The 230,686-nt window shown below is 64.2% G+C and carries 215 protein-coding genes, 3 tRNA genes, 1 pseudogene and 1 riboswitch (1 of these 220 running past the window's edge); of the genes and pseudogenes, 152 read left to right on the top strand and 67 right to left on the bottom strand.

Features of this window, described 5'->3' with window-relative positions:
* Positions 1-1,810: YncE family protein (locus AB0I57_RS05705; protein WP_358331033.1), on the bottom strand; the 1,810-nt coding region annotated here is incomplete at its 3' end.
* A 602-nt stretch (positions 1,811-2,412) separates the two neighbouring features.
* On the opposite strand from AB0I57_RS05705, the gene AB0I57_RS05710 reads away from it, so the two are divergent.
* The 7 genes from AB0I57_RS05710 to AB0I57_RS05740 all read left to right on the top strand — a co-directional run bounded on the left by AB0I57_RS05710 (position 2,413) and on the right by AB0I57_RS05740 (position 7,719).
* Positions 2,413-2,778 carry a CrcB family protein gene (locus tag AB0I57_RS05710; RefSeq protein WP_358331036.1) on the top strand — a complete coding sequence of 122 codons (366 nt, stop codon included), beginning with the start codon at positions 2,413-2,415 and terminating at the stop codon, positions 2,776-2,778.
* The gene (crcB, locus tag AB0I57_RS05715) at positions 2,775-3,119 is read left to right on the top strand and encodes a fluoride efflux transporter CrcB (protein WP_358331039.1); all 345 of its coding nucleotides are present in this window, start codon (positions 2,775-2,777) and stop codon (positions 3,117-3,119) included. The genes AB0I57_RS05710 and crcB overlap by 4 nt, the downstream gene beginning before the upstream one ends.
* 147 nt (positions 3,120-3,266) lie before the next feature.
* Complete coding sequence (gene pgm, locus AB0I57_RS05720) at positions 3,267-4,898, top strand: phosphoglucomutase (alpha-D-glucose-1,6-bisphosphate-dependent) (RefSeq protein WP_358331042.1); 1,632 nt, start codon at positions 3,267-3,269, stop codon at positions 4,896-4,898.
* A gap of 80 nt (positions 4,899-4,978) precedes the next feature.
* Positions 4,979-6,184, top strand: a complete 1,206-nt coding sequence (locus AB0I57_RS05725) for an MFS transporter (RefSeq protein ID WP_358331045.1) — start codon at positions 4,979-4,981, stop codon at positions 6,182-6,184.
* A gap of 40 nt (positions 6,185-6,224) precedes the next feature.
* Positions 6,225-6,713 (top strand): MauE/DoxX family redox-associated membrane protein, encoded by a 489-nt coding sequence (locus AB0I57_RS05730; RefSeq protein WP_358331048.1) that lies wholly within the window; start codon positions 6,225-6,227, stop codon positions 6,711-6,713.
* Positions 6,714-6,754: 41 nt separating this feature from the next.
* A complete protein-coding gene (locus tag AB0I57_RS05735) occupies positions 6,755-7,486 on the top strand; it encodes a DsbA family protein (RefSeq protein ID WP_358331050.1) in 732 nt (243 codons plus the stop codon).
* A gap of 160 nt (positions 7,487-7,646) precedes the next feature.
* Positions 7,647-7,719 (top strand) — tRNA-Ala (locus AB0I57_RS05740).
* 292 nt (positions 7,720-8,011) lie between these two features.
* Here AB0I57_RS05740 and AB0I57_RS05745 read toward each other — a convergent pair.
* The 3 genes from AB0I57_RS05745 to AB0I57_RS05755 form a co-directional block, all read right to left on the bottom strand.
* Positions 8,012-9,097 (bottom strand): YncE family protein, encoded by a 1,086-nt coding sequence (locus AB0I57_RS05745; protein WP_358331052.1) that lies wholly within the window; start codon positions 9,095-9,097, stop codon positions 8,012-8,014.
* A 509-nt stretch (positions 9,098-9,606) separates the two neighbouring features.
* Complete coding sequence (locus AB0I57_RS05750; protein ID WP_358331055.1) at positions 9,607-10,947, bottom strand: YncE family protein; 1,341 nt, start codon at positions 10,945-10,947, stop codon at positions 9,607-9,609.
* A 363-nt stretch (positions 10,948-11,310) separates the two neighbouring features.
* Positions 11,311-12,441 carry a YncE family protein gene (locus AB0I57_RS05755; RefSeq protein ID WP_358331059.1) on the bottom strand — a complete coding sequence of 377 codons (1,131 nt, stop codon included), beginning with the start codon at positions 12,439-12,441 and terminating at the stop codon, positions 11,311-11,313.
* Between the two features lie 410 nt (positions 12,442-12,851).
* Between AB0I57_RS05755 and AB0I57_RS05760 the strand changes: the two genes are divergently transcribed.
* A complete protein-coding gene (locus tag AB0I57_RS05760) occupies positions 12,852-15,467 on the top strand; it encodes a cation-transporting P-type ATPase (protein ID WP_358331062.1) in 2,616 nt (871 codons plus the stop codon).
* A gap of 50 nt (positions 15,468-15,517) precedes the next feature.
* Here the strand turns inward: AB0I57_RS05760 and AB0I57_RS05765 are convergent, their stop codons facing one another.
* Positions 15,518-16,693 (bottom strand): FAD/NAD(P)-binding oxidoreductase, encoded by a 1,176-nt coding sequence (locus tag AB0I57_RS05765; protein WP_358331065.1) that lies wholly within the window; start codon positions 16,691-16,693, stop codon positions 15,518-15,520.
* Between the two features lie 631 nt (positions 16,694-17,324).
* Here AB0I57_RS05765 and AB0I57_RS05770 point away from each other — a divergent pair.
* Entirely contained in the window at positions 17,325-19,097 is a 1,773-nt protein-coding gene (locus tag AB0I57_RS05770) for a GMC family oxidoreductase (RefSeq protein WP_358331068.1), read from the top strand.
* A 135-nt stretch (positions 19,098-19,232) separates the two neighbouring features.
* Here the strand turns inward: AB0I57_RS05770 and AB0I57_RS05775 are convergent, their stop codons facing one another.
* The 3 genes from AB0I57_RS05775 to AB0I57_RS05785 are packed head-to-tail and all read right to left on the bottom strand — an operon-like array spanning position 19,233 to position 21,018.
* Entirely contained in the window at positions 19,233-19,763 is a 531-nt protein-coding gene (locus AB0I57_RS05775) for an alpha/beta fold hydrolase (protein WP_358331071.1), read from the bottom strand.
* 2 nt (positions 19,764-19,765) lie between these two features.
* On the bottom strand, positions 19,766-20,638 hold the full coding sequence (locus AB0I57_RS05780; RefSeq protein WP_358331074.1) for a TIM barrel protein: 873 nt from the start codon (positions 20,636-20,638) through the stop codon (positions 19,766-19,768).
* Positions 20,635-21,018 carry a hypothetical protein gene (locus AB0I57_RS05785; protein WP_358331077.1) on the bottom strand — a complete coding sequence of 128 codons (384 nt, stop codon included), beginning with the start codon at positions 21,016-21,018 and terminating at the stop codon, positions 20,635-20,637. Before AB0I57_RS05785 ends, AB0I57_RS05780 begins: the two co-directional genes overlap by 4 nt.
* Before the next feature lie 452 nt (positions 21,019-21,470).
* On the opposite strand from AB0I57_RS05785, the gene AB0I57_RS05790 reads away from it, so the two are divergent.
* The 3 genes from AB0I57_RS05790 (at position 21,471) to AB0I57_RS05800 (ending at position 24,374) form a co-directional block, all read left to right on the top strand.
* The gene (locus tag AB0I57_RS05790) at positions 21,471-22,808 is read left to right on the top strand and encodes a YncE family protein (protein ID WP_358331080.1); all 1,338 of its coding nucleotides are present in this window, start codon (positions 21,471-21,473) and stop codon (positions 22,806-22,808) included.
* A 496-nt stretch (positions 22,809-23,304) separates the two neighbouring features.
* Positions 23,305-24,066: an alpha/beta fold hydrolase gene (locus AB0I57_RS05795; protein WP_358331083.1), complete on the top strand. Its 762-nt coding sequence runs from the start codon at positions 23,305-23,307 to the stop codon at positions 24,064-24,066.
* Between the two features lie 101 nt (positions 24,067-24,167).
* Positions 24,168-24,374, top strand: a complete 207-nt coding sequence (locus tag AB0I57_RS05800; protein ID WP_358331085.1) for a hypothetical protein — start codon at positions 24,168-24,170, stop codon at positions 24,372-24,374.
* A 355-nt stretch (positions 24,375-24,729) separates the two neighbouring features.
* Here AB0I57_RS05800 and AB0I57_RS05805 read toward each other — a convergent pair whose 3' ends face one another.
* Positions 24,730-25,215 carry a MarR family transcriptional regulator gene (locus tag AB0I57_RS05805; protein WP_358331088.1) on the bottom strand — a complete coding sequence of 162 codons (486 nt, stop codon included), beginning with the start codon at positions 25,213-25,215 and terminating at the stop codon, positions 24,730-24,732.
* 64 nt (positions 25,216-25,279) lie between these two features.
* Here AB0I57_RS05805 and AB0I57_RS05810 point away from each other — a divergent pair, with 64 nt between their 5' ends.
* The 3 genes from AB0I57_RS05810 (at position 25,280) to bluB (ending at position 27,909) form a co-directional block, all read left to right on the top strand.
* Positions 25,280-26,122: an alpha/beta hydrolase gene (locus AB0I57_RS05810; RefSeq protein ID WP_358331091.1), complete on the top strand. Its 843-nt coding sequence runs from the start codon at positions 25,280-25,282 to the stop codon at positions 26,120-26,122.
* A gap of 84 nt (positions 26,123-26,206) precedes the next feature.
* Positions 26,207-27,253, top strand: a complete 1,047-nt coding sequence (locus AB0I57_RS05815) for a GTP-binding protein (protein WP_358333195.1) — start codon at positions 26,207-26,209, stop codon at positions 27,251-27,253.
* Positions 27,250-27,909, top strand: a complete 660-nt coding sequence (bluB, locus tag AB0I57_RS05820; protein ID WP_358331094.1) for a 5,6-dimethylbenzimidazole synthase — start codon at positions 27,250-27,252, stop codon at positions 27,907-27,909. The genes AB0I57_RS05815 and bluB overlap by 4 nt, the downstream gene beginning before the upstream one ends.
* Here the strand turns inward: bluB and AB0I57_RS05825 are convergent.
* The 4 genes from AB0I57_RS05825 to glp all read right to left on the bottom strand — a co-directional run bounded on the left by AB0I57_RS05825 (position 27,906) and on the right by glp (position 32,139).
* On the bottom strand, positions 27,906-29,252 hold the full coding sequence (locus tag AB0I57_RS05825) for a DEAD/DEAH box helicase (RefSeq protein WP_358333198.1): 1,347 nt from the start codon (positions 29,250-29,252) through the stop codon (positions 27,906-27,908). The two genes, bluB and AB0I57_RS05825, sit on opposite strands and share 4 nt — an antisense overlap.
* 325 nt (positions 29,253-29,577) lie before the next feature.
* Positions 29,578-29,991 carry a molybdenum cofactor biosynthesis protein MoaE gene (locus AB0I57_RS05830; protein ID WP_358331097.1) on the bottom strand — a complete coding sequence of 138 codons (414 nt, stop codon included), beginning with the start codon at positions 29,989-29,991 and terminating at the stop codon, positions 29,578-29,580.
* A complete protein-coding gene (gene moaCB, locus AB0I57_RS05835) occupies positions 29,984-30,958 on the bottom strand; it encodes a bifunctional molybdenum cofactor biosynthesis protein MoaC/MoaB (RefSeq protein ID WP_358331100.1) in 975 nt (324 codons plus the stop codon). The genes AB0I57_RS05830 and moaCB overlap by 8 nt, the downstream gene beginning before the upstream one ends.
* Positions 30,955-32,139, bottom strand: coding sequence for a gephyrin-like molybdotransferase Glp (gene glp, locus AB0I57_RS05840; protein ID WP_358331103.1), 1,185 nt, complete (start codon positions 32,137-32,139; stop codon positions 30,955-30,957). The genes moaCB and glp overlap by 4 nt, the downstream gene beginning before the upstream one ends.
* Before the next feature lie 97 nt (positions 32,140-32,236).
* Here glp and moaA point away from each other — a divergent pair, with 97 nt between their 5' ends.
* Positions 32,237-33,292: a GTP 3',8-cyclase MoaA gene (moaA, locus tag AB0I57_RS05845; RefSeq protein ID WP_358331106.1), complete on the top strand. Its 1,056-nt coding sequence runs from the start codon at positions 32,237-32,239 to the stop codon at positions 33,290-33,292.
* A gap of 1 nt (position 33,293) precedes the next feature.
* Positions 33,294-33,548, top strand: coding sequence for a MoaD/ThiS family protein (locus tag AB0I57_RS05850; protein WP_358333201.1), 255 nt, complete (start codon positions 33,294-33,296; stop codon positions 33,546-33,548).
* Between the two features lie 9 nt (positions 33,549-33,557).
* On the opposite strand, the gene AB0I57_RS05855 is transcribed toward AB0I57_RS05850, so the two are convergent.
* Both AB0I57_RS05855 and nadE read right to left on the bottom strand, forming a co-directional pair.
* Positions 33,558-34,334, bottom strand: a complete 777-nt coding sequence (locus AB0I57_RS05855; RefSeq protein ID WP_358331109.1) for an NAD(P)H-binding protein — start codon at positions 34,332-34,334, stop codon at positions 33,558-33,560.
* A gap of 4 nt (positions 34,335-34,338) precedes the next feature.
* Positions 34,339-35,178, bottom strand: a complete 840-nt coding sequence (gene nadE / locus AB0I57_RS05860; protein ID WP_358331112.1) for an ammonia-dependent NAD(+) synthetase — start codon at positions 35,176-35,178, stop codon at positions 34,339-34,341.
* Positions 35,179-35,478: 300 nt separating this feature from the next.
* On the opposite strand from nadE, the gene AB0I57_RS05865 reads away from it, so the two are divergent.
* Entirely contained in the window at positions 35,479-36,030 is a 552-nt protein-coding gene (locus AB0I57_RS05865; protein WP_358331115.1) for a nucleosidase, read from the top strand.
* Between the two features lie 11 nt (positions 36,031-36,041).
* Here the strand turns inward: AB0I57_RS05865 and AB0I57_RS05870 are convergent, their stop codons facing one another.
* Together AB0I57_RS05870 and AB0I57_RS05875 are read right to left on the bottom strand one after the other, a co-directional pair.
* A complete protein-coding gene (locus tag AB0I57_RS05870) occupies positions 36,042-36,812 on the bottom strand; it encodes an META domain-containing protein (protein WP_358331118.1) in 771 nt (256 codons plus the stop codon).
* Positions 36,813-36,862: 50 nt separating this feature from the next.
* A complete protein-coding gene (locus AB0I57_RS05875) occupies positions 36,863-37,462 on the bottom strand; it encodes a TetR/AcrR family transcriptional regulator (protein WP_358331121.1) in 600 nt (199 codons plus the stop codon).
* A 104-nt stretch (positions 37,463-37,566) separates the two neighbouring features.
* On the opposite strand from AB0I57_RS05875, the gene AB0I57_RS05880 reads away from it, so the two are divergent.
* Positions 37,567-38,130: an NAD(P)H-dependent oxidoreductase gene (locus tag AB0I57_RS05880; protein WP_358331125.1), complete on the top strand. Its 564-nt coding sequence runs from the start codon at positions 37,567-37,569 to the stop codon at positions 38,128-38,130.
* A 101-nt stretch (positions 38,131-38,231) separates the two neighbouring features.
* Here AB0I57_RS05880 and rpmF (AB0I57_RS05885) read toward each other — a convergent pair whose 3' ends face one another.
* The 3 genes from rpmF (AB0I57_RS05885) to AB0I57_RS05895 are packed head-to-tail and all read right to left on the bottom strand — an operon-like array spanning position 38,232 to position 39,940.
* The gene (gene rpmF, locus AB0I57_RS05885) at positions 38,232-38,405 is read right to left on the bottom strand and encodes a 50S ribosomal protein L32 (RefSeq protein ID WP_358331128.1); all 174 of its coding nucleotides are present in this window, start codon (positions 38,403-38,405) and stop codon (positions 38,232-38,234) included.
* A gap of 3 nt (positions 38,406-38,408) precedes the next feature.
* Positions 38,409-38,678, bottom strand: coding sequence for a type B 50S ribosomal protein L31 (locus AB0I57_RS05890; protein ID WP_358331131.1), 270 nt, complete (start codon positions 38,676-38,678; stop codon positions 38,409-38,411).
* Positions 38,675-39,940, bottom strand: a complete 1,266-nt coding sequence (locus tag AB0I57_RS05895; RefSeq protein ID WP_358331134.1) for a GTP-binding protein — start codon at positions 39,938-39,940, stop codon at positions 38,675-38,677. The genes AB0I57_RS05890 and AB0I57_RS05895 overlap by 4 nt, the downstream gene beginning before the upstream one ends.
* Positions 39,941-40,025: 85 nt before the next feature.
* Between AB0I57_RS05895 and rpmB (AB0I57_RS05900) the strand changes: the two genes are divergently transcribed.
* Genes rpmB (AB0I57_RS05900) through rpsR form a run of 4 tightly spaced genes read left to right on the top strand, consistent with a single transcriptional unit; the run spans position 40,026 to position 41,014 of the window.
* A complete protein-coding gene (rpmB, locus tag AB0I57_RS05900) occupies positions 40,026-40,262 on the top strand; it encodes a 50S ribosomal protein L28 (RefSeq protein ID WP_070378098.1) in 237 nt (78 codons plus the stop codon).
* A gap of 5 nt (positions 40,263-40,267) precedes the next feature.
* Positions 40,268-40,432, top strand: coding sequence for a 50S ribosomal protein L33 (rpmG, locus tag AB0I57_RS05905; RefSeq protein WP_358331137.1), 165 nt, complete (start codon positions 40,268-40,270; stop codon positions 40,430-40,432).
* A 4-nt stretch (positions 40,433-40,436) separates the two neighbouring features.
* The gene (rpsN, locus tag AB0I57_RS05910) at positions 40,437-40,742 is read left to right on the top strand and encodes a 30S ribosomal protein S14 (protein WP_358331140.1); all 306 of its coding nucleotides are present in this window, start codon (positions 40,437-40,439) and stop codon (positions 40,740-40,742) included.
* Positions 40,743-40,759: 17 nt separating this feature from the next.
* Positions 40,760-41,014: a 30S ribosomal protein S18 gene (rpsR, locus tag AB0I57_RS05915; RefSeq protein WP_358331143.1), complete on the top strand. Its 255-nt coding sequence runs from the start codon at positions 40,760-40,762 to the stop codon at positions 41,012-41,014.
* 56 nt (positions 41,015-41,070) lie between these two features.
* Here the strand turns inward: rpsR and AB0I57_RS05920 are convergent, their stop codons facing one another.
* On the bottom strand, positions 41,071-41,904 hold the full coding sequence (locus AB0I57_RS05920) for a siderophore-interacting protein (protein ID WP_358331146.1): 834 nt from the start codon (positions 41,902-41,904) through the stop codon (positions 41,071-41,073).
* A 374-nt stretch (positions 41,905-42,278) separates the two neighbouring features.
* On the opposite strand from AB0I57_RS05920, the gene AB0I57_RS05925 reads away from it, so the two are divergent.
* The 4 genes from AB0I57_RS05925 to nrdF all read left to right on the top strand — a co-directional run bounded on the left by AB0I57_RS05925 (position 42,279) and on the right by nrdF (position 46,227).
* The gene (locus AB0I57_RS05925; RefSeq protein WP_358331149.1) at positions 42,279-42,512 is read left to right on the top strand and encodes a redoxin NrdH; all 234 of its coding nucleotides are present in this window, start codon (positions 42,279-42,281) and stop codon (positions 42,510-42,512) included.
* A gap of 88 nt (positions 42,513-42,600) precedes the next feature.
* Entirely contained in the window at positions 42,601-43,077 is a 477-nt protein-coding gene (gene nrdI, locus AB0I57_RS05930) for a class Ib ribonucleoside-diphosphate reductase assembly flavoprotein NrdI (protein WP_358331152.1), read from the top strand.
* Positions 43,078-43,133: 56 nt separating this feature from the next.
* Positions 43,134-45,215 carry a class 1b ribonucleoside-diphosphate reductase subunit alpha gene (gene nrdE / locus AB0I57_RS05935; protein ID WP_358333204.1) on the top strand — a complete coding sequence of 694 codons (2,082 nt, stop codon included), beginning with the start codon at positions 43,134-43,136 and terminating at the stop codon, positions 45,213-45,215.
* A 46-nt stretch (positions 45,216-45,261) separates the two neighbouring features.
* Positions 45,262-46,227 (top strand): class 1b ribonucleoside-diphosphate reductase subunit beta, encoded by a 966-nt coding sequence (gene nrdF / locus AB0I57_RS05940; RefSeq protein ID WP_358331155.1) that lies wholly within the window; start codon positions 45,262-45,264, stop codon positions 46,225-46,227.
* Between the two features lie 66 nt (positions 46,228-46,293).
* Here the strand turns inward: nrdF and AB0I57_RS05945 are convergent, their stop codons facing one another.
* The 6 genes from AB0I57_RS05945 to AB0I57_RS05970 form a co-directional block, all read right to left on the bottom strand.
* The gene (locus AB0I57_RS05945; RefSeq protein WP_358331158.1) at positions 46,294-46,704 is read right to left on the bottom strand and encodes a hypothetical protein; all 411 of its coding nucleotides are present in this window, start codon (positions 46,702-46,704) and stop codon (positions 46,294-46,296) included.
* A gap of 30 nt (positions 46,705-46,734) precedes the next feature.
* Entirely contained in the window at positions 46,735-46,926 is a 192-nt protein-coding gene (locus AB0I57_RS05950; RefSeq protein ID WP_358331161.1) for a hypothetical protein, read from the bottom strand.
* Positions 46,927-46,953: 27 nt separating this feature from the next.
* Positions 46,954-47,571 carry a hypothetical protein gene (locus tag AB0I57_RS05955; RefSeq protein ID WP_358331164.1) on the bottom strand — a complete coding sequence of 206 codons (618 nt, stop codon included), beginning with the start codon at positions 47,569-47,571 and terminating at the stop codon, positions 46,954-46,956.
* Positions 47,568-48,845 carry a putative T7SS-secreted protein gene (locus AB0I57_RS05960; RefSeq protein ID WP_358331167.1) on the bottom strand — a complete coding sequence of 426 codons (1,278 nt, stop codon included), beginning with the start codon at positions 48,843-48,845 and terminating at the stop codon, positions 47,568-47,570. The genes AB0I57_RS05955 and AB0I57_RS05960 overlap by 4 nt, the downstream gene beginning before the upstream one ends.
* A gap of 2 nt (positions 48,846-48,847) precedes the next feature.
* Positions 48,848-49,258 (bottom strand): hypothetical protein, encoded by a 411-nt coding sequence (locus tag AB0I57_RS05965; RefSeq protein ID WP_358331170.1) that lies wholly within the window; start codon positions 49,256-49,258, stop codon positions 48,848-48,850.
* Between the two features lie 126 nt (positions 49,259-49,384).
* Positions 49,385-50,446 carry an iron-siderophore ABC transporter substrate-binding protein gene (locus tag AB0I57_RS05970; RefSeq protein WP_358331173.1) on the bottom strand — a complete coding sequence of 354 codons (1,062 nt, stop codon included), beginning with the start codon at positions 50,444-50,446 and terminating at the stop codon, positions 49,385-49,387.
* Positions 50,447-50,776: 330 nt separating this feature from the next.
* Between AB0I57_RS05970 and ctaD the strand changes: the two genes are divergently transcribed.
* From ctaD to AB0I57_RS05985, 3 genes are all read left to right on the top strand, one after another.
* Positions 50,777-52,567, top strand: a complete 1,791-nt coding sequence (gene ctaD / locus AB0I57_RS05975) for a cytochrome c oxidase subunit I (protein WP_358331176.1) — start codon at positions 50,777-50,779, stop codon at positions 52,565-52,567.
* A gap of 105 nt (positions 52,568-52,672) precedes the next feature.
* Positions 52,673-53,893 (top strand): phosphoserine phosphatase SerB, encoded by a 1,221-nt coding sequence (gene serB, locus AB0I57_RS05980; protein WP_358331179.1) that lies wholly within the window; start codon positions 52,673-52,675, stop codon positions 53,891-53,893.
* Positions 53,890-54,669 (top strand): aminoacyl-tRNA hydrolase, encoded by a 780-nt coding sequence (locus tag AB0I57_RS05985; RefSeq protein ID WP_358331182.1) that lies wholly within the window; start codon positions 53,890-53,892, stop codon positions 54,667-54,669. Before serB ends, AB0I57_RS05985 begins: the two co-directional genes overlap by 4 nt.
* A 685-nt stretch (positions 54,670-55,354) precedes the next feature.
* Here the strand turns inward: AB0I57_RS05985 and glgX are convergent.
* Positions 55,355-57,502: a glycogen debranching protein GlgX gene (glgX, locus tag AB0I57_RS05990; RefSeq protein ID WP_358331185.1), complete on the bottom strand. Its 2,148-nt coding sequence runs from the start codon at positions 57,500-57,502 to the stop codon at positions 55,355-55,357.
* 50 nt (positions 57,503-57,552) lie between these two features.
* Here glgX and AB0I57_RS05995 point away from each other — a divergent pair, with 50 nt between their 5' ends.
* The 5 genes from AB0I57_RS05995 (at position 57,553) to AB0I57_RS06015 (ending at position 62,378) form a co-directional block, all read left to right on the top strand.
* On the top strand, positions 57,553-58,374 hold the full coding sequence (locus tag AB0I57_RS05995) for an ABC transporter ATP-binding protein (protein WP_358331188.1): 822 nt from the start codon (positions 57,553-57,555) through the stop codon (positions 58,372-58,374).
* Between the two features lie 71 nt (positions 58,375-58,445).
* A complete protein-coding gene (locus AB0I57_RS06000) occupies positions 58,446-59,288 on the top strand; it encodes an NUDIX hydrolase (protein WP_358331190.1) in 843 nt (280 codons plus the stop codon).
* A 68-nt stretch (positions 59,289-59,356) separates the two neighbouring features.
* Positions 59,357-60,136 carry an enoyl-CoA hydratase-related protein gene (locus AB0I57_RS06005; protein ID WP_358331193.1) on the top strand — a complete coding sequence of 260 codons (780 nt, stop codon included), beginning with the start codon at positions 59,357-59,359 and terminating at the stop codon, positions 60,134-60,136.
* Positions 60,137-60,193: 57 nt separating this feature from the next.
* On the top strand, positions 60,194-61,165 hold the full coding sequence (locus AB0I57_RS06010) for a methyltransferase domain-containing protein (RefSeq protein ID WP_358331196.1): 972 nt from the start codon (positions 60,194-60,196) through the stop codon (positions 61,163-61,165).
* Between the two features lies 1 nt (position 61,166).
* A complete protein-coding gene (locus tag AB0I57_RS06015; protein WP_358331198.1) occupies positions 61,167-62,378 on the top strand; it encodes a class I SAM-dependent methyltransferase in 1,212 nt (403 codons plus the stop codon).
* Here AB0I57_RS06015 and AB0I57_RS06020 read toward each other — a convergent pair.
* The gene (locus AB0I57_RS06020) at positions 62,338-63,645 is read right to left on the bottom strand and encodes a PQQ-binding-like beta-propeller repeat protein (protein ID WP_358331200.1); all 1,308 of its coding nucleotides are present in this window, start codon (positions 63,643-63,645) and stop codon (positions 62,338-62,340) included. The two genes, AB0I57_RS06015 and AB0I57_RS06020, sit on opposite strands and share 41 nt — an antisense overlap.
* Before the next feature lie 134 nt (positions 63,646-63,779).
* Between AB0I57_RS06020 and AB0I57_RS06025 the strand changes: the two genes are divergently transcribed.
* A complete protein-coding gene (locus tag AB0I57_RS06025; RefSeq protein ID WP_358331202.1) occupies positions 63,780-64,523 on the top strand; it encodes an acyltransferase in 744 nt (247 codons plus the stop codon).
* A gap of 5 nt (positions 64,524-64,528) precedes the next feature.
* On the opposite strand, the gene AB0I57_RS06030 is transcribed toward AB0I57_RS06025, so the two are convergent.
* From AB0I57_RS06030 to AB0I57_RS06040, 3 genes are read right to left on the bottom strand one after another with little or no spacing between them, the layout of a single operon-like run.
* Positions 64,529-65,773 carry a glycosyltransferase family 4 protein gene (locus tag AB0I57_RS06030; RefSeq protein ID WP_358331204.1) on the bottom strand — a complete coding sequence of 415 codons (1,245 nt, stop codon included), beginning with the start codon at positions 65,771-65,773 and terminating at the stop codon, positions 64,529-64,531.
* Positions 65,770-67,317, bottom strand: coding sequence for a glycoside hydrolase family 57 protein (locus AB0I57_RS06035; RefSeq protein ID WP_358333207.1), 1,548 nt, complete (start codon positions 67,315-67,317; stop codon positions 65,770-65,772). Before AB0I57_RS06035 ends, AB0I57_RS06030 begins: the two co-directional genes overlap by 4 nt.
* Before the next feature lie 47 nt (positions 67,318-67,364).
* Entirely contained in the window at positions 67,365-68,168 is an 804-nt protein-coding gene (locus tag AB0I57_RS06040; RefSeq protein ID WP_358331206.1) for a class I SAM-dependent methyltransferase, read from the bottom strand.
* A 239-nt stretch (positions 68,169-68,407) separates the two neighbouring features.
* On the opposite strand from AB0I57_RS06040, the gene AB0I57_RS06045 reads away from it, so the two are divergent.
* The 7 genes from AB0I57_RS06045 (at position 68,408) to AB0I57_RS06075 (ending at position 76,429) form a co-directional block, all read left to right on the top strand.
* Entirely contained in the window at positions 68,408-69,208 is an 801-nt protein-coding gene (locus AB0I57_RS06045; RefSeq protein WP_358331208.1) for an electron transfer flavoprotein subunit beta/FixA family protein, read from the top strand.
* 46 nt (positions 69,209-69,254) lie between these two features.
* Entirely contained in the window at positions 69,255-70,211 is a 957-nt protein-coding gene (locus tag AB0I57_RS06050; protein WP_358331211.1) for an electron transfer flavoprotein subunit alpha/FixB family protein, read from the top strand.
* 191 nt (positions 70,212-70,402) lie between these two features.
* On the top strand, positions 70,403-71,623 hold the full coding sequence (locus AB0I57_RS06055) for a cysteine desulfurase family protein (RefSeq protein WP_358331214.1): 1,221 nt from the start codon (positions 70,403-70,405) through the stop codon (positions 71,621-71,623).
* Entirely contained in the window at positions 71,623-72,717 is a 1,095-nt protein-coding gene (gene mnmA / locus AB0I57_RS06060; protein WP_358331217.1) for a tRNA 2-thiouridine(34) synthase MnmA, read from the top strand. The genes AB0I57_RS06055 and mnmA overlap by 1 nt, the downstream gene beginning before the upstream one ends.
* Positions 72,714-73,751: a methionine synthase gene (locus AB0I57_RS06065; RefSeq protein WP_358331220.1), complete on the top strand. Its 1,038-nt coding sequence runs from the start codon at positions 72,714-72,716 to the stop codon at positions 73,749-73,751. The genes mnmA and AB0I57_RS06065 overlap by 4 nt, the downstream gene beginning before the upstream one ends.
* Positions 73,752-73,792: 41 nt before the next feature.
* Entirely contained in the window at positions 73,793-75,883 is a 2,091-nt protein-coding gene (gene ligA, locus AB0I57_RS06070; protein WP_358331223.1) for an NAD-dependent DNA ligase LigA, read from the top strand.
* A gap of 57 nt (positions 75,884-75,940) precedes the next feature.
* Complete coding sequence (locus AB0I57_RS06075; RefSeq protein WP_358331225.1) at positions 75,941-76,429, top strand: GNAT family N-acetyltransferase; 489 nt, start codon at positions 75,941-75,943, stop codon at positions 76,427-76,429.
* 21 nt (positions 76,430-76,450) lie between these two features.
* Here the strand turns inward: AB0I57_RS06075 and AB0I57_RS06080 are convergent, their stop codons facing one another.
* On the bottom strand, positions 76,451-77,101 hold the full coding sequence (locus AB0I57_RS06080; protein WP_358331228.1) for an ACT domain-containing protein: 651 nt from the start codon (positions 77,099-77,101) through the stop codon (positions 76,451-76,453).
* 243 nt (positions 77,102-77,344) lie between these two features.
* Between AB0I57_RS06080 and gatC the strand changes: the two genes are divergently transcribed.
* Together gatC and gatA are read left to right on the top strand one after the other, a co-directional pair.
* Complete coding sequence (gatC, locus tag AB0I57_RS06085) at positions 77,345-77,644, top strand: Asp-tRNA(Asn)/Glu-tRNA(Gln) amidotransferase subunit GatC (protein WP_358331231.1); 300 nt, start codon at positions 77,345-77,347, stop codon at positions 77,642-77,644.
* On the top strand, positions 77,641-79,122 hold the full coding sequence (gene gatA / locus AB0I57_RS06090) for an Asp-tRNA(Asn)/Glu-tRNA(Gln) amidotransferase subunit GatA (protein WP_358331234.1): 1,482 nt from the start codon (positions 77,641-77,643) through the stop codon (positions 79,120-79,122). The genes gatC and gatA overlap by 4 nt, the downstream gene beginning before the upstream one ends.
* A gap of 18 nt (positions 79,123-79,140) precedes the next feature.
* Here gatA and AB0I57_RS06095 read toward each other — a convergent pair whose 3' ends face one another.
* Together AB0I57_RS06095 and AB0I57_RS06100 are read right to left on the bottom strand one after the other, a co-directional pair.
* Positions 79,141-80,592 carry an alpha/beta-hydrolase family protein gene (locus AB0I57_RS06095; protein ID WP_358331237.1) on the bottom strand — a complete coding sequence of 484 codons (1,452 nt, stop codon included), beginning with the start codon at positions 80,590-80,592 and terminating at the stop codon, positions 79,141-79,143.
* The gene (locus tag AB0I57_RS06100; RefSeq protein ID WP_358331240.1) at positions 80,589-81,221 is read right to left on the bottom strand and encodes a hypothetical protein; all 633 of its coding nucleotides are present in this window, start codon (positions 81,219-81,221) and stop codon (positions 80,589-80,591) included. Before AB0I57_RS06100 ends, AB0I57_RS06095 begins: the two co-directional genes overlap by 4 nt.
* A gap of 139 nt (positions 81,222-81,360) precedes the next feature.
* Here AB0I57_RS06100 and AB0I57_RS06105 point away from each other — a divergent pair, with 139 nt between their 5' ends.
* The 4 genes from AB0I57_RS06105 (at position 81,361) to gatB (ending at position 86,022) form a co-directional block, all read left to right on the top strand.
* A complete protein-coding gene (locus AB0I57_RS06105; RefSeq protein WP_358331243.1) occupies positions 81,361-82,566 on the top strand; it encodes a histidine kinase in 1,206 nt (401 codons plus the stop codon).
* A 96-nt stretch (positions 82,567-82,662) separates the two neighbouring features.
* Entirely contained in the window at positions 82,663-83,325 is a 663-nt protein-coding gene (locus AB0I57_RS06110; RefSeq protein ID WP_358331246.1) for a response regulator transcription factor, read from the top strand.
* 111 nt (positions 83,326-83,436) lie between these two features.
* Positions 83,437-84,468 carry an ATP-dependent 6-phosphofructokinase gene (locus AB0I57_RS06115; RefSeq protein ID WP_358331249.1) on the top strand — a complete coding sequence of 344 codons (1,032 nt, stop codon included), beginning with the start codon at positions 83,437-83,439 and terminating at the stop codon, positions 84,466-84,468.
* 42 nt (positions 84,469-84,510) lie between these two features.
* Positions 84,511-86,022, top strand: a complete 1,512-nt coding sequence (gene gatB / locus AB0I57_RS06120) for an Asp-tRNA(Asn)/Glu-tRNA(Gln) amidotransferase subunit GatB (protein WP_358331252.1) — start codon at positions 84,511-84,513, stop codon at positions 86,020-86,022.
* A 78-nt stretch (positions 86,023-86,100) separates the two neighbouring features.
* Here the strand turns inward: gatB and AB0I57_RS06125 are convergent, their stop codons facing one another.
* Positions 86,101-87,255, bottom strand: a complete 1,155-nt coding sequence (locus AB0I57_RS06125; RefSeq protein ID WP_358331255.1) for a PQQ-dependent sugar dehydrogenase — start codon at positions 87,253-87,255, stop codon at positions 86,101-86,103.
* A gap of 98 nt (positions 87,256-87,353) precedes the next feature.
* On the opposite strand from AB0I57_RS06125, the gene AB0I57_RS06130 reads away from it, so the two are divergent.
* Positions 87,354-88,217, top strand: a complete 864-nt coding sequence (locus AB0I57_RS06130) for a DoxX family protein (protein WP_358333210.1) — start codon at positions 87,354-87,356, stop codon at positions 88,215-88,217.
* Positions 88,218-88,325: 108 nt separating this feature from the next.
* On the opposite strand, the gene AB0I57_RS06135 is transcribed toward AB0I57_RS06130, so the two are convergent.
* The 3 genes from AB0I57_RS06135 to AB0I57_RS06145 all read right to left on the bottom strand — a co-directional run bounded on the left by AB0I57_RS06135 (position 88,326) and on the right by AB0I57_RS06145 (position 91,703).
* On the bottom strand, positions 88,326-89,186 hold the full coding sequence (locus tag AB0I57_RS06135) for a hypothetical protein (protein WP_358331258.1): 861 nt from the start codon (positions 89,184-89,186) through the stop codon (positions 88,326-88,328).
* A gap of 103 nt (positions 89,187-89,289) precedes the next feature.
* On the bottom strand, positions 89,290-91,131 hold the full coding sequence (gene ilvD, locus AB0I57_RS06140) for a dihydroxy-acid dehydratase (RefSeq protein ID WP_358331261.1): 1,842 nt from the start codon (positions 91,129-91,131) through the stop codon (positions 89,290-89,292).
* Positions 91,132-91,208: 77 nt separating this feature from the next.
* Positions 91,209-91,703, bottom strand: coding sequence for a PH domain-containing protein (locus tag AB0I57_RS06145; protein ID WP_358333213.1), 495 nt, complete (start codon positions 91,701-91,703; stop codon positions 91,209-91,211).
* Between the two features lie 266 nt (positions 91,704-91,969).
* Between AB0I57_RS06145 and AB0I57_RS06150 the strand changes: the two genes are divergently transcribed.
* The 9 genes from AB0I57_RS06150 (at position 91,970) to AB0I57_RS06190 (ending at position 101,164) form a co-directional block, all read left to right on the top strand.
* Positions 91,970-93,916 (top strand): acetolactate synthase large subunit, encoded by a 1,947-nt coding sequence (locus AB0I57_RS06150; RefSeq protein WP_358331264.1) that lies wholly within the window; start codon positions 91,970-91,972, stop codon positions 93,914-93,916.
* Positions 93,913-94,416 (top strand): acetolactate synthase small subunit, encoded by a 504-nt coding sequence (ilvN, locus tag AB0I57_RS06155; RefSeq protein WP_358331267.1) that lies wholly within the window; start codon positions 93,913-93,915, stop codon positions 94,414-94,416. Before AB0I57_RS06150 ends, ilvN begins: the two co-directional genes overlap by 4 nt.
* A gap of 37 nt (positions 94,417-94,453) precedes the next feature.
* Entirely contained in the window at positions 94,454-95,467 is a 1,014-nt protein-coding gene (gene ilvC, locus AB0I57_RS06160) for a ketol-acid reductoisomerase (RefSeq protein WP_358331270.1), read from the top strand.
* Positions 95,468-95,688: 221 nt separating this feature from the next.
* Entirely contained in the window at positions 95,689-97,284 is a 1,596-nt protein-coding gene (serA, locus tag AB0I57_RS06165; RefSeq protein ID WP_358331273.1) for a phosphoglycerate dehydrogenase, read from the top strand.
* A gap of 88 nt (positions 97,285-97,372) precedes the next feature.
* Positions 97,373-98,383 carry a 3-isopropylmalate dehydrogenase gene (locus tag AB0I57_RS06170; RefSeq protein WP_358331276.1) on the top strand — a complete coding sequence of 337 codons (1,011 nt, stop codon included), beginning with the start codon at positions 97,373-97,375 and terminating at the stop codon, positions 98,381-98,383.
* Between the two features lie 98 nt (positions 98,384-98,481).
* On the top strand, positions 98,482-99,255 hold the full coding sequence (locus tag AB0I57_RS06175) for a fumarylacetoacetate hydrolase family protein (RefSeq protein WP_358331279.1): 774 nt from the start codon (positions 98,482-98,484) through the stop codon (positions 99,253-99,255).
* A gap of 73 nt (positions 99,256-99,328) precedes the next feature.
* Positions 99,329-100,804: a glutamate--tRNA ligase gene (gene gltX / locus AB0I57_RS06180; RefSeq protein ID WP_358331282.1), complete on the top strand. Its 1,476-nt coding sequence runs from the start codon at positions 99,329-99,331 to the stop codon at positions 100,802-100,804.
* Between the two features lie 139 nt (positions 100,805-100,943).
* A tRNA-Gln gene (locus AB0I57_RS06185) sits at positions 100,944-101,015 on the top strand.
* Between the two features lie 76 nt (positions 101,016-101,091).
* A tRNA-Glu gene (locus AB0I57_RS06190) sits at positions 101,092-101,164 on the top strand.
* A 74-nt stretch (positions 101,165-101,238) separates the two neighbouring features.
* Here AB0I57_RS06190 and AB0I57_RS06195 read toward each other — a convergent pair.
* Positions 101,239-101,757: a PPOX class F420-dependent oxidoreductase gene (locus AB0I57_RS06195; RefSeq protein ID WP_358331285.1), complete on the bottom strand. Its 519-nt coding sequence runs from the start codon at positions 101,755-101,757 to the stop codon at positions 101,239-101,241.
* 34 nt (positions 101,758-101,791) lie between these two features.
* Positions 101,792-102,493 carry an IclR family transcriptional regulator gene (locus AB0I57_RS06200; protein WP_358331287.1) on the bottom strand — a complete coding sequence of 234 codons (702 nt, stop codon included), beginning with the start codon at positions 102,491-102,493 and terminating at the stop codon, positions 101,792-101,794.
* A gap of 143 nt (positions 102,494-102,636) precedes the next feature.
* Between AB0I57_RS06200 and leuC the strand changes: the two genes are divergently transcribed.
* The 3 genes from leuC (at position 102,637) to AB0I57_RS06215 (ending at position 105,472) form a co-directional block, all read left to right on the top strand.
* Positions 102,637-104,049, top strand: a complete 1,413-nt coding sequence (gene leuC / locus AB0I57_RS06205; RefSeq protein ID WP_358331290.1) for a 3-isopropylmalate dehydratase large subunit — start codon at positions 102,637-102,639, stop codon at positions 104,047-104,049.
* 27 nt (positions 104,050-104,076) lie between these two features.
* Positions 104,077-104,685 carry a 3-isopropylmalate dehydratase small subunit gene (leuD, locus tag AB0I57_RS06210; RefSeq protein WP_358331293.1) on the top strand — a complete coding sequence of 203 codons (609 nt, stop codon included), beginning with the start codon at positions 104,077-104,079 and terminating at the stop codon, positions 104,683-104,685.
* Between the two features lie 157 nt (positions 104,686-104,842).
* A complete protein-coding gene (locus AB0I57_RS06215) occupies positions 104,843-105,472 on the top strand; it encodes an HU family DNA-binding protein (RefSeq protein ID WP_358331296.1) in 630 nt (209 codons plus the stop codon).
* 97 nt (positions 105,473-105,569) lie between these two features.
* Here AB0I57_RS06215 and AB0I57_RS06220 read toward each other — a convergent pair whose 3' ends face one another.
* From AB0I57_RS06220 to cofC, 3 genes are all read right to left on the bottom strand, one after another.
* Positions 105,570-106,505 carry a bifunctional NUDIX hydrolase/histidine phosphatase family protein gene (locus AB0I57_RS06220; RefSeq protein WP_358331299.1) on the bottom strand — a complete coding sequence of 312 codons (936 nt, stop codon included), beginning with the start codon at positions 106,503-106,505 and terminating at the stop codon, positions 105,570-105,572.
* A 34-nt stretch (positions 106,506-106,539) separates the two neighbouring features.
* A complete protein-coding gene (locus AB0I57_RS06225) occupies positions 106,540-108,744 on the bottom strand; it encodes an RNA degradosome polyphosphate kinase (RefSeq protein WP_358331302.1) in 2,205 nt (734 codons plus the stop codon).
* A 68-nt stretch (positions 108,745-108,812) separates the two neighbouring features.
* Positions 108,813-109,535 (bottom strand): 2-phospho-L-lactate guanylyltransferase, encoded by a 723-nt coding sequence (cofC, locus tag AB0I57_RS06230; RefSeq protein WP_358331305.1) that lies wholly within the window; start codon positions 109,533-109,535, stop codon positions 108,813-108,815.
* Positions 109,536-109,676: 141 nt separating this feature from the next.
* Between cofC and AB0I57_RS06235 the strand changes: the two genes are divergently transcribed.
* The 3 genes from AB0I57_RS06235 (at position 109,677) to AB0I57_RS06245 (ending at position 113,016) form a co-directional block, all read left to right on the top strand.
* A complete protein-coding gene (locus AB0I57_RS06235) occupies positions 109,677-110,675 on the top strand; it encodes an NAD(P)H-dependent glycerol-3-phosphate dehydrogenase (protein WP_358331308.1) in 999 nt (332 codons plus the stop codon).
* A gap of 6 nt (positions 110,676-110,681) precedes the next feature.
* Positions 110,682-111,806 carry a cystathionine gamma-lyase gene (locus AB0I57_RS06240; RefSeq protein ID WP_358331311.1) on the top strand — a complete coding sequence of 375 codons (1,125 nt, stop codon included), beginning with the start codon at positions 110,682-110,684 and terminating at the stop codon, positions 111,804-111,806.
* A 103-nt stretch (positions 111,807-111,909) separates the two neighbouring features.
* Entirely contained in the window at positions 111,910-113,016 is a 1,107-nt protein-coding gene (locus AB0I57_RS06245; RefSeq protein WP_358331314.1) for a D-alanine--D-alanine ligase family protein, read from the top strand.
* Positions 113,017-113,035: 19 nt separating this feature from the next.
* Here AB0I57_RS06245 and AB0I57_RS06250 read toward each other — a convergent pair whose 3' ends face one another.
* Both AB0I57_RS06250 and AB0I57_RS06255 read right to left on the bottom strand, forming a co-directional pair.
* Positions 113,036-113,635 carry a DUF3515 domain-containing protein gene (locus AB0I57_RS06250; RefSeq protein ID WP_358331317.1) on the bottom strand — a complete coding sequence of 200 codons (600 nt, stop codon included), beginning with the start codon at positions 113,633-113,635 and terminating at the stop codon, positions 113,036-113,038.
* A gap of 2 nt (positions 113,636-113,637) precedes the next feature.
* A complete protein-coding gene (locus AB0I57_RS06255; protein WP_358333216.1) occupies positions 113,638-113,871 on the bottom strand; it encodes an Lrp/AsnC ligand binding domain-containing protein in 234 nt (77 codons plus the stop codon).
* 188 nt (positions 113,872-114,059) lie between these two features.
* Here AB0I57_RS06255 and AB0I57_RS06260 point away from each other — a divergent pair, with 188 nt between their 5' ends.
* Genes AB0I57_RS06260 through AB0I57_RS06270 form a run of 3 tightly spaced genes read left to right on the top strand, consistent with a single transcriptional unit; the run spans position 114,060 to position 116,242 of the window.
* The gene (locus AB0I57_RS06260) at positions 114,060-115,037 is read left to right on the top strand and encodes a thiamine-phosphate kinase (protein WP_358331320.1); all 978 of its coding nucleotides are present in this window, start codon (positions 114,060-114,062) and stop codon (positions 115,035-115,037) included.
* Positions 115,038-115,046: 9 nt separating this feature from the next.
* Entirely contained in the window at positions 115,047-115,568 is a 522-nt protein-coding gene (locus AB0I57_RS06265) for a gamma carbonic anhydrase family protein (RefSeq protein WP_358331323.1), read from the top strand.
* The gene (locus AB0I57_RS06270) at positions 115,568-116,242 is read left to right on the top strand and encodes a uracil-DNA glycosylase (protein WP_358331326.1); all 675 of its coding nucleotides are present in this window, start codon (positions 115,568-115,570) and stop codon (positions 116,240-116,242) included. Before AB0I57_RS06265 ends, AB0I57_RS06270 begins: the two co-directional genes overlap by 1 nt.
* Here the strand turns inward: AB0I57_RS06270 and AB0I57_RS06275 are convergent.
* Both AB0I57_RS06275 and rpmB (AB0I57_RS06280) read right to left on the bottom strand, forming a co-directional pair.
* Positions 116,239-117,045 (bottom strand): enoyl-CoA hydratase-related protein, encoded by an 807-nt coding sequence (locus tag AB0I57_RS06275; protein ID WP_358331328.1) that lies wholly within the window; start codon positions 117,043-117,045, stop codon positions 116,239-116,241. The genes AB0I57_RS06270 and AB0I57_RS06275 overlap by 4 nt on opposite strands.
* Positions 117,046-117,188: 143 nt before the next feature.
* Complete coding sequence (rpmB, locus tag AB0I57_RS06280) at positions 117,189-117,380, bottom strand: 50S ribosomal protein L28 (protein WP_358331330.1); 192 nt, start codon at positions 117,378-117,380, stop codon at positions 117,189-117,191.
* Positions 117,381-117,629: 249 nt separating this feature from the next.
* On the opposite strand from rpmB (AB0I57_RS06280), the gene AB0I57_RS06285 reads away from it, so the two are divergent.
* From AB0I57_RS06285 to mutM, 10 genes are all read left to right on the top strand, one after another.
* The gene (locus tag AB0I57_RS06285) at positions 117,630-119,315 is read left to right on the top strand and encodes a DAK2 domain-containing protein (protein ID WP_358333219.1); all 1,686 of its coding nucleotides are present in this window, start codon (positions 117,630-117,632) and stop codon (positions 119,313-119,315) included.
* An 8-nt stretch (positions 119,316-119,323) separates the two neighbouring features.
* A complete protein-coding gene (recG, locus tag AB0I57_RS06290; protein ID WP_358331333.1) occupies positions 119,324-121,585 on the top strand; it encodes an ATP-dependent DNA helicase RecG in 2,262 nt (753 codons plus the stop codon).
* Between the two features lie 142 nt (positions 121,586-121,727).
* Complete coding sequence (locus AB0I57_RS06295) at positions 121,728-125,132, top strand: pyruvate carboxylase (RefSeq protein ID WP_358331336.1); 3,405 nt, start codon at positions 121,728-121,730, stop codon at positions 125,130-125,132.
* Positions 125,129-125,695 carry a 16S rRNA (guanine(966)-N(2))-methyltransferase RsmD gene (gene rsmD / locus AB0I57_RS06300; protein ID WP_358331339.1) on the top strand — a complete coding sequence of 189 codons (567 nt, stop codon included), beginning with the start codon at positions 125,129-125,131 and terminating at the stop codon, positions 125,693-125,695. The genes AB0I57_RS06295 and rsmD overlap by 4 nt, the downstream gene beginning before the upstream one ends.
* Positions 125,692-126,186 (top strand): pantetheine-phosphate adenylyltransferase, encoded by a 495-nt coding sequence (gene coaD / locus AB0I57_RS06305; protein ID WP_358331342.1) that lies wholly within the window; start codon positions 125,692-125,694, stop codon positions 126,184-126,186. Before rsmD ends, coaD begins: the two co-directional genes overlap by 4 nt.
* 107 nt (positions 126,187-126,293) lie before the next feature.
* Positions 126,294-127,067 carry a DivIVA domain-containing protein gene (locus AB0I57_RS06310; protein WP_358333222.1) on the top strand — a complete coding sequence of 258 codons (774 nt, stop codon included), beginning with the start codon at positions 126,294-126,296 and terminating at the stop codon, positions 127,065-127,067.
* 128 nt (positions 127,068-127,195) lie between these two features.
* The gene (locus AB0I57_RS06315) at positions 127,196-127,807 is read left to right on the top strand and encodes a DUF177 domain-containing protein (RefSeq protein ID WP_358331345.1); all 612 of its coding nucleotides are present in this window, start codon (positions 127,196-127,198) and stop codon (positions 127,805-127,807) included.
* A 2-nt stretch (positions 127,808-127,809) separates the two neighbouring features.
* Positions 127,810-127,992, top strand: a complete 183-nt coding sequence (gene rpmF / locus AB0I57_RS06320) for a 50S ribosomal protein L32 (RefSeq protein ID WP_358331348.1) — start codon at positions 127,810-127,812, stop codon at positions 127,990-127,992.
* Positions 127,993-128,010: 18 nt separating this feature from the next.
* A complete protein-coding gene (rnc, locus tag AB0I57_RS06325) occupies positions 128,011-128,769 on the top strand; it encodes a ribonuclease III (RefSeq protein ID WP_358331351.1) in 759 nt (252 codons plus the stop codon).
* A gap of 11 nt (positions 128,770-128,780) precedes the next feature.
* Positions 128,781-129,650, top strand: coding sequence for a bifunctional DNA-formamidopyrimidine glycosylase/DNA-(apurinic or apyrimidinic site) lyase (gene mutM, locus AB0I57_RS06330; protein ID WP_358331354.1), 870 nt, complete (start codon positions 128,781-128,783; stop codon positions 129,648-129,650).
* Here mutM and AB0I57_RS06335 read toward each other — a convergent pair.
* Complete coding sequence (locus tag AB0I57_RS06335; RefSeq protein WP_358331357.1) at positions 129,643-130,308, bottom strand: pyridoxamine 5'-phosphate oxidase family protein; 666 nt, start codon at positions 130,306-130,308, stop codon at positions 129,643-129,645. The genes mutM and AB0I57_RS06335 overlap by 8 nt on opposite strands.
* A 151-nt stretch (positions 130,309-130,459) precedes the next feature.
* On the opposite strand from AB0I57_RS06335, the gene AB0I57_RS06340 reads away from it, so the two are divergent.
* The 6 genes from AB0I57_RS06340 to ftsY all read left to right on the top strand — a co-directional run bounded on the left by AB0I57_RS06340 (position 130,460) and on the right by ftsY (position 138,800).
* Positions 130,460-130,900 carry an OsmC family protein gene (locus AB0I57_RS06340; RefSeq protein WP_358331360.1) on the top strand — a complete coding sequence of 147 codons (441 nt, stop codon included), beginning with the start codon at positions 130,460-130,462 and terminating at the stop codon, positions 130,898-130,900.
* Positions 130,900-131,853: a hypothetical protein gene (locus AB0I57_RS06345; protein ID WP_358333225.1), complete on the top strand. Its 954-nt coding sequence runs from the start codon at positions 130,900-130,902 to the stop codon at positions 131,851-131,853. The genes AB0I57_RS06340 and AB0I57_RS06345 overlap by 1 nt, the downstream gene beginning before the upstream one ends.
* A gap of 14 nt (positions 131,854-131,867) precedes the next feature.
* Entirely contained in the window at positions 131,868-132,128 is a 261-nt protein-coding gene (locus AB0I57_RS06350) for an acylphosphatase (RefSeq protein ID WP_358333227.1), read from the top strand.
* Positions 132,129-132,150: 22 nt separating this feature from the next.
* Positions 132,151-135,774, top strand: coding sequence for a chromosome segregation protein SMC (smc, locus tag AB0I57_RS06355; protein WP_358331363.1), 3,624 nt, complete (start codon positions 132,151-132,153; stop codon positions 135,772-135,774).
* 77 nt (positions 135,775-135,851) lie between these two features.
* Positions 135,852-137,282, top strand: coding sequence for an alanine/glycine:cation symporter family protein (locus AB0I57_RS06360; RefSeq protein WP_358331366.1), 1,431 nt, complete (start codon positions 135,852-135,854; stop codon positions 137,280-137,282).
* A gap of 57 nt (positions 137,283-137,339) precedes the next feature.
* Positions 137,340-138,800 carry a signal recognition particle-docking protein FtsY gene (gene ftsY / locus AB0I57_RS06365; RefSeq protein ID WP_358331369.1) on the top strand — a complete coding sequence of 487 codons (1,461 nt, stop codon included), beginning with the start codon at positions 137,340-137,342 and terminating at the stop codon, positions 138,798-138,800.
* 271 nt (positions 138,801-139,071) lie between these two features.
* On the opposite strand, the gene AB0I57_RS06370 is transcribed toward ftsY, so the two are convergent.
* Positions 139,072-139,329: a hypothetical protein gene (locus tag AB0I57_RS06370; RefSeq protein WP_358331372.1), complete on the bottom strand. Its 258-nt coding sequence runs from the start codon at positions 139,327-139,329 to the stop codon at positions 139,072-139,074.
* A gap of 663 nt (positions 139,330-139,992) precedes the next feature.
* On the opposite strand from AB0I57_RS06370, the gene AB0I57_RS06375 reads away from it, so the two are divergent.
* The 9 genes from AB0I57_RS06375 (at position 139,993) to trmD (ending at position 149,124) form a co-directional block, all read left to right on the top strand.
* Positions 139,993-141,309 carry an ammonium transporter gene (locus AB0I57_RS06375; RefSeq protein ID WP_358331375.1) on the top strand — a complete coding sequence of 439 codons (1,317 nt, stop codon included), beginning with the start codon at positions 139,993-139,995 and terminating at the stop codon, positions 141,307-141,309.
* Positions 141,310-141,355: 46 nt separating this feature from the next.
* Positions 141,356-141,694 carry a P-II family nitrogen regulator gene (locus AB0I57_RS06380; protein ID WP_358331378.1) on the top strand — a complete coding sequence of 113 codons (339 nt, stop codon included), beginning with the start codon at positions 141,356-141,358 and terminating at the stop codon, positions 141,692-141,694.
* Entirely contained in the window at positions 141,684-144,236 is a 2,553-nt protein-coding gene (locus AB0I57_RS06385) for a [protein-PII] uridylyltransferase (protein WP_358331381.1), read from the top strand. The genes AB0I57_RS06380 and AB0I57_RS06385 overlap by 11 nt, the downstream gene beginning before the upstream one ends.
* 76 nt (positions 144,237-144,312) lie before the next feature.
* Complete coding sequence (gene ffh / locus AB0I57_RS06390) at positions 144,313-145,899, top strand: signal recognition particle protein (RefSeq protein ID WP_358331384.1); 1,587 nt, start codon at positions 144,313-144,315, stop codon at positions 145,897-145,899.
* Between the two features lie 3 nt (positions 145,900-145,902).
* Positions 145,903-146,985, top strand: coding sequence for an amidohydrolase family protein (locus AB0I57_RS06395; protein ID WP_358331387.1), 1,083 nt, complete (start codon positions 145,903-145,905; stop codon positions 146,983-146,985).
* A 180-nt stretch (positions 146,986-147,165) separates the two neighbouring features.
* Positions 147,166-147,618 (top strand): 30S ribosomal protein S16, encoded by a 453-nt coding sequence (gene rpsP, locus AB0I57_RS06400; protein WP_358331390.1) that lies wholly within the window; start codon positions 147,166-147,168, stop codon positions 147,616-147,618.
* Complete coding sequence (locus tag AB0I57_RS06405) at positions 147,615-147,857, top strand: RNA-binding protein (protein WP_358331393.1); 243 nt, start codon at positions 147,615-147,617, stop codon at positions 147,855-147,857. The genes rpsP and AB0I57_RS06405 overlap by 4 nt, the downstream gene beginning before the upstream one ends.
* A gap of 13 nt (positions 147,858-147,870) precedes the next feature.
* A complete protein-coding gene (rimM, locus tag AB0I57_RS06410) occupies positions 147,871-148,422 on the top strand; it encodes a ribosome maturation factor RimM (RefSeq protein ID WP_358331396.1) in 552 nt (183 codons plus the stop codon).
* 9 nt (positions 148,423-148,431) lie between these two features.
* Complete coding sequence (trmD, locus tag AB0I57_RS06415) at positions 148,432-149,124, top strand: tRNA (guanosine(37)-N1)-methyltransferase TrmD (protein ID WP_358331398.1); 693 nt, start codon at positions 148,432-148,434, stop codon at positions 149,122-149,124.
* 1 nt (position 149,125) lies between these two features.
* Here trmD and AB0I57_RS06420 read toward each other — a convergent pair whose 3' ends face one another.
* Entirely contained in the window at positions 149,126-150,106 is a 981-nt protein-coding gene (locus tag AB0I57_RS06420) for a serine hydrolase (protein ID WP_358331401.1), read from the bottom strand.
* 84 nt (positions 150,107-150,190) lie between these two features.
* Here AB0I57_RS06420 and AB0I57_RS06425 point away from each other — a divergent pair, with 84 nt between their 5' ends.
* From AB0I57_RS06425 to AB0I57_RS06475, 11 genes are all read left to right on the top strand, one after another.
* Positions 150,191-152,482, top strand: a complete 2,292-nt coding sequence (locus AB0I57_RS06425) for a Tex family protein (RefSeq protein WP_358331404.1) — start codon at positions 150,191-150,193, stop codon at positions 152,480-152,482.
* Positions 152,483-152,580: 98 nt separating this feature from the next.
* The gene (locus AB0I57_RS06430) at positions 152,581-153,486 is read left to right on the top strand and encodes a hypothetical protein (RefSeq protein ID WP_358331407.1); all 906 of its coding nucleotides are present in this window, start codon (positions 152,581-152,583) and stop codon (positions 153,484-153,486) included.
* Between the two features lie 123 nt (positions 153,487-153,609).
* Positions 153,610-154,392, top strand: a complete 783-nt coding sequence (gene lepB, locus AB0I57_RS06435; RefSeq protein ID WP_358331410.1) for a signal peptidase I — start codon at positions 153,610-153,612, stop codon at positions 154,390-154,392.
* A 207-nt stretch (positions 154,393-154,599) separates the two neighbouring features.
* Positions 154,600-154,941 carry a 50S ribosomal protein L19 gene (gene rplS, locus AB0I57_RS06440; RefSeq protein WP_358331413.1) on the top strand — a complete coding sequence of 114 codons (342 nt, stop codon included), beginning with the start codon at positions 154,600-154,602 and terminating at the stop codon, positions 154,939-154,941.
* An 81-nt stretch (positions 154,942-155,022) separates the two neighbouring features.
* On the top strand, positions 155,023-155,805 hold the full coding sequence (lepB, locus tag AB0I57_RS06445; protein WP_358331416.1) for a signal peptidase I: 783 nt from the start codon (positions 155,023-155,025) through the stop codon (positions 155,803-155,805).
* Entirely contained in the window at positions 155,802-156,482 is a 681-nt protein-coding gene (locus AB0I57_RS06450) for a ribonuclease HII (RefSeq protein ID WP_358331419.1), read from the top strand. Before lepB (AB0I57_RS06445) ends, AB0I57_RS06450 begins: the two co-directional genes overlap by 4 nt.
* Before the next feature lie 37 nt (positions 156,483-156,519).
* Entirely contained in the window at positions 156,520-156,837 is a 318-nt protein-coding gene (locus AB0I57_RS06455; protein WP_005240496.1) for a DUF2469 domain-containing protein, read from the top strand.
* Between the two features lie 216 nt (positions 156,838-157,053).
* Complete coding sequence (locus AB0I57_RS06460) at positions 157,054-157,410, top strand: YraN family protein (protein ID WP_358331422.1); 357 nt, start codon at positions 157,054-157,056, stop codon at positions 157,408-157,410.
* Entirely contained in the window at positions 157,410-158,918 is a 1,509-nt protein-coding gene (locus AB0I57_RS06465) for a YifB family Mg chelatase-like AAA ATPase (RefSeq protein ID WP_358331425.1), read from the top strand. The genes AB0I57_RS06460 and AB0I57_RS06465 overlap by 1 nt, the downstream gene beginning before the upstream one ends.
* Positions 158,915-160,075 (top strand): DNA-processing protein DprA, encoded by a 1,161-nt coding sequence (gene dprA, locus AB0I57_RS06470; protein WP_358331428.1) that lies wholly within the window; start codon positions 158,915-158,917, stop codon positions 160,073-160,075. The genes AB0I57_RS06465 and dprA overlap by 4 nt, the downstream gene beginning before the upstream one ends.
* A gap of 180 nt (positions 160,076-160,255) precedes the next feature.
* A complete protein-coding gene (locus tag AB0I57_RS06475; RefSeq protein WP_358331431.1) occupies positions 160,256-161,494 on the top strand; it encodes a dienelactone hydrolase family protein in 1,239 nt (412 codons plus the stop codon).
* Positions 161,495-161,607: 113 nt separating this feature from the next.
* Here AB0I57_RS06475 and AB0I57_RS06480 read toward each other — a convergent pair whose 3' ends face one another.
* Positions 161,608-162,042: a pyridoxamine 5'-phosphate oxidase family protein gene (locus tag AB0I57_RS06480; RefSeq protein ID WP_358331434.1), complete on the bottom strand. Its 435-nt coding sequence runs from the start codon at positions 162,040-162,042 to the stop codon at positions 161,608-161,610.
* A gap of 135 nt (positions 162,043-162,177) precedes the next feature.
* Between AB0I57_RS06480 and AB0I57_RS06485 the strand changes: the two genes are divergently transcribed.
* Positions 162,178-162,603, top strand: coding sequence for a hypothetical protein (locus tag AB0I57_RS06485; RefSeq protein ID WP_358331437.1), 426 nt, complete (start codon positions 162,178-162,180; stop codon positions 162,601-162,603).
* On the opposite strand, the gene AB0I57_RS06490 is transcribed toward AB0I57_RS06485, so the two are convergent.
* The gene (locus tag AB0I57_RS06490) at positions 162,604-162,882 is read right to left on the bottom strand and encodes an SHOCT domain-containing protein (RefSeq protein WP_358333230.1); all 279 of its coding nucleotides are present in this window, start codon (positions 162,880-162,882) and stop codon (positions 162,604-162,606) included. It lies immediately after the preceding gene.
* A gap of 236 nt (positions 162,883-163,118) precedes the next feature.
* Here AB0I57_RS06490 and AB0I57_RS06495 point away from each other — a divergent pair, with 236 nt between their 5' ends.
* Positions 163,119-164,108 carry a rod shape-determining protein gene (locus AB0I57_RS06495; RefSeq protein WP_358331440.1) on the top strand — a complete coding sequence of 330 codons (990 nt, stop codon included), beginning with the start codon at positions 163,119-163,121 and terminating at the stop codon, positions 164,106-164,108.
* A gap of 52 nt (positions 164,109-164,160) precedes the next feature.
* On the opposite strand, the gene AB0I57_RS06500 is transcribed toward AB0I57_RS06495, so the two are convergent.
* Both AB0I57_RS06500 and AB0I57_RS06505 read right to left on the bottom strand, forming a co-directional pair.
* Positions 164,161-167,007: an FtsW/RodA/SpoVE family cell cycle protein gene (locus AB0I57_RS06500; RefSeq protein WP_358331443.1), complete on the bottom strand. Its 2,847-nt coding sequence runs from the start codon at positions 167,005-167,007 to the stop codon at positions 164,161-164,163.
* Positions 167,007-168,218, bottom strand: a complete 1,212-nt coding sequence (locus tag AB0I57_RS06505; RefSeq protein WP_358331446.1) for a hypothetical protein — start codon at positions 168,216-168,218, stop codon at positions 167,007-167,009. The genes AB0I57_RS06500 and AB0I57_RS06505 overlap by 1 nt, the downstream gene beginning before the upstream one ends.
* A 381-nt stretch (positions 168,219-168,599) precedes the next feature.
* On the opposite strand from AB0I57_RS06505, the gene AB0I57_RS06510 reads away from it, so the two are divergent.
* The gene (locus AB0I57_RS06510; RefSeq protein WP_358331448.1) at positions 168,600-170,144 is read left to right on the top strand and encodes an FUSC family protein; all 1,545 of its coding nucleotides are present in this window, start codon (positions 168,600-168,602) and stop codon (positions 170,142-170,144) included.
* A 113-nt stretch (positions 170,145-170,257) separates the two neighbouring features.
* Positions 170,258-171,184: a tyrosine recombinase XerC gene (locus tag AB0I57_RS06515; RefSeq protein ID WP_358331451.1), complete on the top strand. Its 927-nt coding sequence runs from the start codon at positions 170,258-170,260 to the stop codon at positions 171,182-171,184.
* Between the two features lie 32 nt (positions 171,185-171,216).
* Here the strand turns inward: AB0I57_RS06515 and AB0I57_RS06520 are convergent, their stop codons facing one another.
* The gene (locus AB0I57_RS06520; RefSeq protein ID WP_358331454.1) at positions 171,217-171,753 is read right to left on the bottom strand and encodes a M23 family metallopeptidase; all 537 of its coding nucleotides are present in this window, start codon (positions 171,751-171,753) and stop codon (positions 171,217-171,219) included.
* Positions 171,754-172,082: 329 nt separating this feature from the next.
* Here AB0I57_RS06520 and rpsB point away from each other — a divergent pair, with 329 nt between their 5' ends.
* The 7 genes from rpsB (at position 172,083) to AB0I57_RS06555 (ending at position 178,559) form a co-directional block, all read left to right on the top strand.
* Positions 172,083-172,931 (top strand): 30S ribosomal protein S2, encoded by an 849-nt coding sequence (gene rpsB, locus AB0I57_RS06525; RefSeq protein ID WP_358331457.1) that lies wholly within the window; start codon positions 172,083-172,085, stop codon positions 172,929-172,931.
* A 112-nt stretch (positions 172,932-173,043) separates the two neighbouring features.
* The gene (gene tsf / locus AB0I57_RS06530; protein ID WP_358331460.1) at positions 173,044-173,871 is read left to right on the top strand and encodes a translation elongation factor Ts; all 828 of its coding nucleotides are present in this window, start codon (positions 173,044-173,046) and stop codon (positions 173,869-173,871) included.
* Between the two features lie 188 nt (positions 173,872-174,059).
* Positions 174,060-174,788: a UMP kinase gene (gene pyrH / locus AB0I57_RS06535; RefSeq protein ID WP_358331463.1), complete on the top strand. Its 729-nt coding sequence runs from the start codon at positions 174,060-174,062 to the stop codon at positions 174,786-174,788.
* A gap of 109 nt (positions 174,789-174,897) precedes the next feature.
* Entirely contained in the window at positions 174,898-175,455 is a 558-nt protein-coding gene (frr, locus tag AB0I57_RS06540; protein ID WP_358331466.1) for a ribosome recycling factor, read from the top strand.
* A 28-nt stretch (positions 175,456-175,483) separates the two neighbouring features.
* Entirely contained in the window at positions 175,484-176,410 is a 927-nt protein-coding gene (locus AB0I57_RS06545; RefSeq protein WP_358331469.1) for a phosphatidate cytidylyltransferase, read from the top strand.
* Positions 176,403-177,116 carry a methyltransferase domain-containing protein gene (locus AB0I57_RS06550; protein ID WP_358331472.1) on the top strand — a complete coding sequence of 238 codons (714 nt, stop codon included), beginning with the start codon at positions 176,403-176,405 and terminating at the stop codon, positions 177,114-177,116. Before AB0I57_RS06545 ends, AB0I57_RS06550 begins: the two co-directional genes overlap by 8 nt.
* A gap of 144 nt (positions 177,117-177,260) precedes the next feature.
* On the top strand, positions 177,261-178,559 hold the full coding sequence (locus AB0I57_RS06555) for a lipase family protein (RefSeq protein ID WP_358331475.1): 1,299 nt from the start codon (positions 177,261-177,263) through the stop codon (positions 178,557-178,559).
* A 138-nt stretch (positions 178,560-178,697) separates the two neighbouring features.
* On the opposite strand, the gene AB0I57_RS06560 is transcribed toward AB0I57_RS06555, so the two are convergent.
* Complete coding sequence (locus AB0I57_RS06560; protein ID WP_358331478.1) at positions 178,698-179,552, bottom strand: CoA ester lyase; 855 nt, start codon at positions 179,550-179,552, stop codon at positions 178,698-178,700.
* A gap of 293 nt (positions 179,553-179,845) precedes the next feature.
* On the opposite strand from AB0I57_RS06560, the gene rlmN reads away from it, so the two are divergent.
* Positions 179,846-180,955, top strand: a complete 1,110-nt coding sequence (rlmN, locus tag AB0I57_RS06565) for a 23S rRNA (adenine(2503)-C(2))-methyltransferase RlmN (protein ID WP_358331481.1) — start codon at positions 179,846-179,848, stop codon at positions 180,953-180,955.
* Between the two features lie 98 nt (positions 180,956-181,053).
* Here rlmN and AB0I57_RS06570 read toward each other — a convergent pair whose 3' ends face one another.
* The gene (locus AB0I57_RS06570; RefSeq protein WP_358331483.1) at positions 181,054-181,323 is read right to left on the bottom strand and encodes a DUF2631 domain-containing protein; all 270 of its coding nucleotides are present in this window, start codon (positions 181,321-181,323) and stop codon (positions 181,054-181,056) included.
* Between the two features lie 120 nt (positions 181,324-181,443).
* On the opposite strand from AB0I57_RS06570, the gene dxr reads away from it, so the two are divergent.
* The 8 genes and pseudogenes from dxr to AB0I57_RS06610 all read left to right on the top strand — a co-directional run bounded on the left by dxr (position 181,444) and on the right by AB0I57_RS06610 (position 192,189).
* Positions 181,444-182,601, top strand: coding sequence for a 1-deoxy-D-xylulose-5-phosphate reductoisomerase (gene dxr, locus AB0I57_RS06575; RefSeq protein WP_358331486.1), 1,158 nt, complete (start codon positions 181,444-181,446; stop codon positions 182,599-182,601).
* 6 nt (positions 182,602-182,607) lie between these two features.
* Positions 182,608-183,825, top strand: a complete 1,218-nt coding sequence (locus AB0I57_RS06580) for a M50 family metallopeptidase (protein WP_358331489.1) — start codon at positions 182,608-182,610, stop codon at positions 183,823-183,825.
* Positions 183,826-183,864: 39 nt separating this feature from the next.
* A complete protein-coding gene (gene ispG, locus AB0I57_RS06585; RefSeq protein ID WP_358331492.1) occupies positions 183,865-185,022 on the top strand; it encodes a flavodoxin-dependent (E)-4-hydroxy-3-methylbut-2-enyl-diphosphate synthase in 1,158 nt (385 codons plus the stop codon).
* 91 nt (positions 185,023-185,113) lie between these two features.
* The gene (locus tag AB0I57_RS06590) at positions 185,114-185,950 is read left to right on the top strand and encodes a DUF4081 domain-containing protein (RefSeq protein ID WP_358331495.1); all 837 of its coding nucleotides are present in this window, start codon (positions 185,114-185,116) and stop codon (positions 185,948-185,950) included.
* A gap of 69 nt (positions 185,951-186,019) precedes the next feature.
* Positions 186,020-187,834, top strand: a complete 1,815-nt coding sequence (locus tag AB0I57_RS06595; RefSeq protein ID WP_358331498.1) for a penicillin-binding transpeptidase domain-containing protein — start codon at positions 186,020-186,022, stop codon at positions 187,832-187,834.
* 251 nt (positions 187,835-188,085) lie between these two features.
* A pseudogene (locus tag AB0I57_RS06600) lies at positions 188,086-189,708 on the top strand (AMP-binding protein); the annotation flags it as partial.
* 88 nt (positions 189,709-189,796) lie between these two features.
* On the top strand, positions 189,797-190,654 hold the full coding sequence (gene map / locus AB0I57_RS06605) for a type I methionyl aminopeptidase (RefSeq protein ID WP_358331501.1): 858 nt from the start codon (positions 189,797-189,799) through the stop codon (positions 190,652-190,654).
* Positions 190,651-192,189 carry a cobyric acid synthase gene (locus tag AB0I57_RS06610; RefSeq protein WP_358331504.1) on the top strand — a complete coding sequence of 513 codons (1,539 nt, stop codon included), beginning with the start codon at positions 190,651-190,653 and terminating at the stop codon, positions 192,187-192,189. The genes map and AB0I57_RS06610 overlap by 4 nt, the downstream gene beginning before the upstream one ends.
* Positions 192,190-192,259: 70 nt before the next feature.
* Here the strand turns inward: AB0I57_RS06610 and AB0I57_RS06615 are convergent, their stop codons facing one another.
* Positions 192,260-192,544 (bottom strand): hypothetical protein, encoded by a 285-nt coding sequence (locus AB0I57_RS06615; RefSeq protein WP_358331507.1) that lies wholly within the window; start codon positions 192,542-192,544, stop codon positions 192,260-192,262.
* Between the two features lie 202 nt (positions 192,545-192,746).
* Here AB0I57_RS06615 and AB0I57_RS06620 point away from each other — a divergent pair, with 202 nt between their 5' ends.
* The gene (locus AB0I57_RS06620; protein WP_358331510.1) at positions 192,747-193,313 is read left to right on the top strand and encodes an alpha/beta hydrolase; all 567 of its coding nucleotides are present in this window, start codon (positions 192,747-192,749) and stop codon (positions 193,311-193,313) included.
* Positions 193,314-193,338: 25 nt separating this feature from the next.
* Here the strand turns inward: AB0I57_RS06620 and AB0I57_RS06625 are convergent, their stop codons facing one another.
* Genes AB0I57_RS06625 through AB0I57_RS06635 form a run of 3 tightly spaced genes read right to left on the bottom strand, consistent with a single transcriptional unit; the run spans position 193,339 to position 196,057 of the window.
* Complete coding sequence (locus tag AB0I57_RS06625; protein ID WP_358331513.1) at positions 193,339-193,668, bottom strand: YnfA family protein; 330 nt, start codon at positions 193,666-193,668, stop codon at positions 193,339-193,341.
* Complete coding sequence (gene mtr / locus AB0I57_RS06630) at positions 193,665-195,050, bottom strand: mycothione reductase (RefSeq protein ID WP_358331516.1); 1,386 nt, start codon at positions 195,048-195,050, stop codon at positions 193,665-193,667. Before mtr ends, AB0I57_RS06625 begins: the two co-directional genes overlap by 4 nt.
* Positions 195,047-196,057 carry an alpha/beta hydrolase gene (locus tag AB0I57_RS06635; RefSeq protein ID WP_358331519.1) on the bottom strand — a complete coding sequence of 337 codons (1,011 nt, stop codon included), beginning with the start codon at positions 196,055-196,057 and terminating at the stop codon, positions 195,047-195,049. The genes mtr and AB0I57_RS06635 overlap by 4 nt, the downstream gene beginning before the upstream one ends.
* Before the next feature lie 122 nt (positions 196,058-196,179).
* Here AB0I57_RS06635 and mqo point away from each other — a divergent pair, with 122 nt between their 5' ends.
* From mqo to AB0I57_RS06675, 8 genes are all read left to right on the top strand, one after another.
* Complete coding sequence (mqo, locus tag AB0I57_RS06640) at positions 196,180-197,724, top strand: malate dehydrogenase (quinone) (protein WP_358331522.1); 1,545 nt, start codon at positions 196,180-196,182, stop codon at positions 197,722-197,724.
* Positions 197,725-197,812: 88 nt separating this feature from the next.
* The gene (locus AB0I57_RS06645; RefSeq protein ID WP_358331525.1) at positions 197,813-198,361 is read left to right on the top strand and encodes a GNAT family N-acetyltransferase; all 549 of its coding nucleotides are present in this window, start codon (positions 197,813-197,815) and stop codon (positions 198,359-198,361) included.
* Between the two features lie 25 nt (positions 198,362-198,386).
* Positions 198,387-198,542: riboswitch (cobalamin riboswitch) on the top strand.
* Between the two features lie 58 nt (positions 198,543-198,600).
* Entirely contained in the window at positions 198,601-200,511 is a 1,911-nt protein-coding gene (locus AB0I57_RS06650) for a magnesium chelatase subunit D family protein (RefSeq protein ID WP_358333232.1), read from the top strand.
* 32 nt (positions 200,512-200,543) lie between these two features.
* Positions 200,544-201,158 (top strand): cob(I)yrinic acid a,c-diamide adenosyltransferase, encoded by a 615-nt coding sequence (cobO, locus tag AB0I57_RS06655; RefSeq protein WP_358331528.1) that lies wholly within the window; start codon positions 200,544-200,546, stop codon positions 201,156-201,158.
* Entirely contained in the window at positions 201,152-202,552 is a 1,401-nt protein-coding gene (locus AB0I57_RS06660) for a cobyrinate a,c-diamide synthase (RefSeq protein WP_358331531.1), read from the top strand. Before cobO ends, AB0I57_RS06660 begins: the two co-directional genes overlap by 7 nt.
* A complete protein-coding gene (locus AB0I57_RS06665; protein WP_358331534.1) occupies positions 202,545-202,925 on the top strand; it encodes a cobalamin biosynthesis protein in 381 nt (126 codons plus the stop codon). Before AB0I57_RS06660 ends, AB0I57_RS06665 begins: the two co-directional genes overlap by 8 nt.
* Positions 202,926-202,981: 56 nt before the next feature.
* Positions 202,982-204,205 carry a uroporphyrinogen-III C-methyltransferase gene (gene cobA, locus AB0I57_RS06670; protein ID WP_358331537.1) on the top strand — a complete coding sequence of 408 codons (1,224 nt, stop codon included), beginning with the start codon at positions 202,982-202,984 and terminating at the stop codon, positions 204,203-204,205.
* Between the two features lie 101 nt (positions 204,206-204,306).
* Positions 204,307-205,740 (top strand): MFS transporter, encoded by a 1,434-nt coding sequence (locus AB0I57_RS06675; RefSeq protein ID WP_358333233.1) that lies wholly within the window; start codon positions 204,307-204,309, stop codon positions 205,738-205,740.
* 23 nt (positions 205,741-205,763) lie between these two features.
* Here the strand turns inward: AB0I57_RS06675 and yaaA are convergent, their stop codons facing one another.
* Positions 205,764-206,507, bottom strand: a complete 744-nt coding sequence (yaaA, locus tag AB0I57_RS06680) for a peroxide stress protein YaaA (protein ID WP_358331540.1) — start codon at positions 206,505-206,507, stop codon at positions 205,764-205,766.
* A 105-nt stretch (positions 206,508-206,612) separates the two neighbouring features.
* On the opposite strand from yaaA, the gene AB0I57_RS06685 reads away from it, so the two are divergent.
* The 4 genes from AB0I57_RS06685 (at position 206,613) to AB0I57_RS06700 (ending at position 211,975) form a co-directional block, all read left to right on the top strand.
* Positions 206,613-208,358 carry a proline--tRNA ligase gene (locus AB0I57_RS06685; RefSeq protein ID WP_358331543.1) on the top strand — a complete coding sequence of 582 codons (1,746 nt, stop codon included), beginning with the start codon at positions 206,613-206,615 and terminating at the stop codon, positions 208,356-208,358.
* A gap of 67 nt (positions 208,359-208,425) precedes the next feature.
* A complete protein-coding gene (locus AB0I57_RS06690; RefSeq protein ID WP_358331546.1) occupies positions 208,426-210,156 on the top strand; it encodes an acyl-CoA dehydrogenase family protein in 1,731 nt (576 codons plus the stop codon).
* A 163-nt stretch (positions 210,157-210,319) separates the two neighbouring features.
* A complete protein-coding gene (locus tag AB0I57_RS06695) occupies positions 210,320-210,775 on the top strand; it encodes an Hsp20/alpha crystallin family protein (protein WP_358331549.1) in 456 nt (151 codons plus the stop codon).
* A gap of 237 nt (positions 210,776-211,012) precedes the next feature.
* Positions 211,013-211,975, top strand: a complete 963-nt coding sequence (locus AB0I57_RS06700) for an alpha/beta hydrolase (protein ID WP_358331552.1) — start codon at positions 211,013-211,015, stop codon at positions 211,973-211,975.
* Here the strand turns inward: AB0I57_RS06700 and AB0I57_RS06705 are convergent, their stop codons facing one another.
* The 3 genes from AB0I57_RS06705 to AB0I57_RS06715 all read right to left on the bottom strand — a co-directional run bounded on the left by AB0I57_RS06705 (position 211,976) and on the right by AB0I57_RS06715 (position 213,608).
* Positions 211,976-212,596, bottom strand: a complete 621-nt coding sequence (locus tag AB0I57_RS06705) for an FHA domain-containing protein (RefSeq protein WP_358331555.1) — start codon at positions 212,594-212,596, stop codon at positions 211,976-211,978.
* Positions 212,597-212,712: 116 nt separating this feature from the next.
* Positions 212,713-213,156, bottom strand: a complete 444-nt coding sequence (locus tag AB0I57_RS06710; RefSeq protein ID WP_358331558.1) for a ferritin-like domain-containing protein — start codon at positions 213,154-213,156, stop codon at positions 212,713-212,715.
* Positions 213,153-213,608, bottom strand: coding sequence for a hypothetical protein (locus AB0I57_RS06715; RefSeq protein WP_358331561.1), 456 nt, complete (start codon positions 213,606-213,608; stop codon positions 213,153-213,155). Before AB0I57_RS06715 ends, AB0I57_RS06710 begins: the two co-directional genes overlap by 4 nt.
* 297 nt (positions 213,609-213,905) lie before the next feature.
* On the opposite strand from AB0I57_RS06715, the gene rimP reads away from it, so the two are divergent.
* From rimP to truB, 11 genes are all read left to right on the top strand, one after another.
* A complete protein-coding gene (rimP, locus tag AB0I57_RS06720) occupies positions 213,906-214,475 on the top strand; it encodes a ribosome maturation factor RimP (RefSeq protein WP_358331564.1) in 570 nt (189 codons plus the stop codon).
* Positions 214,472-215,503 (top strand): transcription termination factor NusA, encoded by a 1,032-nt coding sequence (nusA, locus tag AB0I57_RS06725; protein WP_358331567.1) that lies wholly within the window; start codon positions 214,472-214,474, stop codon positions 215,501-215,503. The genes rimP and nusA overlap by 4 nt, the downstream gene beginning before the upstream one ends.
* A 44-nt stretch (positions 215,504-215,547) precedes the next feature.
* On the top strand, positions 215,548-215,901 hold the full coding sequence (locus AB0I57_RS06730; RefSeq protein ID WP_358331570.1) for a YlxR family protein: 354 nt from the start codon (positions 215,548-215,550) through the stop codon (positions 215,899-215,901).
* 106 nt (positions 215,902-216,007) lie between these two features.
* Positions 216,008-218,956, top strand: coding sequence for a translation initiation factor IF-2 (infB, locus tag AB0I57_RS06735; RefSeq protein ID WP_358331573.1), 2,949 nt, complete (start codon positions 216,008-216,010; stop codon positions 218,954-218,956).
* A gap of 86 nt (positions 218,957-219,042) precedes the next feature.
* Positions 219,043-219,333: a DUF503 domain-containing protein gene (locus AB0I57_RS06740; protein ID WP_358331576.1), complete on the top strand. Its 291-nt coding sequence runs from the start codon at positions 219,043-219,045 to the stop codon at positions 219,331-219,333.
* Between the two features lie 116 nt (positions 219,334-219,449).
* Positions 219,450-219,938 carry a 30S ribosome-binding factor RbfA gene (rbfA, locus tag AB0I57_RS06745; protein WP_358331579.1) on the top strand — a complete coding sequence of 163 codons (489 nt, stop codon included), beginning with the start codon at positions 219,450-219,452 and terminating at the stop codon, positions 219,936-219,938.
* An 11-nt stretch (positions 219,939-219,949) separates the two neighbouring features.
* A complete protein-coding gene (locus AB0I57_RS06750; protein ID WP_358331582.1) occupies positions 219,950-220,951 on the top strand; it encodes a bifunctional oligoribonuclease/PAP phosphatase NrnA in 1,002 nt (333 codons plus the stop codon).
* Between the two features lie 10 nt (positions 220,952-220,961).
* Positions 220,962-222,314: an MATE family efflux transporter gene (locus AB0I57_RS06755; protein WP_358331585.1), complete on the top strand. Its 1,353-nt coding sequence runs from the start codon at positions 220,962-220,964 to the stop codon at positions 222,312-222,314.
* Positions 222,315-222,351: 37 nt separating this feature from the next.
* Positions 222,352-223,281 (top strand): metallophosphoesterase, encoded by a 930-nt coding sequence (locus AB0I57_RS06760; protein ID WP_358331588.1) that lies wholly within the window; start codon positions 222,352-222,354, stop codon positions 223,279-223,281.
* The gene (locus AB0I57_RS06765; protein WP_358331591.1) at positions 223,278-223,961 is read left to right on the top strand and encodes a 4'-phosphopantetheinyl transferase superfamily protein; all 684 of its coding nucleotides are present in this window, start codon (positions 223,278-223,280) and stop codon (positions 223,959-223,961) included. The genes AB0I57_RS06760 and AB0I57_RS06765 overlap by 4 nt, the downstream gene beginning before the upstream one ends.
* 49 nt (positions 223,962-224,010) lie before the next feature.
* Positions 224,011-224,928: a tRNA pseudouridine(55) synthase TruB gene (truB, locus tag AB0I57_RS06770; RefSeq protein WP_358331594.1), complete on the top strand. Its 918-nt coding sequence runs from the start codon at positions 224,011-224,013 to the stop codon at positions 224,926-224,928.
* 4 nt (positions 224,929-224,932) lie between these two features.
* Here truB and AB0I57_RS06775 read toward each other — a convergent pair whose 3' ends face one another.
* On the bottom strand, positions 224,933-225,646 hold the full coding sequence (locus tag AB0I57_RS06775) for a metal-dependent transcriptional regulator (RefSeq protein WP_358331597.1): 714 nt from the start codon (positions 225,644-225,646) through the stop codon (positions 224,933-224,935).
* 177 nt (positions 225,647-225,823) lie between these two features.
* Between AB0I57_RS06775 and AB0I57_RS06780 the strand changes: the two genes are divergently transcribed.
* The 4 genes from AB0I57_RS06780 to AB0I57_RS06795 all read left to right on the top strand — a co-directional run.
* Positions 225,824-226,798: a bifunctional riboflavin kinase/FAD synthetase gene (locus AB0I57_RS06780; RefSeq protein WP_358331600.1), complete on the top strand. Its 975-nt coding sequence runs from the start codon at positions 225,824-225,826 to the stop codon at positions 226,796-226,798.
* Positions 226,799-226,909: 111 nt separating this feature from the next.
* Complete coding sequence (rpsO, locus tag AB0I57_RS06785; protein WP_358331603.1) at positions 226,910-227,179, top strand: 30S ribosomal protein S15; 270 nt, start codon at positions 226,910-226,912, stop codon at positions 227,177-227,179.
* 310 nt (positions 227,180-227,489) lie between these two features.
* The gene (locus AB0I57_RS06790) at positions 227,490-229,760 is read left to right on the top strand and encodes a polyribonucleotide nucleotidyltransferase (protein ID WP_358331606.1); all 2,271 of its coding nucleotides are present in this window, start codon (positions 227,490-227,492) and stop codon (positions 229,758-229,760) included.
* A 449-nt stretch (positions 229,761-230,209) separates the two neighbouring features.
* Positions 230,210-230,686, top strand: partial view of an LCP family protein gene (locus AB0I57_RS06795; protein ID WP_358333235.1) — the 5' portion only. It continues 966 nt past the right edge of the window; only the first 477 of its 1,443 coding nucleotides appear in the window; its start codon is at positions 230,210-230,212; its stop codon lies beyond the right edge, outside the window.

The following is a 230,686-nucleotide window of genomic DNA, read 5'->3' on the forward strand; positions in this document are numbered from 1 at the left end:
TGATGGCGGGGGCCTGCCCGACGTCGAGGGTGGCCTCGAGGACTGCGTTTTCACCGAATCCGTTGGATGCGGTCACCGTGAAGCTATACATCCCGGCAGACGTCGGGGTACCGGACAGGACACCCTGTCCACTCAGTGTCAGCCCATCCGGCAGGGCGCCTGCTGTGACGGTGACATCGGGCGCTGGATACCCGGTGAGGGTGAAGCTGTGATGGTAGGGCTGTCCGACGGTACCGGCCGGGGGTGCGCCGGTCAGGGCCGGCGATTCGGTGATTTCGAGAACGACGGGCAGGGTTGCGTCGTCACCGATGCCGTTGCGCGCGGTGATGGTGAACGCGAATTGTCCAGTGCCCGTGGGGGTGCCGGATAGAACACCATCAGCACCAAGAGTCAGCCCGTCCGGCAAGGTGCCTGCGGTGACGGTGACGTCGGGCGCTGGGTACCCGGTGATGGTGAAGGCGTATTCGTAGGGCTGTCCGACGGTACCGGCTGGGGGTGTGCCGGTCAGGGCCGAAACGTTATTGATATCGAGGGCCACGGGCAGGGTCGAGTCCTGGCCGATGCCGTTGGAGGCGGTAATGGCGAACTCGAATCTCTCACCGGCGGTCGGTGTTCCGGCAAGGACACCATCAGCACCAAGAGTCAGCCCGTCCGGCAAGGTGCCTGCAGTGACGGTGACCTCGGGGTCCGGCTCTCCGGTGACGGTGAAGGCGTATTCGTAGAGCTGTCCGACGGTACCGGCAGGGGGTGTGCCGGTCAGGGCCGGTGTGCGGTCGATTACCAATACCGTGCCCTTATCACCCCAGTTGGTGATGTACGCGCGGGTGCCGTCGGGGGTGAATGCCAGCGCGTACGCGGTGGCGTCGAGGTCGATGGTAGTGAAGGTGTTGGTGGCGGTGTCGATCACGAACACCGCGTCGTTATCGCCCCAGTTGGCGGCATAGGCGCGGGTGCCGTCGGGGGTGATCGCCACCCCATACAGCTGCTCGTCGACCTTGATGGTGTCGATGACGGTGTTGGTGGCGGTGTCGATCACATACACCCCCCCATATTCGACGCTGTTATCGGTGACGTAAGCGCGGGTGCCGTCGGGGGTGATCGCTACGTCACGCGGGTAGCTTCCAACCGAGATAGGTTCTCCGATAACGGTGTTGGTGGCGGTGTCGATCACCGACACCGCGTAGGCGCCGTTGGCTACGTAGGCGCGGGTGCCGTCGGGGGTGATCGCCATCCCTTTTGGGCCGAACAGGCCGGCGTCGACGTCGATGGTGGTGGTAACCGCGTTGGTGGCGGTGTCGATCACCGACACCGAGTCGTCGCCCTCGTTAGCGACGTAGGCGCGGGTGCCGTCGGGGGTGATCGCCACCCCATACGGGCTGTCGCCGACGTCGACGGTGTCGGTGACGGTGTTGGTGGCGGTGTCGATCACCGACACTTTGCCGTACTCGCCGTGGTTGGTGACGTAGGCGCGGGTGCCGTCGGGGGTGATCGCCACCTCGTAGGCGCGGTGGCGGCCGAGGTCGATGGTGTCGGTGACGGTGTTGGTGGTGGTGTCGATCACCGACACAGTGTTGTCAAAAAGGTTGGTGACGTAGGCGCGGGTGCCATCGGGGGTGATCGCCACCCCGGTCGGGTAGGCGCCGACGTCGACGGTGGTGGTGACGGTGTCGGCCTGTGTGGCCGGGGCGGCCGTGAGCATCAGCCCAGTCGCAAGGGCGGCGACGAGGCCCGCCGTGCGCCGTCGCCGGGTGCGGGGCCTAGCCCCCGGGCCACCGCTGCAGCCAAAGGGAACAATGATGTTGTGCGACATCGTGTCCAGACTCCTTCTACGCGCAGGGCGAGAAATGGAAACCGATTAGTCTTCTCTGCATCGCGAGGACTATACGGGACACATTGGGACAAGACGGACACACATCCGGATCGGTGCGACTGACTGTCGATGGCGTGAGAGTTCGGGCGCGGCGCGTGGGCTGAGGAGGAGGACCCTACTGGATGCTATTCGTGTTGACGTCGCCAACCAGCGACCGGAAACTTGCAGGCGGTGTGGCAGGAGTGCCCCGCGAACGCAGACTGAACGCTTGTGTTTGCCCAAAGTGGCTTTCAGCTAAACTGATGGACTGCGGGAGCGCTCGCGTCGAGATTGGGACCACTACGAGAACCGCTGTGCTGGTGCGTATTCGGCTCCTTGAAACACTGCCCGGCGCCAATGGATTTCGGGCGAATTGACAGAGCAGTGCGCAAATACCTTGCCGGCAATTGAATTCGATCCGAGGCCACGTCCTCTCTGGATCGACAGTGGACCAGCTGGTGATGCAACTCGGAACGTGTCCCGTCCGGATCCATTCATTTGCGCGTGCCACGATGTATACGAGAGGCGTGCGGACTAGGACGAGGATGCGAAGGGGAGTGTAGGTGATTCAGACGAAGCCCGTGGCGGTGGTCGCCGCGGGAGGTGCGCTCGGGGCTGCCGCGAGATTCGCACTGGCTGAACCGTGGCCGGGAATCTGGACTGTCCTCGTCGTCAATATCGTCGGTTCGCTACTGCTCGGCTATCTTGCCGAGATGGTCGGACCTGACCGGCTGTGGCGATTGTTTCTCGGAATCGGCGTGCTCGGTGGATTCACCACGTTCTCGACCTTCGCCCTCGACGCACTGGGGGAAGATCCGGGAATCGCCACTGTCTATGTGGCAGCTACCCTGATCCCCGCACTGCTTGCCGCGCGCGTGGGCATGTTCGCTGGACATCGGCACAGGCTGGCGCGAAGGGCGGCAGCGTGACTGTTCTACTCGTTGCACTCGGTGGAGGCCTCGGCGCCGTGACGCGGTATCTCGCAGGCCGATACGTCCACTCGTACCGCAGTTTTCCGATGGCTACCTTTCTTGTGAACGTCGTTGGGTGTCTGGTTTTGGGACTTTTGTCGGGGTTGTCGATGCCCGCCTACGCCTTCGCTCTGTTCGGTACAGGCTTCTGTGGCGGGCTGACCACCTACTCCACCTTCGCGGTGGAATCGGTTGGGCTGATGCGCATCCGGCGCGCGCTCGTCTCCCTCGTTTACGTGGTGGCGAGCGTCGCTCTCGGCTTGACCGCCGCCTGGCTGGGCTTCCGACTGACCTCTTGAGCATCACTTCTGCCTGGTGATGAACCCTGGACCCCCAGCCGGGGTGCCGGGCGGAGTCCGCGACTGTTGTTACCGGGCGGACTCTGCCGTGCGGGTGCAGGATGGGTGGTAGCCGAAGTCGGTTCCCGTCGATTTGCAGGAGGTCTCGTGGCACACGACAGGGCGGGGCAGGTGGCACTGCCCGAGGATCTGATAGATACCGCACATCTGGTGACCGCGTACTACAGTCGCGTACCCGACCCCGAGAATCCAGCCCAGCAGGTGGTGTTCGGGACCTCCGGTCATCGTGGTTCGAGCCTGGATTGCGCGTTCAACGAGGCACACATTCTGGCCACCACGCAGGCAATCATCGAGTACCGGGCGTCCCAAGGCATCGACGGGCCGCTCTTCCTCGCGCGCGACACCCACGCACTGTCGGAACCGGCGTGGACGTCCGCCCTCGAGGTACTGGCCGCCAACGACGTAACGGTGCTGGTCGATTCGCGCGACCGGTTCACCCCGACGCCCGCGGTCAGTCACGCGATCCTGCGCTACAACGGCAGCGGCCCCGAGTCGAAAGCGGACGGAATCGTGGTGACGCCGTCGCACAATCCGCCCCGCGACGGCGGGTTCAAGTACAACCCGCCACACGGGGGCCCGGCCGGCTCGGAAGAGACGACGATCATCGCCGACCGTGCGAACCAGCTGCTTCGGCGCGATCTCGCCGGCGTGCGCCGAATCTCCGTGGACCGGGCAATTCACCGGGCCGAGCGTTACGACTTCCTCCGCTTCTACGTCGACGACTTGCCCAGCGTCCTCGATCTCGAAGCAATTCGGAGCGCCAAGTTGCGGATCGGCGCCGACCCCATGGGCGGTGCGAGCGTCGACTACTGGGGCGCGATCGCCGACACACACCGTCTCGATCTCGAGGTCGTCAACCCTCTCGTCGACCCAACATGGCGGTTCATGACCCTCGACACCGACGGCAAGATCCGCATGGACTGCTCGTCACCGGACGCCATGGCTTCGCTGATCGGAGCACGCGATCGGTTCGACATTTCGACGGGTAATGACGCCGATGCCGACCGGCACGGAATCGTCACTCCCGACGCGGGACTGATGAACCCCAATCACTATCTCGCCGTTGCCATCGACTATCTGTTCTCGCGGCGCGAGGGATGGGGCCCGTCGGTCAAGGTGGGCAAGACGCTCGTCAGCTCTTCGATGATCGACCGTGTAGTCGACAGCCTCGGACGCGAGTTGCTCGAGGTGCCGGTGGGATTCAAATGGTTCGTCCCGGGCATGCTCGAAGGTTCCCTCGGTTTCGGTGGGGAAGAGAGCGCGGGTGCGTCGTTCCTGCGCCGCGATGGTGGTGTGTGGACCACCGACAAGGACGGGATCATCATGGCCTTGCTTGCCTCGGAGATGACCGCCGTGACCGGCAAGACACCATCGGTTCGCTACACGGAACTGGCCGAACGGTTCGGGAGCCCCGCCTATGCGCGTATCGATGCCCCTGCCACCAGGGAGCAGAAGGCAGTGCTCGGGAAGCTGTCACCCGAACAGGTGTCCGCCACGGAACTGGCGGGGGAACCGATCACGGCAACGTTGACGAGTGCGCCGGGGAACGGGGCCGCCCTCGGCGGGCTGAAGGTCGCTACTGCTACGTCGTGGTTCGCAGCGCGCCCCTCGGGCACCGAGGACGTCTACAAGATCTACGCCGAATCGTTTCAGGGTCCCGGCCATCTCGCACAGGTGCAGGCAGCAGCCAAGGAACTGGTCGCCGACGTCCTCTCGTAGTGGCACCCGACACCCGGACGTGGTCCCGCCGGAGTCGACAGGACGCCTGATACCTGCTGCATCTAGTATCAGGTTCAATTATGAACGAACGTGCAGCCAGGCTGCCTGCCGAGCAGGACCCCAGAATCCCTTCGGAAATTTGGGTGCTGGTTTCGGCCAGTTTCGTCATCGCCCTCGGGTTCGGGATCGTCGCACCGGCGCTTCCTCAGTTCGCCCTGAGCTTCGACGTCAGTGTCACGGCGGCCACGGTTGTGATCTCGTCGTTTGCGTTCATGCGCCTGGCGTTCGCTCCAGTCAGCGGCAGGCTGGTGCAGAAACTCGGGGAGCAACCTGTCTACATCACCGGTCTCCTCATCGTTGCCGCTTCGACAGCGGCGTGCGCTCTGGCGGAGGACTACTGGCAGTTGCTGACCTTCCGGGCTATCGGCGGCATTGGCTCGACGATGTTCACAGTGTCGGCGATGGGTCTCGTCATCCGAATGGCACCGCCCAACAAGCGCGGCCGGGTGGCGGGGATGTATGCGACGAGCTATCTGATGGGGTCGATAAGCGGGCCCCTCATCGGCGCACTGCTTGTCGAGTTCGGGCTCCGCGTGCCATTCGTCATTTACGCGATTGCCCTCGTAATTGCTGCCGCGGTGGTGTTCGTGAGCCTGCGTGGTTCGCACCTGGCCAAGCCTGAGGCCACCCATGGTGCCGCCATGACACTGAGAGAAGCGCTCCGGAAGCCGACCTACCGCGCGGCATTGGGATCGAACTTCGCGTTCGGTGGAGTGATTTTCGGGGTGCGTGTAGCGATGGTCCCGTTGTTCGTGGTGGAGGCGATGAATCGTGACGCCGGGCTGGCCGGTATCGCCCTGACCGTCTTCGCAGTAGGCAACGCGCTCGTCCTCATCGTCTCGGGACGGTTGTCCGACACCTATGGGCGGAAGCGATTCGTCGTGCTCGGACTAGTGGTCTGTGGTGTCAGCACGATGGCGATGGGCCTGAGCGAGAACCTTCTGGTGTTCCTGCTGCTGTCGGGAATCGCGGGTGTTGGTTCCGGAGTGATGAGCCCCGCCCAACAAGCCGCGGTCGCGGATGTCGTGGGTTCGAAGTCACGAGGCGGCCCTGTGCTCGCAACGTTCCAGATGGTGTCCGACGTCGGTGGCGTCGTCGGTCCGGTCGGAGCGGGCCTGCTGGCCCAGCACCTGTCTTACGCGGCCGCGTTCGGAGTGACCGGCTTGACCATGCTTCTAGCGGCCGTGGGATGGCTATTGGTACCGAACAAGTCGGTATCGAGGTAACTGCCGAGTAGTTCTGGGTCCGGTCTGTACCCTCATTCCGGTGTGGATCAGCATCGCCTCCCTCGTGGCCCGGCTGTCTCTAGCTGCCGTCTGGCTCGCATCGGGTGTCCTCAAGGCTGTCGACCCAACCGAGACCGCCGTCGCGGTCCGCGCCTACCAGCTACTGCCCGAGGACCTCGTCCGTCCGGTGGCAAACACGCTGCCGTTCTTCGAGATCGCACTCGGGTTGTTGCTGTTGATCGGGCTTGCGGTCCGCGCCACGGCTTCGGTTTCGGCCGTCGTTCTGCTAGTCCTCATCGGCGCGATCATCTCGGCCTGGGCGCGTGGATTATCCATCGACTGCGGATGCTTCGGCGGCGGTGGCGCGGCCGACGTGGACGGCTGGGATTATGCTAAGGAGATCCTGCGTGACGTCGGCTTCCTTGCACTGGCCGTGTGGTTGACCGTGTTCCCACGTTCCCCGTTCGCGTTGGGGCTCGGGTCTCGGGCCGGTCTCTCGGTGGGGCCTCAGCGGGTAATGGCAGAGTAGGTATACAGCAAATCGATCCGACATCGAAGGACTGCATCTACGTGAGCTCCAAGAACAAGTACAACCCGCAACCGGAGTCCAGCCGGTCCACCTACATCCTCGGTGGGCTCGCGGTGGCAATTATCGCCGTACTCGTCATCGGTGGCGTGTTGTGGCAGAGCAACCGCAGTGAGCCGCGCAACGCCGGCTATGGCAGTGTCCAGAACTCCGAGGTCCAGGTGACAAAGCAGGAAAACGGTGTCGTGCTGCTCGGACGTCCTGACGCGGCTGTCACCATCGATCTGTTCGAAGATCCGATGTGCCCTTACTGCGGCGAATTGGAGCACCAGAGCGGGCAGGAACTGGCGCAGGCCATCGACGAGGGAAAGGTGGCGGTCCGGTACCACATCCTGAACTTCCTGGACCAGCTCTCGGCCAGTGGCGACTACTCCACACGCGCAGTGGCCGCGTCGCAGTGCGTCGCGGACACGGGTGACGCAATCGCGTACTCGGCCTTCCACGCCGAGCTGTTCTCCCCGGCGAATCAGCCGCAGGAAAACGGAAGCACAGACCACACGAACGACGATCTCGCCCAGATGGCGCGCGAAGCCGGCGCGAACGATGCCGCGGTTCAGTGCATCAGCTCAGGGGCGAACGTCAACCAAGCCGCGATCGATGCCGAAGCGGGTCGTCAAGCTCTGGCCGCGAGCGGTGCGCAGGGGACACCCGCGGTGGTCAAGGACGGCACCGTGATCGACGCCCTCTCCAACCCGAACTGGGTTGCAGAGCTGTAGGAGGTTCTTCGGCCCGTGCGCGGATTGAGCGGTCGCCACGCTTATTGATCGCGCACGGGCTCGACCCCATTGACCAGGCGATTTGTTGGCCTGGTCGGCGATGGTGTAACTTTCTTCGAGCGCGCAGGAAGTGATTTCCAGGCGCGAGAGAAGTGAATACGGGGCTATGGCGCAGCTGGTAGCGCACCACACTGGCAGTGTGGGGGTCAGGGGTTCGAGTCCCCTTAGCTCCACCCAGATAACGGCAGGTCAGAGACTTGCCGTTATTTTTTGTGCGATCGAGCGCCAACCCTCGGGTGGGGGCGTTTCGTCATCTCAGCGTCTACGATCCCGAGAAGCCGAGCGATCCCGAGGACCCGGTCGGCGGTGTGCCCGACGGTGCGTCGGTGATGCCGAGGAGGACGGGCGGGATGGCGGCGTTACCAATGCCGTTGGCGGTGGCTAACCGTTGTTGGCGATGGGAAAAGACGGATGGCCGCCCACCCGGCGGGCGGACGGCCATGTCCGTGCGGTGGAGCGTGTCGGTCAGGACGGCCAGGCCAGTGAGCCCGAGCTGCCGAGCGACCCGAACGCGCCACCCAGATCCCGAACCGTCACCCCGCCGCCATAATCCTTCGTGAAGTAACCATGAGAGCCGTCCGGGCTGATCGCCACGTCATACCCCCAGTTCGGAAGCACGAAAGCGTTACTGACCTCGTAAGTCCCCGGATCGAACTCCTTCACCCCACGCTCGAAGGAACCCACGATGTAGGCCCGGCCGTCCTCCGGGCTGACCGCCAAGCTGATCCCGTCGATACCGGCATCAACAGTCTTGACCACCTCGTTGGATGCAGTGTCGATCACCGACACCGCGTAGTCCTCGAAGCTCGTGACCAACACCTTCGCCCCGTCCGGGGTAATCGCCACGTCCGTCGGAGTCCTACCAACGTCGATGGTGTCCGTGACCTCGTTCGTGGCGGCGTCGATCACCGAAACCGTGTCGTCCCACTGATTGTTGACGTACACGAACTTGCCGTTCGGGGTGATCGCCACGTTGGTCGGGAAGTCACCGACACCGATGGTGGCGACAACCTCGTTGGTGGGGGTGTCGATCACCGACACCGAATCGTCGTCCCTGTTGACGACGTAGGCCCGCCCACCGGCAGCGGTGTCGTAAACCGCAACCTTCATCGGCATATCGCCGACACTGATTGTGTCGGTGACCTTGTTGGTCGCGGCGTCGATCACCAACACCGTGTCCTCGCCCCGGTTGGTGACGTACACGCGGGAACTGTCGGGAGAGACAGCCACCCCATGCACACCCTTGCCGACGTCGATGGTGTCGGCGACGGTGTGCGAGGCGGCGTCGATCACCAACACCTTGCCGTCACCGGTGAGGGTGACGTAGGCGCGGGCACCGTCAGGGCTGACCGCCACCCCGAACGTGCTGCGGGAGTCGCCGCTGCCGACGTCGATGGTCTCGGTGTCGGCGTACGCGGATGGTGTGGTGGCGAGCATCAGCCCGGTCGCCAGGCCGGCGACTGCCCCTGCTGCGCGTCGTCGTCTGGTGCGGGGTTCCGCTTCCGGCCGACGGGCGCGAGGGGGTGAGTTGACAATGGTTGGGTGCTGCATAGTGCTGGAGCTCCTTCTGCGCGCAGGGCGAGAAATGGAAACCGGATGGTCGTCCCTGCATCGCGAGGAATATACGGGATGCATTTGGACGAAACGGGCACCACCTGGATCGGCGCAACCGGCTGTCAATGGGGTGAGATTTCAAAAGCACCGACAGGCTGCTAGTCCTGTTGACGCCGTCAACACGTGACTGGACACCTGCAGGTCGTGAATTCGCATCAAGATCTCCTGAATAGAGTCAAACTGCAGGTCAGGCGGTAAAAACGCCGACAAGGCAAGGGGTTCGAGTCCCCTTAGATCCACCCAGATAACGGCAGGTCAGAAGCTTGCCGTTATTTTTTTGCGCGATTTCGAGCGCCAAGTCCGCAGCATTCAATTGATCACCTGTTCTCCAAATGACGCCCTCGCCGACTCCCGGCCGATGTCCGCAGCCGCGAGGTCGAGATCCGGTCAGGACACGAGAACGCCCCCACACTCTGCGTGGTGGGGGCGTTTCGTCATCTCAGCGTCTACGATCCCGAGAACCCGAGCGATCCCAAGGACCCGGTCGACGGTGTGTCGGTGATGTCGAGGACGACGGGCACGGAGGCATCATCGCCGAAGCCGTTGCTGGCGGTGACGGTGAACGCGAATTGTCCTGCGATGGTGGGGGTTCCGGATAGCACGCCACTATCGTCGAGAGTCAGCCCGTCGGGCAAGGTGCCAGCGGTGACGGTGGTGGGGGTGGGTTGTCCGGCGACGGTGAAGGCGTACTCGTAGGGCTGGCCGACGGCGCCGGACGGCAACGTCACGGTCAGCGTCGGTGCCCGCTCGATCGCGATGACCGATACCGTTTTGTCGCCGTTGTTGGTGACGTAGGCGCGGGTGCCGTCGGGGGTGATCGCTACCCCGTAGGGGTACGGGCCGACGTCGATGGGGTCGCCGATAGCGGTGTTGGTGCTCGTGTCGATGAGTGACACCTGATTATGGCCACCGGTGCCGGTGGTGTAGGCGCGGCTGCCGTCAGGGGTGATCGCTACCCCGTATGGGTATGGGGCGACGGGGATGGGGTCGCCGATGACGGTACCGGTGCTGGTGTCGATGACCGATAGCGAATGATCGTCACGGTTGCCGACGTAGGCGCGGGCACCGTCGGAGGTGATCGCCACCGGGCCCGGACTCGCGCCGACGGGGATGGGGTCGCCGAGGACGGTACCGGTATTGGTGTCGATCACCGACACCGTGTCGTCGCCGCTGTTGGTGACGTAGGCGCGGGCTCCGTCGGGGGTAATCGCCATCCCGAATGGCCACTTGCCGACCTTGATGGGGTCGCCGATGACGGTGTTGGTGCTCGTGCCGATGACCGACACCGCGTCGTCCCCCTGGTTGACGACGTACGCGCGGGCGCCGTCGGGGGTGATCGCTACCGCGCTAGGATTCGCGCCGACTGTGACGGGGTCCCCGATGACGGTGTGGGCGCCGGTGTCGATCACCGACACCGAGCCGCTGCCGCCGTTGGTGACGTAGGCGCGGGTGCCGTCGCGGGTGATCGCCACCGCGCCCGGATTGGCTCCGACGGCGATGGGGTCGCCGATGACGGTGTCGGTGCCGGTATCGATCACCGACACCGTGTCGTCGCCCTGGTTGACGACGTAGGCGCGGGCACCGTCGGAGGTGATCGCTACCCCAGTTGGGTACGTGCCGACCTCGATGGCGGTGGTGACGGTGTCGGCCTGCGCGGCCGGGGCGGTCGTGAGCATCAATCCCGCCGCCAGAGTGGCGACGAGTCCTGCCTTGCGCCGACGTCGGTTGGGGGACCCCGAAAGTGGGCTCCCCCCGGGGCGGGGCGGGTCAATGATGTTGTGCGACATCGTGACTAGACTCCTTCGACCATTGAGGAGATGCGGATGGGTATCGACATCTCGACGGGCGCAACACGCAGGGCACCGACGGATTGGAACCGATCAATCTTCCCTGCATTGCGGGGACTATACGGGCAAAACGGACACCCGTCTGGGGCGGCGCGCCCGACGGTCTGCGCACTGCCGGGCGGTGCTGTAACCGATCGTCAAGTTGGGATGTCTGGGCGTGTTCGTGAGGCTGTAGCTCGAGACGGTGGCAGGCAGCCAGGGCCGACTGCGACAGATGGCCAACTGTTGTCGGCGGTGGGAAGAAACGGATGGCCGCCCACCTGGGTAGGTGGACGGCCATGTCCGTGCGGTGGCGCGTGTCGGTCAGGACGGCCAAGCTGCTGAGCCTGAACTGCCGAGCGATCCGGCCAACAGTGAGTCACCGATCGCGATGACCGACACCCACACTTGCTCCTCGTGGGTGACGTAGGCGCGGGTGCCGTCGGGGGTGATCGCCACCCCAGAGGTCCCTCGTACAGACACCGCCTCGAACCAGGGGCCGACCGCGACGGTGTCGGTGACGGTGTTGGTGCTGGTGTCGATCACCGACACGGTGTTGATCCCCCAGCCTTGGGTGACGTAGGCCTGGGTGCCGTCCGGGGTGATCGCCACGTCACCATCGAAGCCGACCCAGACGGTGTCGGTGACGGTGTTGGTCCTGGTGTCGATCACCGATACCCCGTTGACTGTGGTGATGTAGGCGTGGGTGCCGTCGGGGGTGATCGCCACCCCGTACGGGTCGCCGTCGACCTCGATGGTATTGGTGACGGAGTTGGTGGCGGTATCGATTACAGACACTCTGCCGCTGTCGTCGGCATTGGGGGGGATGCTGCCGTCGTCCTCGTTGGGGTGGATGACGTAGGCGCGGTTGCTGTCAGGGGTGATCGCCACCTCGCGCGGCTGGTCGTCGACCTTGATGGTGGTGGTGACGGTATTGGTGGGGATGTCGATCACCGACACGGTGTCGTCGGTGAGGTTGGTGACGTAAGCGCGGGTGCCGTTGCCGGTGATCGCCACTGCGTTCGCACCGTCGCCGACCTTGATGGTGGTGGTGACGGTATTGGTGGCGGTGCTGATTACCGACACTGTGTCGACGTTCGAGTTGGTGACGTAGGCGCGGGTGCCGTCGGGGGTGATCGCCACCCCGGTAGGCCTGTCGCCGACCTCGATGGTGTCGGTGACCCGCTGGGTGAAGGTGTTGATTACCGACACCGTGTCGCTGCCGCTGTTGGTGACGTAGGCGCGCTTGCCGTTAGGGGTGATCGCCACCTCGGACGGACCGCCGCCGACTCGGATGACTTTGGTGAGGGTGTCGGCGTGCGCGGTCGGGGCGGCTGCGAGCATCAACCCAGCCGTCAGGGCGGCGGCCAACCCCGCCGTGCGTCGGCGCCCGGTGCGGGGCCTGGGGCCCGGGTCGCCGCCGCGGTAGGACGGAACAGTGATGGTGTGCGACATCGTGACTAGACTCCTTCTACCCGCAGGGCGAGAAATGGAAACCGGACAGTCGTCCCTGCATCGCGAGGACTATACGGGACGTATCTGGCAAAACGGACACCCATCCGGATCGGCGCGACCGACTGCCCGTGGGGTGAGAGTTCAAAGGAGTCGCGCGGGCGAGGAGAAGGCGCCTGCTGGCTGCTATCCCTGTCGACACCGTCAACACGCGACTGGAAACCTGCAGTTCGCAAAACCGGGTCCACAACCCCTGAATCGAACTGAACGCAGGGCGTCGGATCTCTCGCTGTCGATGGTGATCTACCGCTGGTGGGCGACGTGGGGACCAAGTTCCCTACCCATTCCCGCTGGACAGCGGCAGGCTCGAATTGGGGCGATCGTTCTTCCGACGAGTCGGGTTGGAGCGCACGATGGCACGAGTGTCGACGGACGAACACGGAGAGGCCGCGAGTGCCGACTCGGCCGGGCTGACCTCGGATGCGGCAGCCGAACGGCTGCGGGTCGACGGCCCGAACCTGCTACCGACGACGCGTCCGGTGCCGGCATGGCGCAAGCTCGCGGCCGAACTGACTCACTTCTTCGCCCTCATGCTCTGGGTCGCCGCCGCTCTCGCGCTGGTAGCCGACATGCCGCAACTGACGGTCGCGATAGTCGTGGTGATCGTGGTGAACGGCCTGTTCGCGTTCATCCAGGAGGAACGCGCCGAAAAGGCGTCCGCCCGACTGCGCGACCTGCTCCCGGCGACGGTGACGGTTCGGCGTGGTGGTGAACTTCGGACGATTGACGCCGCCGGAGTGGTCGTCGGTGACGTCATGGTGATCGCCGGCGGTGATCGGGTTCCCGCCGACGGCACACTGATGGTCACCCATGACCTCGCGGTCGACGAATCCACCCTCACCGGGGAGAGCGAATCGGTACACAAGACGCCCGACGAGTCTGTGTGGGCCGGCACCTACGCGGTGGGCGGACAGGGGGAGGCAATCGCGGTCGCGACAGCCGCGGACACCAGGCTCGCCGGGATCGCCGCCCTCACCGCCGGCGTGCGCCGGCCCCGGAGCCCCCTGGCCGCCGAACTACATCGTGTCGTACGTGCGATCGCCGTGCTTGCGGCTGCCGTCGGTGGCGGATTCTTCGGGCTGTCTCTGCTCATCGGGTTACCCGCCCACGACGGGTTCGTGCTGGCCCTGGGCGTGACCGTGGCGCTGGTCCCGGAAGGGCTGCTCCCCACGGTGACCCTCTCCCTGGCGATGGGCGCTCAGCGAATGTCCCACCGGCAAGCCCTGGTGCGACACCTGGAGGCGGTCGAGAACCTCGGATCCACGACGGTGATCTGTACCGACAAGACCGGCACCCTCACACAGAACCGGATGACCGTCACCCAGGCCTGGACCCCGGCGGGCGCCGTGACCGCGGTAGGGGAGGGATACGAGCCCACTGGCCGTGTCGACGGGAAGGACTCTGCTGTCGGCGCGGCCCGGTATCTGGGCCTGGTGGCGATAGCGGCGTCCCAGGGCGGCATCGTATTCCAGAACGGTGCCTGGTCGGCCGTCGGCGATCCGATGGAAGCCGCCCTGGACGCCTTCGCCCGCCGTGCGGCAGGACACAGCGACCCGGACCGGGCCACCCCGGATCGACGCTTCGCGTTCGATCCCCAGCGGCGGCGCGAGTCGGCGATCGTGGGCAGGACCCTCATGCTCAAGGGCGCGCCGGATTCGGTGCTGCCGCTGTGTACGTCTCCGGGACCATCGGTTCTCGCCGCGGCCCGCCGCGCCGTCGACGACATGGCCGGTCGTGGTCTGCGGGTGCTCGCGGCCGCCACCAGGGAGCTCCCCGACGGAGCTGTTTCCGTGGACCAAGTGGAGCGGAACCTGACGCTCGTCGGCTTGTTCGGTATCGAGGACCCGCCCCGTCCGACCGTCGCTGCGGCACTCGAAGCGGCACGGCGCGCCCACATCAGGGTCGTCATGCTCACCGGCGATCACCCGGCGACGGCGGTCGCCGTTGCGCGCGAGATCGGCCTCGTGACAGACGAATCGAGGCCGTTGGTGGTCGAGGGCGACGACCTACCGGAACACGACGACGCGCTCGGTGAACTCCTCGACCGGGACGGCGTGCTCGTCAGCAGGGTCTCGCCCGAACAGAAGCTCGCGGTCGCACGGGCCCTGCAGGCCCGCGGGCACGTCGTTGCGATGACCGGTGACGGTGTCAACGACGGCCCGGCACTGCGAGAGGCGGATATCGGTGTGGCCATGGGACTCGGCGGCACCGACGTCGCGCGAGAAGCGGCCGACCTCGTGCTCCTGGACGACGACTTCTCCACGATTGTCGCCGCCGTCGAACAGGGCCGCGCCACATACGCCAACATTCGACGGTTCCTCACCTACCACCTCACATCCAACGTCGCAGAACTCACGCCCTTCGTGGTCTGGGCCCTGTCCGGCAGTTGGATTCCGCTCGCGATCGGCGTCCTGCAGGTGCTGTGCATCGACATTGTCACCGACCTGTTGCCAGCACTCGCCCTGGGTGGTGAACCGCCGGGCAAGGGTGTGATGGATCGTCGTCCCGAGCGTCGGCACCTGCTCGATCGCAACCTCCTGGCTCGCGTCTTCGGGGTACTCGGCCCGGTCGAGGCAGCGGCCGCGATGACCGCGTTTCTCGTCGTGCTCTGGCTCTCCGGATGGCGTCTCGGCGGCGATCCGCCCACCGGAGCGGCACTGGTAACCGCATCCGGCTCGGCGTTCACCGCCATCATCCTGGGCCAGATCGCGAACGCCTTCGCGTGCCGGAGTTCCACCCGGCCGGTGTGGCAGCTCGGCTGGCGGACCAACCCGCTGCTGTTGTGGGCGGTCACCGTGGAGGCTGCGATCCTCGTGGCACTGTTGACGATCGGCCCGCTGGCCGCGCTGCTCGGGCAGTCGCCGCCGTCGATCGCGGGCTGGGTGATCGCGGCCGCCGGGATGCCCGCACTACTCGGCGCCGACTACCTGTACAAAAGGGTGCGCGCGCGGCAACGGCCCGGTCCCTGACGGTGCCGCCGAAGCACCATGGTGTTGAAGCACACCCGCGTCGCGGCGGATCAAGAGGGAACGTTCCAGCGAGCCAGCCAGTCTCGCTCCTGCTGCTTCTTCTCGGCGTGGTAGTCAGCGGACGGCTCCCGCAGCGTGACCTGTGGTGCAGGCGAGGCCAGGAAATTGCCGTCGCCCTTCGCCGCCACGCCGCCGCCGAGTTCCACATAGCACGCGCCTTCACCGGTGAATCTGGTGTCGGCGGCGGCGTAGCCGAGGTAGCGGGCCACCTGGTGCGCAGCGACCTCACCCTCGGCTTCGGCGAACACCGCAGCCTTCGGCAGCGGTTTGCCGTTCGGCAACGGCAGCGCGGTGCTGTCCCCGACCGCGAACACCCCCGGCGTGGTCGTCGCCAGACTCGCGGGGTCGACGGGGATCCAGCCCATGGGACCGAGCCCGGTCGAGGCCACCGCAGCGCCCGGAGCATGTGGTGGCACGACAGCTAAGAGGTCGAAGGACTCGGTGCTGCCGTCCGCGAACTCGATCGTTCGCGTCTGCGGGTCGACGCTGGTGGCGGACTTGTTGCCGTGGAATCCGATGCCCCGCTCTTCCATCATGCTCACGAGTGCGTTGCCGACGGCGGGCCCGGCGACCGGCATCGGCAGTGGGTCCGGGGTGAAGGCGTCCACCCGTACCGCGCCGGTGGTGAATCGCCCGCCGAGCTGGTCACCGATGAGAAACGCGGCTTCGAATGGTGCGGCCGGGCACTTGAACGGCACCGCCGCCACCAGCACCATGATTCGGCCCGATTCCAGCTCGCCGATCCGGCGGTGTAGGTCTGCGGCTCCTTCCAGGGTGTAGAACTGGCCTGCGACCCCCGTATCGAGGGCCTGGGACAGGCCCGGCAGCCGCGAGACGTCCAGGCCGGCGCCCAGCGCGACAACGAGCGCGTCATAGCCGATCGGCCCCGCCGGTCCGCAATCGACGGCCCGGGCTTCGAGGTCGATGTGTGCGACTTCAGCAGTGATCATGTCCACGCCGGGCAGCGTGGCCGCCGTGGGGCGGACGGTGACCTTGTCAGGGGTACGCCAGCCGCGCAGCACCCATAGCAGTGACAGGCCGAGGCTGCTGGTGAAGGAGCGGTCGATCAGGACGATCCGATCTTGGGCGGGCAGGGTATTGCGCAGTTCGGCAGCGGCGGTCAGCCCTCCCACGCCGGCACCGAGAACGACGACAGTCTTGCTCATAAGCTTCTCGTTTCATCTGCTGATTGGGGTCACGCGTTGACGACCCCTTCGGCCCTGGCGACCCGTTCGGCCGACTCCGAACATCAGGAGCGCGCGAACGGTCCAGCATGGTCGCCATCATAGTGAGGTTGTAGAAACCAACGGTCACACGTCGAATAGCCGGATCGGCTTCGACGACGGCGGGTTGTGGAACATCCACTCCCAATTGTGGCTGGACTACACTGCCGCGCAGGACGGCGACGAGTGGCGTTCCGATTCCCGCGGTAGCTGTCGTAGATCATCTCCCCCGACGCAATCCCGTTGTAGCTGTGGGGCGATCGCGAAGCTCGGTCTGGTCGAGGCTATGCCTGTGCATCCAGCGAGAAGGAGCGCAATCGGAGCGGAAAAGCGAACATGGTCCGTTTTGTCCGCGTATCAATTCATGGGTTCCGTTATGGCGCAGGGAAAGTCAGAGTGTGACCGGCGGCGCAACTTCATCACCAGCGCCCAGATCGCGTACAGTCGATGATGTTTGGCGGCTTTGAGGAAGCGCAGCGCCTCGGCCCAGGTGAAGACGGACCAGGTACTCAACATCAACCTGGCACAGTCAAGAATTGGGGATGGTATGTCGACGGTCACGAGGCGCGAATTCTTGAAGGGCACAGGACGTGCGGGTCTCGCGCTCGGGTTGTTGGGTTTGAGTGCCGGGTGCGTTGATCGTGCGGATGGCGAATACGATGCGGTGGTGATAGGCGGTGGCACAGCTGGAGCGATCGTCGCGGCGAAACTCCAGTCAGTCGGCGGTGGGCGGCGCAGAATTTTGATAATCGAGGCCGGCGGTCCGACCTCGGCGCTCATTGGCGGGGCGGACTATCCCGCGTGGGTCCCGGAGGGCAGAACGGATCTCACCGTGTTCGATGTGCCGGGCGAATATTCGAATCTCGCCTTCTTACCTGCCGGCGAACCGTACACCCTGACGGACACTCCGTTTACGGTTCAATACACCGGACTCGGCGGTAATTCGCAAGTCAACGGCATGCTCTTTCAGACGAATCCGCCCGATCTCTTCGACGCCGAGTGGCCGCCAGGGTGGGGCTGGGCCGATCTCGAACTTCACTTCGATCGCGTAAGGAAGAGGTTCAACGTCACGGACACGCCATCCACGGACGGCGTCCCGTACAACACCGTCCCGGCGCAGATCGTGCACCCACTCTATGAGCAAAACGGTTGGATCGAGGGGGATACGAGCAACCCGTTCGCCGGGGGCGTATATAGCAGACCATACGTTGCGGCTGCGAACGGTCGGCGCTGCAGCCCGATCAGCGAAGATTTCGCAGATATCGACCCCGGGGGCGTAGCCGCCGAGGGGGTCGAGATACTGCAGTTCACCAAAGCGAACGATATTGAGTTCGACTCTTCGGGTAAGGCGCTCGCTGTCCATTACACAAATCGGGGTGCACTCGACCAGAATATTGCGGGGACTGACGGTACCGCGCATCTAAAGAGTGACGGATTCGTCGTCATGGCGGCTGGAGCGCTGATCACGCCGAAAATTCTGTACTCGAGTGGTATCGGGCCGGTGGGCCGAGAAGCCGAGATATTCCCAGAGGGGCCGTCGAGAACGTTCAGCATCGATAATCCGCTCGTAGGTGTCGGACTATACGACCATGTCATGTCGACGGTCGCGTACGACTATGACGGGGACATTCCTTATCTGGCCTACAACTACGCGAACTACGCTGCGAATAGTGACGACCTGCAAGCCTATCTCGAAGACGGGCGTGGTCCGTATGCGCAGTATCTCCCTGTATCGATTCTCAATTATCGGCACAGATCCGCCATGCCCGACATCGAAATATTCCTCGACCCGCAAGGGCCGTTGCCCAAGGACGGACCGTACTATGGTCCGAAGACATTCTCGGCGCATGTGATGCTGCTCTATCCGAAGACACGCGGGATCGTCGCGCTCGACGCCAGCGGTAATGTTTGCGAACCGGGCATTTATCTGCCCGATACCCCTGACGGCAACGAGGACGCGGACCTCATGGCCCAGGCTGTATACGACATGATTCAACTCTTCAAGAACGACCAGGCGCTGTCGATCGGATTCGGTCCGGGGAGCCCGAGCCACCCGAACCTCGATCCCGACAGCCTCGCGGACGTGAGAACGTACGTCACGGGTCCGTCACCCGTTGACGACGTCTACTACAGCGGGCTGATCACCAACCACTACGGTGGGACGGCCCGACTGTCGGAAGGGCCCGGCGGCGTCGACCCCCAGACTCTGATTCTTCGGGGGACGGAGAACGTCGCCGTCGCCGATGCATCGCTCATGCCGGTGCCTCCTGCGGCGCACCCCGTAGGGACGATCATGGCCGTCGCCGAGAGGGCGGGTGAAATACTGGCTTCGAGGTGGCACGGATAGCGGCACACTCACATTGTCTGCAAATGTAATGGCGTAGTTGGCCTGTCGGGATGCGGGTAGCGATGTCACCGGCGGTCGGCAACTTGCGCCCTCGTTGGAGCGGGCCGCCATCGACTCCTCCCGCCGGGCCGGTCATCACTCATGAGTAGAGACCCCACCGATGTGCTGCCGAACTCGATCCTGCAGTACGGCGGTGTGTTGGGAGGCGTCAAGTGTCTTGACCGGCAGCTGGCCGTAGTCGGCGCCAGGTATCCAAGACGCCTCGATGAACGCGGTCAGATGTGGCGGCGGGGCGGTGTCGGCCCATGACGGGCGTACCAGGGTCAGCGACGCGACGAGTCCGGGGCGGTAGTTGGCCAGTGCCAGAGCAACGCCCGCCCCCATGGATACACCGACGACCGGGAGGGGACGGCTAGGGATGCCGCCTTTGGTGCGCAGCGCGTCGAGACAGTCGGCGGTGTGGACCGCGAAGGTGCGGAAGTTCAGCGGTTCGCCTTCGAGTAAGTCGGTGTGTCCGTGGCCGGGCATTTCTGGGGCGATGCGCATGTAGTCGGCATCGGCGGGGAGAAGTCCGAAGGACTGGTCGGCATTGCCGCCGAGGCCGTGCAGTAACAGCACCGGTGTTCCGGTACCAGCGATGTATGTGGCCAGTGGTGGGCTACGCATCCTCATGGTGTGCCTGTGTCGTTGAGTTCGGCATCCCAGGCCACCAAGTCATGGTGCACTCTGGATGCGTCGTCGGCTGTGGTGTCCTGAACGATAAGCGGCACCGCGGGCATCCGTCGTAGCAGCCGCAGCACAAGGTGATAGTCCATCGCCCCGGTGCCCGGAGCGGAATACCCGGAAGCGACGACATCTTTGGCCTGAGCCCCGACGACGTGGGGGCCCAGCAGTTCGGCGGCCTCGCTGAGGATGTGTTCCTGGTCTTCGATTGTGTCAGGTGTCAGCAGGTTGGCGGCATCGAAGATGATGCCCACGGGTGCGTTCTTTCCGAGTTCGTCGAGTAGGCGGGCCGCAGCATGGGCGTCGCGCACGATGTTGCCGGGCTCGGGTTCGATCCCCAAGCGCACGCCGGCGTCGGCAGCGGCCGGCAGCAGTGCATCGAGCGCGCGGCGCAGGTCATCCCAGGCTGCTGAGGTGGTGTTGTCGGGGTGGGCCCGCCACATGTCTTGTGGGTCACGTGTGCCCGTGCACAGCGTCACGACGTCGACGCCGAGCAGTGGGGTCATTCCGATCAGGCGCACGGCTTGCGCGGTGTGCTCCCGGCACTTCTCGGCGTCGGGGTCGGCGACGTTGTAGGTAGCCGAGATGCTGGGGATACCCAGGCCCAGTTCCTCGGCGCGGGTGCGGACCTCGGTGACGTCGTCTTCGGTCACGTCGCTGCCGAGGGTCGAGTGACCGGTGGCGGCGAAGTTCCAGTGGGCAAGCGCATATCCGGCGGCCTTGACGTCGGCCAGGACCGCGCCGGAAGCCGGGCGGGGGAAGGTGCGGGCGAAGATCCCCAGGCGGGCGGTCAGTGGTCCAGAGGTGCCGATACTCATAGCGCCACCGCCGTACCAGCCGCGACCGACGAGTGGGTGGCCTCGATGGCCTTCACCGCGGCGAGCCCGTCAACGGCGTTGGACCCAGGTTCGAGGTTCTCTCTAATTGTGCCGGCGGAGCCCTCTAGCTGGCGGTCGTACGCGTCTCCGCTATCGGTTGCCGGTGAGGTGTATCGCCCTTGGTGGTAGGCGATGACATCTGAGGGCTTCTTGTGGACGGGGAACGGGATATCAACGCGTACAGCGCCACTGGAGCCGAACAGCTCAATGTCCTCCGAGAGCTCGCTTGGCACGTCGACAGTCTTGTCGATCGCGGGGCGGCGAGCGACCTGTGCTATCCGTCCCACGCCAATCGACGCGATTCTCAATGGCTGGGTCATCTCCGAGCTCCCGTCATCCGACGCCCATCGCGATCTCAGTCGAGAGTAGACGAATCAGATCGTAAGTACCCGAGCGCGGAGTACCGCCCGAGTGCTGTGATGTTGGCGGATGTTCCATGGGCTTGATTCGTATAGGGGCCTGTGCGGCATCCGGTCGCGTTGGCAGAGGGGTCCGCGCCCCGGAGGGCCCGTGGAACGAATCGTCAGCCGGGGCGTCGTGAGAACCACCGCTGGCGTCATGCAAGGGTCATGGCCTATCACTTCAACGACACGACTGCCTGCGGACGCCCACTGGCAGTCGTGTCGATCCGGACGTTCGTCCGAATATTCCGTATAGTCCGCATCTGCGTCGGGGACCATTCGGTTCCTGTCTTGCACCCTGCGGGTGCTGCGCCGGCAGCGATGTTGTGCCCCGTCCGTGTCTACAAACTGGCAGAAGGAGCCCGATCACGATGCCTCACAACACTATTGATCCGGCCCGACCTGAGAGTGGCCCCGGAGCCCGGGCCCGTACGCGACGACGACGCACGACGGGACCGGCCGCCATCCTCGCGGCGGGGCTGATGCTCACGGCCGGCCCGGCCGCGCAGGCGGACACCGTCGAGACCACGATCCCGGTCGGTGCCAGTCCGGTCGGGGTGGCGATTACCCCCGACGGCACCCGCGCCTTCGTCACCAGCCAGGGCGACGGCACGGTGTCGGTCATCGACACCGCCACCAACTCCGTCACCGGCACCATCGAGGTCGGCAGCGTCCCGTCCCGGATCGCGATCACCCCCGACGGCACCGACGCCTACGTCACCAACTGGTCGGACGGCACGGTGTCGGTGATCGACACCGCCACCAACTCCGTCACCGGCACCATCGAGGTCGGCGGCGACCCGTATGGGGTGGCGATTACCCCAGATGGCAGCGCTTACGTCGCCAACTTTCACGACAGCACGGTGTCGGTAATCAACACCACCACCAACTCCGTCACCGACACGATCGACTTCGGTGCCGACCTCCGCCCGTATGGGGTGGCGATCACCCCCGACGGGACCCGCGCCTACGTCGCCAACCAGTTCGGCGACTCAGTGTTCGTAATCGACACCACGACCAACGACATCGCCGGCATCATTGACGTCGGCGACGGTCCGGTCGAGGTGGCGATCACTCCCGACGGAAGTCACGCCTACGTCACCAACTCCAGCGACAACTCGGTGTCGGTAATCGACACCGCGACCAACACCGTCACCATCACCATCAACGCCGGTGACGACCCGGAAGGGGTAGCCCCGCAAGGGGTGGCGATCACCCCCGACGGGACCCGCGCCTACGTCACCAATTATCTGGCCAACACCGTGTCTGTGATCGACACGGTGGCCAACACCTTCACCACCATCGACGTTGGTAACGGTCCGCGCGCGGTGGCGTTCACCCCCGACGGCACCGGCGCCTACGTCACCAACCAGAGCGACAGCTCCGTGTCGGTCCTCGAGATCGACACGGCACCGACTCTGACCGGCACACCCCCGGCCGGGGCCGTCGGGCAACCCTACGAGTACGCCTTTACCCTCACCGGGCGGCCCGGCGCAACCACCACCGTTATCGCTGGCGACCTGCCCGACGGGTTGACCCTCAGCGCCGATGGTGTTCTGTCCGGCACCCCGACGATCGCTGGGCCATCAGCATTCGTCGTCTCCGCGGGTAACGGCATCGGCGGAGACGTTCACTTGTCCGTAGCCCTCGATATCACGGACACACCTTCGACGGGGTCCTTGGGATCGCTCGGGTTCTCGGGATCGTAGGAGGCACCGAACGCTTGTGTGGCCCCGTCGAGAAAGTCGGTCCTCACGGGGCCCGGTGACCACGTTTCTCGTCTCGACGGGGCTGCGCCATGGCTTGGTGGCTGCCCCGCAAGGGAGTACGCACCATCATCGTCCCCTGGAGGGCGTGCTCGGCGGGATCCAAAGGCCCCGAGGCTGATCGGCGAACCACACACACCGTTCGTCGAGGCCGGCCGTAATCGCTGACGCTGTTCACATGATGTTGCGTCCAGCTGGTGACTGGCAACAAATGCCCTTGTCGCATTGCCCCGATGCTGTCGTGCTCACATGCTAGGTTGCGTCGGACGGAAGCAGCCGTGTGATTGGGGGGATGAGTTGTCGACAAGATCTACCAGGCATGTGAACCGGCTTCAGCGAACGGCATCTGCGTTGGCTGGATCTGCCCCGTGACAGCCGTGCTGCTGCGCCGGACGACCGGCGCTGCACGTCGAGGAACGTTCCACCCTCACGGTCAGCGATGACCATTACCGTGCTTACCTGCCGGGGTGTCGGTGAGCCCTTCCCGTCCCCGATGCTGGCGAATGTGACGCAACTCCTGGACCCGAGGCGGTTCCGTGTCGTCGCCGTGCCGTGGGAGGCCAGCTACGGGCCGGTGCCTGACCCGCATGGTGTGTCGTTCGACGAGGCGCTGCGCACCGGCCGAGAGATGCTGCTGGAGAACATCGCCGATGACCCGAATCCGGTTGTTCTCGTGGGTTACTCGGCCGGTGCGGCATTGGCCGGCCACGTGGCTGCCGAGATCAGCTGGGGCAATCACCCCGGTCTGGACCTGCGCGGTGTGGGGCTGATTTCGGATCCGTTCCGCCACCCCATGAACGTCGTCAATGCCACCGCGAGCGGGTGGGGCATCGCCGGCCGCCGAATCATCCCGGTAGCGTTCCCCGTTTGGCAGCTTGCCGATCCTGCCGACGTGATCACCTGCTGCCCACCCGATTCGCCTTTGCGCACCATCGCCGACCAGTCGACCGCATTCTCCCTCGCCGACCCGCACGCCTGGGTTGAGGACCTGCTCGACCGGCTCCGGACGCGACGCTGGCAGGCGACCATCCGGGACTGGCGCAACATCCCACAGGTTTGGCGGGCGTACACGCGGGCCATTTCAGGGGTGAAGGGCTACCTCAACGGCGAACACACGTCCTATCACCTGCGCTGCTACCCAGGCAGTACCCGGACCTACTGCGAGTGGCTGGCGGATCGCATCAACCAAGTCGAGGAATGAACCGGGTTTCCACAAAGTTTCCTCACCCGCACGCGACGCGAACGGGAGGCTCAGCCCATTGATTCCCCTTCATTTCGTTATCCGGGTGGGACACTGGCGTCATGGCATTCACCGTGACGCATCGATCATTCGACGAGCTGGCCGACTTTGCGGTCACCGACTTCGGGGATGACGACACCTACAGCATCCACGAGTCCGGAGCGTTGGTCATTGTCCGTGCCGCACAGGAGCTGATCTACGCCCCTGGGAGTTGGTTCCTGGTGGAACGGGCCGATGGGCAGCAGGAGTCGCCCGGAAATTACATGTAGTTCGCATTATCGAACATATGTTCGAGCGGAGTAGATTCGTGTCGTGGCGGCAAGTACTGAAATCGCACCGCGTCGATGTCCAAACGGGCACGAACTGGCCCCCAACTCGTGCCTTGTCGGGTGGGAGGTGTGCGGGTGCACAACGTCGATCAACGGCGGGCATCGCACGCACTTCTGCAGGCAATGTGGCGAGACGACTCGGACCCCGCCGTGTGGCTGCCCTTCGGCCGGTGGCGGCCAGTGACGCACGCGCAAATGTGTTGTGGTGCTGTAGGGTTCCCCGAACTCTCTTTCGGTGCCGTTGATCCGCTTCGTGGCGGGCAGTGGTTCACTCCGACGAGCTCCGAGATCTCGATCAGGAATCTTCTGTCTGCTGACTGCGGGCCTGGCGTTCGACGGCGACCGCGTGGTTCACGTCTTCGAGAAACCGCGAGATAGTGGCTTGCTCGGTTGCATCGAAGCTGTCGAGAACAGAGCCGATCCGGGTGATGAGTGGCCCGAAGAACGTCTGACCGATTTCGACGGCCCGGGCGGTGACGGCAAGCAACGATCTGCGCCGGTCGTCTGGGTCTCGGTCCCGACGGATCAGATCAGCCTTCTCCATGCGATCGAGAAGTGCGGTGACAGATGCCGAGTTGATGCCGAGTTGGCTGCCGAGCAGGCCAGGCGTGGCAGCCCGGCCCGCGCGCTCCGCGTCCAGGATGCAGATGAGGGCGCGGAGATCGGTGGTGTGAAGCCCGTTCATGTGTGCGAACTCGGCGCCGAGGAGATTCAGCTCGACTGCCAGTGCGCGCAGTCGGTGCACGGTCTGTACGCCTTCGTCTAGGTCCACGGAATGCAATCTACTGCGCGGCTTCCTTTGATTGTCTAGTATCTCGATGATCGAGATAAACTCTGGAGGGCGAATGGCGGCCGTTGACGACTTCTTCCACGCGTATGACCTGTTGCTGGACTCTTGGCCCATGGAGGCGACTGCGGTCGACGTGCCGACGCCGTTCGGACCAACGCGCGTCAACGTCTGCGGTCCGGAGTCGGGGGCTCCGATCCTGTTGCTGCCCGGGGGCGGTGCGACGTCGACGGTATGGGTGAACAACGTCGAGGCGTTGGCTCACCGGCACCGGGTTTACGCGGTCGACGTAATGGGCGATGTGGGCCGCAGCGTGAACAAGGGCGCACGACTTCGTACCGACGACGACCTGTTCGTCTGGCTGGACGCGATACTCGACTACTTCGAGTCGGGTTCGGCGACCGTGGTGGGTCACTCGTACGGAGCGATGATCGCGCTGGCGTACGCGCTGCACGATGCTCACCGCGTCGACAAGCTGGTATTGCTGGACCCGACGTCCTGCTTTGCCGGAATGAGCCCGAGATACCTGCTTCGTGCGGTCCCGCTGCTGATCAGGCCGACGGAGAAGAGGCAACGGAGCCTTGTCGACTGGGAGCTTGCCGGCGCCGGTGTAGACGAACGATGGCTCGACGTCATCACGCTAGGGGCGGCAACGTTCGGCCGCACCAACCTCGTCGTGCCACGACGGCCGAGCGCCCTTGCTTTGGAAGGGTTGACCGTAGACACCACGGTGGTGCTGGCTGAAAACAGCCGGGCGCACGATATTGGGCGAGTGGCCCAGAACGTGCGCCGGAGGGTTCCATCGGCGACCGTCACGACGGTCCGCGGAACAACGCACCATGCGCTGCCGATGGTCGCGTCCGCCGCGGTCGACGCCGCAATTCTGAACGCCGCAGGCTGACCCGCAGCGGGCGGGGCGCCGACGTGCGCCGGGCGTTAGTATGGGCGGCCGGTAGCTCATCGAGGTTCCATGGAGGTTGCGGCGTTGGCGAAGAAGCGGATCCCCGTCGTCATCGTTGCCGGATTTCTCGGTTCGGGGAAGACCACACTGCTCAACCACGTGCTGCGCAACAACCGTGGTGTGCGAGTCGGCGTCGTCGTCAACGACTTCGGGGCCGTGAACATCGATTCGATGATGGTCGCCGGTCAGGTCGATTCGATGGTGTCGCTCAGCAACGGTTGCATGTGTTGTGCGGTGGACGTGAGCGATATGGACGAGATGCTGGACCGCCTGGCTGGTCCACTTTCGCAGATCGACGTGATCATCGTTGAGGCCAGCGGACTTGCAGAGCCACGCAACATGATTCGGCTGGTGCTCGGGAGCAAGAACCCACGTGTCGTGTTCGGCGGACTCGTCGTGATGGTCGACGGCGAGCAGTTCGAGCAGATGTCGGCGCAACATCCCGAGCTCGGCAAACACGTGGCACTCGCCGATCTGGTGGTTCTCAACAAGACGGATCGGATCGACGAGGGGCTTCGCGCCGCTGTGCTGGCGATGGTGCGCGACTACAATGATCGCGCGCCTGTGCTGGCCACCACGCACGGTCGGATCGAGCCCGCCCTGCTGTTCGACCGCGAGCCTGGTCGCGAACCCTCGGCGGGGGAGCAACTGACCCTCGACCAGCTGCTACTGGATCAGCCGGACATCCTCGACGGCCACGATTGCCACGATCATCTGCATTCATCCTATGAGGCAGTCGATTTCGAGTCGGCAGAACCGATTGATCCACGGCGACTGGTCGAGTTCCTCGAGCGGAGGCCAGTAGGGATTTACCGTATCAAGGGGTTCGTCCACTTCGCTGTGCCCGGACAGTCGCGGAAGTTCGAGGTGCAGACTGTCGGACCGCACATCCGGTTCGCGTCGACACGGTGGGAGCCCGGTGAGGATCGCTCCACCAGGTTGGTTCTCATTGGCGTCGACGTCGATGCCGAACATGTCCGAACCCAGCTCTCGCGCTGTGTCGTGTCGTCCGGAGAGGAGTCGGACCCCGGCGCCATGCTCGGTATTCACCGCTATACGGTGACGGCGTGACCGAGTTCGCGGAAAGTGCTGAATCGAACCTCGAGCCCCGACTGCCCGTCTACGATGCGATCCGTCGTCGCCGGGACGTGCGGGCGGAGTTCACCGGGAAGCCGATCGCCGAGAATGTCCTCGAGCGCATCCTGGGCGCAGGCCACAGCGCACCCAGCGTCGGCAACACGCAGCCCTGGGATTTCGTCGTGGTTCGAGACCCCGCGACTCTTCACAGCTTCGCCGACCACGTGGCGGATGCACGCCTGCGCTTCGCGCAGTCACTGCCCGAAGAGCGCAAGAAGACATTTGACGCGATAAAGATCGAGGGCATTCGCGAGAGTGGAATGGGCGTAGTCGTCACGTACGACCGTGGTCGTGGCGGACAACACATCCTCGGCAGGCACACGATCGACGATACGGGTCTGTTCTCGGTGGTACTCGCGATCCAAAACCTTTGGCTCGCAGCGGTTGCCGAGAACGTAGGCATCGGTTGGGTGTCGTTCTACGACGAGTCCTACCTCACCGAACTGCTGAAGATCCCGGAGCCGGTACGCCCCATCGCATGGCTGTGCGTGGGCGATGTCGCCGAGTTCCAGCAGGTGCCGGATCTCGAGAGATTCGGGTGGCGGGGACGCCGGCCATTGGCCGACGCCATCCACTTCGAGAAGTTCTAGCCCTGGTGCCTGCGTGAGCCTCGGGCGGACGCGGTGTGAGTTCCGCCGCCGACGGCGGTGCCCGCACGTGTTCGCCCCGCTCCTCCCGAGCGGGATCGACGGGCCCCGCCACCCTGACCGTGTGCCCGTCCGCCCTGGGCGCCGTTCCGACGTCGGCCCCGTCCGCCGCCGTTGGCAGCCGCAGCTGTCTTCGGGGCCGGGGCTACGTGTGGGGCGATGTCGCCGACCAACTCGAGCACGTGTGCCGAATCTGCTGTGCTGCGGATGGGCGTCACGTCGATCGCGGCCTTGCGCATGAGGACGGCAAGATCCCGGCGCTGCTCCGGCAGTACGACCGTGACGACGTCGCCGGCGCTGCCTGCGCGGGCCGTACGGCCGGAGCGGTGCAGGTAGGCCTTGTGCTCTGCGGGGGGATCGACGTGGACGACCAACTGCACGTCGTCGACGTGCACTCCGCGTGCCGCGACGTCGGTAGCCACCAGCACGCGTGCCTCGCCCGACGAGAACGATGCGAGGTTGCGGTCGCGGGCGGATTGCGACAGGTTGCCGTGTAAGTCCACCGACGGGATACCTGACTCTGTGAGCCGACGAGCGAGCTTGCGGGCCTGGTGCTTGGTGCGCATGAACAGGATCCGTCGCCCGGTGCCGGAGGCCAGGCGCTCGACGAGCTCGCGCTTGGCATCGACGCTGTCGACATCGAAAACGTGATGCGTCATCGTCGCGACAGGTGAGTTCGCCTCGTCGACCGAGTGCAGCACCTCGTTCTTCAGGAACCGCTTGACGAGCTTGTCCACTCCATTGTCCAGGGTGGCGGAGAACAGCAATCGCTGCCCTTGTGGGGGAGTGGCCGTGAGAATGCGGGTGACGACAGGCAGGAAGCCAAGGTCGGCCATGTGGTCGGCCTCGTCGAGAACCGTGATCTCGACGGCGTCGAGTGTCAAGAACTTCTGCTTCATCAGGTCTTCGAGCCTGCCGGGGCAGGCGACGACGATGTCGACGCCGGCGTTGAGTGCGCTCACCTGGCGGTTCTGGGAGACGCCGCCGAAGATGGTGGTGACTCTCAAGTCGTACGCGGCGGCCAAGGGTTCGAGGGTGGTGCTGATCTGCGTCGCGAGTTCTCGGGTGGGAGCCAGAACAAGGCCGATCGGGCGCCCCGGGCGGCGCTTTCCGCCCGACAGTTCACCTGCGAGGCGGGACACCATTGGAATGGAAAAGGCGAGCGTCTTGCCGCTGCCGGTCCTTCCCCGCCCCAGTACGTCGCGGCCCGCGAGGGTATCCGGAAGGGTGTCGACCTGAATGGGGAACGGAGAGGTGACCCCACGGGCAGCGAGGGCCTGAACCAGTGGTTCGCGGACTCCGAGGGCTGCGAACGTAGTCGTGGTGGGGGTGGCAGTAGTGGCGGGCGGAGTTGCATCAGACAAGTAGTCAGGCCTTTCTCAGCACAGGGTGTGCCCGAAAGGCCGACGCGGAAAGTGTCCGTCGGTTCGAGCACAGATTGGCGGCGTTGCCGGGCGGCACGAGTTTTCGCCGTAAGAAGAGCGGATGCGGGTACACATCCCACAGGACTCGGATTACCGAACTGAATGCGTTCTACGACGCTGGATGACCGTCTTGGTCACCTAGTGATGGAGACTGTACCCGGTGTAGGCGGATAGCCCGACCCTGTGCTCACAGGCCGACCCATTCCGAGGCGCCGTCAGCGAACGTCTGGCGCTTCCAGATCGGTACTTCGTGTTTGATGCGTTCCACCAGCTCAGCGCATGCGGCAAAGGCCTCTGCTCGGTGGGGAGCGGCGGCCGCAGCAACTACCGCCAGGTCACCGATTGTGAGAGATCCCACCCGGTGAATCGCGGCTACCGGTAGGCCGGTCGAGGCCGCCACTTCATCGCAGATGGTGCGAAGGAAGCGCTCGGCCTCCGGGTGGGCCTGGTATTCGAGCGCCGAAACGGATTGACCCCCATCGTGATCGCGAACAACACCGGTGAACACCACAACGGCACCGTGTTCGGGCCCCGCCACCGCGGCATCGACGGCACCGGGATCGAGAGGTTGGTCCGAGATCTGGGCGAGGAGATCACTCATCGTGTACGCCTCCACCCGCGACCTGGGCGAGAAGGTGGTCGACGATGGGATCGAGTACGGACAACCCGTCCCTGACACCACCGGGAGAACCAGGGAGATTCACGATGACTGTGCCGTTCGCCACACCGGCGAGTCCGCGGCTCAGAGATGCGTGCGGCGTCGCCTCGGTTCCGCGGTTCCGAATGGCGTCCGCGACTCCGGGCAGTTCGCGGTCGAGTACGGCTCTCGTCGCCTCCGGGGTGGCATCGGTCGGCGAGACACCGGTGCCACCGGTGCTGATGATCAGCGCAGGGTTCCCGGACAGTGCGTCGGCCAGGCCCGAGGCGATCTCGGCGTCGGCATAGACAAGCGGGCCGCGGGTGGTGAAGCCACGCTCCGCCAGCCATGCGGCGATGACAGGGCCCGTCGTGTCTTCTCGGGTCCCTCTTGCACTACCGGTCGAGGCGACCAGGACTGCCGCAGATCGCGCTGAGACCGAAGGAGTTTCGGAAGTCGGGCTCTCGCGCGTCCAATGCCCGCGTTTACCGCCTTCCTTGGTCAGAAGGCGGATGCCTTCGAGTGTCGCGGCGGGGTCGACGGCCTTGACCATGTCGTGCAGAGTCAACCCGGCTACAGCCACCGCAGTGAGGGCCTCCATCTCGACGCCGGTGGGGCCTTTCGTCTTCGCCGTGGCTTCGATGGTGATTGCGGTGTCGGTGAAGCCGAACTCCAACTTCACCGAGGACAGCGCCAATTGGTGACACAGGGGAATCAGTTCGGACGTCTTCTTCGCCCCGGAGATCCCGGCGATCCGGGCCGTCGCGAGAACGTCGGCTTTGGGGAGGTCATCGGCCCGAACCAACTTGACTACCTCTGGTTTCGTGACCAATTGTCCTGCAGCCACGGCTATTCGAGTCGTATCTGTCTTCGCACTCACATCGACCATGCGGGCGCGGCCATCATTGTCGAGGTGTGTCAGTTCGCTCATAGCGGAATCACCTTCACGAGTTGGCCTGCGTCGAGCGTGGTGACGTCAGGGGGAACGTCGACCAGGACGTCCGCCCATGCCATCGCGGCGACGAGATGAGAACCGGGGCCGGACACTAGTTCGACCCCGGAGTCGGTGCGGCGGGCACGCAGGAACTGCCGTTTACCGGGAATGGAAGTGATTGCCGTCGCGAGCGGCAGTTCCTCCGGCTCTATCAACGGGAGTCCCGCCGCGCGGCGGATCTCGGGACGAGCGAAGACTTCGAACGACACGAGTACGCTCACGGGGTTCCCGGGAAAGTTCAGTACCGGAACGCCGTCCACCACAGCGGTGCCTTGGGGGCCTCCGGGTTGCATTGCCACGTGGCCGAACTCGGCGCCCAGCGAAGTGAGCGCATCCCTTACGACTTCGAAGTCACCCATCGACACCCCACCTGATGTCAGGACTAGATCGGCAGCGGTGGTTGCTTCGGCGAGGAGCTTTTGGAACTCGGCAGGGTCGTCGCCGCTACGGGCAATCGACACCACTTCCGCGCCGTTTGCGCGCACGCTCGACGCCAGCGCGATGCCGTTGGAGTCGAATATCTCACCCGGCTTCAGCGTGCTACCGGCATCCACGAGTTCGGCGCCGGTGGTGATGATGGCGACACGGGGGCGCGTACGCACCGGAACGTGTTGTAGCCCAACCGCGGCGAGTACGGCGATGTGTCGGGCCGCGAGGATTTCACCGGAGGCGAGCAGGAGGGTGCCCGCCAGCACATCGCTGCCGCGTTCGCGAACGTACTCGCCTGCGTGCCGCGCCCGAGTGATTCGGACCTGTCCGTCAGTGGTCTCGGTGTCCTCGACAGGGACGACGGCATCGGCACCGTCAGGGATCGGGGCACCCGTCATGATCCGATAGGCGGTGCCCGGAACATGGGAAGCAGGATCGACGGGTCCTGCCGCGATCACCCCTCGTACCGGCAGAACCGCGGGTACAACGCGGATGGACGCCGCATCGACTGCGTATCCGTCCATCTGAGAGTTGCGAAACAGCGGCAGGTCGACAGGCGAATGCACGTCCGAGGCCAGGACTCGACCGAGGGCATCGCCGAGAGAGACGTCCTCGGCGTGTCGCGTATGGAGAGCGGCCAAGAGCGCGGCAACGTGTCGGCGATGATCCTCGACCGACCGCGCGGTCATGAAATTCCTCCGGACATGGTTATCAATCCTAGGCGGCGGTCGGACAGCGACAACCCAGTCGCGGCATACTGGACCGGTGGAGGGTATAGGCAGCTCGATGACGACGGTAGCGTTGGGTGTTCCGGCGATGCCGTCGTCGGCACCGATCGATGACAGACCGGACGTCGATCAACTGGTCGATCGATTCGGTCGTGTGGCGCGGGACTTGCGTGTCTCCATTACCGAGAAGTGCTCACTGCGCTGCACATACTGCATGCCCGAGGAGGGTCTACCTCCCATACCGGTACGGAACCTGCTGACGGCTGAAGAGATTGTGCGGCTGGTCGACATCGCGGTCCACCGCCTCGGTGTGCGGGAGGTGCGGTTCACCGGGGGAGAGCCGTTGATGCGCCCCGATCTCGAGCGGATTGTCGCCGGGTGCGCCGAACGCGCTCCTGAAGTACCCCTCGCGATGACGACCAATGCTATCGGTTTGGAACATCGCGCCCACAAGCTCGCGCGGGCGGGCCTGTCCCGGATCAATATCTCCCTCGACTCGATCGACCGAGAGCACTTCGCGCGACTGACACGGCGCGACCGGCTGCCCTCGGTGATCGCCGGGATTCGTGCCGCCGCCGACGCGGGCCTCGGTCCGCTGAAGATCAACGCGGTGCTGATGCCGGAAATGCTCGGTGGCGCAGCAGATCTACTCGAGTGGTGCCTGAATGAGGGTGTTGCGCTTCGCTTCATCGAGGAGATGCCGCTCGATGCCGATCACGAATGGGCGCGCGAGAACATGGTTACCGCCGACCGAGTGCTGGCCGTACTCGGCGAACGGTTCACGCTGTCGGAACACGGCAGAGAGGACCCCTCGGCGCCGGCGGAGGAGTGGCTGGTGGACGGCGGTCCCGGAACGGTCGGGGTAATTGCTTCGGTCACCCGATCGTTCTGCTCGGATTGCGACCGCACCCGGCTTACCGCCGAGGGAACGGTACGGTCGTGCCTGTTCAGTGATCATGAGATCGATTTGAGGGCGGCATTGCGCGGCGGCGCCGACGACGAGGAACTGGCGCAGCTATGGCGTGGCGCGATGTGGAACAAGTGGGCAGGCCATGGGATCAACGCGGACGGCTTCGCGCCACCGCAACGCAGTATGGGAGCAATCGGTGGTTGAGATGTCGGTGACGGCCGTGTCGGTCCGGTACTTCGCGGCCGCGGCTGACGCCGCTGGGCGAACCGGTGAGACTCTCGAACTCCCGGCGAGGGCCGATCTCGGCCAGGTGAAATCCGCACTACTTGCAAAGTACGGGCCCGACATGGAGCGGGTTCTGTCGGTTGCCGCGTTCCTCGTGGATTCCGAGTTGACGCGCGACCTGACTCGCCCGGCAGGTGCACAGGTGGATGTCCTGCCGCCCTTTGCGGGCGGTTAGGGCGAGCGATCAGCGAGCTGATTCGGCCAGCCACTGATCGAAGGTGATTGTTCCGAACTTGTTGTCGGGGACGAGGTTCGACCCATCCCGGAGGAACTTGCCGAGTGCGCCTGGTAGCGGGAACTTCGTCACGAGCCCGTGCGAGCCCGAGGCCTTCTTCCACTTCTTGATCAGGTCGTCGGCCGTGTGGACCTCCGGACCTCCGATCGTGATCGGGTCTTCCGGCGCTGATTCAGTGGACAGGGCGACGTCGACGAGGGCGTGGGCGACGTCGCGGGTGTCGATGGTCTGAAATCTGGTCTTCGTGAACGCCGGAATCAGCCCTGCCCGGCTCGCCGGCCCGGCGATCATGGGGATGAACTCGTGGAACTGCGTGGCCCGCACGATCCACGTGTCGATCGGCGAATTTTCGTATACCAACTCCTGCCGTCGCTTTGCCTGGTAGTACGCGAACCCTCCCAGATCGACGTTGACGATGGACAGCAGGACGGCGCGTCTGACACCTGCACCGTCAGCGGTGGCAAGCAGGTTCTTTGCACCCGATTCGAGCACAGAACGGGTGCCGCGGGTCTTGCCGTCGGTGGTGTCGACCAACACATCGACGCCGTCGAGGGCCTCGGCGAGCCCAACACCTGTGACGAGATCGCCCTGAAAGTGCTCGACGTCGGTTCCCGGCGCACCCCCGTGGCGGGTCAGAACTCGAACCGAATGCCCGCGGGCGAGAAACTCCTTGACTACCTGTCTTCCGGCTACGCCGGTGCCGCCCACGACCAGTGCCTGCACCACAGCGTCACCGCCACCAGGTGTCGAGGGGTGTCACTGGGACCGTGCGCTTGTGTCGGGTGTTCAGGAACATCGTTTCGATCTTGTTTGCGACGCCATCGGGCACCTCCCTGCCCTCGAGGTAGTCGTCGATCTGTGAATACGTCACGCCGAGCGCTTCTTCGTCGGGGAGCGCGGGCCTGTCGTCTTCGAGGTCTGCGGTCGGCACCTTCTTCCACGTGCTCTCGGGAGCGCCGAGTTCGCGGAGCAGCGCGGCGCCCTGCCGCTTCGACAGACCGGTGAGTGGAGTGACGTCGACGCCTCCGTCACCGAACTTTGTGAAGAACCCGGTGATCGCCTCGGCCGCGTGGTCCGTGCCGACGACGAGATAGCCGAGCTGGCCTGCGATCGAGTATTGGATCACCATCCGCTCACGGGCCTTGATGTTGCCGCGAACGAAGTCACGCAACTCTCCGCCGTCGCCGAGGACGTTGCGCAACGCTTCCGATGACTCCGTCGCCGTGGCGTCCGCACCGGGTTTGACGTTCACGACCACCGACCGGTCGGGTTTGATGAAGTTGAGCGAGATCTGCGCGTCCGATTCATCCGCTTGTGTGCCGTAAGGCAGTCGAACAGCGATGAACTCGGCGTCGTGGCCCTCCTCGCGGAGTTCGTTCACCGCGAGCTGGGCGAGGCGACCGGTGAGGGTGCTGTCCTGGCCACCGCTGATGCCGAGAACGAACCCCTTGGCAGGGGTCGACAGCAGGTAGTCCTTCAGGAATTGCACGCGTTGACGGATTTCGTCCGCCGCGTCGATGGTGGGCCGGGCACCGAGCTCCTCGAGGATCTGCGCGCGTAGATTCGCCATGAAAGAACTGTAGCTAGGGACTGTGTCGAGCGCGGAGTACGGTCGCGACAACGAGCCGATCCAACATGCGGACAGACTGGCTCGAGCTAATGGATTGCAGTTTCCGGCGACTCGGTAAGTCGCTCGCGGCCTTTTGGACCGCACAGCGTGCTGCCAGCCCGGCTCGGGCGCAACGTATCCGAATGGACCTTCCGCTTCGTTCGGTGGCCCGTCAGCGAGCTGCTCGAGGATCTGCACGTGCAGTTGCGATAGCGAAAATGTAGCTAGCGGCCATATCAAGCGCCGGGTACAGTCGCGGAAATGAGCCGATCCAAGATTCTGGTGGTTGTTGCCACCGAGCCGGAGGCAGCGTATGTACCAGCGGATTTCGAGGTCCTGATCACCGGAATGGGCAAGGTGGCGGCCGCCGTGGCAACGGCGACCAAGCTCGCTGAATATCCGCGCACAGAAAAACCTCTCGTCATCAGCATCGGTACCTGCGGCACGTTGCATGAGCACGGCTCCGGCCTGTTCACACCGTCGACCGTGCTGAACCACGACTTCAGCGCGGAGGTCCTCCGAGGATTCGGACACGAAGTCACCGACGTCCTCCACCTGCCCGACGGCGACGGTTCCGTACTCGCGACCGGGGACGTGTTCGTGTCGGACCCCGTTGTGCGCGATGCGCTTGCCGCCCGAGCCGACCTCGTCGACATGGAGGGTTTCTCCATCGCCTATGCCAGCGCCCACGTTGGTGCGCGATGCCGGTTGGTCAGGCACGTCACCGACAAAGCAGACGAGGAGGCATTGTCCTGGCCCGACCTCATCGATGGGAGCGCTCGGGAACTCGGCAAGTGGCTCGAGGCGCTCTAGTTGGCAGCACCCTAGTCCGCAGCTCGCAGCGTCAGCCCGGTCCCGTCTGCGCGGGTCAGGTGCAGCGTGTCCGCCTGGACGTTGTATTCCGTCTTTCCGCTCAACGCGGCGAGCACCGCACGCTCGATCTCGGCCACGTCGGGTTCGCATGCCATCTTGGTCGTGGCCCACTGCCCGAACGTGATCGAGCTTTTCTGCACGTCCGCGGTCCCGATCATCTGGTTGCACCCGGTGAACCCGGAGGCTGAACCGTCCTCGGCGATCAGTAATTGAGGTGCGACCTTCTCCAGCGCCGGAGTTGTCGTGATCGCGCCTGAACCGATCAGTGCGGTCACCGTCCAGGTCGTTCCGACGACGGGCCGGTCCGGCGCAACCTGCTTGTCGGTCAGCGTCACGGACGTGGTGGGCGTGGTCAGGGTCAATGTGTGCCCGTCGAGGGTCCAATTCGGTTGCGCGTCAAGAAGACTGACTACCCAGGCGTCGGCACCCGCGGTCTCGCCGAGGCACGCCATCTCGGTCATGACGAGGGGGCCCGCCACGACCTTCCCGTCGGCGAGATCGACGTAGCCGCTGCCCTGATTGCATCCCGCGTCTACCGAGATACGCCCGGCGTCGGTGAACCTGACCATGAGTGGCCCGCCGCCAGGAATGGGGTCGCCCGCGACAGAGGTGGAGACGAAGGTGCGACCCGTCGGGCCCACCTCCGAGGCCTGCTCGTCCGCGTTGCACGCGGAGAGCGAGGCGATGGTCAAGAGCCCGAGGACGGCGGCAGTAGTACGCATTCTGCGAGGCTAGACAACGCGGCTGGACGAGTTGTGTGGTTTCAGGTCGATCATCGGGCAACGCGTCGGATCAGATCTTCCCAGGCAGCTTGAAGTCGCTCGATCGAGACTCCGAGGTCGCGCATCTGGTGGAGTACGAGAGTGGCCTCGAGGGAGGCGAGGAGCGAACAGGCAAGAACTTCCAGGTCGGCGTCCACCCCAGCGGCGCGCAGTAGTGACATCACATGGGTGATCGAGACGGCCCGGGCCGGGACCGCGAATCGGACTTCGGGGGAGGTCTCCGCGGCCCGTTGCACTTCGCCCTGTACCTCCACCATTGCGATCCGCGCGTGTCCGAAGGCGATCAGCCGATCGACCGGGTCGGCCCCGGGGCCCAACGGAGGCGGTCCGAACATGAACCGCTGTTGCATCTCCTTCTCGGTGTGGTCGAGCAGTGACTGCATGAGACCCGACCGGCTGCCGAACCTCCGAAACACGGTGCCCTTGCCCACACCGGCCGCGGCGGCGACGGCGTCCATCGTGACGGCGTCGACGCCCCGTTCGGCCACTAGGCACGCGGCGGCATCTAGGAGAAGCCGCCGGTTTCGTGCGGCGTCGCCTCGTTCGGGAGGGCCGATTCCGATCTGGGGAAGGCGCGTTTTGCTGGTCATTTGTCCATCTTACTGTTGTCGGGAATATAAGTGGACCATGGTCCGTTTATGGCGTATGCATTGGTGGTGAGCCGCCAACGCCTCACCCAGAAGGAGATATACAGATGTCAAAGACCACCGTTCTCGCACTCGTCGGCAGTCTGCGTGCCGCCTCGGTCAACCGCCAGGTTGCCGAAACTGCCGTCTCCGTTGCCCCGGAGGGCGTCGAGGTGACCATCTTCGACGGACTCGGCGACGTTCCCTTCTACAGCGAGGACATTGACGGCGCGGCGCCGATTCCGGCCGTAGAGGCGTTGCGTGAGGCCGCAGGTCGAGCAGACGCTCTGTTGCTCGTCACTCCGGAGTACAACGGCACCATCCCGGCTGCACTGAAGAACGCCATCGACTGGATGTCCCGCCCCTACGGCTCCGGTGCGATCCACGGCAAGCCGGTCGCTGTGATCAGTGCCTCACCCAGCGCCAACGGCGCGCAGTGGGCGCATCAGGACACCCGCAAAGCTGCCCGAATCGCCGGAGGCAAAGTGCTCGAAGACGTAACTCTTGCCATCGGCCGGACAGGCGAGAAGTTCGCGGGCGGCCATCCGAAGGAGAACCGCGAGGTGGCGGAGCAGGTTGCTGAGGTCGTTGTCAGCCTCGTGGACGCCACAAGGCAGTTGGTCGACGCCTGACGGTTGGTTGACGGGGACGCCGTCGTCGCTGGAGGCCGGCCCGATCGAGGGCCGCGTCGACGGCGTCCCGAACCATATCGAGTCTTCACTCGCGTGCGCGGTTACAAGCGCGACGGATCGATCATGCCGCGTCGGATGCCGCGCACCAGTCGGCGCGGGACGCGATACACCTGTCCATCCACGGTGACGGTCACCAAGTCCGGTACAGACGCCTTCCACTGCGCGCGACGGCTGCGGGTGTTGGCGCGCGACATGCGCCGCTTGGGTACCGCCATCGCTCAGACCCCCCGAGTCCCGCGAGGCGTTCGACGCCCATAGCGGCGCTCGAACTTCTCGACGCGACCCTCGCTGTCGACCAAGCGGTCCGCGCCGGTCCAGAACGGGTGGGATGCGCTGGTGACGTCGACGACGACGAGCGGGTAGGTGTGCCCATCCTCCCATTCCACGGTTTGCTCGGTCCGGGCCGTTGACCTGGTGAGGAAGGCGGTGCCGGTGGCGGCGTCCCGGAAGACGACGGGTCGGTAGTCGGGGTGGATGCCGGGTTTCATGATGCGATCTCTCCGTTCTCGTCGACGGCGCCGAGCGGCATGTCGGCACACGGATCGGTATGGAACTCGCCGAATGGGTCTTCCCAGGTGGACCACGACTGCTCGTCGGCGAGTTCGCGCTCGGTGAGCAGTGCCCAGTCGAGCGCTGTGGTGATTTCCTCCGGTTCGACGTCGTGGACCAGCACGACGAGCGAGGTGTCCCGGTCGCCGAAGCGCTCGTCCCAGCCCACGGCGGCGAGCGCGCGCCGCTCGGTATCGACGTCGAGCAGTTCGTCGTCCGTCATGTCGGCGAGCCAACGGTCGGCGGCGGCCACCCGCAGTCCTGCCCCGGCGGATTCGAGCCACAGCGCGATGTCGGGCCGGGTGGCGAGCCAGAGCCTGCCGCGCGCGGTGACGACGCCGTCGAGCAGGACGTCGATCGCCTCGTGCAGACGTCCGGGGTGGAACGGTCGCCGCGCGGTGAACTCGACCAGTGCGACGCCTTGATCGGTGTCGAGGGGTGGGCGGCCTCGGAGCAGCGGCGAGTGGACCCCGTCGACGCGGCCGCGCCGGGCATCGGCGCCGACGCGTGACAGCAGCGCAGGACCGTCGGTCACTGCTGAGATCGGGGCGCCGGGTACGAGCCTGGTGAGCACCGCCGACACCTTGTGCGTGAGCCAGGGATCTGCGGCGCAGTCGTCGACGACGAGCGCATCGGCGAACGCCACCTGCCCGACGGCGACCTGAGCGACCGTCCGGTCGTCGTCGAGGTCCTCTTCGCTGGTCACCGCCTCCCACCACGGCTCGACATCGAGGCAGGTCACGACCGCTTCGATGCGGACGTCCCGGCCGGCGGGACCGTCGATCTGCCCGACCACTCCGACCACCGGCACATGTTCGACCGCCCAGCACACGGCTTCGGGTTCGAGCGTGGAGTCGAGTTCGAGAACTATGCGGTCGACGGAGCTGCGCGTGTGCAGCCTCCGCAGCAGCGGCAGCAGGTCGTGGCGAAGCGTGCAGGACACGCAGCCGTGGGCCAGTTCGAGCACCTCGGTGGTCACCTCCCGCGCATCCACCGGCCCTGTCGTGAGGGTCCGGTGCACGACGCCCTGACCGAGATCGCCGAGATCGTGCCGCACCACCACGGTGGACGCCTCCCGGTCGTCGAGGAACGACCGCGCCGTCGCGTGCACCGGCCCACTTCGTCCGCTCACCACGACCAGCGGTGTGCGGCCCTCCGGATTCACAGCCACAGTCGAGCACCTTTCGAAAATGATTGTCATTAACGACTGACGACACTACACTCGATCGCCGGCTAACGACAATCGTTGTCATTAATCGGCCCCACCCGGCCGGAAAGGAGCACCCGTGTCCGCTCACTGCCAGGTGACCGGCAGACGACCCGGCTTCGGACGATCGGTCTCGCACTCCCATCGCCGGACCGCCCGGCGCTGGAACCCGAACATCCAAACCAAGACCTACTTCCTGCCGGGAGAGGGTCGCCGAATCACCCTGCGTCTGACCCCGAAGGGCATCCGGACGATAGACCGCGACGGCATCGAGGCCGTTGTCGCACGCATGAGGGCCAAGGGAGAGAAGGTTTAAAAGTCATGGCACGCAATGAAATCCGTCCGCTGGTCAAACTCGTCTCGACGGCGGGAACCGGCTACCGGTATTACACGCGGAAGAACCGGCGCAACGACCCCGACCGTATGGTGCTGCGCCGGTACGACCCGGTGCTGCGTCGGCACGTCGACTTCCGAGAGGAGCGCTGAGCACGTGGCCAAGAAGTCGAAGATCGCCAAGAACGAGCAGCGCAAGCGAGTCGTCGCCCGGTACGCCCCGCTGCGGCAGGAGTTGAAGGAGACGATCCGGAGACCGGCCAGCACACCCGAGGAGCGTGCCGCAGCGCAGTCCCGATTGGCACGGCTGCCGCGGGACGCGAGTCCCGTGCGATTGCGCAATCGAGATGCCACGGATGGGCGTCCGCGCGGCTACATGCGCAAGTTCGGCCTCTCGCGTGTGCGGATGCGCGAGATGGCTCACCGCGGGGAGCTACCAGGCATATGCAGGTCGAGCTGGTAAAGGAAGAACGAAGAACGATGGCAGCCAAGAGGGCGCCGTCGAAGAAGACTCCAAGTGAGCTGGGACGCCGCCGCAAGAAGAATCCGCTGATCGCGGCCGAAATCGAGACCGTCGACTACAAGGACATCAGTCTCCTACGCACCTTCATCTCGGATCGCGGCAAGATCCGCAGCCGCCGTGTCACGGGCCTGACTCCTCAGCAACAGCGCCAGGTCGCCACCGCTGTGAAGAACGCGCGTGAGATGGCGCTGCTGCCGTTCACCATCAGATAGGCCGCGACACCACCAAGGTCTCGGCCGGGTCCCTGCTCGCCGCCGGCGGGTCGGCGCTAGAGGCCGGCCCGGTCGAGGGCCGCGTCGACGGCGTCTCGTACCACGTCGAAGTCTTCACTCGCTGCCAGGGCAGAGTCTGCGGCGGCTTCTATATGTTCTCGGACCGTCTCATAGTGCGCGACCCACTCCTCTTGGTTCTCGCGCCAGTACCCGACGACGTCGTAGCGATTCGCTTGCCAGCCCAGCTCGTGCCGAAGCCAGCGCCTTACCTCTCGAGAGACCTTCGCTTCCCCGGCGAACCAGACGTAACCCGGACCGCCCGGTCGCGACCAGGATCGAGCTGCCTCGGCGAGAAGGCTGCTCCCCGCACCGTTGCCGCTCCGGTGTAGCCAGGTCACGGTGAGCTTCGCATCGGTTACCAGTCTTTGCCGGTCCTGCGGTGTGGCGACCTCAGCGATCACGTGTACCGGGGTCGAACTCGGCATCTCTTCGAGGATTCGGCTGAGGGCGGGCAGCGCGGTCATATCGGCGAGAAGGAGTTGCCAGTTTGCGTCGGACGGAGGCGCGTACCAACCGGAGGCGGATGAGAATCCGAGCTTGTCGCCCGGCCGTGCCTGCACCGCCCAGCGCGCCGCAGTCCCGCCGGCGTGGACGGCGAAATCGATGTCCATCTCTTGGATTTCGGCGTCCCAGCGGCGCACGGTGTAGCTGCGCTTCTCGGTTCCGTGGGGTGGGAACGCGAGCAGGAGGTGTTCGTCCGGTATCCCGGTGGACTCGAACCGTCCGAGGTCTCCGCCTGCGAGGGTGATTCTCTGCATGTTCGGCGTCACCCTTCGGGTGCGCACCACGGGTGCCGACCAGTTGAAGTGTTCGGGGGAGTCGCCGGGCATTCGCTCAAATTACCCGGCCGCGCACGGCTGCGTGGACTGCACGTAAGCTCGCTGAGTTCGGTGGCCGAGCACGGCCCAGGGATGTGACCTGCATCACGGCAAAAATGTGATGTGCGACACGCCGACGTGAGCGTGGAAATCTCCGGTTTGCGGGATGCCGACCAGGGAATTTCATCAATGTGACTCACAACATCTCGGGTTAGGTGCTTCTGTCAGCCACTAGGTGTAGTGTCTTGAGCACTGGGGGACCACAACGGAATTTTGCTCGGTGAGCGCTCTCCAGCGGAGGTCGTCACCATCTCGAGTAAAGGAATCCCAGTGCGCGCCGAACACACACTTCGTCAGCTTGATTTGGCAGTGGAAAGAGGGACTTCATGAGCATCACCGTCTACACCAAGCCCGCTTGCGTTCAGTGCAATGCCACCTACCGTGCCCTCGACAAGGAGGGCATCGAGTACTCCGTTGTCGACATCACCGAAAACCCCGAGGCTCGCGACTACGTCCTGGCGTTGGGGTACATGCAGGCGCCCGTGGTCGTGGCTGGTGACGAGCATTGGTCGGGATTCCGCCCCGATCGCATCAAGACCCTTTCGTCCAGCGCTGCTTGAAGCGAGGCGATCGCATCGTCCGAGGCGAGGGCAACCGACGCCTCGGACGGAAGTAACCATTAGCACTAGTCCAGATGGTGAAGGACCGATGACATCGCTGGTGTACTTTTCCAGCGTCTCGGGGAACACGCACCGATTCGTCCAGCGGCTCGGGCTGCCTGCGACGCGCATACCCATCCATGACCGCGAAGGCACCTTCGAGGTCCATGAACCCTATGTGTTGATCGTTCCTACCTACGGGGGCGGGACAACATCGACAGGCCGTGACACGAGCTACGTCCCGAAACCTGTCATCCGATTTCTCAACAACAAGAACAACAGGTCGCTGATCCGAGGCGTGATCGCGGCGGGAAACACCAATTTTGGTGAATCCTATTGCTTTGCAGGAAACATCATCTCTCAGAAATGTCACGTTCCCTACCTCTACCGCTTCGAACTCATGGGCACAGCCGAAGACATCGAACGGGTCAGGGCAGGTCTGGGTGAATTCTGGGATCACTTAGACGACGAGGAGCAGCAGCAGTGGCGCCGACCATCACAGACACCATCGACGCGGGGAGCGTAGAGGACGTGCGCGGTGGAGATTTGACGAGCGGTCTCGATTACCACGCACTCAACGCGATGCTCAACCTGTACGGGCCGAACGGCGAGATCCAGTTCGACAAGGATGTCGCGGCGGCCCGGCAGTACTTCCTGCAGCACGTCAACCAGAACACCGTCTTCTTCCACAACCTGGACGAGAAGCTCGACTACCTCGTGGAGGAGAACTACTACGAGCCGGAGGTGCTCGACCAGTACTCGCGCGCGTTCGTGAAGTCGCTGATCGAACACGCCTACTCCAAGAAGTTCCGTTTCCCAACGTTTCTCGGCGCATTCAAGTACTACACCTCGTACACACTCAAGACGTTCGACGGCAAGCGTTACCTCGAGCGGTTCGAGGACCGTGTCTGCATGGTCGCGCTGACCCTTGCAGCAGGCGACGAGGACCTGGCCGTCAAACTGGTCGACGAGATCATCGCCGGACGGTTCCAGCCGGCCACCCCGACGTTCCTCAACTCCGGCAAGAAGCAGCGAGGCGAGCCCGTCTCCTGCTTCCTGCTGCGCATCGAGGACAACATGGAGTCCATAGGTCGCTCTATCAACTCGGCTCTGCAGCTGTCCAAGCGTGGTGGCGGAGTCGCCTTGCTGCTCACCAACGTTCGTGAACACGGTGCCCCGATCAAGAAGATCGAGAACCAGAGTTCGGGTGTCATCCCGATCATGAAGCTGCTCGAGGATTCCTTCTCGTATGCCAACCAGCTGGGCGCGCGCCAGGGCGCCGGCGCGGTGTACCTGCACGCCCACCACCCCGACATCTACCGGTTCCTCGACACCAAGCGCGAGAACGCCGACGAGAAGATCCGAATCAAGACTTTGTCGCTGGGCGTCGTGATCCCCGACATCACGTTCGAACTCGCGAAGAAGAACGAGGACATGTACCTCTTCTCGCCGTACGACGTGGAGCGCATCTACGGCGTCCCGTTCGCGGACATCAACGTCACCGAGAAGTACTACGAGATGGTCGACGACAAGCGGATTCGCAAGTCGAAGATCAAGGCGCGCGAGTTCTTTCAGACCATCGCAGAGTTGCAATTCGAGTCGGGCTACCCGTACATCATGTTCGAGGACACGGTGAACCGGGCCAACCCGATCGAAGGCAAGATCACCCACTCCAACCTGTGCTCTGAGATCCTGCAGGTGTCAACACCGTCACTGTTCAACGACGACCTCACATACAACAAGGTCGGTAAGGACATTTCCTGCAATCTGGGTTCGCTGAACATCGCGAAGACGATGGACTCGCCGGACTTCGCGCGGACCATCGAGGTGGCGATCCGCGCGCTCACCGCAGTATCGGATCAGACGCACATCTACTCGGTGCCGTCAATCGAGCAGGGCAACAACGACTCTCACGCTATCGGCCTCGGACAGATGAACCTGCACGGTTTTCTGGCTCGTGAGCGGATCTTCTACGGCTCCGACGAGGGTATCGACTTCACGAACATCTACTTCTACACCGTCGTGTTCCATGCGTTGCGGGCGTCGAACCAGATCGCGATCGAACGCGGAGTGCACTTCAAGGGCTTTCCTGAGTCCAAGTACGCGTCCGGTGAGTACTTCGACAAGTACATCGATCGGGTTTGGGAGCCGGAGACCGAGCGGGTGCGGCGACTGTTCGCAGAGTCCGGTGTACACATCCCGACACAGGACGACTGGCGCGAATTGAAGGCGTCGGTGCAGAAGCACGGAATCTACAATCAGAATCTGCAGGCCGTCCCGCCCACCGGGTCGATCTCGTACATCAACAATTCCACCAGTTCCATTCATCCGGTGGCGTCGAAGATCGAGATCCGCAAGGAGGGCAAGATCGGTCGGGTTTACTACCCGGCGCCGTACCTGACCAACGACAACCTGGAGTACTACCAGGATGCTTACGAGATCGGGTACGAGAAGATCATCGACACCTACGCTGCCGCGACGCAGCACGTGGACCAGGGGTTGTCGCTGACGCTGTTCTTCAAGGACACCGCCACGACACGCGACATCAACAAGGCCCAGATCTACGCGTGGCGCAAGGGGATCAAGACGCTGTACTACATCCGTCTGCGCCAGATGGCGCTAGAGGGGACCGAGGTCGAAGGTTGCGTTTCCTGCATGTTGTAGGCGGTTTCTCCGCCCGCACTCACAGCCGAACGAAGTGAGGATTGAAATGGTCAAGCTGGTTAGTCGCGTTTCCGCGATCAACTGGAACCGCGTCCAGGACGAGAAGGACGCCGAGGTGTGGGACCGTCTCGTCGGCAACTTCTGGCTGCCGGAGAAGGTGCCAGTGTCCAACGACATTCCGTCGTGGGGCACACTCACCGCACAGGAGAAGCAGCTCACGATGCGGGTGTTCACGGGGCTCACGCTCCTCGACACCATTCAGGGCACCGTGGGCGCCGTCAGCCTCATCCCGGACGCGATCACCCCGCACGAGGAAGCGGTGTACACCAACATCGCATTCATGGAGTCGGTGCACGCCAAGAGCTACAGTTCGATCTTTTCGACGCTGTGCTCCACCCGCGACATCGACGATGCCTTCCGCTGGTCCGAGGAGAATCGGAACCTGCAGCGCAAGGCGGAGATCGTCATGGACTACTACCAGGGCGACGAGCCGCTCAAGCGCAAGGTGGCGTCCACCCTGCTCGAGAGCTTCCTGTTCTATTCGGGCTTCTATCTGCCGATGTATTGGTCTTCGCGAGCGAAGCTCACCAACACCGCTGATTTGATCCGTCTCATCATTCGTGACGAGGCCGTCCATGGGTACTACATCGGCTACAAGTACCAGAAGGGCCTCGAGCAGCTCACCCAGGCTGAGCGCGACGAACTCAAGAACTACACGTTCGAGTTGCTCTTCGAGCTCTACGACAACGAAGTCGATTACACCCAGGATCTCTACGACGAGGTCGGGCTAACTGAGGACGTCAAGAAGTTCCTGCGGTACAACGCCAACAAGGCGTTGATGAACCTCGGCTACGAGGGCCTGTTCCCGAAGGACGAGACGGAGGTCAACCCGGCGATCCTGTCGGCACTCTCACCCAATGCGGACGAGAACCACGACTTCTTCTCCGGTTCGGGCAGCTCGTATGTCATCGGCAAGGCTGTCAACACCGAAGACGAAGACTGGGACTTCTAAACGCCCCTGTGGTCAGACCCAATGTCACACCATCGCAGTTCAACTGCGTCGGAGTGACATTGGGCATCAGTTCTTCGGTTGCGGGTGCTGTCGCCATTTCTGACTGAAGTTCGGTATCGGCAGCGGGGGCGGCGCCGGAAGTTTCTGGAAGGCGACTTGGACGCTGCCGAAGTTGTATCCCTTCTCACCGATGTAGTAGTAGCCGAAGCGATTGGCGATGCCATTCATCCTTGCGATGGTGATCGTGTAGCGCCTGTGATCGATCTTGACCAATTCCCTTCCGTCGAATTTGGCTGCGATGTCGGCTTCCTGGATGTCCGGTGAGGGTGCATTCTTGGCGCCGTGCCGTATCTTCCACCGGTGGAACGTCGGAATCAGCGCGACGCCTAGGATGCAAATCAGGAGTAACAGGGTGAGATAGATGTCCAAGTTCCAGCGGAAATGCTCGTCGGCCCGCTGGGATAGGTTGGTTAGCAAACGTTCACCTGCTCTTACTGCGTTCTGCGGTCATTGTGCGGGAAACAGCCTGCGGAAGCAGAAGGTCCCGCTCTTCCGGTTTCGTCCCAGCCAGCCCCATGCGAAGACGTATCCGCGTTCGTATGCGATGGCTGCAAGCTGTTGGGGCGGCATGGCATCCGAATAGATCTTGACGAGGTCGCGCCCGTCGAAGCGTGCTGCGATGCGTTCGTGATAGTGCATTTGGTACTTTCGGGTCGGCTACGTAGATCAGGTGGGTTCGTCGTCGGGGTCAATTCGGATGCGGTCAATCGCCTCCAGCGCAATCTCGAGGGATTCAGCCCAGTGGTCACGTGTGGAGGAGCTGACATCGACTAGGAGCAGTCGGTGGCCATCCCATAGCGGAATGATGGCTTGCACTTGTTCCGTCGATATCGTGGTCGGGTCGTCGTCCACGTCACTATCGGGGCTCCGAAACAGTGTTGATCGCGCGACGAGAACAGTAGGGCCGCAGCCGAGGTCGCGATACTGGACAACAGCCAGCGGATTGCTTTGGCTGATGACATCTGCGAGTGCCCGGGCGTATTCGACAAGGGATTCTGTGTCGCCCAGTTCCGGCCCCCCGGCCGGAAGGTGTCCGATCGACCAGGTGAGTGTCACGTAGTGCTCGGGACCGGAGCTGGGTGGAACGAACACACCGGCCAGTAACGCACCCGCTTCGCGGAGCAGTTTACCGGCGGCCGATAGTCCGGCAGCAACCGATTCACGATCGGGAAGATCGTCGCCGGCCGCCGCGATGACGGCGTCGGTGGCCGCTTTCCTGGCCTCGGAAGAGTCGCCGAGTGGAATTGGAACGAATCCTGTGGGAACGCTGAGTGTGATGGTCACGGTGTGTCCCGAAGTATCGTGTTCGCGATGGCGCCGCCAGCAGGACCGTAGATCAGGGTGTTCGTTACTTCGCTCGGAGTCTTGGGGACCATGTATGTGTAGACATCTTGAAAAATGTTGGTGGGGCTGTCTTCCACACCGATGAGTTGCATGCCCATGGGTGTGCCGACGGTGAACGCGGCGCTTTCGAAACCGAATCCTATGTTGAATGCCTTGATGTCGTCCGCGGCCGCAAATTTTCCGGCAGCGCTCAAGCTGTCACCTGCGGCATCCGCGGACTTCGCGGCTGCCTCTACCGCATCCCCGGTGGCGCCGATCAGCTTTCCGGCGCCACCGGTTGCAACGCCAAACGCATCGAGGGCGATCGTCGTCCAGGTAACGTCGGCGCCGGCGGCTTTCGCCAGAGCGTGACCGGCCAGTGCCGCGGCTCCCAACCCCAGGGATATCGAACCGAGCGCTGCACTCAGTGGTGGGAAGGCAAACGTGGCCGCAGCCGCCACACCGAGGACGGTGCTCAATGTGGAGAGCGTGTTCGAGATCTCGTTGATCAGATCGGCGTTGTCTTGGATGTACTTCCAGATGTCGGCCGCGAGATCTTCGATGCCGTCGACGATGGCGTCGAGGGCTTTGCCGAGACGTTCGAAGAAGCCCTCTTCGGGTGCGTCGCGGCTGGCGTCGTCAAGTGCACGCGCGGCGAGTTCGACGAGTTCGCGATGGCGCCGGGCCAGTGCTTCGGCCCGCTCGATGATTGCGTCGAGTTCGCTCTGCGCACGTCGGAGACGGTCCAATGCGGCGTCGAGGCGAGACTGGGCTGCGGCGAGTTGCTGCGAATCGGTGTAGGTTCGGTCGGCTTCGAGTAATCCGGGGTCGTTTTGGGCGTTTTCCAGGTTCCGCTTGGCGACACGTGCGAGATCTTCGAGTTCCCGCCCGTTCCTTTGGAAGGCGGAAAGGTCGTCACTCCAATCACCGAGCACCCGGCTCGCCTTGCGCATGGAGTCCCCGGCGGTGTCGAGATGATCGGGGAGTTCGCCGACTTGATTGCGGAATGCCTCGGCAGCCCCGCCGCGCCAAATGCCATAGGAGTGGCCGGTCTCGCGAAGTGCGTCCTTCGCGGTCTCGAGTTTGGTTGCCACCTCGCCGAGTTCGGACGACAAACGCCCGACCACGGCGGGGTTGCCGGGTGCCGGGTCGAATCCCAGATTTGGGTACCCGGGAGAGGCGACGGGGCTGTTGGCCGACGCGGACAGAGGGCTCGACGGGGGTGGTTGCGTCACCATCACAACCCCAGGTTCAGGCTGGAGTCCTGAATCGGGCTTGATGCCGGGGCTGTACCGGACCACAGGCTGGGGCCTGCGTCAGTACTCGGAGACGCCGGCTCGGGATCGGGAATGCAATTGTCGACCGTATTGAGCGCGTCCGTATTGAGTTGCTCCTGGAGCGCGTATAGGTCACGGGTCGCCTCGAGTCCGGTGACCATCGTTCCTGTCGACTTCGCGATCCGTTCGATTCCGTACTTCCACCGGTCACGGAAGTTCGCGGCAGCCCGATCGAGGTCGGCGCCGCCAAGGTCGCTGCTCTCGGCGTCGGCGAGCCTGTTGTTGGCCGCCGTCATGTCGGTTGCCGCGGTGTCCAGCGTGCTGATCAGCCCACCGAACGCCTCGATATCCAGATACATTTCCCCCGACACGGCTTCCCCCCGAGTTCGCAGTTGACCAAGGCACGCTACAACATCGGTCGTTCGGTTGGGACAGGCAGGAGACGTTGCCGCAGTGCAGCCGAGAGCAATGGTCCCCGGAGTTCGACCAGAAGTGCTCTAGCTGACGTACGCGTTGAGTGTGTCTCTCAAGTCGGTGAGAACTGCATGCGCCGCAACGAGTCCGTTGCCGGTCCAGATGGCGTCTGCGACGACGAAGACCCGGCCGTCCTCGGCCGCGCCCAGGTTTTGCCAGGCATCACTGGCCATCACGTCCTCGGCATGGGCTTTGCTCATGTCGTCGATGATGACGTAGACGAGGTCGCCCTCCACTTGCTCGAGGTCGTCGTCAGGAACGGCAGCCGTAACCGATTCGCCGAGATCCTGGTACGCCGGCCGGCGTACTCCGGCATCGGCGAGTACTTGCCCTGCGAAGCTCGAAGGGCCCTGGATATGGAGACTGTCGGAGTCGAATCGCACGACCGACGCTTGTGTCTGGGACGAGTCGATGTCGTATCCGAGTAGGGCAGCGTCTTGCTGGTACTGCTCGAGTTGTGCGCTGGCTGAGTCGGCGCGTCCGAGAGCATTGCCGGCCAGAAGGAACTGCGTCTTCCAGTTCACGGGATCCGAACCGACGTAGACAGTTGGTGCCACCGCGCTGAACTCGGCGTACGAGTCGTCGCCCGTAGGGCTCGATCCGAGAATCAGGTCCGGGTTCGCTTGCGCGACCAGATCGAGATTCGGGTCGTCCTCCGAGCCGATGCTTGCAATGTGTGAGATGCCGGTGCCGAGGTAGGTGGGCTGCGATGTTTCTCCGTCGTCGACCGCGGCCCCGACAACGCGCTCCCACAGCCCGAGCGAGCACACAGCGTCCAGGGCTGGTGTATCGAGCACGACGATGCGCTGAGGATCGGACGGTACGTCACTCTCACCCGCGGTGTGCACGACGTGGTGCGTACCGTCAGGGGCCAGGCCTGGGTCCACTGGCGTCGGTAGGGCGCAGGCAGCGGTGGTATCCCGGTCGATTCCCACCACCCCGGCGCCTTCGATCTTCGTGGTCGTCCGGATGATCGTGCTCGCGTCGTCGTCGGATGGCTGGGAGCAACTGGCGAGAACGACGGCGGTGACGGCGACGAGACCGGCGAACGCGCGTCGGGCTGTCGAAACTGTAGCGAGGGACAATTCAGCAGCTTCCTGTGTGTGCGGGCGCGTTAAGGTTAGCCGCAGCGGCTGTCCATACCTAAGGCATCCGGCGACAGACGGCAGCGGCGAACTGGAGGGCCCCGGTTTCTCGGTGATCGACTCTACTGCGCCGGGCCTCACCAACTCCGGGACTCCGACAGAGGATAACTGCTGGTCATAGAAGTTTTCGTGTGCGTTGACGCCCGGTAAGTACGACGCTGGGTAGGACCGAGTCGGCGTCCTCGCGGGGCACGGTCTACGATTCGATGAGCGCAAGCCAGAGACCGTTCGCCTCGCAGCCCGAGGCCGGACGCGCATTCAGGAGGATTAGTGACTGCCGTAGCGCCCCAGCCAGTCCCCGAGATAGCTGCAGCCAGGCCTTACCCGCCGCGGCAGGGACCCAAGGGCTCGTACATCTACAAAATGATTACGACCACCGATCCCAAGATGCTTGGGATCATGTACATAGCGACCTCGATCGCCTTCTTCCTCATCGGCGGGCTGATGGCCCTGCTGATGCGCGCCGAGCTCGCTGTGCCAGGCATGCAGTTCCTGTCGAACGAACAGTACAACCAGCTGTTCACCATGCACGGCACGATCATGCTGCTGCTCTACGCGACTCCGATCGTGTTCGGATTCGCCAACTACATCCTGCCGCTGCAGATCGGTGCCCCTGACGTCGCGTTCCCTCGGCTCAACGCGTTCAGCTACTGGTTGTACTTGTTCGGTGCGATCATCACAACCGCCGGATTCATCACCCCCGGTGGTGCGGCGGACTTCGGCTGGACCGCATACACACCCCTGACGAGCGCGCTGCACTCCCCGGGCGTCGGAGCCGACCTCTGGATCATGGGCCTCGCGGTCGCCGGCCTCGGCACCATCCTCGGTGGTGTCAACATGATCACCACGGTCATCTGCTTGCGTGCTCCCGGTATGACGATGTTCCGGATGCCGATCTTCACGTGGAACATCTTCATCACCAGCATCCTGATTCTGCTCGCGTTCCCGCTGCTGACCGCCGCTTTCTTCGGGTTGTTCGCGGACCGGCATCTCGGTGCCCACATTTTCGACCCGGCCACCGGCGGCGTCCTGCTGTGGCAGCACCTGTTCTGGTTCTTCGGCCACCCAGAGGTGTACATCATCGCCCTGCCGTTCTTCGGCATCGTCTCGGAGATCTTCCCGGTCTTCAGCCGTAAGCCCGTGTTCGGATACACCGGCCTTGTCTATGCGACCCTCGCCATCGCGGCGCTGTCGATCGCGGTGTGGGCCCACCACATGTACGCGACGGGTGCAATCTTGCTGCCGTACTTCTCGTTCATGACCTTCCTTATCGCCGTGCCCACGGGTGTGAAGATCTTCAACTGGATCGGCACGATGTGGAAAGGCCAGTTGACGTTCGAATCGCCGATGCTGTTCTCGATCGGATTCCTCGTCACCTTCCTCTTCGGTGGCCTGTCCGGTGTCATCCTCGCGAGCCCGCCACTCGACTTCCACCTCACTGACAGCTACTTCGTTGTCGCCCACTTCCACTACGTGGTCTTCGGTACCGTCGTATTCGCCACCTATGCGGGCATCTACTTCTGGTTCCCGAAGATGACAGGTCGGATGATGGACGAGCGCCTGGGTAAGTGGCACTTCTGGACCACATTCATCGGCTTCCACGGCACGTTCCTCGTTCAGCACTGGCTGGGCAACGAGGGTATGCCGCGCCGCTACGCCGACTACCTGCCCTCCGACGGCTTCACCGTCCTGAACTCGGTCTCGACCGTGTTTGCGTTCGTCCTCGGTGCCTCGACGCTGCCGTTCATCTGGAACGTCTTCAAGAGTTACCGGTACGGCCAAGTCGTGACCGTCGACGACCCGTGGGGCTTCGGCAACTCGCTCGAGTGGGCCACCAGTTGCCCGCCGCCACGCCACAACTTCACCGAGTTGCCGCGCATCCGCTCCGAGCGCCCGGCGTTCGAACTGCACTACCCGCACATGATCGAGCGGATGAAAGCAGAGGCGCACGTCGGCCCGGGCCATGGTGGCAAGCAGTCCGGCACCGTGCTCGAAAAGGATCGCAGCGAGTCGCTGACCACTGGCGACGAAGAGGGCCGCGGAACCGACTCCGGCCGCTGACCCCGAGTAGTTCGAAAAGGCCTCGCTCCAACATTGGGCGGGGCCTTTTACTTGGCACAATAGGTGGCGGACCAACCCTGTGAGCAAAATGATCGGAGTTCTCTGGTGGGTGTAGTCGACACCACTGTTCTGGTGACCGTGACCGGGCCCGACCGGCCCGGCGTCACCTCGGTTCTCTTCGCGGTGCTATCCCGCCACGACGTGAGCCTTCTGGACGTGGAGCAGGTGGTAATTCGAGGCCGCCTCACCCTCGGTGTCTTGGTGGTGTGCCCTGAGGACGGCGAGGCCCTACACGAAGAGCTCGAAGAGGCCATGGCCACTGTCGGGATGTCGGTGGACGTTGAGATCGGTGCGAATCCTGGCCGGCAGTCACTGCCGAGCCACGCGATAGTGGTCCTCGGCAGCCCAGTGTCCGCCAGAGCGATGCGATCGGTAGCGCGTGCGATGGCCACATTGGGAGTCAACATCGACTCGATCAGGGGTGTCGCGGACTACCCCGTGACCGGCCTGGAGCTCCTCGCCAGCGCCCCAGATACCGTAGAGGCCGATAAGAGCCTGCGCACGGTGCTGGCTGAGGTGGCCGCTCGCGAGAACGTCGATATCGCCGTCGAACGCGGGGGACTGGCCCGCCGGGCCAAGCGCCTCATAGTTTTCGATGTCGATTCCACTCTCGTGCAGGGTGAGGTCATCGAAATGCTCGCGGCTCGGGCAGGCGTCGAGGACGAGGTCCGCGCCGTCACCGAATCGGCGATGCGGGGTGAGATCGACTTCGCGGAATCATTACACCAGCGTGTCGCCACACTCGCGGGTCTGGACGCCTCCGTCGTCGACGAAGTCGCCGATGGCCTGGAGCTGATGCCGGGCGCGCGGACCACCATCCGTACACTGCGCAGGCTCGGCTTTCGGTGCGGTGTGGTGTCGGGTGGTTTCCGACAGGTCATCGAGGGGTTGGCCCACGAACTCGAACTCGACTTCGTCCAGGCCAATACGCTCGAGATCGTGGACGGCAAACTGACCGGAAAGGTGGTCGGAGACATCGTCGATCGACCTGCGAAGGCCACGGCGTTGCGCAACTTCGCCAGCCAGGTCGGCGTTCCGATGGAACAGACCGTTGCGGTCGGCGACGGTGCCAACGATATCGACATGCTCAACGCCGCCGGTCTGGGAATTGCGTTCAACGCGAAGCCTGCGCTGCGGGAAGTGGCAGATACGGCGCTGTCGCACCCCTACCTGGATGCCGTGCTGTTCATTCTCGGTGTCACCCGTAATGAGGTCGAGGCTGCGGACGCGGTGGATGGCCTGGTCAGGCGGGTCCCGCTGTCATGACGAAATTGCGTCATGACGCGCTCGCCGACGAGTCCGGTCCCGACGCCAAATGGGAGGAGCGTCGCGCTCTCCTTGCGGCAGGGTACGGCGGTCGGCCTGATCCGGACGATCCGGATCAGATCCTCGCCATGCCCATCGTGTTACATATTCCGAAGCCCGAGCCTCCGCCTCGCAGTGCGCTGCTGGAGGCTGCCGCGACCGCGGTGGCGTCACTGTGTTTCGATGCCCGCGTAGGAGTGGACGAGGAGGGTGTACCCGGACCGTGGCGAGAGGGCTTTCTCGCCTGGTTCACTTCCCGCATGCGCAAGGTGTCGCGCAGGGCGCGTGGAGCGCAATGGTTGGCCGTGCAGGAGGTGGACGGGATCACTGTGGACGTCGGCGGTGCGCAGGCCCGTGCCCTAGTGCCCTGTGCGGTTGGCGCGCTTGATCCGCGCGTGAAGAAGTTGCAGGTCGGGGGCACCGATTTCGATCACGACGAGCCCGGCGAGATCCCGGACGGGGTTCCGGTGCTGTGGACCAACTCTGCCCTGAACATGACTGTGGGAAAGGCTGCGGCACAGGTGGGTCATGCGTCGATGCTTCTCGCCGCCGCGATGAGCACCGAACGGGCGCGTAAGTGGGCTGCGGATGGATACCGATGTGCCGTACGTGACGCGGACCCGCGATCCTGGGATGCGTTGACGAGTCAGGCGGCGCTCGGTAGGGCGGTCGCCGTACGTGATGCGGGTTTCACGGAGATAGCTCCTGGATCGATGACCGTGATCGCCTGCCCCTGAGCATGGAACTGTCCTGCGAATCCGGTTCAGGCGCTTTCGTATAGCCGGCACAGGGCGGTCCAGTACCTGAGTTTTGGCTATATGTTGCGGCAGGCTCGAGCCCGACACTGACAGTCATGCTTACTCGACGCTTGACGGCTTTGCTCGTCGGATTGTGGCTGTACGGATTTTCGATGGCCCTGATGATCACGGCTGCGTTGGGTCTGTCCCCGTGGGACGTGTTTCATCAGGGGATCACCGGCCGCACGCCCCTGAGTTTCGGTGCGGTGACTGCTCTTACCGGCGTCGGGGTTCTTCTGCTGTGGATTCCCATCCGCCAGAAACCCGGGTTCGGCACGATCGCCAATGTGATGGTGATCGGCGTCTCGGTGGATATCTCTCTCTCGTTGATGAATCCGCCCGACTCCCAGGTCGCGAGGTTTGCGATCTTGCTCGGCGGCGTTGCCCTCAACGCTCTCGCGACAGCGCTGTACATCGGCGCCGGGATGGGCCCGGGGCCGAGAGACGGCCTCATGACCGGACTGGTGGCGCGAACCGGCCTGTCGGTGAGGGTAATTCGAACATCGATCGAGGTCACGGTTCTTTCGATCGGGTGGTTGCTCGGAGGGACAGTGGGGGTGGGCACCCTGATTTATGCGTTCGGGATCGGCCCACTGGTCCAGCTGATGATGCGGTTCGGCAGTATCTACCCGATGGCGCGGAAGACGAGCACTGTCGGTCCCGACAGTGTGATCGTCGAGTCCCCCGATATCGGACCGCCCGGTGCTGGTGCGCCGTCGGGTTCAGTCGAGTCGAACTCGGTGAGTAGCAACCCGTAGAACCATTCGGGGCACCCCAGGGCGATTTCGACGGGTCCACCCGCGTGAAGGACGAGTAGTCGGCTGTCGTCGGCGAGCGCGGAGCCGGCTTGGGTGTGGGAGCGTATGTCGGATCCGTCGATCCACGCCTGGAGGGTGCGGCGGGACTCGTCGTGCCACGCGTGATAGTCCATCTCCTTGCCGTCCCCTCCGAACCAGACGAGGTCGGGGTGTCCGGTGGGCGTGTGCCTTCCCTCGAAGAACTCGGGCTGGCGGAGCGCTGGGGATGCGCGACGCAGGCCAAGGGCGCGGGTCACGAAGGCTGTCAGAGTTTCGTCCCGCATGTTCCAGTCGAGTGGCCACGCATCTTCTCTCGGGGTGTGCTCGGGAACGCAGTAGGCGTTGTTGTTTCCGCCTTGCGTATGACCGAACTCGTCGCCTGCCGTGAGCATCGGCGTACCGGTCGACAGCGCGAGGGTAGCAAGGAGGGCTCGCACGTGCCTTGAACGCGCGACGGTGATCGTCGCGTCATCGGTCGGCCCCTCGACGCCGTGATTGACGGAATCGTTGTGAGCGGCACCGTCCCGGTTGCCATCCCGGTTGCCCTCGTTGTGCTTGTGAGCGTATGAGACGAGGTCTTCTACAGTGAACCCGTCGTGCGCAGTCACGAAGTTGACCGATGCCCAGGGCCGCCTATCCGCATACAGATCTTCCGACCCCGCCAGTCGAGAAGCGAGATCACGCACTCCGGTATCGCCGTTCCAAAATCGTCGAACAGTATTGCGGTACTGATCATTCCACTCTGACCACTGAGTTCCGAAGTCTCCAACGCGGTACCCGTCCGGGGTGGCGTCCCACGGCTCGGCGATCAACTTGCGTTGGGACAGAACCGGATCTGCGGTAATCGAGGAGAACACCGAAGCACGAGAATCGAATTGACCACCATGAGGTCGGCCGAGTGCGGAGGCGAGGTCGAACCGGAACCCATCGACGCCCATATCCTCAGCCCAGTAGCGCAGACTGTCCCCGATCATCCGGACGGTGATCGGGGAGTGCGCGTCAACCGTGTTCCCGCAACCTGTCAGGTCGATGTCTCTTCCCTCGGTATCGAGGAGGTAGTAGCCGGGGGCGTCGAGACCGCGCCAACTGACACTGATGCCGCCGACATCTTGTTCACAGGTGTGGTTGTAGACGACATCGAGGATTACCTCGATGCCCGCGGCGTGCAGAGCGTCGACCATGATGCGAAACTCGTCGATTTCTGCGCCCGGTTCCGCCGCATAGCCTGGGTGTGGAGCGAAGTACGAAGCGGTGGAATATCCCCAATGGTTGCGCATGCCGCGCGAGCGCAACGTGGCCTCCGTGAGATGTGCCTGGACCGGCAACAGTTCGACCGCGGTTATTCCGAGCCGGACGAGATGACCGATGACTGCGGGCTCGGCAAGACCGAGGTAGGTGCAGCGATATCGAGGGGGCACGTCGGGGTGGCGCGCGGTGAACGATCCCACGTGGAGTTCGTAGACAACGGTTTCCTCCCACGGCCTCTCGATCCGTGGACCGGACGTCGGTATGAAGTCGGCCGTCACGACCGACAGCGGTGTGTGCCCCAGGCTGTCACGCGGTGAGGGTCCACCGAACGGGTCGCCATCGTGAGAGACCAGGGCTTCGTGGTCGCCCAGTTTGCCGGTCAGGCGTCGCGCCCAGGGGTCGAGCAGCAACTTTGCCGGATTGAATCGCACACCGTTCGTGGGGTCCCAACGCCCGTGTGCCCGGTAGCCGTACATCTGGCCTACGCCTACGCCCTCGACGACGCCGTGCCAGATGCCGTAGGTGCGTTGCGTCAGATCGATGCGGGTCTCGTTCCCGTCATGCGAAATCAGGCACACCTGTACCAGTTCTGCGTCGGGGGCATGGACAGCGAACCGCGTCGTCTCTCCGTCCGCCCGTGCTCCCAGGGGAAACGGGGACCCGGGCAGTCGGAGTCCCGGCCGAGTTGACGGGCTCTGGCCGGGGTGCGAATCGATGTGAGACGACACCTAACTGATCCTGCCGTGAATGCTCGAAAGATGTGCGGGAAGATGGGTGCGTGCATGAACCTGATCCCGATCTTCTCATCGAGTTCGACGACGTCCATCTCCGGCGCGCGGGCAACACGCTCGTCGGCCCAGTGTCTTGGAAGGTGGAACTGGACGAGCGATGGGTCGTGCTCGGACCGAACGGGGCAGGCAAGACGTCGTTGTTACGGATCGCTGCCGCCGAACTACACCCCACAAGTGGCCGCGCCCACGTGTTGGGTGAACGACTCGGTCGGGTCGACGTCAACGAGTTGCGTCCGAGGATCGGGCTGTCTTCTTCGGCCTTGGCCAACCGGGTGCCGGGAGACGAGGTTGTGCGTGATCTCGTCGTCTCGGCGGGGTATGCCCTCCTCGGGCGCTGGCATGAGCACTACGACTCTCTCGATACCGATCGTGCGTTCGAGATGCTCAAAAGCCTTGGCGCCGACCATCTCGCCTCGCGCACCTACGGCACTCTTTCCGAAGGTGAGCGCAAGCGTGTGCTCATCGCACGCGCTCTGATGACGGACCCGGAACTGCTGTTGCTCGACGAACCCGCCGCCGGTCTCGACCTTGGCGGACGCGAGGAACTCGTCTCACGGCTCACGGACCTCGCCGCCGATCCGGACGCCCCGGCTACGGTTCTGATCACTCACCACGTCGAGGAGATTCCGCCGGGATTCACTCACGCGTTGCTGCTCAACGAGGGACGGGTGGTCTCGCAAGGCCTGCTGGATCAGGTCATCACGGCCGAAAATTTGAGCGAAACATTTGGTGCGCCCATGAGCCTCGACAAGGTAGACGGTCGATTCTTTGCTCGCAGGACGCTCGTTCCGGCGGCTATCCACGGCTGACCGATTGTGATCTTCGTTACAACGGGAGTCCAACGGAGACGGGCTTCACCGGTGGCGTAGGTTCCACAGTCATGGTCTCGAATCACGAGCGAACACCTCGGGTGCACCCCGAGGTGACGCCGAAGGACGCATCCACTGTCATCCTGATCCGTGATGTCGCGGCTGACGCCGGCAGTTCGGGTATCGAGGTGTTCCTCCTCCGCCGGGTCGCGGGGATGGCGTTCGCCGGTGGGATGACGGTCTTCCCTGGCGGCGGGGTCGATCCGTCGGATGCTCGAGCCGAAGTCCGCTGGGCAGGCCCGCCGGTCGAGTGGTGGGCGCAGCGCTTGTCCACCGATGCGGCCCTCGCGAGAGCTCTCGTGTGCGCCGCCGTGCGTGAGACGTTCGAGGAGTGTGGCGTCCTCCTTGCGGGACCCAGCCCGGACACGGTGGTCGAGGACACGTCGCACTACGCCCAGGCGCGCGTTCGACTAGAGAATCGCGAACTGTCGTTCAGTGATTTTCTCGAACGTGAGAACCTGGTCCTGCGGGCCGATCTATTGCGTCCCTGGGCCAACTGGATTACTCCGATCGGTGAGCGGCGCCGGTACGACACTCGCTTCTTCGTCGCCGCTGCCCCGAATGGTCAGGTGGCCGACGGCGCGACGTCGGAAGCCGAGGAGGTGGCGTGGCTGAGCCCCGCCGACGCGCTCGCGCAATGGCAGCGCGGTAGCAGTATCTTGTTGCCCCCGACCTGGAGCCAACTCGAGGCGCTCAGCGCCTTCGGCTCGGTTGCCGAGGTCCTAGCCGCGGAACCGGAGATCCCGGTGATTCTGCCGACGCTGATCACCGACAGGGAACCGATTCGGGTCGAGTTTCCGGGGCAAGACGGCTACTACGAGAATGGACCGCATCCGTGGTCTGTTCGCGACTGACGCAGGTCGACGCGGATGCGGGCCTGCCCGCGAAACCGTGTCGAAGGTAGGCAAGTAACCTCTCCGTCATGGCTGAGTTCGTCACCCTCGAAGTATCCGAAGGCATCGGCACGATCCGGCTCGCGCGGCCCCCGATGAACGCGCTCAACCGCCAGGTTCAGCAGGAGTTGCGAGCGGCGGTGCGGGAGGCCACCGTCAACTCCGACGTCAAAGCCGTAATTGTCTATGGCGGCGAGAAGGTCTTTGCCGCAGGAGCGGACGTCAAAGAGATGTCGGAGATGGATTTCGGCCAGATGACGGATGTGATCGGCGACTTGCAGTCCGACCTCGGCGCGGTATCCGAGATTCCGAAGCCCACCGTCGCGGCCATCACCGGCTACGCACTCGGTGGCGGCCTGGAGGTGGCACTGTCCGCTGATCGTCGCATCGCCGGCGACAACGCGAAACTCGGTGTGCCGGAGATCCTGCTCGGCATCATCCCCGGTGGCGGTGGAACTCAGCGCCTGGCCCGACTGATCGGGCCGTCGAAGGCCAAGGATCTGGTGTTCACGGGTCGTTTCGTCGGTGCCGAGGAGGCTTTGGCGATCGGATTGATCGACGAGATCGTGCCACCGGACGATGTCTACGAAGCTGCGCGCAGCTGGGCTTCGCAGTTCACCAATGGAGCCGGTCGTGCTCTGGCGGCGGCCAAGGCCGCCGTCGACCACGGCCTCGAGCTCGACCTGAACAGTGGCTTGGCGATCGAGCGGCAGCTGTTCGCCTCGTTGTTCGCCACCAGGGACCGCACAATCGGGATGGAATCGTTCATCGAGAACGGTCCAGGTAAGGCTCAGTTCACTGGCGAGTAGTGTGGAGCCCGAAAATCCCGAAGCTGTTCAGCATTACCACCGAGTAGGATCTGCCGCATGACTGCAAGCCCCCATGACGACCCCGCTCCCAACCCGCACGCCACTGCCGAACAGGTAGAGGCGGCGATGAAGGACAGCAAACTCGCCCAGGTGCTCTATCACGACTGGGAAGCCGAGACGTACGACGAGAAGTGGTCGATCTCGTACGACGAGAGGTGCATCGACTATGCGCGTGGGCGCTTCGACGCCGTCGCGGGGGATCAGCCGCTACCCTACGAGCGAGCACTCGAACTGGGATGCGGGACCGGGTTCTTTCTTCTCAACCTGATGCAGGGTGGAGTCGCGAAGACCGGCTCGGTCACCGATCTTTCGCCCGGCATGGTCAAGGTCGCGCTGCGGAACGCCGAGAGCCTGGGACTCCCTGTCGACGGGCGCGTGGCCGACGCCGAGACCATCCCGTACGAGGACGACACATTCGATCTCGTCGTGGGGCACGCTGTCCTGCACCATATCCCGGATGTGGAGCAGTCACTGCGCGAGGTTCTGCGTGTGCTGAAGCCAGGTGGGCGTTTCCTGTTCGCCGGTGAACCCACCACGATCGGGAACTTCTACGCACGCTGGCTCGGCCGCGCGACGTGGGAAACCACTACCCGGGTTACGAAGCTGCCCTTCCTCTCCGACTGGCGCCGCCCCCAGGCAGAACTCGACGAGTCTTCACGCGCGGCGGCACTCGAAGCAGTTGTCGATTTGCACACGTTCGATCCGAGCGACCTCGAGGAGATTGCGAAGTCGGCCGGTGCAGTGGAGGTTCGGGCTGCCACCGAGGAGTTCGCGGCAGCTCTGCTCGGGTGGCCGGTGCGTACCTTCGAGGCTGCGGTGCCCTCCGAGAAGCTTGGTTGGGGCTGGGGTCGATTCGCTTTCAATGGTTGGAAGTCACTCAGCTGGGTCGACGAGAAGATTCTGCGGCATGTGGTGCCGCGCCAGTTCTTCTACAACGTCATGATCACCGGTGTGAAGTCCGGCAACTGAATTGGGTTATGCGTTCACTCCAGGGGACGTGTTGTTCCTGCAGAGTCCTGACGGGACAGCGGCTCTCGAGGAGATGGACGGCTACACACTGAGTTCGTCTACGCGCCTGGCCGACATAGGCCAGGCGCGTAGACGTTTCGGGTCGTATGCATCGGTCTTGATGGAGACTGTGATGCTGCGCCGCAAGGCGGTGGCCAAACTGCCGGGCACCGGGAGCTGGCTGTTCACGAACGACGCCCTGCAACAGGCGACACCAGGCGCGGTCGCTGTACACCGGGCAAGGCGGCTGCGAGACCGCAACGTCCACGACGTGACCTGTTCCATCGGCGCCGAATTGGATGCGGCGGCCTCGACGGCTGCAACCGTGATCGGTAGTGACATCGACCCGGTTCGCCTTCTGATGGCCCGGCACAACGTTCCCGAGGCGACCGTTCTCCGGGCCGACGCTCTCGTTCCGTGCACCCGCGATACCGTGGTGCTCGCCGACCCGGCGCGCCGATCCGGCGGCAGGCGAACGCACCATCCGGCCGCGCTCGAGCCGCCATTGCCCGACCTGATCGACGCCTATTCCGGTCGTGACCTCGCGGTGAAGTGCGCACCGGGGCTCGATTTCGACCGGCTCGACTGGGACGGTGAAATAGAGGTGATCTCGCTGGACGGTGGTGTGCGTGAGGCGTGCCTGTGGTCGCCGGGGCTGTCCGCCGCAGATGTCACCCGGCGCGCGAGCGTGCTCACCTCGGACGGTTCGTCATGGACATTGACCGATGCCGAAGACGACGAGCTCCCTGAACGCTCGCCCGGCCAGTGGATCATCGATCCCGACGGGGCAGTAGTCCGCGCGGGCCTGGTGCGTCACTACGCCGCACGACACGGCCTGTGGCAACTGGACCCCCGGATCGCTTACCTCACGGGCGATTCGGTCCCCGAGGGTGCGCGAGGATTTCGTATCCTCGACCGGATCAAGTACTCGGAGAAGGCGTTACGCCAGGAACTGGCACGGCACGATTGCGGTGTCGTGGAGATCCTCGTACGCGGCGTAGACGTCGACCCCGCGATCCTGCGTCCGCGTTTGAAATTGCGCGGAAACCGTTCGCTGAGCGTTGTGATCACACGGATCGGACGCGCCGGGGTCGCTTTCATCTGCGAATCGCCGCCCGTGAAGCACTCGCGGGTCAGCGGAAGACGAACAGTTCGCCGATCAGAGTCGGAGTAAGTACTTCACCCTCGGGACCGATAGAGGTGCCGACGGTGAACCCTTTCGCCCCGGGCAGAGTGTCCTCGTCGACGACCTCGCCTGACCGTGTGTCGAACGTGATCATGGCCAGATCGTCCGTTCCCTCTTGCACTACCGCGTAGCCGGTCGAGTTTGCGGTCTGTGCCGGAACGCCCAACTGGAGCAGATCGCTGTGTTCCCAGAGGAGTTCGGCGTGGTCGCCCTGGTCCTGCAGGGCAAGGAGGTGGCCGCCTGCCCCGCCGGCGGGAATGATCAGGCCGTCCGCAGTCACCGAGGAACTGCCGGCAGAGGCGAACCCGATGTCATAGCTCCATTTCGGCTCGCCGTTCGCCGTATCGAGGGCCCACAGTTTGCCTTCGTTGTCGTTGGCGTAGACGACGGAGTTGTCGCCGGACAGGGTCGGACTGGACGCGCTCCCGCCGGGTAGTGCGTCCGTGGACCACTCCGGTGTGATCTCAGGATTGTCGCCACCGGAGTACTTCATCGCCACGAGTTCCGCCTCCGGCGCATCGGGCGGGAAGAACGTGAAGTAGAACTTGCCGGACTCGAGGTCGATCGCAGGCATATTCGCAACGGGGCAGTCGCGGGAACCGAAGAAGCAGCTGTCCAGACCCTGGTCGTCGGGGATGAGGGGGACGTTCACGCCTTCGGTGAACGAAGGCGGCGGGATCAGGTCGTACGGTGCAACAACCTTCTCACCGGTCTGCGTGTCGACGACGTTGATCTGGCCGAGTTGGGTGATGAACAAGAGGTTACCGTCACCGGTGAACTGCGCCGACAGCGGTGTTCCGACCACTGGTGTGCGCCAACGTAGCTGGCCGTATTCGTTGAACGAGTTGATGGCACCGTTCTCGCCGACGTATACGTTGGCGGCGCCGTCGACGATGGGAGTGGAGGCGATGACGCCCGGCCCGAGTTCACGGCACCAGCGCTTGCGGCCGCTTTCCATTTGGAAGGAGAAGAGATTGCAGCCCTTCTCGGTGCGGGCGGTGAGGAAGATCTGGCCGCTGGCTGCCACCGATGCGTAGTTCGCCACCGGTCCGCCGATCGGGCGCGTCCAGGCGAGGGAAATGTCTCGGGAGCCGGTGACCGGGCTGGTGTCGCTGTTGCGGGCGTCGGCGTGCATACCGGGCCATCCGCCGGCGGAGAAGATGTCTTCGACCTGCGTTCCGCTGCTGCAGGCGCTGAGGATGACAGCCGATGTGGTTGCCAGCGCCAATACTGACGAACGTAGGACCCGCCGCATTACATCTCCTCGTTTTCGACAGCGCTCGGCACAGAGACTATCTCCCCGCGGCCACCGCGATGGTGTCACCCCGGCGCCCGAACTCCGGGTACACCTGCGCGTGCGGCGGGAGGGTGAACGTAGGCTGGCGGGCTATGACAAGCATGTGGGGCTCACCCTTGCGCACGAGATGGCGGGGATCCCGTAGGGCCGACAGCGAGCAGGCCCGCTTTCTGACGCTTGCCTCGCTTCGGTGGGTGCTGGCGAACAAGGCGTACACCCCCTGGTATCTGACGCGGTATTACCGGCTCGCGAAGTTCAAGCTTGCCAACCCGCACGTGATCCTGCGCGGGATGGTGTTCTTGGGGAAGGGAGTGGAAATCCACTCGACCCCGGAACTCTCCCGGCTCGAGATCGGACGCTGGGTGCATATCGGTGACGGCAACGCGATCCGCTGTCACGAGGGTTCGCTGCGTATCGGCGACAAGGTGGTGTTCGGCAAGGACAACGTCGTGAACACCTACCTCGATATCGAGATCGGCGCATCGACACTGGTCGCTGACTGGTGTTACATCACCGACTTCGACCACCGCATGGACGATGTGAACGTTCCGATCAAGGACCAGGGCATCGTGAAGGGGCCGGTTCGAATCGGGCCGGACACCTGGGTTGCGGCGAAGGTCACTGTCCTGCGCAATACGCGAGTGGGGCGCGGTTGCGTCCTGGGCGCCCATGCCGTCGTCAAGGGAGACATTCCGGACTTCAGCATCGCTGTCGGATCACCGGCCAAGGCGGTGAAGAACCGCAAGGTGGAGTGGGAAGCAGGGGCCGCGGATCGGGCGAAGTACATCGCCGCGCTCGAGGACATTGCGCGCAAGAAGGCAGGCAAGGACAACTGACCGGGTCAGCGTCCCGGAAGCGGACGCTCGGGAATGTCGGGCCTGGCCAACGGTTGCCTCACCCCGCGCTTTGCCGCCGAGTAGACCTGCACGGTGTCCTCGGCGACCGTGTGCCAGTCGAAATCAGCAGTGAGACGCTCACGTGCGGCAATTGCGCGCTTCTGAGCTGCCACCGGGTCGTCGAGGGTTTCCCGTACCGCGGACGTCAGTCCGGCGACGTCGCCCGGCTGGAATGACATGCCGGTCTGCCCGTCGACCACCGCTTCACCGAGTCCGCCTGCCGTGGACGTCACCAACGGCGTTCCGGCGGCGGCGGCCTCTAGCGCGATGATGCCGAACGGTTCGTACCGGCTGGGCAGGACGATGGCGTCGGCGCCGTGCAGCCAGCCGAGTAGTTCGGTGTGGTCGAGGTTGCCGAGGAAGTTCACCGAACGCGCGACCCGGTGTGTTCGGGCCAGTTGACGGAGCCAGTCGAACTGGGTGCCCTCACCGGCGATCGAGAGCGTGGTGCCGGGGTGACTGCGTCGGATGCGAGGCAGTGCCGCGATGGCATCCTGGATGCCCTTTTCGTATTCGAGGCGTCCGACGAAAAGTAGTCGTGGCGGCCCGGAGCGTGGTGCGCGTTCACGGAAGTTCCACGCAGTGAGGTCGATTCCGTTTCGGATCACCGTAATCGGCGCCAAATGTGACCCGTACAAGGTGGTCACCTCGTCCTGCATGGACGTCGAACACGTTATGAGTGCATCGGATTCATTCGCCAGCCACCACTCGACCGAATGCACCTGGCGGTTGATCCGACCGGACACCCAGCCGCTGTGTCGGCCGGCTTCGGTGGCGTGCAAGGTGGAAACCAATGGAACGTCATAGAATTCGGCCAGCGCAATGGATGCGTGTGCGACGAGCCAGTCGTGCGCGTGTACGACGTCCGGGTACCAGCCCTCTCCGATGCCCGGCTTCTGCAGCGCGATCCCTGCCCGCACCATGGCGTGTCCCATCGCGAGGGTCCATGCGAGCATGTCTTCGCCGAACACGAAGTGTGCCGGATCTTCCGCGACTGCGACTACGAGGACGCCCTCCTCGATGTAGGTGACCGTCGGATGGGTGGACGAGTCGGTTCCCGAAGGGCGGCGGGACAGCACCACGATTTCGTGGCCCGCAGCAGCGAGCTCGGTGGCGAGTTGGTGTACGTGACGGCCCAGACCGCCGACAACCACGGGTGGGTACTCCCACGACACGATCAGGATCTTCACGACATCTCTCCGTTGAACTCGTCGGCGATGGACTCGGTGGTTGGCAGCCGACGCGCGTCGAGACCCGGAAACAGCCCGTCGGCCCTGTTCCACCCCTCGGCCAGCCTCGATGCAGAGTCATGCTTGCCCGACGAGACCGCGGCCGCGATCTCCCGGGTGGCATGGGCGTGTTTGTGGGCACGGTCACGGGCGTACCCGGCGGCCGAATCCTTGCTGACCATGAAGGCCCAGTCGCTCGACACAGTCATGAGTGCCTCTCGCAGTATCTGGTCGTTGACCCGGCTGCGGAGTTCGGGCCGGCCAGGTGCCGACTCGGCCCCCCGTGCCTTGTCTACCGTCTCGACGGCAGTCGAGACCACCTCGGAATTGAGCTGAACCAGGTCGGAGACCTGATCGCCTGCCCACACCCGCCAGTCTTTGCCCGACCCCCACGAGGAGTTCTCCAGCTGGACGGGTTCGCCGACGTAGCCCTGCTGCCGAGCATCCTCGAGGGTGCCGACCTGGACGCCCGCCGCGGGAAGTGCCCGCAGCACCTTCTCCAGCCATTCCGGGCCCTCGTGCCACCAGTGTCCGAACAGTTCGGTATCGAACGCTGCGACGACGAGTGCGGGTCGTCCGATGCGCTCGGACTCCTCACGCAGTCGGCGACGGACGGTTTCGACGAAATCGGCTACGTGTCGGTCGACCGCCAGCGACGCACGAGCGGGGTCGTAGGGTGCCTTCTTGTCGGGGTCCACCCCTCGACCGGTTACCCGTGCGGGCTTGAGTCCGGTGGCGTGGTCGTAGGTGTGGAAGTCGCGGTAGGAACCGTGGCCCGGGTAGCCGGATTTCGGTGACCACACGCGGTAACTGACCTGCAGGTCGCGGCCGAATGCGATGACGTCGGACTCGCGAACCGGGCGCCCGAGCGAGGTGTCACCGCGGAGCGCGGGACCGTCGACCATGAAGTGGGTGACGCCTGCCTGTGCGTACCCTTTCTCCATACCCGGGGTGTACGCGCATTCGGGTCCCCAGATTCCGGTTGGGGTGTAGTTCCAACGGGCGTGGGCATCGGCGAGACCTTCACGAAGAGAGAAGGCGCGCAACCGTGGATCGAGCAGTGGCTGGAAGGGATGTGCGAGCGGGCCGCCGAGTAGTTCGAAGGCATTGCGGTCGAGGAGATCCCGTAGGACGGGAGAACCGCCGTGACGCCAGTGCAACTCGAAGTCGGTGAGTGCGGCAGCGGAGGCGCGGTGCTCGCGGGCGCCGAGATCGCGGTGCGCGTCGTCGGGCATTCCGGCGGCCTCGTGCGCGCGGATCTGCCAGTTCCCGAGCCAGTGATGCATTCCCGACAGGGTGTGGGGATCATCGAGTTGAGCTGCAAGGACTGGCGTGATGCCGAGCGTCAGCATGTTGCTGCGACCCTCGTCGGACAGCCGCCGTAGCATCGCGGCGACGGGGAGGTACGAGGCCGCCCACGATTGGTACAGCCACTCCTCGCCTACGGGCCAGCGGCCGTGGTTGGCCAGCCACGGCAGGTGTGAGTGCAGAACAAGGCAGAACATGCCCGGTTCCGGGTGTCGGCCCGCTTCGGCGGCGGCGGTAGGGCCGGTCACCGAGCTCGGTCCTTCACCGCGACGGCCACCAGGTCGAGGCTGGTGTCGATATGGCTTTCACGCAGCGTGAAGTCGTCGATGGTGATTGCCTCGACGTCTCGGGCCAGCTCCTCGGGCCAGGCCTGGCCGGCGAGCGCTCGGCTGATTTGGGCGTCGATGAACGAACCACCATATTTGGCATCGAGTGCCTGCAGCCGTTCTCCGTGATGGACGCCGGTCATGAGCGAGACCCGGAATCCCGCCTCTTCCAGGAGCTCGGTCAGCTCGGCAGCATTGAGCTCGCGGGTGTGGAAGGGATTGAGAGGTGTATCACGACCCGGCGAGAAGGTGATGCGATTGGGTGTGCTGACAAGCAACTCGCCGCCGGGGGCGAGTACGCGGAAGCACTCCCGCAGGAATTGAGCCTGGTCCCACAGGTGCTCGATGACCTGAAAGTTGACGACGGTGTCGACGGATGCGTCGACGATGGGAAGTGCGGCCAGGTTGCCGTGCAGCATCTCGACGCGGGGATAGCGCGCACGGATGTGTTCGACTGCGGATTCGTCGTAGTCGAGACCAGTGACGTGCTGCGCCACATCGGCAATCATGTTGGCACCGTAGCCTTCTCCTGCCCCGGCCTCGAGCACCCTGCGGCCTGCGCACCGGGAGAGGAGGTCGCGGTAGACCACCTCGTGTCGCCGGAACCAGTAGTTCTCCTCCGGGATTCCCGGCACGGTTCGCTCACCGGTCAGGGGCAGTTGCTCGTCTCCGAGCGCGGGCAGTGGTGCGTCCTCGCGGTCGCCGACAAATGATTCGCTCACCGCTGGGAGGTTAGTGCCCCACGCGAGATCGTTCATCCAGGTGGTCTACATCACAGCAGGGAAATCCATCTTTGCGGCTAGTGTGAACGAGGCTTTCCCGCGGGTTACCGACCAGTAACTTAACGTGGGGTAATCTCTTGCTCAGCAATCGTGCGCGAGAGATCGCAGGCGGGGGCGCGGCTCACGCGGAGCGCTTCACCATAACCACGCAAGAACACACAGGAGGTCGACGAAGACCCATGACGAACATCGTTGTTTTGATCAAGCAGGTCCCCGACACCTGGTCAGAGCGCAAGTTGACCGACGGTGACTTCACGCTTGACCGCGAGGCCGCCGACGCCGTGCTCGACGAGATCAACGAGCGCGCCATCGAGGAAGCGCTCCTGATCAAGGAGGCGCAGGGCGGCGAGGTGACCGTCCTCTGTGCAGGCCCGGATCGCGCAACCGAAGCCATCCGGAAGGCTCTGTCCATGGGTGCCGACAAGGCAGTGCACATCAACGACCCTGCCCTGCACGGCTCCGACGCGGTGCAGACAGCGTGGACCCTCGCGGCGGCGCTTGGGCAGATCACGTTCGAGAACGGTGAGCCCGCCGAGTTGATCATCGCCGGCAATGAGGCCACCGACGGCCGCGTCGGCGCAGTTCCGGCCATCATTGCCGAATATCTCGGTATCCCGCAGCTCACTCAGATGCGCAAGCTGACGGTCTCCAAAGGTGCCGTCAGCGGTGAGCGCGAGACCGATGAGGGCGTGTTCGGTCTGGAAGCAGGTCTGCCGGCCATCGTCAGCGTCACAGAAAAGATCAACGAGCCCCGCTTCCCCTCCTTCAAGGGCATCATGGCCGCGAAGAAGAAGGAAGTTCTCGTTTACACGCTCGCCGATCTCGGTGTCGACCCGGAGACCGTCGGCGTCGCCAACGCGGGCACCACCGTCACCTCCTCCACCCCCAAGCCCCCGCGTACCGCTGGTGAGCGCATCGCCGACGAGGGCGACGGCGGCAGCAAGATCGCTGCCTACCTCGTGGGCCAGAAGATCATCTGATCGCGCCCCGCTACAGACCAGCAGAAACACAAAGGGAGAGTTAGACATGGCAGAAGTACTGGTGCTCGTCGAGCACGCAGAGGGTGCGCTGAAGAAGATCAGCACCGAACTCGTGACCGCTGCTCGCGCACTCGGTGAGCCGGCCGCAGTGGTCACCGGTGCACCCGGTACCGCGGACAAGCTGGCCGAGGGTCTCGCCGCCGCGGGTGCAGCGAAGATCTATGTTGCCGAGTCGGACGACATCGACGGCTACCTGGTCACTCCGAAGGTCGACGTTCTCGCGTCGCTCGTCGAGTCGGCCGCTCCCGCCGCGGTCATCACCGCAGCCAGCATCGAGGGCAAGGAGGTCTCGGGGCGTCTCGCAGCTCGAATCGGATCCGGACTGCTCGTCGACGTGGTCGACGTCAACTCCGACGGCAGCGCGGTGCACTCGATCTTCGGTGGCGCGTTCACCGTCGATGCGAAGGCAAACGGCGATGTCCCCGTGATCTCGGTTCGCCCGGGTGCTATCGAAGCGAAGCCCGAGCCTGGAGCAGGCGAGAAGGTCGTAGTCGAGGTTCCGGCCCAGGAAGAGGGTGCCGTCAAGATCACGTCACGGCAGCCGATCGTCGGTGGGGATCGACCTGAGCTCACTGAGGCGACTGTCGTCGTCTCCGGTGGTCGCGGCGTTGGAAGTGCCGACAAGTTCTCCGTCGTCGAGGAACTCGCCGACTCACTCGGTGCAGCTGTCGGCGCGTCACGTGCCGCGGTCGACTCGGGTTACTACCCGGGTCAGTTCCAGGTCGGCCAGACCGGCAAGACGGTCTCGCCGCAGCTGTACATCGCGCTCGGCATCTCCGGAGCCATCCAGCACCGTGCCGGAATGCAGACGTCGAAGACCATCGTCGCCGTGAACAAGGACGAGGAGGCCCCGATCTTCGAGATCGCGGACTATGGCGTCGTCGGCGACCTGTTCAACGTCGCCCCGCAGCTCACCGAAGCGATCAAGGCGCACAAGGGCTGATTCACACCGACGCCCCGGCCCCGCTCCTTCCGATGGGAGCGGGGCCGGTCGTCGTAGATGCGCCCCGTTCGGTTGTTCTGGGCACTCCGCTGTCCACGCAGGCTATGGCACTCGGCGAAACCCTCAGGCCATTGCGGGGCACGGTTGGCGGCGTCGAGACGTCCCAATGCCTGGGCTATCCTGGTCAGGTCATGACCTCTGTTCGCAGCACCAAATTTCCCGTCTATCTGGACCACGCGGCCACCACTCCCATGGTGCCGGAGGCTGTCCAGGCGGTGACCGACATCTTCTCGACCGTGGGTAACGCGTCCTCGTTGCACGGGTCCGGACGCGGCGCCCGTCGTCGCGTCGAGGAGGCCCGCGAGTCCATTGCCGCTGATCTCGGTGCGAGACCGTCGGAGATCATCTTCACCTCCGGTGGTACCGAGAGTGACAACCTTGCGGTCAAGGGAATCTTCTGGGCCAGACGTTCGGCCGATCCCGCGAGAGTGCGGATTCTGGCCAGTTCCGTCGAGCACCATGCTGTTCTCGACACGGTGGAATGGCTGGAGAAGTACGAGGGCGCCGTGGTCACCTGGCTTCCGGTCGATGAGCGGGGCCGGGTTTCCCCGGAGACACTGCGCAACGAACTCGAGGTCTGCGCGGACGAGACGGCACTGGTAACGATCATGTGGGCCAACAACGAGGTCGGTACCATCATGCCGATCAGCGAACTCGCAGCGGTCGCTGACGAATTCGACGTACCCATTCACAGTGACGCCGTCCAAGCCGTGGCCCATCTGCCTGTCGACTTCGCCGCGAGCGGACTGTCGGCGCTCAGCATCTCTGCGCACAAGTTCGGCGGCCCTCAGGGCGTCGGTGCGCTCGTTCTGGGACGGCAGGTCCCGTGCGCCCCGCTCATGCATGGTGGGGGCCAAGAGCGCGATCTGCGTTCGGGTACCCCTGACACCGCAGGTGTCGTAGGTATGGCGGCGGCGTTGCGTAACGCGACCGCGAATCTCGTCGCGCGTGCCGAGGGCCTGACGGACTTGCGCGACAAGTTGATCGACCGAATCGTCGAGATCATCCCAGGTGCGGTGCTGAACGGACCGGTTGGCAGTGCCCGACTGCCGGGCAACGCGCACTTCACATTTCCCGGCTGTGAGGGTGATTCGCTCCTGATGCTGCTCGACGCCGCGGGTATCGAATGTTCGACGGGTTCGGCTTGTACAGCGGGTGTGGCCCGACCGAGCCACGTCCTCACAGCGATGGGTGTGGATGCGGTGTCCGCGAGGGGATCGTTGCGGTTCTCGTTGGGCCACACGTCGACGATCGACGACGTGGATGCGGTCGTTGCGGCGCTGCCGCAGGTTGTGGAGCGGGCCCGCGCTGCCGGGCTTGCCGATGTCGGAGCGCGTGGAGGGAATCGTTGATGCGAGTACTGGCGGCCATGAGTGGTGGAGTTGATTCCGCCGTCGCAGCGGCGCGGGCGGTCGATGCCGGCCACGATGTGGTGGGTGTGCATCTGGCGCTGGCCGCCGATCCCGGAACCTTGCGTACCGGATCTCGCGGGTGCTGCTCGAAGGAGGATGCCGGCGATGCCCGGCGCGCTGCAGATGTGCTCGGAATCCCTTTCTACGTCTGGGATTTCGCCGACCGTTTCAAAGAAGACGTGATCGACGACTTCGTGGCCGCCTACGCTGCAGGACAGACTCCGAATCCTTGCCTGCGATGCAACGAGAAGATCAAGTTTGCAGCGCTCGCGGATCGTGCGATCGCCCTCGGGTTCGACGCGGTGGCCACTGGCCATTACGCACAACTCGAAGACGGTGTGCTGCGCAGGGCGACCGATGCTGACAAGGATCAGTCGTATGTTCTCGGCGTGCTCACGGCCGAGCAGTTGTCCCGCGCCATGTTCCCGGTGGGCGACACGACGAAGAATCAGATCCGGCAGGAGGCCGCCGAAAGAGGTCTGTTCGTGGCGAACAAGCCCGACAGCCACGACATCTGCTTCATTCCCTCAGGTGACACCCGTGCGTTCCTCGGCGCCCGGATCGGTGTTCGCCCGGGAAGTGTCGTCGATGCCCATTCCGGCGAGGTGCTTGCGGAACACGAAGGCGTGCACGGGTTCACGATCGGCCAGCGTAAGGGTCTCGGTGTCGAGGGTCCGGCGCCCGATGGACGGCCGCGGTACGTGACCTCCATTGAGCCGGAAACGGGCACCGTCCGCGTCGGTTCCGCTCGTGACCTCGAAGTACACGCGATCGAGGCAGAGCGTGCCGTGTGGACGTCGGGCCAAGTGCCGGACGGACCGATCGAGTGCACCGTCCAGGTTCGAGCCCACGGCGGACTGGCCGATGCAGTGGCAGAACCGGCCGATGGCGGTATCGCCATCTCGTTGCGCGAACCTCTGACCGGCGTGGCGAAAGGGCAGGCTGTCGTGCTGTATCGCAACGACCCGGCGGGCGATATCGTTGTCGGCAGCGGAACGATCGCGGATACCGGCTCGCTTCCGAACATGCAGTGATGCAAGGTATCTCGCTGGCCGGGGCATTCAGCGGCGTCGGTTCGTGGCCGGGTGCCGATGCCAGGGAATCGTCGGCGATCATCCTCGGCGAATTGGTGAAGCTCCCGCATCTCGTCGAGCTACCTGCTCGCGGACTCGGCGCCGACATGATCGGACGCGCCAATGCCGTGCTCGTCGATCTTCGACTCGATGTGTCCACGACTGCATATCGCGTTGTGTCTCGTCCCGGATCCGTCGCAAGGCGGGCGATCGACTTGTTGAACCAGGATCTCGATGCGATCGAAGAGGCTTGGGAGAGAGCGGGCTTCGCCAGTGGCGGCCAAGTCGCCGATGGTCAAGTCGTCAAGGTGCAGTCGGTGGGCCCGCTCACGCTGGCGGCAGAAGCGGAACTCGGGAACGGGCGTCGTGTGCTCACCGATTCCGGAGCAGTCCGTGACTTCGCCGAATCTCTGGGTGAGGGTCTCGCGCGACATGCGGCGGAAGTCGAGCGGCGCCTCGGGGCGCAGGTGCTGATCCAGGTTGACGAGCCCCGACTGCCGGCCGTGTTGGCCGGCACACTGCCCGGTCGTACACGCCTGGAGACAGTTCCTGCAATGCCGGGACCAGAGGCTCTCGCGGTCCTCGAAGCGACCCTCGAGGGATCGGGTGGTGTCACCGTGGTGCATTGCTGTTCCGCAGAATTGCCTTTTGAACTTCTGCGCCGCAGCAGTGTGTTGGGTGTAGGGCTGGACGCGTCGAAGTTGACCTCCTCGGACCTCGACGGTATAGGTGAGTTGCTCGATTCGGGTAAGGAACTTGCTCTCGGGCTCGTTCCCACAGCCAGACCCGCGATCCCGGTTGGCTGGCGTGATTTGGTGGACCAGGCGGTGAGGCTGATCGACCGACTTGGGTTTGCGCGCACGATCCTGCAGAGCCAGGTCGCCGTGACACCGACGTGCGGACTTGCAGGGGCAGACGAGTCATGGAGCCGTGAGGCCCTGAAGTTGTGCGCTGAGGTCAGCAAGGCGTTGACCGATGATCCGGAATCACTGTGAGTCCTGCGGTCGGCGCTAGCCGAACCGGCTAATCTTCGAGGGTGAGTGAATCGACCGAAGCCCCCACGCCGGCGCCGGCAGACGTACGCGAGCGGTGGAGCTCTCTGGCGGAGGAGGTGCGTGAGCACCAGTTCCGCTACTACGTCCGCGACGCGCCCACGATCTCCGACGGAGCGTTCGATGCGTTGTTGCGCGAACTGAGCGAGCTCGAGAACCGATACCCCGATTTGCGGACCCCGGACTCGCCGACACAACTCGTCGGGGGAGGTTTTTCGACCGATTTCGCTCCCGCCGACCACCTCGAGCGGATGCTGAGCCTCGACAATGTGTTCGACGAGGACGAACTTCGCGCCTGGATCGCCCGGGTCGAGCAGCAGACCGGACCCGATCTGCACTACCTGTGCGAGGTCAAGATCGACGGCGTCGCACTGAATCTCGTCTACGAGAACGGCCGGCTCGTGCGCGCCGCGACGAGGGGTGACGGCAGGACCGGCGAGGAAGTGACGCTCAACGCGCGGACCATCGCCGACATCCCGGAAACTCTCACCGGCACAGACGAATACCCCGTTCCGGCACTCCTCGAGGTCAGGGGTGAGGTGTTCTTCCGGCTCGAGGATTTCGCGGTACTGAACGCCACGCTCGTCGAAGAAGGCAAGGCGCCTTTTGCAAACCCTCGGAACTCCGCTGCCGGGTCGCTTCGCCAGAAGAACCCGGCTGTCACTGCTCGCCGTCGGCTCGGGATGATCTGCCACGGACTCGGCCGGACCGACGGGTTCGAGCCCGCGACGCAGCATGACGCGTACACCGCGCTCGCAGCTTGGGGTCTGCCGGTTTCTCCCCACACCGTGCGCGTTGCCGGAGCGGCCGCCGTCGTGGAGAGGGTGCAGTACTGGGGTGAGCACCGCCACGACGTGGAACACGAGATCGACGGCTTGGTCGTGAAGGTCGACGAGATGTCTCTGCGACGACGCTTGGGCTCGACGTCGCGAGCACCCCGCTGGGCGATCGCTTACAAGTATCCGCCGGAGGAGGCAACTACCAAACTGCTCGACATCCGGGTGAATGTGGGGCGAACGGGCCGGGTTACGCCGTTCGCCTACATGGAGCCCGTCACGGTCGCCGGCTCCACGGTCTCGCTCGCAACACTGCACAACAGTTCCGAGGTCAAACGAAAGGGTGTGCTCATCGGCGACACCGTGGTAGTGCGCAAGGCGGGGGATGTGATTCCCGAGGTTCTCGGGCCTGTGGTCGAGTCTCGAACCGGTGACGAGTACGAGTTCGTGATGCCGACTCATTGCCCGGAGTGCAACACGTTGCTCGCTCCTGCCAAGGAGGGCGACGCGGATATACGCTGCCCCAACCAGCAGTACTGCCCCGCACAACTGCGGGAGCGCGTGTTCCACGTGGCCGGCCGCGGAGCGTTCGACATCGAGGTGCTCGGCTACGAGGCGGCCACGAGCCTGCTCGAGGCGCGGGCGATCGGGGACGAGGGCGACCTGTTCTCGCTCACCGAGGACGATCTGCTGAAGACGTCGATCTTCCGCACCAAGGCCGGTGGGATGTCGGCCAATGGCCGACGACTCCTCGACAACCTCGAATCCGCGAAGGACAAACCACTGTGGCGGGTGCTGGTGGCACTGTCGATCCGGCATGTCGGTCCGACGGCGGCGCGGGCGCTGGCGAGCGAATTCGGTTCGCTCGAGCGAATCCGCACCAGCACCGTAGAAGAACTCGCGGCGGTCGACGGGGTCGGCGGAACCATCGCCGCAGCAGTTGCCGAATGGTTCGGAGTCGACTGGCATCAGGAGATAGTGCAAAAGTGGTCGACGGCCGGTGTTCGCATGGAAGACGAACGGGATGAATCCATTCCGCGCACACTCGAGGGGTTGTCGATAGTTGTCACCGGTTCTCTCGAGACGTTCTCTCGGGACGAGGCAAAGGAAGCGATCCTCGTCCGGGGCGGGAAGGCAGCGGGTTCGGTATCGAAGAAGACGGCCTTCGTCGTGGTCGGGGAATCGCCGGGTTCGAAGCACGACAAGGCAGTCGAACTCGGGGTGCCGGTCCTCGACGAGGAGGGATTTCACCAGCTACTCGCCGGCGGTCCGGAAGCGGTTACTCATTCGCAGATGTGACGGGAACCTCACATCCGAAGTTTGGGCGCGGTGAGCTCTCCTGACATAGTTCTGACCATGATCGAGATTCGGAATGCGACCCCGGAAGAGTACGAGGCCATCGCCGACCTCACGTTGATCGTGTATGTCGGTGGCGGATTCGTGGAGACACACTCTCCGTACGTCGACCAACTTCGCGATACGGCGGCACGCGCGGAGATGGCAGATATCAAGGTGGCCGTGATGGGGGATCAGATCGTGGGATCCGTGACGATCGCGGAACCGGGGTCGCCATATGCGGAAGTGGCAGAACCAGGTGAGCTCGAATTCCGGATGCTCGCCGTTTCACCTGAAGCCCGCAGTGCCGGGGTCGGCACGGCTCTGGTGCACGAGGTGTTGAAAACGGCCTACGATCGCGGCGACCGTGCCGTCGTGATCTCCACCATGCCGGATATGGCGGCGGCCCGCCGCATATACGACCGAGCCGGTTTCGCGCCGGTACCCGAACGCAACTGGGCACCGGTTCCAGGGGTCGAGCTGACAGTGCTGAAGTACGAGATCTCGTAGGCGCGTCGCACCTGACGCCGTTCAGCCCAGGACGGTCGCGATGATGCCTGCGAGGTAGCCGAGCCGGGCGATTTCGGATGGGCGGAATTCCGGTCCACCGGGTCGTCCGAGGATCAGCACGCGGCCGGTGGTTCCGAGGGGAGCAGCCGCGAGCGCGGTGTCCAGCTCACGCCATGCCGGTGGTACCCAGTCGTCGGTGGCGTCGAGCGCGGTGGGCTTGTCGAGCGGCATCCACGGTATGTCGGCGGCCTGGGTCTCCGGTGCTCCCGAGCTACCGACCACTCGGTATACGCCGTGTCGGCCGATATCGGCCACTGTGGACCAGCCGACCCGGAATACGCGCGGCGCGCCGTCGACGAGCACTTGCAACCGGTCGTCCTTAGCGGTGGCGACCTGGTCGATCAGCTCGAGATCCCTGTGGGTGTCGAGGAGTCCTGAGTAGGGGCGGATGGAGTCGACGCTGACATCCGGCAGGTTCTCGGCCGCTGTGATGAGAGTGTCGGGAAGAGCTCCCGGCTCGACATCGACCACCAGGTCGTCGACGGCGAATCCGGCACCCCGTTCCACGACGTCGAACGACAGGATGTCGGCACCCACCGAACCGAGCGCCGTGGCGAGCGCGCCGAGGCTCCCGGGTCGGTCGGGAAGCTCGACGCGAAGCAGATACGACACGTGCCTCCCTTTCGCTCCGAGACGGACGCGGCAATACCCGCACCCCGTCACTGACCATCCTTACACTTGCTTTGGTCGACCATGCGGCCTCCCCGTCGGCTCTACCTAGTCATCGACGGGGCTCGGTGGTTGCGCACTGTTCGCGCCACCGATGGCAGGTTGCGGCGCTGGCTGCATGACCAATCGGGCAACGCTCTAGGCTGGGACGGTCATTGTGTACGTCCGAACCGAAGGAGGCCTGCGGTGCCTGCCATCTCCCGTGACGAGGTCGCGCACCTCGCGCGGCTGTCTCGACTCGCTCTGACCGATGCCGAACTCGACGAGTTCGCCGGTCAGTTGGACTCGATACTCAGCCACGTGAAGGTGGTCACCGAGGTGCCGGCCGAGGATGTTCCGCCTATGGCGAATCCGAACGCGGTCACCAACGTGACCCGTCCCGACTCGATTGTTCCGGGCCTTACTCCTGAGCAGGCACTGTCCGGCGCTCCCGCCGTGGAACAGGATCGCTTCGCCGTACCGCAGATTCTGGGAGAGGGCGAATGAGCGCCGAACTGACCACTCTCGACGCAGCAGATCTTGCGTCGAAGATCCACAGCCGAGAGGTGTCGTCCGTCGAGGTCACCCAGGCGCATCTGGACCGGATCACCGAAGTCGACGGTGAACTCGGCGCCTTTCTGCACGTTGCCGGCGAGCAGGCCCTCGTGTCGGCCAAGGCCGTCGACAGCAGCCTCGCCGCCGGTGACGACCCGGCCTCACCGCTGGCCGGCGTGCCACTGGCGCTCAAAGACATCTTCACCACCACGGATATGCCCACCACGTGCGCCTCGAAAATTCTCGAGGGGTGGATCGCGCCGTACGACGCCACGCTTACCGGCAAGCTTCGAGGCGCTGGGATCCCGATCCTCGGCAAGACCAACCTCGACGAGTTCGCGATGGGCTCGTCCACGGAGAACTCGGCTTACGGCCCGACCCGCAATCCGTGGGACACCACGCGTATCCCGGGCGGATCGGGTGGTGGTAGCGCCGCAGCGCTCGCGTCCCGGCAAGCCCCGATCGCGATAGGAACCGATACCGGCGGATCGATCCGTCAGCCCGCGGCCGTCACCGCAACGGTCGGCGCCAAGCCCACCTACGGCACGGTCTCCCGATTCGGCCTCGTCGCATGTGCCTCATCACTCGATCAGGGTGGTCCCTGCGGTCGTACGGTCCTCGATACGGCGCTACTGCACGAGGTCATCGCCGGCCACGACCCACGCGACTCGACCTCGATCGACACCCCGGTCCGCCCGGTGGTCGCAGCTGCGCGTGAGGGTGCCGGGGGAAACCTGAAGGGTGTGAAGGTGGGTGTGGTCAAGGAACTGCACTCCGATAGCTATCAGCCCGGTGTGATCGCGTCGTTCGATGCGGCCGTCGCTCAGCTCACCGAACTGGGCGCCGAAGTTGTCGAGGTATCGTGTCCGAACTTCGAGTACGCGCTCGCGTCGTACTACCTGATCTTGCCGAGTGAGGTTTCATCCAACCTCGCCCGTTTCGATGCGATGCGCTACGGATTGCGGGTCGACGAAGGCGGTATGAGCGCCGATCAAGTAATGGCCGCGACGCGAGCCGCAGGTTTCGGCCCCGAGGTCAAGCGCCGCATCATGATCGGTACTTACGCGTTGTCTGCGGGGTACTACGACGCCTACTACGGCCAGGCTCTCAAGGTGCGGACGCTCATCGCCCGCGACTTCGACAGGGCCTACGAGAAGGTTGACGTCCTGGTCTCGCCGACCAGTCCGTTCACCGCATGGAAACTGGGGGAGAAGGTGGGCGACCCGCTCGCGATGTACCTCTCGGACCTGTGCACTCTGCCGACGAACCTGGCGGGCCACTGCGCGATGTCGGTTCCGTCCGGACTCTCCGCCGACGACGGTCTGCCGGTCGGTCTGCAAATCATGGCGCCCGCGTTGGCCGATGAGCGGTTGTACCGGGTCGGTGCCGCATACGAGGCTGCTCGTGGTCCCGTAGGGTTGCCGAGCTAGCCCGAACGGATTGCGGGATCAGGCGCAGTCGGGCAACGCGGTGCCCTGTTCGGTCCCGTACCGATGTCCGTGTCCGGGTGAGAAGTTCAACGCGGATATGAGGTCGATACTCGTCTGCAGAAACGTGATTCCCGGAATCCACTGGGGTAGCGGTGCATCGAGGTGTGCGGACGAGAGATCTGGACGGTGCAAGATCAGGTCGGGGGACCACCACACCACCGGATCCGAGGTGTTCGCGAGCACAGTGGCGCCGTTCGTCGAGACGGATCTGGCGGGCGGTCCTGCCCACAGGGCGCCGCACACCTGTCGTCCCCTCTCGCCGGAGTCCGCGAAAATGGAGCTACCGCCGACTGATCCGAGACTTTGTCCGTAGACGTAAAGTGCCGGACGGGGCCTGTCGGCCGGCAGGTCGTCTATCCGGTTTGCAATTGCGTCGAACAGCGCTTTCGCCGATTCGTCTGCTGCGGAACGGCTGAACAAGAAAGTCATCCAACTCGGAAGGTGCGAGTACTGCATCCCGACTGTCGCGACGTCCCCGCCGAAACGCTCCTCGAATCCGTCGACGGCCTTCTCGTCGATCCAGCCCGAGCCTGTCGGGATGGCGACGACGATGGCGGACCTCGAGAATCCGTCGACCCGTTCGAGCTCGGATACGGCTAGTGCTGCGCGTGATTCGACGTTCGGTGCCGAGTTCACGCCGACGTAGGTGCGAATACCGGGTGAGTGGGCGCCGGCAGCGATGAAGCGCCGCCCCTGACGTCCGAGCGATTCCCAGGTAATTGCGGATTCGGGGCTTCCCGACAGTGCGCCCGACATCGGCCGCTGGAGCGACACATCGACGACGGCGTCGGAGTCGCTGTAGGAGCGGGCCGTCATCGCCCACAGTGCTGGTCCGGCGACCAGCTGGATCACGGTCCCGAGAACGACTGCGGTGGCCGCGCTGCCGATCCAGCCCAGGCGTCGGGCGACCGCGGCGACTGCGCTTCCGAAACCGACGACGGTAACGAATGTCACTGTGGTCCAAGCGATAGCCTGCATCCAGTACACAGGCCCGATGGCAGGCAAGCCCATGGCTGCACGCAACGAATCCTGCCAATGGTCGGCGAGGATCATCATCCAGCTCACGGCGATCATCGATCCGATCAGAGTCAGGACCTGGGCCGACTCGCGCGGAGCAATTTGGCGCGAGTGCCTGATGAGCCCTACCAATGTGCGGCCGATGACTACGATGCCGAGACCGACGGCTGCGAGAACGCCGCTGAACACCGCCTGTGTCAAGACATCGCGGGGTAGGAGCGACGGTGCGAGCGACGCAAGCGTTGGGGCTGTGACAGCGATCGTGGTGGACACGCGGGGGAGTGCGGGGATCGGAATCTGTGCGGCACCCACTAGACGTGCCAACGATGCTGTGACCCGCGAATAGCGAGGCTCGGCAGCATATCTGGGGTCAGCCAGGATACCGGTGGTCATGCTGGGACCCCACCTACTCGTGGACGGTGGCGCGTCATCCACGCCACACTGGCCAGTATCGCCACTGAACTGCCGGCAAGCGCATAGCTCGGCCAGGGTTCGGTGATCGGAGTCGAATAGCCCTGCCGCCAACTATTTCCGGCAACAGCTGCAGTCGCTACATTCGCCATCACGAAACATTGCGCTCTGGTCTGCTCGTCGATGCGGTCCTCACATGCGGTGCGCATCCGCTGATCGAGTTGAGCATCGAGGCTCTTGCGTGCCCACGGGCCCAATTCGGCACCAGAATGTGACGCGTAGCGGAGGAGGTCGTAGCCGAGATCGTGTGCCTTGCAAGAGGTGTCGAATTCGGCTGGCAGCGGCACCGGGGACGAACACTCCCCGCTCGGATTGGCCATGATCCCGTCGATTCGCAGCGGTGTATAGCCCATTACGGAATCGAAGTCCGCCGGAAGGAAGTGGTCGGCGGGATCATCGGGTGAGGTCAGCGCGCGCACTGCCGCCGACGCGATGGCGTCCTCGTGCCGAGGCGTGTCGGCGGCGCCGGTGAATCCGGTCGTGGTCAGTAGTGCTGTCGCCGCAAGAACCAGCGCGGTCCGAGTCGTTCTGGATTTCCTCGTCGTTGGCATGAGGCCGACGCTATGAACGAGGTTTGCACAGCCACATCACCCTGGAGTCCGGTTCGGTGCCTCTCCTCGAGGGGGCGGGGGAGTGGTGTCTCATACCTGGGAGCTATGTGAACATCGACCCAGAGTGTGAGGACATGCCGTGACCGCGGATTTTAGTGTCGACGGTGTGAACGTGAAGACGCGCGGTCGAAGAGTCGCGAGAGACCAATGGTTGAATGCGGCGATTGTCCTGGTCACAGCGATCCTGTTTGCAGTGGCTTGGCCCACATTGCACCTGACCCATCAGGTCAGCCCTCCCCTCCAACCGATCGTCGCGGCACTTGCGGCGTTCCCGTTCCTGCTGATCCGGGTGAATCCAGCGCTGGCATGGGCGGTGTCTGCTGTATCGGCTCTCGTGATTCCGCGGGTCTTTGCGCTGCAGGGGGGTTACGACTATCCGTGGCAGGTGGTTCACATCCTGGTTTTGCTCGTGCTGCTGGCCGCGGTCAGTATGCGGGCGGCTCTTCCGGTCGTGATTGTGGTGTGGATCTCGACGGTGGCATTGTTTCTCGCCGACTCACCAGGGGGTGATGGCCTCGGCTGGGCGGTCGGCCTGACGGCGATCGTCGGGTTCGGATTGCTCGTCCACTGGCTCGTGCTGTCGCGGCGGCAACTCGCGCGCCAGGAGGAGTTGAGCGAGCTCGAACGAACCAGGCGGACGGTTCTCGAGGAGAAGGCAAGGATCGCGCGCGATCTGCACGATGTGGTGGCGCACAACATGTCATTGGTCGTCGTGCAGGCGCAGAGCGCGCCGTACCGAATTGCCGGTATGTCGGACGAGACGCGCGCGGAGTTCGAATCGATCGGCGCCGCAGGCCGCGCCGCCCTCAACGAGGTGCGTGGACTGCTCGGTGTGCTGCGCAGCGATGGGCAAACCGCCGAGCACGAACCTCAGCCGGGGGCCCACCAGATCGGCGAACTGCTCGAGAGCAGCCGCAGGGCAGGAATCCCGGTCGTGTGGAACGTCGAGGGAGAGCCGAGCCGGCTGTCGGAGTCCGTCGGTCTCGTGATGTACCGAATTCTCCAGGAGTCTCTGGCCAATGCGGCGAGGCACGCACCCGGTGCGGAGGTGCTCGTCGATATCTCGTACTCGAATCCGGCGACGCTCTCGGTCGTCAACGGCTCGTCACCGGGAGCTGCTGCCATCCCAATCGTGGAATCGTCAGGTGGGCACGGGATCATCGGAATGCGGGAACGCGCGCTCGCGGTTGGTGGGGTCCTCGTCGCCGGGCCGCGCGAAAGCGGTGGGTTCGAGGTGAGTGCGACGTTCGTGCCTTCCCCGAATCTTCCGTCCATCTCGGCGTAGACAGGCCCCTGCACCTTTTGGTGGCCGAGAAACCCTACTCCGAAACGCTTGGTCAGCACCCGGTGACTCGAGGATGATCAACGCTAGTCTTGCGGCGTGGCTATCACCGTTTTCATCGCCGACGACCAGGCCATGGTCCGGCAGGGCTTCGGAGCCCTCCTCGCATCGCAGCCCGACATCAGCGTCATCGGTGACGCTCCCAACGGCGCGGTGGCGGTGAGCGAGGTGAGGCGCCTGCGTCCGGACGTCGTGTTGATGGACGTCCGAATGCCGGAAATGAACGGTCTCGACGCCGCTCGCATCATCCTCTCAGCGGGGTTCGATCCACCGGTGCGGGTGCTGATGCTCACGACCTTCGATGTCGACGACTATGTTTACGAGGCGCTGGGCATCGGGGCCAGTGGGTTCATGCTCAAGGACGCTCCCGCGGACGAGTTGATCCGCGCGGTACGGGTTGTCGCGGACGGGGAGGCGCTTCTCGCACCAACGGTTACCCGGCGGCTGATCGCCGATGTGACCCGTCGCCGTAGTTCGTCGCGCCTGGAGACGACCGCAATCTCCGCACTGACACCGCGCGAGCGCGAGGTGCTCGAACTCATCGCCCGAGGCATGTCGAATGCTGAAATCGCAGAAAAGCTGTTCGTCGCCGAGCAAACCGTCAAGACGCACGTCGGCAAGGTGCTGTCGAAACTGAACCTCCGGGACCGCGCACAGGCGGTGGTGCTGGCATACGAAAGTGGTCTCGTCACCCCGGGCTGACAGTCGTCGGCTTGCCGTCCGAGATGCCCGAAACGCTGTGGGGCGGCAATATGAACAGGGGAACGATGAACAGGACAGTCATCAACATCATCACAGGAAGAGGGTGTCTGGATGCGGATCGGAATCCTCACAGGCGGCGGCGACTGCCCCGGACTCAACGCGGTAATCAGGGCGGTGGTGCGAACAGCGGAAGGGCGGTATCGCAGCTCGGTGGTCGGATTCCGAGACGGATGGCGAGGGCTGCTCGAGGACCGCAAGGTCGAACTGTCCAATGACGACAGGATGGACCGCATTCTGACCCGCGGCGGCACCATCCTCGGCACTGCGCGAGTGAATCCGGGGAAGCTCGAGGCTGGGCTCGACCAGATCAAGCAGACACTCGACAGCAGCGGAATCGACGTCCTCATTCCGATCGGAGGCGAGGGCACACTCACCGCCGCGAGTTGGCTCTCCGACAGTGGTGTACCCGTGATCGGCGTACCGAAGACAATCGACAACGACATCGACTGTACCGACGTGACGTTCGGCTTCGATACGGCGATTTCCATCGCCACCGATGCGATCGACCGTCTGCACACCACCGCCGAATCGCACCAGCGGGTGATGCTCGTGGAGGTGATGGGCAGGCATGCTGGCTGGATTGCGCTGAATTCGGGCCTCGCGAGCGGCGCGCATCTCACCCTCGTGCCCGAGGTCCCGTTCGACGTGGCCGAGGTGTGCTCGCTCATCAAGGCGAGATTCGAGCGGGGCGATTCGCACTTCATCTGCGTCATCGCGGAGGGCGCCGCTCCGACTCCCGAGTCGATGGCCCTGCGCGAAGGTGGTATCGACGAGTACGGGCACAAGCGGTTCACCGGGGTCGCGCAGCAGGTGGGCGTCGAGATCGAACGCCGCATCGGCAAGGAGGTGCGGACGACGGTTCTCGGGTATGTCCAGCGTGGTGGCACTCCCACCCCGTTCGACCGGGTACTCGCGACCAGGTTCGGAGTGCACGCCACCGATGCGGCGCACAGGGGCGATTTCGGCAACATGGTCGCGATGCACGGAACCAAGATCGATCTGGTCCCGCTCGCGGACGCCACGCGACGGCTGAAGACGGTGCCCCGACAACGGTACGACGAGGTGTCTGCGTTCTTCGGCTGACCGAGTTTTCGGTGATGGATCTGCCCGCATAAACTCTCGGGTATGACTGCTGTCGACGCTCCGGGCCTCCTCGAGTACAACGATGTGCTTGCCAAGTACGAGCCGGTTCTCGGCATGGAGGTGCACGTAGAACTCGGCACCGATACCAAGATGTTCTGCCCGTGCCCCACGGAGTTCGGCGCCGAGCCGAATACACAGGTTTGCCCCGTGTGCCTGGGCCTGCCGGGGGCGATGCCGGTCGTGAACGCGGCGGCCGTGGAGTCGGCGATCCGCATCGGGCTGGCTTTGAATTGCTCGATCACGCCTTGGGGCCGGTTCGCGCGGAAGAACTACTTCTACCCGGATCAACCCAAGAACTACCAGATTTCTCAGTACGACGAGCCGATCGCCACCGATGGCTACCTCGACGTCGTCCTCGACGACGGCAGCACGTGGCGGGTGGAGATCGAGCGTGCGCACATGGAGGAGGACACCGGCAAGTCATTGCACGTCGGTGGTGCGACCGGGCGCATCCACGGTGCCAGCCACTCCCTGCTCGACTACAACCGGGCAGGTGTGCCGCTGGTGGAGATCGTGACCAAGCCGATCGTCGGCGCCGGTGAACGTGCTCCTGAGGTGGCTCGCGCCTACGTCACCGCGCTGCGCGATCTGCTGAAGGCGCTCGAGGTCTCGGACGTCCGCATGGATCAGGGCTCGATGCGCTGCGACTCCAACGTGTCGCTGATGCCGATCGGTGCCTCCGAGTTCGGTACCCGGACCGAGACCAAGAACGTCAACTCGCTCAAGAGCGTCGAGGCGGCGGTCCGGTACGAGATGCGCCGCCAGGCCGCGGTTCTCGAGGCGGGCGGAAAAGTGATCCAGGAGACGCGGCACTTCCAGGAATCGGACGGCACCACGTCACCGGGTCGCCGCAAGGAGACGGCCGAAGACTACCGCTACTTCCCAGAGCCCGATCTCGAACCGGTTGCACCCAGTGCCGAGTGGATCGAAGAACTGCGGGCCACTCTCCCCGAGTTACCGTGGGTCCGCCGCGCGCGGATTCAGGCCGACTGGGGCGTTTCCGACGAGGTAATGCGCGACCTGGTCAATTCCGGAGCCCTCGACCTGGTAATCGCCACGACTGAATCCGGTGCGGAACCGGAAGCCGCGCGGTCGTGGTGGGTGTCGTACCTGGCTCAGCAGGCGAACACCCGCGGCGTGGAGTTGGCCGAGCTTCCGATATCGCCCGCCCAGGTCGCGCAGGTGATTTCGCTGATCGACAGCGGGAAGCTGAACAACAAGATGGCCAGGCAGGTGGTGGATTACGTTCTCGCCGGAGAGGGTGATCCGGAGCAGGTCGTCGCGAACCGTCCCGAGTTGGTCGTCGAACGCGACGACACGAAGCTCAAAGCGGCCGTCGACGAAGCTCTGGCCGCGAACCCCGACATCGCCGAGAAGATTCGCGGGGGCAAGATCGCGGCTGCGGGCAAGATCGTCGGAGACGTCATGAAGGCCACTCGCGGCCAGGCCGATCCTGCCCGCGTCAAGGAACTCGTCGTCGAAGCCTGCAGCTAGACATCCTTCTTCCCGAACGGGACGATTTGCTCGGATCGACTGGACGAACGGTCCCGTTTCCCAAGGCGGGCGGCGCGATCAGTCGAATCCGCCGCCGCCGGAGGGCAGGGGCATCTTGATGACACGATCGTCGGTGGGCCCAGGTTCGCCGGCGGTCTTGTTGACCGTGCTCACCCAGATGATGCCGTCCGGTCCGAGTGCGGCGCCGCCGAGCTGGCCGTAACGGTCCTGCGCAATTACGTTGGGCGCGGTGGTCACGGTGCCCGTGTCCGGGTCCGCAGCGAGCACCGCCATACCCTCGCCTGTGCTCAACGACACGGCGACGACGTCTCCTGCAGCGACGCAGCCACCGACACCTGGACGCTCGGGCCACGTCCACGCCGGTGAGGAGGATGCCGACCCGTCGGCGCCGACGCGCTGCAAGCGGTCGTCGAGTGGGGTGCGGTCGGTGACCCAAACCGCGACACCAGGGTCGACGCATACACCACCCGCCGTGCCGATGCCTGACAACATCACCTGCGGTCGCGGTTGCGCAGATATCGATGCAGGAGACAGGGCTGTGACCTTCAGGAGTTTCCCTGCGAGTGAAGCGGGGTCGGCGGCTGCGGCCGGATTTCCGGCGTCGCCGGTGAGGACCATCAAATCGTCGCCCGAGAATTCGAGTGAACCGGTGTTGCCGGTTGCTCCCCGTGGGATCCCTCCGAGTATCTCCTTTGCGGTGTCGCCCGGCGCGATCCGCACGACCCGATTGTCGGTTGGCGTGGTGACGTATGCGTAGATCAGGTTGTCCTCGACAAAAGTCGGCGACAGGGCGATATCCAGTAGTCCGCCATCGGAACTGCCGTCGACGTCCACGTGTGCGATCTCTCGGGGTGTCTGTCCCTCTGCGACCTCCATGATGCGTCCCGTGCGGCGCTCGGCGACGAGCGCAGTGTCCCCCTCCGGGAGGACGACCAATCCGCCGGTGGTGCCAAGGCAGGTGGCAATCACGCTGGGGTCCGGATCCTCGCACGGTCCGAGCTGGGTTGGTGGTGGTATCTCGTCGGGGGTCGGCGGGGGGTTCCTCGGTTCGACCTCGCCGCCCACCGCCTCGGTCGGTTCAGGTGAAAAAGGAGAGGAAGCGGAGTCGTCGAATGTTGCGCACCCCGCAGCGAGGATCGCGGTGACGCACACCGCGGACACCGCCATCACAGATCTGCCAGAGGCGCGCCGGCGCTTCCCACCCACAATCATGATGGAGACGTTACGGAAGTGTGGGCTCACGCCGCCACGCCGGTTCCCTTTACCGGAGATGTCGCGTCGATCGCCCTACGCTGAACGGCGTGACTGACATGCGGAAAGATCCCAAGGAGTCGGGGGACCAAGGTTCGAAGCAAGGCGACACGTCCGGCCACGGCGAGGTTGGGAGCCCTTTCGACCTTCCCACCGAGCGGTTTCCGTCGCCCGCATCGTCATCCGGCCCCCCTGACCAGGTCATCCTGCACACCGACGACGAGCTCGACCCCGGCAATGCGTTCAGTGCGGACTCCGTCACCGAGGAGATCCCCTCGTATCGGCCGTCGGAGACTTCCGGGATTTCGAAGCAGTCGACGCGAGCGCTCGGCGAGGCACCTGTCGGGCAACACCCCAGTACGAGGGATGTCTCCTCGCCCCGGATTGGCGGGGGCGATGTCGAGATCGGCCGCGGCACGCTGGACCTCGGTCTACTGGTCCTGCGCCTCGCGGTCGGGGGCACGATTCTGGTGCACGGTCTGCAGAAGCTGACGGGGATGTGGAACGGTCCGGGTCTCGGCGGTTTCGAGGAAATGCTCGCGAACGGGGGTTTCCAGCAAGCGAAGCTTCTGTCGGTCCTCGGGGCTGTCGGCGAGGTCGTTGGCGGCGCATTGCTGATTGTCGGTTTACTGACTCCGCTCGCGGCTGCATCGGTGCTCGCGGTGATGATCAACGCGTGGGCGTTCCGGCAGATTGGTCAGCCGGGGCTCGAGTATTTCGCGCCCGCGGGCACCGAATACGAGACGCTGTTGGGAGTGTGCGCCGGCGTGATCATTCTCACAGGCCCGGGTCGCATCTCACTGGATGGTCGCCGGGGGTGGGCAACACGGCCGTTCATCGGTTCGCTCGCTGCTCTGATCCTCGGTATCGCAGCCGGAGTATGCGTATGGATCTTCCTGAACGGCGCCAACCCGCTCATCTGATCCTGCTCTGTTCCTCCGCTTCGCCGCACACGTGGAGCCGCGCGTGATGGAGTCGTTCACTATGGGTCGCCTGCACGCAGTGAGCCGGCGACCTTGTGACCCGGCCTACTATTTCTCCGCCTGTTTGCAGCGTGCGCAGCTCTTGGCTGGAGAGCACACCGCCCGGGTCTGATCGATGCAGTTGGTCAGGTTGAGCAAACGCTTCCTGAAGTTTTGCTCGTCGTCCCGGTCGATTCGATGCGCGACACCGTCCAACGTCACGATCAATGAGCCATCTTCGGTGGCGCGGACATGCCCGTCTGCTCGGCCCGTGTTTCTTCGATGTCCCTGTACGTGGCTTCTTCTCGCCTCCCAGGCCTGGCGGTTGAGGTCCGACGCGTCGGCCTGGTCGAGTCGATGCTCGATGCCGTCCAACGTCACAGTGACCCGCCCATCCTGGTACCCGACCATTGCGTCTGCGCGCCGGACGGATTCGAGCAGTGATTCGAGCAGTGGTTCGACTTCTTGCGCGGGCGCCTCGTGCACGCGTTTGACTTCCTCGTGTTCGAGTAGGTGCTCGATGCCGTCCGATATCACGATGACTCGCCCGCCGTCGTGTCGGACCACAGAGTCGGCTCGTCGCAGTGATTCGATCTTCCGCACGGTCGCCTGTTGCACGCGTTCGACTTTCTCCCGCCGTGCACGCTCTTCGGTCCGCCGCCGGCGCGCATCGCGTACACGCCACTCCTGATACGCCTCGCGTTTCCGTTGGTAGACGATCCGTTTGAAGAGCGGCTCTAGGTGCTCAACCTCGATAACAGCCACCCGTAGGAGCTCTTCTATCGGGTCGAGTCCTACTTGTCTCGCAGCATCACTCAATTCGGCCTGCTCGAGGCCGGCTGCACGGATCACCTCGTCGGTCGTGGCCTTCACGGACTCGGCTACCTCGGCCACACTCAGCCGTGTCGTAGTCGTTGCATCATCGCTCATGCGCGCAAGTTCATCACGGCCGACCGACTGGTGAAGAGTGATTACCAGAACGGCCCTTTCGTGCCGAGAACATGTGTGGCGGGATCCATTGCGGAGTCCTGGATCACGGAACCTGCCGGACGGCCCCCTTGTCAGCGGACGTCGCCAGCGCGGCATAGGCGCGCAGTGCGGTAGTGATGGTGCGGTCGCGGTCCACCGGCTGCCACGGCTGCTCTCTTGCTTCCATTTTGGCGCGCCGTTCGGCGAGCACCGCATCGTCGACGAGGACCTCGAGGGCTCGGGTGGCGACGTCGATGCGGATCTGGTCGCCGTTTTCGATGAGGCCGATCGCACCGCCACCCGCCGCCTCCGGGGAGATGTGCCCGATCGACAGGCCGGAGGTTCCGCCGGAGAACCGTCCGTCGGTGATCAACGCGCATTGCTTGCCGAGGCCTGCCCCCTTCAGGAAAGCGGTGGGGTGCAGCATTTCCTGCATGCCAGGTCCGCCCTTCGGGCCCTCGTACCGTACGACGAGAACGTCGCCGGGCTTGATTCGTTTCTGCAGGATTGTCGAGACGGCCTCCTCCTGCGACTCGACGACCAGCGCAGGCCCCTGGAAGGAGAACAGTTCTTCGTCGATGCCGGCGGTCTTGAGAATGGCACCATCGACAGCGATGTTGCCGCGCAGCACCACCAGCCCACCCTCGACGGTGTAGGCGTGCTCCTTGTCGCGTATGCAACCGGACACCGCGTCGGTGTCGAGCGAACTCCAGCGGTTGCCCGTGGAGAACGGTTCGGTGGTGCGCACGCCACCAGGGGCCGCGCGGAACAGTTCGAGCGCCTCGGCGGACGCTGTGCCGGAGCGGATGTCCCAGGTATCGAGCCACTCGTCGAGGGTCTTCGTGTGCACGGAGGAGACGTCGGTCTCGAGTAACCCGGCGCGGTGGAGTTCCCCGAGGAGGGCGGGAATTCCGCCTGCCCGGTGGACGTCCTCCATGTGATAGTCCGAGTTGGGCGACACCTTCGACAGGCAGGGTACGTTGCGGCTGATCTCGTCGATGCTGTCGAGATCGAAGTCGATCTCACCCTCCTGTGCTGCCGCGAGGGTGTGCAGGACAGTGTTCGTGGATCCGCCCATCGCGACGTCGAGTGCCATGGCGTTACGAAATGCATGGGGAGAGGCAATGTTCCGAGGAAGGACCGACTCGTCCTCGTCACGGTAATAGCGCAGGGCAGCCTCGACGACGGTTGTTCCTGCCCGGGTGAAGAGTGCACGGCGGGCCTGGTGGGTGGCCAAGGTCGATCCGTTGCCAGGCAACGCGAGACCGAGGGCCTCGGTGAGGCAGTTCATCGAATTGGCCGTGAACATCCCCGAGCAGGAACCGCAAGTGGGACATGCGCTTCGCTCGATTTCTTCGAGACCGGATTCACTGACCGAATCGTTCGCGCTCGCAGAGATCGCGGTGACGAGGTCGGTGGGGGCTTGCGCGACCCCACCGACCACGACAGCCTTGCCCGCCTCCATCGGCCCGCCGGAGACGAACACGGTAGGAATGTTCAAACGCATTGCAGCATTGAGCATTCCGGGGGTGATCTTGTCACAATTGGAGATGCACACAAGGGCGTCGGCGGTGTGTGCGTTGACCATGTATTCGACTGAGTCGGCGATGATCTCCCGGCTGGGAAGGGAATACAGCATGCCGCCGTGCCCCATTGCGATCCCGTCGTCGACCGCAATTGTGTGGAACTCGCGAGGTACCCCTCCGGCGCCGCGCACAGCGTCGGCAACGATGTCGCCGACGTTCTTGAGATGGACGTGCCCGGGAACGAACTGAGTGTACGAATTGGCGATCGCGACGATCGGCTTTCCGAAGTCGGAGTCCGTCATTCCTGTGGCGCGCCAAAGTGCGCGGGCGCCCGCGGCATTTCTTCCGGCGGTGGTGGTTCGGGACCTCAGCGGTGGCATGAGCGCCTTCCTTGGTCGGCGTACTGAGTGGATGGGCAAACGGTAGAAGGAGACAGGCGAACGCTACTCGAGCACTATCAGTCGTCTGCGTCCGACTGGTTCCCTGTCGGGTGCCCGCCGTTCGATTCGGGGTCGCCTTGGTTGGCGGATTCCTCTGCGGCCGCCGCTGCCGCATAGGGATCGGTGATGCGGCCGCCGCTGGCGGCTGCGATCTGGGGTAGTCGATCGAAGGTGACCACGGGCAGGGAGACTTCACTGCCGTCGGTCAACGTCGCCCGCGCCCAGCTGCGCTTGGGAAATCGGAACCCCGTGATTTGAGACCACGACAGCGACTGGCTGCGGATCAGCTTGCGCACAGTGAGTCCGTCGGGAGTGACGGTGGTGCGCACCCGCGCGACCCAGACTGCGGCAATTATCGGCGCGATGATGAGCCAACCGAAGGCTTCAGGCCAGCCGAAGATGGGAAACGACACGGCGAAAAGGAGAAAGGCACATCCCAGGTAGGCCAGCGGAGAAATTCTGATGACCTGACTTGGCGGGTTCTTCGTATGGGATGATGGTTCTGGTGGCACGGGCTGCTTCGGAGTTGACACCTCTTCATCTTCGCATTGCAGCCGATGTATCTTACATTCTGGGACGGACGACTCACGAAGTTGACTGTTCACACTTCACGCGCCTACCGTTTAGCACGTGAAACAGAATGAGTTGCTCGTAATCGGCCGGCGCGTCGTCGCCTGAGTCGATTCTTCAACTCGCCAGATAACGACGCGCCACCCTCGTACAGCATTCGCTGACGGGGGTTTTTTGTTGCCCGGAGCCAGAACCAGAGGATTTCTCAGTGAGCGCACCAACCGCACGGCCTCAGCCCACGCCGCGCAAGTCGGGGCCAGCCAGCCCGACCACCGTGGCCGCCGCGACACAGACCAATAGCCGCCGCCAACTCCCCCCTGAGCGGGTCAGCGGCGCCCAGTCCGTGGTTCGAGCCCTCGAGGAACTCGAGGTCGACACGGTATTCGGAATTCCCGGTGGTGCAGTCCTTCCTCTCTACGATCCGTTGTTCGACTCGAAGAAGGTCCGGCACGTCCTCGTCCGGCATGAGCAGGGCGCCGGCCACGCCGCTACGGGGTACGCGCAGGCAACTGGCAAGATCGGCGTCTGCATGGCGACTTCGGGACCCGGTGCGACCAACCTGGTGACTCCGCTCGCCGACGCGCAGATGGATTCCGTCCCCGTCGTGGCGATCACGGGTCAGGTGGGTCGTGGCCTCATCGGTACGGATGCATTTCAGGAGGCCGATATCTCCGGCATCACCATGCCGATCACCAAGCACAACTTCCTGATCACCGATGGTGCCGACATTCCTCGCATCATCGCGGAGGCGTTCTACCTCGCCTCCAGCGGGCGGCCCGGCGCTGTGCTCGTCGATATCCCGAAGGACGTTCTGCAGTCGCAGACCACGTTTTCGTGGCCGCCCGAGATGCGGTTGCCCGGTTACCGTCCTGTCACCAAGCCGCACGGAAAGCAGGTGCGCGAGGCGGCTCGGCTCATCGCCGAGGCCAAGCGCCCCGTTCTCTACGTCGGTGGTGGAGTCATCAAGGCCGACGCGTCTTCGGAGCTGCTCGAGCTCGCCGAACTCACGGGCATCCCGGTTGTCGGCACACTCATGGCACGAGGTGCCTTCCCCGACAGCCACAAGCTCAACTGCGGCATGCCTGGCATGCACGGCACGGTCGCGGCCGTGGCGGCGCTGCAACGCAGCGACCTGCTCATCACACTCGGCGCGCGTTTCGACGACCGCGTGACGGGGCAGCTCGACTCCTTCGCTCCTGACGCCAAGGTCATTCACGCCGACATCGACCCTGCGGAGATCGGCAAGAACCGGTACGCGGACGTGCCGATCGTCGGCGACTGCAAGGAAGTCATCGGCGAGCTGATCGAGGCGATCAGGGCCGACCTGGCGACCGGCACCGCGTTCGACCTCGCCAAGTGGTGGGAGTACCTCGATGACATCCGGCGCACCTACCCACTCAGCTATGACCGTCCCGAAGACGGGTCGCTGTCGCCCGAGTTCGTGATCAAGTCGGTGGGCAAACTCGTCGGCCCCGACGCGATCTACTGCGCGGGTGTGGGTCAGCACCAGATGTGGGCGGCGCAGTTCGTGGACTACGAGAAGCCACGCACATGGCTGAACTCCGGTGGGCTCGGCACAATGGGGTATGCCATTCCCGCGGCGATGGGCGCCAAGATGGGGAAGCCCGACACAGAGGTGTGGGCTATCGATGGTGACGGCTGCTTCCAGATGACCAACCAGGAACTCGCCACGTGCGCGGTCGAGGGTGTCCCGATCAAGGTTGCGCTCATCAACAACGGCAACCTGGGCATGGTGCGACAATGGCAGACGCTGTTCTACGAGGAGCGCTACTCCAACACCAATCTCGGTACTCACGGCGCGGTACGGATCCCGGACTTCGTCAAGCTCGCAGAGGCGCTGGGCTGCCACGGAATTCGCGTCGAGCGAGAAGAAGACGTCGAGGCGGCGATCCGTGAGGCACAGTCCATCAACGATCGTCCGGTCGTGATCGACTTCATCGTCGGCGCCGACGCCCAGGTATGGCCGATGGTCGCAGCAGGAACCAGCAACGACGAGATCCAGGCGGCACGGGGCATCCGTCCGCTGTTCGAGGACGACGAGGCGGCCGCGGAACCGGCCGTCGTTTACGAAGCCATGGAGCGCGAGCAGCAGCGCTCCGGCGAGGCCGCAGCGGCCGGGGAGGAAGATCAGTGAGTACCAGCCACACCCTCAGTGTTCTCGTCGAGGACAAGCCGGGCGTGCTGGCCAGAGTGGCCGCTCTGTTCTCCCGTCGTGGATTCAACATCGAGTCGCTCGCCGTCGGTGGCACGGAGCTGCCCGACATCTCACGCATGACAATCGTGGTGACCGTCGACGAGTTCCCCCTCGAGCAGGTAACAAAGCAGCTCAACAAGCTCGTGAACGTCATCAAGATCGTCGAGCAGGACGGCGAGGCTTCGGTGGCCCGCGAGTTGCTATTGATCAAGGTACGTGCGGACGCGAGCGTTCGCACGCAGGTGATCGAGACAGTGAATCTGTTCCGCGCCAAGGTGATCGACGTTTCCCCGGAGTCGGTGACGATCGAGGCGACTGGAACCAGATCCAAGCTGGATGCGTTGTTGCGGATGCTCGATCCGTACGGCGTCCGAGAGATCGTGCAGTCCGGTGTCGTGGCGGTCGGGCGAGGACCGAAATCCATCACTGCCGCCCGCTAGTACCGTGAATAACAAGCTCCGAGAAAGAGGTTGAACTATGGCAATTGAAATGTTCTACGACGACGATGCCGATCTGTCGATCATCCAGAACCGCAAGGTTGCTGTGATCGGTTACGGAAGCCAGGGCCATGCGCATTCGCTGAGCCTGCGTGATTCGGGCGTCGATGTGCGCGTCGGACTCGCTGAAGGTTCGAAGTCTCGACCCAAGGCTGAGGAGCAGGGACTGACCGTGGGTACGCCCGCGGAGGTTTCCGCGTGGGCCGACGTGATCATGCTGCTGGCACCCGACACCGCTCAGGCATCGATCTTCGCCAAGGACATCGAGCCGAACCTCCAGGACGGCAACGCGTTGTTCTTCGGTCACGGGCTCAACATCCACTTCGACCTGATCAAGCCCCCGGCGTCTGTCACGGTCGGCATGGTCGCCCCCAAGGGCCCGGGACACCTGGTCCGCCGTCAATTCGTCGACGGAAAGGGCGTTCCCGCACTGATCGCGATCGACCAGGACCCCAAGGGGGAGGGTGAGGCGCTCGCGCTCGCCTACGCCAAGGCGATCGGCGGTACGCGCGCGGGAGTCATCAAGACGACATTCAAGGAGGAGACCGAGACCGACCTCTTCGGTGAGCAGGCCGTGCTGTGCGGCGGCACCGAGGAACTGGTCAAGACCGGTTTCGAGGTGATGGTCGAGGCCGGCTACGCCCCCGAGATGGCGTACTTCGAGGTGCTGCACGAGCTCAAGCTCATCGTTGATCTGATGTACGAGGGCGGCATTGCGCGCATGAACTACTCGGTGTCCGACACCGCGGAGTTCGGTGGCTACCTGTCCGGTCCCCGCGTCATCGATGCCGGTACCAAGGAGCGCATGAAGGCGATCCTGGCCGACATCCAGTCGGGTGCGTTCACGAAACGCCTCGTCGCAAATGTCGAGAACGGCAACAAGGAACTCGAGGCCCTCCGCAAAGAGAACGCCGAGCACCCGATCGAGGTCACCGGTAAGAAGTTGCGCGACCTGATGAGCTGGGTCGACCGTCCGATCACCGAAACTGCCTAGGTTTTATCGCTTTACAGTTCCACCACGCCGGCCCAATGTCGTATCGGTCTCCTTGGAAGGCACCGACGCGACATTGGGCCGAAGTTGTTTCATGTCCGATTCCGATGTCGTCGGCGCCTCCAATGTGGTATTGGGGACCAGGATGCGGTTTATGTGCGACAGCGGACTAAGCTGTGTGTGGTTTGAACACCCCCACACTGACCGATTCAGGGAGTTTGCACGTGAGCCAGCCAGGTCGTCCTGTTGTTCTGATCGCCGACAAGCTCGCGGCGTCCACCGTCGAGGCATTGGGCGACGGTGTGGAGGTGCGTTGGGTCGACGGACCTGATCGGGCGGCCCTGCTCGCGGCCGTGCCCGAGGCCGACGCACTTCTCGTCCGCTCCGCCACCACCGTCGATGCCGAGGTGCTAGCCGCCGGTACCAAGCTCAAGATCGTCGCGCGCGCGGGGGTCGGCCTCGACAACGTCGACGTCCCCGCCGCCACCGAACGCGGTGTCATGGTGGTCAACGCCCCCACATCCAACATTCACACGGCTGCCGAGCACGCTGTTGCGTTGATGCTCGCCACTGCCCGCCAGATTCCTGCCGCCGACTCGACCCTGCGTGATCGTGAGTGGAAGCGCAGCAAGTTCAACGGTGTAGAGATCTTCGGAAAGACCGTCGGTGTCATCGGCCTCGGCCGAATCGGGCAGCTGTTCGCTCAGCGCCTCGCTGCATTCGAAACGCACGTCATCGCGTACGACCCCTATGTTTCGGCCGCACGCGCAGCCCAACTCGGCATCGAGCTGGTCACGCTCGACGAATTGCTGGGGCGCGCCGACCTGATCTCTGTCCACCTCCCGAAGACCACCGAGACAAAGGGCCTGCTCGGCGCCGAGAACTTGGCGAAGACCAAGGACGGGGTCGTAATCGTCAACGCCGCACGCGGCGGGCTCATCGACGAGGCGGCGCTGGCTGAGTCGATCAAGGCCGGCCACGTACGTGCGGCGGGTCTCGACGTGTTCGAGACCGAGCCCTGCACCGACAGCCCGCTGTTCGATCTTCCCGAGGTCGTGGTGACACCACACTTGGGGGCTTCGACCGGTGAGGCGCAGGATCGCGCGGGAACCGATGTCGCGAAGTCCGTACTGCTCGCTCTGGCAGGCGATTTCGTTCCCGACGCCGTCAACGTGTCTGGCGGAGCAGTGGGCGAAGAAGTTGCCCCATGGCTGGAGATCGTCCGCAAGCAGGGTGTCCTCATCGGTGCGCTCTCGGGCGAGTTGCCCGTCAGTCTTTCGGTGGACGTACGCGGAGAACTCGCATCCGAGGACGTCGAGGTGCTCGCACTGTCGGCTCTGCGGGGAGTCTTCTCCGCAGTGATCGAGGATGCTGTGACGTTCGTCAATGCCCCGGCGCTAGCGGAGGAGCGCGGGATCACCGCCGAGGTGACCAAGGCTTCGGAGAGCCCCAACCACCGCAGCGTGGTTGATCTGCGGGCAGTCTTCGGAGATGGCAGTGTCATCAATGTCGCAGGCACGTTGACCGGTCCTCAGCAGGTCGAGAAGATCGTCAACATCAACGGCCGCAACTTCGAACTGCGCGCCGAAGGCCTCAATCTGTTGGTCAACTACACCGATCGGCCTGGCGCGCTGGGCAAGATCGGCACCGAGCTCGGCAACGCCGGTATCGATATTCAGGCGGCGCAGCTCAGCCAGGACGCAGAGGGCACAGGTGCGACCATCCTCCTGCGCGTCGACCGCGAAGTGCCGGATGACGTTCGCGACGCGATCTCGGCCGCAGTCGGCGCGAGCAAGATCGAGCTCGTCGACCTGGCCTAGTCCCGTCAACCGGCCTACTCGCGCTGTGCAAGTGCCGCGAAGCTTCGTAATCGCGGCACCTGCACAGCTCCAATTGAAGTGAGACGTCATGAAACTTGCGATCATTGCTGGTGACGGCATCGGCACCGAGGTAACGGCCGAGGCTCTGAAAGTGTTGCGGCGGCTTGTGCCTGATCTCGATACCACCGAGTACGACCTTGGCGCCCGCCGATACAACGCAACCGGGGAACTGCTCCCGGAAGCCGATCTCGAGGCGATCCGCGCCCATGACGCGATTCTGCTCGGCGCCATCGGTGACCCGTCTGTTGCCCCCGGCGTGCTCGAACGTGGACTGCTGCTGAACATGCGATTTGCGTTGGATCACCACGTGAATCTTCGCCCCTCGCAGCTCTATCCGGGATCGAAGTCGCCGCTCGCGGCGCAGCCCGACATCGATTTCGTGGTCGTTCGAGAGGGGACCGAGGGTCCGTACACCGGCAACGGCGGGGCGATCCGTGTGGGGACCCCCCACGAGATCGCGACCGAGGTGTCGATCAATACCTGGTTCGGGGCCGAACGGGTGGTGCGGTATGCGTTCGCGCTCGCGCAGACCCGGCGGCGGCACGTCACTCTCATCCACAAGACGAATGTTCTATCCAACGCGGGTGCTATATGGACCCGTGCCGTCGAGGCTCTGTCGGCCGAATACCCGGATGTAGAGACGGCGTACTGCCATATCGACGCGGCCACCATATATATGGTCACCGACCCTTCACGCTTTGACGTGATCGTCACCGACAACCTGTTCGGAGACATCATCACCGACCTCGCTGGTGCGGTCACGGGCGGGATCGGGCTCGCAGCATCAGGAAACATCGACGCCTCGGGCACGAACCCGTCGATGTTCGAGCCGGTGCACGGTAGCGCCCCAGACATTGCCGGCAAGGGGATCGCAGACCCTACGGCGGCAATCCTGTCCGGGGCACTGCTCCTACGCCATCTCGGCCGGGACAGCGATGCCGCGCGTATCGAAGCAGCCGTCAGGTCGGATCTGGCTTCGCGTGGCGAGTCGAAGATCATCACCTCGGAGGTCGGTGACCGGATCGCCGCGTCCCTCTAGGGCTGTTCGGCTGGTCCGGATTTGGTCGGCGTTCTTCGTGCCCCGTCTCTCGTTGACCATCCCGGACCTGCGTGAGCCGGACCGATAGACTCGAGGCCATGCGTCTTGGTCGAGTGGCAAGTCCCGATGGTGTTGCGTTCGTCAGTATCGAAGGGGAAGGTGAGTCCCGAACGGTAAAGGAGATCGCCGAACACCCCTTCGGTAACCCCACGTTCACCGGACGTAGCTGGCCGCTCGCAGATGTACGACTGCTCGCCCCGATCCTGGCGAGCAAGGTTGTCTGCGTTGGAAAGAACTATGCCGCTCATGCGGCCGAGATGGGCGGCGATGCGCCAGAAGATCCTGTGATCTTCCTCAAGCCGAACACGTCGATCGTCGGGCCGGACGCCCCGATCGTCCTGCCGAAGTCATCCGACGAGGTTCACTACGAAGGTGAACTGGCAGTGGTCATCGGTCGACCCTGCAAAGATGTCCCCGCGGCGAAGGCGCTCGACGTCGTGCTCGGGTACACGGCGGCCAACGACGTGACGGCGCGTGACCAGCAGCGCAAGGACGGGCAATGGACGAGGGCGAAGGGCTACGACACCTTCTGCCCACTCGGCCCGTGGATCGAAACCCAACTCGACCCGTCCGACATCGACGTCACCACCGAGGTGGACGGGGAAGTGAAGCAGCGAAGCAACACCTCCCTTCTGCTGCACGACATTCCGAAGATCATCGAATGGGTGTCTACGGTCATGACACTGCTTCCAGGAGATGTCATCCTCACCGGTACGCCCGAAGGGGTCGGTCCCATCGTCGATGGTCAGAGTGTGAGTGTGACCCTCGGCGGCATCGGGACTCTGACCAATCCTGTGATCGCCAAGCGCTGACGGCTCTCGTGCTGTGACACGGGAGCGGACTAGCCTGTAGGAGTCCGTTTCCCAGCGTCGACCCAAGTGAGCCATGACCACAAGCGAAGTCCGCGTCCGTTTCTGCCCGTCGCCCACCGGAACCCCGCACGTGGGGCTCATTCGAACGGCACTGTTCAACTGGGCGTTTGCCCGACACAATGGCGGTTCGTTCGTCTTCCGCATCGAAGATACCGACGCCGCCCGTGACAGCGAGGAGTCGTACCAGGCGATCCTGGAAGCACTCCGTTGGCTCGGGTTGAACTGGGACGAGGGGCCGGAGGTGGGCGGGCCGCACGAGCCTTACCGCCAGTCGCAGCGGCGGGATCTGCACCAGGATGTCGTGGCGAAACTTCTGGCGGCCGGCGAGGCGTACGAGTCGTTCTCGACGCCGGAGGAGGTCGAGGAACGGCACAGGGCGGCAGGCCGCGACCCCAAGCTGGGGTACGACAACTTCGACCGCGATCTGACTCCTGGGCAGCGGCAAGCTTTCCTCGAGGAAGGCCGCAAGCCGGTCGTGCGGTTGCGAATGCCCGATCACGACCTCACCTGGGTCGATCTCGTGCGCGGCGAGACGACGTTCAAAGCGGGCACCGTCCCCGACTTCGCCCTCACCCGAGCGAACGGAATTCCGCTCTACACGTTGGTCAACCCCGTCGACGATGCTTTGATGAAGATCACCCACGTACTCCGGGGTGAGGACCTACTGTCGTCCACCCCACGGCAGCTTGCTCTCTACGAGGCGATGCAGCGGATCGGGGTGGCGGAGTTTACTCCACAGTTCGGCCATCTGCCGTTCGTCATGGGGCAGGGCAACAAGAAACTGTCCAAGCGCGATCCAGAGTCGGACCTCTTCATCCACCGCGACCGAGGATTCATCCCAGAGGGACTGTTGAACTATCTGGCCCTGCTCGGCTGGGGGATTTCCGATGATCACGACGTGTTCTCGCTGGACGAGATGGTGGCAGCCTTCGATATTTCCAAGGTGAATTCCAACCCGGCCCGTTTCGACCAGAAGAAGGCCGACGCGATAAACGCCGAGCAGATTCGGAGGCTGGAGCCCAACGACTTCGTTGCGCGCCTGCGCGCCTTCCTGACGGCACACGGTCATCTGGGGCAGACAGTGGACGAGACAGTCTTCGCGGCCGCGGCAGAGCTGGTCCAGACCCGCATAGTCGTCCTGTCCGATGCTTGGGGGTTGCTGAAGTTTCTGTTCGTCGACGAGGCCGACTTCGTGATCGATCCGGCCGCTGGGGCCAAGAACCTCGGTTCCGATGCCGCGCCCGTCCTCGATGCTGCCCTTGCCTCGCTCGACGCCGTCGAGGTGTGGGATGCGTCGTCGTTGGAAGCGGCACTCAAGACAGCTCTCGTGGACGAACTGGGTCTCAAGCCGCGCAAGGCATTTGCCCCGGTCCGGGTGGGGATTACGGGCTCGCACATCAGCCCGCCACTCTACGAATCGATGGAACTACTCGGACGCGAAACATCACTGTCCCGGCTACGGTCAGCACGTGCGATCGCAGGGACCTAGAGGCCTCCTCGGGTCGTGGAGGCGGAAAAGCAGCCTTTGACCACACGATTTGGTGAATCCAGGCAGTGGGCTGGTAATCTCTTCTTCGGCCCGAGGCGGGCCGCGGAGCCTGAGAAGCTCGGCGGTTCGAAACGGCCATTGGGGTATGGTGTAATTGGCAACACAGCGGTTTCTGGTACCGCCATTCTAGGTTCGAGTCCTGGTACCCCAGCGATAGTTCGGTCGATTTTGACTCCGAACTTCAGAGAGCTATGCTTGCTTAGCTTTCAAAGCGAAAGAAAGTTCCTGGCCCCGTCGTCTAGCGGCCTAGGACGCCGCCCTCTCAAGGCGGTAGCGCGGGTTCGAATCCCGTCGGGGCTACAACACAGAAGCACCCTCCAAGTACTTGGAGGGTGCTTCTTTGCTTCTGGATTCTCGTCACCGACGAATCCGGATCATGCCCGCCGGTCTGCCGGTGTCAGGAACTTGGCCGTGGTTCCACCCACAGGCATTGCGGGCAGGTCGAGTTTCGCGTGGTCCCAGCTCCTGATGCGCTGGACGACAATCCGCACGACGACTCGATTGTGCAGCAACTGATCGATTGCGGGCCGGAGATCGTCGGAGTACGGACCGTAATAGCGTTCCCAGACACTGACTCCGGCGGCGAACATCGCTTCCTGGTCTTCCACCACCTCCGCACGACCGTCGATCGAGATACCACGCAGGGCGTCATAGGTGTCACCGTCTTCGATCAAGACGGTGACACGGTCGTCGCGACGCAAATTGACCGCCTTCTGCGATTTGGCCTTGGTTTCGAACCAGATCTCGCCGTTGATCACGCCGTACCACATGGCGACCAGGTGGGGTCTACCGTCAGCACCCACCGTTGCAAGGGTGGCGATTCGGCTTCGTTCCACGAATTCTGCGATCTCCGAATCCGTCATTTCGATTTGTGCCCGCTGGTTCGTGCCCATCCGATTTTCCCTCTCGCCGTGTATTGGTCGCGCGTCAGAGTCTCTTGTGCAACGCTTCTGCTGCGGCGAGGAGGTCGGCCGCCCACCTGGCACCGGGTCGTTTTCCCATTCTGTCGATCGGTCCGGATACCGAGATCGCCGCGACCACAGCGCCGGAGCCATCTCGGACAGGAGCGGCAACACTGGCAACGCCCGGTTCGCGCTCGGCAGCGCTCTGTGCCCAGCCACGCCGGCGAACCTCGAGCAGGGCACGTTCACCGAATGCGGCGTCGGCGAGAGCGGCGCGCTGCGTCTGCGGGTCGGCCCAGGCGAGCAAGACCTTGGCGCCTGAACCGGCGCTCATGGTCAGCCGCGCCCCGACGAGGACGGTGTCGCGAAGTCCTGTGGGAGGTTCCATCGCGGCCACACAGACGCGCTGGAGGCCTTCCCTGCGGTACAACTGCACGCTTTCGCCAGTGATTTCGCGCAGTCTCGGCAGCACGAGTGCTGCTGCCGAGGCGAGTGGATCATTGGCTGTGGCAGCGAGTTCGGAGAGTCCGGGACCGGGACACCACAGGCCATCGGGGTCACGCGTGAGAAGGCGATGGACCTCGAGGCCGACGGCCAGCCGGTGGGCGGTCGCCCGGGGGAGTCCGGTCCGCGAACACAGTTCGGAGAGGGTGCAGGGTTTCTCGGCCACGGCCCGCAGTACTCCCACCGCCTTGTCAAGGACCCCGATGCCGCTATGCTGTCTCATAGACCGATACCAGTTTCTCGCATAGTGGGATAGTAGCATCTTCGTCCGATGTCGAATGCGAGTCCCACAAGAAGGTAGCGCCGTCGAGCGCGCGGCGGTCCGAAGTACCCACGGTGCGAGGCTGACACACGAAGGCGGAGAAAATGGCGGAGAAAGCACGCACCTTGGCAGAGAAGGTGTGGGACGACCACGTCGTGGTCCGGGGTGAGGGAGATGATCCCGACCTCATCTACATCGATCTGCATCTCGTTCACGAAGTGACGAGTCCGCAGGCCTTCGACGGGCTTCGGCTGGCGGGGCGTCCGCTGCGCCGTCCGGATCTGACGATCGCCACAGAGGACCACAATGTCCCGACGATCGACACCGACCAACCGATCGCAGACCCTGTTTCCAAGACCCAGGTGGACACACTGCGGCGCAATTGTGAGGAATTCGGGATCCGGTTACACCCGATGGGAAACATCGATCAGGGCATCGTTCACGTCGTAGGTCCGCAACTCGGACTCACTCAGCCCGGTATGACGGTGGTTTGCGGAGACAGTCACACTTCCACGCACGGCGCATTCGGCGCACTCGCGATGGGTATCGGCACCAGCGAGGTCGAGCACGTCATGGCGACGCAAACACTTTCGTTGCGGCCGTTCAAGACCATGGCGGTCACCGTCGACGGCGAAATGCCCGAAGGTGTGACGAGCAAGGATCTTATCTTGGCCGTAATCGCCCAAATCGGCACAGGCGGAGGCCAGGGATATGTTCTGGAGTACCGCGGCGAGGCGATCCGGAAGATGTCGATGGAAGCGCGGATGACTATCTGCAACATGTCTATAGAGGCGGGCGCCCGGGCCGGAATGATCGCCCCCGACGAGATCACCTATGAGTTCATCAAAGGGCGTCCCCACGCGCCGGAGGGGGCGGACTGGGATGCGGCAGTGGCAGCATGGGAGCGGTTGCATACCGACGAGGGTGCGGTATTCGACAACGAGGTTCACATCGATGCGACTTCGCTGACGCCATTCGTTACATGGGGCACCAACCCTGCGCAGGGACTGCCGCTCAGCGAATCGGTGCCGAATCCGGCCGATATCGTCGACGAGAGTGAACGACACAGCGCAGAGAAGGCGTTGGCGTACATGGGCCTCGAAGCCGGAACTCCGTTGCGCGACGTGGCGATCGATACGGTCTTCGTAGGTTCCTGCACCAACGGGCGAATAGAGGATCTGCGAGCGGTAGCCGAGGTGTTGCGTGGTCGCCACGTCGCCGACGGGGTGCGGATGTTGATCGTTCCGGGATCGATGCGGGTTCGCGCAGAGGCCGAAAGGGAAGGTCTGGGAGAGGTCTTCACCGCTGCGGGCGCGGAATGGCGGCAAGCGGGATGCTCGATGTGTCTCGGTATGAACCCGGACCAGTTGGCTCCTGGCGAACGTTCGGCCTCGACGTCGAATCGCAACTTCGAAGGCCGTCAAGGCAAGGGAGGCAGGACACACCTGGTGTCGCCGTCTGTTGCCGCCGCGACGGCAGTCCGGGGAACACTGTCGGCGCCGGCAGATCTGGTCTAGGAATCAAGGAATTTGGGAGAATTTTCGATGGAATCCTTTAGCACGCACAAAGGTATCGGCGTTCCGCTGCGGCGATCCAACGTGGACACGGACCAGATCATTCCGGCTGTCTACCTGAAACGAGTGACTCGCACCGGTTTCGAGGACGGCTTGTTCGCCGCATGGCGCCGGGATCCGAATTTCGTTCTCAACGTTGCGCCGTACAACAAGGGCAGCATTCTGGTGGCAGGGCCAGATTTCGGCACAGGTAGTTCCCGGGAACACGCGGTATGGGCGCTAGCGGACTTCGGGTTTCGGGTCGTGATCGCGTCTCGCTTCGCAGACATCTTTCGGGGCAACGCGGGCAAGGCGGGTCTGTTGGCAGCTCAGGTCGACCAGTCGGACGTCGAAGTGCTCTGGAAACTGCTCGAAGAACAACCGGGCCTCGAATTGGTTGTCGACCTCCATAACAAGACGGTGACGGGTGGAACCACCGTGGTGCCCTTCAACATTGACGACTACACGCAGTGGCGTCTCCTGGAGGGTCTCGATGACATCGGACTGACATTGCGGCAGGTAGAAGCCATTTCCGAGTTCGAAAAGTCAAGGCCTTCTTGGAAACCTGCGACTCTTCCGGAGCCCGTTTCGAGGGAGTGACAGGCCGAGTTCGAGTCCACTTCGGCAGATAATAAGTTCCTGAGAATGGTGCCACGTCGTTTGAGAATTGGCGTGGCACATAGACTCTTGCCCTATTCAGGTTTACCGTAGTTGATAGTCGGTCCGATGGCGGACCATAATCCCCGGAGGAATTTCAATGAATAAGGCAGAGCTCATCGATGTTCTGACCGAGAAACTGGGTTCGGACAGGCGCACGGCAACAGAAGCTGTCGAACATGTCGTGGACACCATCGTCCGGGCGGTGTATCGCGGCGACAGCGTGACCATTACCGGTTTCGGTGTCTTCGAACAGCGTCGTCGCGCGGCACGTGTCGCACGTAATCCCCGTACAGGCGAGACCGTGAAGGTCAAGCCGACGTCGGTTCCAGCGTTCCGCCCAGGTGCGCAATTCAAGGCGGTTATCGCTGGTGGCCAGAAGCTTCCGGCTACTGGTCCCGCGGTCAAGCGTGGCGCTGCGGCACCGGCGACGAAGGCGGCGGCGAAGAAGGCGGCAGCCAAGAAGGCGGCGGCGAAGAAGGCGGCAGCCAAGAAGGCGGCAGCCAAGAAGACCGCGGCGAAGAAGGCTCCAGCCAAGACCACGGCCAAGAAGACCGCGGCGAAGAAGGCTCCAGCCAAGACCACGGCCAAGAAGACCGCGGCCAAGAAGGCTCCAGCCAAGACCACGGCCAAGAAGACCGCGGCCAAGAAGGCTCCAGCCAAGACCACGGCCAAGAAGACCGCGGCCAAGAAGACCACGGCGAAGAAGACCGCAAGGCGCGCGAGGTAATACCAGCGCAATCGGGATTGCCGAGCACGGGCAGGTGCCAACTTTCGGGTTGGCACCTGCCCGTGTGTCTTTCCGGGCGAACTTCGTCCGGGTCCGCTCAGCTCTTACGCGTGGGAGGTAGGGGGCTGTCGATGTGATCGGCCTGTACGAGTTTGCCTCCCGACAGCGAAAGTACCCAGGTGCTCGCTTTCCTGTTTCGCGCCGCCGGCAGTGATATTCCGTCGCTGTCGGCCCACCACTGAAGCAGGTCGGGAATGACTCCGCCCTGGCTGCAGATCACCTGGACCCCACCGAGAGCGGCGACCTTGCGAGCCCGGGTTCGTGTGGCCGCCGGATCGGCTTCGTAACTTTCTTCGGACATCAAGGGTTCCAACCGGATATCGGTGCCCAGTGCGTGCGCCAGTGGTTCGACCGTCTGTATGCACCGCGTTCGATCTGCGGACGAAACATCGGTAGCCCCGAACGCCTGGAGTTGTGCGACCAGTGCGTCTGCCTGTTCTCGACCGCTCGCGTCGAGAGGGCGGGTGTTGTCGTCGCTTTGGTGGCGCTTACGGCTTCCGGCTTTTGCATGACGCACCAAGAGCATCGTGGCGGTATCCGGGGGCAGTGTCGTGAATCTCCGTAGAACCTTGCGGTCCATGGGATAAGACAGTTGATCGGCTACTTCGGGCACGGGCAGCCACAACAATTCGTCCACTTCGTCGTTGGGGACGAATTCACCGGCGAAGACCTCCGCGGCCCAATATTCGGCCCGTTTCAACCGTCTATGCCCTGGAATGGGATACGTCACTGCGCCGAGGTGGCGGCCGAGGTGAGCCCGAATTCCTGTCTCTTCTTCGACCTCGCGTAACGCAGCGACGACAGCGGTCTCGCCGGGGTCGAGTTTTCCTTTTGGAAACGACCAGTCTTGATATTTGGGTCGATGAATGACCGCAATCTCGATCTCGTCGGGGTGCCGCGGAGACTTTCGCCATAGGACTGCACCTGCGGCAAAGATGTTGGCTTTGACCGGCCTATCGGTTGAGGTGTTCAACGAGTTCCTTCCTTCTGCCGCGTAATCGCCGCCTTCAGGATCCGCTGCCCATTCGAGTCCGCATCATTGCCTCTTGGTGCTCGCGAACATCTTCCCCGTGCGCAGGCGTTGCGACCCATCGGCCGTCGGGTTGAAGCACCCAGCATCGTGTGTTCGGATCGAGCGCCGAATCGAAGATGTCGCTGATCTGCTTGGTGAGTCGAGGATCCTTGACCTGCGTCATGACTTCCACGCGGCGGTCGAGATTGCGGTGCATCATGTCGGCGCTACCGAGCCAATACTCATCGGCGCCGCGGAAGTGGAACACGCGGGAATGCTCGAGGAATCGTCCCAGAATCGATCGCACCGAGATGTTCTCGCTCAGACCCGGGACACCCGGTTTCAGGGCGCAGATCCCGCGGACGACGATTTCGATGGAGACGCCGGCCTTGGACGCGCGATAGAGGGCATCGATCACCTGCTCGTCGACCAAGGCGTTGGCCTTCAAGCGGATTCCGGAAGGGTTGCCACTCGAGTGGTGCGCCACCTCCGCGCCGATGCGTTCGATGATTCCCCTGCGTATCCCGTATGGAGCCACGAGAAGGTTGCGGTAGTGAGTCTTACGCGAATAACCGGTAAGGGAATTGAACAGATCCGTGAGGTCGGCGCCGATTTCGGGGGCCGCGGTGAGCAAGCCGACGTCCTCGTACAATCGAGCCGTTTTGGGATTGTAGTTGCCGGTGCCGATGTGGCAATAGCGTCTGATCGTGGATCCTTCCCGGCGGACGACGAGGCAGGTCTTGCAGTGCGTCTTGAGACCTACGAGTCCGTAAACCACGTGGACGCCTGCATGTTCGAGTTTGCGGGCCCATTTGATGTTGGCCTGTTCATCGAACCGGGCTTTGATTTCGACGAGGGCGACGACCTGCTTGCCCGCCTCTGCCGCGGCGATCAATGCGTTGACGATGGGTGAATCGCCTGAAGTGCGGTAGAGGGTCTGCTTGATCGCGAGAACCTGGGGATCGGCCGCGGCTTGCTCGATGAAGCGTTGAACGCTGGTCGAGAACGAGTCGTAGGGATGGTGGACGAGTATGTCGCCGTCCCGCAGAGTGGAGAAGACACTCTTGGGTGTTTCTCTCTCGCCGAAGGCGGGGTGTGTCGCTGGAACGAATGGTGCATCCTTGAGCGCTGGGCGGTCGACGGCGTACACCTGCCAGAGACAAGACAGATCCAGGAGTCCCGGCACCTGGATGACGTCGCGGGGATCGACGTCCATTTCGCTCAGGAGAAGTTCGAGCATATGGTCGGTCATGTCGTCTGCGACCTCGAGTCGCACCGGAGAACCGAAGCGGCGACGCGCGAGTTCCCGCTCCAATGCCTGCAGGAGATCCTCGTCGCGGTCCTCCTCGACCTCGAAATCGGCGTTGCGCGTGATACGGAACGCGTGGTGCTCCACGATCTCCATGCCGGGGAACAACACATCGAGGTGTGCAGAGATCAGCTCTTCCAGTGGCAAGAACGCGTCGATGGAGTGCCGGGTTTCGTCCCGGCGGACACGGACGAACCGTCCGACGTTGTCCGGAACCTTGACTCTCGCGAAGTGTTCTCCGCCGGTGGCCGCATCTTTGACCGTTACAGCGAGATTGAGGCTGAGGCCACTGATATAGGGGAACGGATGCGCGTGGTCGACTGCCAGGGGGGTGAGAACCGGAAAAATCTGCTCTTGGAAGTGAACCGACAGTCGCGCCCGGTCCTCGTCGGTGAGATCGGACCATCCGATGATGGAGATGCCCTCGGAGGCTAGAGCAGGCCGCACCACGTCGAGGAACACGCGAGCGTGCTTGTTCGAGATCTCCTGGGTCCGGGTGGCGATGAGGGCGAGCTGTTCACGAGGTGAGAGGCCGTCGGCGGAGCGTACCGACAGCCCTGTCTCGTCGCGACGCTTGAGACCTGCAACCCGGACCATGAAGAACTCGTCGAGATTGGAGGCGAAGATCGCAAGAAACTTGGCCCGCTCGAGCAGCGGCAGCGACGCATCCTCGGCCAGTGAGAGAACCCGGGAATTGAAATCCAGCCAACTGAGTTCGCGGTTGAGGTAGCGATCGTCGGACAGCCCGTCGGTGAGTACCTTCGCGAAGGCACTCGTCGAGGCAGCCGGCACCATCGGAATGGTCGTCGGACTCGGCGTTACATCGCCATCACGTGATCCGATTCCGTTGTTGACGTCGGTTTCCTGATCGAGTGCTTCACCGTGGCTCACCACATGATCATCCCTCGAGGATTCCGCCCCCGACAATCGATGGGGAGAATTTCGCATACCCGGACCGCCTAATCGTCTCCGTAGCGTGAGTGGGCGGTGGCAGAGAGGGTTTCGAGCGCCGTTCGGGTGGCCGGCCCGACACCGAGAGACCGCGCTACATCGATGTCGTCGGCCGTGTCCACGTCGGTCCGAAGCCCTGGCCAGTGCCCTTCGAGAGGGCGTGCCCCAGATTCGAGATGCCGTTTCGCCGAGCCGGGTCCGAACTTCGGATCGAGTGGGACCGACGGGTCGCACGAGAACAACGCCGAAGTTCCGGTGCCGCGATGATCGATGACTACGGATCGGCCGCCCGATCGTGCGGCCGCGAGTGCTTCGTCGAATTCGCTTCTGCGCAGCGCGGGGAGGTCGGCTTGCAGGGCGACGACGTCCACCCCATGTTCGGATCGACGTACGTATTCGGCCGCTGCCGATAGCGCCGTGTTGAGGCTGTGCTCGGCCTCGGCAGCCTCCGGTCGACGACCTACACCGTCTCGAGCCGGGTCGGCGTAGACGTTCGCGCCGACGCTGCGAGCGAGGCGGGCCACCGCGAGGTCCGGAGTGACCACCGTGACGCCGACAACTGTGGTCGCGCCGCTCACCACAGCAAGGGTGTCGCGCAGCATCGACAGAACGAGGTCGCTTCGGTCGGCGGCGTCGAAGACTGTGGACAGGCGCGTCTTGGCTGCGTGAAGTTCCTTCACGGCGACCAGGACGTGCGCGTGCGATGCCACGGAACGGGTCGCTGTGCTCATGAGAATATTTTGCCAGCCAACTCGTGACGGTGCTGTGATCGCCTGCCGTCGGGTGGACTGCTCACGCCGCCGAAGAGCGGATCGCGGCGTTGTCGGCGATACTGTGGGGCGACTGTTGGGCGAAGTACACGAGGGGGCTGTGTGAGCAAGGCTGCTGTATTGGGAGCGGGGTCATGGGGCACGGCATTTGCCAAGGTTCTCGCGGATGCCGGGACCGATGTCACCGTGTGGGCGCGGCGCCGGGAAGTCGCCGAGTCCATAATCTCGCGGCACGAGAACTTCGACTACCTTCGTGGCATAACCCTGCCTCCGTCGTTGACTGCCACCGACGACGCCAGGGTTGCTCTCGACGGGGCCGATATCGTCGTCCTGGCGGTGCCGTCCCAGTCGCTGCGGGACAACCTGAAGGTGTGGGGCCCGATGATCTCCGACGATGCGACGATGCTCAGCCTCGCGAAGGGCATCGAAACCGGTACCTTGATGCGGATGAGTCAGGTGATCGGCCAGGTCACCGGTGCCGACCCGGGCCGAATAGCCGTACTGTCGGGGCCCAATCTGGCTCGGGAGATCGCCCTCGGCCAGCCGGCGGCTACCGTCATCGCCTGCACGGATTCTTCTCGGGCGCTCGAACTGCAGAAGGCTTCGGCCACCGGGTACTTCCGCCCCTACACCAATTCGGATGTCGTCGGCTGCGAGATAGGGGGTGCCTGCAAGAACGTGATCGCACTGGCGTGCGGGATGGCATCGGGAACAGGGTTGGGCGAGAACACTATTGCGACCATCATTACCCGCGGACTCGCGGAGATCATCCGCCTCGGAGTGGCTCTGGGAGCCAAGCCCGCCACCCTTGCGGGCCTCGCTGGAGTGGGTGATCTCGTAGCCACATGCACGTCGCCCCTCTCGCGCAATCGAACGTTCGGTGAACGTCTCGCTCAGGGTGGTTCGATCGAAAGCGCTCAGGCAGCCGCCACCGGCCAGGTTGCCGAGGGCGTCAAGTCCTGCTCCTCGGTCCGGGCTCTCGCAGCCAGCTTCGATGTCGAGATGCCACTGACCGACGCGGTGCACCGTGTCTGTCACGAAGGTCTTGCAGTGCAGGACGCAATCGGTGAGCTACTCGGCCGACGTACGAAGCCGGAGTGAGGGATCGTGAACGGTGATTCGACTCGGTGTGTAACAGCGGTTGCGGCAGAAGAGGTTCCCGGTTCGCCGATGCAGAGGGGCCCGGTCTTCGCCGCGCCCTATCAGTTGAGCGCCGACGAGGGTAGTGAGACCGACACCTATGCGCGGGCGTCGAATCCGGGTTGGCGAGACCTCGAATCAGCGCTTGCGGTGCTCGAAGGAGCCGGTGGCGCGCTCGTTGTCGGATCCGGTATGTCGGCGGTCACCGTGGCATTGCGGAGCCTGCTCACCGCGGGAGACACCGTGGTAGTGCCCTCCGACGGGTACTACCAGGTGCGCGCTTACGCGCGGGAGTATCTCGAGCCGATGGGTGTCAGCGTGCGCGAACTGAACACCAAAGAAATGGAGAGCAGCGCAGTAACCGATCTGCAGGCCGCCGCGCCGGGGACCACTGTCGTGTTGGCCGAAACCCCGGCCAACCCTTCGCTCGACGTGGTGGACCTGCGCGCGGTGTCGGAGCGTTGCCGGAACACGGGGGCCGTTCTGGTCGTGGACAACACCACAGCTACCCCCCTCGGCCAGCAGCCGCTCGAACTGGGCGCAGACGTGGTAGTGGCAAGTGGGACAAAGGCTTTGAGCGGTCACAGCGATCTCCTCATGGGTTATGTCGCCACATCGGATTCTGAAATGCTGGCTCGAATGAGTCGGGAGAGGATGTTGTCCGGGACCGTCCTGGGTCCGTTCGAGACGTGGCTGGCACATCGGAGCCTCGGAACGGCGGGCCTGAGATTCGAGCGCCAGTGCGCCAACGCGATGGCCGTGGCGACGCTGCTCGAGTCGCATCCGGCTGCGCTCGAGGTTCGGTATCCGGGTCTGCCCGGTGATCCGGCACACGATGTCGCCTCAGCTCAGATGCGCGGGTTCGGTGGTTTGGTGAGCTTCGAATTCCCTTCGGCGGACCAGTTCCATCGCTTCGTTGCGGGGAGTGCACTGATCTCATCCGCGACCAGCTTCGGCGGCATCCACACCACGGCCGACCGTCGGGCGCGGTGGGGTGACCCGGTTCCGGACGGGTTCGTGCGGATCTCGTGCGGAATCGAGGACACCGCCGATCTGGTTGCCGATGTAGAAAGGGCGCTGTCGTCGATGTAGACGGCACAGTATGCGTGACCGGCGGGGGCTTCGATGGTCGGCGATGCAATTCGCGGCGAGGCGGATGCGATGGAAGGACTGCGGCGGCGGTACGGTTTGTCTCGTGAGCAGACCACGAACCCGGGTCGCCGTCATCTTCGGTGGCCGCAGCAATGAACACTCCGTGTCATGTGTGTCAGCCGGAAGTGTCATGGGGCACCTGGATCCGGAACGGTACGAGGTGGTGCCGATCGGCATCACAGCCGAAGGCTCGTGGGTCCTCGGCTCCACGGATCCGAACGAGCTGACCATCCACGACCGTGAGCTGCCCAGCGTCGAGCCCACCGGGTCCACGCTGGTGCTTACGGCGGACCCGACGCGGTCCGGCGACCTCGTCGCCCTCGATGAGGGGATGGCAGGCAAGATCCTGGCCTCGGTCGATGTCGTCTTCCCCGTCCTGCATGGCGCCTACGGTGAGGACGGCACGATTCAGGGTTTGCTCGAACTCGCCGGGATTCCGTATGTCGGGCCCGGTGTGCTCGCAAGCGCGGCGGGTATGGACAAGGAGTTCACCAAGAAACTGCTCGCCGCAGAAGGCCTTCCCATCGGGTTCCAGGTGGTGCTGCGCCCTGGGGCTGACACCTTGACCGACGAGCAGAAGTCGCAGCTGCGTTTGCCGGTGTTCGTGAAGCCGGCCCGCGGCGGGTCGTCGATCGGCATCAGTCGGGTGGCCGGCTGGGACGAGCTCGATGAGGCCATCGCTCGCGCCCGCCTGCACGATCCGAAGGTGATTGTCGAATCAGGGATCATCGGACGTGAAGTCGAATGTGGAGTTCTCGAGTTCCCGGACGGTGAGGTGCGTGCCAGCGTCGTCGCCGAGATTCGCATGCCTCAAGCATCTGCTGACGACGAGGCGTTCTACGATTTCGACACCAAGTACCTCGACGACGTGTGCGAATTCGATGTTCCCGCAAAACTCGATGATTCGGTCAGCGAGCAGATCCGTGATTTCGCGGTGTGCGCGTTCGCTGCTCTCGGTTGCCAGGGCCTCGCACGCGTCGACTTCTTCGTCACGGAAGACGGCCCGGTAATCAATGAGATCAACACGATGCCGGGATTCACCCCGATCTCGATGTACCCACGCATGTGGAGCGAGGCGGGTGTCGACTACCGGACGCTCCTGTCGACCTTGATCGACACGGCTCTAGCCCGGGGTACCGGTCTCCGCTAGAAGGCTGACTGCCCGTCGCTCACGGCACTACTACCGGTGCCGGATCCAGAGGCTGTTGGGGTAGCGCTGCCGCGACGGTGTCCGAAATGTCCTGGAGCGGTGTGGGGCCCACCCCGTTCGGAACCGTCAGTGCCACGTACACGCCGCGGTCGACGGCGAACCAACTGCTCGCATCGATCCCGGCACTCTCACCGGAGATCTCGAACCACTGGACTCCATTGATCACCTGCAGAGCCGACGCCTGATCGAATTCCGCGGGACGGTCGAGACCGCACCGCAGGACCAGTGGTTCGCCTTCTCCGGCGGGTTGCCACGCTGCGGTGGCTTCGGGTGCGGGCTCGACGAGTTCGGCTCTGGTGTAATCGCCCAATTTGTCGGGTAGCGCCGCCATCAAAGTCGCGCACTCGGCGGAGTCCGCTTCCGGCGCAGGCACCGGGCCCAGAGCGACCGATTCGATTGCCGGACTCCGCCCGGCCATCACCGCGGCGGCGATGATGCCGATAACCAACGCCACGGGAAGTGCCACTGCAGTCGCGATGAGGGCCGGATTCCTGCGCTCCGCGGGTGTTGTGCCGGATGTTTCGGCGGCAGTGTTCTGTTCGGGTTCGAGGTCGGGCATGCTCAGTTCTTGCTCGCAGACTTTTCGGGGATGTCGCAGGTGAGAGTCCGGGTGACGCCGGGGACTCGGCGGATCTCCTGGACGACGGGAGGAATCTCGTCGGCGCAGACCCGCACGACCACATCGTAGGGGCCGACCACATCCTCCGAGGTGCGGACTCCGGGAATCTCCAGTATCTCGGATGCGATCGACGCAGCTTTGCCGACTTCGGTCTGGATCAGGATGAACGCTTGCACTTTCCTTCCGGCCCTTCCCTCCTCCACGCCGCCCCGGATCTCGGTAGAGTCGCGGGTGGTCCGGCGCGCTGATCTCTCGGCTGCCGGCAGTCCCGGCACAGCTAGAAGGTACCGCAGTCGCGGTTTCGTCGAACCGCCTACAGCAGCTGTGCGGGTCAACTGACACAACGGCTCCGTGGAGGCACACCATGACACCGGCGGATTCCCCGAACTCAAACCTCACCGCGACGGTCGCCGAGGTCGGTGAGTTCGCGATGATCGACCGGATGTCCAAGGGGCACGCGCAACCGGAGTCCACCTTGATAGGTCCCGGCGACGACGCCGCTCTCGTCCGGGCCGCAGAGGGACGGGTTGTGGTATCGACCGACATGCTCGTGCAGGGCAGGCACTTTCGATTCGACTGGTCGTCGCCGCGGGACGTGGGCCGAAAGGCGATGGCGCAGAATGCGGCCGACATCGCCGCGATGGGAGCGTGGCCCACGGCGTTCCTGGTTTCGGTCGGTCTGCCGCCGGACACGCCTGCCGAGCTGGCGGACGGCCTGGCGGCGGGGGTATGGGAGGCGGCTGAGGAACTCGGAGCAGGTGTGGTCGGCGGGGATCTGGTACAAGCCGGGGAAGTCGTGATTTCCGTCTCCGCGATCGGGGACCTGAACGGAGCGACCCCGATTCGGCGGTCGGGGTCACGGCCGGGTGACATCGTCGCTGTGGCGGGGATCCTCGGCCGATCGGCCGGTGGTCTGGCCCTACTGCTTGCCGGATCGTCAGATTTCCCGGAACTCATCGCCGCACACCGTGTCCCTACGCCGCCCTACCAGGCTGCTCGAGCTGCCGCCGCCGCCGGCGCCCATTCGATGACCGACATCTCTGACGGCCTTCTCGCCGATCTCGGTCACATCTGTGATCGTTCGGGGGTCGGAATGTCGCTCGCCAGAGCAAACCTGACAGTCGGAGACGACATCGTGGCGGCAGCCGCGGCGATCGGCGCCGACCACTGGGACTGGGTGCTCACTGGTGGGGAGGATCACTGTTTCGCAGCGACGTTTCCTGCTGGAGAGGCTCTCCCAGAGGGTTGGACAGAGATCGGAACGGTCGACGACGGGTCGGGCGTGCGGGTAGACGGCGCGACCTGGCCGGGCGCCGGAGGCTGGCAGAGCTTCTCGGTATAGGTTTCACGCATGGCCATCTACGCGCTCGGGGACCGCGAACCCGATATCCATCCGGACGCCTACGTACATCCCGATGCAGTGGTGATCGGCAGCGTCAAGCTAGGGGCAGGGGCCTCGGTGTGGCCGATGGCCGTGCTTCGCGCCGACTACGGCGCCATAACCATCGGCGCCGATACGAATATCCAGGACGGCTCCGTGATCCACTGCACGCCGATCGATCCCACCGTGATCGGCGCGGGTTGCGTGGTAGGTCACGCCGCACACGTCGAGGGCTCGACCATCGGTGATCATTGCCTGATTGCATCCGGTTCGGTCGTGCTCAACGGTTCGGTCGTCGGCGAAGGCGCGGTCGTCGGCGCCGGCGCCGTCGTTCCGTTCAAGTTTCAGGTGCCACCGCGCACAATGGCGCTGGGTGTTCCCGCCAAGATCAGGGACGGCTACGAGGTTCCCGAGGGACACGTCGAGATGAACGTGAAGATGTACGCAGCCAACGCGGGTTACTACCGCGATGCTCTGCGCAGGCTCGACTGATGAAGGCGCCGCTGCAGGATCTCGTCGAAGCCGGATGGGCGAACGCGCTCGCACCGGTGTCCGGGCGGATCACCGAGATGGGCGACTTCCTACGTGCGGAAATCGCGGACGGGCGTGGATATCTGCCGGCCGGGGAGAACATTCTGCGAGCGTTCACCCAACCGTTCTCGGAGGTCAAGGTCTTGATCGTGGGACAAGACCCGTATCCGACGCCGGGGCACGCTGTCGGTCTCAGCTTCTCGGTGGCTCCCGACGTGCGTCCGGTGCCGCGCAGTCTGGCCAATATCTTCACCGAATACAGCAAGGATCTCGGCTACCAGACGCCGGCCACCGGGGACCTCACGACGTGGTCGCGTCAGGGGGTGTTGCTGTTGAACAGGGTCCTCACCGTGCAGCCGGGGCTCCCCGCTTCGCATCGAAAGAAGGGCTGGGAGGCGGTGACCGAGCAGGCGATTCGCGCGCTCGTGGCGCGTCCCGAACCGTTCGTCGCAATACTGTGGGGCCGGGACGCATCCACATTGAAGCCGATGCTCGACGGTGTCCCCACCATCGAATCGGCACACCCGTCGCCGCTCTCCGCTGCGCGTGGTTTCTTCGGTTCCCGGCCCTTCAGTCGAGCGAACGAACTTCTCGCCGGCTTGGGCGCGGCGCCGGTGAACTGGCGGTTGCCCTAGCGCTTTGCGCCGGTGCCCTTCGCTGAGGAGAAGTCGGCGCGGCGCTTCTCGACGAACGCGTCGACACCTTCCCTGCCGACCGGGCTGTCGGCCGCGGCTGCGATCGACGCGGCCTCCGCGTCGAGTTGCTCGGTGAGCGTGCGTGTCCTCGATGTACGCAACAGCGACTTGGTTCCCGCATAGGACGATGTCGGCCCGGCGGCGAGTATTCGGGCGAGTCGAAACGCCTCGTCCTGAACTACGTCGTCGGCGACGAGACGGCTGAGGATGCCCAACCGCACTGCTTCGTCGCCGCTCAAAATGGAGTCGGTGAGCAGGATCTCACGAGCGCGAGCATCCCCGACTATTCGGGGGAGAGTCCAGGAGATGCCGCCGTCGGGCGTGAAGCCGATGGACGGGTATGCCGCCCGCATCTTGGTGCCGGGGCCACCTAGTGCAATGTCAGCCAGGCACACGAGGCTCATGCCCGCACCCGCCGCCCATCCGTGTACACCAGCGACCACGGGAACGGTGACGGCGTCGAGCGCGCGGACGAAATCGTGCAACACGCGAGCAACTCCGGCGACGTACTCACTGCGAACCGGCGCAGAAGCGAAGGCCTTCACGTTGCCACCGGCACAGAAGTTCGGGCCCTCACCGACCAGCAACACGCTGCCGATGCGATCCCCGGCTGCGGCGAGTGCTTGCGTACCTTGCTCGAGGCACTCGTCGTCGAGGGTGTTCCCATTCTCCGTCGTGGCGATCGTGACGCGGAGAACGTTGTCTTCTATCCGGACTTTGTTCAGTCGTTCGAGAGAGGTCACCGTTGCACCTTACGTCGGCCTGTCAGGGCTTTCGCGCCTTGATGCGCCGTGTCCGCCTCGAATCGGATACAGCCGATCACACACAGAACCGTGCCCCCGACACCGCAGTGTCGGGGGCACGGTGAGATCGCACGCAGCGTGGGTCAGCCCCGGGTAACCTTTCCAGCCTTCAGGCAGGAGGTGCAGACGTTGAGCTTCCTGGTGTTTCCGGGGGAAACTTGGGCACGAACAGTCTGAATGTTCGGGTTCCAGCGACGGTTGGTACGCCGGTGCGAGTGCGAGACCGACTTACCGAAACCGGGCCTCTTGGCGCATACGTCGCAGACGGCAGCCATAGTCGCGAACTCCTTCAAAATAGTGACTTCGAGATGGTGAACTGTGAAATTTGCTGACCTCATGAAGACACGGCACGACAACCACGCCCTGTAGGAGGCAACCGTGCAAGCCTAACCGCTCAAATGCGGATTGGCCAAACCCGACCACGAACGGTACAGATGCCAGATCCCGCCCGGATCCTCGGACTAGTCTGGCGACACCTTCACATTCCGCGGGCGGAGAGGATCACGGTGGCAACGGAGCTCCTGATGGACGGTCGAGTTCTCGAGTCTTGGGCGCGGACCGCCGTCGAGGAACTCGAGGCGCGATGTGAAGAGATCAACAGCCTCAACGTGTTCCCGATCCCTGATGCCGACACCGGTACCAATCTGTTGTTCACGATGCGCGCGGCCCTGGCCGCGGTCGATCAATACGCGGGACACGACCGCAGCAGCTGGGAGGTCCGACAGGTTGCGGTAGCGCTGGCGCGGGGCGCGGTCGTGGGAGCGCGCGGGAACTCCGGCGCGATACTGTCCCAGGTTCTGCGTGGGGTCGCCGAAGCCGCCGTAACCGGCGCGGTCGACACCCGGACGCTGCGCACCGGATTGCTCATGGCCACCAACCTGGTAACCGATGCGATGAGCATCGTGGTGGAGGGGACCATCGTCACCGTATTGCGCTGCGCGGCCGAGGCGGTCGCGGAGTTCGCGGACGATGCCCCGATTGCCGATACGGCGCGTGCCGCCGCCGACGCGGCGGCTGCCGCGCTCGCCCGTACACCGTCGCAACTTGACGTCTTGGCTGCCGCCGGCGTCGTGGACTCCGGCGGTCTGGGTCTCCTGGTGATCCTCGACTCTCTCGTCACGGCCGTGACCGGTGCGCCGCCGGAGCGAAGTCCGATCGCCCTGCATGTTCCGCAGCGAGCACCATCGGGGGGTGAAGGGGAATCCGTCGAAGCTGTTCGAGCACAGCCTGCGCCGTGGGGTATCGGTGCGCACGAGCTCGAGGGATCCGATTCCGACCAGGACTTCGAGGTGATGTACCTCGTGGCCGATTCCGACGAATCCCGGATATCGGATTTGCGGGCCGGCCTGAACGAGTTGGGCGATTCCGTCGTGATCGTCGGTGACGGCGATGGGGGCTGGTCGGTGCACGTGCACTGTATGAATGCCGGGGCCGCTGTGGAGGCTGGACTCGCGGCGGGCCGTCTTCACGGAATCAAGATCAGCAGCTTCTTGGTGGACGCTCGGGATCAACGACTGCGCGCTGCGCAGGTCGGCATTTCGGCGGGGCAGGCCAAGCGTGGAATTGTGGCCGTCGTAGCCGGAGATGAGGCAGCGGAACTGTTCGCCGGCGAAGGTGCCACCGTTCTGCGATGCGATGATGCCCCCGTCACCCGCGCCCAGCTACTCGGCGTCGTCAGGCAGATCGGACGGAGGGAGGTATTCGTCCTTCCCAACGGCGCCTTGTCGGCACAGGAGCTTGTCGCGGTCAGTGCCGCTGCAAGGGACGACGAGCATGAGGTCTTTCTGCTCGCTACGTCAGCCATGGTCCAGGGGCTTGCCTCACTGGCTGTACACGATCCTGATCGTGAGGCGACGGACGATGCATTCACGATGTCGGAAGCGGCCGCCGCCACCAGGTGGGGATCCCTGCAGATCGCTCGCGAGCGCGCGCTCACCTACGTGGGGACCTGTGAACCGGGAGACGGTATCGGACTGATGGGCCACGAGGTGATCGTGATCGAACCGGATGTGGTCGAGGCCGGACGCAGGCTCGTAGACCTGGTCCTCGGCACTGGAGGGGAACTGGTCACCCTCCTGATGGGTTCGGAAGCGCCGGAGGGCCTCGACACAGACTTGGCTGATCACATCTCGCGTAGGCACCCTGGCGTTGAAGTGATCGTCTATCAAGGCGGACAACCAGGCGACCTGTTGCAACTCGGGGTGGAATGAGAGATTCGATGGCCACACTCACGGACCGGCTCGATCACTTGCTGGGGCGTAAGACGGCGGATGCGCTCGAGACGGCATTCGGCATCCGCTCCGTCGAGGATCTCCTGCGGCATTACCCGCACAGGTACGCGTCGCAGGGTCGGGAACTCGCGGAGAAGGATCCGCCTGCGGGCGAGCACATCACGATAATCGCGCGGGTGACCTCCGCGGTCGTCGTGAAGATGAAGAGCCGAAAAGGCAGCATGCTCAAGGTGGTCTTGGCGACCGACAGGCAAAACGTCGATGTGACCTTTTTCAACCCACAGCGGGTAGGACACGTGATCAAGCCGGGCGTGCGCGCAATGTTCTCGGGCACCGTGAAGTACTTCCGGGGGAAATGGAGTCTCACGCACCCGAGCTATCTGATCCTCCCCGAGCCGAGTACGGGCGACGACCCCGTGGTGAACGTCGGCCGGGTACGCGGAGCAGGTGATCTCGCGGGAATGGCTCGCGCCTCGCAGGATTCGTCGGGTGTCGACCTCTCTGTGTTCGACCGCGCGCTCATTCCGCTCTATCCGGCCACACGCGAGGTGGAGAGCTGGACGATCATGAGATGTGTCCGCCAGGTTCTCGACCAGCTCGAGCACGTTAACGACCCTCTGCCGGACAATCTGCGGGAGCAGCACCGCCTCATCGGGCTCGACGAGGCCCTCCGCGGTGTTCACCTGCCTGATAGCCGCGATGACGTCGACCGCGCCCATGCTCGACTGCGCTTCGACGAAGCGGCTGCACTGCAACTGGTGCTCGCACGCCGCCGCCGTGAGAACGCCGACAGAGTCGCGCCGCAGTGCCCGCCGGCGCCCGGGGGAGTCGCGGACGCATTCGAAGACATGCTCCCGTTCCGGTTGACCGATGGTCAGCATGCAGTTGCCGAGGAAATCTCCAACGACCTCGCGCGGCCGCATCCGATGAGCAGGCTTCTGCAGGGCGAGGTTGGCTCGGGCAAGACGATCGTGGCCTTGCGCGCCATGCTGCAGGTGGTCGATGCGGGTTATCAGTGTGTGCTGCTCGCGCCGACCGAGGTGCTCGCGACCCAGCACGCACGGTCGGTCCGGGAGATGCTCGGCCCGCTCGCTACCGCGGGCGAACTCGGCGCGCACGAGAAGGCGACGCGAGTTGCCCTTCTGACGGGGTCGATGTCGACTGCCGCCAAGCGGGCTGCGCTGAACGAGGCGATCACCGGTGACGCGGGCATCGTCATCGGTACGCACGCACTCATCCAGGACGGCGGCAAGCAGGTCGAATTCTTCAACCTGGGCATGGTCGTCGTCGACGAACAGCATCGGTTCGGCGTCGAGCAGCGCGACGAGTTGCGGTCCAGGGCACGGGAAGGTCTGAGCCCTCATCTGCTGGTGATGACGGCGACACCGATTCCCCGCACCATCGCGATGACGGTGCTCGGCGACCTCGATGTGTCGACACTACGTCAGCTGCCCAAGGGTCGTTCGCCGATCAAGAGCAGTGTGGTACCCGCGTCCCAGAAACCGCACTGGGTAAGACGCGCGTGGGATCGGATTCGCGAGGACGTCGCCGAGGGGCGGCAGGCGTATGTCGTGTGCTCACGCATCGGCGACGACGAAAACGGGGACGGAGAGGACTCGCTCGGAGAGAAGCAGCCTGAGACCAAGTCCGTCGTCGAGGTATTCGAGGAGCTGAGCGGCGACATCATGCCCGACCTGCGGGTGGGCCTGCTGCACGGCCGGTTGCCCTCCGACGAAAAGGACGCTGTGATGAGTGACTTCACGGCGGGAGATGTGGACGTACTCGTGTGCACCACCGTCGTGGAGGTCGGTGTCGATGTACCGAACGCCACGATCATGGTGATCGTCGACGCGGATCGCTTCGGCGTGAGCCAACTGCACCAGTTGCGCGGCCGCGTCGGCCGGGGCAAGCACCAGGGACTTTGCATTCTGGTCACTGAGATGAACCCGGGCAGTCCTGCCTACGAAAGACTATCCAACGTGGCCTCGACCAATGACGGATTCGAACTCGCGCAACTTGACCTGGCGACTCGTCGTGAGGGTGACATCCTCGGAACGGCGCAGTCGGGAACCACGTCCACGTTGCGATTGTTGTCGCTTCTCGGTCACGAGGACGTGATCGCTTCCGCGTCCGAGTTCGCCCGGTCGGTGATTGCGGATGATCCGCGTCTGGAGAAGAACCCCGGACTGTCGGCGATGCTTTCGTCTGCCCTGGACGCCGAAGGCATCAAATATCTGGAGAAAACGTGACAAATATCTGGAGAGAACGTGACGATCGTGGATTCGAATGGGATTCGCACACGTCAGGGACTTCTTCATGATGGCCACGGCGATTCTCTAATTGTGGGATGCTCATTTTCTGTGGCCCTTCGAGACGGGGTAACTTACTTCAATGTTCTCCAAAGTTCTGGTCGCCAACCGTGGCGAAATTGCAATCCGCGCTTTTCGAGCCGCGTATGAATTGGGTGCCGGAACGGTCGCGGTGTTTCCGTACGAGGATCGGAACTCGGTTCACCGGCTGAAGGCAGACGAGAGCTATCAGATCGGTCAGGAGGGGCATCCGGTTCGGGCGTATCTCTCCGTCGACGAGATCGTTTCCGCGGCTGAGCAGGCCGGTGCCGACGCCATCTACCCCGGCTACGGATTTCTGTCGGAGAACCCCGACCTGTCCGCCGCGTGTGCCGCAGCGGGCATCACCTTCGTCGGCCCGCCCCCTGAAGTGCTCGAGCTCACCGGCAACAAGGCACGCGCGATTGCGGCGGCGAAAGCCGCCGGGCTTCCGGTGCTGGCGTCGTCGCAGCCTTCAGCCGATGTAGGTGAACTGCTGGCGTCGGCCGAGAATATGGAGTTCCCCCTCTTCGTCAAAGCCGTCGCCGGTGGTGGTGGCCGGGGCATGCGCCGCGTCGCCGAGCGTGAGCAACTCGAGGAGGCAATCCAGGCTGCCGCACGCGAGGCGGAATCAGCGTTCGGTGATCCGACGGTGTTCCTGGAACAGGCTGTTGTCGATCCACGGCACATCGAGGTGCAGATCCTGGCCGACGGACAGGGCAACGTAATCCACTTGTTCGAGCGGGATTGTTCGGTGCAGCGCAGGCACCAGAAGGTGATCGAGCTCGCCCCGGCGCCGAACCTTCCGGAGGAGCTGCGAGCGAAGATCTGTGCGGATGCGGTGGCGTTCGCGAAGGAGATCAACTACTTCTGCGCCGGCACGGTCGAATTCCTCCTCGATGCGCGCGGCAACCACGTCTTCATCGAGATGAACCCACGCATTCAGGTCGAGCACACTGTCACCGAAGAGGTCACAGATGTCGATCTGGTCCAGTCCCAGTTGCGGATCGCATCGGGGGAGAGCCTCGAAGATCTCGGCCTGAGCCAGGAGAAGATCACCCTGCGCGGGGCTGCTCTGCAGTGCCGCATCACTACCGAGGATCCGGCCAACGGGTTCCGCCCCGACACTGGTCGCATCACGGCCTACCGCTCACCGGGGGGTGCCGGAATCCGCCTGGACGGCGGCGCAACCCTGGGCGCCGAGGTGGGTGCGTACTTCGACTCGATGTTGGTCAAACTCACCTGCCGTGGCCTCGAACTCGAGACGGCTGTTGCAAGGGCGCGCCGTGCGGTCGCCGAGTTTCGTATCCGTGGCGTGTCGACGAACATTCCGTTCCTGCAGGCGGTACTCGACGACCCGGACTTCCGGGCAGGGCGGGTCACCACGTCGTTCATCGAGGAACGCCCCGAACTGCTCACGCTGCGCAGTTCTGCGGACCGTGGCACCAAGATCCTGAATTACCTCGCCGATGTCACAGTCAACAAGCCGCACGGAGAACGGCCGTCGGCGGTATACCCGCAGGACAAGCTGCCTCAGATCGACCTGTCCGCCCCACCGCCGGACGGCAGCCGCCAAAAACTCCTCGCCCTCGGACCGGAAGCGTTTGCCGCTGCGCTGCGTCAGCAGAAGGCCGTCGCAGTTACCGATACCACCTTCCGTGATGCCCACCAATCGTTGCTTGCGACACGGGTGCGCACCAGCGGGCTGCTGGGGGTCGCCGGGCACGTCGCGCGGATGACGCCCGAACTGCTCTCGATCGAGGCGTGGGGTGGTGCCACTTATGACGTCGCCCTTCGCTTCCTGCACGAGGATCCGTGGTACCGGTTGGACGCACTGCGTGAGGCCGTGCCGAACATCTGCCTGCAGATGCTGCTGCGTGGGCGCAACACCGTCGGGTACACCCCGTACCCGGAAAAGGTGACGCGGGCATTCGTCGAGGAAGCCACGAACAGCGGTATCGACATATTCCGCATCTTCGACGCTCTCAACAACGTCGACCAGATGCGCCCGGCCATCGACGCCGTCCGTGAGACCGGCACCACCATCGCCGAGGTTGCGATGTCCTACACCGGTGACCTGTCGAACCCGAAGGAAGACCTCTACACCCTCGACTACTACCTGCGCCTGGCGGAGGAGATCGTCCAGGCAGGGGCACACATCATCGCAATCAAGGACATGGCGGGGCTGTTGCGCGCTCCCGCGGCGACCAAGCTGGTGACCGCGCTCCGAAAGAACTTCGACCTGCCGGTTCACGTGCACACGCACGACACGCCAGGCGGACAGCTCGCGACCTACCTGGCTGCGTGGCACGCCGGTGCGGACGCGGTGGACGGCGCCTCGGCGGCGCTGGCGGGCACCACGAGTCAACCTGCGTTGTCGGCGATCGTGGCTGCGGCCGCGCATTCCCCCTACGACACCGGCCTCGATCTGCAAGCGGTCTGTGACCTCGAGCCGTACTGGGAAGCGTTGCGCAAGGTCTACAAGCCATTCGAGGCCGGGTTGCCCGCCCCGACCGGTCGTGTCTACAGCCACGAGATTCCGGGCGGTCAGCTGTCGAACCTGCGAACCCAGGCGGTCGCTCTCGGCCTCGGTGACCGGTTCGAGGACATCGAGGCCAGGTACGCCGCCGCCGACCGAATTCTCGGCCGGTTGGTCAAGGTCACGCCGTCGTCGAAGGTGGTAGGGGACCTCGCCTTGCACCTGGTCGGATCAGGGGTCGATGCCGAGGAGTTCGCCCAGGACCCGTCGGCGTTCGACATCCCCGATTCGGTGGTCGGGTTCCTGCGCGGTGAACTCGGGACCCCGGCCGGCGGCTGGCCCGAGCCGTTCCGCTCCAAGGCACTCGAGGGTCGAGGTGCTGTAAAGCCCGAGGTGCCGCTGTCCAACGCCGACGAAAAGGCATTGTCCGGTGATTCGGTGGAGCGTCGCGCGACGTTGAATCGGCTGCTGTTCCCCGGGCCGACGAAGGAGTTCCTCGAGCACAGGGACAAATTCGGCGACACCTCGCAACTGTCTGCCAATCAGTTCTTCTACGGCCTGCGCCGCGGCGACGAGCACCGCGTCCGACTGGCACCGGGTGTCGAGTTGCTCATCGGGCTCGAGGCCATCTCCGAACCCGACGAGCGCGGGTACCGCACTGTCATGTGCATCCTCAACGGACACTTGCGGCCGGTGTCGGTGCGCGACCGATCCGTGTCGAGTGAGATCCCCGCCGCGGAGAAGGCCGACAAGAACGATCCAGGCCACGTGCCAGCGCCGTTCGCCGGTGTCGTGACACTCGCCGTCTCCGAGGGACAGAAGATCAAAGCCGGTGACACTCTTGCCACGATCGAGGCAATGAAGATGGAGGCGGCGATCACCGCACCCCGAGGGGGCACGGTCTCCCGCGTGGCAATCGGCAACGTCGTGCAGGTCGAGGGCGGCGATCTCCTCCTCGTCGTGTCCACCGGCGAATCCGCGAGCGAGTGACTCGAATCATTGCGGGGCAGGCCGGCGGTAGACGGCTGGCGGTCCCGCCGAGCGGGACCAGACCCACTTCGGACCGAGTCCGCGAGGCGCTGTTCAGTGCGCTCGACAGCCGGATGGACTTCGACGGCGTCGCGGTTCTCGATCTGTATGCGGGATCGGGTGCCCTGGGTCTGGAGGCGCTCTCTCGCGGCGCCCGACTCGTCACCCTTGTCGAGTCCGACCCCAAGGCAGTGGGTGTGATCAAGAAAAATGTGGCGGCGGTCGGTCTGCCGGGTGCCGAGGTGCGAAGAGCCTCGGCTGCTTCCGTAGTCGCCGCCACCGCCGACCGCCCGTACGACCTGGTGATGGCGGATCCGCCGTACGCGGTCGGTGAGGAGGTGGTGCGGGGGGTGCTCGAGCACCTGTTGTCGTACGGGTGGGTCGCGGACGGCTCGATCGTGGTGCTCGAACGCTCGTCCCGGTCGCCTGATACCTCATGGCCCGACGGTTTCGCACCCCTCAAGGCCAAGAAGTACGGCGAGACCCGGATCGAACTGGCAACCTGCTACGGTCGGAACTCATGACTGGCGCCGTCTGCCCCGGATCCTTCGACCCCGTGACCAATGGCCACCTCGACGTGATCGGCAGGGCTGCCGCACAGTTCGACGAGGTAGTCGTGACCGTCATGGTCAACCCGGCCAAGCGTGGCTTGTTCACCGTCGACGAGCGCATCGAGATGCTCGAAGACTCTGTCAGTGACCTGCCGAACGTGCGGGTTTCCTCGTGGTACGGCCTGCTGGTGGATTACGCGAAAGAGCAGGGAATCAAGGCGATTGTGAAGGGCCTGCGCGGCGCGAACGACTTCGACTACGAACTGCAGATGGCGCAGATGAACCAGCGGCTCAGTGGCGTCGACACCCTCTTCATTGCGACGAACCCCGCCTACAGCTACCTGTCGAGTTCGCTCGTCAAGGAGGTAGCCACGTTCGGGGGTGACGTCTCGGGCATGCTGCCCGACAAGGTGCATGCGCGGCTTCTGGCCAGGATCGCCGAGCGGGCTGCGGAAAACGGCTGATCGCCGACACACCGGTCGCTGCGACGGACCCGCAGCGTCCGATCCGGCAGACTTGCATGGAGAGGCTGCGCCGACCCGACGAGGGTCATGGATGATTGGGGTTGCGTGTGTACCGGGTATTCGAGGCGCTCGACGAACTTGTGGCGATTGTCGAAGAGGCACGCGGTGTACCGATGACCGCCGGCTGTGTGGTTCCACGCGGTGACGTTCTCGAACTGCTCGACGACGTGCGTGATGCGATTCCCGGGGAACTCGACGATGCCCAAGACGTGCTGGACCACCGGGACAAACTGGTAGGGGACGCGCGTGCGAACGCAGACAATGCGATTGCCAGCGCAAACGAGCAGGCGAGCGAAACGATCGAGAACGCCCGTGAAGACGCGAACCGCATTCTCGCGGATGCGAAGGCTCAAGCCGACCGGATGGTATCCGAGGCGCGCTCGCACGCTGAGCAGCTGGTGACCGACGCACGCGGAGAGGCCGAGGACTCGATCGCGGAGGGTCAGCGCGAGTACGACTCACTGACCAGTCGCGCACGGTCGGAGGCCGATCGCATGATCGAGTCGGGTAAGGCGTCGTACGAGCGGTCGGTCTCAGAGGGGATTGCGGAGCAGGAACGACTCGTCTCGCAGACCGAGGTCGTTCAGAGCGCGCACGCCGAATCGGCACGGGTGATCGACTCGGCGCACGCGGAATCGGACCGTCTCCGCTCGGATTGCGACCTGTATGTCGACACCAAACTCGGCGAGTTCGAAGACTTCCTCAACGTCACCGTTCGATCCGTAGGGCGGGGACGGCAGCAACTGCGGACGGGCTCGGGCATACCCGACTACGCCTCCGGCTACGACGTCGGGCATCACCGGGCCGAGCGGCGCCACTGAGAAAATCGCCACACGATTGGCGCTTGTTCCGACCCCGCCGTACGCGATCCGATTTGGATAGGTCGCTCATATTGCGTACCGTTGGGTGGTTGCCCTTTCTGTATATCCCTTCTCGAGAGTGAAGTTTGTTGTCTTCCCGTCACCACAGTTCATCGCGTTCCCACGGGGACGCGGGATTCGTGCTGGACACGATCAAGCTGGGTCGTCGTCCTGGTTCGATGCACACGGTCGAACGGGTGGTGACGGCGCCACAGCGAATCGGTCTCGAACTGATCGCCATCGAAGAAGGGTCGGAGATCGATCTCGACCTCCGATTGGAGGCCGTATCCGAGGGAGTCCTGGTAACCGGATCACTGCGGGCCGACACAGCCGGGGAGTGCTCGAGATGCCTCGAGCCGTTCTCGGACTCGGTGGACCTCACCCTCACGGAATTGTTCGCTTACCCGGACAGTGCCACCGAGGAGACCACTGAGGAGGGCGAGGTATACCACGTCGTCAACGACGAGATCGACCTCGAACCCGTTGTCATCGACGCGGTCGGCCTTGCTCTACCGTTTCGGCCGCTCTGCAGCGCCGACTGCCAGGGTTTGTGCTCAGAGTGCGGCATCCGCCTGGCGATTGCCGAATCTGGTCACGGGCATGACATACTTGATCCTCGCTGGGCTGGTCTAGCGGCCAAATTTGGCGTGGATTCAGGACCCAGCAAGAATCTTGTGAACACCGAAGCCGAGGAGAAGTAGAAGTGGCTGTCCCCAAGCGCAGAATGTCGCGATCGAACACGAGGTCGCGTCGCAGCCAGTGGAAGACCACTGCGCCTACCCTCGTGACCTGCCCTAACCGGGGTTGCGGCGAGAAGACGCTGCCCCACATCGCGTGCCCGTCGTGCGGCACGTACAAGGGTCGCCAGGTTACTCCAGCCATCTAGTTCTCCACTCGACGCATCGTGACGAGCGAAACCAGCAGTTCACCCGCCGGCGGCGGGGAGGATCATTCAAACCTCCTCGCCGCCCTCGGCGTAGATATCGAGCCTTCGCTGCTCACCCTTGCACTGACTCACCGCTCGTATGCGTATGAGAACGGTGGCCTGCCAACCAACGAGCGCCTCGAGTTCTTGGGCGACGCGGTACTCGGAGTCACCATCACCGAACGCCTCTACTTCGCGCACCCGGACAAACCGGAGGGTGACCTCGCGAAGATCCGGGCCAGCATCGTCAACATGCACGCGCTCGCAGGGGTGGCCCGCACTCTCGGTGAGGGTGGTCTCGGTGCACATCTCCTGCTCGGCAAAGGCGAGGAGCTGACCGGAGGACGGGACAAGCCGAGCATTCTGGCCGACGGTATGGAGTCGATTCTCGGCGCGATCCATGTTGAGCATGGCTTCGAGACCGCGCGCCGAGTCGTGCTCACCCTCTTCAGCGACCTCCTTCAGCGAGCACCGCGCCTCGGTGCGGGTCTGGACTGGAAGACGAGCCTGCAAGAATTGACCGCCGAGCGCGGTGTCGGAGTCCCCTCGTACCAGATCACCGCGACCGGGCCGGACCACGACAAAGAGTTCACGGCCACCGTGCTCGTAGCAGGTAAGCCTCTCGGGGTCGGTGTCGGCCGGTCCAAGAAGGACGCGGAGCAGAAGGCCGCAAGCACGGCGTGGGGTGCGCTGTCCGATTCCGAGTCAGACGAGTCGGACGACGGCGTCAGTGCCTGAACCAGACGCCAGTGCCTGAACTACCGGAAGTCGAGGTGGTCCGGCGCGGGCTCGAACGCCACATCGTTGGAGCCTCGATCGATTTCGTCGAAATTCTGCACCCACGGGCGATCCGGCGCCATCTGCCCAGCGCGGACGATCTGACAGTACAGATCACGGGTGAACGCATATCGAGAGCGGACCGCCGGGGGAAGTATCTGTGGCTTGTTCTCGAACCCAGCGAACTGGCCCTGGTGGTGCATCTGGGAATGAGCGGTCAGATGCTGGTGCAGCCACCGGATTTGCCGATAGAGAAGCACCTACGCATCCGCGCCCGGCTCGACTCCGGGCTCGACCTACGGTTCGTGGACCAGCGGACCTTCGGCGGTTGGGCGTTGGCGCCGTTGGTCGAGGTCGACGGTTCGCTAGTCCCGGACTCGGTAGCTCATATCGCGCTGGATCCGCTGGACCCACGCTTCGACCTCCCCGCCACCGCAAAGATGGTGCGCAGCAAGCACACCGAAATCAAGCGCGTGCTGCTGGATCAGACCGTCGTATCCGGGATCGGAAACATCTACGCAGACGAGGCGCTGTGGCGTGCACGACTGCACGGAAATCGCCGGACCGATCGGATCGGAGGTCCGAAAATCCGTGAATTACTCACGTCTGCAAAGGATGTCATGAGCGAGGCGCTGACACAGGGCGGCACCTCGTTCGACGAGTTGTACGTGAATGTCAACGGCGAATCCGGCTACTTCGATCGTTCGCTGTCCGCCTACGGGCAGGAGGATCGGCCGTGCCCACGGTGTGGCACGGCGATCCGGCGGGAGAAGTTCATGAACCGCTCGTCATACAGCTGCCCGAAATGCCAACCGGCTGGGCGTCGAGGCCCGACTAGCTGACTCGTGCGTGCTTGGCTCTCGTGGGCCGCTCTTCGGTGAGAGGGCGTGCGCTGCCGGGATTATGGCGGGGTGTCTTCTTGGCGTCGAAGTAGTCGCCGCCCTTCCGTCTGACGTCGTCGGTGCCCCACTCGCGGTCCAACGGTGCAGGCACCATCCGCGGAATATGCTTGCGGCAGTGGATGTATGCCTCCTCCACCTCGACGACCACCCATCGTTCGGGGGTCCTGCCCTTCGAATGATTGGCGGGGAGATCCGGGACATCGGCGCGGATGACGTCATCCTCTACGATCCGGGCGGAGCCATTGATGTGCAGCCCGATCAGGTCCTGGACGAAGTCCACGAGAAGGATGCCGACGTGCGGATTCTCCAGGATGTTTCCGAGGCTCGCCATGACGCCGTTGCCGCGGTACTCCGGGTAGGCGAGCGTCTTGGGATCGATGACGTGAATAAATCCGGGCACCCCGGCGCGCAAACTGTTGTCGCACTCGCCGGACGAGTCGGAGGTGGCGATGAAGGCCATCTCTTGGAGGCCGACGAACTTGATCATTGCCGGATTCAGGTGGTCCAGCATCTGATCCGAATAGAACTTCTCGGCACGATCTGAGGTGCCATATTCGAGTTGAAGCTGGCGTTCTCCGGCACTACCGACCTGGCCCATCTAATTTTCCCCGATACGTTTCGGCGTCATTGAACGGTCCACCTTACGACTCTGCCGTGAACGAAGCGAAAGCCGGCTTTGCCCGTTCGACACGTCACTGCCGACTGCCCACTTACCCGGCGTCGTTCACCCCGGTGGCAGGATTGCGCTCATGGCAGAACAAGCTTCAGATTCGACGGCACCCACCTCACTGTGGGTCGAGCGGACCGGAACCCGCCGCTACACCGGCAAGAGTTCACGAGGCGCTGAGGTCCTGATCGGCTCCCAGGATGTTGCGGGGGTGTTCACGCCGGGAGAGCTTCTGAAGATCGCGCTCGCTGCTTGTAGTGGCATGAGCTCGGACTTTCCGCTGTCTCGGCGCCTCGGCGACAACTACGACACCACGATCCGGGTATCCGGCGACGCCGACCGCGAGGACGAGGTGTACCCGCAGTTGGACGAGGTGATGACGCTGGATCTGAGCGAGCTGGACGCTGACGCCCAGGAGCGGCTGGTTGCGCTGGTGGAACGGTCGGTGGACAAGGTCTGCACGGTGGGACGAACTCTGAAGGCGGGTACAAAGGTGACGTTGACCATCGAGGCGGACGAGTGATCCGGCGCGAGTTCGCCGCATTGGCCGGAGGTGCCGCGCTCGGAGTGAGTGTGCTGGTTGCCGCGCCAGCGTCGGCGGTGCCGACCATGTCGGCGTCGGCGGTGCCGACCATGTCGACAGCGGCGGTGCAGTGCGCACCCTGGTCTGCGTCGGAGGTGACGTCCGGGGCGGGGGTTCTCGAGAACCTGGCGTTCGACGGCCAAGGCAACATGCTGGTCTCACGGACGGATCTGCTCGGTGGGGGAGCGCTCGATCGAGTCAGCCCTGACGGAAGTGTGACCCCGCTGGTCCCGGATGTAGACGCACCTGGCGGGATCGCGGTGGACGGTGATGACGTCTACTTCGCTACCGGCAACTCGATGATGGCCGGCATCACAGGTACCGGCAACGGGACAGTGGACGTCGTGAGCCTCGGCTCGGGTGAGAAACGCACCGTGGCAGAGGGGTTGGTGATGCCGAACGGTCTCGTCCGGCTGAGCAACGGGGACATCCTCACCTCCCGGAATCTGGGGTCGGTGACCGGGATAACCCACATCCCGGCGGCCGAACCTCACACGCCCGAAGTGGTGCGTACCGACCTGGGCACAGTCAACGGACTGGCTGTTCACGACGGCAGTGTCTACACGGTGACGACTTTCGACGCGACCACCGTGCTGCACATTCTGCGTGCGGACGACTTGGGCGGTCCCGTGGTGTCGGTCGAGTTGCCCGGCTTCGGCCCACTCAACGCAGCCGACGATCTGACCGTCGGACCGGACGGGATCGTCTACATCGCCTACAACGTCGGCAGCAAGGTCGTGCGCGTCGATCCCGCAACGGGGGAGAGTTGCGACATCGCCTCTGCTCTGCCCCTACTGTCCTCGGTGAGGTTCGGTTCCGGCCCCGGCTGGAACCCGGATGCGCTCTACGCCACGAGTTTCACCGGCACGATCTACCGGCTGGATCGCTCGTGACCGGCGTGGAAAGAATGACCGCGTGGGTGCACGGGTACGTGCAGGGTGTTGGATTCCGCTGGTGGACCCGTGCACGCGCACTCGAGCTGGGACTCGTCGGTTACGCCGCCAACCAGAAAGACGGCCGGGTTCTGGTGATCGCGGAGGGGCCGCGCGAGAAATTGGAGGCTCTGTTGACGCTTCTGCGTTCCGGCGACACGCCGGGGAAGGTCGATTTCGTCGTCGAGCAGTGGGATCCGGCACGCGGAGACCTATCTGGGTTCGTGGAACGCTGAACCGACGGTAAGGTCGTTTTTCATGCATCTGAAGAGTCTGACGCTGAAGGGTTTCAAATCTTTCGCGTCGGCAACGACTCTACGGTTCGAGCCGGGGATTACCTGCGTGGTGGGACCGAACGGGTCCGGCAAGTCCAACGTAGTCGACGCGCTCAGTTGGGTGATGGGCGAGCAGGGTGCGAAGGCACTACGCGGCGGCAAGATGGAAGACGTCATCTTCGCCGGCACCGCGGGTCGCGCACCACTCGGCCGCGCCGAGGTGACGCTGACCATTGACAACTCCGACGGTGCCCTACCGATCGACTATTCCGAGGTGTCGATCACTCGGAGAATGTTTCGCGACGGTGCCGGTGAATACGAGATCAACGGCAGTTCGTGTCGGTTGATGGACGTGCAGGAACTGCTCAGCGATTCCGGCATCGGCCGGGAAATGCACGTGATCGTCGGGCAGGGCCGATTAGCAGCGATCCTGGAATCGAGGCCCGAGGATCGGCGTGCGTTCATCGAGGAGGCCGCGGGTGTCCTCAAACATCGCAAGCGCAAGGAAAAGGCCGTCCGCAAGCTCGAGGCGATGCAGGCCAACCTGGCGCGCCTGACCGATCTGACCGCCGAACTGCGACGCCAGCTCAAGCCGCTCGGTCGTCAGGCCGAGGTGGCGCGTCGCGCTCAAACGGTGCAGGCAGACCTCCGCGACGCGAAACTTCGGCTTGCCGCAGACGATCTGGTCGCTCTACGCGAGGAGTTTGCGACCCAGGAGCACGACGAGAAAGTGGCGCGGGAGCAGCACGATTTCGTCACCGCGGCACTCGACGAGGCCAATATCGAACTCGGACAGCACGAGCGAGAACTGTCGAGGCTCACTCCGGGAGCGGAAGCCGCCGCGCAGACCTGGTTCCAGTTGTCGGCGCTTGCGGAACGAGTGAACGCGACGATCCGTATTGCGCGCGAGAGGGCACGCCACCTCGATTCCGAGCCCGTGGTGAACCGTGGTCAGGACCCGGACGAGATGGAAGCTCGTGCCGATCGAATCGCCGCGGAGGAAATTGAACTCGTCGAAGCCGTCGAGATTGCGCGTGCGGCGCTCGATGCAGCCAAGGAACAGCTGGCGCACGGGGAGCAGACTGCCGCAGAGGCCGAACGGGCTCACATGGAGGCCGTTCGAGCTATCGCCGACCGTAGAGAGGGCCTCGCCCGATTGTCGGGACAGGTCGACACCTTGCGAAGCCGGGCCGATTCGGTTGACGCCGAGGTCGCAAGGTTAACCGCCGCGATCGAAGATGCGCGCCATCGCAGCGACGTAGCCCAATCCGAATTCGAAGTGGTTCAAGAAGAGATAGGTGCCCTCGACGCCGGAGAACTCGGGCTCGATTCCCAGCATGAGCACGCTGTCGAGGCGCTGCGCCTGATCACCGAACGGGTGACCGAACTCCAGACCGAAGAACGAGCAGCCGGTCAGGAGGTGGCGTCGCTGCGAGCTCGAATCGACGCACTGTCCATGGGACTCGAGCGCAAGGACGGTCCCGGGTGGCTCGTCGAGAACCGCGGCGCGGACGGGATCCGAGGGCCGATCAGTGGACTCATCACAGTCGAGAAGGGCTACGAGGCTGCCATCGCGGCGGCCATGGGATCGGCCGCCGACGCTGTAGTCGCGGAATCACTCGATGCCGCCCGCGGCGCGGTCACTGCACTGAAGGAGACCGACAGCGGCCGGGCAGCTCTGGTCATCGGAACCGATCAGGCCCCACCTGCCGGCGGACACCTGGACCCCGGCGTCCGGTGGGCTGTGGACGTCGTCGACTGCCCAGCCGAGCTGCGAACCGGGCTGTCCACGCTGCTGAGTGGTGTCGTCGTGGTCGATTCCCTCGACGACGCCGTCGAGGCCGTGCGGCGCCGACCGGACCTGCGTGCCGTCACCCGCGCGGGAGACCTTCTCGGCGCGGGCTGGATGAGTGGCGGCTCGGATCTTCAGCCCAGCACCCTCGAAATCCAGGCTGTGGTGGATGATTCGGTGCGGGAGCTGGCACGCGCCGAACGTCATGCCGAGGAGTTGTCTGCAGCACTGTCAGGTGCCATCGCGGAACAGGCTGCCCGCCAGGAGAGCGCCGAGCAGACACTGGCCGCGCTGAACGAGTCGGACGCTGCGATGTCAGCCATCTACGAGAGGCTTGGCCGGCTCGGACAGGCTGCCCGGGGTGCACAAGCCGAGTCGGAGCGCCTGATCGCTCAACGGGAAAAAGCTGAAAGCGGTCGCGGCGAGACGCTGACCGCGCTGGCCGAACTCGAAGAGCGGCTTCGCATCGCTGAACAGGATGGGTCATCAGCCGATTCCGACTCGGGTGTCTCCGATTCGACGAGCATCGAGCGTGAAGTTGCGTCGGCAGCGCTTGCCGAAGTTCGAGCCGTGGAGATGGAAGCCCGGTTGAACCTGCGGACCGCTGAGGAACGAGCCGAGTCGGTTCGCGGTAAGGCCGACGCGCTGCGCCGCGCGGCTCAGGTAGAACGCGACGCCCGCGTCAGGGCGGAGCGTGCGATGAAAGCCCGGCAGAACGCGGCGGCGGTGGCTGCGGCGGTCGCCGAGTCCGGGCAGCGGGTGGCCGATCATCTGGCCGAGGTCGTGGAGGCCGCAATGGCCCATCGTGACGAACTTGCTCGCGTCCGTACCGAACGCGCCACTCAGCTCGACCAGGTCAAGGAGCGGGTGCGTGAGCTGACCGGACAACTGGCGTCGCTCACCGACGCAGTTCACCGCGACGAGTTGGCGCGAGCTCAGGCCGCGTTGCGCATCGAGCAACTCGAAGAGTCGATTCTCGAACAGCACGGGATCGGCCTGGATGATCTGATAGCCGAATACGGTCCGGATGTCGCGCTGCCACCATCTCCCCTGGAAATGGAGGAGTACGAGCAGGCCAAAGAACGCGGTGAACAGGTAACGATGCCGGCGCCGATTCCCTACGACCGTGCTACCCAGGAACGCCGTGCCAAACGTGCCGAGAAGGACTTGGCGACGCTCGGCAAGGTCAACCCGCTCGCCCTCGAGGAGTTCGCCGCTCTCGAGGAGCGCTACAACTTCCTCTCGACCCAACTCGAGGACGTCAAGACGGCGCGCAAAGACCTTCTGGGTGTGGTGGCTGATGTCGATGCTCGCATCCTGCAGGTATTCACCGAGGCGTACACCGATGTGGAACGCGAATTCGCGGAGGTGTTCGCCAAGCTCTTCCCCGGTGGTGAGGGAAGGCTGGTGCTCACCGACCCGTCGGACATGTTGACGACCGGCATCGAGGTCGAGGCACGCCCGCCGGGCAAGAAGGTCAAGCGGTTGTCGCTGCTTTCCGGCGGGGAGAAGTCTCTGACGGCGGTGGCGATGCTCGTGGCCATCTTCCGCGCCAGGCCGTCCCCGTTCTATGTGATGGACGAGGTGGAGGCAGCGCTCGACGACACCAACCTGCGTCGTCTCATCGGCTTGTTCGAGCAGTTGCGGGAGAAATCGCAGCTGATCGTCATCACGCACCAGAAGCCGACGATGGAGGTGGCCGACGCACTGTACGGCGTCAGCATGCGCGGCGACGGCATCACCACCGTGATTTCACAGCGAATGCGCGGCCGGGACATGGCGGTCACGCAGGCCGGAGAGGCTGCCGTGTCCTGAGGCCCGATCACGGTCGGAAAAGGACTTTCTCGGACCGACTGGCCGTTTTTTGGTGATGTTTGATACATGATCAACTAATGGACGCTGTTGTCGGCGCTGTCACGAACGTCAACGACGTCTATTGGTACGGCGTAATCGTGCTGCTCGTGGGTCTGGGCTTGTACTTCACGGTCCGGTCACGGTTCGTGCAGATCCGGCTGGTACCCGACATGCTGCGCTCGCTCACCGAGCGCGCCGAGACGCTCCCTGACGGCACCAAGGGGATCTCGGCGTTCCGGGCCTTCTCGATCTCGGCAGGCTCCCGCGTCGGTACCGGCAACATCGTCGGGGTCGGCCTTGCGATCAGCGTGGGTGGGCCGGGTGCCGTGTTCTGGATGTGGGCGATGGCGATCATCGGTGCAGCATCCGCGTTCGTCGAGTCCACCCTGGCGCAGCTGTACAAGGTGCCTGACCGCGACGGATTCCGCGGTGGTCCCGCGTACTACATGCAGTACGGGTTGGGGCGACGGTGGATGGGTGCGATCTTCGCGGTTGTCATCGCACTCACTTACAGTTTCGTTTTCAATACGGTACAGACCAATTCGATCGTCGATGCGGCCTCGACGTCGATCGGGTTCGAGGGGAATGGGCCTGCGGCAGTCGTCGGGGTGGTGGTCGCAGGGTTGACCGCGGCCGTGATCTTCGGTGGTGTACGCCGGATCTCGGGGGTCACGCGGATCGTCGTGCCGTTGGTCGCGGGCGCTTACATAATCCTCGGGTTAGTGGTCGTGTTACTCAATCTCGGTGAAGTGCCACGGATGTTCTCGTTGATCGTCGAGAACGCGTTCGGTGTGCGGGAGGTCGTCAGCGGGGGTTTCGCGGCGGCATTCATCCAAGGTGTCCGCCGCGGTCTGTTCTCCAACGAGGCAGGCATGGGGTCCGCACCGAATGCCGGTGCCACCGCAGCGGTTTCACATCCCGTCAAACAGGGGTTGGTGCAGAGCCTCGGTGTCTACTTCGACACCCTGCTGGTCTGCTCGATGACGGCGTTCGTCATTTTGCTCTCCGAGCCCGAGTACGGCACCGCGGCGGGAGCTTCGCTCACCCAGAATGCACTGGCCGCCGAGCTAGGCGGCTGGACCGTCCACTTCCTCGCGATAGCCATATTCTTCCTGGCATTCACCTCGGTCATCGGCAACTATTACTACGGCGAATCCAACATCGAATTCCTTTCTACTTCCCAGCGTGTGCTGCAAGGCTTCCGCGCACTGGTCGTGCTGTGTGTGTTCGCGGGCGCAATCGGGTCGCTTTCTCTCGTGTGGGAGCTGGCCGATCTCTTCATGGGTGTGATGGCGACGATCAACCTCATCGCACTGCTACCACTGTCTGGTGTCGCATTCGCATTGTTCGCGCATTACTCGCGCCAGCGGTCGCGGGGAATCGATCCGGTATTCCATCGCTCCGATCTGCCGGAGATCCGAGGAGTGCAAGTGTGGGACGAGCCGCAAGGTGCGCGCGAACTCGGTTGACCTGCCCCGTTGAAACCTGACGGGTCACCCCGTCCCAGAGCCTGAAACAATGGCATGGTGACTACCGGAGCCTGGATCGTCCTCGCGGCCGTATTGGCCGTACTGCTCGTCGCCCTCGTCGTCGGCTCGGTACTGTACCGGCGTCGGCAGATCTCCCTGAAGGCGCCAGAGAAGCCCGAACTCGGGACTACCGAGAAGGACCGATCGGGCGGCTATAAGGCCGGTGGCGGGTTCAACTTCAGTCAGGGGCCCACCGCCACGGCCCCGCCGCGGGAACCGGTGCCGCCGCCGGTAGCGGAGCCCCGGCCAACCGTAGAGCCGGAGCGCGAGGCCCGGCCTCCAGAGGCTGAACCGCCGATGCCCGACGCCGGCCCCGCGATCGAGGTGCCAGCCCCGGAAACCGAGGTGGTCCCCGACATCGAAGCCAAGCTCGCGCCGGAGCCCGAGGTCTTGCCCGAGCCCGAGGTTGTCTTGCCGGAGCCCGAGGTCGTCGTGCCGGAGCCGGAGATCGTCGTGCCGGAGCCGGAGGTCCTCTCCGAGCCGGAGGTGACAGCGGTTCCTGAGCCGGTAGCCGAGGCCCCGGTCATCGAGGAGATCGCTCCGACCGAGGGGCGCCTCGGACGTCTGCGTGGACGGCTGTCCCGTTCACAGTCGGCGGTCGGCAAGAGCCTGCTCGGACTGCTTGGAGGCGGCGACCTCGACGAGGACTCCTGGGAAGAGGTGGAGGATACTCTCCTCATCGCCGATCTAGGCACGGCGACGACGACGAAGATAGTTACATCGCTTCGAGAGTTGATGGTCTCGAGGAGCATCCGTACAGAGGCTGATGCCCGGGCTCTACTGCGCGAGGTCCTGATCACCGCTCTGCGACCCGAACTCGACCGTTCGATTCGGGCACTCCCGCACGACGATCACCCGGCGGTCCTGCTGGTCGTGGGGGTCAACGGCACCGGCAAGACCACCACCACCGGCAAGCTTGCCCGCGTTCTCGTCGCGGACGGCAGGCGAGTTGTGCTCGGTGCCGCCGACACGTTCCGCGCCGCCGCGGCAGACCAACTTCAGACGTGGGCCGAACGCGTAGGCGCCGAAGTGGTCCGAGGCAAGGAAGCGGCGGATCCGGCGGCAGTCGCGTTCGACGCCGTGTCCAAGGGAATCGACAGTGGCGTCGACGTCGTACTGATCGACACCGCTGGTCGCCTGCACACCAAGACTGGGCTGATGGACGAGCTCGGCAAGGTCAAGCGGGTAGTCGAGAAGAAGGCGTCGGTCGACGACGTCCTCCTCGTCCTCGATGCGACCATCGGCCAGAACGGCCTTGCCCAGGCACGAGTGTTCTCTGAGGTCGTCGACATCTCCGGTGTGGTTCTCACCAAGCTCGACGGCACGGCCAAGGGCGGCATCGTCTTCCAGGTGCAGCACGAACTAGGGGTTCCCGTGAAGCTCGTCGGGCTCGGCGAGGGCGCCGACGACCTCGCACCGTTCGAGCCGGAGGCGTTCGTCGACGCGCTGCTCGGCTGAAGGTTACTGATGCATCGCTGACCGGTTCCGTATCGCGGAGTGGGCAGCGATGCCATGGGACAAGCTCAAGTGGACGAGATCGTAAGGAACACGCCACTATCGGAGGGTTCCCAGGTGACTTGCGCTGGATGATCGTCGCTCACGCGTGACAGCGCCACAAAACGGGGAGTATTTGGGGCGTTTCAGGCGGTGCAGGCGGGTGGGCCGACCATTCTCGGCGAAAGTTTCACGTTGGAGAGGTCGGACCATGGTCATCCTGGGGTCTGGTCAATCATTCGTCGTCAAACTGGCGGTTGAGGGCGCGGTACCGATTTTTCGCGTATACCTCGACCTCTTCGCGGTGCCAAAGGGGGGTGTTCCCCACCTTGAAGGCTGGCTTCGGGGCCGCGTTGTTCTTACCGGGCCGGTAAACGTAGGAGTGCCAGGTGTTTTTCTTGACCCGCAGGTAGTCGGCGCATTCCTGGGCAGTCCAGAGGTTCCCGATTGTTTCGATCGGGGTATCGGGTGCGGGTTTTTCGGTTGGGTTCATCAGTCGGGCCTTTCTCCTTCGGTAGGGGCGCCCCATGGGGGCGGGTTGGGTGGATCATCCCCGCTCACGCGGGGAGCACTCGAAAGGTGGACAGACGAGATTGCGGCCGAGCGGATCGTCCCCGCTCGCGGGGAGCACGACGGTACCCGAGACAACCGACAGATCAAGGGAGGATCATCCCCGCTCGCGCGGGAAGCACCGGATGCGGGCAACCGTGACGGATTCGGTTCGATTCATCGAGGGCACGGAAAAGGCGCGCACGCACATTCGAGCGACGAAGTTCGCTCCTTCGGGAGCGGCCTTCAGCGTCAGCGGCCTCTCAGTGTCGGCGGAATCGTCTTCTGGGTGCCCCACGTAGGCGGGGTTCTGACGAAGCTCGTGCCGCTCTCAGCGAGGGCTCGGTGATTCCGCGGCATTTGCGCAGGACGCTTTCGGGGACGCGTTCTCGGATAGCAACTTGAACCTGAGGCAGCCGGGGAGCGCACCGTGTGGTAAGTCGGGGGTCTTGCAAGGGCGCGAATGTTCCTTTGCGAAACCTGTACGCAACATAACTGCCTGCCGCGTTCACGTACGCGCAACAGTGCGGTGGCATTTCCGAAACACTGCGAAACCAAGCTTCTCCTGACGACGTACGTGCATCAGCGCGCGACTAGGAGGTAGTGGATGAGTCCCGACGAAGTGTTGGCAAACTCCGGCAATGCTGCATGGATGCTGATGTCAGCATCTCTGGTTCTACTGATGACGCCCGGCGTGGCGTTTTTCTACGGCGGCATGTCGCGGGCCAAGTCCGTACTGAACATGATGATGATGTCGTTCGGTGCGATGGCCGTCATTGCTGTGGTGTACGTCCTGTGGGGTTGGTCGATGTCCTACGGCACCCAGGACATCGGGGGGCTCTTCGCGAACCCCTTCGAGTTCTTCGGGCTGAAGGACACCATCACCGATGCGGACGGCAACTTCATCGCCGGCGCCTTCGGCTATCCCAACGTGATCGACGTGGCTTTCCAGGTGACGTTCGCGATCATCACCACGGCGCTGATCAGTGGTGCGCTCGCCGAGCGCGTGAAGTTCAGCACGTGGATGCTGTTCTCCGGCATCTGGGTCACGATCGTGTACTTCCCGGTCGCCCACATGGTCTGGGGTGGTGGCCTGCTGTCGCACTCGGAGAACAGCCTGGCAGCAATGATGTTCGGCACCGTGGACGACGGGGAGGGCGGCTTGGTCGCCGCAGTTGCTCCGATCGACTTCGCCGGTGGCACGGTGGTTCACATCAATGCAGGTATCGCCGCCTTCGTTCTCGCCCTGATCGTCGGGAAGCGTCTCGGATTCGGTAAGACCCCGTACCGCCCGCACAATCTGCCTTTCGTGATGCTCGGCGCTGCGCTGCTGTGGTTCGGCTGGTTCGGCTTCAACGCCGGTTCGGCTTTCGCCGCCGACGGCAACGCCGGACTGGCTTGGGTCAACACGACGTCCGCTACTGCCGCCGCCATCCTGGGTTGGTTGCTTACCGAACGGATTAGGGACGGTCGCGCCACCAGCCTCGGTGCTGCCTCGGGTGCCGTCGCCGGTCTCGTCGCCATCACCCCTGCAGCAGGTTCACTCAGCCCTGTCGGGTCGCTCATACTCGGCGTGATCGCCGGTATCCTCTCGGCACTCGCCGTCGGACTGAAGTTCAAGTTCGGCTACGACGACTCTCTCGACGTCGTGGGCGTGCACCTGGTTTCCGGCCTGTGGGGCACCGTGGCGATCGGTTTCTTCGGAACCCAGACCGGTTTGTTCTACGGTGGTGACTACAAGCAGTTGGTCGTTCAGATCGTCATCGCAGTGGTTGCGCTGGTCTTCACCGGAGTCCTGACCGCGATCATCGCGCTTGCCCTCAGACCGCTGGGCTGGAGGGTCTCTGCTGAAACGGAGTCCGTCGGCATCGACGAGGGTGAACACGCCGAGACCGCGTACGACGAGCTCGCAAACGCTAAATGATAAGAGTGGACACCGGGTACAGCAGAGTTCGGGAAGGGACAACGAAATGAAGCTGATCACGGCAATTGTCAAGCCGTTCACGCTCGAGGACGTGAAGTCGGGACTCGAACAGGCGGGCGTGCTCGGCATGACCGTCAGCGAAGTCCAGGGCTACGGCCGGCAGAAGGGCCACACCGAGGTGTACCGAGGAGCGGAGTACTCGGTCGACTTCGTACCCAAGGTCAGGGTCGAGGTCGTCGTGGACGACGCGGCGGTCGACAAGGTGGTCGAGGTGATCGTGGAGGCCGCCCGCACCGGGAAGATCGGTGACGGCAAGGTCTGGGTCACGTCAGTCGAGTCGGTTGTCCGGGTGCGTACCGGGGAACGCGGTGCGGATGCACTCTGACCCAAACGGGTTCGGCAAGTCCGGTCCTGGTTCTGCCACCAAAGCGGCAGGGCCAGGACCGCTTGCGTCTGGCGGCTCCGACGAGGCGGCGTACCTGGCCCGCGCGCGTCGGCAACTGCTCACCGGGGTGAGCCAGTCCGGGGTGGAGTCGCCGAATCCCGCAGGCCCCAAGCAGCGACTCGATGCGGCGGGCCTGCGCGATGCTTTGGCCGATCTGCACGAGTACTGGCTGGCGACGAAGGGTGCCGAGATCGGCATCCGACACGACAGTGGCTTCGCGCTCGTCGCCGTCGGTGGGCTCGGTAGGCGGGAATTGCTGCCGTACTCGGATCTCGATCTTCTGCTGTTGCACGAGGACATGGATCCTGCGGTTGTCTCACAGGTGGCCGACCAGCTCTGGTATCCGTTGTGGGACGCGCACATCAAACTCGATCACAGCGTCCGTACCGTCCCCCAGGCCCTGCATGTGGCGGACACGGATATCACGGCGGCTCAGGGCATGCTCGAGGCCCGCCACATCGTCGGTGACATCGAACTGACCGATCTGCTGATCAGTGGCGTTCGCAGGCAGTGGCGCACCGACATCCGCAACCGCTTCGACGAACTGATCGCACAGATGAAGTCGCGTTGGGAGCGCAGCGGCGAGGTCGCCCACCGCGCAGAGCCTGATCTGAAGAGCGGTCGTGGGGGGTTGCGGGACGTACAGTTGCTGAACGCCCTGTCCATCGCACAGCTCACCGACGGCATGCCTGGGCTCGGCCCCGACTCGCCTGGTGGCGGTTTGGCTCTCGCGCATCGCCGGCTTCTCGATGTTCGCACCGAACTGCACAGAGTGGCTGGACGTTCGCGCGATCAGCTCCACGCGCAGGACGCCGACGAAATCGGGGCCGCACTGCGGGTCGGAGATCGTTTCGACCTTGCACGCATGCTGAGCGAGGCCGCGCGCACCATCAGCTATTCGGTGGACGTCGGGGTGCGGACAGCGGCCAATGCCCTTCCGCGCCGTGGCCTGGACCGGATCCGTCGGCCGCCTGTGCGACGCCCTCTCGACGAGGGTGTGGTCGAGCACGCAGGCGAGGTGGTGTTGGCGCGCAACGCGAGACCGGCGAAGGATCCAGGGCTGGTTCTGCGGGCCGCAGCGGCGTCCGCGACGACCGGCATGCCGTTGTCGGCGTCCACACTGAATCGCCTGGCCGACAGCGCCCCGGAACTGCGTGAGCCATGGCCCAAGGAAGCTGTGAACGACCTGCTGGTGGTGCTCGGGTCAGGTAATCGAGCCATTTCGGTGATCGAAGCGCTCGATCGGACCGGACTATGGGGCAGGTTGCTGCCTGAGTGGGGCGCCGTGCGGGATCTGCCACCTCGGGACTCGGTGCACACGTGGACGGTGGATCGCCATCTCGTCGAGACCGCAGCGTACGCAAGCGGTTTCACGACCAGGGTTGCCCGCCCAGACTTGTTGATGCTGGCTGCCCTGCTGCATGACATCGGCAAGGGGCGCGGCGGCGACCACAGCGTGGTCGGTGCCGAATTGGCCAGGCAGATCGGTAAACGACTGGGACTGTGGCCATCCGACCTCATATTGCTGACGGCTGCCGTGCGGAATCATCTGTTGTTGCCCGACACAGCGACGCGCCGCGACATCGACGATCCCGAGACCGTAACCAGGGTTGTGCAGGCCCTCGATGGCGACGGCGTGCTGTTGGAGTTGTTGCACGCACTGGCAGAGGCCGATTCACTGGCCACTGGTCCGGGTATGTGGGGGGACTGGAAGTCCTCTCTCATCGGAGAACTCGTGCGGCGGTGCCGGTCGGTCATTGCGGGTGAGGCCCTTCCCGCGCCGGAACCGATCGACCCCGAGCATGCCGCTCTTGCAACCACGGGCGGCATACACGTCACGCTGTATCCCGCGGACAGCCCGCACACCTATGTGGTGACCGTCATCGCACCTGACGAACGGGGTCTGCTGTCGAAGGCAGCAGGTGTTCTTGCGCTGAACTCTCTGCGGGTCCACTCCGCATCGCTGGGCAGGGCCGAAGGCTCGGCGGTGGACTCGTTCGTCGTATCGCCGAGGTTCGGAACGCCGCCGCAGGCAGGTTTGCTCCGGCTGGAGCTGATGCGCGCGTTGGCAGGCGACTTGGACCTGCTCGAGACTCTCTCGGTCAGAGAGGAGGAGGTTCTCGAGAATCAGCGGGCTGCGGCAGAGGAGGAACGCGGAGAGTTCGCAGTTCCCATGCAGTACGCACAGGCGCCGCCGCGGGTCTTGTGGTTCGACACCAGCTCACCTGGTGAGAGCATCGTCGAAGTTCGGGCCGAGGACCGGCCGGGTCTGCTTTCGCGCCTGGCCGACGCGTTCGACAGGTGCGGCGTCGACGTTCTGTGGGCTCGCGTGAGCACTCTGGGGTCGTCGGTAATCGACTCGTTCTGTCTCGCCCTCGGCGATGGTGAAACTCAGAGCAGAAGAGAAGAAGTCGAGCGCGCGATTCTGGGCGTTGTCCCGCTGACGAAGCCGAAGATGCAAGAGGACAGTGGGGTGCAGTGATCACCGGGGCGCGAGCGGCTACGCTGGTGCCCGAGAATGTCCATCGCACACTCGTACGATTTCAGGAGCCTAATCGGTGTTCGAATCCCTTTCCGACAGGTTGACCGGTGCCCTCAAGGATCTTCGTGGCAAGGGTCGTCTTTCCGGTGCCGACATCGATGCTACGTGCCGTGAGATCCGGCTGGCTCTGCTCGAGGCAGACGTCGCGCTGCCCGTGGTCCGAGCGTTCATCGCCAAGATCAAGGAACGCGCAAAGGGCGTCGAGGTCTCGGCTGCGCTCAACCCAGCCCAGCAGGTTGTCAAGATCGTCAACGAGGAACTCGTCGGGATCCTCGGCGGCGAGACGCGTCGAATGGCCTTCGCCAAGACTCCGCCGTCGGTCATCATGCTCGCTGGTCTGCAGGGTTCGGGTAAGACGACGCTTGCAGGCAAGCTCGCGAAATGGCTGCGCGACCAGGGGCACACCCCGCTGCTCGTGGCATGTGACCTGCAACGCCCCGGCGCGGTCGGCCAGTTGCAGATCGTCGGTGAACGTGCGGGGGCTACGGTGTTCGCCCCGCATCCGGGCACGTCCGTCGGTGGCGGCGAGAACGAGTTGGGCGTCAGCGCAGCCGATCCGGTCGAGGTAGCCCGCGCCGGCGTGGAGGAAGCGCGCAACAAGCAGTTCGACGTCGTCATCGTCGACACCGCGGGACGCCTCGGTATCGACGCCGACCTGATGGCGCAGGCTGCGGGAATTCGTGACGCCGTGAACCCGGACGAGACCATCTTCGTCCTCGACGCGATGATCGGTCAGGACGCGGTCACCACCGCCGAGGCGTTCCGTGAAGGTGTCGGATTCACCGGTGTCGTGCTCACCAAACTTGATGGCGACGCGCGCGGTGGCGCCGCGCTCAGCGTCCGTGAGGTCACCGGGCAGCCCATCCTGTTCGCGTCGACGGGCGAGAAGCTCGAAGATTTCGACGTCTTCCACCCCGATCGGATGGCGAGCCGCATCCTGGGAATGGGCGACGTGCTCAGTCTGATCGAGCAGGCCGAGCAGGTCTTCGACCAGAAGCAGGCCGAGGCCACCGCTCAGAAGATCGGTACCGGCGAGCTCACCCTCGAGGACTTTCTTGAGCAGATGATGGCGGTCCGCAAGATGGGGCCGATCGGCAACCTCCTGGGGATGCTTCCAGGCGCCGGTCAGATGAAAGATGCCCTCGCGAACGTCGATGAGAAGCAGCTCGATCGGGTGCAGGCCATCATCCGGAGTATGACCCCCGCCGAGCGCGAGAACCCGAAGATCATCAACGCGTCCCGCAGGCTACGTATCGCGAATGGTTCGGGCGTGAAGGTGTCCGACGTCAACCAGCTCGTCGACCGCTTCTTCGAGGCCCGAAAGATGATGGCTGCGATGGCTGGGCGCATGGGTATGCCAGGTGCCCGCAAGCCACAGCGCAGCAAGAAGGGGAAAAAGGGGAAGAAGGGCGGCAAGGGGCCGACGCCGCCGAAGGTCCGCGGAGGATTCCCCGGCGGAATGCCGGGAGGATTCCCGGGAATGCCGCCAGGAGGCCTGCCCGCGGGAATGCCCGACCTGTCGAAGATGCCGAAGGGTCTCGACGAGTTGCCGCCCGGGCTGGAGGACATCGATCTCTCCCAGCTGAAGCTGCCGAAGAAGTAACGGGTGGGGGCGCTGCACTTTCGGGGAACCGGTCTTCCCGACGAGTGCCACGTCGAGCTGTGGGTCGACCAGGGCGTCATCTCGGCCGAGCCGATTCCCGGTGCCGAGACCGTGTGCGAATCGGGGTGGATCGTTCCCGGACTCGTCGATGCGCACTGTCATGTGGGCATCAAGTTCGGCGGCGGCGGCGAGAGCGTGGATGGGTTGATTGCTCAGGCGGAAACCGAGCGCGACGCCGGTGTCCTCCTGATCCGTGACGCCGGCTCGCCAGTTGACACCAGATGCGTCGACGACCGCCCTGACCTGCCGCGCATCGTTCGGGCCGGACGGCACATCGCCGCCCCCAAACGATATATCCGCGGGCTCCCGGTTGATCTGGAGGATGAAGCGCAACTACCGGCCGAGGTGGTCAGGCAGGCCCGAGCGGGGGATGGCTGGGTCAAACTGGTCGGCGACTGGATCGACCGTTCCGTCGGCGATCTCACCCCGCTTTGGAGCGACGACATCCTGGTCGAGGCGATCGAAGCGGCGCATCGCGAAGGTGCGCGGGTCACCGCACACGTCTTCGCCGAAGATGCACTTCCCGGCCTGATCAGGGCGGGCATCGACTGTATCGAGCACGGGACCGGGCTCACCGACGAGACGATCGAACTGATGGTTGCCCACGGCACCGCGCTCGTCCCGACCATGATCAACATTGCGAACTTCCCGCAGATCGCCGATTCCGCAGCACGGTATCCGGTCTATGCCGCCCACATGCGCGATCTGCACTCTCGGCTGAAGGACACCATCGGTGCTGCACGTGAGGCGGGTATTCCGATATACGCGGGGACCGACGCCGGTGGGTCGATTGTTCACGGACGCATCGCCGACGAGGTCGAGGAACTGAAGTCGGTCGGGCTTTCCCCGACAGAGGCTCTCGGCGCCGCATGCTGGGAGGCCCACACGTGGCTCGGTCATCCGGGCCTCGATGCGGGAGCACCCGCGGATCTGCTGGTGTTTCGGCACGACCCTCGCGGTGGTAGCGATGTCCTCGCTGCGCCCGATGTCGTGGTGTTGGGTGGGCAGGTCGTCAAGACCAGGTGATCGGGTTTCACCCCGGCGGGGTTCGTCTGGCAGAATGGAACGCTGTTCGTCGCATCCGGTTACGTACCGAGCGGCGGTCACAGGATAGAGGCAAAACCGGGCGCGCTATTCTTGCGCGCCGCAGAATTGCACGTGACACGTGGGCACACTCGTGTGCGCCCCTGAAGGAGAAGTACAGCAGTGGCTGTCAAGATCAAGCTCACCCGGCTCGGCAAGATCCGGAACCCGCAGTACCGCATCGTCGTCGCAGATTCTCGCACCCGCCGTAACGGCCGTGCGATCGAGACCATCGGTAAGTACCACCCCAAGGAAGAGCCCTCGTTGATCGAGGTGAACTCCGAGCGCGCTCAGTACTGGCTCGGCGTCGGAGCCCAGCCCACCGAGCCCGTCGAGGCGATTCTCAAGATCACCGGTGATTGGCAGAAGTTCAAGGGTCTCCCCGGAGCCGAGGGCACCCTGCGCGTCAAGGAAGCCCAGCCCACCAAGCTCGAACTTTTCCAGGCTGCTCTCGCGCAGGCCGAGAACGAGCCCGCCGCCGAGGCCATCACCCCCAAGAAGAAGAAGTCCAAGGCGGCCGACACCGAGGCAGCCGACGAGGCGGGTGCTGAGACCTCCGAGGCTGCGCAGAAGTGAGTGCCGTCGTCGCTGATGCCGTGGAGCACCTCGTCCGAGGCATCGTCGCCAATCCCGACGACGTTCGTGTCGAGCTGATCACCGGGCGTCGGGGGCGCACTGTCGAGATCCACGTCAATCCAGACGATCTCGGCAAGGTCATCGGCCGGGGTGGTCGTACAGCGACGGCTCTGCGCACGCTGGTCTCCGGTATCGGTGGCCGCGGGATTCGCGTCGACGTCGTCGACACGGATCAGTAGGAGCTCTCGCGAAGTGGAGCTCGTCGTGGGCCGGGTCGCCAAGTCACACGGCGTCAAGGGGGAGATCGTAGTCGAGGTCCGCACCGACGAACCCGAGGCACGCTTCGCCGTCGGTGCCGTGCTGCACGGGCGCAAGCCGCGCGAGCAAGATCTGACTAGCTACACGGTGGAAGCCGCCCGGGAACACTCCGGGCGGCTTCTCGTGCGTCTCGAGGGCATCTCGGATCGGACGACGTCAGATGCCTTGCGGGGCACGCTGTTCGTCATCGACAGCGCGGACCTTCCTCCGTCGGACGACCCCGACGAGTTCTACGACCACGAACTCGAGGGCCTTGCCGTGCGTCTGTCGGATGGCACCGAGGTGGGCACCGTTATCGAGGTATTACATTCTGCTGCAGGAGAATTGCTTTCGATTCGCCGTGCCGGCGAGCCGCAAGGCGAACTCCTCGTGCCATTCGTCGCCGCGATCGTCACTTCCGTGTCCGTGACAGACGGCGTCATCGAAATCGACCCGCCCGAGGGGTTGCTCGATCCCGATTTCGGTGACTCCGCCGACGAGCAGTGAGAGGTTGGAATGCGTCTCGACGTAGTCACCATCTTTCCCGAGTATCTCGAACCACTGCGAACGGCCTTGCTGGGCAAGGCAATCGACAAGGGTTTGATTTCCCTCGAGGTGCACGACCTACGGAACTGGGCGCACGACGTTCACAAGGCCGTTGACGACTCGCCGTACGGCGGTGGTCCGGGAATGGTCATGAAGCCCACCGTGTGGGGTCCGGCGCTCGACGACGTCCTCGACGCGGGCGACAGCGACGCCGACACCCTCCTCGTCGTGCCCACCCCGGCGGGTGTTCCCTTCACACAGGCCACAGCCGAGCGTTGGGCCGGAGAAGAGCGCATCGTCTTCGCTTGCGGGCGATACGAGGGAATCGACCAGCGAGTTTTCGATGACGCCGCTCGGCGCGTGCGGGTCGAAGAAGTGAGCATCGGCGACTACGTTCTCATCGGAGGCGAGGCGGCCGTTCTGGTGATGACCGAGGCGTTTGTTCGCTTGATTCCGGGCGTTCTGGGCAATCAGCAGTCACACCAGGAGGATTCGTTCTCGGACGGTCTCCTTGAAGGCCCGAGCTACACGCGGCCCGCTTCCTGGCGTGGATTGGATGTACCGCCGGTCTTGTTGTCGGGCGACCACGCCCGGGTCGCCGCCTGGCGGCGCGAGCAGGCGCTGCGGCGTACTGCAGAACGACGACCAGACCTGTTGCAATGAACTAATGTTGCGCAGCCCAGTTGTCTATCGCGCCACTGGGGAAGAGCGTTTTGACGACGTCGGTCACGGTGTTCCGGGCGTGCAAAGCGCTCGCGTCCCCCGTCGCATCCGTGGTCGCTGTATCGGGGTAGCCCTGTCGGCCGTCGCTGTAGTGGACGTGCTCCCTGGACGCGACGGCCAGAACGTAGCGGTTGTCTTCGCGGATCACCCCGGTGGACAGGTGGATCCACCTGTATGCCACGCAGCACATCCAGCCCTGCTTCACCCCGAGAACATGCTCGAAGGGTAGTCCGTCCGGAATGCCGAAACGCTGATCGTAGCCATCGGTCCCAAGCGGAGTCGCCGAGCGAAGGTAGCCCAGGAACTCGGCGCTGCGGTCGGGCCCGATTCCGTCCCGATCATCGAGAAGACCGACATAGAACGTCACCAGGTCTGCTGCAGTGGTCTCGGTGTTCCACCACGCGCCGCTCCCGGGCGCGGTGGTGGCGGTGAGTCCGTAGCGGAGAGCGACATCGGGAACGATGTTGCTACCGCCGAGATCGCGCCAGAGGACGTTGGCGGCGTCGTCGTCGGAGGACTCGAGCATCGGCCGCATCAGCTGGTGGTCGTGCTCGGACAGCGGCCGTTGGCCGATGGCGTCGAGGTGGTAGAGCTGGGCTGCGATGAACAGCTTCGACAGTGACGCCGACTCGATCGGCTGGTTGCCCCCCGACTCGAGGTAGCTTCCGGTGGCGCGGTCGAGGACGGCGAGCGACACGTCGGCACCGCGGTCGGCGGCAGCCGCCACAGCTTCCGTGATGCGTTCGGTGAGAGGTGGGACAGTGGAGACAGTCGCGGCCGGGGAGGGGGCCGGGGCGGGCTCGGGACTTCTGGCGGGGGTCGGGACGGCGACAACCGTGTGCGTGTCCGTGGGAATGGTGCCGATGAGTGCCGCGCCCAGCAAGAGGGTAGCGAACGCCAGGGACCAGGTAGGCCTGGACATGAGTTACTCCAGTTAATCCTGAGAACTTCGTGACGGCGTCGCCGCCGACGTCATGTTCTCAGCCTAGCTGTATGGTCGACTTCCGTGATTCTGAGGACCGTCAACCAGCGCATTGCCGATGAACTCGATGTTCGGGAAGGACAGGTCGCTGCCGCCGTGGATCTTCTCGACGGCGGAGCGACCGTGCCATTCATCTCTCGTTACCGCAAGGAGGTCACCGGGGCGCTCGACGACGCTCAGCTCCGCCAGTTGGAGGAGCGTCTGCGTTACCTGCGGGAACTGGACGAGCGGCGGGTCGCCGTGCTCGAGTCGATCGACTCGCAGGGCAAGCTCGACGATCAGTTGCGTGGGCAGATCATGGCGGCAGAGACGAAGGCGCGCCTCGAGGACATCTATCTACCCTTCAAGCCGAAGGTTCGTACCAAGGCGCAGATTGCCCGCGAAGCCGGCCACGAGCCCGTCGCCGACGCGCTGATCACCGATCCTTCGACCGACCCCGCCGCCTACACCGCGGAACAGCTCGATGGTGCGCGCGCGATCCTGGTCGAGCGGTTTGCGGAAGACGCGGACCTGGTGGGCGAGCTTCGCGAGCTGATCTGGACCCGCGGGCAGCTGGTGTCAGCGGTCCGCAAGGGAAAGGAGACCGAGGGCGCGAAGTTTGCCGACTACTTCGAGTTCGCCGAGCCGTTCACAAAGCTTCCATCTCACCGGATTCTCGCGGTCTTGCGCGGTGAGAAGGAAGAGGTGCTCACTCTCACTCTGGCACCCGAGACCGAGGACCCGGCGCCGGGGGAACGCACGATCTACGAGGCTCGCATCGCCGATCGCTTCGGCATCGCCGACCACGGTCGTCCCGCCGACAAGTGGCTGTCGGACACTGTGCGCTGGGCATGGAAGACGAAGTTGCTCGTGAAGCTGGTTGTCGACACCCGGATGCGTTTGCGCCAGGCGGCGGAGAAGGACGCGGTCGATGTGTTCGCCGCCAACCTGCGCGACCTGCTGCTGGCTGCTCCTGCAGGCACGCGCGCCACGATGGGTCTCGACCCCGGATTCCGAACCGGCACCAAGGTTGCCGTCGTGGACGCGACCGGCAAGGTCGTCGCTCACGAGACGATCTACCCTCATCAGCCGCACAACAATTGGGATGCCTCCCTGGCCACGCTCGCCGATCTCGTCGTCCGACACGGCGTCGAGCTGATCGCCATCGGGAACGGCACCGCCTCCCGTGAAACCGACGCGCTCGCGACAGAACTCATCGCCAAGTCCGGCAGCAAGAACCTGACGAAGATCGTGGTGTCCGAAGCAGGCGCATCCGTGTACTCCGCCTCTGCATATGCTTCCGCCGAGCTGCCCGACCTCGACGTGTCGATTCGCGGCGCCGTCTCCATCGCCCGTCGTCTGCAAGACCCCCTCGCTGAACTGGTCAAGATCGACCCGAAGTCGATCGGTGTCGGTCAGTACCAGCACGACGTATCGGAGACGCTGCTCGCCCGATCGTTGGGCGCCGTCGTCGAGGACGCTGTGAACGCGGTCGGTGTAGACGTGAACACGGCGTCCGCCCCGTTGTTGTCCCGCGTATCCGGTATCGCTGGGTCACTGGCCGAGAGCATCGTCGCGCACCGTGACCGCAGCGGGCCGTTCCGCACCCGAAACGCGCTCAAGGACGTCACGCGGCTCGGTCCGAAAGCCTTCGAGCAGTGTGCAGGGTTCCTTCGCATTCAAGACGGTGACGATCCGCTCGATGCGTCGAGCGTTCACCCGGAGGCGTACCCGGTGGTGCGCAAGATCGTCGACTCGAGCGGCCTCGATGTTCGTGCGATCATCGGCAACACTTCGGTCCTGCGCGATCTGAATCCTGCGGATTTCGCCGACGAACGCTTCGGTCTGCCGACGGTCACCGACATCATCAGGGAACTCGAGAAGCCTGGGCGCGACCCTCGTCCGGAGTTCAAGACGGCCACATTCGCGACCGGCATCGAGAAGGTGTCCCATCTGAAGCCGGGAATGATCCTCGAGGGTGTCGTCACCAACGTGGCGGCATTCGGTGCGTTCGTCGACGTCGGCGTCCATCAGGACGGACTCGTCCACGTTTCGGCGATGTCCCACAACTTCGTCAAGGACCCACGTGACGTCGTGAAGTCGGGCGACGTCGTGAAGGTGAAGGTTCTCGAGGTGGACGAGGCTCGACAGCGGATATCGCTGACCCTACGGTTGGATGACGAGATCGGGGCGGTCGGTCGCAAGAATGACGGTCCCGGCGGTGGTGGGCGGCGGGAGCGCCGCGGTGGGAAGCCGCCGCAGGGGCGGCGCGAATCACGGCCGGCCCCCGGCGGTTCGATGGCCGACGCCTTGCGAAAGGCGGGCTTCGGCAAGTAGATCGGCGCCGGGGTCGATTCGGCGCCGAAACAGCCGTCGGCGATACCGACATTCCGTTTTGATGGAACCGCTGGTTCCTTACTGAATGGTGGGTGTCGATGCGGGAATGGTTGGAGACCGAAATCATCGGGCAGGGCCGCCTGCCTTTGCTGTTCTTCCTGCTCGGATTCCTCGGGACGTTTCTTTTCGTCCGGCTGAGTGTGCGGATGATTCGTGCCGAGGTCTCATGGTGGCCCGGCAACGTGACGCCGGGCGGGCACCACGTTCACCACGTGGTGTTCGGTGTGGTGGCCATGCTCGTGTCGGGAGTCTCCCTCATAGCGGTGTACGAGGACGGCACTCAGATGACCGGCGCGGTCCTCGCCGCGTTCTTCGGTGGCGGTGCGGCACTGGTGCTGGACGAGTTCGCGCTGATCTTCTATTTGCAGGATGTCTACTGGACGGCTGAAGGCCGCACTTCCGTCGACGCCGTGTTCGTGGCAATCGCAGTCACGGGTCTGCTGCTGCTCGGGCTCCGACCACTCGAGTTGATGGACGTCACCAGCTTCCGTGATTCCCCGGATCTCTGGGTCCGAGTTGCGATTGCGCTGATGTCCGTCGTCAATTTGCTGATCGCAGCAGTGGTGTTGTCGAAGGGGAAGATATGGACGGGCCTGCTGGGTCTGTTCATCTTCCCGATCCTGTTGGTCGGCGCAGTCCGGTTGAGCAGGCCGGGTGCGCCGTGGGCGCGCTGGCGCTACACGGACAAGCCCAAGCGGATGCTTCGAGCACTCGAGCGAGAGCGAAAGTGGCGACGGCCGGTCATCAGGGCGAAGATCTTCGTTCAGGACTTCATCGCAGGCCCGCCGAGTGCGGAGCAGGTGAAGAAGGCCGCAGAGCACGCGAAGGTGGCGGCGGAGGCGCAACTCGACCAGGTGGTGCATCCCGCGCCACCGCCAGTTTCATCGCAGCAGAGGGAGTCTGGCACGATGGGCGGGTTGTCTGGGCCAGGCCGCATTACCTGATCGGGGCACCAACCATACGAGCATCGGTGTCCTGCGGCTCTCCGTGTGCCGCTCGACTCCTCCGCTCCTGCTGATACGCAAAACTCAACCGGCCCAGTGACAGATTCTTCGAAGGAGTTCGCATTGTCGTCGGAATCCGAGACCAGCGGCGAGTCGGCCGCTGCCCCTGACAGTGACGGCAGTGCCGCGAAGTCCGAGAAGAAGAACCGATCCTTTCTGCGCGAGCTGCCGATCCTGATTCTGGTCGCGCTCGTCCTGAGCTTCTTTCTGAAGACATTCATCGCCTGGGTGTACGTCATTCCCTCGGAATCGATGGAGCCGACACTGCACGGGTGCGAGGGTTGCACCGGCGACCGCATGGTGGTCGAGAAGATCAGCTATCGATTCGGTGACCCGCAGCCCGGTGACGTCGTCGTGTTCCGTGGTCCCGAGTCCTGGTCTCGGGACTTCGTCTCCACGCGGTCGTCGAACACGGTGATCCGCGGGGTGCAGGAACTCGGCTCCCTCGTCGGGCTCGTTCCACCGGACGAGAAGGCCCTCGTCAAGCGTGTGATCGCCACTGGCGGCCAGACCGTCGAATGCTGCGATGATCAGGGCCGTGTCCTCGTTGACGGCAAACCGCTCGACGAGCCGTACGTGGTCATGGATTTCCCCTTCGTTCCCGGCTCGCAGACCTGCGAGACGGCAGTGAAGTCCGCGCGCTGTTTCGGACCGGTGACGGTGCCCGAGGGGAATTTCTGGATGATGGGGGACAACCGCAGCAGTTCTGCGGACTCCAGATATCGCGTCGGTGATGAATTGCAAGGCACGATCCCGCTCGACAATGTGATCGGGAAGGCTGTATTCATCGTGTTGCCGCCCTCGCGGATGGGCACGATCAGCTCACACGACATCCAGGGAACGTGACTTTCTGGAGACGATGACAACTGAGTAGCGCATCCAGCCCACTGCCGGTTTCATCGAAGCTGAGGTGGTCTGGCACAATGGACGGGTTGCCTGGATCAGGCAGCACTACTTGATCTGAGCACGAACCAGACGAGTGCCGGTGTCCTTCGGGCTTTGGGCGTACCGCTCGGTTCCTCTGCTCCTGCAAAACGCAAGGATGGAATACCGATGAACACTCTCGATTTCCTGGACAAGAAGTCTCTCCGCGATGACATTCCCGATTTCCGACCCGGCGACACCCTGAATGTGCACGTCAAGGTGATCGAGGGCTCGAAGGAGCGCGTGCAGGTCTTCAAGGGCGTCGTGATTCGCCGCCAGGGTGGTGGCATCCGCGAGACCTTCACCGTCCGGAAGGTTTCCTTCGGTGTCGGCGTCGAGCGCACCTTCCCCGTGCACAGCCCCAACCTGGCTCGTATCGAGGTCGCCACTCGAGGTGACGTTCGCCGCGCCAAGTTGTACTACCTGCGTGATCTTCGGGGCAAGGCAGCCAAGATCAAGGAAAAGCGCTGACCTTTCCGATGAGCCCGGCACCGTGTTCGCATGGTGCCGGGCTAATCTGACTCAAAGACAGATTCTTCGAAGGAGTTCGCATTGTCGTCGGAATCCGAGACCACCGGCGAGTCAGCCGCTGCCCCTGACGGTAACGGCGGTACCACGAAGTCCGAGAAGAAGAACCGATCCTTTCTGCGCGAGCTGCCGATCCTGATTCTGGTCGCGCTCGTTCTCAGTTTCTTTCTGCAGACATTCATCGCGCGCGTCTATCTCATTCCGTCGGAATCGATGGAGCCGACGCTGCACGGGTGCCCGGGTTGCACCGGCGACCGCATCGTCGTCGAGAAGATCAGCTATCGCTTCGGTGACCCGCAGCCCGGTGACGTCGTCGTGTTCCGTGGTCCCGAGTCCTGGTCTCAAGATTTCGTCTCCACGCGTTCGTCGAACACGGTGATCCGTGGAATGCAGGAACTCGGCTCCCTCGTCGGGCTCGTTCCACCGGACGAGAATGATCTCGTGAAGCGTGTGATCGCCACCGGCGGCCAGACCGTCGAATGCTGCGACGATCAGGGCCGTGTGCTCGTCGACGGCCAGCCGCTCGACGAGCCGTATGTGACCATGGATTTCCCTTTCGTTCCCGGCGAGCAGACCTGCGAGACGCCACTGAAGTCCGCGCGTTGCTTCGGACCGGTGACGGTGCCCGAGGGGAACTATTGGATGATGGGGGACAACCGCAGCAATTCCGCGGACTCGAGGTATCACGTGGGTGATGAATTGCAAGGCACGATCCCGCTCGACAATGTGATCGGGAAGGCTGTATTCATCGTGTTGCCGCCCTCACGGATCGGCCCGATCAGTTCACCCGACATTCAGGAACAGTGACGCCCTGGCCTCCACGTATCACCGTTCGCAGGTCGTCCGGTCTGCGTACGATCGAGTCTGTCCTGAACCGAAGCGGGCTGGGCCCGGTGGCCGGTGTCGACGAGGCCGGCCGAGGGGCGTGTGCGGGCCCGCTGGTGGTGGCTGCTTGCGTGCTGGCAGGCAGACCCAGTCCGGCGCTCGCCCGACTGGATGATTCGAAGAAGCTCACCGAGCGCACACGAGAAGAGCTGTTCGCCGTCATCACCCGCCTCGCGCAGGCCTGGAGTGTCGTGTCGTTTCCCGCTCGTGAAGTCGACCGGATGGGCGTGCATGTAGCCAACATCGAGGGGATGCGACGGGCGGTCGCGGGGCTGTCGATCGCTCCCGGATACGTTCTCACCGATGGCTTCCGGGTGCCCGGACTACCAGTTCCGTCGCTACCGCTGATCGGTGGGGACGGGGCAGCCGCCTGTATCGCGGCGGCGAGTGTGCTCGCCAAGGTCTCGCGTGACCGGGTAATGGTGACTATGGATGACACCCATCCGGAATACGGGTTCGCGATCCACAAGGGTTACGGCACGCCCGCACACATAACGGCACTAGAGGAACATGGTCCGTGCCCAGAACACCGCCGTTCATGGTCGAATGTCGCGGCGCTGGTCGACAGAGTGGATTACATTTCGGAAAGAGCGAGATGATGATTATTCACACCAGAGCGGGAGGGTTCCGAGACCGATGAGTGCCGAGGATCTCGAAAAGTACGAAACAGAGATGGAGCTGTCGCTCTACCGCGAGTACCGGGACATCGTCGGCCAGTTCTCCTACGTCGTGGAAACGGAGCGCCGGTTCTATCTGGCCAACTCGGTGGAACTGCTGCCGCACAACGCGGATGGGGAGATCTACTTCGAACTGCGTATGTCCGACGCCTGGGTGTGGGATATGTATCGTCCCGCGCGGTTCGTGAAGTACGTCCGCGTCATCACGTTCAAGGACGTCAACATCGAAGAACTCGACAAGCCTGATCTCCGTCTGCCGGACAACGGCTTGTCGTAGGGCGCCAGCCGATCGTGGGTCGGTTAGACAGCTACGACCGGGAGTTTCCGGTTTCGTAGTTGCCACCGCCTGCCGAGTTGTGCACAACTTCGGATCCGTGCACAGCCCGATCGTTTCGCCCAGGTGACGTAGCTTCTCGACGGCACTGGTGGGGCACGGTGGTCTGACGCGCGGTCCGCATGGGGGTGGATCGCCTCGGATGGGCTGGGGGTTGCCGTGGCGCACAATCTTGTGCTCGGAGCACACGGTGAGGATCTTGCCGCACGGTATCTCACCGAGGTGGGCATGGAGGTAGTCGACCGCAATTGGCGGTCCCGGTATGGCGAAGTCGATCTCATTGCAGTGGAGCGGGACTGTCTGGTCTTCGTCGAAGTCAAGACCCGACGGGGGTTGCGCTACGGCAGTCCGGCGGAGGCGGTGACGTTCTCGAAGCAGCGGCGAATCCGATCGCTTGCGGTGGAGTGGTTGCGCGATTCCGGCCGGTCTTGGTCGCGCATACGATTCGACGTCGTTGCGATCATGGTCGGTCACGATCTTCAACCGCATATCGAACACGTCCGGGACGCATTCTGATGGCGCTGGGGCGTGCGCACTCGGTAGCGGTAACAGGTGTAGACGGGCAGCTCGTGGAGATCGAGGCCGACATTGGGCGTGGCTTGCCCGCAGTCCATCTGGTCGGGCTGCCGGACACAGCGTTGCAGGAGGCGAGGGATCGGATCCGTGCCGCAGTGGCGAATTCGGGTGAGGCATGGCCGGATTCGAAGGTGATACTCGCGCTGTCACCGGCGACGCTGCCGAAAGTCGGATCGGTTTACGATCTCGCGCTGGTCGCTGCCGTTTTGGATGCGGCCGGCCGGGTCAAACGCCAGAAGTTGCGCGAGACCGTCTTGCTCGGGGAGTTGGCTCTCGACGGTCGACTCCGGGCGGTCCGCGGCATATTGCCCGCGGTGCTGGCCGCCAAGGGGGCCGGTTGGTCCACGGTGGTGGTTCCGGTGGAGTCGCTGTCCGAGGCAGGACTGGTAGGCGGTATCGAAGTGCTCGGTGCGCAAGACCTGAAGGCAGTGGTCGGGTGGCTCCGAGAGGAATGCGAACTCGAATATCCCGAGCCGTCGCAACGGAATACCCAACCCGTACGCGGGAACCTGAGCGAGGTGGTTGGACAAGCCGACGCCCGCTGGGCCATCGAGGTGGCGGCGGCGGGAGCACACCACCTGATGCTGACCGGTCCACCGGGGGTTGGGAAGACAATGCTGGCACAACGGCTTCCAGGAGTGCTGCCGTCCTTGACAGAGAGCGAATCATTGGAGGTGACGGCAATTCATTCGGTCGCAGGGCTTCTGTCCCCCGATCGCCCTCTCGTCGATGTGCCGCCCTTCATCGCGCCCCATCACACGGCCTCGGTGAGCGCGCTGGTCGGCGGGGGCAGTGGTGTCGCCAAGCCGGGTGCAGTCAGTCGCGCCCATCGTGGGGTGTTGTTTCTCGACGAATGCGCCGAGATCGGGACCAAAGTTCTCGAAGCTCTGCGAACACCGCTCGAGGACGGTGAGGTACGGATCGCGCGACGTGACGGGGTAGCCCGCTACCCAGCGCGGTTCCAGTTGATCCTCGCGGCCAATCCGTGCCCTTGTGCGCCGGCACGGGAGGCCGATTGCGTGTGCGCTCCGGCCGCACGGCGTCGCTATCTCGGGAAGCTGTCGGGCCCGCTGACGGATCGGCTGGATCTGCGGGTTCGGATGCAGTCGGTGGCGACCGACGCGTTCATCGACGAGGTGGGGGAGAGCACAGAAGTGGTGCGGAACCGAGTATCCGAGGCACGCGCTGCTGCCAGTTTGCGCTGGCGTGACTACGGGTGGCGGACGAACGCGGAGGTGCCGGGTCCTGCGCTGCGGCAGAAGTTCCGGTTGTCGCGTCCTGCCTTGGCGCCAGTGGAGCGGGCGCTCAGGAAGGGAGTCATCACGGCGAGGGGCGCGGATCGAGCTTTGCGTGTGGCCTGGACCGTGAGTGATCTAGCTGGATTGGACATGCCCGGCCCGGATCAGGTTGTGACTGCGTTGGGATTTCGAGATCGGAGCTGTCAATGACATCGGTTGGTGGAACAGACGCTGACGATGTCCGCGCCGCGCTCGATCCACGTCGGCTGGCGTGGGCCTATCTGTCGAAGGTCGTGCAGGGTCCGTGCCCTGCGCTGTCGAAGCTCGTCGAGGAAGTGGGGCCGGAGGAGGCTGCACGGGCGGTGCGAGAGCGTGATCTCTCGGAGATGCTGGGGAAGAGGACTGTTGCCCGGTCGCATGTGGACACTGCGGTGCACGATCTCGACCTCGTCACGGGTATGGGTGGTCGTCTCGTGACACCGGATGACGACGAGTGGCCCCAGTGGCGGTTGCTCGGTTTGGAAAATTTGTCTGGACCGCGTGATGAAGGCCCGCCGCTGGCGTTGTGGGTGCTCGGTGCACGCTCGGTGGCCGAACTCACCGACAGGGCGATCTCGATTGTGGGGACACGGGCCGCGAGCGGATACGGCGAGCATGTGACCGGGGAAATTGCAGGTGACCTCGCCGTCGATGGGTGGACGATCGTTTCGGGCGCAGCGTACGGGGTCGATGGTGCCGCCCACCGGGCAGCGCTGGGAGTCGGGGGACTCACGGTGGCGGTGTTGGCCTGTGGTGTGGATCGGGCATATCCGGCGGGGCACGCGCGAATGCTGTTGCAGATCGCGCAGAACGGTGCCGTCGTCAGTGAGTATGCGCCGGGGACGACGCCGGCGAAACACCGGTTCCTGGCACGGAATCGATTGGTGGCGAGTCTGTCCGACGGTGTAGTCGTCGTGGAGGCGGGTTGGCGCAGCGGTGCCCGGAACACAGCGAGTTGGGCACGCAAACTGGGCAGGCCGGTGATGGCAGTGCCAGGTCCGGTGACATCGGCGTCCTCGACCGGATGCCATCGAATGATCCGAGAGTCTGAGGCGCGGCTCGTGATGAATGCCGGTGACGTCGTGGAGGAGGCCGGTCCGATCGAATTGAGAGAGGCCGCTGACGACGAATCGGCGCGCGCCCTCGACGCGCTGTCGGGTGATGCGCTCCTGGTTTACGAGGCGCTGCCGGCTGTTGGGTCGAAAGGGGTAGGGGAGTTGTCCGAACTGTCTGGGGTTCCTGTGGCGCAGGTCCGTGCGGTGTTACCGCTGCTGGAGATGGAGGGGTTTGTCAAGTCGGACGATACGGGGTGGTCACTTCAGCGGTGAGGATCGAAGAGGGCAATCAAGCGCTAGCCCGAGCCGAGTTGCATGGACGCGACCGAGGGTATCGTGGGGTTTCAGTCGATCGAACAACCGCCGCAACGCCTGCTTTCGAACTGTTCGGACTTCTAATGCCCAGCGGCACAACAAAGTCGACGAACGAGAACAGAGAGTGATGTGATTGCTATGGGTGAGTACGTAGAGGTAACCAAGCAGTCCGGAGAGTCGTTCGCTGCCTACCTGTCTCGGCCCTCCCAGGGCTCAGGTCCGGGACTTGTCCTGCTGCAGGAAATCTTCGGGATCAACGACTACATGCGAGACATGGCGGATCGGTACGCCGAAGAGGGGTACGTGGTAATGGTGCCCGACCTCTTCTGGCGCTCCGGGCCCCGACTCGAACTCGGCTACGACGAGGAGGGATTCAGGCGTGGCTTGGCGCTTCGAGACGAGCTCAGGGAGGATCTCGTAGTCGAGGACATCGGCGACACGGTGTCTGCCCTCCGCGCTCGGGGTGACCAGGCCGGCGGCGTGGGAGCCATCGGCTACTGCCTCGGCGGACTTCTCGCGTACCTGTCCGCACTACGTCTGGACATCGACTGCGCCGTCAGCTATTACGGCGTAGGCGTCCAAGATCACCTCGCCGAGGCAGGCCTGCTGAAGGTGCCCATGGTCTTCCATCTCGCCGAACTCGACTCGTACTGCCCGGAAGCCGCACGTAACGAGATCAGGGCGGCTTTCCAGGACAACGCACTGGTCCGTATCTACGACTACGCCGGTGTGGATCACGCCTTCGCCACCCACGGACGGGACGTGTACGACCCGGCTGCGGCGGGGTTGGCCTATTCCCGGACCCTCGCGGTCCTCCGAGAGGCGATAGGTCCGCGCTACGACCTCTCGGCGCTGTGGGACAGCCATACTTACTACGAGTTCGAGGCCCGTGACGTCCCAGGGACGATGTCGACGATGGTCGACGAACCCTATGTCAACCACATTCCGACGATGACCGGCGGCGTCGGGCAGAAAGACGTCGCCCGCTTTTATTCGCACCACTTCATACCCGGCATTCCCGATGACACGAGGACAATTCCGATCTCTCGCACGGTCGGTGCGGACCGGGTCGTCGACGAGATGCTCTTCTGCTTCACCCACGACCGCGAGATCGAGTGGATGCTGCCGGGGGTTGCGCCCACCGGGCGTTATGTCGAGATTCCATTGGTCGCTGTGGTGACGTTGCGCGGCGACAAGTTGTACAACGAACATATCTACTGGGATCAGGCCAGTCTGCTGGTGCAGATCGGCCTGCTCGATCCCGACGGTCTCCCGGTTACGGGAGGCGAGCAGGCCCGCAAGTTGATGGACAAATCGCTGCCGTCGAACGAACTCATGCCGAGTTGGCCCGCCAGCAAAGGAAAGCCGATCGAATAGACGTACGTCGCATGGCGCCGCGTCGGGTGGTGAACGTCCGTGGGAGCCGGTTGAAATGCGCCATGATGTGCGACTTTGCACTTTTGGTCGCAGATTGTGGGATGCCGCTGCGCTCAGCAAACGGGATCGGGTCCGAAGAGCAGGCGTCGGCCGCTGATCTCGGTGGGGGTGATCTCCACGTAGTTGTATTTGGGGGTCGGAACCCACGAATGCAGTGGTAGTTCTTCTGCTGCGGCAATCTCCTGGGACGTCTGCAGTTGCCGTGCCATCCCGTGCACGACAACGCTCCACCCGGATTTCGGGTCCACGTGGTCGGCTTCGAATGCGACCTCGCGGTGGATGGTGAGTTCGACGAGCTTGGTGCCCTCGGCGGTGCGGAAGAGGATCTTGCCCGCGTGCGTCACATAGTTGACAGGGAAGATGTCGACTCGTCCGGCGACGCTGACGACCAGCCGGCCCAACTGCTCGGTGCCGAGCAGATCCCAGCTTTCCTCCGCAGTCAGTTCGGTGATGGGGTCGTCTGGACTGTCCTTCGCGGATGTGGTCATGCCCGATGATGACACTGTTTGGTCGCGGTTGTCATCGCTGGTGGAGCAGGTGGTGGATAGAGTCGTGCGCGACCTGAGCGCCTGGACTATTCGGTCAGCAATCCAACCGACCCAATGTAAGCAGGAGGATTTCCGATGACCGCCGCACCGGCAGTGGCCACTGCGATGACGTTCGTGTGGCTCGGTATGGTGCTGGCAATCTCGTTCTTGGAGGCTCCGCTCAAATTCCGAGCCCCTGGCGTCACGATCCGCATCGGACTCGGAATCGGCCGTCTCGTCTTCCGTGCCCTCAATACCATCGAGTCTGTCCTCGCTGTCGTGTTGATCATTGCGATCACCGTCGCAGACGTACCCGCCCGGATCGTGATCGCCGCACTCGTCGCGGTCGGGGCGCTGGCCGCGCAACTATTTGTCGTGCGTCCGCGGTTGACCAAGCGCTCGGACCGGATTCTGGCGGGTGAGGGGGCGCCCCGCTCGCGCGCTCATTACGCCTACATCGCATTGGAAGTGGTGAAGGTCCTTGCGCTCCTCACTACGGGCGTCGCGCTCCTCGCCACCTGATCAGGGTTCTTGCGCAGCGCGTAGCTGGTCTCGACGGAGGCGGTACTCGTCGACATCGATCTCCCCGCGCGCGAACCGTTCGTCGAGGATGGCTTGTGCGTTGCTTCTGCTAGTGGTGTCGTCGGTCCCGTATGGCGGATTGCGGTCCGAGCGGATGCTGCGAAAAAGTGCGATCACCGCGACGATGACCAATGTCCAGAAGGCGACCATTGCCAGGACCATCAGCACCCAGCCACCCCAGGTCAGTCCATAGCCGACGCCGTCGTACCACATCATGATCGTTTACCTCGCTTCGTCGCTCTTCTTGTCATCCATTTTGGATCGGGACGCCCATGAAACGATGAGGTTTCTCTGTAGTTTTGCTGAAGAAATATCGGTGTCGGGTGTCCGGGTGAGGGTCCGTCGACAACCGCACAGAGCACCCTCACGAAATCGGCCAAGAACGTCCTTTGTGTGCGTAACATTTAGACCATCTCGTCCAGACCATCTCGTTCGATTCCCTTCGGGAGGCCGGCGTGCGCGGACTTGGCATCGATCTCGGAACTACGAACACTGTTGTCGGGACTATTGAAGACGGGATCGTTCTGAACGAACCGTCTTTCATGCTGGTGCGGAACAAAGATCCGCACCGTGCCCTCGCGATCGGCCAGGAGGCGCGGAACCTTGTAGGCCGCACACCTGAAGGAATCATTCAGGTTCGGCCCATGCGCGACGGTGTCATCGTCGATCTGCAGTCGGCCCGAGCATTCGTCGCGGCCGTCATAGAGCAGGCCTACCCGAACAGGTGGTACCGCCGGCGACCCAAGGCGGTCATCACAGCTCCCGCCGGGGCCTCCCCACTCGAGCGTCGCGCGCTGCTCGAGGTCGGGCATGAGGCTGGCCTGCGAAAGGTCGGTCTGATACCGGAACCGGTGGCGGGTGCTCTCGGGTGCGGTCTCAATCCGCTCGAGTCTCGCACCCATCTCGTCTTGAACGTCGGCGGCGGCACCTCGGAGGTCACCGCCATATGTTTCGGTGGCGTGATCTCGCATCGCAGTTGCCCACTGGCGGGGGAGGAACTGACCGAGGCGTTGCACCACTACCTGCGCGAAGAGCACCAGATCATCGTGGGCGAGCTGACCGCCGAGCGCGCCAAGATGGGCGCACCCGACACCGCCGAGGGGCAGTCGCTCGTGGTGGAGGGCCTCGACGCCGTCTCGGGCCGCGCACGACTGATCTCACTCGGCGTCGAGGAGATTGTGGAAGCGCTGCGGCCGACCACGACCGGAATCGTGCAGACGTTGACCGCCTGCCTCGAAGACCTTCCCCCGCAGGCGATCAGTGACGTGATGTCCAAAGGGGTCCTGGTGATCGGGGGTGGCTCGATGCTCCGCGGACTGTCTTCCCTGTTCGAAGACTCGTTCGGCCTCCCGGTGAAGACGGCCGAGCGGCCTCTGACGTGTGTCGCCGAGGGTGCCACGGCGTGTCTGGATCACCCGGAGATCGTTGCCGCCTTCAGCGGCTGATCACCCAGGCCCAGCCTCGCTTGAAGTCACCGAGGCGGTGCCTCGCTCGTAGTCACCGAGGCTGTGCCAAGTCCGGGCGTTCTGCGAGGTAGCGCTCGAGGATCGACTTGACCACGGGGCCGGATGTCGCCGATCCGAATCCTCCACCACGGACCATCACCGTGACGACGACTTCGGGAGACTCGAAGGGCACGACCGTGGAGAACCAGGCGTCGAGACCATCGCCAGGCGCCGACGGGTCCTCCGCCGTTCCGGTCTTGGCGCCTGCCGTCACCGGTAGGGAGGCGAGCTGCCCGGCCGTACCGGCAGCGGCCGAAGCCCTCATCCCGGCTCGCACCGGATCGAGCAGATCGGCAAACGGAAGCCGATGAGGTTCCGCCGTCGGAATCGGCGCGCCCTCCCCGGCTCCGTAGGCGGCGGCGAGTTGTGGAGTGACCATCGCTCCCGTGCCGATGCCGGACGTCCACCCCGCCACTTGCAGCGGGGTCGCCGTCACGGTGCCCTGCCCGATGCCCATCAACACCGTCGAGCCCGGATACCAGGTGGCCCCGATTTCGCCGACCGACTCCGGTGTCCCCAGGAACCCCGCGGACTCGCCGGGCAGATCGATCCCCAAGCGCCTGCCCACACCTAATTGGTGGGCGACGTCAGCGATCCGCTCGGGACCGAGGAGCAGGGCGAGCTTGTAGAAGTACACGTTGTCCGACCACTGGATCGCCTGCAACAGGTTGTTCGGACCCATAGGCTGCCAGTTAGCGAACGTGTGCCCTCCGTAGGTGAAAGCGGCACCGGTCGGGATCGCCTCATCCGGGTCCAAGACCTGATCCGCCGCGTTCGCTGAGGCGACAACGATCTTGAACGTCGAGCCGGGCGGCGCGGCGGTCTGATATGCGTGATTGAGCATCCGACTGGGCCCTGGGCCCTCGGTTTGAGCAGCCAGCGCGACGGCATCGACGGGAGGACCGTAGACGTTGTTGTCGTACCCGGGGACGCTGGCGAGTGCCAGCACCGCGCCGGTACGAGCGTTCATCACCACCGCCGCGCCGAGGTCACCCCCGCTGTTGCGGACCGCTTGGGCCAGTGCGTCCGTCGCCACATTCTGCAATCCGATGTCCAGGTGCAGCCGCAGGTCGTGGCCCGGTACCGGATCCACACGCTCTCCCGGGCCGACCGGATCTCCCGTCGGGTCGACGTATATGCACTGCTTGCCGTCGGTGCCGCGCAGCAGCGCGTCGTATTGCTTCTCCAGCCCCGCACTCCCGACTCGCGCCCCGAGTGCGAGCTCCGGCCAGCGTTCCATGTCCTCCGGATCGCCGACGCTGACGTATCCGAGGACGGACGAGAGCTCATCGCCGTACGGATAGTGCCGTCGGCCGGAAGGAACGACGAGGACACCGGGGATCTTCGCGTCGATGATTTGCCGAGCTTGATCGGGTGCGACCCTGCCGACGACAGTCTCCATCTCTCCTACGCCGCGTTCACCCAGGGTGTTTGTCAGCTCGTCTTGAGAAGTACCGATCAAACCGGCGAGCGCACCGAGCGAACCGGAGTCGTTCTCGTCGAACATTCGGGTGACCACCGAGATTGAGTACTCGGGGACGTTGGTCGCCAACGGCACACCGTTCGTGTCGAGGATCTGACCGCGCTCGGCGGGTAGGCGGATGCAGCGAGTCATCTGGGCATCGCTCAGCGCGCGCAACTCCGAACCGCGTTCGCCCTGCAACTGCCAGGCGAACACCGACATCGCGACGAGGAGTGCGGTGACTGTGGCTGTACCCGCCGTCATGCCCCGGGGACGTCGCCTGCGTATGGACGGCTGAGCCCACAGCGGTCTGGCGACACCGTCTCGGCGCACCGCGAGGACCAGCCCGATCGCGACGAATCCGACGAGTGCTACCGTGCCCCCGTAGCTGAACATCGGGAGCGGCATTCCGGTATGGGGCAGCAGCGACAGGCTCGCACCGATCGACAGAACTGCGTGGATCCCGAACAGTCCGCCGACGCCCGCGGCCACGAGTGCAGCTTCTCTGGTCCTTGCTCTCCGTGCGGCGAGCGCAGCGCGCCAGGTGATCACCAAGCTGGCCGCCACGACTGCGATGCCGGCGAACAGACCCCACCCGTACACGACGCTCGCGAACGCCAGGTCGTGCTCCGATTCGGGAAGGTATTCGGCTCTCAGGTCGTACATGGGGTCAAATGCCAGGCCCCACAGCCCACCGCTGCCTATCGCGATGTCGGCCTGAAGCGATGCCCAGCCGGACCCACTCGGGTCGGCATCGCTGTAGAGGAACACCTGGATCCGTTCGAGTTGGTACGGGCGGAGGAAGAGCCCGGCTAGAGGCAGCGCGGCGATTCCCAGTCCGAACAGCGGCAGCAGCGGCAACATCGGCACCCTGCCGAGGATCAGCATCAGCGCCGCTACCGCTCCCAGCACCACGGCACTCGACAGGTCGGGCTGCAGGGCGACCAAGGCGATCACGCCGCTCGCGATCGCCAAAGTCGTCACCAGTCGGCTGAAGGTGTAGCCGCCGGCCAGAATGGTCGCCGACACCAGGACTACACCGAGCTTGGCGATTTCCGCGGGCTGAACGGAAACTACGCCGAAATCCAGCCAGCGCTGCGCGCCCTTGACCGATACCCCGACGATCGGCACGGCCACCAACATCGCAACCGATACCCCGAGGGTCGCAATTCCGAATCGTCGCAGTTTGTCCACCCGCATACGCGACACCAGGAACATGACCCCGATACCGATGACGGCAAAGCTCGCGTGGCGGATGGCTTGCGATGTGAGCCCGATCGACACCAAGTTGAGAAGGCCGAGGACCGTGAGAACAATCGCCGCTGTGACAATCCAGGGATCGGACTCCCGATCGTGTCCCCGCACGTCCCCGCTCATCAGCAGGTTACTTTCTCGGCAGGCACGTACAGCGGCTCCGAAGCAGCGACTGCCGGGGCACTCGTGACCGCGGCTACAGCCAGGGCGTGACCGGGCGGCAGGAATGTCTTGCTCAGGCCGTACACCTCATCCCGACCCGGCTCGGCACGCATGGTGACGTCACCACCGGCGTGCACTTCACCGGTGCACCGGTCGTAAACGTTGAGCTTCCAGGTGACCGTGTCGACGGTCGCCGCCGGGTCCAGACCAACGTCCACTCGTACTTCACACGTCTGTCCGGGGTTGCACGATCCGTCCGCGAAACTCGCGGTGACGCCGGTGATCTGGCCCGCGCTGGTCGGGGCACCGGTCTGGACCGATGCAGGTTCGACGCCGGCATCAGTCGCCATGGACGGGTCCACAGGTTCGGCCGGCGGCGGCGACACCGGCCGGAGGGTATTTTCATCCGAGAAGTCCACCGGATTGACGACGATGTCCCAGCCTTTTTTCAGCTCCGCCCACACGTGGGGACCCGTTACTACAGCCCCGGCGACAACGCCGATCGCGAGCAGGGCGAACGCTCCCTGACGCCAGGGCCTTCTCCGGCGGGTGTGCCAGGCGTTACCCGGGGGATACCAATTGGTGGTCGGCGTAAGCGACCCGGCAGCCAAATCGGTCCGGTCTTCCATCGCCCGACCATGCGGAGGAGGCCGTCCTATCGTCGCCTTGACGAGTTCGCCGATCTGGCGCCTCCGCCGAGTCTCTTCGGCCGGGTCGAGTTCGGGAGTGATTGCCCGACGAACACGGCGCACCAGATCCTCCGGATCTGTTGCTTCTGATACCGGTTCGATCACGAGATCGCCGAACTCGGGTCCCCGGCAGTTCGTCGCGACATCGCGAAGCAGGCTCGCGACCGCATCGTTCATCTCGATGCGGGACACGGCGCTCCCGACGCCGTCGATCGTGAGCTGTCCGTCGTCGGACACCATCACGGTGTCGTCCCGTAGGGCGATCAGATGACCACCCCTGCCCGTCAGTTCGAGCTGTTCGGACAAGTCTGTGAGTAGTTGCGCGGTTTGCGGGGGTGTCAGCCTTGCAACCGCGAGAAGCGTTGGTAGGCTGACACCGACGAAACCGCCACCTGAGTCGTCATGGACAGGTTCAGGTGGTTCAGGTAGGGCCGTGGCGGGCTCATTGCTGCTCGCGTGGACTCCCAAGGCTGCTTCGTTCATCGCGCATCCCCGAAACGACGTGCCCCCCGGATGATGCGGAACTGAAGCGGGTGGGCGGTGGACTGGGCTGTGCTTGCTCATGTCGAAACCCTTGCGCCTGCTCGAACTATTAAACTCCCATCCGGTCCGTTGCGCGGAGAAATCGCGAAGGCGAAAGCGCTCGAGGACCTGTGCGGCGCGCGGGAGACGCCCCCGGACGGAGTGCCCGCCCCCGGATGAGGGCGCATTGAGAGGAGCCGGGCGCAGTGCCTCCGGCACACTCCGGCTGCATTCCCGTTTTGTCCGACTCGATCGCGACCCGGCCGTTTCGTAGCGTAGGTACCCGTATCGATCGAAGGCCCTCCCCCCATTCCCGAACCGACCCGAGCATGGCCCGCGCTTGTGCGGGTGCCGCGGGAGGGGCGCCGCTGGCCGGGTGCCGCCCGAGCGGCCGCGGCTGTCGCACTGCCCTGCTTGGTCGGGGTCGCGCTCGGCTACAACCTGTCGGCCCCGATAGCAGCGCTCGGTGCATTCGCGGTGGTGTACGGGGAGGGCCGTGCCTATCGCGTGCGCTGGCGGGCGGTCTCCTTTGCCGGCGGCGTGATGACAGTCGCGGCCTTCCTCGGTGCCATCGTCGGTGACGCGGTGTACGTCGCGGCTTCCTCCGGCGGATCCGCGCTGTGGCCGCTGGTGCTGGTGCTCGCGATGTCCGCTTTCGTTGCTGTCGCAGCCTTCCTGGCGGACGCGCTACGGATCGGCCCACCGGGCGCGTTCCTCCCGCTACTTGCGGTCGAGATCGCGTCGGCGCTGCCCGCCGTCGGGATCCCCGTCAGTCATGTCGTCGCCTGGACGGCAGTTGGGGCAGTTACCGCCGTCGCGGTCGCGATGTCGGGGTGCGCGCTGCGTCCACGGGCCCCCGAACGTGGGGCGGTCTCATGCGCGCTCGCCGCGGTCGATGCCCTCGATCGCGACCGAACCTCCGCAGCGCGGCGCCATGGGGCGGTCAAAGCGGTGCACACAGCGTGGCTGTGCCTGCACGACGCGGGCATCGCCACGGGAGACCATCCGCTGACAAAGGATCTGGCGGCGGCACAGCATCGGTGCGTGTCTCTCCTGTACGGGAGGCAGGCGGCCCCCGATTCAGTCGTGGGGATCGGCGTCCACGGATCCCACGCACCACGGCCGACGATCCGGTTTCGGCTCGGGCGAGCGATGCACCTGCGGGGGCGCTCGACTCTGATCGTCGTTCGACTGCTCGTCGCCTGTCCGACGGCCGGCGTAGTCGCGATGGGCCTTGGTATCGCGAGACCGGATTGGGCGGTGATCACCGCTGCCATGATCCTGCATCAGGGTCCGGACCGGATCCTCGGAACGTATCGGGCGGTGCATCGCTTCGCGGGAACCGTGCTGGGCCTGATGGTTCTCGCTGCATTGACACCGATCGGCCCGACCGGTGTCGCATTCGTTCTCGTGTTGGCAGCGTCGATGGCCGGACTCCAGTCCTACCTCGTCCGCAACTACGGGCTGGCGATGGTGTTCATCACGACGTTGGCGCTGCTGCTCTCCGATCTCGGAGTGCCACACGATCTGACCGGCGTGATGCGGGACCGTCTGCTCGAGACGGTGATCGGTGTCGTCACCGCCGTCATCGTCTTGTGGACGGTGCTGCCCAGGTCGTACCGCAGGATCTTCGAGGATGCCGACAATTGGGTCGCGGCGACGATCGACCGGATCGAGATCGCACCCGCCGGGTCCGAGGCGCGCGAACTGTGTCGCGGACTGGCGTTCGATCTGCATTCCGCGACGACCGCGGCCCTGGTCGCCGCCCACACCGATCCGGAGTGGACCGCGTCCCGCTGGGCGCGTCACCACACGCTGAGCGAGTCCGGCTACCGGACCCTCGCGCTGTCCGGCACCGATCGAAAGGACACCGGGACTGCACAGTGAGCCGCGCGGTCCCGGAAAGCGGGATCAACGGTGAGAAGGTACCTTTGACCGCGATTGCGCGACACGGGCGCTGCTGCTTGATTTATGTGCAGTCCAAGGTAACTGTTACCAGCATGAGCACGGACCTCCCGGCACCGCTGGAGCGGGTACTCGACGAGTACGCGCGGCATCTCGAGCTCGAACGTGGCCGTTCACAGCACACGGTGAAGGCTTACGTCACCGATGCGAAGTCGCTTCTGCAGCACTGGTTGTCGACATCTCCCGAAGCACACCTCGGTGAACTCGACATCGAGGTACTCAGGGCATGGCTCGCCAGTCAGGCGGCCGGAGGTGTTGCACGCTCGACACTCGCTCGGCGAACGTCGTCGGTGCGAAACTTCACCGCCTGGTTGCTACGAACACGCCGTATCTTCGTCGATCCCGGTGTCCGTTTGGGTGCGGCCAAGGCTCACCGCACATTGCCTGCGGTCCTCCGGCAGCCACAGGCCGCAGATGTCATGGATGCCGCCGAATTGGGTGCACAGCAGCAGGATCCGATTGCTCTGCGCGACCGTCTAATCGTGGAACTGTTGTATGCGACCGGGATTCGGGTGGGGGAACTGTGCGGCCTCGACCTCGGATCTGTGGACCGTGAACGGCAACTCCTGCGGGTGATGGGTAAGGGAGACAAGGAACGGTCGGTGCCTTACGGAAAGCCTGCGGCGGAAGCCGTCGACCTCTGGTTGCACGTCGGCCGTCCAGCGGTTGCCACGGATGCCTCAGGGCAGGCTCTTCTGCTGGGCAGACGAGGAAAGCGGCTGGGCCAGCGACAAGCGCGCGCCGTTGTGCACGACGTCCTGTCCGCCGTGCCGGGGGCCCCCGACCTGAGCCCGCACGGCCTCCGCCACACGGCAGCCACACATCTTCTCGAGGGTGGCGCGGATCTACGGGTCGTCCAGGAACTGTTGGGGCATGCGAGCCTCGCGACCACCCAGCTGTATACCCATGTTTCCGTTGCGAGGCTGCGGGCGGTTCACGATCAGGCGCATCCCAGGGCCTGACCCGGTCAGCGGCAGGTACGGCGAACCATTTCTCAGCCGCCGTGGGTGCGGACAGGCTCGAGTCGTATCGGCGTGATACGGACGAGAGCGAGTGGGTTCAGGTATTCACGGTCCCTGCGAAGGCCCCAGTGCAGGCATGCGGCGATGGCCGCCATACAGCTTGGGTGGCCGGGCTCGAGGCGGCCGAGCACGGTACCGCGGCCGACCCGCATCCCGGCCGAGACGCGGGCGATGACGGGCTCGTAGGTAGTGCGCAAGCCACCCGGGTGGTCGACCGACACCACCGGTTTGCCGGCCACCGTACCCGCGAAGGCCACCACACCGGGGCCGGCGGAGAGCACGGCCCGATCGGGTGTGCCACCGAGATCGACCCCGCGATGCCCTGGCAGCCAGTCTTGTACGGGGTTGTCATACGCGCGAACAACCGTCGGTCGCGGATGCAGCGGCCAGCCGAAGGCGGTTGTCGAGGCGGCATCAGCGGGTGGGGACAGAAGGGTGGCGCCGGACAGTGCTGTAGCGGCGGTGACGGCCGCCGTGAGTGCTCGCGTGAGGGCTTGGCGCTTTGTCATGCGTCGACGATTGCGCACCCGGCCCGTTCGAGACGGGCTGCCGGACAAGTTGTGGATGGATGTTGATTCGTCCACAAATTGCGCCGACACCACTGCGCGTGATGACCGGAAGTGCGATGGCGCGGTGGTGTGCGGTTGGGGCCTGTGAGTGGAGGCCGTACACTGAGCAGGCGGTCTGTGCTGTCACAGTCCGACTTCGCGCACCCATGCAGTTTATGGACCACCGGCTGGTCTCACATTTCGATGTGAGTTCCTGTGGCTAGAGGGTGCCAGGGCAGAGCGTCACCGACGCTGTGCATGAACCGGCAATGAAGGAGAGATACACAGCCATGGCTGTCGTAACAATGAAGCAGCTGCTCGACAGCGGCACGCATTTCGGTCACCAGACTCGTCGCTGGAACCCGAAGATGAAGCGATTCATCTTCACCGACCGCAACGGCATCTACATCATCGACTTGCAGCAGACGCTGACCTACATCGACAAGGCGTACGAATTCGTCAAGGAGACTGTTGCCCACGGCGGCACCGTCCTCTTCGTCGGCACCAAGAAGCAGGCCCAAGAGTCCATCGCGGCCGAGGCCACTCGTGTCGGAATGCCTTACGTCAACCAGCGTTGGCTCGGCGGCATGCTGACGAACTTCACCACCGTCCACAAGCGCCTGCTTCGCCTCAAGGAACTCGAGGCGATGGAGCAGACCGGCGGATTCGAGGGTCGCACCAAGAAGGAAATCCTCATGCTCAAGCGTGAGATGACCAAACTGGACCGCACTCTCGGCGGTATCCGTGACATGTCCAAGGTTCCCTCCGCGGTGTGGGTCGTCGATACCAACAAGGAGCACCTTGCGGTTGCCGAGGCTCGCAAGCTGAACATCCCGGTCATCGCGATCCTGGACACCAACTGCGACCCCGACCTCGTCGACTACCCGATCCCGGGTAACGATGACGCCATCCGCAGTGCCGCGCTGCTCACCAAGGTCGTCGCTTCCGCGGTCGCCGAGGGCGTGCAGGCGCGTGCAGGATTGAGCGCCGACAAGGATGCGAAGCCCGAGGCCGGTGCAGGTGAGCCCCTCGCCGAGTGGGAGCAGGAACTGCTCTCGCAGGCAGCTCCTGCCGCAGAGGTATCGGCCACGGAGTCCGCCGAAGCTCCCGCAGCAGAAACGCCCTCGACCGAGGCCTGAGCCGTTGCAAACGGCCCTGACCAGAAGTTCTATGGTCAGGGCCGTTTGCCGGTCTGCACCGAGTACTACCCTGACTTACGTCCGAACAGACATATGAGGAGGCTCGCTCACCATGGCGAACTACACTGCCGCTGACGTCAAGCGGCTCCGCGAGCTCACCGGCTCCGGAATGATGGCCTGCAAGAACGCTCTCGCCGAGGCTGAGGGTGACTTCGACAAGGCCGTCGAGCAGCTGCGCATCAAGGGGGCCAAGGATGTAGGCAAGCGTGCCGAGCGCGCCACGGCCGAGGGTCTGGTCGTGTCGAGGGACGGCGTCTTGCTCGAGATCAATTGCGAGACCGACTTCGTCGCGAAGAACGAAGACTTCCTGAAGCTCGCGGAGTCGATCGTGGCGGTCGCTGCGGCCGAGAAGCCCGCCGACGTCGACGCCCTCAAGGCGCTCGAGATCGACGGTAAGACAGTCGAAGCAGTCGTTCAGGAGCAATCCGCGAAGATCGGCGAGAAGCTCGAGCTGAGCAAGATGGCCTCCTTCGACGGCCAGGTCGCGGTCTACCTGCACAAGCGCAGCGCAGATCTGCCGCCCGCCGTCGGCGTCCTGATCGAGTACACCGGTGACGGTGAGGCTGCCGCAGAGGTCGCTCGCGGCGCTGCCATGCAGGTCGCGGCCCTCAAGGCGAAGTACGTCACGCGTGACGAGGTCCCCGAGGACATCGTCGCAGGTGAGCGTCGTATCGCTGAGGAAACTGCCCGAGCGGAGGGGAAGCCTGAGCAAGCCCTGCCGAAGATCATCGAAGGCCGTGTCAACGGCTACTTCAAGGATGTCGTGCTGACCGAGCAGTCTTCGGTTCAGGACTCCAAGAAGTCTGTCAAGGCAATCCTCGACGAGGCCGGCGTTACCATCAAACGTTTCGTTCGTTTCGAGGTCGGCGCCACGAGCTAGTCGCGTCGGTAAGGCCCCGCTGGACGAGTGTGCTCGTCCGGCGGGGCCTACGTGTACCGCCGTGGTCTGATGAGGCAGGATGAAGACGGCGGTTCGAACGGGTGTAGAGCAGTGCGTGGGTGCGCTCGTCTGCTGTCGACGAGTAGACGAGAGCTGTGGAGACGGGTGTGGTGGAACTGAGGAGAGCAATGACCGAACCAGTCAGCGAACGTACGGGATTCCATCGAGTTCTTCTCAAGCTCGGTGGAGAAATGTTCGGTGGTGGGAAAGTTGGTCTCGACCCCGACGTGGTGACCAAAGTCGCGCAGCAGATCGCTGAAGTCGTGCGGTCCGGGGTTCAGGTGGCGGTCGTCATCGGCGGCGGAAACTTCTTCCGTGGCGCGGAATTGCAGCAGCGAGGACTGGACCGCGCGCGTTCCGACTACATGGGAATGCTCGGAACCGTGATGAATTGCCTTGCCTTACAGGACTTCTTGGAGAAGGAGGGCATCGACACCCGCGTTCAAACCGCGATCACGATGGGTCAGGTTGCCGAGCCGTATATTCCGCTACGCGCACAGCGGCATCTGGAGAAGGGTCGGGTCGTGATTTTCGGCGCCGGTATGGGCATGCCCTACTTCTCGACGGACACGACTGCGGCGCAACGTGCACTGGAAATCGGTGCTGAAGTAGTCCTGATGGCCAAGGCCGTCGACGGCGTGTTCAGCGCGGACCCACATCTCAATCCGGACGCCACGATGTACTCCCAGATCACCCATCGAGAAGTGATCGAGCAGGGACTGAAGGTGGCCGACGCAACCGCTTTCAGCCTCTGCATGGACAACGAGATGCCGATTATGGTGTTCAATCTGCTGACTGAGGGGAATATCGCTAGGGCAGTGTCCGGTGAGATGATCGGGACACTCGTCAAGTCATGACGTGCCACAAGCTCGACACAGCGCGTTCTCGAACAGGGATCTCTCGAAACAGGGTTTTCGTGAACAGGGGCACTGACGAACCGATGCAGAACGACATGGAGGAACAGCTGTGATTGACGAAGCTCTCTTCGAAGCCGAAGAAAAGATGGAGAAGGCAGTCAACGTGGCCAAGGACGATCTGGGATCCATCCGGACGGGTCGAGCGAACCCGGGCATGTTCAACCGCATCGGAATCGACTACTACGGGACCTTCACCCCGATCACCCAGTTGGCGAGCATCAACGTACCGGAAGCGCGGCTCGTGGTGATCAAGCCGTACGAGGCCGCGCAACTCGGCCCGATCGAGACCGCGATCCGCAATTCCGACCTCGGCGTCAACCCGACCAACGACGGAAACTTGATCCGCGTCTCCGTTCCCCAGCTCACCGAGGAGCGTCGGCGTGAGTTGGTCAAACAGGCCAAGTCCAAGGGTGAGGACGCGAAGGTGTCGGTGCGAAGCGTGCGCCGCAAGGCCATGGACGAACTCTCACGGATTCAGAAGGAAGGCGAGGCCGGCGAGGACGAGGTCGGGCGTGCAGAGAAGGAACTCGACAAGACGACTGCCCGCTACGTCGGGCAGATCGACGAACTTGTCAAGCACAAGGAAGCCGAGTTGCTGGAAGTTTAGTTGTGAAACGAGGAGTGGATCGGGGACAGTGACCGTGCCAGCAGAACACGGGACCCCAAGCGGACCCATATCAGAGGGTGACTCCTCACGACCGCTCTCCGGGAGAGAGCCATCAGGGGATGCGGCTCCCGTCACCAAGTCGAAGGCAGGGCGAAACCTCCCAGCGGCGATCGCGGTCGGTGGCGGTCTCGGAATCGCCCTGATCGTTGTCCTGGTCTACATGCCCCTGGTGTGGATCGCCGTCGTGGCGGTCGCTATGGCAGTTGCAACCTGGGAGGTCACCAAGCGACTCCGGGAGTCCGACATCGATGCGCCCAGGATTCCGCTGCTCGTCGGCGGCCAGGCGATCTTGTGGCTCGGGTGGCCCTTCGGTCCCTTGGGGGTGCTCAGTGCTTTCGCAGGCACCGTGCTGGTCTGCATGGTCTGGCGCCTCTTCGATCAAGGCTTGAAGGCGACGCCACGGAACTTCCTCCGAGACACCGCGATCACCGTGTTCGTGGCGGCGTGGATTCCGCTACTGGCTGCGTTCGCCGTCCTGATGGTGCTGCAGGAAGACGGTGCCGGTCGCGTATTCGCCCTGATGATCGGAGTCGTCTGTTCCGATGTCGGCGGTTATGTGGCAGGTGTCTTCTTCGGCAAACACCCGATGGTTCCTAGGATCAGCCCGAAGAAGTCGTGGGAGGGATTTGCTGGGTCGATGCTGTTCTGTGTGATCGGCAGCATCCTCTCGGTCAGCCTGATCCTCGGCGCGAACCCGTTGATCGGTTTGCTCCTCGGCGTCGTCCTCGTGGTTACCGCAACGCTCGGCGATCTCATCGAATCACAGGTCAAGAGGGAACTCGGTATCAAGGACATGGGTACGCTGCTGCCCGGTCACGGCGGCATCATGGACCGTCTCGATTCCCTGCTGCCATCAGCATTCGTGACGTGGCTGGTGCTGACGGCGCTTGTCTGACCGCCCGATCCGGAAGATTCCGAGCCCGAACATTTGGCACTGGCCGGAAGTGTACGAGGTCGAGAATCGCGCCCAGGACGTCGAGGGGGCGATCTTCCGGCACTTGAGGGCGACGTTCGACTGGGCTGGCCGCACCGTCGTAGACATCGGCTGTGGGTCGGGATTCCACCTACCGCTGTTCGCGGAATCCGCGGAAACGGTCATCGGGATCGAGCCTCACCAGCCGTTGGTGAACCTGGCCCGTCAGCGGGTGGTCGGCATGGGCAATATCCGGGTGATCGACGGCTCCGCTCAACACATGCCCCTCGATGATGCGAGCGTGGATCTCGTGCACGCCCGCACCGCCTACTTCTTCGGTCCCGGGTGTGGGCCGGGAATCGCTGAGGCGCTGCGAGTGCTGCGGCCGGGGGGAGCGCTCGTCGTGGTAGATCTCGATGCCACCGCTCATCCATACGGCGAGTGGATGCGTGCGGACCTGCCGCAGTACCGTCCGGCGGCCGTAGAGCGATTCTTCGCGGCACAGGGCTTCGACCTCGCGCGAGTGGAGACGAAGTGGGAATTTTCCGATCGCGAAGCGCTTCGCGGAGTTCTGAACATCGAGTTCACGAAGAGGACGGCGGCAAGGGCATTCGCGCACATACCGGGGCTTTCGCTCGACGTGCGTTACCGCGTACACGTCCGTAGGAAGCCCGAAGGCCTGCTCTGACCGCCGTGTACTAGTGCAGGTGGGGCAATGTCGCAATTGCGCGCAACGAACCCGTCGGCGGTTGCGTCGACCTCGATTCCGCCGTCGCACGGTGGATACCCGCCGTATTGACAACGCCCCCGTTGATCGTGTGATGTGTTTCACATGGTCATTCAGCGATTGGGCAGGGGGGCCGCCCTGGTGTTGGGTGTGTGCCTTGCAGTCGTGAGCGCCGGCGCCGCACCGGCCGAACCGGCTGATTCCGCACCGGTCGATTTCTACGACGTGCCGACCCCCCTTCCTGCGGGAGTGCCGGGCGACGTGCTGAAGTCCGAGTCGTATCCGCCCGCGCTGACCGTGCCGAATCAGGTCGGACCGTGGCCGTCGGGTGCACAGCGGATCATGTACCGCAGCACGAACGCCCACGGGGAGGCGGTCGCGGTGACCGGAACCTACTTCGACGCGAGCGTGCCGTGGACCGAAGGCGGCCCCCGGCCACTGGTTGTCTTCGCGCCTGGGACGCAGGGTCAAGGCGACCAGTGTGCACCATCGAAGCTGTTCGCCGAGGTCGTCCACTACACCCCGCCGCTCGACTTCGCGGTGGAGTACGAGACCATACAGGTGTATGCACTGCTCTCCCGCGGTATGGACGTCGTAGTCACGGACTACGAGGGGCTCGGCACGCCCGGGATTCACTCGTACACCGACCGACGCGCGGAGGGGTACGCCGTACTCGATGCGGCGCGGGCGGCGACCAGGTTGCCTGATACCCAAATCGGCGACGACAGCCCGATCGGACTGTGGGGCTACTCGCAGGGCGGGGGAGCGAGCGCCGCCGCAGCCGAGTTGCAGGGTACGTACGCACCCGAGCTGAACATCCGCGGCACGTACGCGGGGGGTGTGCCTGCAGACCTGCGCGCCGTGGCAGAAAAAATAGACGGTGGGGTGGGCACAGGTCTTCTCGGGTATTCGGTCAACGCCTTCTACGCTGGTTACCCAGAAATTCGCGGCGAAATCGACAGCGTACTGAGCCCGTACGGACGCGAGGTACTCGACGAAATCGCGACTCAGTGCGTCCCGGAGACGTCCACGCGGTACGGACTGCACCGCACCTCGGAGTGGACGCGGGACGGTCGCACCTTCGCCGAACTCATAGACACGTTGCCGAACGTCGGGGCTGTCATCGACGAGCAGCGCATCGGGCGTTTGACGCCTCGCAGTCCGGTTCTGATCGCTCAGGGCCGCAATGACGATCTGGTTCCCTACGCGCAGGCTCGGACACTCGCCGACGATTGGTGCCGACTCGGCGCGACAGTCGAGTTCAGCGTCCAGGAGATCCCGCCGATCGCGCCCGGATTCGTCATCGGCCACGTGCTGCCTGCGGGCACCGTGCTGCCCCAAGCGCTCGGCTGGATGACCGATCGATTCGTGGGCGCCCCGGCGCCGTCGACCTGCAACGCGTGACGCCGGGCGCGGGAGAGACATCTTGGCCGAAGAAGACGGCGGCGTGGGCATTCGCACGCATGCCGGGCCTGTCGCTCGACGTGCGTTACCGCGCGCAAGTCCGTAGGAAGTGCGAAGACCTACGCTGATTCTCGGGTACTACTGCGGTGTGATGTCGAATATCCGCGCGAGGGCGTTGATTTTCTTCGCTTTCGCGAGCTTGGGGACATCGCTGCCGTCTCGGACACCGGATCCGTCCTCGCCGAGGGCGGCGATGACTTCACGGGCCCACTTGGTCTCGGCGGGCGACGGGCTCAGGGCATCGTTGACAGGAGCCGTCTGCTCGATCGACATGCACAGTTTCCCGGTCATGCCCATCGAAAGGCTCAGTGCCGCGGCCCTGATCAGTGCATCGGTGTCCGTGACCAGGGCGGGGCCATCGATCGGGGGGCAGATTCGCGCCGCCCGACTCGCTATGGACAGCCGCGATCGCGGGTACGCCATAGCCAATGGCGAGTCGTCCATGCCGGTGTCGCGACGGAAGTCACCACTGCCGAACGCCAGCCGGAATGTGGCCTCGGTACGTGCGATTTCGGGTGCCGCCTCCAACCCCACCGCGGACTCGATGAGCGCGAGAACCTTGGTGGCCTCGGGGAGCCTGTCTGCAGTTGCGTCGACCTGCATGCCGCTCTCGGTCTTGGCAAGCATGACGCCTTCGAGGCCTTGCACATCGCTGAGGGCGTCCAGATCGTCGGCCCAGTAGGAGGTGGTCGCGTCGTTGATACGCACCCACGCGCGGTGGCGTTCGCTGAGCCATGCCGCAACGTCGGCCCTGGCTTGCGGTTTGCGGTCTGGGGTGACGGCATCCTCGAGGTCGAGAATTATGGCATCCGCCGCGCTGGTGTGTGCCGCCTCGAAATTCTCGGGTCTTCCAGCGGGAACCAGGAGCCACGATCTTGCCTGTTCGGCTGCGATGCGAGGTGCCAAAGTCGTCTCTTTGTCGGCTGTCGTCATGTCGGCCTTCACAGTCGTATCTTCTCGGTGATGTTCACAACAATCATGCGCGCCGAGCACCCTCGTGATCCACCCGAGAAACTACTGTTCGGTCAGTTGGTCACATCAAATCTGCGCTCGAGTCGGTCCGAAGTTGTCGGTATACATCGATCTTCGTTCAACCAGACCAAATCCGCATGTCCAACGGGCGACCGGAAGACCGGGATCAGGCATCCGTGTGTGGTTCGCGACTCGAGAAATTTGAGAATTACGATTAACGGAATGACAGCGACAAATGGAACAATCCCGAAATTGTGGCTGTTTCTCTCCCCCTCGTGTTCACCGCGCCCCGGCGTGGGATGCCCTCTCGGCATCTCGCGGACCTCGACCCCTCCGAGCGACGAGAGGCGGTCGCGTCGCTGGGTCTGCCTGGCTTCCGCGCAGACCAGCTCGCCCGCCAGTACTACGCGCGGCTGGAGGCGGATCCCGAGAAGATGACAGATCTGCCGGCAGCAGTCCGAGAGCAGGTCGGCTCCGCCCTCTTCCCGACGCTGTTGACGTCGATCAATCATGTGGCCTGCGATGGTGGTGAAACCCGCAAGACGTTGTGGAGGGCGAACGACGGAGCACTGCTCGAAAGCGTCCTCATGCGCTACCCCGACCGTGCGACGCTCTGCATCTCCAGTCAGGCTGGGTGCGGCATGGCCTGCCCTTTCTGCGCGACCGGCCAGGCGGGGCTGCAACGCAATCTGTCCACGGCAGAGATCGTCGACCAGGTGCGGGCTGCGGCGAAGGCGCTGCGGGACGGCGAGGTGGCCGGCGGCCCGGGCAGGTTGTCGAACGTGGTCTTCATGGGGATGGGGGAGCCACTGGCTAACTACAAGCGCGTGGTCGCGGCGGTGAGACGCATCACCTCACCCGCCCCGGACGGACTCGGGTTGTCGCAGCGGTCTGTGACGGTGTCGACGGTCGGATTGGCTCCCGCCATCCGCAAGCTCGCTGACGAGGATCTCAGCGTTACGTTGGCGGTGTCCCTGCACACACCCGACGATGAGCTGAGAGACACACTGGTTCCGGTCAACAACCGGTGGCCGGTGGCCGAGGTTCTCGAAGCCGCCCGGTACTACGCGGACAAGACGGGCAGGCGGGTCTCGATCGAGTACGCATTGATCCGAGATGTCAACGATCAGCCGTGGCGAGCAGATCTGTTGGGTAAGAGGTTACGCAAAGCCCTAGGTGCCTTGGCGCATGTGAACCTGATCCCGCTCAACCCCACCCCGGGTAGCGAATGGGACGCGAGTCCGAAGCCGGTGGAGAAGGAATTCGTCAGGCGCGTGCTCGCGCAAGGAGTGTCCTGCACGGTGCGCGACACCCGTGGCCAGGACATCGCAGCCGCCTGTGGTCAACTCGCGGCCGAGAACTGAATTCGCGAAATCCACGAACGAACCCCTCGTCCCGATCAATCGGGACGAGGGGTTCGTTCAATTCTCAGCTCGTCTTCGTAACCAGCCTGGCCTCGAAGCTACCGAGGCTTGCGTCGCAAGACGATGTCGCGGACGAGGATGGCGACCAGCAGGGCTGCGCTGCCGACCAGCCACCAGTCTTCGACCCTGCCGGTGTGGTTGCCGATGATCATCGTCAATAGGAAGGCCGCGAAGAACCACCCGAGGAATCGGAACGTCCTGGGAGCTTCTCCACTCCAGCCCCACGCCGCCGACGGAACTTCCGCGGTGTCGACGTGCCCGGCCACGAGGGGGTCGCTGGACGAAGGCTCCAACTGGGTATCGGCCACGATCGATCCTCCTGCAGATTCGGTTGCGCTACTCGACACATCGTGGCATACGACTGTGCGTCGTACGTAGCGGGGCCATCCGTTGCGGGAAACAGCAGTTCCATCAGGAACAATAGGCGCGTGGATGAAACCAGGCCCACTCGTGTCCTCCTCCTCGGCAGCACCGGTTCGATCGGTACGCAGGCGTTGGAGGTGGTGGCCGCCAATCCGGACCGGTTCGAAATCGTGGGTCTGTGTGCCGGCGGGGGAAACGTAGATCTACTGGCAGAGCAGATCCGGGAGACGGGTGTCTCTTCTGTTGCCGTCGCAGACCCCGAGGCCGCCCGCGCGCTGGATCCACCGGGTGTGCTGAGCGGACCCGGCGCGGCAACCGAGTTGGTTCGCACCGTCGAGGCGGATGTCGTCCTCAACGCGCTCGTCGGATCCCTGGGGCTGGAGCCGACACTGGCGGCACTCGAGTCGGGAGCCCGCCTCGCGCTGGCGAACAAAGAGTCGCTCATCGCGGGTGGGCCACTCGTGACGGCGGCCGCGGCGCCGGGTCAGATCGTGCCCGTGGACTCCGAGCACTCCGCCTTGGCGCAATGTCTGCGCGGGGGGCGCTCGGACGAGGTCGACAGGCTCGTGCTCACTGCCTCGGGTGGGCCGTTCCGCGGCTGGAGTGTTGAAGATCTCGAGAGTGTCAGCCCGGCGCAAGCGCTGGCCCATCCGACATGGTCGATGGGTCCGATGAACACGCTGAACTCCGCAACCCTGGTCAACAAGGGGCTCGAGCTGATCGAGACCCACCTGCTGTTCGGAGTCGACTACGACCGGATCGACGTCACTGTCCATCCGCAGTCCATCGTCCATTCGATGGTGACGTTCACCGACGGTTCGACGCTGGCGCAGGCCAGCCCGCCAGATATGAAGCTACCCATAGCACTTGCGCTGGGCTGGCCGGACCGGGTCGCCGGTGCCGCGGCGGCATGCGACTTCACGGCTGCGGCCACCTGGGAGTTCGAGCCGCTCGACGCCAAGGTTTTTCCTGCTGTCGACCTCGCCAGGGAAGCCGGTAAGGGAGGAGGATGTCTCACCGCCGTTTACAACGCGGCCAACGAGGTTGCGGCTGACGCGTTCTCGAGGGGCGGAATAAGCTTTCCCGCCATCGTCCGCACCATAGCCGCGGTGCTCTCGCAGGCGGATCAGTGGTCGACACCACCGGCTAACGTGGAAGATGTACTGGCCGCTGACGGCTGGGCACGTGAGCGGGCACGTCAACTCGTCAACCAGGAGGGCTAGAACTGCATGGTGTTCGTATTGGGCGTTATCGTCTTCGCCCTTGGGATCGCATTGTCGATTGCGCTTCATGAAGCGGGCCACATGTGGGTGGCGAAGGCCACGGGTATGAAGGTGCGCAGGTACTTCATCGGCTTCGGACCCAAGATCTTCTCGTTCCGTCGGGGGGAAACCGAGTACGGGGTCAAAGCGCTCCCGCTCGGTGGGTTCTGTGACATTGCCGGCATGACGGCGATGGACGAACTCGCGCCCGACGAAGAAGACCGGGCGATGTACAAGAAGGCCACGTGGAAGCGGCTCGCAGTGATGTCGGGCGGGATCGCCATGAACTTCGTGCTCGGCCTCGTCCTCGTCTTCGTGCTTGCCGTCGGATGGGGCCTGCCCAACCTCAACCCTCCTCCCGCGACGGCGCTGGGCGATATGAGTTGTGCGCCCGCGACTCAGTCCGAGGATGGCCAGGTTGCCCCGTGTACTGGGGACGGGCCCGCCCAGCAGGCCGGCCTGGAGCGCGGTGACATCGTCACCGCTGTGGGCGACACCCCGGTCGACACTTGGGCGCAGTTCGTGTCCGCGACCCAGGCGCTGACCGGGCCTGCGGACTACACGGTCGAGCGTGGTGGCCAGACCCTCACGTTCACCGTGGTGCCACAGGAAGTGCAGCGGTATGTGATCGACCCGAAGACCGGTGAGAAGTCGTCTATGACCGTGAGCGCGATCGGTGTCGGACCCGATTACTACCTTCCGACCCAGTACAACGCGTTGGCGGCGATCCCCGCATCGGTGGCGTTCACTGGCGACATGTTCACGATGACGGCGGAGCGACTCGTCGAATTGCCCGGCAAGGCCGTAGATCTGTGGCAATCCGTGACCGGCGGCGAGCGTGACATGGACACTCCGATCAGCGTTGTCGGCGCCAGCGTAATCGGTGGCGAAGTCGCAGAGCGCGGACTGTGGGAGGTGTTCATCCTCCTGTTGGCCAGCCTCAATTTCTTCCTGGGAATGTTCAACGTCCTGCCATTGCTCCCGCTCGACGGCGGGCACATGGCTGTGACGGTGTACGAGCGCTTCCGCGACTTCTTCCGCGGACGTCGGGGACTGCCACGCGGCGCCCCGGTCGACTACATGAAACTGCTGCCCGTCACTTACGTTTTCATCGTCATCGGCGGTGCCTACATGTTGCTGACTCTGACCGCCGACATCGTCAACCCGATTCAGCTCTTTCCGTGACAGCTAGACTCGACCTCGAGCTATGAAAGAAGGCAAAACGTGACCAGCCCGGTTGGATTAGGAATACCGGAAGGCCCGGGTGCGGTTCTCGCACCCCGGCGCAAGACTCGCCAACTCGAGGTCGGTGGGGTTGGTGTCGGAAGCGACTATCCGATTTCCGTGCAGTCGATGTGCACCACGAAGACACACGACGTCAACGCCACGCTGCAGCAGATCGCCGAACTCACGGCCTCCGGTTGTGACATCGTGCGTGTGGCGTGTCCGCGGCAGGAGGACGCCGACGCGCTAGCGGCGATCGCCAAGAAGAGCCAGATCCCCGTCATCGCGGACATCCACTTTCAGCCGCGCTACATCTTCGCTGCCATCGAGGCCGGCTGTGCGGCCGTCCGCGTCAACCCCGGAAACATCAAGGAGTTCGACGGGCGAGTGAAGGAGGTCGCGAAGGCGGCCGGGGATGCGGGGATTCCGATCCGAATCGGTGTCAATGCCGGCTCGCTCGACCCGCGTCTGATGCGGAAGTACGGCAAAGCGACGCCTGAGGCGCTCGTGGAGTCGGCGTTGTGGGAGGCGAGCCTGTTCGAGGAGCACGGCTTCGGAGACATCAAGATTTCCGTCAAGCACAACGACCCGGTGGTCATGGTCGAGGCGTACCGTCAACTCGCCGCTCAGTGCGATTACCCGCTGCACCTCGGTGTGACGGAGGCAGGACCGGCTTTCCAGGGCACCATCAAGTCTGCGGTCGCGTTCGGCGCGCTGCTGGCCGAGGGTATCGGCGACACGATCCGGGTGTCGTTGTCCGCGCCGCCTGTAGAAGAGATCAAGGTTGGAACGCAGATCCTGCAGTCGATGAATCTGCGTCCGCGGAAACTCGAGATCGTGTCCTGTCCGTCGTGTGGTCGTGCGCAGGTGGATGTGTACACGTTGGCAGACGAGGTCACGGCAGGCCTTTCAGGCATGGAGATCCCGCTTCGCGTGGCTGTGATGGGGTGTGTCGTCAATGGTCCCGGTGAGGCGCGGGAGGCTGATCTGGGTGTGGCGTCCGGCAATGGCAAGGGGCAGATCTTCGTGAAGGGAAAGGTGATCAAGACTGTGCCCGAGGCGCAGATCGTGGAGACTCTGATCGAAGAAGCCATGCGGATTGCGGAAGAGATGGAAGGCGATTCGGCGGCGGGCTCACCCGTCGTCACGGTCAGTTGATCGGACTCCGCGGTGTCCGCTCGCAACGACTCCCGTTTCCGGCGAGTTCATGGCAGTCTGGGGGCACGACCACTAACTGACAGGTGGGTAGATGCTCAAGCTTCTCGGTGCAAAACAGTTGAGCAGTCGAGATACGGCTCTCGCGCTTCGAGTGCTCGACTCTGATCCCGTCGCTGCCTGTATGGTTGCCGCTCGGGTTGAGCAGGGCGGAACCGACCCCCGGATGATCCACGGAGAGTTGTGGAGTCGTGGCGGCCCGCTCGAATCGCTGTGTTTTTCGGGCGCGAATTTCGTGCCGCTCCGCGGCAGCACAGACGATATGCGCGCGTTCGCAGACCGGGCCTGCCGCACACCGCGCATGTGTTCGTCCTTGGTGGGCCGTGCCGAGTTGACCCTGCCGCTGTGGGAGATGCTCGAACTGGACTGGGGGCCGGCCCGTGAGGTCCGCGCTGAACAGCCGTTGCTCGCCCTGGCCGGTACGCCGCTGTGCCGACCCGATCCACTGGTTCGCCAGGTGCGACTTCGCGAACTGGACCAGTACCTACCGGCTGCGGTCGCGATGTTCATCGAGGAAGTCGGCATCGATCCTCGCGCAAACGATGATGGTCGCGGCTACCGCCGTCGCGTCGCGAACCTCATCGCAGCCGGCCGGGCGTGGGCCCGGTTCGAGGACGGTCAGGTGGTCTTCAAGGCAGAGGTGGGATCGCTGTCCTCACGGGTGGGGCAGATTCAGGGCGTCTGGGTGCATCCGATGTATCGAGGGCAAGGACTTGGGGCGGCCGGGACGGCTGCGGTGGCTCAGGCGGTCGTCGCGGAAGGCCGAACCGCGAGCCTTTATGTCAACAGTTTCAACACGATTGCCCGTAGCACCTATGCGCGAATCGGTTTCAGTCAGGTTGCGACTTTCGCCACAATTCTCTTGGACTGATATTTCGCGGACTGACATGGCGTGCCGCCTACCGTGTCGGAGGTGTCTGCCGACATAACATGAGCGGCGATGAACCTTCGCTGCTTGCCCCGTACGCGTGTCGTCAGATCGATGATGCTTGGCGGGGTGGCTGTGCTGATGGTGGGTGTGACGGCGTGTACGCCGCGACCGGACGGTCCGGCACCTGCCGCTCAGGCATTTCTGGCGGCTTTCGCCGAACGAGATTCCGAGCGGGCCGCCGATCTCTCGGACCGTCCCGACGATGCTCGGCGGACCCTCGAGTCGACGTGGGATTCGCTGCAGGCCGAATCGCTCGATGCTGAAACCACAGACGTCCGGGTGAGCGGTGATACCGCGACTGTCGGCTACACCTACGAATGGCATCTGCCGAAGGACCGGGTGTGGACGTATTCAGGTGAGCTCCAGATGGGCCGCCGCGACGGCACCTGGGCTGTGCGCTGGAGTTCTACCAACGTGCATCCCCGTCTCGGGGATCGTCAGACGATGTCGCTGCGTTCCATTGCGGCCCCGAGGGCACGGGTCAACGAGCAATCCGGATCGGACGTTCTCGTGCCCGGCGTCGTACATCGTGTCGAGTTCGATGCGAGGGAATCGGGCAATGTGATCAGGAGCGCACAGTTGCTCGCTTCGGCGTTGGCGACGTTCGACAACACTCTCACCGCGCAGTCGTTGGTGGAGTCCGCCACCGCGGTCAAGGGTAAGTACCCCGTCATACGGCTGAGGCCGGAGGACCACGACCTGGTTTCCGGTGTTCTCGACGAAATCCCAGGTGTGACCGTGTCCGACGAGGCCGCGTTGCTGGCCACGGACCGGACGTTCGCACCTGATCTCATCAGCCGGGTCAAGAAGACTTTGATCGACGAGATCGACGGCGAGGCCGGTTGGCGTGTGGTCACCGTCAATCAGAACGGCGTCGACACGGATGTGCTGACCGAGACACCTCCCAAGACTGTCCCGTCGTTTTCGATCAGTCTCGACCGGCCCGTTCAGGTCGCCGCGCAGAATGCCGTGAACGCCCGGTCCGACCAGGCCATGATGGTCGTCATACAACCCTCGACTGGCGATATCCTCGCCGTGGCGCAGAACGAGGCAGCCGACAGGGATGGGCCCGTAGCGCTGACCGGCCTTTACCCTCCGGGCTCGACGTTCAAGATCGTCACCGCGGGAGCGGCGATCTCGTCGGGACTCGCGACACCGGACACATTGGTTCCTTGCCCTGGTCGCATGGTGATCGGTGACCGAAGCGTCCCGAACTACAACGATTTCGGGCTCGGGACGGTGCCGATGGCCACCGCGTTCGCCCGTTCCTGCAACACGTCTTTCGCGAAACTCGCGAGCGAGATGGAGCCGAATGCGCTGACGGTTTCGGCCTCGCAGTTCGGAATCGGCGGTGATTACGGAATCGTGGGCTTGCCGACCTACACCGGTTCGGTGCCTGAAGCCGACGATCTCGTCCAACGAGCAGAGGACGGTTTCGGACAGGGCAGAATCGTGGTCAGCCCATTCGGAATGGCTCTGGCCGCTGCAACGATAGCGAACGGTTCCACACCGGTGCCCGGGTTGATTGCCGGACGGGAGACAACCATCCTCGAGGACCATCGCCAGATCAGTCCGGAGATGGTAGACGGCCTCCGCGCAATGATGCGCCTTGTGGTCACGAGTGGCACCGCTGAGCGCATCAAGGATCAGGGTGAGGTGTACGGAAAGACGGGTGAAGCCGAGGTCGAGGGTGGCTCACATGCCTGGTTCGTCGGCTATCGCGGCGATCTCGCCTTCGCAACCTTGGTGGTGCGCGGCGGAAGCTCCGACAACGCGGTTGCTCTGACTCGAGACATGTTCGGGGCGCTGCCGGACGGATATTGATCGGACGTTCGTCGGCGCAAGCTGATTCACTGTTGGTGCAGTCGGCTGCAACATGTGGCGGTACGTCGATCTCACGTGACGGAAGATGAACGCCCTATTTCGGGGCGCGGCAGCGAATGCGCGAGCGGCCAAGGCGGTCACCCTGTTTCCGGGGGTATTGATGGCGATTTGTGAGCTGGATCATAATCAGTGCGAGTTCGGGTGACGGCCGAACTTTCCGACCTATCCAACGGGGGCGCGAGGAGTGCCGCATGACAACCGATTCCGCCGCACGCGTGAATGAGCTGTTGGACCAGTACGACACGCAGTCGGCGTCTGCGGCGGAACTGCTTTGCGATCGACACCCGGCAGACCAAGTGGCTTTCACCATCGTGCAGGCGGACTTGTCGTCGACGGACCTCACCTACGGGTATCTGCGTGAGCAGTCTACGCGCTTCGCGGCTGCGCTCGCGGACCTCGGCGTCGGGCCCGGCGACCACGTGGCAGTGCTGATGGGCAAGTCGGCTCAACTGGTGATCGCGCTGCTCGGGATCTGGCGGCGCGGCGCCGTCCAGGTCCCGCTGTTCACCGCGTTCGCGCCACCCGCCATAGCGTTCCGGCTCGGTGCCAGCGGCACGAAGGTTGTGATCTCGGACGCGGATCAGCTCCAGAAGTTGGCGCCGGGCGAGGACATTCCCGCGGATGCGTCTTGGAAGGTGGTGGTCGCGGGAGGAGGAGGCACCGCCGCGCTCGACTTCGACACGTTGGTGGAGTCGTATGATGCCGACGACTCGAGGGGTGCCGCCGTGGCAGTCGGAGGCGACGGACCCCTGGTCCAGCTGTTCACGAGCGGCACAACTGGAACCCCGAAGGGTGTGTCAGTGCCCCTACGGGCAGTCACTTCGTTCCACGTCTACCACGAATCCGGCCTCGACGTCCGAAAAGACGATGTGTTCTGGAACGCCGCGGACCCGGGCTGGGCGTACGGCGTGTATTGCGCGTTGCTCGGCCCTCTCGCTGCGGGTATCGGCCGCAACATCCTGCTGAATGCAGGGTTCTCGGTACCTCTCACGTGGAAGGTGATGGAACGCTTCGGCGTTACGAACTTCACGGCAGCGCCGACCGTATACCGGAGCCTTCGCGCCGACCCGACCCCGATCCCCGAGAGGGTTCGGCTGCGTTGCGCCTCGTCCGGGGGTGAGCCGCTGACGCCGGATGTGATTGCGTGGTCGAAGGCCAATTTGAGTGTGCTCGTGCACGACCACTACGGGCAGACCGAACAGGGCATGGTCTTCGCGAACGCCTGGGCTGACGGCCTGCGCGAAGAAGTTCGGGCAGGATCGATGGGCAAGCCGCTCCCGGGACTCGCGTGCGCAGTCCTCGAGGCCGATTCCGACGCCATCGCCCCACCGCGCACGTTCGGACGGGTCGCGATCGACATCCCGAACAGCCCGTTGATGTGGTTCTCCGGATATGTCGACGCCCCTGAGAAGACCGCACAGCGGTTCACCGGGGACGGTCGCTGGTATCTCACCGGTGATACGGGGCAGACCGACGAGGACGGCTACTACTACTTCGCCGCGCGCGACGACGACGTCATCATCACGGCCGCCTACCGGATCGGCCCTTTCGAGGTCGAGAGCGTGCTGGTCATGCACGAGCACGTCCTCGAGGCGGCCGTCGTGGGCGTACCTGACGAATTGCGCGGCGAGGTAATCGAGGCGTTTGTGGTGCTCCGCGACGGTATCGAGGGCACGGAAGAACTCGAGGTCGAACTGCAGACGCTGGTGAAGAAGAAGTTCGCGGCACACGCCTATCCGCGCGTCGTACATTTCGTACCGAACCTGCCCAAAACCCCCAGCGGCAAGGTCCAGAGATATCTTCTCCGGCAGAGGAGGCGTTCTGCACCGACCGAGGGGCATCGCCCGAGTTGCTCGGCGGGTGCGGAAACAACCGAGCCGCGGGGCGACTAACCTTGTATCCATGTCTGTCCGCACTGCACTGAGCCCCGGAACCGTGTCCCCCGTCCTAGCCGTCCCAGCGGGTATCGAGCGTCCCGAGTATGCGTGGAAGCCCACGGCGAACGAAGGTAACGAGCCCTGGGTGCAGACACCCGAGACCATCGAGGCCATGCGGGTGGCGGGCAAGATCGCGGCGGGGGCTCTGCAGGAGGCCGGTAAGGCGGTAGCACCCGGAGTCAGCACCGACGAGCTGGACCGCATCGCCCATGAGTACATGATCGATCACGGTGCCTATCCGTCGACGCTCGGTTACAAGGGTTTCCCCAAGTCGTGCTGCACGTCGCTCAACGAGGTCATCTGTCACGGAATCCCCGACTCGACGGTGATTCAAGACGGGGACATCGTCAACATCGACGTCACCGCGTACGTCGGCGGAGTCCATGGCGACACCAACGCCACCTTCCTCGCCGGGGACGTCGCGGAGGAGAACCGCCTGCTGGTCGAGCGCACCCGTGAGGCCACGATGCGCGCGATCAAGGCGGTCAAGCCGGGCCGCGAGCTCAACGTGATCGGCCGCGTCATCGAGTCGTATGCCAACCGCTTCGGCTACGGCGTCGTGCGGGATTTCACTGGCCACGGCATCGGTGAGACCTTCCACAACGGCCTGGTGATCCTGCACTACGACCAGCCCAACGTCGACACCGTGATCGAACCGGGCATGGTGTTCACGATCGAACCGATGATCAACCTCGGCGATATCGACTGGGAGATCTGGGAAGACGACTGGACCGTTGTCACCAAGGACCGCAAGTGGACGGCTCAGTTCGAGCACACCATCGTCGTCACGGACACTGGCAACGAGATCCTCACCCTGCCTTGAGCTCGGGTCATTGGAGCGGCGCCTTACTCGTAGCCGGCACTACGTCGGATGCGGGCAAGAGCGTGCTTGTGGCGGGCCTGTGCCGGATGCTGGCGCGGCGAGGGGTGCGGGTAGCGCCCTTCAAGGCCCAGAACATGTCGAACAACTCCGTCGTCACTTTGGACGGCGGCGAGATCGGGCGCGCTCAGGCGTTCCAGGCGGCCGCCTGCGGTCTCGAGCCGAGCGTGCGGTTCAACCCGGTCCTGCTGAAACCGGGGAGCGACCGCACCTCCCAACTTGTGGTTCGTGGACGAGCGGTGACGTCCGTCGGCGCGCGCGACTACATCGAACACCGTGAACATCTGCGTACGGTCGTAGCCGAGGAACTGAGCTCGCTGCGCGCCGACTTCGACGTCGTAATTTGCGAGGGAGCGGGTTCCCCAGCCGAGATCAATCTGCGCGCAACCGATCTGGCCAACCTCGGTCTCGCGCGCGAGGCGGAGATTCCGGCGATCGTCGTCGGCGACATCGACCGCGGGGGTGTGCTGGCCCATCTGTTCGGCACCGTCTCGGTCCTGTCGCCGGAGGACCAGGCGCTCATTGCGGGGTTCGTGATCAACAAGTTTCGCGGCGAGCTCTCCTTGCTGACACCAGGACTCGAGCAACTGGCCGCGATGACAGGCAGACCGACGCTTGGCGTCATTCCCTTCGCCGATGGCTTGTGGCTGGATGCGGAGGATTCGTTGAGTGTCGTCGGGGACTCGGTCGTCGGACGTCCCGCGCCTCCGGTCGGCGACGATTGGCTGCGCGTGGCGGCCGTTCGACTACCCCGTATCTCCAATTCGACCGACGTCGAGGCGCTCGCGTGCGAGCCCGGTGTGTCCGTACGGTGGGTTACCGATCCTGCGCGCCTGCAGGACGCTGATCTGATCGTCATTCCGGGAAGCAAGTCGACTGTGAGCGATCTGGAATGGTTGCGCCACAGCGGTATTGCGGATGCCATTGTGGCACATGCGAAACGGGGAGGGCCGGTGCTCGGCATCTGCGGTGGCTATCAGATGTTCGGGTCCGCCATCGTCGACGACGTCGAATCAGGCCGTGGCACGGTGCCAGGCCTCGGGTTGCTCGATTTGGAAATCGAGTTCGAGGCGGACAAAGTGCTCGCGCGGGTCCGTGGTGACGCCTACGGCATTCCGGTGTCCGGCTACGAAATCCATCACGGTCGGGTGCGTCACTCCGGCGATGAACCATTGCTGTACACGAGCGCAGGCGCCTCGGAGGGAAGTGTTCGCGGTTCCGTGTACGGAACTCACTGGCACGGTCTTCTCGAGACGGACCGGTTCCGCCGACTGCTACTCGATGAGGTGGCCGATCAGGCGGGGAGGGCAGGCTTCGTTTCTGCCCCGGATATCGATGTGGCAGCAATCCGTGGTGCGCAACTCGATCTGCTTGCGGATCTGGTGGAGCAAAATCTCGACCTCGACGCGCTAGAGGCGCTGATCGACAAGGGTGTGCCGAAAGACATTCCAGCGATTCGGGCAGAACTGGTGCGTTAGGAGCGTTGCCGGAAAGTCCGCTCGAGTTCGATGCAGTCGCCGGTTGACGGGTGGGGGTGAGAGGCGACGTTCAGCGTTCGATCGAACCATCTGCAGTTGCGGCCTTGTTCCGGCGATACCATTTCCAGACGGCGGTAACCAGCACGGCTCCGATCAGCGATCCCAGTATTCCGCTGGGCCGCAATGATATTCCGTCACCTGCGACGGTACTGACGAGCAGCCCGCCGACCAGGGATCCGCTTATTCCGGCGATGAAGGCAAAGGTCCAGTCCAGTCGTGCGGCAGTGGTGCCCAGTATCAATTGGGCGCCCGCTCCAACAAGTATCCCGAACAGAAGAATTCCAATGATGAGCACGAGTCTGCGAACCCTTTCGTGAGTCGATGATGTACGAACTCAATGGCGGAGAAGCACACTTCGAATCATTCTTGCTGGTTTTCCGTCGGCCCGCGGTGGAACGCGCACGACCACTGGTAGCAGATCTCGTTCGGAACTTTCGCGGTGAACAGAGCCGGGAGGGCCACACGCGCGGCGAAAACCGATCGCGTAGCTTTTAGACATGGAACTGACGAGCGTGGTCGTGGGAGATACCCGATGTGCCGTCCGTTTGGACCGGCAGGACAGCAAGCACGCTGTTCTTCTCCTGCCCGGGGCTGGTGACTCACCGGGTGTGTACGACGACGTTTGCAAGCGTCTCCACAATTCGGATCTGCGCACGATCGTGCCCGAGGACATCACCGGTCTCGACGAGCAATCGGTGATGGCCCTGCTCGACGAGCTGAAGGTGGGGTGGGTCAATCTCGTCGGCAGTAGAGAAGGCGCTGAGCTGGCGTGGTCACTGGCCGCCCGCCAGTTCGGACGTTTCGCCAGCCTGGTGGTGGCCGATCGGGGTCACCCCGGGGCGCCCGATTCGGAGGGCATCTCACGCGAGTCCGACTGCCCGCCCGTCGAACTCCCCACCACCGTGGTGGTAGGCAAGCCCGACAGGCGGGCGGAGGTTGATGCGAGTAGGCGATTCGTCTACTCCGACTTCCGTGTGGTCCAACTCGACGGCGTCGCCAACATTCCGGCGTCCGCTCCCGCCGAGTTGGCTACCGAGATCGTGTTGCGAACCAGCCCCTGGTAGAGCCGGACCGCGCCGAGCATGGTGCTCAGCGAGGGGCATACATGATGATGGCCATACCCAGCAGACAGACGAGGGTGCCCGCAACGTCCCACCGATCCGGGCGGAATCCGTCGGCGACCATTCCCCAGATGAGGGACCCCGCGACGAAGACTCCGCCGTAGGCGGCGAGGATCCGTCCGAAATGGGCATCGGGCTGCAAGGTGGCGACGAAGCCGTATGCCCCGAGTGCCGCTACACCGGCGCCGATCCAGATCCAGCCTCGATGCTCGCGGATTCCCTGCCAGACCAGCCAGGCGCCGCCGATCTCGAACAAAGCCGCGACCAGGAACAACGCGGCAGATCGGGCGACTGTCACTCGACCGGCAAGTCGAGGCCGAGGAGAGCATTCTCGACCACTTCGGGGAGTGCAGGGTGGATCCAGTACTGTCCCCGCGCCATTTGCTGAGCAGAGAGGCCGAAGCTCATCGCCTGGATCAGAGGCTGGATCACCGTAGGTGCCTGTGTGCCGATCACGTGAGCGCCCAGCAAGCGCCCTGTGCCGCGCTCGGCGATGACCTTGCAGAGGCCCTCGTCGTCCTCCATCGCCCACCCGTAGGCGACGTCACCGTACGCCTGCACCTTCACCGTCACGTCCCAGCCGGCATCGCGGGCCTGCTGCTCGGTGAGACCGACGTGCGCGATCTGCGGGTCGGTGAAGACGGCAGCTGGGACGAACCGGTGGTCGGACCGGCGTAGTCGAGTTCCGTCCGCCCACGCATCTTGCAGGAGATTGTGCTGGACCACACGTGCCTCGTGGTTGGCGACATGCTTGAGCTGGAACTTCGACGAAACGTCTCCGAGCGCGAAGACTCCATGGGCAGTGGTGCGTTGGAATTCGTCGACGACCACGCGCCCGTCCTCGGCGACGGCGATCCCGCCTGCGGTCGCCCCGAGGGTGTCTCCGTTGGCTCGGCGTCCGGTAGCGACGAGGAGTGTGTCACCCGAGATGACGGTGCCGTCCTCGAGTTCGACCTCGACGCCTTCGCCGGCGCGGCGTACAGCCGAGACGGCGTGGCCTCGGTGCACGTCCCATTTCTTCTCGGCGAGATCGGTGAACCGCCGGTACACGTCGTGATCGAGGTGCCGGAGCAGGTGAGATCCGCGCGCGATGATCGAGACCCGTGTGCCAAGCGCCGAGAACACGTGAGCGAACTCTGCGGCGATGAAACCTGCGCCGATGATCACAAGGTGCTCAGGAAGTTCGGGAAGTCGCATGATGTCGTCGTTCGTGTAGTACGGCACATCCGAATCCCGCACGACTTCTGGGATTATCGGCCGCGATCCGGCCGCGATGACCACCTGGTCGGCGCTCACGACTTGACCGGTTCCGGTGTCGATGGTGCGGTCGCCGACGAAGGTCGCGTGCCCGCGGAACAGCGTCGTGTTGGGGCTGTCTTCGTCTCGATACCGCTCACCGCCTGCGGAGATCGGGTCGATACGGCCGAAGACTCGATTAACGACGTCGGGCCAGCGCACACCATCGAGCCTCGCATCCAACCCGTACTTGCCGGCATGGGTGACCGTGCGCGCGACCTCGGCGGCGTACACGAACATCTTGGTGGGGATGCAACCCACGTTCAGGCACGTCCCGCCGAATGTGCTCTCTTCCAGGATCGCGATCTTCTGATCCGCGAACCGGTCGTCGGGCAGCGAGTTCCCAGAACCCGAACCGATGATTGCCAGATCGAAATGCGTCACTGGTTCGCCTCTGCAGCCCTGTGACCGTGCAGCCAGTCAAGCCATAGATCCACCTCGGCGAATGCCTTCGCGCGAGGTTCGTCGGAGGAAAGGAAGACATCGTGTCGGGCACCGGGGATGGGCACGATCGTGGTGCGGTCGCCGAGGCACCCCGCCCACCGTGCGATCTGCCGGACGTCGAGCACCGCGTCGGCCGTATCAACCGCGGGGTCGTAGCGCGGAGCGAAGTATGACGTCTTCGACCGCAGGATCAGGGCGGGAACCCCGATGTCGAGTCCACGGTGCAGCTTTGCGTGCCCGCGACGCACCGCACGTAGCCACCCGAACGTGATGGGGAAGCCTCCGAGCGGCTTCCAATCCAGGTTGTAGTTCCAGATTCCGTTGCCCTCGACATGAAGGCTCACGCCGTAGGTGTCGAGGCCGGTCTTCGGAATGACGGACTTTTGCCTGACCTTGCCCACGGCACCGACAGCCATTGTGCCCACGCTCCGCAGGTACGACGGCCCCTGCAGATCGAACCACGGGCTGTTGAGAATCACACCGCTGATACCTAGGCCTGCGGTGCCACCCGCTTTGCGTTGCAGACGGTGAAGCCACAGCGGTAGAACCAGTCCGCCAGTCGAATGCGCGACCAGCAGAACCTCCCCGTCACCGGTCTGCTCCCGGACCACGCGCAGAGCCTCGTTCAATTCGGCGTCGTAGTACGCGAGGTCGGAAACGTAGTGCGCTGTCTGCCCCGGCTCGAGTGAACGGCCGCATTTGCGCAGGTCGAGTGCAAAAAACGCGTAGCCCTGCTTCTCGAAGTGCTCAGCGATGTGCTTCTGGAAGAAGTAGTCGGTGAATCCGTGGACGTAGAGGATGGCGCGGCCGGTCCTCTTCGTCTCTCGAGCCGCTTGATAGCGAACCAATGTCGCCTTCACTGCGCCCTCGCCATCGGGATCGGGACCGAGCGGAATGGTCAGTTGTTCATATCCATCACCGAGAACATCAGGTGTCCATGTAGTCACAGATCACAATCTAATCTGCGCGCCAACGGCGAGTTGAGGCGCACAATTGGGGGAGGTAAATCCTGCATCTACGCGCGGGTAACCTGATCGGCGAACAGCGGCAGGCGTATGTGCGTACGGCTATGGACAAGGAAGTCGATATTCCAGTGTCAGATCAGAATGCGGTAGAGACGAAAACGGATGTAGTGCTTGTAGGTGCAGGCATTATGAGTGCGACGCTGGGAGCGATCCTCCGTCAGGTACAGCCCGACTGGTCGATTACCACATTCGAGCGGCTCGACGCGGCGGCCGCCGAGAGCAGCGACCCGTGGAACAACGCCGGAACTGGCCACTCCGCATTGTGTGAACTCAACTACACTCCCCAGAACTCCGACGGCAGCGTGGACGTGACAAAGGCCGTCAACGTGAACGAGCAGTTTCAAGTTTCGCGCCAGTTCTGGGCACACGGCGTCGAGAATGGCGTGTTGACCGAGCCCAAGGATTTCATCAATCCGGTCCCGCACGTGAGCTTTGTGCACGGCGAGGCCAACGCGAAGTACCTGAGAGCCCGCTACGACGCTCTTGCTGATCATCCACTGTTCGCAGGGATGGAATACATCGATGATCCCGATGAGTTCGCCCGCCGACTGCCGTTGATGACGAAGGGTCGGGACTTCAGCGATCCGATTGCCCTCAACTGGAGCAACGATGGCACCGACGTCGACTTCGGAGCCCTCACCAAGCAACTTCTCAGCTACCTTGGCGCCTCCGGAGGGGTCATCCACTTCGGGCACGAGGTCACCGATCTCACGAAGCAGTCCGACGGTAGCTGGGTGGTGAAGGTCACCAACCGGCGTACCCGCGCCAAGAAGGTCGTCAGGGCGAAGTTCGTATTCGTCGGTGCGGGTGGCGGTGCACTGCACCTGCTGCAGAAGTCGGGGATCGCAGAGGCGAAGGGATTCGGTGGATTTCCCGTCAGCGGTGCCTTCTTGCGCTGCAAGAACTCGGAGCTCATCGAGGAGCACCGAGCCAAGGTCTACGGTAAGGCTGCGGTGGGTGCACCACCTATGTCTGTACCGCACCTCGACACCCGGATCATCGACAACAAGCCTGGACTCTTGTTCGGCCCGTATGCGGGCTGGTCGCCCAAGTTCCTCAAGTCAGGTCGTTTCACCGATCTGCCCCGTTCGGTGAAGCCGAACAATCTGCTGCCGATGCTCGGCGTCGGCGTCACCGAACTCGGCCTCGTCAAGTACCTGGTCGGTGAACTCGCAATGTCCGAGGCAGGTCGAATCGAGACGCTCCGTGAATTCGTCCCGAAGGCTCTCGGCAAGGACTGGGAACTGATCACCGCAGGGCAGCGTGTCCAGGTGATTCGCCGCGCCAAGGGCAAGGGGGGCGTTCTCGAATTCGGCACAGCCGTGGTCAACGCGGGTGACGGCAGCCTCGCCGGACTGCTCGGTGCCTCACCAGGTGCGTCGACCGCTGTGCCGGCGATGCTCGACGTGCTGCAGCGCTGCTTCCCGACGCAGTACGAGTCGTGGAAGCCGAAGCTCGAGGAGATGGTGCCCTCGCTCGGTGTCAAGCTGAGCGACAACGTCGGCCTGTTCTCGCAGGTGTGGGACTGGACGTCGAAGGTGCTGCAGCTCGGCTCAGACCATGTCGAAGACGAATCGATCGCGTCCTGACGTTCGTGTCGGGGACGGGCGTGGGGTCGCCCGATCCTGGGTTGTGTGGTCTCGCGCATTCATGTGCGCTGTGCGATAGTTGCGAGTCATGGCAGCAGTGGCAGCGCTGAAGCGTTCGTGGGCGCTAGATCTCGACACAAAGACGCTCTACCAGTTACTCGAGCTTCGAGTGGAGGTTTTCGTCGTCGAGCAGGCGTGCCCCTATACCGAACTCGACGGTCGTGATCTACTCGTCGAGACACGGCACTTCTGGCTCGAGGAGGATGGCCGGGTCGTCTGTTGCCTGCGCCTGCTCGAGGAACACGAGGAAGGCCGCACGTGGTTCCGCATCGGACGGCTCTGTACCGCCGCTGACGCCCGAGGGCAGGGACACGCCACGCGCCTGCTGAGCGCGGCACTGGCCGAGGTGGGGGATGAGCCGTGCCAGATCAATGCCCAGACCTATCTCGCAGGCATGTACGCACAGCACGGCTTCGTGCAGAACGGTGAAGAGTTCGTCGAGGACGGGATCCCGCACGTCCTCATGCGTCGCGGCGGCGGTGCCGCCGATGGCAGCGGCGGCGGTGCCGCCGATGTCGTCGTCGGCGGGCTCGCCAGTGCTCCCGGCGGCGGTGTGCCGATACTTCCCGCAGGGTGATCGAGGCAGACCCGTCGAAGCCACGCGGGTGACCGCCGACTAGGGTCGGCGAATGAATGTCCGCGGGGAAGTCCTGTTCGAATCAGGCGCGGTCCCGCCACTGTGAAGGATCCCTGATCTGCCGGCGTATTGGCAGATGTCGGGGTTTCCAAGCCAGATCGCCGCGGCGTTCGTACCGGCCAAGCTTCCGGCGAGGAAACCGGGACGTGAAGGGATGCATCGTGCGCACGGATCGTGAAATGGACCAGACTCGGTCGAACTTCTCGGGGGGATTTCCGTTCAGCGCGGTCGTCGGCCAGGAACGGTTGCGGCTTGCGCTGGTCCTTTCCGCGATCCATCCCGGAATCGGCGGCGTTCTCGTTCGTGGCGAGAAGGGTACGGCGAAGTCGACAGTGGTGCGCGCTCTCACGGCGTTGCTGCCGGTGGTGAGCGACGAGGACGGGACACGTCCCGCGCGACTGGTCGAATTGCCGGTCGGTGCCACAGAGGACCGTGTCGTCGGATCTCTCGACCTCGAGAAGGTACTTCGCGATGGGGAGCGTGCGTTTCAACCCGGCCTGCTGGCTCAGGCTCATCAAGGAGTCCTCTACGTCGACGAAGTGAACCTATTGCACGACCACCTGGTCGACGTGCTCCTCGACGCAGCGGCGATGGGCCGCGTCTACATCGAGCGTGATGGCATCTCGCACTCTCATGACGCCCGTTTCGTTTTGGTCGGAACCATGAATCCGGAAGAAGGCGAATTGCGGCCGCAATTGCTCGACCGGTTCGGATTGGCTGTCGACGTCGCTGCATCGAGGGACTTGGACGTTCGTATGGAGGTGGTCCGGCGCCGCCTCGACTTCGAACGTGATCCGTCACGGTTCGCCGAGCGCTATGCGGACGAGGACGCTGCTCTGGCTGCCAATATTCTGGAAGCCCGCAACCGACTCGACTCGGTCGAACTCGACGACATCGAGTTACGTCGAATTGCTTCTGTCTGTGCGTCGTTCGACGTTGACGGGATGCGCGGTGATCTGGTTCTCGCCCGGACCGCAACGGCTCACGCCGCGTGGCGCGGTGCCGATGCGGTGACGGCGGAGGATGTCAGGGTCGCTGCAGAGCTCGCCCTGCCGCATCGACGCCGTCGTGACCCTTTCGACGAACCCGGGCTCGATGAGAAACAACTCGACGATGCGCTCCGGCAGGCGGACGAGGACGCCGAGGCCGGCTCCGAGCAACCGCCCGAGCAGGACCCGAGAACTGGGCCAGAGAGTTCGCGAGGCGCCGATACCGATCCGGACGACCCCGGTGACCCGGACGGACCGGGAGGCGGGACACCGCCGCCCACCGCACCGGAGCGCCCCGCGGGGCCGATCGGTACCCAGTTCGCCACCAAGCTTCTGCAGGTACCCGGAGTTGGTGAAGGAGCCCCGGGCCGTCGTTCCCGCTCGCGATCCTCGCGTGGCCGTGCAGTGCGATCCACCGTGGAACAGGGGCACGGACTCCATCTGGTGGGCACGCTCTTCGCTGCCGCCGGCCAACAGGCTGCCCGGGGCCGGGCAACCGGGCGGATAATCTTGGATTCGGCCGATCTGCGCGGTGCGATCCGTGAAGGTCGGGAGAGCAACCTCGTGGTGTTCGTAGTGGACGCCTCGGGTTCGATGGCTGCGCGCGATCGGCTTTCGGCCGTTACAGGCGCTGTCGTCTCTCTTCTGCGTGACGCCTATCAGCGCCGGGACAAAGTTGCGGTGATCACCGTGCGCGGACGCTCGACGGAACTTGTGCTGCCGCCCACCTCGTCCGTCGATATCGCCGTCCGCCGCCTGCGCGGGATGAAGACGGGCGGAAAAACTCCTCTGGCAGAAGGCTTTCTACGTGCCAGGGAGGTTGTGTTGCGGGAACGACTGCGCGACCCGCAGCGACGGGCGCTGGTCGTCGCCTTGACGGATGGGCGGGCAACGGGCGGCAAGGACGCCTTGCACCGGGCCAAGGTCGCTGCGGGGCTACTTGCCGAAACCGTCGTCGCTTCCGTGGTCGTCGACTGCGAGACAGGCATGGTCCGGCTCGGATTGGCCTCGGAGCTGGCACGGTTGTTGCGAGGCGGGTATGTCCGCCTCGAAGAACTGTCCGCGCAACAGGTTGCGGGTGTCGTCCGCGCCGCGGCGTAACGCGGACGCGAATCGGCAGGAGAGGGCGAAAGATGCCTAAGGGTGTCCCCGAAAATGTTCCCAACGACGGCCTCACCACACGGCAGCGTCGCAACACGCCAGTGTTCGCCGTTCACACCGGACCGGGGAAGGGAAAGTCGACTGCGGCGTTCGGTATGGCATTGCGCGCGTGGAACCAGGGTTTGGACGTCGGGGTATTCCAATTCGTGAAGAGCGCCAAGTGGAAGGTGGGGGAGGAAGCCGCTTTCCGTGCCCTGGGGCAACTGCACGAAGAGACCGGTGCCGGCGGCGCTGTGCAGTGGCACAAGATGGGTGAAGGCTGGTCGTGGACGCGCAAACACGGCAGCGAGGCCGATCATGCCGCCGCAGCCGCCGAGGGATGGCGTGAGATCGCCAGACGGCTGGCTTCGGGGGAACACCAGTTCTATGTGCTCGACGAGTTCACGTATCCGCTGAAGTGGGGGTGGGTGGACGTCGACGAGGTGGTGGACGTTCTTCGGAGCCGTCCCGGCAACCAGCACGTGGTCATCACGGGCCGGGATGCCCCGCAGGCGTTGATAGAAGCAGCTGACCTGGTGACGGAGATGACCAAGATCAAGCACCCGATGGATGCAGGCCGAAAAGGCCAGCGAGGGATCGAGTGGTGAGCACACTCGACGGGGTTCCGGCGGTAGTTATTGCGGCGCCATCATCGGGAAGTGGAAAGACCACTGTTGCAACGGGGTTGATCGGGGCGCTGCGGGCGTCGGGCCGCGCGGTGGCGCCGTTCAAGGTTGGCCCCGACTACATTGACCCCGGCTATCACGGACTCGCCGCCCGCCGACCTGGCCGCAACCTCGATCCGGTGATGGTGGGCACATCGCGAATCGGTCCGTTGTTTCGTCACGGCAGTTCCGGCTGCGATATCGCAGTGGTCGAGGGCGTGATGGGCCTGTTCGACGGCAGGATCGACGCCAGTTCGTACGAGCCCTCGGCCGAAGGTTCGACAGCTCAGGTAGCTGTGCTCCTCGGTGCCCCTGTCGTGCTCGTGGTCGATGCCCGCGGGCACAGCCAGAGCCTGGCCGCCGTGCTGCACGGCTTCTCGACCTACGACTCCTCGGTTCACATCGGCGGTGTGATCCTCAACCGGGTAGGGAGTCCACGGCACGAGCAGGTGCTGAGGCAGGCATGCGAGCGCGTCGGACTACCGGTTCTCGGTGTGGTGCCGCGCACACCCGAACTCGAGGTTCCGTCCCGTCACCTGGGCCTGATCCCGGCTGCCGAACACGGTGCGCCCGCGGTGAACGCCGTCGACTCGATGACCCGACTTGCCGCACGCCATCTGGACCTTCCGGCAATCTGTGCTCTCGCGTCCTCGACTGCCGCCGGACCACCGTGGGACCCCGCGGCCGAGATCCGGACGGTTCCGTCCGGTGCCCGGCCTGTTGTGGCGATGGCGGGCGGTCAGGCCTTCACGTTCGGCTACGCCGAACATCGCGAACTCCTGGCCGCCGCAGGCGCCGAAGTGGTGACGTTCGACCCGTTGCACGACGAACTGCCGGTGGGCACCTGCGGTGTGGTACTTCCGGGTGGATTCCCCGAGGAGTACGCCGTCACCCTCGCCGAGAACACCGCACTCTTGGCGCAGATACGACAGGGCGCGGCGGCAGGAATGCCGATCCACGCGGAGTGCGCGGGCCTGCTTTACCTCGCGCGCAGCCTGGACAATCGCACGATGGCCTCGGTGATCGGGGTCGACGCGTTGTTCGGTTCGCAGTTGACGTTGGGCTATCGCGAGGCGGTCGCGGTGACGGACTCGGCACTATTCGCCGCGGGTGAGCGGGTGATCGGTCACGAGTTTCACCGCACGTCTCTGACCGACGCAGAGGCCGTCGGCTTCACACCTGCCTGGGGTTGGCGGCCTTGGGACGGACCGCCTGCCTGCGAGGGGTTCGTGGGCGCCGGCGTGCACGCGTCCTACTTGCACACCCATCCAGCAGGCCACCCGGTGGCGATTGCACGATTCGTGGCTGCAGCGCAAGAGTTTTCTGCTCGTGGCTGACATCTGCGTGGGCATCGGTTTTCGAGCCGGAGTCGGTAGCGAGGACCTCGTCGCCGCGATCCGACGCACGTTGATCTCCGCAAACCTGGACTCGGACACGGCGCTGTGTTGCGTCGGCACACTCGACCGCAAGGCGAGTGAACCCGCGCTACTCGAGGCGGCGTCGGTTTGGGGCGTCCCGGTCCGGGGATTCGATGTAGGGGAACTCACAGCGGTCACCGTTCCGAATCCGTCGGACCTGGTGAGAGCGGAGACGGGATCGCCGAGTGTGGCCGAAGCGGCTGCTGTGCTCGGTGCGGGAGGTGGACCCCTGATCGTGACCAAGTCGTCCGAGAATGGCGTCGTTGTCGCAGCAGCCCGTAGAGTCTCGTAGGTTCGAAACGACGCCTGCAGAATCCTGCAGGCTACTCAGGGAAACGGGGAGAGAGCGTGCCTGCCGCCGGAGACGAGACCAACTATCTGGTCGGACTGAATTTGGCCGATCGCCGTGTGGTCGTGGTCGGTGGCGGAACGGTTGCGCAGCGAAGGCTGGGATCCCTGATCGCCTCGGGCGCGCGTGTGCATCTGATCAGCCGGGCAACGACGCCTGCGGTCGAAGGGATGGCGACGGCCGGGCAGATCACACTCGAACTGCGGGAGTACCGTGACGGCGATCTCGACGGGGCCTGGTACGCGATTGCCTGCACCGACGAGCCTGCCACCAATGCGGCGGTCGTCGCCGAGGCCGAGCGGAACCGGATCTTCTGCGTCCGCGCCGACAGTGCCCGCAATGGCACGGCTGTGACGCCTGCAAGCGCAAGCTATGACGGCATGAGTATCGGCGTCCTTGCGGGCGGCGACCACCGCCGATCGGCGTCGGTGCGGACCGCGCTGGTGGAAGGTTTGCAATCGGGCGCCGTCGTCGATACCGCTGAGCCGCCCGCCGCAGGTGTCGCACTCGTCGGCGGCGGCCCGGGCGATCCCGATCTGATCACACTGCGCGGCCGGCGCCTACTAGCCCGCGCAGACGTGGTCGTGGCCGACCGTCTGGCACCGCCAGAGCTGCTCGCCGAACTGGGTTCGGACGTGGAGGTGATCGACGCCGCAAAAATTCCATACGGTCGCGCGATGGCCCAGGAGGCGATCAACGCCACTCTCATCGAGGGTGCGAAGGCAGGCAAGTTCGTGGTTCGACTCAAGGGCGGCGATCCCTACGTTTTCGGGCGGGGATACGAGGAGATAGAGGCGTGCACCGCGGCGGGTGTGCCTGTCACCGTCGTTCCCGGTATCACCAGCGCGATCTCGGTGCCGTCCGCTGCCGGAATCCCGGTGACGCATCGAGGCGTTTCGCACGAGTTCGTCGTCGTCAGCGGCCACCTCGCCCCCGGCCACCCGGATTCTCTCGTCGACTGGTCCGCACTGGCCCGGCTGAAGGGCACAATTGTGTTGTTGATGGCGGTCGAACGCATCGAGGCCTTCGCGACAGTTCTGATGCAGGGTGGACGGGCCGTCGACACTCCGGTAGCAGTTATCCAGGAGGGCACTCTGCGAACTCAGCGCACTCTGCGTGCCGATCTCCAGACTGTCGCAGCGCGAGTCAAGGAGGAGCACATTCGTCCGCCCGCAATCGTGGTGATCGGACCGGTCGCCGGGTTTTCCGTCGACGCTGGGTAACGTGATCCCCCGTGTCTGACTCCCGAGTACCTGAAACCGAATCCGCGCCCGATGTTCCTGCGCGGAGAGCCCCGGTGACTCCCACTGCGGCTACCCGCGTGATGGGTCTAGCCATCATCGTGCTGAGTGGACTCCAGATGATGGTGGTTCTCGACGGCACCGTCGCGAACCTGGCGCTCGCGCCGCTTCAAGAAGACCTCGGCCTCAGTGACAGCGGCCGCAACTGGGTACTCACGTCGTACGCGCTGGCGTTCGGCGGTCTCATGCTGCTCGGCGGACGATTGGGCGACGCATTCGGCCGGAAGAAGATGTTCATCGGCGGCGTTGCGCTGTTCACTGCCGCGTCGCTGCTGTGCGGTTTGGCAGTGGGCGAGTTGATGCTGGTCGCCTCCCGGTTCCTCCAGGGCGTCGGGGCAGCGATTGCATCACCGACAGCCCTGGCTCTGGTGGCGACCACTTTTGCCGCGGGGCCTGCGCGTAACCAAGCGATTGCGATCTTCGCTGCCATGACGGGGATCGGATCGATCGCGGGCCTGGTCATCGGCGGCGCCCTCACCCAGGTGTCTTGGCGTCTGATCTTCCTGATCAACGTTCCGATCGGTGTGGTCATCGTGGTGTGCGCGTTCATCGCGCTCAAAGAGACCGAAGGTGAGCGCCTGGTCCTCGACGTCCGGGGTGCTATCTTGGCGACGGTCGCGGCGACCGGTGTGGTGTTCGCGCTCACCGAAGGCCCGGAACTTGGCTGGACCAGTCCGTTCGTGCTCGGTTCTCTGGTTGCAGGCCTGGTGTTGTTCGGCATCTTCCTCTATGTCGAGCGCACGGCTGACAACCCGCTGCTGCCCTTCTCGTTGTTTGCCGAAAAGAGTCGGGTCGCTACTCTGGTGGCCATCTTTTTCGCTGGCGCGGTGGTGTTCACCGTCGCGGCGTTCGTAGCGCTGTTCGTCCAGGACATCCTCGGGTACAGCCCACTCCAGGCAGGCCTGGCATTCATTCCATTCGCGTTCGGCCTCGGAGCCGCGGCGGCGGTGGCATCCAGGCTCGCCGTGCGGATCCAACCCCGGTGGCTGGTGATCACGGGTGCCATGATCATGGTTGTCGGACTGCTCTACGGTTCTACCCTCGACGAGTCCGCAACCTATCTTGCAAACCTATTTCCACCCGTCATCGGAATCGGCTTCGGTGTCGGACTTGCTGTTGTTCCCCTCCCGCTGTGCGCGATCGCGGGCGTGTCGGAGACGGAAATCGGCCCACTCGCCGCCATCGCCCAGGTCGCGCAGACTCTCGGCGGGCCCCTCGCCCTTGCGGTCGTAGGTGCTATGGCCACTTCGCGAACACTGGCGCTCGGCGGTATCTCGGGGAAGGTGGCCGACATGACCCCGGATCAACTCGCCGCCCTCGGTGACGGATACACCTTCGCTCTCGTGGGTAGCGCTAGTTGCGCCCTCATCGCCGGGCTGGCCGCGTTGTTCATACGCTTCACTCCGCAGCAGGTCGCCCAGGCACAGGCCGCAGAGAGGTCCGCGCAGCAGGTGTGAGCGGTGGTCGCGCACGGACCGGGTCAGGCAGTGAGGATGATCAGCTCATTCTCCGACGCGACTTCGACGCGCAGTCCGGCTTTCGACGCCACGCGTGCGACGCCGCGGACGTCGGTCGGTTCCGTCCGTGAGACGGTGAGGGCGCGGGCCAGCAGGCCCTTGTGATGCTTGTTGTGGTGGCTGACGATGCTGCGGGTGCCGTTCGGCTTCTCGGTGAGCACCGTCGCTATCACCGCATCGGGGACCGGACCGAGCTGCTGGTATGCGCCCGATCGCAGATCGACGATCAGGCCGTCTGCTTCGGCAGTGATCGCCTGGCTCAGTTCGGGTTTCCAAAGCGACCGGAGAGTCCCGAGTCCCGGAAGCTTGGATCCGCCGGACAGTCGGTAGGCCGGAATGGGGTCGCCCGCGCGGACCGCCCCGAACAGCGCTGAGCCGATCGCCAGCCGCGCCAGCGCCTTGGACTTCTGGGCTGCGGTGAACGACTTCGCGTCCAAGGCGTCGAACAGGACGCCGGTATAGCGATCGAGCGCCGGCCTTGTGGGGGAGTGCCACAGTTTGGCGTTCCGCTCGATCTCGTCTGCCTGGGTGGGACCGAGACCGAGTGCGATCCGCGAGGCCTCCTCGTCTGCAGCCAGCGCGACCAGTGCGTTGACCAGCGCTTCTCGAGTCTCGGTGAGCGTCGGCATGGACAATTCGCCCAGGTCGAGGGGCATGTCGGCGCCGCCGTCGGACTTGGTTTCGGACGGGGGGAGTAACACCAGCACGCACGAAACCCTACCGCCGACCACCTACTCCGGTACCTGCCTACTCCGGTACCTGCGCAGTGCCGACGCAGTCGAGCTACTCCACGGCGACTATTCTTGCTTCCCGTGATTACCCGCCTGTCCCAACTGTTCCTCCGCACTTTGCGCGACGACCCCGCCGATGCCGAGGTTCCCAGCCACAAGCTGCTGGTCCGTGCCGGTTACGTGCGCCGTATCGCACCCGGTGTGTACTCGTGGTTGCCCCTGGGGCTACGCGTGCTGCGCGAGGTTGAGCGGGTAGTGCGCGAAGAAATGAATGCGATCGGCGCACAAGAGATTTCTCTGCCCGCGCTGATTCCGCGGGAACCGTACGAGGCATCCAACCGGTGGACCGAGTACGGTGACGGACTGTTCCGGCTGAAGGACCGCAAGGGTGGGGACTATCTGCTCGGCCCTACCCACGAGGAGCTGTTCGCGCTCACCGTCAAGGGCGAGTACAACTCGTACAAGGACTTCCCGGTCACGCTCTACCAGGTGCAGACGAAATACCGCGACGAGGAGCGTCCACGCGCCGGCATCCTCCGGGGACGCGAGTTCGTGATGAAGGACTCGTACTCTTTCGACCTCACCGACGAGGGGCTGACCGCGTCGTACCGGGCACACCGCGACGCCTACGAGAAGATCTTCACGCGACTCGGCGTCAACTATGTGATCGTGGCGGCCACATCCGGGGCAATGGGCGGCAGCGCTTCCGAGGAGTTCCTCGCCGAGAGCGAGATCGGTGAGGACACCTACGTCCGCTGCCTCGAGTCCGGTTACGCCGCGAATGTCGAGGCGGTCGAGACTGCGGCTCCCGAACCCATCCCGTTCGACGGACAAGCCCCTGCGCAGGTTCTCGACACACCGGGAACCCCCACGATCGCCACCCTCGTCGACTGGGCCAACGGTGCCGGCCTCGGGCGAACAATCACGGCCGCCGACACCCTCAAGAATGTTCTCCTGAAGATTCGGCAGCCCGATGGCAAGCAGGAGTTGCTTGCCATCGGTATCCCCGGTGATCGCGAAGTTGACGACAAGCGCCTAGGTGCCTCCCTCGAACCCGCTGAGTTCGAACTGCTCACCGATGCCGATTTCGAGGCTCACCCCTTCCTCGTCAAGGGCTATATCGGCCCGAGGGCGCTGCAGGAAAACGGAGTTCGCTATCTCGTCGACCCTCGCGTCGTCGATGGAACCAGCTGGATCACCGGTGCCGACGAGATGGGTAAACACGTCGTCGGGCTCGTCGCAGGCCGCGACTTCATCCCGGACGGCACCATCGAGGCCGCCGAGGTGCGCGACGGCGACCCGTCCCCCGACGGTGCAGGCCCCCTCGTTGCCGCGCGGGGAATCGAGATCGGCCACGTGTTCCAACTCGGCCGCAAGTACACGGACGTGTTCAGCGTCGATGTGCTCGGTGAGAACGGAAAGCCGGTTCGTCCCACCATGGGGTCCTACGGCGTCGGAGTGTCTCGACTCGTCGCCGTGATCGCCGAACAGCATCACGACGACAAGGGGCTCCGCTGGCCTGCGGAGGTGTCACCGGCAGACGTCCACGTCGTCATCGCCAACAAGGACGATGCTGCCCGCGAAGGCGCGGAAAGGCTTGCCGCCGAACTTGACGAGGCAGGTCTCGAGGTCGTGCTCGACGACCGTAAAGCCTCTCCCGGAGTGAAGTTCAAGGATTCCGAACTGCTCGGCATCCCGCTGATCGTGGTCGTCGGTCGTGGCTGGGGCGAGGGCACGGTGGAAGTGCGAGACCGCTTTACCGGGGCCAGTCGAGAGGTGGCCGTCGATGCCGCATGCGGCGACATCATCAAGACCGTGAGAGGGTGAGCCGAGGGACGGTCCATCCGTCCGAACTGCTAGCGTGGCTTGCGTATATATCGACGAAAGGCATGCTGTGGCAAACTCTCTGCTGTTCGATCCGAACTCCTATGATCCTGCGCAATTCGATCCGGAGACGCGTCGGCAACTGCGGGCGCTGATCGAATGGTTCGAGGCGCGCGGCAAGGAAAAACTCCTCGTGGACGACCTCACGGGTGCCTGGCCCGCTGAGTTCCTCGAGTTTCAGAAACGGGAGAAGCTGTTCGCGACGTTTCTGACTCCGGCCGAATTCGCCGACGGCGATCCGAACAAGCGCTGGGATGCTTCGCGGAATGCAGCTCTCAGTGAAATCCTCGGATTCTATGGACTCGGGTACTGGTATGCGTGGCAGGTGACCGTCCTCGGGCTCGGCCCGATCTGGATGAGTGATAACCGTGCAGCGAAGGAACGCGCCGCGAAACTGCTCGACGAGGGCGGGGTTCTCGCGTTCGGCCTGTCGGAGAAGGAACACGGCGCCGACGTCTACTCGACGGACATGCTGCTGACCGCTGGCGATGCCGAATCGGGCGTTGCGTTCACCGCAACCGGTGACAAGTACTACATCGGCAACGGCAACGTCGCTGGGATGGTGTCGGTGTTCGGCAGGCGTCCCGACGTAGAGGGTAGCGACGGTTACGTGTTCTTCGTCGCGGACAGCGCCCACCCGGCCTACCACCTGCAAGACAACGTCGTGCACGGCCAGATGTATGTCAGCGCGTTCCGGCTCGAGGACTACCCGGTTCGCGAGGAAGACATTCTGCACACCGGGGTCGCGGCGTTCGAGGCTGCGTTGAATACGGTCAACGTCGGCAAGTTCAACCTCAGCACAGGGTCGATCGGCATTTCCGAGCACGCGTTCTACGAGGCGATCACCCATGCGCGTCGCAGGATTCTGTACGGCAACCCCGTCACCGATTTCGCGCACGTACGTAAGAACTTCGTCGACGCCTACACCCGCATGATCGGGATGAAGCTGTTCAGCGCCCGCGCGGTCGACTACTTCCGCAGCGCGAGTCTCGAAGATCGTCGTTACCTGCTGTTCAACCCGATGACCAAGGCGAAGGTCACCTCGGAGGGTGAGAGGGTCGTGGCGCTCATGCACGACGTCGTCGCGGCGAAGGGCTATGAGAAGAACACCTATTTCCGCGCCGCATCTCAGTTGATCGGCACTTTGCCCAAGCTGGAGGGCACAGTGCACGTCAATGTCGGACTAATTCTCAAGTTCATGCCGAACTACCTGCTCAATCCCGCCGAGTACCCCGAGATCGGCACACGGTCCGATGCCGCTGACGACGCGTTCTTCTGGGCGCAGGGTCCAACTCGCGGTGCCGCCAAGATTCAGTTCCACGACTGGACGCGGATCTACGAGAAGTACTCCAGCATCCCGAACGTGGCGCGGTTCTACGAGCAGGCAGTTGCGCTCCGCGAACTTCTCGTCACGGCCCCGCCCAGCGCGGACCAGCAGAAGGATCTCGACTTCCTGCTCGACATCGGACACCTGTTCTCACTCGTGGTTTACGGCCACCTCATTCTCGAGCAGGCCGAGATCACCGGCCTCGATCCTGACCTGCTGGGCCAGATCTTCGACTTCCAGATTCGTGACTTCTCGGGTTATGCCGTTGCGTTGCACGGTAAGTCGTCTGCCACGGATGCCCAGCAGAAGTGGGCGCTCGGAGCAATTCGCCGCCCGGTCGTGGATACGGAGCAGTTCACCCGCGTGTGGGCGCAGGTGGAAGGCTACGAGGGAGCCTACGAAATGCGACCGTAGTCGTAGTGGTGCCCGGTTCCCGGAATCGGAACCGCAAAGGTGACGATTCCGGGATTCCACGTCCTGGCACTCTAGGGTGCTGAGTGCTAAATTGTTGGTGCACAGAAACCCTGGCTGCCCGTCACGGCGGCGGGCACTTCAAGTGACATGGAGGTGTGTTGCTGTGCTTCGCTTCGACCCCTTCAGCGATCTCGAACACATGACGAAGACTCTCTTCGATGCTCAGGTGGGAACTTCCCGCCAGCCCAGGTTCATGCCGTTGGATCTCTACAAGGTCGACGATCATTATGTACTGCTCGCGGACTTGCCCGGAGTGGATCCTGGTTCAGTCGACGTCAATGTCGATGCCGGCACGCTCACTCTGACCGCTCACCGGAGTGCGCAGTCCGAGGAGAATGTGGAGTGGCTCGCCTCGGAGCGGTTCAGCGGAACCTTCCGCCGTCAACTCTCGCTCGGTGAGGGCATCGATACGGCAGGCATTTCGGCGTCCTACGAGAACGGTGTGTTGAGTGTGACGATTCCGCTGGCCGAACGAGCAAAGCCGCGCCGCATCAAGGTCTCGAGCCTTGGCGCCGCTGAACACCAGACGATCGAGGCTGCTTCTACCGACAAGACCTGACGTCTTACCGGCTCGGTCCTCGATTCACGCGCAAGCCCCCTCAGTGAGGGGGCTTGCGCGTTTCAGCGTGTATCCGACCTGGCGTCTACCCACCCCAGGTGTGGAAGTGGCAACACTTCCGGGTAACGGGGCCACCACTGGGGATCCTGGTTGCTTCAGGGTATGCGCGGCAAGGTGGTTGACAAGCAATGACGTACGCCATCACTGACAGCGAGTAGAGAATCTGAGGGAGACCAAATGTCGAGCATCGCGGTTGCGCAGGCCAATGACGGGCGTCGCCTCACGGTCGTGACTAACGATGGGGTTCCACTCGCGGTTCGTGAGTTCGGTTCACCCGATGCATCTACCACACTGGTGTTCGTCCACGGTCACTGTCTACGCGCGGAATCCTGGTGGGCGCTTCGTAGGCAGTTGGTCCGGTTCTGGCACAACGATGTTCGCATGGTCTTCTACGACCATCGAGGGCACGGTGCGTCGGGAGAGGCACCGGCTGCGACCTACACAATCGATCAACTCGGTCGTGACCTGGAGTCCGTCCTGAACGCTGTCGCGTCGCACGGTCCGGTCATTCTCGTCGGGCACTCGATGGGCGGGATGGCCACACTGTCGTATGCGCGGCAGAATCCGCACTCCATCGGTTCACGTGTTGTGGGCATGGCCCTGATATCCACGGCTTCATGCGATCTCGCAGAGTTCGGTCTCGGGCGACACCTGCGCAGCCCCGCGGTGTCCTTGTTTCGCGCTGCGGTGAGGCGAGCGCCTCGGTTCATGCATGGATCGAAGAGGTTCGGTCGCGTGGTGTGCACGACGATCGAGCGAGCGGCCCGAGTTCGGTACCGTGCCGTCGACCCTCGCCTTGCGACCTTGGTGACCGCTATGGCCAACACGACGTCCGTCGTGACCATGTCGAGTTTCCTCGAATCCCTGCTCGGATTCGACGAACGGCACTCCTTGGCCGCACTCACGAACATCCCGTCGCTGATCTTGTGCGGTTCGATGGACCCGCTCACACCATTCCAGCATTCGGTTGCGATGGCCTCGATGCTTCCGGCTTCGGAACTCGTCAGTGTCGACGGTGCGGGACACTCGGTGATCTTCGAACGCGCCGCCGACGTCGCGCGCGCGATCATCGGTCTCAGAGAGCGGATCACACACGCAGTACCTGAAGCCGTTTCTCACGAACAAGTAGCAGTCGGCTGATCAGAGGTCGCGCTCGTTGATGATTCCGCTACGCATGGCCCGCTCGGCGAGGCTGGCCCGCTTCTGATTCTGCGGAAGGTCGCCGACGCCAAATTTCGCGAACAGCGCTCGGAGGTGGGTCTTGATCGCGTCGACGCTGAGGAAGAGTTCTTGCGCGATCTGCTGATTCGAGGCTGGATTCGCGAACGCCGCGCCGTGCTTGTACGGCCGGCAAAGCGCCGTAAGGATTGCACGTTGAGTGTCGGTCAGCGATCGAACCTCGGGGATTTTCGTACCTACCCGGGTGGCCTCGTCCAGCGTGCCGCCGAATTCGAGGTACCGGATCTTGGTTCCACCGATGCGGATGTTGTCGCCCTGGTGAAGGCGGCGGCGGCCGGAGAGCCTTTCGCCGTTGACGAAGGTGCCGTTGCGTGACAGACCGTCATCGAGAATGGTCCAGTGAGAACCGACGCACTCGAGGACGGCATGCAGACGTGAGACCTCGTCATCCTCGGTCAGGAGAAGGTCGGACCCCGGAGAACGCCCAATCGTGACACGCGTCGCAGTTGGGGGGAGGTCCACGGTGTGGTGGTGGCCTTCCCGGTCGGAATAGCTCAGTCGAGACTCGGTAACTCTGTCCACGACGACACCCCTTCGGTACTTCCAATCGTGCCCGATCGCTCGGTTGTCGAGCAAGATTGAAGGTGCAGCGACTTCGGATAGGTCAGTTACCTGACGTTTTGCGAAATCGAGCGAAATCAGGGCTGTCCGGGGAACGGTTTCGTGACGGGGTCCGTGCCGAGGGCGAGGCGCCAGTTGGCTTCCCTGATCGCCGCGTCCGTGAGCGCTGTGACACCGAGCGCTCGGATTTCCGCAGTATCACCGTGTTCGACCACGGCTCGCCACGCGACCGCGGTGTCGACCTCTGCCTGGGCAGCCAATTGGGCCGCAGTGACCGGGTCGACGACGGGGAACGGCAGGGTGTAGCCCGCAGCGGCGGCTGGGGCAGGCATGCCCGCAGCGGTCAACATGTCCGTCAGGGAATCGCGGCAGGCCCGGTGGGCCGCGGCGTCAGCGGCCACTTGCGCATCTCGGGTCGGATTGGAGAAGGCAGCGACCACCCCATAGGCGAATACAGCCGCGTGTTCTGCAGTCAGGGCGTCGGCGAGGCTCTGCGCCTCGGCTGCGGTAAGCGTGGTCATGGCAGCACCACCGTCAGGTAGGTCGCACACGCCGCGCTGATCGACGCGCATAGTCCAGCGCGGTACGCAGTGAGCATCTGAGCCGAATCCGCCGCACTGCGCTGCGATTCGGCCAGGCCGGCGCGGAGTTCATCGAGCCCAGGGGTTGCGGCCGCGGCCGACGTCGACGGGGAAGCCGACGTGTCGGTTGCGATGTCGGCTGGATAAGTTGCAGCGAGCCTGGCGATTTCGACGTCGAGAGTGTCGGCGTGCGCGGTGCGCTGCATGCGGACGAGGTCCAGTGCCGCCGCCCTTTCCGGGTTTCGAGCTATCGTCGCTGCCGCGCGTGCTGCGTCGCGGCGCGCCAATCGCGATTGGGCGATCAGGGAATCCACCTCCGCAACGGAATCTCCGGTGGTAGCGCATGCTGTCAGTAGAGGGACACTCGCGGCACCGAGGGTTGAGACAGCCATGAACCGGATCGCGGCACGCCGGGATACGATGGAACCAAGGTTCAGAGGCCGGGATGCGGGAGACTCGAGCACCGTTCTATGGTGCCAGGTCGAGCCCGGATCCTGGGAATCGAGGACTGGGGCTGGTCACAGGCACAGCGAATCGGCGTTACCCTTAGATGCTCGGACCAGTCGGGGACGGGTGACGGTGTTGTGCGTGCAACAACGTGAACGCCCGACCCGGACGCTTTGCCACGACCGACGCCCAACCGATGACAGACGCCCCACCGATGACAATTGAAACGAGGAGCTTCCCCGATGCCGGTTCCATCCAAGGAGAGGGTCACGGAGCTCATCTCCGATCTGGTGCATCGCCAAGGCTACGACCTGGAGGACGTCGCCGTCACTCTGGCAGGTAGGCACAGCGCGGTTCGGATCATGGTGGACAGCGATTCCGGACTCCAACTCGACGCGGTCGCACAGTTGAGCCACAAGATCTCCGATGTGTTCGACTCGATCTCCGATTTCGGAGAGTCTCCGTACACACTCGAGGTCACGTCTCCAGGTATCGACCGGCCGCTCACACACGAGCGGCATTGGCGCAGGGCCCGCGGGCGCAAGGCGCGTATCGATCTTGCCGACGAGACGGTCGTCGGGCGAATCGGGGAGCTCGATGGCGAATCGGTCTCCGTGGTGATCGGTTCGCGTACAGGCCTGGACATTCGCCGTGTGCAGATCCGGGATGTCCAGAAAGCCGTTGTGCAGGTGGAGTTTTCGAAACCAGATCCACGAGAGTTGGAGCTGGCGGGTGGAATTCCCGTGGGTCGAGCGGTGTCGGTGGAAGCCGAGGCATCAGACGATGGAGAAGTAGAGGAGCTGGACAAGTGAATATCGACATGAAGGAGTTGCGCGCGATCGAGGCTGACAAAGGGATCTCGATCGAGACGGTCATCTCCACCCTCCAAACGGCATTGCTGACCGCCTATCGGCACACCGAAGGGCACCAGACGCACGCGAGGATCGACGTGGACACGAAGAGCGGAATCGTGCGGGTGATGGCGCACGATGTCGACTCCGAGGGGAACATGATCGGCGAGGAGTGGGACGACACGCCGGAAGGGTTCGGGCGGATCGCCGCTACGACTGCACGCCAGGTCATCCTCCAGCGTCTGCGCGATGCCGAGCACGAGCGCAGCTTCGGTGAGTACTCGACACACGAAGGCGAGATCGTCGGTGGTGTAGTACAGCGCGATACGCGGGCGAACTCCCGCGGCATGGTCGTGGTGCGGATCGGGAGCGAGGCGAGTGGAACCGAAGGGCTGATCCCGCCGGCGGAGCAGGTGCCCGGTGAGAACTACGAGCACGGCGAGCGGCTCAAGTGTTACGTCGTCGGTGTCACCCGCGGCCAGCGCGGGCCGCAGATCACCTTGTCGCGCACACACCCGAACCTCGTGCGGAAACTGTTTGCGCTCGAGGTCCCGGAGATCGCGGACGGTTCAGTGGAGATCATCGCGGTCGCCCGCGAGGCCGGACACCGGTCGAAGATCGCAGTTCAGTCTCGTGTACCGGGACTGAACGCGAAGGGTGCTTGCATCGGGCCCGTCGGCCAACGGGTGCGCAACGTGATGAGTGAACTCGCCGGAGAGAAGATCGACATCATCGACTTCGACGACGACCCGGCCCAGTTCGTCGCCAACGCGCTGTCGCCGTCGAAAGTGGTCTCCGTCACTGTTGTGGATGCGGAGGCGCGAGCGGCGCGTGTCGTCGTCCCGGACTTCCAGCTGTCGTTGGCAATAGGTAAAGAGGGGCAAAATGCCCGTCTTGCTGCGCGCTTGACGGGGTGGCGAATCGACATCCGCAGTGATGCGGCTCCTGCCCCCGATGCGGCAGACGGACCCGCGGCGAGCAGCCATTGAGTCGGGAATGCGGAGATCGGAGCGAGTCAGCGGTACAGTGGTCAATGGTTCGGCACGGGCTTCCCGATCCTGCGCGCGAACGCCCCGGTTCACCGGTGCGAACATGCATAGGATGTAGAGAGCGCGCGCTGGCTGTCGATCTACTCAGGGTCGTGGTAAGTGAGAGCGGGCCGAAAGGTCACGTACTCGCCCCGGACCCGAGGCGCAGGCTTCCCGGACGAGGTGCGTGGCTGCACCCGAACCAGGCTTGCCTGAGCCTCGCCGAACGACGCCGAGCATTCGGCAGAGCACTGCGGTTGTCCGGCAGTGTCGACACGTCAGTAGTCGATCACTGGATATCGGCGGGGCGCGCACCCAGAGCAACACCTCTCGAACAGAACAGGCACAAACAATCATGAGCACACCGTGAAGCACCAGCGATGATCGTCCATCGGAGATAACCCGAGGTCGTGCGGGCCCCTGCTCAGGGGAGCCTCCTGCTCGACCTCACCAGTGAGGAGAGCAGTGGCAGGCAAGGCCCGCGTGCACGAGTTGGCAAAAGAACTCGGTGTCACAAGTAAAGAACTACTCGCGACGCTCAAGGAGCAGGGCGAGTTCGTGAAATCGGCGTCCTCCACGGTGGAGGCACCCGTTGCTCGGCGTCTCAGGGAATCGTTCCCATCGAAGACATCCACCGATGCAACGAAGGCATCCACGGATTCGGCAGCCCGTCCGGCAGCCAAGCCGGGTGCGCCCACGCCGAGCGCCGCGAAGCCGGGTGCGCCCACACCGAGCGCCGCGAAGCCGGGTGGACCCCGCCCGGGTCCCAAGCCCGCACCCCGGCCCACGGCAGCATCCCCAACCCCTGCGTCGGCAGCAGGGGCGCAAGCCCCTGCCAAGCCCGCAGCAAGTGCTGCCACTCCGGCGGCGCCGGCGACCAGTGCTCCCAAACCCGGTCGCCCAACCCCAGCTGCACCGGCTGCGCCTACTCCGGCAGCGCCGGCATCCCCGGCTGCTTCGGCAACAGGTACTCCGGCAGCTCCCTCCACTGGTCCGAAGCCCGGTGGCCCGCGTCCAGGCCCGAAGCCACCGCGCATCGGTAACAACCCGTACTCGTCGGCCCCGGCCGAACGCCCAGCTCCCCGTCCGGCTCCGGCCGAACGTCCAACGCCCCGCCCGGGCCAGGGTGGTCCTCGTCCGACTCCCGGCCAGGGTGGTCCACGTCCGACACCGGGCCAGGGCGGTCCACGTCCGACTCCCGGCCAGGGTGGTCCACGTCCGACTCCCGGCCAGGGCGGTCCTCGACCCAGCCCGGGCTCGATGCCTCCACGGCCCAACCCAGGTGCGATGCCGGCCAGGTCGGCGCGTCCGACCCCTGGCGGTCGCCCCGGTCGTCCCGGTGGCGCTCCGGGCGGTCGTCCCGGTGGCGGCGGTGGCGGTGGCGGATACCGCGGAGGTGCCCCCGGTGGCGGCGGTGGAGCCCCCGGTGGCGGTGCTCCCACAGGTGGTTTCCGTGGTCGCCCCGGTGGTGGTGGACGTCCGGGACAGCGCGGCGCTGCAGCCGGAGCGTTCGGTCGCCCCGGTGGTGCCCCGCGACGCGGTCGCAAGTCCAAGCGGCAGAAGCGCCAGGAATACGACTCGATGCAGGCGCCCGCCGTCGGTGGTGTGCGGTTGCCCCGTGGCAACGGCGAGACCATTCGCCTCGCTCGTGGCGCCTCACTCTCGGACTTCGCGGAGAAGATCGACGCAAACCCGGCAGCATTGGTGCAGGCGCTGTTCAACCTCGGCGAGATGGTTACGGCGACCCAGTCGGTCAATGACGAGACGCTCGAACTGCTCGGCAGTGAGATGAACTATGTCGTTCAGGTAGTCAGTCCCGAGGACGAAGACCGCGAACTGCTCGACAGCTTCGACCTCACCTACGGCGAGGACGAAGGCGGCGAAGAGGACCTCGAGTCCCGTCCGCCGGTGGTCACCGTCATGGGCCACGTCGATCACGGTAAGACCAGGCTGCTCGACACGATCCGCAAGGCCAACGTGCGCGAGGCCGAGGCAGGCGGAATCACGCAGCACATCGGCGCCTACCAGGTGCTTACCGAGCTCGACGGCAACGAACGTCTCGTGACGTTCATCGACACGCCGGGCCACGAGGCCTTTACGGCCATGCGTGCTCGTGGTGCCAAGGCCACCGACCTCGCGATCCTGGTCGTGGCAGCCGACGATGGCGTCATGCCGCAGACGGTGGAGGCGATCAACCACGCCCAGGCGGCCGACGTGCCGATCGTGGTCGCCGTGAACAAGATCGACAAGGAGGGCGCGAACCCGGACAAGATTCGGCAGCAGCTCACCGAGTACGGCCTGGTCACCGAGGAGTACGGCGGAGACACCATGTTCGTCGACATCTCGGCGAAGCAGGGCACCAACATCGACTCACTGCTCGAAGCGGTGTTGTTGACGGCGGATGCGGCCCTGGACCTGCGAGCGAACCCGGATATGGACGCCCAGGGTGTCGCCATCGAGGCGCACCTCGACCGTGGGCGCGGCCCCGTCGCAACGGTGCTCATCCAGCGCGGAACGCTACGGGTCGGTGACTCGATCGTGGCCGGTGACGCGTACGGACGCGTGCGCCGCATGGTCGACGAGTACGGCGAGGACGTGCTCGAGGCACTGCCTTCGCGCCCGGTCCAGGTGGTCGGATTCACGTCGGTTCCGGGGGCAGGCGACAACCTGCTCGTCGTCGACGAGGACCGCATCGCTCGTCAGATCGCCGACCGGCGCAATGCGCGCAAGCGCAACGCCTTGGCTGCCAAGAGCCGCAAGCGCATCAGCCTCGAGGACCTGGATTCGGCTCTCAAGGAGACCTCGCAGCTCAACCTCATCCTCAAGGGCGACAACTCGGGAACCGTGGAGGCTCTGGAAGAGGCCCTCCACGGCATCGAGATCGACGACGAGGTGCAGTTGCGCGTCATCGACCGCGGTGTCGGTGGCGTTACCGAGACCAACGTCAACCTGGCCGCGGCGTCCAACGCGATCATCATCGGGTTCAACGTCCGCGCCGAGGGTAAAGCGACGGAGCTCGCGAACCGCGAGGGCGTCGACATCCGGTACTACTCGGTGATCTACCAGGCCATCGACGAGGTCGAGAAGGCGCTCAAGGGGATGCTCAAGCCGATCTTCGAGGAGGTCGAACTGGGCAAGGCCGAGATCCGTGCGATGTTCCGTTCCTCCAAGGTCGGCAATATCGCCGGCTGCCTTGTCACGTCCGGTATCGTCCGTCGCAATGCGAAGGCCAGGCTGCTGCGTGACAATGCGGTTGTCGCCGAGACCGTCACCATCTCCTCGCTCAAGCGGGAGAAGGATGATGCGGTCGAGGTACGTGAGGGTTACGAGTGTGGTTTGACGATTACCTACTCCGATATCAAGGTGGGTGACGTCATCGAGGTCTACGAGCTTCGGGAAAAGCCGCGCGACTAGTCATCGCTGGTGCAGTGTCATCCGGTGTGCGCTTCTCCACCGATTCGATCGGTCGGGGAAGCGCACACCTCCCGAAGGAGGAAAGCTTGTACGTAGGTGCGCTCGAGCTGGACATCTTGCTCGGTGACGTGCGATCTCTCAAAGAGAAGCGTGCAATGGTCAAACCGGTGCTGGCAGACCTGCGACGCTACGGCGTGTCGGCGGCGGAGACCGGAGAACACGACCGGTTCAGGCGGTCGATGCTCGGTGTATCCATGGCGAGTTCCGCCGTCGATCACATCCACGAGGTGCTCGACACGTGCGAGCGGCATGTCGCCGAGTTGCCGGAACTGCAGCTGCTTGCCGTCCGGCGAAGGATCTTCGGTCCCGAGGACTGACTCGGTGCGCTTGCCCACCCCGCCGCGCTCCCAGCGTGGCATGCAGAATGAACTACACAGCCGCACACGAAACTGCACAATTCATCGAGCGGCCAGGGAGAGGAAGTCTGATTGCCATGGTGGATCCCGCCCGGGCACGCAAACTCGCCAAGCGCATCGGCACCATCGTTGCGACTGCGATCGATCACGAAATCAAGGATCCTCGGCTGCAGTTCGTCACCATCACCGACACCAAGGTGACCGCCGACCTCCACGACGCCACCGTGTACTACACAGTGATGGGGGCCGACCTCGACACCGAACCGGATATGGCCACCGCGGCGGTCGGACTCGAGAAGGCGAAGGGGGTACTGCGCTCCAAGGTAGGCGCAGGCACCGGTGTGAGGTTCACGCCGACGCTGACGTTCGTGGCGGACACGGTCCCCGACACGGCCCGTCACATGGAGGAACTCCTCGCTCGTGCTCGTGCCGCAGATGAGAAGGTCGCGCGGATCGCAGCCGACGCAACTCCAGCGGGAGACCCGGACCCGTACAGGGAGCCGCGAGCCGAGGACGCGGACGACAGTGATGTCGACACGCCGTCGAGTTCCCGCCGGGCGGACTGACCCCGAGCAACATGACCCATACTCAGCGGACATCCCTGCCCGAACTCGATCGCGACGAGGTGCATCTGCCGCGGGCGATTGCCGTTCTCGAGAACGCAACATCCGTGACGGTTCTGTGTCACGTCCAACCCGATGCCGACACGATCGGTAGCGGGCTCGCCTTGGCGCTGGTGCTCGAACGCAAGGGGATCCCGGTACAGGTCGCGTTCGGTGCACCCGACGAGCTGCCCGAGTCGATGCGTGAATTTCCGGGCACCCACCTGCTGGTGCCCGCCGGTCAGGTTCGCCGAAACGTCGATCTGCTGGTCACCGTGGACTGCGGCAGCGTAGGGCGCCTCGGTAGGCTTGCCGACCGCCTCGAGGACGCAGGTGGGACGCTCGTCATCGACCACCATCGGTCCAACACCCGGTTCGGCCAGATGAACCTGATCGATGAGTCGGCAGAGTCGACCACGGCAGTCGTGGTGAAGATGTTCGACCTTTGGGGTGTGGACATCGACGCGGACCTCGCGCATTGCCTGTACGCGGGGTTGGTGACCGACACCGGTTCGTTCCGATGGGTACAACCCGGCACCCACGCCCTCGCCGAGAGACTCCTCGCCACCGGCATCGACGGCGCTCGCATTGCCCGCAGCCTGCTCGACACCCACCCTTTCGGTTGGTTGCCCATGCTCTCAGAAGTGCTCGCCTCGGCGACACTCGTCCCAAGCGCGGCTGGAGGGCGCGGTCTGGTGTATGCGGTGATCCGGCAGGCCGACGTCGGAGACCTCCGCTCCGAGGAGATCGAGAGCGTCATAGACATCGTCCGGACCACCTCCGAGGCCGAGGTGGCCGCAGTTCTCAAGGAATCCGCGGATGGTAGCTGGGCTGTGTCGCTCCGGTCGAAATCGCACGTAGACGTCTCCCTCGTCGCGGGGTACCTCGGCGGCGGCGGTCACCGCTTTGCCGCCGGCTACACCGTCACGGCTACAGCCAGTGAGATCGTGACGTCGCTGGTCGACTCCCTCGGCTGAGGCACTCTTCTTGACCGACTCCCCAGAAGTGACAGGCGATACCACCGCCTACACGGTCTTCCGGCTGGCGCTGCCCGCGCTCGGGGTTCTGGTTGCCGAACCGATCTACCTACTCTTCGATATCGCCGTCGTCGGGCGGCTGGGTGCGCTGGCCCTCGCGGGGCTTGCCGTCGGAGGTCTCGTCCTGACTCTGGTCAGTACCCAGCTGACTTTCCTGTCTTACGGCACCACTGCGCGAGCGTCCCGGATGCACGGTGCAGGCGACTCGCGAGGCGCCGTGCGAGAAGGCGTTCAGGCAACGTGGTTGGCGTTGGGTATCGGTGCTCTAGTAGTTGCTCTGGTCCAACTGCTCGCACGGCCGGTCACATCTGCGATCGCCGGGGATGCCGCCATCGCGGCAGCCGCTGAGGATTGGTTGCGGATCGCGATCTTCGGTGCCCCGTTGATCCTCATTGCGATGGCGGGCAACGGGTGGATGCGCGGAGTTCAGAACACTGTGCGGCCTCTACGTTTCGTGGTTGCAGGTCTAGCCGTGTCGGCTGTGGCCTGCCCAGTCCTCGTGCACGGCCTCTGGGGTGCACCGCGGCTGGGGCTCGAGGGCTCGGCTGTCGCCAATGTCGCCGGACAGAGCCTGTCGGCGAGCTTGTTCGTCGGCGCCTTGGTGGTCGAGCGAGTGTCCCTGGGTCCCCAATGGACAGTCATGCGCGCCCAGATGAGCCAAGGAAGGGACCTGATTCTTCGGAGCCTGGCGTTCCAGGCATGCTTTCTGGCCGCCGCCGCTGTCGCGTCCAGGTTCGGCGCAGCTGCCGTTGCGGCTCACCAAGTGGTGCTGCAGTTGTGGAACCTCATCGCTCTCACGCTGGATTCTCTCGCCATCGCTGCCCAGGCTCTGGTGGGTGCCGCTCTCGGCGCAGGCCGCGCTCTCGGTGCCACCCGACTGTCGTGGCGAATAACCCGCTGGTCGACCGTCTTCGCAGTGGGACTGGCGCTGACCTTCGCCATCGGTTACGCGGCGATACCTGGATTGTTCACCACGGACCGAGCGGTGCTCGAGGAAATATCGATCGCATGGTGGTTCCTCGTCGCGATCTTGCCCGTCGCCGGCGTGGTATTCGCCTTGGACGGGGTGCTCCTCGGAGCGGGCGACGTCGCCTTCTTGCGAAACGCTACGTTGGCGTGCGCGTTTGTCGGCTTCCTCCCGCTGATCTTGTTGTCGATGTTGCACGATTGGGGCTTGGCGGGAATCTGGACGGGACTGGCCTTGTTCTTAATTCTTCGGATGCTTGCCGTGGTATCGAGGGTCGGTGCGGGCGAATGGGCTGTGGTCGGGTCCGATCTGCAGGCTAATCACGGATCGCGGTGATCGTAAGTGGCGAAACATGATCGGAAAGGTGGTTGACGTGGCACCCAAATTGATGGCGGTGAGCGACATCCATGTAGGGCATCGGGGGAACCGGCCGGTCATCGAGGACATCTACCCTGATTCACCCGAGGACTGGTTGATCCTTGCGGGCGACGTCTCGGAGAAGACGGACGACATCCGCTGGGCATTGGAGCTCCTCCGTAGCCGTTTTGCGGAGGTCATCTGGGTACCCGGCAACCACGAGCTCTGGACGACCGCAAAGGACCCGGTGCAGATCTTCGGAGCCGCACGCTACGACTACCTCGTCAGCGTGTGCCGAGAGCTAGGTGTCATCACGCCCGAGGATCCGTTCCCGGTGTGGAATGCAGACGATGGCCCCGTCACGCTGGTTCCGATGTTCCTGCTGTACGACTACACCTTCTTGCCGGACGGCGCGACGACGAAAGAAGAAGGCCTCACCATCGCGCGCGAGAACAACGTGGTGGCCACCGATGAATTCCTTCTGTCGAGTGAACCTTACGGAAGCCGAGATGCATGGTGCCACGACCGAGTGACGACGACACAGGCACGCTTGGATGCTCTTCCCGACGGGACGCGGACAATTCTGATCAACCACTTTCCACTCGTACGGGAGCCGACTCAGGTTTTGTGGTATCCGGAGTTCTCACTTTGGTGCGGAACCGAACTGACCGCCGACTGGCACACCCGGTACAACGCCGTCTGCGCCGTGTACGGGCATCTGCACATCCCGCGCACCACCTACTACGACGGGATCCGGTTCGAGGAGGTATCACTGGGCTACCCCAGAGAGTGGCAGCGGCGCGGTCTTCCGGACAGACTTCTCCGCCAGATCTTGCCGGTTCCCGAGTATCCGCCTGGAACATTGAACAAGTGGGGAGGCCATTTCAAGGTGACTCCGGAGCAGGAAGCACAGGTGGAGAAGATGCGGGCCAGGAGGGGCTTGTGATCGAAAGAATCCTGCCGCCCGCGGTGGCGTGGTCCGAACTGTTCGAGGATCCGCCTGGCCTACGCCCGCACCCGCAGGAGGAGGCCCTCATCGGAAGGGCAGTGGAGAAGCGGCGCCGAGAGTTCACGAGCGCCAGGCATTGTGCACGCCTGGCTATGGCGAAGCTGGGTGTCGAACCCGCCCCGATTCTTCGCGGCGACAAGGGCGCCCCGGTATGGCCGCGTGGGCTGGTAGGAAGCCTTACGCACTGTGATGGCTATCGCGGCGCCGTGCTCGGTCACTCGATGCAAGTGAGGTCCCTGGGAATCGACGCCGAACCACATGAGGAATTGCCGGACGGCGTGTTGGACGCGATAAGCCTCGAGGGCGAACGGGCGTGGCTTTCGGCCCCAGATGTTTCCACGAACTGGCGTGCGGATGGCGTCGGTCCTGTGCACCGCGACAGGCTGCTGTTCTGCGCCAAGGAAGCCACTTACAAGGCGTGGTTCCCGCTCACCCGGCGGTGGCTCGGGTTCGAGGACGCGCACATCACGTTCGAGTCCCACGGGGACGGCACAGGCACCTTCCACTCGGATCTTCTCGTCTCCGGGGAGACCGTCACCGGGCCACCGTTGGCATCGTTCGACGGGCAGTGGCTGGTATCCGACGGGTTGATCATCACCGCGATCGTCGCAACGTAGCTTCTGCTGATTTCGTCGGTTCCACCGCCGACTGGCAGAATTGGAACCCGTGTCTGCACGTGACAAGCCCTCTTCCGGCCTCGTCGGCGCCGGACTGCTCATCGTCGACAAGGACGCGGGCATCACCAGCCATGACGTGGTGGCCCGTTGCCGAAAACTACTCGGCACTCGAAAAGTCGGGCACGCCGGCACTCTCGACCCCATGGCCACGGGGGTGTTGGTCCTGGGCGTGGAACGGGCGACGAAGTTGCTCGGGCTTCTCTCCCTGACCACGAAGGCGTACACCGCCACGATCCGGTTGGGGCAGGCCATGACCACCGACGACGCCGAGGGGGAAATCGTTGCGACGGCTGATGCGTCAGGCCTGACCGACCAGGAGATTGCCGTCGGGGTGAACGCCCTGACCGGAGACATCCGACAGATCCCCTCGAGTGTCAGTTCCATCAAGGTGGACGGTAGGCGAGCGCACGCGCTGATCCGTGCAGGCGAGAAGTTCGAACTCGATGCCCGACCTGTCACGGTCTCGCGCTTCGACGTCACCGCTAGGCGGACGCTGGGCACGTTCGTCGATCTCGATGTAGAGGTGGAATGTTCTTCCGGAACGTATATTCGGGCGCTTGCGCGTGATCTCGGTCTCGCGCTGACCGGCGTCGGCGGACATCTCACCTCTCTGCGCCGAACCCGGGTGGGTCCGTTCACGCTCGACCAAGCGCGCACTCTCGAGAAACTGGCCGAGGATCCCGGAGTGAGTCTCGACATCGATGCCGCGGCGCAGACTGCGTTCCCGCATCGACAGATCGACGCTGACGAGGCCGAATCGATCAGTCAGGGCCGGTGGCTCGAACCGATCGGAATCAGAGGTGTCTACGCCGCGATTGACCCGAACGGGCACACCATCGCGTTGCTCCAAGAGCGCGGAAAGCGCGCGAGCTCCGTCATGGTGGTTCGCCCGGCGACGTTGAGGTGAACGCTCACACAAGCCAGATGGCTTGGGCAGCAGGGTTTCCGAGCTCGATGGAATCCTTCTCTGTGCCGAGCTGGATGCAGACCGTGCCTGCATAATCGCGTCGTTCCAGCACCGTGATCATGACGTCCAGTGCCACGCCGACCGAGTCGAAGTAGCGCAGCATCGCGGGGTCGGAGTCCGAGATTCGCGCGATACGCCCGCTTTCACCGTTGGCGAAATCGCTCAACTGGCGTGCTGGAGGAGTGGGCACCGAGCCGTCGACAGACGGAATCGGGTCCCCGTGAGGGTCACGCTCGGGATGACCCAGCTTCTTGTCGATTCGGGCAATCATGAGATCCGAGACGGCGTGCTCCAGTACTTCGGCTTCGTCATGCACCTCGTCCCATCCGTATCCGAGTTCTTGAACCAGGAACGACTCGATGAGGCGGTGCCTGCGGACCATGCCTATCGCAGCGACTCGACCCGCCTCGGTGAGGGCGATGGACCCGTAGCGGGCGTGATCGACGAGGCCCTGGTCGGAGAGTTTCCGGATAGCCTCGGACACCGTGGATGCGGACACGCCGATCTTCTCGGCCAGGAGTTTGGTGGACACCCGCTCTTGTGACCACTCCTGAACTGTCCAGATGACCTTGAGATAGTCCTGCGCCACCGGCGAGAGCGCCGCGCTCTCGGGTGCAGGGTCCTCGATCACTCGCTGGTCATTCTTGTTCACAGTCACGCCCACGAGCTTAGGCAAGTCATACCCGTGAGACACATCGACACACGTGGTCGGCCGTATCGGGGCAGGACCGGAGAGTGTCAACCGGGAGGTCGCGGCGCTTGTTCGGGGCTCAGCCCCGAGTTCACATCAGGTCCGGGGATGGACATCGCAGTGAGGCACCGTAGGCTGCGAGTCGTGCTGAGATGGCGTGGTCTCGACGAGGTTCCTGCCGACTGGGGTCGTTGTGTGCTCACGATCGGCGTATTCGACGGCGTGCACCGAGGACACGCCCAACTGATCAGCCGCGCGGTGGCGGCTGCTCGACAACGTGAAATACCCAGCGTGCTCATGACTTTCGATCCGCACCCGATGGAGGTGGTTCGGCCGGGTAGTCATCCTGCCCAGCTCACGACACTTACCCGTCGGGCGGAGCTTGCGGAGGAACTGGGCATCGACGTCTTCTGTGTGATGCCATTCACCGCCGAATTCATGAAGTTGACGCCGGAGCGCTATGCCCACGAGATCCTGGTCGAACGCCTGCACGTGGCCGAAGTCGTCGTTGGAAAGAACTTCACCTTCGGGAAGAAGGCCGCCGGAAATGTCGATCTGCTGACTCAAATCGGTAAACGGTTCGGGTTCGCGGTCGACGGCGTGACGCTGCTGTGCGAGCATGCGGTCACATTCTCGTCCACCTACATTCGCTCGTGCGTCGACGCTGGTGACATGGTTGCCGCGACGGAAGCGCTGGGGCGCCCACACCGGGTCGAGGGTGTGGTCGTCCACGGCGACGGGCGCGGGCGGAAGCTCGGCTATCCCACCGCCAATGTCGCACCCCCGATGTATGCGGCGATTCCAGCGGACGGTGTCTACGCGGCGTGGTTCACGGTCCTCGGGCACGAAGTCGATCTGGGCACGGTCACGTCCGGAGAGCGATACATGGCCGCGGTCTCGGTCGGTACCAACCCCACGTTCTCCGGGCGTACCCGCACGGTCGAAGCGTTCGTCCTCGACAGGGAAGCCGACCTGTACGGGCAACATGTCGCCGTTGATCTGGTACAGCGCCTGCGTGGCATGGAGAAGTTCGACTCCGCCGACGACCTCGTCGTCGCTATGGGCAATGACGCCGAGCGTGCACGCGAGATCCTCACGGCGTCAGGCGACGTGCGGTAATGAGGCCACATTTCAGCTGGTAAAGTGATGTGCTGGCGTGCGCTGCGGTTCGCGGTGGCCGCGCCGAGTCTCGATCCTTTCACGCGAACGTCATCACCAGGAGTGAATTCAGTGGCACTGACCGCCGAAGAGAAGAAGCAGGTTCTGAGCGAGTACGGCCTGCACGAGACCGACACCGGTTCGCCGGAGGCGCAGGTGGCCTTGCTTACCAAGCGCATCGTCGATCTCACCGAACACCTCAAGACGCACAAGCACGACCACCACTCCCGTCGCGGCCTGCTGCTGCTGGTCGGACGTCGTCGTCGCCTGCTCAAGTACGTCCAGAAGGTCGACATCGAGCGCTACCGCTCGCTGATCGAACGCCTCGGACTGCGTCGCTGAGTTCGAAGACACGGCGGTCATTCGATCGCCGACCACTCCGATAGCCAGTGAGGCCTTGCTTAGACTGGGCATCGCTGGCTATCGGCGTAGAGCTGCCGAGGCAGCGCTACCGTATGCACCAGAGATTGTGGTGTCGGTCTTCGGTAGTGGTTCTCCGGACACGATCCGGGGGACTTCGATCGACGACCGCCTCCGCACGGCGACATCCCGAGGTCGAGAGGGGGATGTCCCTCAGGTGCGCAGTTTCCGCCAGGAGGGTGGGAACGCCCGCGCGGGTACGGCGAAGACGAGAGGGAAGTGAAAAGAAGAGATGACAGAGAATTCGGCAGTAGAGGTCGATGAGGGCGTTTTCGAGTCCACGGCCGTGATCGACAACGGGTCCTTCGGAACCCGCACCATTCGATTCGAGACCGGGCGGCTGGCGCAGCAGGCTGCGGGCGCAGTAGTCGCCTACCTCGACGAAGAGACCATGTTGCTGTCCGCGACGAGCGCCAGCAAGCACCCCAAAGAGCACTTCGACTTCTTCCCCTTGACGGTGGACGTCGAGGAGCGCATGTACGCAGCGGGCCGGATTCCCGGCTCGTTCTTCCGTCGCGAGGGCCGTCCCTCCACGGACGCCATTCTCACCTGCCGCCTGATCGACCGTCCGCTTCGCCCGTCGTTCGTCGACGGTCTGCGTAACGAGATTCAGGTCGTCGTCACGGTGATGAGCCTCGACCCCCAGGACCTCTACGACGTGGTGGCGATCAACGCGGCGTCCGCCTCGACCCAGATCGCAGGGCTACCCTTCTCCGGCCCAGTCGGTGGTGTTCGCGTTGCGCTCATCACATCGGAGGAGAACAAGGCGGGGCAATGGGTTGCATTCCCCACCGTCGAGCAACTCGAGAACGCGGTCTTCGACATGGTCGTCGCCGGACGTATCGTTTCCGGCAGTGGTGACGACGCAGACGTTGCGATCATGATGGTCGAGGCCGAGGCGACCGAGAACGTAATCTCCAAGATCGACGGTGGCGCGCAGGCGCCGACCGAGGCGATCGTGGCCGAGGGTCTCGAAGCCGCCAAGCCGTTCATCGCTCGTCTGTGCGCGGCTCAGCAGCGGCTCGCGGCTGCCGCGTCGAAGCCCACGGGTGAGTTCCCAGTATTCCCCGCATACCAGGACGACGTCTTCGCAGCCGTCGAGGCCGCCGCAGGCGAGAAGCTGAGCGCAGTTCTGACGATCCCGGGCAAGCAGGAGCGTGACGACAAGACCGACGAGGTCAAGGTCGACGTCCTCGCAGAGGTCGCTGCGAACTTCGAAGGCCGCGAGAAGGAGATCGGCGCTGCGTTCCGCTCGCTGACCAAGAAGTTGGTCCGACAGCGCATCCTGCGCGACCAGTTCCGCATCGACGGCCGCGGCATCACCGACATCCGGTCGCTGTCGGCGGAGGTGGCCGTTGTACCCCGCGCCCACGGTTCGTCGCTGTTCGAGCGCGGAGAGACCCAGATTCTCGGTGTCACCACCCTCGACATGGTCAAGATGGCACAGCAGGTGGACTCCCTCGGGCCCGAAACCTCCAAGCGGTACATGCACCACTACAACTTCCCGCCGTACTCCACCGGTGAGACGGGCCGCGTCGGTTCGCCGAAGCGTCGCGAGATCGGCCACGGTGCTCTGGCGGAACGGGCGCTCATGCCGGTTCTGCCCAGCGTCGAGGAATTTCCGTACGCCATCCGTCAGGTGTCCGAGGCGCTCGGCTCCAATGGATCCACCTCGATGGGTTCGGTGTGTGCGTCGACGCTCGCGCTGCTCAACGCCGGTGTGCCGCTGAAGGCTCCGGTCGCCGGTATCGCGATGGGCTTGGTGTCCGATCAGGTTGACGGCGAGACCCGCTATGTCGCACTGACCGACATCCTCGGCGCCGAAGATGCATTCGGAGACATGGACTTCAAGGTCGCGGGTACGAAGGACTTCGTCACCGCCCTGCAACTCGACACCAAGCTCGACGGAATTCCGTCGCAGGTCCTCGCCGGTGCCCTGTCGCAGGCCAAGGACGCTCGGACGACGATCCTCGAGGTCATGGCCGAGGCCATCGACGTACCGGACGAGATGAGTCCGTTCGCACCGCGGGTGACGGCGATCAAGGTTCCTGTCGACAAGATCGGAGAAGTCATCGGCCCCAAGGGGAAGATGATCAACTCGATCACCGAGGAGACCGGCGCCAACATTTCGATCGAGGACGACGGCACGGTATTCGTCGGTGCGGCTGACGGTCCGTCGGCGCAAGCTGCGATCGACAAGATCAACGCGATCGCCAACCCGCAATTGCCGAAGGTGGGCGAGCGGTTCCTGGGCACGGTCGTCAAGACCACTGCTTTCGGTGCGTTCGTCTCGCTCCTGCCGGGCCGCGACGGATTGGTCCACATCTCGAAGTTGGGCAGCGGTAAGCGAATCGCCAAGGTCGAGGACGTGGTCAGCGTCGGCTCGAAGTTGCGCGTCGAGATCGCCGACATCGACAACCGAGGCAAGATCTCACTGGTCCCGGTCGAAGAAGATGGCGCGGCTCCGGCCGAGCAGAGCGACGAGGTCACAGCCGAGACTTAAGCCTTCCTCGCACGCGCTCTTCCCGGCGGCCCCGCACGAGAATCGTGCGGGGCCGCCGGTCCCTTCTGGTCGGCATCGAATCAGCGTGCGAGTGTGGCCCGCATGGCCTGTATCGACGAGCAATCGGTACCGAGCGGTCCGAATACCTGCTGGTGAGTGCACCGGTGCACAGTTCTTCGCGCACGGACTGATGCGCTCATCCGGTGTTACATTCGATGGTGTGTCTTCAGATCGTGTGAGGTGCCTCACTCCAGTGGTGAGGCCCGCTTTGGGGCCAACGACCCCCGTTGCGCCATTCGCTGACCCCTCAGTCTGCGGCCGGTAGGAACCCGTTCTCCGGTGAAACCGCGGTTCAGAGCGCTGACGGAAGGGGTGTCCCGGTGAGCCGAAACATCCGGACGACCCGCCCCGAACAAGCAGATGTCCGCAAGAGAACACGACCTCGTTGGCTGGCTGGATTGCGGGCGCCAGCGGCCACCCTTTCAGTGGCGCTGCTCGTCACTACGGGTATCGGATGGTGGGGAGAAACAAACCTCGCGAACGGGTTCGCCACTTCCAACGCGCTTGGCGTGAGTGCTCCGGCCTCCACCGGAGATTCGACGAACATCCTGCTGATCGGACTCGACTCGCGTAAGGACCAGGAAGGAAACGACCTGCCGCCGCAAGTTCTCGACCAACTCCATGCCGGCGACAGCAGCGATGGCGGCTACAACACCAATACCCTGATCCTCGTGCACGTACCCGGGGACGGCAGCAAAGCGACGGCGTTCTCGATTCCGCGCGACGACTACGTCCGTGTCAGTGGGATCCCCGGCAACGATCACATCAAGATCAAGGAGGCTTACGGTCTGAAGAAGGCTGCTGTCGAGGAACAGTTGCGCGCCCAGGGTGTTACTGACAAGGCCACATTGGAGACCGAGGGCCGC

Origin of the sequence: Rhodococcus sp. NPDC049939, from assembly GCF_040656415.1 — a bacterium.
In the GTDB taxonomy this organism is placed as follows: domain Bacteria; phylum Actinomycetota; class Actinomycetes; order Mycobacteriales; family Mycobacteriaceae; genus Rhodococcus_F.

Excerpts from the sequence above, each read along its gene's own strand:
- AB0I57_RS05725 (WP_358331045.1), top strand. The coding sequence starts at position 4,979 with ATGAACGAACGTGCAGCCAGGCTGCCTGCCGAGCAGGACCCCAGAATC.
- AB0I57_RS05745 (WP_358331052.1), bottom strand. The coding sequence starts at position 9,097 with ATGCAGCACCCAACCATTGTCAACTCACCCCCTCGCGCCCGTCGGCCG.
- AB0I57_RS05750 (WP_358331055.1), bottom strand. The coding sequence starts at position 10,947 with ATGTCGCACAACATCATTGACCCGCCCCGCCCCGGGGGGAGCCCACTT.
- AB0I57_RS05755 (WP_358331059.1), bottom strand. The coding sequence starts at position 12,441 with ATGTCGCACACCATCACTGTTCCGTCCTACCGCGGCGGCGACCCGGGC.
- AB0I57_RS05760 (WP_358331062.1), top strand. The coding sequence starts at position 12,852 with ATGGCACGAGTGTCGACGGACGAACACGGAGAGGCCGCGAGTGCCGAC.
- AB0I57_RS05765 (WP_358331065.1), bottom strand. The coding sequence starts at position 16,693 with ATGAGCAAGACTGTCGTCGTTCTCGGTGCCGGCGTGGGAGGGCTGACC.
- AB0I57_RS05775 (WP_358331071.1), bottom strand. The coding sequence starts at position 19,763 with ATGCGTAGCCCACCACTGGCCACATACATCGCTGGTACCGGAACACCG.
- AB0I57_RS05780 (WP_358331074.1), bottom strand. The coding sequence starts at position 20,638 with ATGAGTATCGGCACCTCTGGACCACTGACCGCCCGCCTGGGGATCTTC.
- AB0I57_RS05785 (WP_358331077.1), bottom strand. The coding sequence starts at position 21,018 with ATGACCCAGCCATTGAGAATCGCGTCGATTGGCGTGGGACGGATAGCA.
- AB0I57_RS05790 (WP_358331080.1), top strand. The coding sequence starts at position 21,471 with ATGCCTCACAACACTATTGATCCGGCCCGACCTGAGAGTGGCCCCGGA.
- AB0I57_RS05795 (WP_358331083.1), top strand. The coding sequence starts at position 23,305 with ATGACCATTACCGTGCTTACCTGCCGGGGTGTCGGTGAGCCCTTCCCG.
- AB0I57_RS05800 (WP_358331085.1), top strand. The coding sequence starts at position 24,168 with ATGGCATTCACCGTGACGCATCGATCATTCGACGAGCTGGCCGACTTT.
- AB0I57_RS05810 (WP_358331091.1), top strand. The coding sequence starts at position 25,280 with ATGGCGGCCGTTGACGACTTCTTCCACGCGTATGACCTGTTGCTGGAC.
- AB0I57_RS05830 (WP_358331097.1), bottom strand. The coding sequence starts at position 29,991 with ATGAGTGATCTCCTCGCCCAGATCTCGGACCAACCTCTCGATCCCGGT.
- moaCB (WP_358331100.1), bottom strand. The coding sequence starts at position 30,958 with ATGAGCGAACTGACACACCTCGACAATGATGGCCGCGCCCGCATGGTC.
- glp (WP_358331103.1), bottom strand. The coding sequence starts at position 32,139 with ATGACCGCGCGGTCGGTCGAGGATCATCGCCGACACGTTGCCGCGCTC.
- moaA (WP_358331106.1), top strand. The coding sequence starts at position 32,237 with ATGACGACGGTAGCGTTGGGTGTTCCGGCGATGCCGTCGTCGGCACCG.
- AB0I57_RS05850 (WP_358333201.1), top strand. The coding sequence starts at position 33,294 with ATGTCGGTGACGGCCGTGTCGGTCCGGTACTTCGCGGCCGCGGCTGAC.
- nadE (WP_358331112.1), bottom strand. The coding sequence starts at position 35,178 with ATGGCGAATCTACGCGCGCAGATCCTCGAGGAGCTCGGTGCCCGGCCC.
- AB0I57_RS05865 (WP_358331115.1), top strand. The coding sequence starts at position 35,479 with ATGAGCCGATCCAAGATTCTGGTGGTTGTTGCCACCGAGCCGGAGGCA.
- AB0I57_RS05870 (WP_358331118.1), bottom strand. The coding sequence starts at position 36,812 with ATGCGTACTACTGCCGCCGTCCTCGGGCTCTTGACCATCGCCTCGCTC.
- AB0I57_RS05875 (WP_358331121.1), bottom strand. The coding sequence starts at position 37,462 with ATGACCAGCAAAACGCGCCTTCCCCAGATCGGAATCGGCCCTCCCGAA.
- AB0I57_RS05880 (WP_358331125.1), top strand. The coding sequence starts at position 37,567 with ATGTCAAAGACCACCGTTCTCGCACTCGTCGGCAGTCTGCGTGCCGCC.
- rpmF (WP_358331128.1), bottom strand. The coding sequence starts at position 38,405 with ATGGCGGTACCCAAGCGGCGCATGTCGCGCGCCAACACCCGCAGCCGT.
- AB0I57_RS05890 (WP_358331131.1), bottom strand. The coding sequence starts at position 38,678 with ATGAAACCCGGCATCCACCCCGACTACCGACCCGTCGTCTTCCGGGAC.
- AB0I57_RS05895 (WP_358331134.1), bottom strand. The coding sequence starts at position 39,940 with ATGACAATCATTTTCGAAAGGTGCTCGACTGTGGCTGTGAATCCGGAG.
- rpmG (WP_358331137.1), top strand. The coding sequence starts at position 40,268 with ATGGCACGCAATGAAATCCGTCCGCTGGTCAAACTCGTCTCGACGGCG.
- rpsR (WP_358331143.1), top strand. The coding sequence starts at position 40,760 with ATGGCAGCCAAGAGGGCGCCGTCGAAGAAGACTCCAAGTGAGCTGGGA.
- AB0I57_RS05920 (WP_358331146.1), bottom strand. The coding sequence starts at position 41,904 with ATGCCCGGCGACTCCCCCGAACACTTCAACTGGTCGGCACCCGTGGTG.
- AB0I57_RS05925 (WP_358331149.1), top strand. The coding sequence starts at position 42,279 with ATGAGCATCACCGTCTACACCAAGCCCGCTTGCGTTCAGTGCAATGCC.
- nrdI (WP_358331152.1), top strand. The coding sequence starts at position 42,601 with ATGACATCGCTGGTGTACTTTTCCAGCGTCTCGGGGAACACGCACCGA.
- nrdE (WP_358333204.1), top strand. The coding sequence starts at position 43,134 with ATGCTCAACCTGTACGGGCCGAACGGCGAGATCCAGTTCGACAAGGAT.
- nrdF (WP_358331155.1), top strand. The coding sequence starts at position 45,262 with ATGGTCAAGCTGGTTAGTCGCGTTTCCGCGATCAACTGGAACCGCGTC.
- AB0I57_RS05950 (WP_358331161.1), bottom strand. The coding sequence starts at position 46,926 with ATGCACTATCACGAACGCATCGCAGCACGCTTCGACGGGCGCGACCTC.
- AB0I57_RS05985 (WP_358331182.1), top strand. The coding sequence starts at position 53,890 with ATGACGAAATTGCGTCATGACGCGCTCGCCGACGAGTCCGGTCCCGAC.
- AB0I57_RS06000 (WP_358331190.1), top strand. The coding sequence starts at position 58,446 with ATGGTCTCGAATCACGAGCGAACACCTCGGGTGCACCCCGAGGTGACG.
- AB0I57_RS06005 (WP_358331193.1), top strand. The coding sequence starts at position 59,357 with ATGGCTGAGTTCGTCACCCTCGAAGTATCCGAAGGCATCGGCACGATC.
- AB0I57_RS06010 (WP_358331196.1), top strand. The coding sequence starts at position 60,194 with ATGACTGCAAGCCCCCATGACGACCCCGCTCCCAACCCGCACGCCACT.
- AB0I57_RS06020 (WP_358331200.1), bottom strand. The coding sequence starts at position 63,645 with ATGCGGCGGGTCCTACGTTCGTCAGTATTGGCGCTGGCAACCACATCG.
- AB0I57_RS06025 (WP_358331202.1), top strand. The coding sequence starts at position 63,780 with ATGACAAGCATGTGGGGCTCACCCTTGCGCACGAGATGGCGGGGATCC.
- AB0I57_RS06035 (WP_358333207.1), bottom strand. The coding sequence starts at position 67,317 with ATGTTCTGCCTTGTTCTGCACTCACACCTGCCGTGGCTGGCCAACCAC.
- AB0I57_RS06045 (WP_358331208.1), top strand. The coding sequence starts at position 68,408 with ATGACGAACATCGTTGTTTTGATCAAGCAGGTCCCCGACACCTGGTCA.
- AB0I57_RS06050 (WP_358331211.1), top strand. The coding sequence starts at position 69,255 with ATGGCAGAAGTACTGGTGCTCGTCGAGCACGCAGAGGGTGCGCTGAAG.
- AB0I57_RS06055 (WP_358331214.1), top strand. The coding sequence starts at position 70,403 with ATGACCTCTGTTCGCAGCACCAAATTTCCCGTCTATCTGGACCACGCG.
- mnmA (WP_358331217.1), top strand. The coding sequence starts at position 71,623 with ATGCGAGTACTGGCGGCCATGAGTGGTGGAGTTGATTCCGCCGTCGCA.
- AB0I57_RS06075 (WP_358331225.1), top strand. The coding sequence starts at position 75,941 with ATGATCGAGATTCGGAATGCGACCCCGGAAGAGTACGAGGCCATCGCC.
- gatA (WP_358331234.1), top strand. The coding sequence starts at position 77,641 with ATGAGCGCCGAACTGACCACTCTCGACGCAGCAGATCTTGCGTCGAAG.
- AB0I57_RS06095 (WP_358331237.1), bottom strand. The coding sequence starts at position 80,592 with ATGACCACCGGTATCCTGGCTGACCCCAGATATGCTGCCGAGCCTCGC.
- AB0I57_RS06100 (WP_358331240.1), bottom strand. The coding sequence starts at position 81,221 with ATGCCAACGACGAGGAAATCCAGAACGACTCGGACCGCGCTGGTTCTT.
- AB0I57_RS06115 (WP_358331249.1), top strand. The coding sequence starts at position 83,437 with ATGCGGATCGGAATCCTCACAGGCGGCGGCGACTGCCCCGGACTCAAC.
- gatB (WP_358331252.1), top strand. The coding sequence starts at position 84,511 with ATGACTGCTGTCGACGCTCCGGGCCTCCTCGAGTACAACGATGTGCTT.
- AB0I57_RS06125 (WP_358331255.1), bottom strand. The coding sequence starts at position 87,255 with ATGATTGTGGGTGGGAAGCGCCGGCGCGCCTCTGGCAGATCTGTGATG.
- AB0I57_RS06130 (WP_358333210.1), top strand. The coding sequence starts at position 87,354 with ATGCGGAAAGATCCCAAGGAGTCGGGGGACCAAGGTTCGAAGCAAGGC.
- AB0I57_RS06135 (WP_358331258.1), bottom strand. The coding sequence starts at position 89,186 with ATGAGCGATGATGCAACGACTACGACACGGCTGAGTGTGGCCGAGGTA.
- ilvD (WP_358331261.1), bottom strand. The coding sequence starts at position 91,131 with ATGCCACCGCTGAGGTCCCGAACCACCACCGCCGGAAGAAATGCCGCG.
- ilvC (WP_358331270.1), top strand. The coding sequence starts at position 94,454 with ATGGCAATTGAAATGTTCTACGACGACGATGCCGATCTGTCGATCATC.
- AB0I57_RS06170 (WP_358331276.1), top strand. The coding sequence starts at position 97,373 with ATGAAACTTGCGATCATTGCTGGTGACGGCATCGGCACCGAGGTAACG.
- AB0I57_RS06175 (WP_358331279.1), top strand. The coding sequence starts at position 98,482 with ATGCGTCTTGGTCGAGTGGCAAGTCCCGATGGTGTTGCGTTCGTCAGT.
- gltX (WP_358331282.1), top strand. The coding sequence starts at position 99,329 with ATGACCACAAGCGAAGTCCGCGTCCGTTTCTGCCCGTCGCCCACCGGA.
- AB0I57_RS06195 (WP_358331285.1), bottom strand. The coding sequence starts at position 101,757 with ATGGGCACGAACCAGCGGGCACAAATCGAAATGACGGATTCGGAGATC.
- AB0I57_RS06200 (WP_358331287.1), bottom strand. The coding sequence starts at position 102,493 with ATGAGACAGCATAGCGGCATCGGGGTCCTTGACAAGGCGGTGGGAGTA.
- leuC (WP_358331290.1), top strand. The coding sequence starts at position 102,637 with ATGGCGGAGAAAGCACGCACCTTGGCAGAGAAGGTGTGGGACGACCAC.
- leuD (WP_358331293.1), top strand. The coding sequence starts at position 104,077 with ATGGAATCCTTTAGCACGCACAAAGGTATCGGCGTTCCGCTGCGGCGA.
- AB0I57_RS06215 (WP_358331296.1), top strand. The coding sequence starts at position 104,843 with ATGAATAAGGCAGAGCTCATCGATGTTCTGACCGAGAAACTGGGTTCG.
- cofC (WP_358331305.1), bottom strand. The coding sequence starts at position 109,535 with ATGAGCACAGCGACCCGTTCCGTGGCATCGCACGCGCACGTCCTGGTC.
- AB0I57_RS06250 (WP_358331317.1), bottom strand. The coding sequence starts at position 113,635 with ATGCCCGACCTCGAACCCGAACAGAACACTGCCGCCGAAACATCCGGC.
- AB0I57_RS06260 (WP_358331320.1), top strand. The coding sequence starts at position 114,060 with ATGACACCGGCGGATTCCCCGAACTCAAACCTCACCGCGACGGTCGCC.
- AB0I57_RS06265 (WP_358331323.1), top strand. The coding sequence starts at position 115,047 with ATGGCCATCTACGCGCTCGGGGACCGCGAACCCGATATCCATCCGGAC.
- AB0I57_RS06270 (WP_358331326.1), top strand. The coding sequence starts at position 115,568 with ATGAAGGCGCCGCTGCAGGATCTCGTCGAAGCCGGATGGGCGAACGCG.
- rpmB (WP_358331330.1), bottom strand. The coding sequence starts at position 117,380 with ATGGCTGCCGTCTGCGACGTATGCGCCAAGAGGCCCGGTTTCGGTAAG.
- AB0I57_RS06285 (WP_358333219.1), top strand. The coding sequence starts at position 117,630 with ATGGACGGTCGAGTTCTCGAGTCTTGGGCGCGGACCGCCGTCGAGGAA.
- recG (WP_358331333.1), top strand. The coding sequence starts at position 119,324 with ATGGCCACACTCACGGACCGGCTCGATCACTTGCTGGGGCGTAAGACG.
- AB0I57_RS06295 (WP_358331336.1), top strand. The coding sequence starts at position 121,728 with ATGTTCTCCAAAGTTCTGGTCGCCAACCGTGGCGAAATTGCAATCCGC.
- coaD (WP_358331342.1), top strand. The coding sequence starts at position 125,692 with ATGACTGGCGCCGTCTGCCCCGGATCCTTCGACCCCGTGACCAATGGC.
- AB0I57_RS06335 (WP_358331357.1), bottom strand. The coding sequence starts at position 130,308 with ATGGGCCAGGTCGGTAGTGCCGGAGAACGCCAGCTTCAACTCGAATAT.
- AB0I57_RS06340 (WP_358331360.1), top strand. The coding sequence starts at position 130,460 with ATGGCAGAACAAGCTTCAGATTCGACGGCACCCACCTCACTGTGGGTC.
- AB0I57_RS06350 (WP_358333227.1), top strand. The coding sequence starts at position 131,868 with ATGACCGCGTGGGTGCACGGGTACGTGCAGGGTGTTGGATTCCGCTGG.
- smc (WP_358331363.1), top strand. The coding sequence starts at position 132,151 with ATGCATCTGAAGAGTCTGACGCTGAAGGGTTTCAAATCTTTCGCGTCG.
- AB0I57_RS06360 (WP_358331366.1), top strand. The coding sequence starts at position 135,852 with ATGGACGCTGTTGTCGGCGCTGTCACGAACGTCAACGACGTCTATTGG.
- AB0I57_RS06370 (WP_358331372.1), bottom strand. The coding sequence starts at position 139,329 with ATGAACCCAACCGAAAAACCCGCACCCGATACCCCGATCGAAACAATC.
- AB0I57_RS06375 (WP_358331375.1), top strand. The coding sequence starts at position 139,993 with ATGAGTCCCGACGAAGTGTTGGCAAACTCCGGCAATGCTGCATGGATG.
- AB0I57_RS06380 (WP_358331378.1), top strand. The coding sequence starts at position 141,356 with ATGAAGCTGATCACGGCAATTGTCAAGCCGTTCACGCTCGAGGACGTG.
- AB0I57_RS06385 (WP_358331381.1), top strand. The coding sequence starts at position 141,684 with ATGCACTCTGACCCAAACGGGTTCGGCAAGTCCGGTCCTGGTTCTGCC.
- trmD (WP_358331398.1), top strand. The coding sequence starts at position 148,432 with ATGCGTCTCGACGTAGTCACCATCTTTCCCGAGTATCTCGAACCACTG.
- AB0I57_RS06420 (WP_358331401.1), bottom strand. The coding sequence starts at position 150,106 with ATGTCCAGGCCTACCTGGTCCCTGGCGTTCGCTACCCTCTTGCTGGGC.
- AB0I57_RS06430 (WP_358331407.1), top strand. The coding sequence starts at position 152,581 with ATGCGGGAATGGTTGGAGACCGAAATCATCGGGCAGGGCCGCCTGCCT.
- rplS (WP_358331413.1), top strand. The coding sequence starts at position 154,600 with ATGAACACTCTCGATTTCCTGGACAAGAAGTCTCTCCGCGATGACATT.
- AB0I57_RS06455 (WP_005240496.1), top strand. The coding sequence starts at position 156,520 with ATGAGTGCCGAGGATCTCGAAAAGTACGAAACAGAGATGGAGCTGTCG.
- AB0I57_RS06465 (WP_358331425.1), top strand. The coding sequence starts at position 157,410 with ATGGCGCTGGGGCGTGCGCACTCGGTAGCGGTAACAGGTGTAGACGGG.
- dprA (WP_358331428.1), top strand. The coding sequence starts at position 158,915 with ATGACATCGGTTGGTGGAACAGACGCTGACGATGTCCGCGCCGCGCTC.
- AB0I57_RS06475 (WP_358331431.1), top strand. The coding sequence starts at position 160,256 with ATGGGTGAGTACGTAGAGGTAACCAAGCAGTCCGGAGAGTCGTTCGCT.
- AB0I57_RS06480 (WP_358331434.1), bottom strand. The coding sequence starts at position 162,042 with ATGACCACATCCGCGAAGGACAGTCCAGACGACCCCATCACCGAACTG.
- AB0I57_RS06485 (WP_358331437.1), top strand. The coding sequence starts at position 162,178 with ATGACCGCCGCACCGGCAGTGGCCACTGCGATGACGTTCGTGTGGCTC.
- AB0I57_RS06500 (WP_358331443.1), bottom strand. The coding sequence starts at position 167,007 with ATGAGCGGGGACGTGCGGGGACACGATCGGGAGTCCGATCCCTGGATT.
- AB0I57_RS06505 (WP_358331446.1), bottom strand. The coding sequence starts at position 168,218 with ATGAACGAAGCAGCCTTGGGAGTCCACGCGAGCAGCAATGAGCCCGCC.
- AB0I57_RS06515 (WP_358331451.1), top strand. The coding sequence starts at position 170,258 with ATGAGCACGGACCTCCCGGCACCGCTGGAGCGGGTACTCGACGAGTAC.
- AB0I57_RS06520 (WP_358331454.1), bottom strand. The coding sequence starts at position 171,753 with ATGACAAAGCGCCAAGCCCTCACGCGAGCACTCACGGCGGCCGTCACC.
- rpsB (WP_358331457.1), top strand. The coding sequence starts at position 172,083 with ATGGCTGTCGTAACAATGAAGCAGCTGCTCGACAGCGGCACGCATTTC.
- tsf (WP_358331460.1), top strand. The coding sequence starts at position 173,044 with ATGGCGAACTACACTGCCGCTGACGTCAAGCGGCTCCGCGAGCTCACC.
- pyrH (WP_358331463.1), top strand. The coding sequence starts at position 174,060 with ATGACCGAACCAGTCAGCGAACGTACGGGATTCCATCGAGTTCTTCTC.
- AB0I57_RS06555 (WP_358331475.1), top strand. The coding sequence starts at position 177,261 with ATGGTCATTCAGCGATTGGGCAGGGGGGCCGCCCTGGTGTTGGGTGTG.
- AB0I57_RS06560 (WP_358331478.1), bottom strand. The coding sequence starts at position 179,552 with ATGACGACAGCCGACAAAGAGACGACTTTGGCACCTCGCATCGCAGCC.
- AB0I57_RS06580 (WP_358331489.1), top strand. The coding sequence starts at position 182,608 with ATGGTGTTCGTATTGGGCGTTATCGTCTTCGCCCTTGGGATCGCATTG.
- AB0I57_RS06590 (WP_358331495.1), top strand. The coding sequence starts at position 185,114 with ATGCTCAAGCTTCTCGGTGCAAAACAGTTGAGCAGTCGAGATACGGCT.
- AB0I57_RS06595 (WP_358331498.1), top strand. The coding sequence starts at position 186,020 with ATGAACCTTCGCTGCTTGCCCCGTACGCGTGTCGTCAGATCGATGATG.
- map (WP_358331501.1), top strand. The coding sequence starts at position 189,797 with ATGTCTGTCCGCACTGCACTGAGCCCCGGAACCGTGTCCCCCGTCCTA.
- AB0I57_RS06620 (WP_358331510.1), top strand. The coding sequence starts at position 192,747 with ATGGAACTGACGAGCGTGGTCGTGGGAGATACCCGATGTGCCGTCCGT.
- mqo (WP_358331522.1), top strand. The coding sequence starts at position 196,180 with ATGGACAAGGAAGTCGATATTCCAGTGTCAGATCAGAATGCGGTAGAG.
- AB0I57_RS06645 (WP_358331525.1), top strand. The coding sequence starts at position 197,813 with ATGGCAGCAGTGGCAGCGCTGAAGCGTTCGTGGGCGCTAGATCTCGAC.
- AB0I57_RS06650 (WP_358333232.1), top strand. The coding sequence starts at position 198,601 with ATGGACCAGACTCGGTCGAACTTCTCGGGGGGATTTCCGTTCAGCGCG.
- cobO (WP_358331528.1), top strand. The coding sequence starts at position 200,544 with ATGCCTAAGGGTGTCCCCGAAAATGTTCCCAACGACGGCCTCACCACA.
- AB0I57_RS06675 (WP_358333233.1), top strand. The coding sequence starts at position 204,307 with ATGGGTCTAGCCATCATCGTGCTGAGTGGACTCCAGATGATGGTGGTT.
- AB0I57_RS06700 (WP_358331552.1), top strand. The coding sequence starts at position 211,013 with ATGTCGAGCATCGCGGTTGCGCAGGCCAATGACGGGCGTCGCCTCACG.
- AB0I57_RS06710 (WP_358331558.1), bottom strand. The coding sequence starts at position 213,156 with ATGACCACGCTTACCGCAGCCGAGGCGCAGAGCCTCGCCGACGCCCTG.
- AB0I57_RS06715 (WP_358331561.1), bottom strand. The coding sequence starts at position 213,608 with ATGGCTGTCTCAACCCTCGGTGCCGCGAGTGTCCCTCTACTGACAGCA.
- rimP (WP_358331564.1), top strand. The coding sequence starts at position 213,906 with ATGCCGGTTCCATCCAAGGAGAGGGTCACGGAGCTCATCTCCGATCTG.
- AB0I57_RS06730 (WP_358331570.1), top strand. The coding sequence starts at position 215,548 with ATGGTTCGGCACGGGCTTCCCGATCCTGCGCGCGAACGCCCCGGTTCA.
- rbfA (WP_358331579.1), top strand. The coding sequence starts at position 219,450 with ATGGTGGATCCCGCCCGGGCACGCAAACTCGCCAAGCGCATCGGCACC.
- AB0I57_RS06750 (WP_358331582.1), top strand. The coding sequence starts at position 219,950 with ATGACCCATACTCAGCGGACATCCCTGCCCGAACTCGATCGCGACGAG.
- AB0I57_RS06790 (WP_358331606.1), top strand. The coding sequence starts at position 227,490 with ATGACAGAGAATTCGGCAGTAGAGGTCGATGAGGGCGTTTTCGAGTCC.